Below are 222801 nucleotides of genomic sequence, written 5' to 3' on the forward strand. Positions count from 1 at the left end.
CTCCGCGCGGCCGATTCGCACCGGCCCGCCACCTCCCCGCGCCAGGTCGGCTCGAACGGGCCGGGCGGCACCATTGGTGCGCGGCGTGGCGGTCGATGCCCCGCGGCGTCCAGAACCGCCCGTACCGCGACGGGATCCCATCGCCCGGACGTGACCCTCGGCCCGCAGCAGCCGGACCCGCTCCGAGGCCGTCAGGGCCGCGCGATGGGGCCGGTCCTTCGCGAGCGCTGATAGACCTCCGCGACCGCGGCACCCACCGGTCCGCCACGATGCCTCCGCATCGGCGATCTGCGCGATTCGTATGACGGGTTCGATCCTGTCGACAGGGTCAGCCCGTCCGGTACGCCTCGATCGGCCCAGCAGGGTCACCCTGACGCCGCCGTGCCCGATTCCGCCGGGAGCCGCCCCGAACGCCGAAAGGCGCGCCCTGCAGGGCGCGCCTTTCGGATCGGATTCGGTTGCGGGTCAGTCCCGTTCGGGGCCGAGCGAGATGCCGCGCGAGGCCAGCCAGGGCAGCGGGTCGATCTTGTCGACGCCGTTCAGCCAGACCTCGAAGTGGCAGTGCGGGCCGGTCGAGAAGCCGCGGTTACCGACGGTCGCGATCTGGTCGCCCGCCAGCACGCGCTGGCCCTGCGAGACGGTCGCGGTGTCGATGTGCCCGTAGATGGTGACGGTGCCGTCGTCGTGGAGCAAACGGACCCACATGCCGAAACCGGAGGCGGGACCGGCCTCGAGCACGGTGGCGTCGGCCACCGCGTAGATCGGGGTGCCGATCGGTGCGGCGATGTCCACACCCTGGTGGGCGACACCCCAGCGGATACCGAAGCCGGAGGTGAAGGTGCCGTTGGCGAACTTCGTCCACAGCGGCCGGTTCTTCGACGCCTCCTGGTTGGCCATGTCGGCGGCGAACTGCTTGCCCTTGGCCAGAATGTCGTTGAACTGGTCCAGGCTCGCGGGCGCGTTCGGGCTCACCACCTGGGGCGATCCGGGAGCGCCGTCGCCGACCACCGAGGTCGCCGCGACCTCCTTGACCTGATTGGCGGCCTGGTAGTCGACATTGCTGTTGTCGTGGCCCGTGGACTCGATGGTGGCCTGGCCCGCGGCCACGACCGCACCGGCCGCGACCGCGACGACCGCGGCACGGCCCTTGAGCGCGGTGGGCGGGGCGGGTAGGCGGTGGGTGCCGCCGGAGCGGCGCTTGCCGCCGGAGCGGGTCGGGCGCGGCTCGTCGTCGTGCTCGACATCGGCTTCGCGCGCACTGCGATTCAGGCGGGCGCCGTCGCCGGAGAACTGGAGCTTCTCGCCGGACGCGGTCTTGAATGTGTAGACCGGTCGGTACTCGTCGGAGGGGGTCGGGTCCGCGGTCGGATCCCAGTTGGTCCGCGACTGCGGGGCCCAATCACTCGGATTCGGTGCGGCCCAGCCGTTCACGGTGGTCTGGGCGTTGTAGTCCCAGTTCGGTTCCGGCTGCCAGTCGGCGGATTCGTCCCACTGCGGGGACTCACCCCACTGCTGACCGCCGTTCCAGTCCGCATCGGAGTTCCACTCGGCACCGGAATCCCAGTGTGCGTCGCCGTTCCAGGCCTGGGTGGCGTCCCAGTCGCCGTGGGCGACCCCGCTGTGCGTAGTGGCGGGATCATCGAAGGTGATCGCGCCGCCGTGATTCTCTGCGTCCTCGCGATAGCGATGTCCGCGGCGGGCGCGGGGCTGCGAGGGGAAGGGGCCGTCGCTCATTTGCGCCGGTCCGGAGAGTGCTGCGGGGCCGACAAGTCGCCTGCGGAGCGGCTCATTTCCGAGGGAGCGCTGTGCTGCGTCAAGCCTGCCGTCCTCCTGTCCGTGACCGGGTTGTGACATCGACTGCAACGACGGTAACGAAACGATTGCGGCTCAGCAAGCGATGGACTTGGTTCGACACACTGGTGTGATATTGATCACGTTCCGAGCGGGAATGCGCTCACTGTGCTTCGGGTAACCGGGTGAGGTTTGCCAACGACGCGACGTAGTAGCCAGTATCGCTGTCCGGGATTCGCGTGTCCCACCTGGCGCGGGGTCAACAAGCTACCGATGAGTAGCATTGACGAGGGCTTTTGCGATCGCGGAGACAGTACCGTGACCTGCGCCACTTAGGCTGTATGCGGCTGATTTCCGCTCCATGTGACTGATTAGAGTCCGAGCCGACCCGCCTCCGACGACGGGCCGCCAACCAAGACGTTGTCACAACAACGCAGACGAGACGGTGAGTACATGGATCTCTTCGAATATCAGGCGAAGGAACTCTTCGTGAAGCACGGAGTGCCTTCGTCGGAGGGTCGCGTCACGGACTCGGCCGAGGACGCCCGTGCGATCGCGGAAGAAATCGGCAAGCCGGTGATGATCAAGTCGCAGGTCAAAGTCGGTGGCCGCGGTAAGGCCGGTGGCGTGAAGTACGCCGCCACCCCCGACGACGCCTTCACCCACGCGCAGAACATCCTGGGCCTGGACATCAAGGGCCACATCACCAAGAAGATCCTGGTTGCCGAGGCCAAGGACATCGCCTCGGAGTACTACATCTCCTTCCTGCTCGATCGCTCCAACCGCACCTACCTGGCCATGTGCTCGGTCGAGGGCGGCATGGAGATCGAGGAGGTGGCCGCCACCAAGCCGGATCGCCTGGCCAAGGTGCCGGTCGACGCTGTCAAGGGCGTGGACCTGGCCTTCGCCCGTTCCATCGCCGAGCAGGGCCACCTGCCCGCCGACATCCTCGACGCCGCCGCGGTGACCATCCAGAAGCTGTGGGAGGTGTTCATCAAGGAGGACGCGACCCTGGTCGAGGTCAACCCGCTGGTGCGTACCCCCAACGACGAGATCCTCGCCCTCGACGGCAAGGTGACCCTGGACGAGAACGCCGAGTTCCGTCACGCCGACCACGCCGAGTTCGCGGACATCGACGCCACCGACCCGCTCGAGCTCAAGGCCAAGCAGAACGACCTCAACTACGTGAAGCTGGACGGCGAGGTCGGCATCATCGGCAACGGCGCCGGCCTGGTCATGTCGACCCTGGACGTCGTCGCCTACGCCGGTGAGAACCACAACGGTGTCAAGCCCGCCAACTTCCTCGACATCGGCGGCGGCGCGTCCGCCGAGGTCATGGCCGCCGGCCTGGACGTCATCCTCAACGACGCGCAGGTCAAGTCCGTGTTCGTGAACGTCTTCGGCGGCATCACCGCCTGTGACGCGGTCGCGAACGGCATCGTGAAGGCTCTGGAGATCCTGGGCGACGAGGCCAACAAGCCGCTGGTCGTCCGCCTGGACGGCAACAAGGTCGAGGAGGGTCGCAAGATCCTCGTCGACGCCAACCACCCCCTGGTGACCCTCGCTCAGACCATGGACGAAGGCGCCGACAAGGCCGCCGAGCTGGCTGCGGCCAAGTAAGGACACGAACCAACATGTCTATCTTCCTGAACAAGGACAACAAGGTCATCGTCCAGGGCATCACCGGCGGCGAGGGCACCAAGCACACCGCCCTGATGCTGAAGGCGGGCACCAACGTGGTCGGCGGTGTCAACGCGCGCAAGGCGGGCACCACCGTCAAGCACGTCGACGCCCAGGGCAACGAGGTCGAGCTGCCGGTCTTCGCGACCGTCGCCGAGGCCATGGAGAAGACCGGCGCGGACACCTCCATCGCGTTCGTTCCCCCGGCCTTCTCGAAGGACGCCATCATCGAGGCCATCGACGCGGAGATCCCGCTGCTCGTGGTCATCACCGAGGGCATCCCGGTGCAGGACACCGCCTACGCGTGGGCCTACAACGTGGACAAGGGCAACAAGACCCGCATCATCGGCCCGAACTGCCCCGGCATCATCACCCCGGGTGAGTCGCTGGTCGGCATCACCCCGGCCAACATCACCGGCAAGGGCCCGATCGGCCTGGTCTCCAAGTCCGGCACCCTGACCTACCAGATGATGTACGAGCTGCGGGACTTCGGTTTCTCCACCGCCATCGGCATCGGCGGCGACCCGGTCATCGGCACCACCCACATCGACGCCATCGAGGCGTTCGAGAAGGACCCCGAGACCAAGCTCATCGTCATGATCGGCGAGATCGGCGGCGACGCCGAGGAGCGGGCCGCGGCCTACATCCAGGCCAACGTCACCAAGCCGGTCGTCGGCTACGTCGCGGGCTTCACCGCGCCGGAGGGCAAGACCATGGGCCACGCCGGCGCCATCGTCTCCGGCTCCGCCGGTACCGCCCAGGCCAAGAAGGACGCTCTCGAGGCTGCGGGCGTGAAGGTCGGCAAGACCCCGTCCGAGACCGCCGCCCTGGCGCGCGAGATCCTCGAGAAGGCTTCCATCAGCGCCTGATGAATTCTCGTGCCCCGCTTCCCGGCGGAAGCGGGGCGCAGGCCGGGAGGCGATGGGTTCGTCCCGCCTGGCTCAACAGCTGAATACGAAGGCCGCCTGTCGAATTCGACAGGTGGCCTTCGTGATTCGCGGGACTCTGACGAACCTGCCGGGGCGGGGTTTCCCGATGCGGCGGGTCGGGTAGGGCGATCGTGTGCTGCGCCGATTCGGGTATTGCGGTCAGGGCACGGCTGGTGGTAGATGGCCCGCGGCCGTCGAGTGCAGTAGCGTCGGTGGAGGTTCGTGAACGACTCGATAGGAGACGACGACATGTCATACCCGACCGGGGGCTCGGGATACAACGCGCCCCAGCCGACGCCCTCCTCCGCACCCGGCTACGGCTCGCAGCCCATGGGCGCTCCTGCTGCCGGGTCGGGCACGTCGCCCGTTGCGGGCAAGGGCCTGCCGTTCTTCCTCGCCGTGGGCGTGGCCGCCCTCGGCGTCATCAACTTCCTGCTCGGCTTCGCGCCCTATGTCGGCACCAAGGCCGTCGAGATCGGCAACACCCGGGTCGGCGGTGACACCAGCTTCAGCCTGTTCGAGAGCACCGGCTCCGCGGCGCTGGTGACGATCCTGCTGATCGCGGGTCTGCTGGCCGGCCTGTCACTGCTGCCCAAGCAGAACGGCAACACCGGCATCGTGGCGGCCGCCTCGTTCGGCGCGTTCCTGGGCATCCTGTTCGGCTCCTTCGACCTCGGCGACAGCGTGACGCTGAAGTGGGGTGGCTGGGTGATCCTGTTCCTGTCGTTCGTGCAGGCCGTGGTGGCCGTGCTGGCGCTGCTGTTCGAGCTCGGCATCGTGAAGGCGCCGGAGCCGAAACCGGCCGCGCCGCAGGGTGGTTACGGTCAGCAGCCGCAGCCGTTCAGCTCCACCGGGCCGCAGTACCAGCAGCAGGCGTTCGGCCAGCAGGTCGGCTACGGTCAGCAGCCGCAGCAGCCGCAGCAGCCGTCGTTCGGTCAGCCGGCCGGGTACGGTCAGCAGCCGCAGCAGCCGGCCTACGGTCAGCCGGCCGGTTACGGTCAGCAGCCCGCGGGCTACGGCACCGGATCCCAGCCGACCTACGGTCAGCAGCAGCCGTCCTACGGTCAGCAGCCCGCCCAGCCCGGTTACGGACAGCAGTCGCCGTACGGCGCGCCGCAGCAGCCGGCCGGGAGCGCGGACGCGACCCAGTATTTCGGCGCTCAGGCGCAGCGCCCGGCGCAGCCGTTCGGCGGCGAGCAGGCAGCGGATCCGGCGGCGGACGCCACCCGGGCCTTCCGGCCGGGCCAGGACGACAAGTAGTTTCGCCTCCAGTCAGGAGCGGCCTCCGGTATGCCACCGGGGGCCGTTCTCTTTTGCCAGCGCGCCGGTCGTCCCGGCGCGCCTGACCCTACGGTTTCCGAGATGCTGCCACGCTGGATGTCCATGAGTGCCCCGAGAACTGCCCTGGCTCGCCTGAGCGACCCCGCTCTCCGGGAGCCGCCGCGGCCGCCGGTCCGGCGGCGCGGCGGGGGTTTCGGATCGCTGACGCCGGAACGTGCCCGGGTGCTGATGCTGGTCGCCGCGCGCGCGTCGGCCATTACGCTGCTGGTGATCTTCGTGCTGGTGTACGGCACCCTGTTCGCGGCGGGCAGCGAGATGAGCGGTTCGTCGGGCGCCATTGCCGCGAGCTGGCTTGCGGTGCACCAGGTTCCGCTGGTGATCGGCAAGACCGGGATCGGGCTGTGGCCGCTGCTGCCCACCCTGCTGATGCTGTGGCTGGTGGCGCGGGACAGCGCGCAGGCCGCCGGGCCCGAGTGCGAGACCGCCGATCTGGGCTGGGTGGTGGGCGCCGCGGTGGGCGGTCCGCTGCTGATCACCGCGGTGTGCCTCGCGGTGGCCGAGGACGCGGCGGCGGTGGTGTCGCTGCAGCCGCCGGACACCCTGGCCGCCTTCGCCTGGGTACTCGGGCTGAATCTACTGGCGGCGCTCGTGGGCATCGGTTCGCAGCGCTGGCGTGACTTCGCCGATCTGCTGCCGATTCCCTTGCCGGACTGGGTGGTTCCCGGTTTCCGGGCGGGGCTGCGGGCGGTGGGCCGCCTGCTGCTGGCGGCGACCGCGGTGACGGTGGTGTCGTTCCTGCTGCACTGGTCCCGCCTCGGCGACACCTACCATGCGGCCGGAAACGTGGTCGGCGCACTGGGTTTGACGCTGCTGTCGTTGGCCTACCTGCCGAATGTCGCGGTCGACGCGGTGAGCGTGCTGGCCGGCGGCCAGGTGCAGATCGGCCCGGGATCGTTGAGCCTGTTCGCCATTCAGGGCGCGCCGGTGCCCGCGGTGCCGGTGGCGGCCGCGGTGCCGTCGGGTCCGGTGGCGGTGTGGTGGCTGGTGCTGCTACTGGCGCCCGCGGCGATCGGGGTGCTGTCGGGCCTGGATTGTGGTCGCACCTCGCATGATCGGGTGACCGGGCCCTGGGCGACGCTGACCGCCGCCGGGGTGGCGGCCGTCGTGGTGGCGCTGCTGGGCGTGGTGGCCGGGGGCGAGCTGGGCACCTTCGGCCGGATCGCGCCGAATGCGGTGGGCGCGGCGCTGGTGTTCGTCTGGCTGGCCATCACCGGATACGTGGGCATGCTGGGCGCCCGGTGGTTCGGTGGCCCGGCCGTGGTGGCCCCCGCGGCCGTCGACGACGCCTATGACGACGAGTACGAATACGAGGACGACTACTACGACGACGAGCCCGGCGGCTACGCGGACGACGAGTACGACGACTACGACGATGACGAGTACGACGACTACGACGAGGATTTCGACGACGAGGCGGCCGGCGACACCGAACCCCGCGCCGGCCACGACGACGAGAGCGGCTGGTACGACGACGAGGATCTCGAGGGCGCCCTCGACGCCGAACTGGTCGACGACAAGGACGAGTACGCCGCCGATACCGCTGTGAAATCCACCGACACCCCCGACATCGTCGACGCCGAAGTGGTAGAGGGAGACCTGCCGCACAAGTAGCAATTGGACGGTCGTTACGCTTGAGGCGGCGGGTTCGCTTCCGCCGACCCCATCCCGCTCCGATCGACAGGGAGTAGTGCGCTGACGTCCACGCCCGCCCCGCAGCTGCCGCCGACCGCGCCCGCGAGCGTCGTGGTGCTGGCTTCCGGCACCGGATCCCTGTTGCGATCGCTGCTGGAAGCGACGCAGCAGCCGGGTTATCCGGCCACGGTGGTCGCCGTCGGGGTGGATCGCGATTGCGCCGCCACCGAGCACGCGGAAGCCTTCAACGTTTCGTCGTTCAAGGTCGCGCTACGCGATTTCGCCGACCGCGCCGCATGGGATGTCGCGCTCACCGAGGTGGTCGCCGCCTTCGAACCCGATCTGGTGGTGTCCGCGGGCTTCATGAAGATTCTCGGCCCCGCTTTCATGGAGCGTTTCGGAGGTCGCATCATCAATACCCATCCCGCGCTGCTGCCCGCCTTCCCCGGTGCGCACGGGGTGCGGGACGCGCTCGCCTACGGCGTGCGGGTGACCGGTTCCACCGTGCATCTGGTCGACACGGGTGTCGACACCGGGCCGATCCTGGCGCAGGAGGCGGTCACGGTGCTGCCCGATGACGACGAGGACACCTTGCACGAACGCATCAAGGTTGTGGAGCGCCGGCTGCTGGCGGAGGTCGTCGCCGCTGTCGCTACCCGAGGCATTGTCTCCGATGGACGAAAGGCAGTTATCCCAGATGAGCGAGTTCTCCGGTGAGTGAACGCAAGCCGATCAAGCGGGCCCTCGTAAGCGTCTACGACAAGACCGGTCTGATCGAACTGGCCACCGGTCTGCACCAGGCCGGTGTGGAGCTGGTGTCGACCGGCTCGACTGCCGGCAAGATCGCCGACGCCGGTATTCCGGTCACCAAGGTCGAAGACCTGACCGGTTTCCCAGAGACCCTGGACGGCCGGGTCAAGACGCTGCACCCGCGGGTGCACGCCGGCATCCTGGCCGACACCCGCAAGGAGGAGCACGTCGACCAGCTCGTCGAGCTGGGTGTCGAGGCCTTCCAGCTCGTCGTGGTGAACCTCTACCCATTCACCCAGACGGTCGCCTCCGGCGCGAGCGTCGACGAGTGCGTCGAGCAGATCGACATCGGCGGGCCGTCCATGGTTCGCGCCGCCGCCAAGAACCACCCGTCGGTCGCGGTCGTGGTGAACACCGGTGATTACGCCGGCGTGATCGCCGCCGTGCAGCAGGGCGGTTTCACCCTCGCCGAGCGGACCGCGTTGGCCGCCAAGGCTTTCCAGCACACCGCCACCTACGATGTGGCCGTCGCCAGCTGGATGACCGGTGTCGCGGTCCCGGCCGTCGCGCCGGAATCCGAAGGCGAGCAGCAGTTCCCGGAGTGGATCGGCGGCACCTGGCAGCGCGCGGATGTGCTGCGCTACGGCGAGAACCCGCATCAGGCGGCCGCGCTGTACACCAACCAGGGTGGCCCGGTCGGGCTGGCGCAGGCGCAGCAGTTGCACGGCAAGGAGATGTCGTACAACAACTACACCGATGCGGACGCCGCCTGGCGCGCCGCCTACGACTTCGACGAGCCGGCCGTGGCGGTCATCAAGCACGCCAACCCGTGCGGCATCGCGGTCGGTGCGGACATCGCCGAGGCGCACCGCAAGGCGCACGCCACCGACCCGGTCTCCGCGTACGGCGGCGTGATCGCGGCCAACCGCGAGGTGTCCGTGGAGATGGCCGAGCAGGTCGCCGACATCTTCACCGAGGTCATCGTGGCCCCGTCCTACGCCAATGGCGCGGTCGAGGTGCTGCAGCGCAAGAAGAACGTGCGCGTGCTGGTGGCCGAGCCGGCCCGGCGCAAGGGCGCGGAGCTGCGTCCGGTCAGCGGCGGTGTGCTGCTGCAGGAGCGCGACATCCTCGACGCCGCGGGCGACAGCACCGCCAACTGGACGTTGGCCGCGGGTGAGGCCGCCGACGAGGCCACCCTGCGCGATCTCGAATTCGCCTGGCGCGCTTGCCGTGCCGTGAAGTCCAACGCCATCCTGCTGGCCGATGACGGCGCGGCCGTCGGCGTCGGCATGGGTCAGGTCAACCGGGTCGATTCCTGCAAGCTGGCGGTGGAGCGGGCCGGTGACCGCGCCAAGGGTTCGGTGGCGGCCTCGGACGCGTTCTTCCCGTTCTCGGACGGCCCGCAGATCCTGGTGGCCGCCGGCGTGCGCGCCATCGTGCACCCGGGCGGTTCGATCCGTGACAAGGACACCATCGAGCTGTGCCGTGAGGCCGGAGTGACCTTGTATCTGACCGGTTCCCGGCACTTCGCGCACTGAGTGTGAGCCGCTGCTGACGCGAGTCATGTAGCGGGACAACAACATCGGGACAGGGGCCCGGATCGTACATCGATCCGGGCCCCTGCTGCGTGCGTGGACCGGCTCCGCCGCAGTGCCGGTAACCTAGTTGGCGCTGAGGACTTTTCGATCACCCAGCGGAGACTTCAGCTGGATTTCGAGGGTGCCGAAGACGGCGATCATGGTGCACATCTTGCCGACCGCGTCGGGCAGGGTGCCGGACTTCAGGTCGACGGTGACGGTCGAGGAGGTTTCGGTGACGGTGGCGTTCACGCCGTAGCACTCGGGGGAGCCGGTCTGGAAGTTGACCGCGATCCGGTCGGGTGCGACGCGGGTCCAGCTGTCGAACGAAATGCCGTGTGGGCTGACGATACTCGGATCCGCCGTGAAAGCGCGTCCGATCTGTCCGCTGGGTGCCTCGGTGGGCGTGGTCTTGGTGCTGGTCGCGGCGGCGCTGGTCTTCGATTGGTCGCCAGTGCTTTCCGTGCTTCCGCACGCCGCGATGGTGAGTCCGATCAGAGTGACTGCGGCGGTAGCGATCAGGCGGCGTCCCCGTGTCCCGTACATGGCTGACACCCTAGTGTCCGCGACCGCACGGCCGGTTCCCCGCACCGGATTCGACCCCCTGGCGAATTTCTGGCGAAGACATGCCGAAATCTTCGCAGAACCGGCGTGTAACCGTGCGATGACCGGCGCGGGATCGGTAGTGTCATGACAGATGTGCGAATGCAGTTCCGCGCCATCGGCTTATCTCTTGATCACCCCTCCCGAAAGGACGCACCGTGGGCGACTCGTTGAAGGTCGGCGAAGAACTCGGTCGTGGACAGGCGCTGCAGGGCGGTGCCTACACCCTGACTCTGCAAGATGATGGCAACCTGGTGCTGTCCGAACCGAACGGCAATGTCGTGTGGGCCACCGGCACCAACGGCCAGGGCGTCGTCCGGGCCACCCTGCAAGACGACGGCAACTTCGTTCTCTACAAGGAGGCCGGTGCCGCCTGGTCCACCGAGACCAATGGCAAGAGCGTGGACCGCCTGGTCGTCCAGGCCGACCGCAATGTGGTGCTGTACGGCTCCGACGGCGCCGTATGGTCGTCGGGCACCAACACCGACAACCCGCTCCCCGCGCCGGAGCCGGTCCAGGTCCAGGCCGCCGCGGTCGTCGAGGACGTGCCGCCGCCGCCCGCCGCTCAGACCTACACCGTCGAGCCGGGTGACACCCTGTGGGCCATCGCCGAGCGCTTCTACGGCGACGGCAACCGCTACCAGGAGATCGCCGACGCCAGCGGCATCGACAACCCCGACCTCATCCAGCCCGGCCAGGTGCTGACCATCCCGTAATCGCGGCTCCGTCACGTATACGTGAAAATGAGGCCCCCGAGTGCAAATGCACTCGGGGGCCTTGTTTTTCGTAGTTGGGGTTTCAGGGGCGAGGCCCCTGAGAGTCCGAGAGTTGTTTCAACTCTTGGGTTTTCGTCCGGCGATGTCGCGAGCTATCGGCTCGTGAAGGGCAGCAGGGCCATCTCGCGGGCGTTCTTCACCGCGACTGCGACCTGGCGCTGCTGCTGCGGGGTCAGCCCCGTCACGCGACGGCTGCGGATCTTGCCGCGGTCGGAGATGAACGTGCGGAGCAGGTTCACATCCTTGTAGTCGACGGTCTCGACGCCGGCGGCGATCAGGGGATTCTTCTTCGGGCGACGGGCCTGCTCGGCACGGATCTTCTTCGACGGTGCTCGCTTCACTGCCATGTCAGCGGTTCCTCACTCACGAATCGTGGTTGCTTACCAGCTCGATTTGTGCACACCGGGCAGCTCTCCTCGATGGGCCATCGCGCGAACGCGCACACGCGAGAGACCGAACTTGCGGAGATGACCACGCGGGCGTCCGTCCGCGGCGTCCCGATTGCGCAATCGTACCGGACTGGCATCCCGCGGCAGTTTCTGCAGGGCGGCCTGCGCGGCCGCCCGTTCGGTGTCGCTGCTCGCCGGTTTGCGGATGATCTCCTTCAATTCCGCGCGCCGCTGCGCCCACCGCGCCACGACGAGTTTGCGCGCTTCGTTCTTGGCGATCTTGGATTTCTTGGCCATATCACCGGTCCTCGCGGAAGTCGACGTGCCTGCGGGCGACCGGGTCGTACTTCTTCAGGATCATCCGGTCGGGATCGTTGCGCCGGTTCTTGCGGGTGACGTAGGTGTAGCCGGTCCCGGCCGTGGACTTCAGCTTGACTACGGGCCGGATGTCGGTCGATTTCGATGCCATCGTTCTCCCTTTCAGATCTTTTCGCCGCGGGCGCGCAACCGGGCTACCACTGCCTCGATGCCGTCGCGGTCGATGGTCTTGATGCCCTTGGCGGAGACGGTCAGCGTGATGCGCCGGTCTTCGCTGGGCAGGTAGTAGGTCTTGCGCTGGATATTGGGGTCCCAGCGCCGGTTGGTCCGCTTGTGCGAGTGCGATACGGACTTGCCGAAGCCCGGCTTGCGGCCGGTGACCTGGCAGATGGCCGACATGGGCACTCCCTTCCGGTGGTAGACGTTCATGACAATCGTTTTCGACAACGAAGTTATTCCAAGGTACATTGACTCTCCGGTAATTGAAAATCATTGTCGAAAGGGGGACCGGTGCCGTCCCAACGCAAGCCTGTGCTCGTCCTCGCGGGACTCCCCGGACGCGCCGCCGAGGGTGTCGAGCAGGCCGCCCGCCTGCTGGGCGGGAAGCCCGGAACGGTCGTGGTCCGGCACGACCTGAGCGAGCTGCGCCAGGGTGTGGTGCGGCGCATCGTCCGCATCGACGGTCGGGAGACCACGACCGTGCTGGAACTCGCGCACGGCTGCGTCTCGTGCACCTTGCGCGCCGACCTGCTGCCCTACCTGTGTCTGCTGGCCGAGCGGGATTCGGTGCGGCGCATCGTGCTCGCGCTGGACCCGGCCTTCGAGGCGGAGGCGGTGTGCCAGGCCATCACCGACGTGGCGGTGACCGGCGTGGTCGGGCGCGTCGACGGCCCGGCCGGGCGCAGCGTTCGCATCGACACCGTCCTGACCTGTGTCGACGTCCGCGACTGGCTGGCCGACGCCACCGGCGACGAGTCGCTGTCCGAACGCGGCCACGCTACCGCCGAAGACGAGCGCACGGTGGCGCAACTGGCCGTCGGTCAGGTCGAATTCGCCGATGCCCTGATGGTTTTCGACGGCGAGGCCGATCTGGTGGACCGCGAGCGCACCGCAGCCGTGCTGGCCCGGCTGTCCCCGCGCGCTCCGGTCGCCCGGGTGGCCGGGCCGGCCGGGCTGGGGGTGGACGACCTGACCTGGCTGCTGCGTCGGGTGCCCGCCGGCGCGCGGCGCGGCGCGCCCTTCGACCCGCACGCGCCGCTGCTGGCCGGCGGTCCGCCGCTGGAGCCGGATTGCGGTGTGGCACTGGTGGAATTCGCCGCCGACCGCCCCTTTCAGCCCGATCGACTGCACTCGGCGATCGATGTCCTGCTCGAGGGTGTGGTGAGCGCTCGCGGCCGGGTGTGGCTGGCCACCCAGCCCGACGAGGTGGTCTGGCTGGAGTCCGCGGGTGGCGGGCTGCGGGTCGGCGGCGCGGGAAAATGGCTGGCCGCCATGACATCCCGGGAACTGGACGAGGTGGATCCGGAGCGACGCGCGCTCGCGTCTCTGCGCTGGCACGAGCACTTCGGTGACCGCCACACCTCGCTGGTGATCCTGGTCGCCGACGCCGATGCCGAGGAGATCCGCCACGCCCTGCACTGGGCGCTGGTGGACGAGGACGAACTGCGACAGGTGCGATTCGCGCCCGAACGCGTCGCGCTGTGGCCGGACCCGTTCGCCGACCAGCATGAAGAGCCTTGTGACACAGCTCGATCCGCGCCCGTCGCCGGGGACAGCGCCACTCGCAACAACGAAAGGTGAAGTGATGAAACAGGGAATTCACCCCGACTACCATCCTGTGGTCTTCCAGGACGTGAGCACCGGAAAATGCTTCCTGACCCGTTCCACGGCGGTGTCCACTCGCACAATCGAGTGGGAGGACGGCAATACCTACCCGCTGCTGGTGGTCGATGTGACCTCGGATTCACATCCGTTCTGGACCGGGAATCAGCGTGTGCTCGACACCGCGGGCCGCGTGGAGAAGTTCGAGCGCCGCTACGGCAAACGCGTTCGCGGCAATCGCAATTCGACTACGGATGAGGAGAACTGACCATGGCCGTTCCGAAGCGCAGAATGTCGCGGGCCAATACCCGTAGCCGGCGGTCGCAGTGGAAGGCGACCCCGCCGGATCTGATTCCGGTCAAGGTCGGGGGAACGGTGTACCAGGTGCCGCGCCGACTCGCGCGGGCGGTGGAGCGTGGCCTGATCGATCCGGCGAAGCTCTGATCGATCGGGCTGCCCGGCCTCGGCCTTCGAGAGCTTTGCCGAGTACCACGCTGCCGGCCACGGGAGTCTCCTTCGTCGGGAACCGCGACAAGAAGATCGGACAAGCCCGACAATAGCCCCGAAGTTGCTGTCCCACCGGAGGTCTGCTCGAGCGTTGCCCGGCCGGGGCTCGGTCGTCCGAATATTGCACAGGTGCGGAAAAGTTTCCCCGAAGTTGTGAACTCGTGGCCTGGTGACGGTATTCTCATGCCTTGAGGGCGGGTTCTTCTGATTACAGAAGAACCCGCTCATCGCCACTTCAGGGCCGGTTAGGGCTCGCTTCAACGGCAGTTCACGCACTGTTCCGCAGTAACGTGCGGTCCGGCCGGTCGCCGGCCGTGTGCTGAAATAAATCCGACAAATCAGCCAAATCAACTGTCGGATACCGCTTTCGGCTGCTGCTCCGCCGGAGCTTGTCCCGCGTCGGCGGGATGACCGTTCGGGCCGGTGCCCCAGCCGGGCAGCGGCACTCCGGGCAGCAACTGCTCGAGCTTTGCCAGCTGATCGGCGATCGCCGTGGCCGGACCCTCCACCAGCGAGAAGGGGAACGGCCAGCGATGCCGGCCCGACAACCGCGCCACCTCGTCCTTGAGTTCGGCCGTCGTCGTCTCCAGATCGCTGATCTCGGTACGCAGTTCGTCGATCTGGGCGAGTGCCGCCGCCAGCCCGTCCACCACCGTCCGGTCGCGGCCCTGGGCGTCGGTGCCCAGCTGCGGCCAGCCGTGCAGGCCCGGACCGCGCAGCTGAGTCTGGATGTCGCGCAACACCTCGTCCTGCTCGGGAGTCAAGTCGGGTTCCTCCGTTTCCACATCCCACTGGCCGAAGTCGGCTCTGTCGGTTTGGTTCACATCGCATTGCACGCCGTCGACCGTGACCTGCTCGCCGGTCTGATAGAGGGCGATCCGCGGATCGACATTCCCGCCGGACCAGGCCACCGTCTGCCACGCCCAGGTCGCGGTCCCGCTGTCCAGCGCCCGGCTCACCGGCCAATATCCGCCGTAGATCCCGACATTCGCGCGGCCGATGACGCTGGCCGCACCGTCCAGGTAGGCGTCGATGGGCACCTGCTGCTGCGGGGTGGCGTCGAAATCGGCGGAGAAGTAGATGGGCCGGTCCGCCCGGCCCCCGCAGCGCAGCACCTGGGCCAGCGCGGCGCGCCCATCGGTGACGCCCGCGCCGTAGCCGTCGAGCATGCGGGCGGCGGTGGTCTCCCAGTTGGAGACGATGGAAATGCCCTGTGCGCGCAGGCCGTCCGCCTCGGCGGGAGTGAGGAGCTTGCCCGGCAGGGTGGGCCCGCCATCGGACAGGTAGCGGATCACGAAGTCGTATCCGGTTGCCCTGATGGCACTCGGCGCGGGACGACCTGCGGCGTAGTCCAGCCCGAAACGCATGGTTCCCACTGTAATTCGGCGGACACGCCGACTGTGCTGGATTGCGGTGGTTGACTGGTCGGCTATGAGCGAACGCGACAACTGATTTCGCACGGTCGGGGTAACTCGCCGGGGACGTCCAGAATCGGGTTGGCTCTCAACTTCACTCCGCATGCATGCCTGTCAACGGCTCTCAGCCGGGCGCTGAAGTCGCGGAGAGGCGGAAAGGTGATGACCGATGCCGATACGCAATGAGGCCTGGCCCCCGGGAACACCGTGCTGGGTCGACTGTCAGGTCGACGATCCGGCCAAGGCCGGTGAGTTCTACGCCGCGCTCTTCGGCTGGGACATGCAAGGCGCCGGCGAGGACGCCGGGGGATACCTCATGGCCCTGCGCGACGGACAGGCGGTGGCGGGCATCGGGCCCAAGCCGGAGGCCGGGGTGCCGTCGGTGTGGACCACATATCTCGCGGTCGCCGATGCCGACAAGGCCGCCGAGCAGGTGACCGCGGCGGGCGGCAGCCTTTTGGTACCGGCCTTCGACGTGATGGAGTTCGGCCGCATGTTCGTGGCCGCCGACGCCTCCGGCGCGCCCTTCGCGGTCTGGGAGGCCCGCGCGCACGATGGCGCGGCGGTGTACAACGAACACGGCGCCTACGTCTGGAACGACCTGCACACCGGCGATTTCGCGGCCGCCAAGGCCTTCTACGGCGAGGTCTTCGGCTTCACCTTCACCGAATTCGACGACGAGGCCATGCGCTACGCCACCTTCACCCCGCCCGGCGGGACCGAGTCGGTCGGCGGCATCAACGACGACAGCGTCAACGGCGTGGCCGCCGCCCAGCCCTACTGGCTGACCTGGTTCCAGTTCGAGGGCATCGACTCCGGCCTCACCCGGGCCGTGGAGCTGGGCGCGACCGTGCTCATGTCCGCCACCGACGGACCGTTCGGCCGGATGGCCATCATGGCCGCGCCGCAGGGCGAACTGTTCGGCCTGCTCGATCCCGCCACCGCCGAGACGCCCGCAGCCGCAGGCTGATCCGGACACGAGTCGAGCCGGGTCGATCAACATCTACCCGGCCCGGGACTCACTCGCGTCACGGCGTTCCGAGAATGAACGATCGCGCTGCGGAAGAACGCTCAGCGCACCGATTCCGGCCGTCGCAGACCCTGTCGCGCCGCTGCCTGCTGCGGCGAAGCGCCGTGCGCCGCCTGCGGATCCGCGGTTGTCATCGGGGCCCGCGCCACGCGCCGGTCCGGAGCGACCAGAATGGCCGTGATCGGAATCGCCAGCGACAGCGTGCCGATGATGAAGGTCGGCACGAAGAAGTTGAACAGCACGTTTCCGTGCGGAGTGGCCGCGGCCGGATCCACGTGCACCTCGAGCCCGGTCAGCCCGGCGTAGTGCATGCCGATCACCAGGATCGCGTACAGCACTGCGCCGGCCAGCACCATCGGCACCGAGCCGACCCACAGGCTGAACCACAGCATCAGCGCCGAGAGCACGAAGGCGATCACGTACACCGCCACCGAGGACACCAGGCTGCGGTCCACACTGCCCTGAATCCGGATGGCGCCCAGCAGCAACTGGTGGACGTCACCGAAGCCGAAGGCCATTACCGCCGCCGCCACCAGCAGCCGCCACCAGGCCAGCCGCCTGCCGTTGATGAGCAGCGCCGCGAACACGGTGGCCGCCGACAGCACCGAGAACAGGGTGATGGACACGTTGTCGTAGCGCAGCTGGCTGCCCCGCACATCGAAGCCGAGCATCGACACGAAGACCGGCATGGCGACGCCGACACCGCCGATGGATATCGCCGCCACGAACAGCCACACGATCCGGAACCGCTGGGTCACCGACTTGGTGGACTGGCGAATGCAGGCCAGACCGCATGCCGCGCCCGCGAACGACACGATCAACGCCAGCGCCAGCACCCAGTAGCCCATGGAGAAGTAGATCATCCCGACACCTCTGTCTTCGTCTGCTGCGACCCTGGACGTGCGAACCGCTAACCGTGCTGCGCGGTTTCGCGCTGCGCGGCCGTCAGCCGTTCGATCGCGTACTCGGTGACGGCGGCCAGTGCCCGGCGTACCTCGGCCGGGTCGCGCGCGTCGATGTCCACGATCGGCACACCCTCGCGCACGCTGAGCGCCTCACGGAGTTCTGTGACCGGGAAGCGCGGTGCGTCCGGGAAACGGTTGACCGCGATCAGGAACGGCAGCGACTTGGCCTCGAAGAAGTCCACGGCCGCGAAACTGTCCTCGATGCGACGGGTGTCGACGAGCACCACCGCGCCGATGGCGCCGCGGATCAGGTCGTCCCACATGAACCAGAACCGCCGCTGCCCGGGCGTGCCGAACAGGTACAGCACCAGGTTGCCGGGCAGGATGATGCGGCCGAAATCCATGGCCACCGTGGTGGTTTCCTTGCCCGGCGTGGCGGCGAGGTCGTCGACCCCGTCGGAGTAGCCGGTCACCATGGCCTCGGTGCGCAGCGGCACGATTTCCGAGACCGCGCCCACGAAGGTCGTCTTGCCCGCACCGAAACCGCCGGCTACGACGATCTTGGTCGAGGCCGTGCGCGACTCCTCACCCGGTCGCGCCGGGTACTGCAGCGCCAGGTTCGGGAACTGCCCGGTTGTGTATGCGGGGGCCCCGTGCGGGCCACCGGGGTAGCCTCCGCCGTCATAGGGCGCGGAGTCCATGCAGTGTCCTCTCCATTAGTGACCGGCGCTCGTCGAAGGTCGCCTGATCGCTCAAAGTCGAATGCACACGCAGGGTTCCGGCGACGACGAGATCGCCGATGACGACTCGCACCATACCCAGCGGCCGGCCCAGATGGGCCGCGATCTCGGCGACCGAGAGGCGCGCGGTACCGAGTCGCAGGATCTCGGTGCGCACGTCCCCGGCGGGCCAGTCGAAATGGGCGGTATAGGACAGGGTTTCGACGACCGCCTCGAGCGGTAGCTCCACCGCCGGCTCGGTGCGGCCGGAGGTCAGCGCGTAGGGACGAACACGTGTGGTCGGTGGCCGGTTACCGCCGCCAAGGGGATTGGTCATGCGCAGCTCATCTAGGCAGTGCGGGCGGTGGCCGAGACCACGGACCCGACCCGGTCGACCAGTAGGGCCATTTCGTAGCCGATGCGGCCGATGTCGTGCTGCTTGTTGGCCAGCACCGCCAGGTGCGAGCCATTGCCGACACTCATGACCAGCAGGTAGCCACGCTGCATCTCGACGATGGACTGCATCACCTTGCCGCCCTCGAAAAGCTGTGCGGCCCCGGCGGACAGGCTGGCCAGACCGGCGGTCACCGCGGCCAGCTGCTCACCCCGGTCGGCCGGCAGATGCGGGCTGGTGGCCTGCAGCAGACCGTCCGCGGAGACCAGGACGGCGTGCGAGACGCCCGGTACCTCCCGGGTGAAGCGGGTGACCAGCCAGTTCAGATTCTCATCGGTGGTGGTGCGCTGGGTGTCGGTCATGCATGCCCTCCGTCGTTGTACTGGGAGTCGACCCGCCCGGAGCGGACGCCGCTGAGGTGCCTGGACAGGCTGTCGCGGATCTCGTCCGGATTGCGGCCGCTGCCGTCGTCCTCCTGGGCGACGGCACCGGGCACCAGCTGGGCGCCGGGTCGCCGAATCGGCAGGCCGCCCTCGGTGCGACTGGTTGTGGTCGGGTTGGCCGCCTCTTCGGCCGCGGCCCAGCCGCTGTCCGAACTCGACGACCAGGCAGCGCCGTCCTGGTTCCCGTCGGCCGGTTCCACCAGCCACTCGGAGACCATGCGCTGATAGATCGGGGTCGGGGCCGCGCCGACCGGACGCAGGCCGGGCGGGGGAGCGACCGGGCGCGCAGCGGCGGGTGCGGCCTCGTCGCCGCGAACAATGGTGTCGGCGTTGCCGTTCGTGCCGCCGTTGGCGTCAGCGGGGATCGTGGGCCGATCGTTGTCGCCGAAGGCGCTGTACCCGTTGCCGAAGTAGCTGCCGGTGTCGGGGCCGTTCGGGTTCCAGCCCCGCGCCGGCTCCGTGATCTGCGGCTCGGGGGCCGGCGCGACGGGCTCGGGCATCCAGACGGGCTCGGGCACCCGGACGGGCTCGGGAGCCTGCTCCGGCTCGGGCGTGCGCGCCTCGCCCCAGTAGTGCATCGGCGCGGGACTCTGCTGCGGCGCAGCCGGTTCCGGCCGCAGGGCGGACACGCTGTAGGCGCGCGCGTCCTCGGGTTCGGTGAAGGCGTCGGTGAAGCCGTCGGAGAACCGGTCCTGCACCTGCGCCACCTGCGGCGGCTCGGTGAAGGTGGGGACGATCGGCTGCTCACCGGTGTCGGGGCCCGGCTTGCGCTGCGGCAGGCCGGAACTGGTGAAACGTCCGGTGGTGGTGGCCGCGGTGGGCTCGGGCAGGTTCGGCACCGGGGTCAGCCGCGGCGGGGCGAGCGCGGGCTGTGGGCCCGTGATCGGGCCCGAGGGGGCCGGAATCGGGCCGGAAGGCGCTGGAATCGGCCCGGACGGCACCGGAATCGGCCCGGAGGCCAGGGCCGCCGGGGGCACCGGCAGCGGGGAGGCAACGGGGTATTGCCCGGTGGGGTCACCGACGCGCTCTGGCGCGGGCGAGACCAGGCTGCCCGGCAGGTGCACGCTGCCGGTGATGCCAGGCTGCTGCACCATGGCGGAGGTGCGGCGCAGGCTGACGGTGATGTTGTGCCGCTTGGCCAGGCGGCCGACGACGAAAAGACCCATGCGGCGGGCGGTCTCGACATTGACCTCGCCACCGGAGGCCAGGCGGTCGTTGATGCCCTGCAGGTCCTCGGCGTTCATGCCGAGGCCGCGGTCGGTGATCTCGATCAGGTAGCCGCCGTCCACGGCGCGCGCCACCGATACCGCGACCGGGGTGGTGGGCGGGGAGTAGCGGAGCGCGTTGTCGATCAGCTCGGCCAGCAGGTGCTCGATGTCGACGGCGGGTTCACCAGCGACGATGCCGTCGGGCACGGTGCCGATCTCGACGCGCTGGTAGTCCTCCACCTGCGAGACCGAGGACCACAGCATGTCCGACAGCGGCACCGGCGCGAGATGGCCACGGCGCAGGGCGGTTCCGGCCAGCACCAGCAGGTTGTCGCCGTTGCGGCGCATGCGGGTGGCGAGGTGGTCGAGGCGGAACAGCGACTGCAGGCGCTCGGAGTCGTCCTCGTCGCGCTCGAGCTCCTCGATCAGCGACAGCTGCTGCTCCACGAGGGATTGGCTGCGACGCGAGAGGGTCTCGAACATATTGCCGATCTGCAGGCGCAGGCGCGCCTGTTCGGCGGCCAGGTGGAGGGCCTGGGAGTGGATGTCGTCGACGGCTCGGGCCAGCTGCCCGATCTCCTCGGTGGTGTGCACGTCGACCGGCGAGATCTCCGGGGTCGCGCCGCCGGCGCGCACCACCTCGAGTTCCTGCGGCAGGTCGATGTGGGCCACCTGCAAGGCGTCTCGCCGCAGGCGGCGGACCGGGACCACCAGCGAGCGGGCCACCACCAGCGCCAGCGCGAGACCGGCCAGCAGCATGCCGATCACGATGGAGGTGTCGCGCAGGACGTTGTTACGCGCCTCGGTGGTGAGCTGGGCCAGCTTCGAGTCCATCGAGTTGGCGACCGTGGACACTTCCTTCTCGTAGGTGTCGGCACTGCCGCGCAACGAGTCCTGCATGGCCGGCAGGCTGCCCGGATCGGGCACGTTCTGCATCAGGATGCCGACACGCGCACCGGCATTGTCCTTCAGCGTGTTCGCGTTCTGCGCCGTGTCCGGCGCCATGCCGCGATACACCTCGATCATGGTGATCTCGGCGCCGATGGCGGTGAGCAGCTTGGTCCGCAGCGCCGGATTGGAACCCGCCCCGGGTGCGGCCAGCATGATCCGCTCCTGGGTGAGCAGGCGGGCGGCGGTCTGGGCCGCACCGAACTGCAGGTAGGACTGCTGCACCCGGAGGTCGGCGAAGGTGGGAGCGCCCGCGAGCGCGTTCTGCGCCCGGGTCTGCACCTCGTCGACCTGATCGCCGATGGTCTGCGGGGAGCTGGTGCGCAGGCTGTTGCGCATGGTCTTGGCGACCGCGACGGAGGCGCCGAGCTCCTTGGTGACACCCGGATCGGCGTTGGAGGACTTGAGGACTGTTTCGAGTTCGGCCTCGGCCTGATCGAACTTGGCCGTGGCCGCGTCGAGGTCGGGATCGGTGTCCTGATTGCCGCCGGTGATCGCGGCGACCGCGAGTTCGTTGCTGCTGACGAGGAATTTGATGGTGGGGTGGAGCACGTCCATCTGCTCGGACGCCGCGCTCAGTTTCGAAATGGTCTGCAATTCGCTGTTGATGCGCAGTACCGCGAAGGTCGCGGCGAGGAGCACCGGGAGCACCAGCACGATCCCGACCTTGCGGGTAACGGGCCAGTTGGACAGGCTGAATTGCCAGGACCGGGGTGCTGCTTCCATCCCGCTTCCGTCGCCTCCGCTTCACGATTGACCCTCGGGTACGTATGCGGTTGTACGGCTTTGGGGTCGAACCCGCGCGGAACCAACTAAGGGTCTTCTTTTACGGCCTGCAACATACCGCGTGAGCTGACTAACGGCAATTCGTAGGACTTTGAGGTTTAGCATCCGAATGAGGGCTTCCCGCAAGGGGTTTCGCGCGAATTTGGGTGACACCACAACCATTTGGCGTCGGCCCTACGCGAAATGCGCAGGTCATCTGCCCAACTCGTCCGGCGTGTCGAAGGGGACCCTCTCAGTCACCTCTCAGTCGCTGTGGGCAGACTGGTTACCATGCGCATTCTGGTAGTCGACGACGACCGCGCGGTCCGGGAATCGCTGCGTCGCTCGCTGACCTTCAACGGGTACACCGTCGACCTCGCGGTCGACGGTCTGGACGCCTTGGAGAAGACCGCCAGTCAGCGACCCGACGCCCTCGTCCTGGACGTCATGATGCCCCGGCTCGACGGGCTCGAGGTGTGCCGCCGGCTCCGCAGCACCGGCGACGATCTGCCGATTCTGGTACTCACGGCACGGGATTCGGTCTCCGAACGCGTCGCCGGACTGGACGCCGGCGCCGACGACTACCTACCCAAGCCCTTCGCCCTGGAGGAACTGCTGGCCCGGCTGCGCGCGCTGCTGCGCCGCACCGCCGGCGATCCGGTCGACGCCTTCTCGGAGGCCATGGCCTTCGCCGATCTGTCACTGGATCCGGTCACCCGCGAGGTCACCCGCGGTGAACGCCAGATCAGCCTGACCCGCACCGAGTTCTCGCTGCTGGAAATGCTGATGGCCAACCCCCGTCGTGTGCTCACCCGCAGCCGCATTCTGGAGGAGGTGTGGGGCTACGACTTCCCCACCTCCGGCAATGCGCTCGAGGTGTACATCGGCTATCTGCGCCGCAAGACCGAGGCCGACGGTGAACCGCGTCTCATCCATACCGTGCGCGGCGTCGGCTACGTGCTGCGCGAGACCCCGCCGTAGGAGCCGTGCTCGTGGGAAGAACCGTTCCCCGGCGGCCGGTGGTCGCCGGACTCGGGTCGCGTCCGGAGTCGGCCGAGCTGCGGCCGCCCATGCCGCTGACCCGGTCGGTTTCGCTGCGCTGGCGGGTCACGCTGCTGGCCGCCTCCGTGGTGGCCGTCGCGGTCGCCTTCACCTCGATCGCCGCCTACGCCATGGTGGCGCGCTCGCTGTATGCGGACGTGGATTCGCAACTGCGGGCGCGGGCTTCGGTGATGATCGACAACAACCTCGACAGCCTCGGCTTCCAGTCGCTGGTGTTCGCCGGGCTGTACTCCAGCGATGTCGGCGTCGCCCTGGTCTTCCCGGACCAGTCGCAATATGTGCCCCCGCAGACCACGCTTCCGCCCATCGGCAATCAGGAGCGCGCGGTGGCCCGCGGCGAGATCAGCTTCTCGCTGCGCACCGTCGAGGATCAGCGAGTGCTGGCGCGGCGCACGCACTCCGGATCCACCCTGGTCGTCTCGCAGCGGCTGCAGCCCACCAAGGAGGTCCTGGACCGGCTGGCCTGGCTGCTGTTCGTGGTCGGCGGCTGCGGGGTCGTCGTGGCCGCGGCGGCCGGAACCACCGTGGGCCGCACCGGCTTGCGGCCCATCGCCCGGCTCACCGCGGCCACCGAGCGCATCGCCCGCACCGACGACCTGACCCCCATCCCGGTCACCGGCGACGACGAACTCGCCCGGCTCACCGAGAGTTTCAACACCATGCTGCGGGCCCTGGGCGAATCCCGGGAGCGGCAGCGCCGGTTGGTCGCCGACGCCGGTCATGAGCTGAAGACGCCACTGACCTCTTTGCGCACCAATATGGAACTGCTCATCGCCTCCTCCCGGCCGGGCGCGCCCCGCATCCCGGATGAGGACATGGCCGAACTGCGCTCCGACGTGATGGCCCAGATCGAGGAGTTGTCCACACTGGTCGGCGATCTGGTCGACCTGGCTCGCGAGGACGCGCCCGAGACCGTCTACGAGCAGATCGACCTCGGTGACGTGGCCGAGCGGGCGCTGGAGCGAGTCCGGCGGCGGCGCACCGGGATCGAATTCGATGCCCAGTTGCGCCCCTGGTTCATCTACGGCGACGAACCGGGACTGGAACGCGCACTGCTCAATGTGCTCGACAATGCCGCCAAATGGAGCCCCCACGGCGCCAAGGTCTTCGTCGCCATGCGCGAGAGCGGACGCGGGCTGCTGGAGTTCGCCGTCGACGATGCCGGGCCCGGCATTCCGCCCGCCGAACGGGAGCTGGTGTTCGAACGCTTCTACCGGACCACCGCCTCGCGCTCCATGCCCGGCTCCGGACTCGGGCTGGCCATCGTCAAGCAGGTGGTGACCAAACACGGTGGCACCATCAACATCGATACTTCCGACCGTGGTGGCGCTTTGATCCGTATCGTGCTGCCTGGAGAAGGCGCACCGCCGCTGCCCGACTCGGCGCCGGACTGAGCGCTGGAAAGCTCGGCGAAAAGCAAGCACGGTCTCAGTCCACTCTCAGTCGTTCCCGCCAGGCTTGGCGACGAGACTCGAGGAGAAAACGAGAAATGACCGAGGATTCGAACACCCGGGGCACCGGGCCCGAAGGCGACACCCCGGATACCACCGCCTCCGGCCTGCCCAAGCGCGACCCCGCAGGCTCCGCCACCCCCGAGGCCGGATCCCCGCCTTTCGACGGCTTCGCCGCCTCCGCGGCCCCGCAGCCGCAGCCGGGCGCACCCGCCCCCGGCGGAATGACGCCGCCGGCGCAGCCGGGTCATCCCGCCCCCGCCGGACCGCCCGCGGCCCCCGAAGCGGCCACCCCCGAATCCACGACTCCCGCCGGATTCGGTGCGGTGCAGTCCTTTTCCACTGGCTCCGCGCAGGGGCAGGGCCCCGGCGGCCCGGCCGGACCCCGTCCCGGCGTTGCGGGACAACCGGTTCCGGGTCCCGTACCGGGCTATCCGGGTGCCGGTGGCCCCGCCTACGGCGCAGACCCGGTGACCCAGATCCTGCCCGGCGCGGGTTACGGTGCGCCGCAGGGTGCTCCGGCCTACGGCGCGGCTTTCGGTGGGGCACAGCCCTATTCGGAGCAGTACGGGGCGGGGAAGCATCCGACCGAGCAGATTCCGGTCGGCGTCTACGGGCAGGCGTACGCGGCGTCGGGGGCCGGGTACGCCACCGGACAGCATCCGACACAGGTGATTCCGGGTGCGCCGAGCGGCCCGGGCATGCCGGGTGCGCCGGGGATGCCCTACGCGGGCGCGACCGCGCCCAAGCGGTCCGGGCGCACCGGTCTGGTCGCGGGTGCGGTGGTGCTGGCGCTGCTCAGCGGCGGCATCGGCGGCGCGGTCGGCGCGCTGGCCACCCACCACAGCGACACCCGCTCCACCGTGACCAATGCACTCGACCAGCCGGTCGGCAATGGCAAGACGGCGCCCGCGCCGGACGGTTCGGTGCAGGCGGTGGCGCAGAAGGTGCTGCCCAGCGTGGTCATGATCCGGGTCGCCGGCGCGCGGGCCGAGGGCGAGGGGTCGGGCGTGATCCTGTCCTCGGACGGCCTGATCCTCACCAACAATCACGTGGTCAGCGGCGCGGGCCAGAACGCCAAGATGGATGTGGCCTTCAGTGACGGCTCGACCGCCCCGGCCACCGTGGTGGGCGCGGATTCGGTGTCGGACATCGCGGTCATCCGGGTCACCGGCAAGACCGGTCTCCAGCCGATCGACCTGGGCCAGTCGGCGAACCTGCAGGTCGGCCAGGGCATGGTGGCGATCGGTTCGCCGCTGGGCCTGGCCGGCACGGTGACCAGCGGCATCGTGTCCTCACTCAACCGTCCGGTCTCCACCAGCGGCGAGCCGGGCTCGCAGGGCACCGTCATCGATGCCATCCAGACCGACGCGGCCATCAACCCCGGCAACTCCGGCGGCGCGCTGGTCGATATGAGCGGCAAGCTGATCGGCATCAATACCGCCATCGCGACCATGGGCACCGCCGAGTCGGCGGGCGCGCAGAGCGGCTCCATCGGCCTGGGCTTCGCCATTCCGGTGGACACCGCGCGCCGGGTGGCCGACGAGCTGATCAAGAACGGCAAGGCCACCTACGCCCAGATCGGGGTGACCGTGCGGGCGCAGGACGACGTCAACGGCGCGCGCGTGATGGACGTGTCGCCCGATGGCCCCGCCGCCAAGGCCGGCATTCCGAAGAACGCGATCATCACGAAAATCGACGACCAGATTGTGGATTCGGGCAATTCGCTGATCGCCGGGGTGCGCTCGCACCGGCCCGGCGACAAGGTCAAGGTGACCTACACCGACGACCAGGGCAAGAACCCCAAGACCGTCGAGGTGACCCTCGGCGTGGCAGCTACGGAGGGCGGCCGATGATGATTCACGAGAGCGGTAGAGAACCGACCCCGGCGATTCGCGTCACCGCGGACGGGGGCTGGGAGCTGTTGTCGGACAAGGGCGCTACGGTGAGCACCATGGAAATCGATACCGCTGTGGCGGGCCGTGCTCTTGTCGTGGTCGTCGACGATCGAACCGCCCATGGCGGAGTGGACTCCCTGGGTCCGCTGGTCACCGAACTACTCACCGAGGCCGGGTTCCTGGTGGATGCCTCGGTGTCGGTGCAGGCCGATGAGGTGGAGATCCGCAATGCGCTCAATACCGCGGTGATCGGTGGCGTCGACCTGGTCATCTCGGTCGGCGGCACCGGCATGTCGCCGCGTGACGTCACCCCGGAGGCCACCGAGGAGGTGCTGGACCGGGTGTTGCCCGGCATCAGCGAGGCGCTGCGTTCGTCCGGGCTGGCCTCGGGTTCGCTGGATGCCGGCCTGTCCCGTGGTCTGGCCGGGGTCTCGGGCAGCACGCTGGTGGTGAACCTGCCGGGTTCGCGTGCCGCGATCCGGGACGGCATGGCCACCCTGGGCCCGCTGGCCAGCCGGGTCATCGATGAATTGTCCGGTCTGTCGGAATGACCGACGCCGAGCAGCCTCCAGAGTCATCGGAGACTTCAGGGTCATCCGAGACCTCGGACTCACCCCGTCCGGCCGAGCGCCGGGCGGGGTCTCGTCGTTTGACACCCGCCGAGCGTGCCCGGCTGGCGCGCATCTTCGGTGACGAGCTGCCGTCCACGACCACGGACGAGCGCACTCCCGAGCCCGAATCCGGCCGATCCTCCGATGATTGGCTGCGCTCCCAAGTTCCGCCGCATCACGGCTGAGTCTGCTCCCGTATCACGGTTGAGCCACTCGCGACGTATTCATGTCCGGCTGGATGCCGTCGATGCCGCACGCCTGTTCACGGGCTGACGGCGTCATTCGCCAAAAAATTGCCAAAGCGCTGTTATCTGATTTGATCTTCCCGTTATCAGATTGTTGCCATCTAGTAGCTACTGTGGCTAAGATCTCTCCGTAGTTGCCAAAGCTACGGCTCTAACAGGTTTGGGTAGCGTGCTTGAACGTTGCCTCCGTTGGAATTCTGCGTCGTAGTGGCCTCTTCAGCCTCGGTGGTCGGGGTTGTCCGCAAGAAAACTGATGAGGGAACTATGAGTGAGAACCGGACCGTCGGTCTGCGTCGCGCCGCACGTGTCGCGGGTGTTGCCGCGGCGGCTTCCGTGGCCTTCGGCCTCTTGTCGACCGGCGCCGCCAATGCCGACACCTTCGTGCCGTTGCCGGACGGTCAGAAGGTCGGACCCGGCGTCACCATCACCCGCACCGGCGAGCACGCCGTCATCTCGCCGTCGCTGTCGGCGAACGGCGCGGGCCGTACCGCCTGGCTCTCGGGCAAGGCCGTCGCCGACGTCACCGCCACCCCGGACGGCACCGTCGGCCCGAACAACGGACCCAAGAACGGCCCGGGCTCCGACAACTCATCCACCCACGGTGCGTCGCAGATCAACACCGGCTACCTCATCGGCTGCCAGGTGAACATCTCCGACAGCGCCGTCTCGGCCGGCGTCTCCGGTGGCGTGAGCCTGACCGGCGCGAACGCGGGCGGCTCCATCGGTCTGAACCTCGGCCCCGGTCAGGTCACCTTCGTTCAGGTCAATTCCAAGGACATCCTGAAGCCGGGTACCTACTCGATCGACTACCAGGATGTGCCGGTCGACGTGCAGGGCTGCGCGGGCTATGCCCAGGCGCGCGCCTACACCGTGGTCGAGATCATCGGCGACAACTACTCGAAGACCACCCTCTACGGGCAGCCGTTCAGCCTCGGCTGACGTGTGGTCGACCACCCGATTCATTTCTCGCGTAAGCGAATTCGACCCCAGAGGGATTTCATTATGAACGTTCGCAAGACCTTGGCGCGGGCCGCCGGCGTCGGCGTTGTCGCCACCGCCGCCCTGGGCCTGTTCTCGACCGGCGCTGCCAATGCCGACACCTTTGTGCCGCTGCCGGGCGGCTCGATCACCGAGACCATGGACGACGGCACCGTCGTGACCATCACCATGACCGGCGAGTCCGCCAACATCAACCCGTCCATGGGCGCCACCCCGCTGCACCGCAATGCCTGGGTCTCCGGCAGCGCGCAGGTGCAGCTGTCCGGCACCAATGGCAGTGTCGGCGGCAAGATCGTGCCCGGTTACGTGGTCGGCTGCCAGGTTAATATCGCCGGTGGCGGCGCCAACGGCGGCACCAGCGCGGGCGCCAACTACAACGGTTCCAGCCCGACCGCAGGCGCCAATGTCGGCGGCAACCTGACCCTGGGCCCCGGCCAGTCGAAGGCGTTCTACCTGCTCGATCAGGAAGCGCCGGACGACTACGGCCAGGAGGCGCACTACGTGCGCAACAAGTTCAAGGGCAACTCCGGCTCGGTGACGTGGTCCGACGAGACCATCAACCTGAGCGGCTGTGCCGGCTACGCCCAGGCGCGCTCGTTCGTCGCGGTCCAGGTCGAGACCGACAACGTCATCACCGCCTACACGCTGTGGGGTCAGCCCTTCAGTCTCGGCTGAGTCAGTTTCCCTCCAGCGGAATCCCAAGGGGCCCGGTGCATATCGCACCGGGCCCCTTTTGCTATCCGCTATTTTCTCGACATACCTGCGGGTTTGTGTTGGCGAGTGGTCGATCCTGTTCGCTCACGTCTCAGAGCTCACTCGTGTGATGTAAAGTGCCCTGCGTCGCTACGCCAAAAGAATTTGTGGCCAGTAACACGGCGGCAACAATGTGGCGACAAACTCAACCGGGGATTCGAAAGGGTCCCATTTCAACCTCGGTGGTCGAGGTTGAACTGCTTGAAACCTGATGAGGGGAAGTATGAGCGAGAACCGCACCCACGGTGTGCGTACCGCGGCCCGCTTCGCGGGCGTCGGCGCGGCTGCAGCCGTGGCCATCGGCCTTTTTTCCACTGGTGCCGCTAATGCCGACACCTTCGTGCCGTTGCCGGACGGCCAGAAGGTGAACCCGGCGGGCACCGTCACCATCACCCGGACGGGCGAGCACGCCATCGTGTCGCCGTCACTCGCAGCCAACGGTGCCGGCCGTGTGGTGTGGGTGAGCGGCGCCGCCACCGCGGTGATCGATACGCCGGACGGCACCGTCGGTCCGAACAACGGCCCGGTCGGCGGCCCCGGCTCGAACAATTCGTCCACGCACGGCACTTCGCAGATCAACACCGGCTACATCGTCGGCTGCCAGATCTCCATCGGCGAGGACGCCATCTCGGCGGGTATCTCCGGCAACGTGAGCCTCAACAGCGCGGGTGTCGGCGGATCGATCGGCGTCAACCTCGGCCCCGGCCAGGTGGCGTTCGTGCAGATCGACTCCAAGGACGTGCCGAAGTCCGGCACCTACTCCGTGGAGTACCGGGATGCCGAGATCCAGATCCAGGGTTGCGCGGGTTACGCCCAGGCGCGTGCGTACACGGTCGTCGAGGTCATTGGCGACAACTACTCCAAGACCACTCTCTACGGCCAGCCGTTCAGCATCGGCTAGTGGTCCCCGCCCGCCAACTCCTTTCTCGCGTAAGCGAATTCAATCTTTGAGGGACAACAAGATATGAACATCCGTAAGACCGCGGCGCGGGTGGCCGGTGCCGGTGCCGTCGCCACCGCTGCCCTTGGCCTCTTTTCCACCGGTGCGGCCAATGCCGACACCTTCGTGCCGCTGCCGGGCGGCGAAATCACCCAGACCCTGTCCGATGGCACCGTTGTCACGGTGAAGCTGGTCGGCGAGTCCGCCAACATCAGCCCGTCGATGGGTGCCACCGCCGTGCACCGCAACGCCTGGGTCTCGGCCTCGGCGCAGGTCCACATCGACGGTGACACGACCGCCACCGGCGGAAAGATCTACCCGGGTTACGTCGTGGGTTGCCAGGTCACCATCGATGGCGGCAATGTCAACGGTGGTGCGACCGGCGGTGCCAGCTGGGACAACTCCGGCAATGTCACCCCGCAGGCCGGCGTCAACTCCGGCGCCAACCTGACCCTGGGTCCGGGCCAGGCCAAGTCGTTCTACATCCTCGACGAGGAAATGCCGGACGACTACGGCAAGGAAGTCCACAAGACCCGCAACAAGTTCAATGGCAACGACGGTTCGGTGACCTGGTCGGACGAGACCATCGGCCTGAACGGCTGTGCCGGTTACGCCCAGGCGCGCTCCTTCGTGAGCGTCGAGGTCGAGACCGACAACGTCATCAGCTGGGTCACCCTGTGGGGCCAGCCCTTCAGCCTGGGGTAAAACCCGTCAGCTGGTAAAGGGCAACGGGCTCGGCGCTTTTCGCGCCGGGCCCGTTCGCCGTATCCCCGCTTGGATATTGCTTTGTCCCCCTTCAGATCTCGTGCTTGCCCCCGGTGCTGCGCGCGGCGAGCAGGTCCCGGATCTCGGTCAGCAGTTCGGTGTCGGTGATCGAGTTCTCCGCGGTGCCCCACAGCTTCTTGGCCCTGCTGTACGGGAGCACGATGACGAAGTAGAGCAGTGCCGCGATGATCACGAAGTTGATGGCCGCGGTGATGATCGGGCCGACGGCCACATAGGTCGCCGGCTTGTCCGCCACCAGCTGGAAGCCCAGGCCGAGCTGGCTGGTGCCGCCGAACACGGCGAGCAACGGCGTGATGATGCCGTCGCTGAACGAGGTGACGATGGCGACGAAGGCGGTACCCATGATCACGGCCACCGCCAGGTCGATGACATTGCCGCGCATCAGAAAATCCTTGAAGCCCTTGAGCATTGCGGAAGCTCCTCTACCTGAGGGATCGAACGCAGAGTAATGGGGGTATACGGGATGCTAGTTCACACGCGGGCCGGTTCAGTGGAACACGACGGTGAGTGCCGTGCGCAGTGAGGCCGCGGCCACCGCGGCGGCCCGCCGGGAATCCAATGCCACCAGCACGATCCGATCGGTGCGCCCGCGCGAGTTCTCCGTTCCCGACACCAGCACCACGGCCGCGTCGGCGGCGAGCAGCCGCGCGGGCCGCCCGCCCCCGCCCGAGTCCTCACCCGCCACCACGTCCACCCGGTCCCCGGCCCGCAGGATTTCGGCAACGGCATTGTCCGCCAGGCGAATCGGGACGATGCGCGCATCGGCGGATTGCGCCGCCACCGCCGCCAGCCGCGGCCCGACCACCCGGACCTCGGTGACGATCTCACCAGCCGCCAGCGCGCCCGCCAGGGTGGCCCCGCGCAGCCGTGCGGCCTCCCGCACGGCGCCGGCGGGCAGGGTCGCCGTCTCCCGCGCCGCGACCCGCACATCGCCGTCGCTCAGCACCTGTCCGGGGGGCAGATCCCGGGTGGCGACCAGGACCGGGGTGTGCCCGGCCGCGGGGTCGGCGCGTACGGCCAGAAACCCCGCCAGAACGAGCAGCGCGACCGCCCCGGCCCGCCGCGGTAGCACCGAGTCCGCCCAGATCAGGCGGCTACGGAACTCCTGCAGGATGGCTCGATACGGTCGCGTCATGCGGGGCAGCGTACGGTCGCCCCGGTACCGACAGGCCCGGGCGGAACCCGGGCTGTGGATAACGAAAAGCCTGTGGAGAAACTCGGATCAGGCGGCGGAGGTGCTGGTGCCGCTGGTCGACGAGGTCGAGGTCGAGGAGCTCGACGCCGTGGAGCTGGAGCTGCTGCTGTCCGAGGAGGTGGACGAGGACTTGGCCGGCTCGGAGGAGGTCGATCCGTTGCGGCTGTCGGTGCGGTAGAACCCGCTGCCCTTGAAGACGATGCCGACCGAGTTGAACAGCTTGCGGAGCTTGCCGTTGCACTGGTCGCAGGTGGTCAGTGCGTCATCGGAGAAGGACTGCACGATGTCGAACTTGTTGTCGCACTCGGTGCATGCATACGAGTAAGTAGGCATCGGGAAACCTCCACGCTCTTCGTCGAATTAGCACTCTACAGCTGGCAGTGCCAACGCTGCCAATCGGGTATCAATTCCCGATCCGATCTTCGAGCCGCCGCAGCCCCCCGAACGGGGTCAGTGCCCACCCCATTCGGTGGTCGTGCGACTCCTCCGGCAAACGGTCGACGAGTTCGTCGTCGCGGACCACCGCGATCAATCGCACGTCGGTGCGGCAGGCGCTCAGACTTCGATCGTAATAACCGGCCCCGCGGCCCAATCGAACCCCGCGCCGGTCCACCGCCAATGCCGGAACGAGAATCGCCGCGGCCTTCGCGATCCCATTCGCGACCGGCGCGCCTTCGGGTTCCCGGAGTCCGAAGCGCCCGCGTCGCAGCTCCTCCGGTCCGGTGTACTCGGCCCATTCCAGCGGCCCGGGTTCGCCGGTGACCGGCAGCAGCACCCGAGCTCCGGCGGACCGGAGTGCGTCGAGCATGGCGAGTGAGCCGGGCTCCCCGCCGACGGGCACGTAGGCGCACACCCACTCCGCATCGGCGAGCGCCCCGGCCGCCGTGGCCAGAGCCGCCGCCTCGCGCTCCCGGTCGGCGGCGGGCAGCGCCTTGCGCCGCGCGAGGATCTCCTCGCGCCAGGCGCGCTTGTCCCGCTCGTCGGTCACGCTTCCACCCTAGGACGGGTGGTTCAGCGGTCCGAGCGCGGCCGGGTGAGGGTGAAGGTGTCGACGGCCTTCAGGTCGCTGGTCGGCCCGGTGAGGGCGTAGTAGGTGCCGGTGATGGTGGTGTGGCCGCCCGGCTGACCCGGGTCCACGTCGAAAGCGCAGAAACCGTAAGGGTGTTCGGCGTCCTTGAAGGCCGACCAGGCCGCGTCCTCGAGGACGTACACCGGCGCCTTCTTGCCGGTGGCCGGATCGACCTCACCGACCGCGGTGATGACCCGGCACTTGTCGCCCGGGAAGAACAGCTGATTCGACGGCGAGGAGGTGCCACCGCCGCCGATCACCAGGTGCACGGTGCCCTTGCTGGTGTCGACGACGTCCTTGCGGGTGTCGGCGGGCCTGGGGGTCAGTGTCTCGGACCCGGTCACCCCGCGCACGGGATGCGAACGCTCGTAATGGTGTTCGTGCCCGCACAGCACCAGGTCGACCTGGTATTTGTCGAACAGCGGCAGCCAGTCCTGCCGGACGCCCAGGTCCGCGCCGTTGAACTTGTCGGCCGAGGAGATGGCGACCTGGTGCATGAACACCACCACCCAGTCGATGCCCTTGTCGGCGCGGGCTCGGGCCAGTTCGCCCTCCAACCAGCGCTTCTGGGCGCCGCCCGAGTAGCCCCTGACGTAGGAGTTGCCGCCGTCCTGCAGGCAGATGTCGTCATTGGCGACGGCGATCACCCGCACGCCGCCGGCGGTGAACGAGTACCAGAGGCCCTTGGCGTGGTCCTCGCTGCCGGAGTCCGGGACGGTGAAATAGGTCTGGAACGCCTGGTATCCGATGGGTCCGTTGCCCAGCTCGTTTTCGTGGTTGCCGGGCGCGGGCATCCAGGGCCGGTAGCGGGCGGAGCGAGAGTTGTTGGCCCACCAGTCGTTCCAGGTGCGGATGCGGTCGGTGGCGATATTGGCGTAGCAGAGGTCGCCGTTGACCAGGTTGAACAGCGGGGCCAGCGATTCCACCGCCGAGGTGACGTCGCCGGCGTACTGGGAGCCGAGGTTGTCGTTGAGGGCCTTGCCGTCGACGATCTTGCCGACGGTGGGGGTGCCCTGGTCGCCGAAGCTGGTGAACCGGAACTTGGCGCGGCCCGCGGGCGCGGTGCGAATGGTGCCGAGTTCGGGCGGCGCGCCGTCGTGCCCGGCGGCGTACACGTAGTCGGTGTCGGGGGAGAGGCCGGTGATCCGGGCGTGGTGGGCCTGAATCTCGATGCCGGACTTGGCATCCCGGTAGGTCCGGGTCTCGGCCCGCACGCTCGTGCCGAAGCCGGCGTCGGCGGTGCCGTAGCGCACGGTGGGCTTGGTGACCGATCCGGTGGTGTGCCAGCTGACCACCACCTCGCGGGTGGCGTCGGATCCGAATTGCAGGTGCAGTCCCGCGACCCGGGGCGCGGCCGCGCGGTCGGGGGTGGTCACCAGTTCGGCCGAGCGCGGCCACGCCTCGGCGTTCGATGCGCTGCCGCGCAGTGCGACCGTTCCGCCGGTGCCGACCGCGAGCCCGGCCAGGCCGGCCACCGCGGACGCCCCGAACAGGCGGCGGCGGCTCAGCCCGCGCGCGGTATCGGGCGAGTTCGCGGCGGATCCGGGCGGATTGTCCGAGGTGGAATCGGGGCTGTGGGAATCCTCACGGTCGGTCATAGGTGTCAGCTAACAACCATCGGGTACGTGAGAGGTCACAGTGCGGCGAATATGAAATGAAATGAACGGGTCGGTCTGCCAGTTCCGCTCCGGTCCGGCGTTCGGTGGGCTCTCGACGCTCTCGCCCCTTAGGCTCTCGGGGATATCGAGGCGGCCCTGGGCCGGTCTCGGGCGTGTGACGGATGGATAGGGTGAATTCATGACAGCTAATGGCGGCGGAGCCGAGTCGTCGAACGGCGGCGCAGCCGAGTCGTGCTTCCGTACCGCGGTGGTTCCCGCGGCGGGGCTCGGCACGAGGTTCCTGCCCGCGACCAAGACGGTGCCCAAGGAGCTGCTGCCGGTGGTCGACACCCCGGGCATCGAATTGGTCGCCGCCGAGGCCGCGGAGTCCGGCGCCAATCGGCTGGTGATCGTGACCTCGCCCGGAAAAGACGGTGTGGTCGCACATTTCGTCGAGGACCTGGTGTTGGAGAGCACCCTGGCCGAGCGCGGCAAGTTCCATCTGCTCGAGAAGGTGCGCAAGGCGCCGGCGCTGCTGGACGTGACCTCGGTGGTGCAGGAGGAGCCGCTGGGCCTGGGTCACGCGGTGGCACAGGCGGAATCGGTGCTCGACGCGGACGAGTCCGCCATCGCCGTGCTGCTGCCCGACGACCTGGTGCTGCCCGGCGGCGTGCTCGAGCTGATGGCCAAGGTGCGCGGCACCTACGGCGGATCGGTGCTGTGCGCCATCGACGTGCCGAAGGAAGAGGTCAGTGCCTACGGCGTTTTCGACGTCGAGGAGCTGCCGGGCGGCCCGCAGGACGTGCTCAAGGTCAACGGCATGGTGGAGAAGCCCGCCATCGCCGACGCCCCCTCCACCTTCACCGCGGCCGGGCGATACCTGTTGGACCGTGCCATCTTCGACGCGCTGCGCCGCATCACCCCCGGCGCGGGCGGTGAGCTGCAACTGACCGACGCCATCGCGCTGCTGATCGCCGAGGGTCACCCCGTACACGTCGTGGTGCATCGTGGGTCGCGACACGATCTGGGGAACCCGGGCGGTTATCTTCGAGCAGCGGTCGATTTCGCTCTGGAACGCGAGGAATACGGTCCCGCCCTGCGGGAGTGGCTCGAGCAGCGACTCGGGTCCGGCTGGAATCCCCAGCTGACCTCGTACGAATAGCCGCAACGGGCAGAAGTGAAGGACAGGCGCCGGGGTCGCGTGGGCGGCCCCGGCGGGCGACACGTCGACGGCGGCGGGCGAGACAACGGAAGGGCGGCATGCGCTCGGTTGAGGATCAGCAGATCAAGGTGACCGCTGCGGCTGTGGCCCCGCGGCCGGTCCGGGTCGCGATCAGCGAGGCCCAGGGACTGCTGTGTGCCGAGGACGTGGTGACCGAGCGTCCACTGCCGGGCTTCGATCAGGCCGCCATCGACGGATACGCCGTGCGCAGTGTGGATGTGGCCGGCGCGGGCGCGAATATCCGTGACGAGGACGGTAATTCGGTGCACCTGAGCCTGCCGGTGGTGGGTGAGGTGGCCGCCGGCTCGCGTCAGCCGATCCGGCTGCAGCCGCGCCAGACCGTGCGCGTGGACACCGGCGCGCCGCTGCCCACCCTCGCCGATGCCGTGCTGCCGCTGGAGAACACCGACGGCGGCCGGGCCCGGGTGAAGGTCTACGAGTCGGTGCGCTCCGGTGACTACGTGCGCCGCATCGGCGACGATGTGCAGCCCGGTGATCTGGCCGTGCGCGCCGGCACCATCATCGGCCCGGCCCAGGTGGGTCTGCTGGCCGCGGTGGGCAAGGACAAGGTGCTGGTGCATCCGCGGCCGCGGCTGTCGGTGCTGTCGGTCGGCGGCGAGCTGGTCGACATCGACCGCACCCCCGGTCCGGGTCAGGTCTACGACGTGAACTCCTACGCGCTGGCCGCCGCCGCGCGCGACGCGGGCGCGGACGTGAACCGGGTCGGCATCGTGAGCGCCGATCCCAAGCGGCTGCGAGATGTGGTGGAGGGCCAGCTGGTTCGCTCCGAGGTTGTCGTGATCGCGGGCGCGGTCGGCGGCTGGGCGTCGGAACAGGTGCGCGAGGCCCTCGAGGGCCTGGGCGAGCTGGAGATCACCCGGGTGGGCATGCACCCGGGCTCGGTACAGGGTTTCGGCCTGCTTGGCCGCGACGAGGTGCCGACCTTCCTGCTGCCGTCGAATCCGGTTGGCGCGCTGGTGGTTTTCGAGGTCATGGTGCGTCCGCTCATCCGGATCGCGCTGGGCCGCCGCCATCCCATGCGGCGCATGGTGCGGGCGCGCACCATCCTGCCGATCGCCTCGATTCCGGGCCGGCGCGGGTACCTGCGCGCGCAGCTCATGCGCGACGAGCAGACCGGCGACTACCTGGTGCAGCCGCTGGGCGGCCCGAACGGCGCATCCTCGCATCTGCTGGCGACCATGGCGGAGGCCAACAGCCTCATCGTGATCGATCCCGAGGTCACCGAGGTGCGCACCGGTGACGAGGTGCAGGTCGCGTTCCTTGCGCAGCGAGGGTGAGGCCCGACATGATCGGTCAGGGCCCGGAGCCGCCGCTCCACCACCCTGTGCTTGCGAGCGTAATCATGGAGGGCCCCCGGGCATGTCGAATGGGCACAGCGTGAATGTCTTCCGGACCGCCCAGCATCCGGGCTGGCCGGCGCATCTGGGGCCGGTGCGGGTCGCCGCGGGCCTCGTCACCCTGCGTCCGATCCGTTTGCGTGATGCCTCCGCCTGGAGCCGGATTCGCATCCGGGACAGGGACTATCTGGAGAAGTGGGAGCCGACCGGTCGTGGCCCGTGGGAGGCGCGCAACCACTCGAGCAACTGGCCCGCATTGTGGTCGGCGCTGAAGGCGGAGGCCCGGCGCGGCGCCATGATCCCGTTCGTCATCGAGGTCGACGGCGTGTTCAGCGGGCAGCTCACCGTGGGCAATATCGTGCGCGGCGCATTGCGTTCGGCGTGGATCGGCTACTGGGTGTCGAGCGAGCTGAGCGGGCAGGGCGTGGCCACCGGCGCGCTGGCGCTGGGGCTGGACCACTGCTTCGGTGAGGTGGGCCTGCATCGGGTGGAGGCCACGGTGCGGCCGGAAAACCTTGCCAGCCAGGCGGTTCTGCGCAATGTCGGCTTCCGCGAGGAGGGCCTGCTGGAGCGCTATCTGGATGTCGACGGGGCCTGGCGCGATCACCTGCTGGTCGGCATGACGGTCGAAGAGGTCTCAGGGACGGTGGTGGACAGGCTGATTCGCGCCGGACGCGCCGCCAGAGCCTGATAACTCGCTGTGTATTTCGGCGGCCCGATTGCCGCCTCTGCCTGCGCCTCACCAGAATTGCCCCTCGAAATCGGGTTTCCGGGGCCGGACCCGGAGAACGACCGAGGGGTTGGCTGTTACTAGTGTTACTTGTGTGGTCGGCGCGCCTGTGGGGAATTACCTCGGTGTGGAATTAACCTACGGACGTCGGTGGCGCGTCTGTTCTCCCACCGGTAGGCGTTGCGGTGCACGTCGAAGGGACTATGAGCTGGGCGGGACGGAGGTGTGACAGCAATGCCGAATTCGATCTTGTGGATCGGTTTGGTGGTGCTCTGGGTCTTCGTCCTGTTTCCGATGCTGGCCAACCGTCATCCCCGTATCCGGCAACACACCGACGCCGCGCTCTCCACGCGGGTCCTGCATCGCGGCGGTGCCGAACAGCGCACCAGGAAAGGTCCGGCGACCGGACATGACACCGACCCGGACTACGTGCCGGTTCGCAGGAAGCTTCACCCGAGCGAGGATCCGGAGGATCGGATGACCAGATCGGACGACGCCGCTGCATCGGACGAGAAGGAAGTCGACACCGAGGCTGCGCCCATCGCCGAAGCGCAGACGCCGCCCGCCGAAGCGCCCGAGCCCGAAGGGGATTCGGCCGACGTCGTCGAAGCGGCGGATATCGCGGCCGAATCCGAGTCCGAGCCCGCCGAGTCCGAGACGGTCGCCGAAACCGCCACGGCCGCAGGTGAATCCGAGAACGATGAGGCGGTGGCAGACGACGCCGACCGCAAGGCCGAGCGCGAAGAACGGCAGGAGGCGCCCCAGCGCGCCCGCACCCCCGCGCTGCGCGAGCCCGATCCGGCCCCGGAACCGGAGCCCGAATTCGAGGACGAGGACCCGGATTTCGTGCCGTCCCGCCGCGGCCGCGGCGGCTTCGATCCCGAGGCCGACGCCGCCGCCCGGGCGGCCCGCTACACCTTCCGCCAGCGCGCCGTGCTGGGCCTGGCGCTGGCCACCCTGATCCTGGCCGCCGCCGGTCTCGCCGTCTCGGCGGTGCTGTGGTGGCTGTGCGCCCTGTCCGGCACGGTCCTGGTGACGTACCTGGGTTACCTACGCAGACAGGTCCGCATCGAGGAGGACATCCGCCGCCGCCGCGCTGCCCGCCTGGCCCGCAAGGGCGCCGAGGACGGCGAGGGCGAGGAGGAGTCGCGCCGCCGCGAACACCCGCGCCCGGATCGCGAGCAGACCCGCACCCAGCTGCGCCGGGCGGTCCTGGTCGAATCCGATGACGAGGACCCGCTGTTCGAGCACCTGGAGCTGTTCGACGCCGCGGCCGCCCGCGCCACCCGCCAGCGCGCCGCCGGCGCCCGCGAACGCCGCGCGGTGGGCGAGTAGACCTACCGGACACAGTGCGAGGGCTCCCCGAGAGATCGGGGAGCCCTTTCGCTGTGCGGGCAAAGTCCACGTTAATAGGTTATTGCTATTTCAGAAAGATTCTATTCCTATCGAATCCACGGTTGCGATCGTGGACATCGAAAAGGCCCGGCACTCGGCCGGGCCTTTTCGGCGATACGGAGTAACGCTATTCGGAGTCGGGCATTCGCCCGGCAACCGGAATCTGGCGCTCGATGAGTTCGGCCAGCGTCCGCAGTTTGGCCGCGAATTCGCGGGCCGCGACCGGATGGTCGGTGGACCCCTTGACCACCTTCTGGGTGAGCGCGGCGATCCGTGACTCCACCGAGCTGAACGGGTCGGGCGTCTGCGTCTGCTCCTCGACGAGGTCGCCGCGCAGCCACGCCCGCAGCCGCTGCACCACCGTGCCCTCGTCGTAGTCGTCGGGCAGCACCGCGACCGCTTCGCGCAGTTTGCCCGCGGTGACCTTCACGTCGGCGGCCAGCGTGGTGTAGACCGTCACCGCCGCGTCCTCGCCATGGGCCGCGGCCACCGGCAGCAACTCGCGTATCTGTCCCTCGTTGATGGCGGGCGCGAGCGGGTGTAGCCGTGCGGCCAGCGGCCAGGCCCGGATCAGCTTGTGCGCGTAGGACCGCTGCATGTCCCACCGCTTCTCGACGTACTCGTCGAAGGTGGCGTGATCGGCGCGGTAGAGCCGCCCGTCGCGCACGATCTGCAGGGCGCGCCCGGCGGTCCAGAAGGCCACCCGCAGCGCGTCGATGGAGGACTCGCAGAGCTCGAGCTGATCGAATTCGGTCCGGCTGAGCGGTCCCTCACCACCCGCACTGGGCAGTGGGAGATCGAGCACGCTGGGCGCGGGCTCGATTTCCGCCGGGGTGACCGCCCGGGCCTGCGCCGGTTCGGACGGTGCCGAAGCGGCCGGCGCGGCAACCGGTTCGGGTGCGGCCGCTACGGGCTCGGGTGCCGTCGCCACAGGTCCGGGCTTTCCCGGCGCTGGTGCGTCCGTCGCCCGAGCCTGTCTCGACTGCGCTGGTTCCGGTGCGTATATCGCCGAGTCCGCCTCCGGTGGCGCGGGTTTGGCCGGTGCCATGAGCACCGTGGTCGCGGCCTGGGACAGCTTCGGGGTGCGCGGCCATTTGGCGTCGCGCAGCGGTGAGACCGGGGGAGTGTGCTCGGCCTCGTCGGCGAGCGGGTTGCGGCCCAGGCCCCCGCCGATGGAACTCTTGCGGCGCTGGGGCGGCATCAGGCCGACACCTCCACCGGAATGCGAGCGGACTGCGCGGCCTCCAGATAGGGCCGGATCAATTCGTCACCGACGGCGCGGTATTCGCCGAGGTCCTCGATCGGATTCTCGGCGCCGTCGCCGACCTCACCGTCGGCGGCTTCGCGGTACCATTTCCAGGCGCTCACATAGGATTCGAATACGTCGTATCCGGCGTCCTGCAGATTGCCGCGCTGTGTGCGGTATTCGGTGGAGACATTGACGCCGTTCTTCATGGTGACCGGCACCTTGGTCATGAGCACCCGTACCCGGATGGCCTTTTCGTATTCGGCGGCCGCCTCTTCCGCGGCGCGATAGGTACTGGGCACTCGTTTGACCTCCGACGGGCTGACGCTGGTGACGAGAACGAGCTCATCGCTCACCGGGACGGCGGCCTTGAAGATGTCGGCCGATTCGCCGCCGGCGTCGACGAGGATCACGTCGTAGTTCGCGGAATTGTCGGTGATGCAGTCGTTCACGTGACGGGACGGGAAGGCGAGCAATTCGAAGGGAATGCCGACCTCGGCCCGCTGTAGCCGCCGATACCAGGAATAACCGGTCTGGCTGAGCGGGTCGGCGTCGATCACGAGCACCCGAAGTTCGTGCACCGTAGCGAAATACGAGGCGAGGAAGAAGGCAGAGGTCGTTTTACCCACGCCGCCTTTGAGATTCCCCAGTGTGACAACCAGGGGTTCGGGAAGATTCGGTAGCGCACCGGATTTGGTCATCGATCATCCTCCTGATGATGGGGAGGGCTGTTTTTCCGTCGATCAGTCTCACACGGTCGCGCGTCCAGGCCTGTGAAGGCTCGCGCGATGTCGTCGAATTCGATGAAAATCGGCTGTGTCCAATTGGACTCAGCCGTCAATGTTTACTGTTTCGTTATCGATAACACGCATGTCACTTGTTGCACCCTCTGCACTTCCGGCGAAATATGCACTCTCGGATCGGCTGCAGGACCGAAGAGTTCGCGTGTGATGGACGGATACCGAATAGCTTTCACGGCTTGATCGGAGGACGACCGCTCATGGAAACCAACGGTGATAGACAGAAGGTTCGAGTTCTACCGCGCCTGAGCCAGCGGACCCTGGTGACAGGAGTCCTCGGCGCGGCAGCCGTCGGAGCAGCCCTGCTGTTCACAGCGGGCCAGGCGCAGGCGGCGCCGGTCTCGGTCCCCGGTATCGGGGAGATCGAGATTCCCACCGAGATCGCGACCCAGTTCGGCCTCGCTTCCGCGCCGAGTGTGGATATCGCGCCGCAGCCCGCGGTCGGCGAGACCTTCGCCGTCGACGGGCCGGATGCCTCGCGCATGGTCGGGATTCCGGGACATATCATTGGCCCCCCGGCCGACCCCGTGCCGGATCAGATTCCGGTCCAGTCGCTTTTGCCCGAGCTGCTGCACCCCGTGGGCCCGGCTCCGGAATCCCGCTTGGTGGTGGTGGCCGGTCTCGGCACCTTCGCGGTGCCCAGCATCCTGCCCCCGCTGGTCGGAATTCCCGGCGTGACCGATCCCGCGGCGGCCCCGACACCGGTGCCCGCTGCCATGCCGAAGAAGACCGTCGGCGAACGTGCCGTCGAGGCGGCCCGCACCAAGCTCGGCGCGAGCTACAGCACGGGCGGTGATGGCCCGGACTCCTTCGACTGCTCGGGTTTGGTGCAGTGGTCGTATCGGGAGGCCGGAGTCGAAGTGCCGCGCACCAGCTATTCGCAGCTGGCCGCCGGAACGCCGGTGTCGGTGGACGATCTGCAGCCGGGTGACCTGGTCTCCTATTACGGCGGCAGCCATTCGGCGCTGTACCTCGGTGACGGAAACGTCATCCACGCCAGCGATTACGGTTCCGGCGTGAAGATCTCACCACTGACCACCATGCCGATGGCCGGAGCCAGACGCTTCTGATCAGGACCAGCCGACCGCGGACGCGCGGCCGAGGAAGTCCGGATACCCGATCCCGCTGGTGCCCGCCCACAATTGCTGGGCAATGATCGGTAGCCGGGTGCGCGGCGGAGCGACGATCTGCTCGGGAGTCAGGGCGGCAGGATCATTGCACCGGAGGAAGAGCATGGAGCCACGCAACGGTGGGCGATCGGAATCGGGCAGCCGCTGCCCGTTCACGAAAAGCCCAGGGTCGCAGACCCATAGCAGTTCCGGCGGAGCGTTGAGGGCCGCGGCCCGTCCGCCGGTCGTGAAGTACGTGGGCGTGAAGTACGTGGGCGCGAAGGCCGCATTGAGGACGGGATGCCCGTCCCGGATGAAGTCGGCGGGTGTGCGACCGCCGGGCAGTCACGGCAGCCCACCGGCGCCGGCCGACCAGTACTGCACCACCAGTTCGGGTTTCGTTGTCAGGATGCCCGGAGGGTCGAAGCCGTCGTTCCGGACCCGCGGCCTCTTGCCGCGCGATTCGACGAGATCCGCGGCCCAGTTGGCGAAGTCGACGATGACGTCGCCGGGTGCCGCTCCCGGGCCGAAAGTTCGTGTGGCATAGTCATTCAGCTCGGGACAGCGCGTGTAGTCCGAGATGTACTCGGTCGGCATCACTTTCAGCGGGATGGTTTACGAGATCCCCGGCGGGTTCGACCCGGACGCCCGGACCGCCGCGCCCTGACCGACCGGTTCGGTCAGCAGCCCGACGATCATGGCGATGATGCTGTCCCGGGCATCGGCGCGCTCGGTCGCGGTGGGCAGGTCCTGGCGCTCGTAGTCGGCGAGCAGGGCGAACATGACGGTGGTCATGGCCTGCAGCCGGTACCGGCGTTGCGCCGGCGTGAGTTCGGGCATGGCGCGGTAGAGCCGCGCCACCAGGACTCGTGTTGCGGCCCAGCGTTTCTCGTGCAGGTTCGGTCCGGTCACGGCGGGATGTGCGCGCGCCTGCTCGAGGAATCGCGCGTAGTGCGTCGACCCCTCGGCGTAGGGCACGTCGAACATGGGCCGCACCAGAATGGCGACCAGCGCGGCCACGCTGTCCGGTGCGCCGGTGGCCTCGTGTTCGGCCAGCAGTGCGGTGCGCCGGGATTCCAGTGCCGGTTGATGCCGTTCGATGATGGCCGCGATGAGCCCGTCCCGGGAACCGAAGTGGTAGTGCACCGCGGAGTTGTTGCGCTGTCCCGCCGCCACCGCGATATCGCGCAGGGCCACGTCCGGTCCGCGTTCGGCGATGGTGCGCTCACCGGCGAGCAGGATCAGCTCGCGCGCGTCAGGACTGTTCACCGGGGTCACTATAGGGCCGGGCCCGGCTGGAGCGATTCCCCGGTTCGCCGCGAAACGGTACTATCGTGCCCCTTCGGCATGTACCGGCCCGTACCGGGCGGACGCAGGCAGAGATGACGGTGGTGATGATCGATGACGCGACGGGATTTCCGGTCGCGCCGGGCCACCGTGGACCTCGCGCTGGTGGTGCCGCTGAGCGGTCCCGCGGGTATCTTCGGGCCGTCCTGTGAGGCCTGTGCGACGCTCGCCGTGGAAGACATCAATGCCGTCGGCGGCATTCTGGGCCGGCCGGTCCGGCTGCACACGGTGGACGCCGGTGCGCCGCTGCCGGTGCTGGCCGCGCAGATCGACCGGATGGTGAGCCTGGGCATTATCGACGGGGTGGTCGGCTGGCACCTGTCCAATGCCCGCAAGGTGATCACGCCGCACACCGCGGGGCGGGTGCCCTACGTCTACACCACTTTCTACGAGGGCGGCGAGGATTCCGACGGCGTCTACATGGTGGGGGAGACGCCCGACCAGCAGCTGTTCCCCGCGCTGCGCTGGTTCCGCTCCGAACTGGGGGTGCGACGCTGGTGCGTCGTCGGCAACGACTACGTGTGGCCGCGTGAGACTGCTATGGCCACTTGGGAATTCGCGCGCGGTACCGATATCGAGGTGGTCGGCGAGGTGTTCCTCCCGCTGGGCGGCCGCGATTTCACCGCCGCCCTGAACCTGATCCGGCGCTCGCCCGCGCAGGGAGTGCTGGTGTTCATGGTGGGCGCGGACTGCGCGGCCTTCAACCGGGCGTTCGCGGCGGCGGGGCTGGACGACGGGCGGCTACGGCTGAGCATGATGATCGGTGAGGACGTGCTGTACGCGGGCGGTCCGGACTGCGCGCGCGGATTGTTCACGGCCTGTGGCTATTTCGAGAGTCTGGTGTCGCGCGAGGGCATGGCGTTCGGTGGCCGCTACATGGCCCGCTTCGGGCCGCTGGCCCCGGCGCTGAACAATATCGGCGAATCCTGCTACGAGGGCCTGCTGCTGTTCGCCTCGCTGGCGGAGGCGGCGCGCAGCCTGGATGTGCGGGTCATCGAGCGCGGGGCGGCGCGGGTGAGTTACGGGGGTCCGCGCGGCGAGGTGCGGGTGCGCGGGGCGCACACGACGCAGCCGGTGTACCTGGCGGGGGCGGATGTCATGGACTTCAGCGTGATCGCCGATCTGACCGGGCGCTGAATCGGCTGTCCTCGTCCGCCGTTCGCCCCCGGGGGGCTCGTTCGAATGCGGGCGAACGCTACGTTGCGTTCACAATTACGGCAATGAGGGAATGCCGTCGTGACCAGGAGAACGACTGTGTGACAAGGGAATTCGCGTCTCGGCGCGACCGTATCCCAGGCCGGTTCCGCAGGCCGTGTGTTGCAATAGGGTGAGTCGCGCCGCCTCGGCGGCATCTGATGAAGGAGCCGCTCCGATGCCCGGAGGAAGACTCAGCCAGGAGGATCGCCGTCTCATCGCCGCGGGGCTGACCCATGGGCTCGGCTATGCCGAGATCGCCCGCCGCCTCGAACGGCCGACGTCCACCGTGAGCCGCGAGGTGACCCGCAATGGCGGGCCCGGCCGCTATCGCGCCGATCTGGCGCAGGCCGCCACGGCGGTGCGCTCACGCCGTCGCGCACCCCGGCCCATCGAAAAGCCCGCTGCCGTCGACGAATACGGCCGCGATGCGGCGTTGCTGGACGATTTCAGTGCCCAGTTCGCTGCGCTGTTCGCCCGGTCCGGCATGCCGCGCATGGCGTCGGCGGTGCTGGCCCGCCTGTACGCCGTGGACTCGGGCAGCCTCACCGCCGCCGAGCTGGTGGCCCGGCTGCGGGTGAGTCCCGCCACGGTGTCCGCGGCCGTGGGTTACCTGCGGGAGCAGGCGCTGATCCGGCGGGACCGAGATCCGGGCAGTCGTCGCGACCGCTATGTGATCGACGAATCTGCCTGGTACCGAGCAACTCTCGCGGGCGCGCGCACCAACGAGCGACTGGCCGCCACGGCGCGTGGCGGCGCCGGCGCGCTGGGTTCGGCCACGCCCGCCGGGGTGCGGCTGCTGGGCATGAGCGAGTATCTCGAGCGGGTGGGCCTGGATATGGTCCGCTCCGCCGAACGCTGGCGCGCACACCTGGCCGGGTGATCCGCAATCGAGGTCTGCTCGTTGAGCCGCAATCGAACCCGGCTCGGCGGCGGGCCTAGAGCGCGGGCGCTCCGGGTGGTGAGCCGCGAAATGGATTCGCGACGGCAATTCCCGGGAATCTGCGGTGAATGCGATCCACATACCGGCGCACCGTGGAGAGTTCGGCACTGATCGACTGCCGAGCTTCGGGGGTGGGTGCGGTCTGCAATCGCCGGGTCAGTTTGACTACATGCCTTTCCAATTCGTCCAGGAAGATGCGGGCCTGAGCTAACTCGGGATCCTCGCCGGCGTCGGGATTGTCGAATCCCCTGTACTGCATATCGCGGAAGTATTCCACGCAGCCGGGCTCGCCGTCGCGCAAATGGATTGCGTCTAGGCAGAATTCGCCGCGCGCAGGAATGCGTGCGCCGCATCGAATACCCCGGCGGGGTCTTCGAGCTGCGGCCAGTGCCCAATCCGGTCCAGGCTCACCACATCCGGGTCGGCCACCAGTTCGCGGTAGCGGGCCACCATGTGCGCACCGGAGTTCGGGTCGAGCGGGCCGTTGATCAGCCGCATCGGAATCTCCTTGCGCAGCAGCGGTTCGACCCAGCGGTCGCGGTAGGTGGTGCGCTCGGCCACGAAGCGACCGACCAGATGATTGACGAAGCGGCCGTTGCCGTGGAACAGCACCTCCTGCAGCGTCCGCATCTCGTCGTCGGTGGGTTTGGTGTCCGGGCCGAACATCTCGCGCACCGCGGGCGCGATGACCCTGCCGGTCATGAGCGGGCCGGCCAGATGACCGAGCGGGGTGCCCAGCAGTTTCTGCACCAGGCGCGGGCGATACGCCTCCACGAACAGCCCGCCGTTGAGGAACACCACGGCCCGGATGTCGGCCGCCGCGGTGCCGTCGAGGCGGCGGGCCAGCAGCTCCTGCGCGACGCTCACGCCGAGATCGTGTGCCAGCAGCAGGGTTTCGCCGATGCCGAGATGCCGCAGCAGGGCCTCGTGCATATCGGCGTGCTCGAGCACGCTGTAGTGGTGGCGAATGGGCTTGTCGGAGAAGCCCATCCCGAGCATGTCGGGCGCGATGACGTCGTAGTGGGCGGTCAGGTCCGGCCAGACGCGATGCCAGTCGTAGGAGTTGAAGGGGTAGCCGTGGATCAACAGCAGTGTCGGTCCCTTCCCCTCCCGGATGTAGAAGATCCGATGCCTGCCGAAGTCGAAGTAGCTCCCCCGCGACATCCACTCCGTGAGTTCCGCTCGCATTTCCGTCTCCCGCCGGTAGTCGCTGGTATACCGATCGTTCTCATCCTGCCGCATCCTCCGCCGATCCACCACGTGTGCGCACGCGGTCAGCGCATCGAGTAGCCTCGCCAAGCGAGCTGCCCCGGCGCGATCACACAATGCCCGTGTATCGGCCCGGGGTGTTCGGATCCCCGCACCGCCCCCGACAGGAATTCGAATGGCCATCAGTTACCTGGAATCGATCATCGTCGGCGCGCTCCAGGGGGTGAGTGAGCTCTTCCCGGTGTCCAGCCTGGGCCACAGCATCCTGCTGCCCGCCTGGGTCGGCGGTAAATGGGCCGACGATCTGAGCATGTCCGCCAAGGACTCCCCGTATCTGGCGCTGCTGGTCGCCATGCACGTCGCCACCGCGCTCGCCCTGGTGATCTTCTTCTGGCGGGACTGGGTGCGTATCGTTCAGGGGCTGTGGGATGTGGTGCTGACACGCCAAATACGTACGCCCGAAGCGAGATTGGGCGTATTGCTGGTGATCGCCACGATTCCGGTCGGCCTGGCCGGACTGCTGCTGGAGAAGGCGGTCCGCAACTATCTCGGCACGCCCATCCCGACGTCGATCTTCCTGGCGATCAACGGCTTCGTGCTGCTGTCGGCCGAGCTCATGCGCAAGCGTGAGCACGAACCCGAGTTCCAGCTCGCCAGCCCCACCGGCCGCACCGGCGACCTCTCCATGGAGGACACGGTCGTGCTCCCCATGACCGACCCGGCCCGCGCCTCCGATGTCCGGCTGTCCCGCCTCGGCATTCGCGATGCCACCCTGATCGGCGCCGCGCAGATCGCCGCCCTCTTCCCCGGAATCAGCCGCTCCGGCAGCACCATTGTCGCGGGCCTGTTCAAGGGCATGCGCCACGAGGATGCCGCCCGCTTCGCCTTCCTGCTGGCCACGCCGGTGATCCTGGCGGCGGGCGTGCTGAAGATGCCGGAGCTCTTCAAGCACGAGAACCACGCCATCCTCGGCCCGGCCTTGGCGGGCAGTGTGGTCGCGGGTGTTCTGTCCTATATCTCGGTCAAGTTCCTCACGGCCTACTTCGAGACCAAGACCCTGACCCCGTTCGCCATCTACTGCCTGGTCGCGGGCCTCGGCAGCCTGGTCTGGTTCACCATCCGCTGAGCCGGAACCGCCGAGCTCCTTCGGAAACGAGCATGCGCTGGGTCACCCTTCCGGGTGCGCCCCAGCGCATGCTCGTTTCGTCGGTGGGTCAGTGGGTGGGAGTGGTGGTCGGCGGTGCCGTGGTGGTCACCGGGGGAGTGGTGGTGACCGGGACCGTCGTGGTGGTCACCGGCGGGGTGGTCGTCACCGGCGGCGTGGTCGTCGCCGGGGTGGCCGTGTCCGAGGTGACCGTGGTGGTCGGCGGCGTCGTCGTCGTGGTGACGGGCGTCGTCGTGGTGGCCGGGGTGGTGGTACCGGCGGCCGGTGTCGTGGAACCGGTTGCGGGAGTGGTGGTTCCGGATGTGAGGCTCTGCGGTGCCGCGGCCAGCACGTTGGGGGCCGTGGTGGCGGTCGAGGTCAGCGTCTTCGGGTTCAGCTGGCCCGCCTGGGCCTCCTTGGCGAGCTCGGTGAGCCACGCGGCGGCGTACTCCGCGGAGGTCAGGGGCTTGCCGTTGTCCGGGTTGGAATCTCGCCAGTAGTCGAAGTGGTGACCGGTGCCGTTGGGGCCGAGGGTCAGGTTGTACGGGTCGTTCAGGAGCACCGGGATGGTGTTCTGGTTGGTGGTGATCAGACCGACGACCTCGTTGAAGACCTTCTGCGGCAGGTACGCCAGCGGCGACATGGTCTCGGCCTGAATGGAATCCGCGGCCACCGGGGTCGGGTTGTCCTGATTCGGTTTGTAGCCCGGCTGCGAGACCTTGAGCAGGACGTCGAGGAAGGTCTCCTTGCTCGACCACCAGCCCGGGTCGTGCGCGATATCGGCGAAGGCGTTACCGGCGATCTTCCCCAGCACCACCGCCACATCCATGCCCGTGGTGGGGGTGAGGCCGTCGCTCTGCATCTGGTCGGCATTGATCTGACGTCCGACATTGATGGCCAGCTGGAGCAGCGAGATGTTCTTCGGTGCGGCGCAGGTGAGGTCGCCGTCGGAGCAGAAGGAGGCGATCCGGCCGTTCAAGGCGCCGAAATCACCGGAGTGGTCCGGCAGCGCGCCCTGGCCGCCGGCGACGTCCTTGCCGGTCTGATAGCTCTGGTCGAAGTTGTCGGGATGGCTGGGGTCTTTCGCGCCCGGGAACGGGCCCTCGCCCGCCGTCCGGCCCGAGTCCGCGAGAATGACGACACCGGCCACATTGCCCGGATCGACGATCCCGTACTTGCCGTCCGCCCCCGCACTCTGGTGCCCGATGTCCATGGCGACGCGGCGCGTGACATCCGCGCCCTCGCTGTAGCCCACGATGGCGTACTTGGTGTTGGGGCAGGCCGCGGAGATGTCGCGCATCACCTGCTCGGTATTGGCGACACCGGTGTTGACGGCGTCCTCGTAGCTGTTCAGGTTCGCCGGATAGGAGACGTATACGGCCCAGTACGAGTTGGAGTCGACCGATCCGCCGGGCGCGTTCACCACCGGATCCACCCAGTGGCTCTGGTAGTCGTCCGACAGGGCCGCGGGCAGCTCGTTGCCGTTGGCGTCGACCAGCATCTTCGTGGTGCCCTGCTGCGGCGAGTCGTTGCGCCCGGCCACCGAGATGGTCACCATGTCATGGCACTCCGTGACCGAGGCCTTCAGCGCCGGATCGGCCTGCTTCGAGTCCGGCGACGACGTGATCGCGAACGTGGCCGCGACCGCTACCGCTACTCCCAGCGTCGCCGGCGCTGCCACGGCCGACGCGATCCTATGTCGCTTCATGAAGCCACGAATATCCATGCCCGAATCCCCATCTCACCCCGACAAGTGAACTGTCAGGCCCCGTGCGCATCCGGGCCATCTACCACCGGAGACGTCGCCACAGGAGATCCGAACGTTACTTGATCGAATGAGTCGTTACCGCACCAGGACCTGGATCAGGCCCGGCGCGGGGGCTGGAGCAGCGCAAACGCGGTCACCCGCGCCCGGTTCCGGCGGACCGGTCGGGCGCGGGTGACCGTGTGATCCCGGCGTATCCGGGTGGGGCTAGGGCGTGTAGCGGAGGATGGCCGCCGCGTGCGCGCCGTCGGGAATGTCGTCGGCGCGCACCGCCAGCACACGGCCATTGGAAAGGAGCACGCGCCGGGAGATTTCGTCGAGGACGCCCGGGGTCTCGCCGTCAGCGGTGGCAGCGGTGAGTGCACCGTCGTCGGTCACGGCGCCGGGAACCGACGCGTCGATATCGACGAAGAGGGTGTGCACGATGCCGTAGGTGGCGGCGCGGGCGATGTCGGAGAGATCGATGACGCCGCGGCCGTCGCCGCGGCGCTTCTCGAATTCGCTTCGGACATTGGCCAATTCGGCAGCGTAGTGCCGATCGAGCAGCTGCCGGGCGCGGGCCGCCAGGTCGCCGTCGGTGAGGTGCTCGGGATTGCCGGGGATGCCCTCGGCCAGCAGCAGCGGGTAGCTGTCGACCGACCGGTACAGCGAATCCGTCGGTTCGGCGGCGGCGAGGATGAGCGGGATGTCGTGGCCGGCCAGCACCGGCCGCAGTGCCTGGTCCACCGCCCGACAGAACTGTCGAACCCGCACCTTGCGGCCCTCGCTGCCCTGCAGGCGGCCGTGCGGGCTGCGGCCCAGCGGCGGCAGATCCAGGTACTTGTTCAGATCGGTCGGGAGTCCGGCGACCGCCACCTCCACGGCCGGGCCCTCGGCCGCGACCTCCACCAGCCGCACCGCGTTCTCGGACAGGGCCAGCACGAAGGCGGTTTGCGGGAAGGTCACCGCCCGGAGCAGCGGCTTGATGTTGAAGCGGTCGCCGAGGGTGGCGCTGGGTTCGAGCCGGTTCGGCAGGCGGTAGGTGCGCATGCTCTCGGGTGTCGCGTGCACGGCGAGGGTGCGGGACTGGAAGCGCCAGTAGTCCTCGTCGTCGACGAGGTCGGCGAACGCGTCGGTCAGCGCGATCCGGGCCTGCTTGTCGGTGACCCGGTCGAGCACCTCTTTCACCTGGTTCTCGAAGGCCAGCCGGTTCTTGTCCGGGGTCGGGGTGTCCGCCTCGGTCGGGGTGTAGACGGATACGCACCACGGTCCGGTGGTCGACGCCAGCGCCAGAATCTCGCCGTGCGTGGGGATATCTGTATGCAGCATGCTCACCCTCCACGGAGTCGATTTCCTCTGCCCAATCTAAGGTAGCTGACACGTTGCTACATCCGGACTGGGTCTGCATTGCCCGAGTCGGTCAGGCTCCGATGGGCTTGCCGAAGAAGGAGGCGAGGGTCTCGCCCAGGGTGTCGCCGAGGGTCTGCAGCTCGCCGGGGGTGCCGAGCATGGACGGCATGTCGGTGGTGGAGCAACCCGGTTGCGCCGCAACGCCGTTCAGTCGGTCGAACAGCCACAGGAGAGCGGCGGGGCCGCCGGTCACCTCGGCCAGGATGTGCTCGGCGGCCCGGTCCCGGGTGTAGGTCACCTGGGCGTCGGGCTGCCGGCAGTAGGTGTCGACCAGCTGGTTGGTCGAGGACAGCGGGAGGATGCGCGCGTGGCGGAATCCACACATATATCCGGGGCGGACGGCCAGGACCCTTGCTTGGAGTGCACTCCAGCTGTTTAGGGTCGGAGAACATGAGCAAAGTGTGGTTCATTACCGGTGTATCAAGGGGTTTCGGGCGGGAATGGGCGCTCGCCGCACTGGAGCGCGGGGACCGGGTCGCGGGTACCGCGCGCGATCTCGGCACCCTCGACGAGCTGGTCGCCAAGTACCCGCAGACTTTCCTGGCGCTGCGGCTCGATGTAACCGACCGCGCGGCCGACTTCGCCGCCGTGCGGCAGGCGGCCGACCATTTCGGACGCCTCGACATTGTCGTGAACAACGCCGGCTACGGCCAGTTCGGCATGATCGAGGAGCTCACCGAGCAGGAGCTCCGGGATCAGCTGGAGACCAATGTGTTCGGCGCGGTATGGGTGACGCAGGCCGCGCTGCCCATCCTGCGCGCCCAGGGCAGCGGGCACATCCTGCAGGTCTCCAGCATCGGCGGCATCTCCGCCTTCCAGAACCTGGGCGCCTACCACGCCTCGAAGTGGGCACTCGAGGGCCTGTCCCAGTCCTTGGCTCAGGAGGTCGCGCCCTTCGGGATTCATGTGACCCTCATCGAGCCGGGCGGCTTCGACACCGACTGGGCCGGTCCGTCCTCGCGGCACGCCAGCCCCAATCCCGCTTACGACGGCGGCCGTGCGGCCCGCGCCGCCCAGCGTTCGTCGGTTCGCCGCGGTGACCCCGGCGCCACCGGGCAGGCCATCCTCGCCGTCGTCGACGCCGACGAGCCCCCGCTGCGCATCTTCCTCGGCGAGATTCCGCTGGCCATCGCCACCGCGGACTACGAATCGCGCTTGCAGACCTGGCGTAAGTGGCAGCCGATTTCGGTTGCCGCGCAGGGCAACTGAGTCGACGAACCCGACCCGGCCGGTCAGGCGTCGCGGAGGTCGCGATGCGCGCGCTGACCGGCATGGCGCGCGGCGTCGCCGCCCAGCATCTCATCGCGCCCGACGCCTTCGACCTCGCCGCGGCGGTCCGGGCCCGCCAGCGGTTCGTTGAGCGGAGTCTCGCCGCCGGATAACTACAGTGAGTCCGATGACAGGTAAAGAGATGACGAAAAAGATCGCGACTCTTGCCGTAGCCCTCGCGGCGGTCGGTCTGCTCGGCGCTTGCAGTAGCAACAGCAGCGAGCCGATCCCGACCACCATCTCCACCCCGGCATCCGCGGCGGTCACCCCGGGCTCGCCTGCCGCCATGCTGGCCGCCACGCCCTGGGAGACCACCTCCGCGACCGACGCCCACGGCACCGCGGTCCCCCTCACCGACGACAATGTCAAAAACTACGTGGGCTTCGCCTACTTCAAGTCCGACGGCACCTTCACGATGTTCAACCTCGACGACACTCCGAAAATGCACGGCGAATGGTCAGTCTCCCCGGACGGCAGAACTCGCACCATCATCGCGAAAAATGATGCGGGCCAAGAACAATTCACCCGAGTGGTCGACATCGTCACCTTGAACGACAAAGACTTCACCTATCGCGTCTATCCCACGGCCGACGACAAAACCGTCTACTTCGACATCATCCACACCCCGACGACCCACCCCGAACCCGCCAAATAATCCGCGCCGGCAACTGGGCCTCGGCGGTGTGGGCCTTCGCCCCCGGCGCGGAGGGCAAACTGGATCGGGTGACGCGTTCCGCCAAGAACCAGGTCGACCAGTTCGTCGAATTCGGGTACGAGCCCGCGTGGGCCGAGGTGACCATGCAGCAGGTCGTCGCCTGGCGCACCATGCACAGCCAGGGCCGCGGCCTGTTCTCGGTGCTGCTGAAGAACCTGCCCGACCTCGATGCCCTGGCCGTGCGCGACGCCGTGGCGGAGCAGCCCTGGCTGCCCAGCGGCCCGATCCCGCTCGCGGTCACCTGGACCCGGCCGCAGCCGGCACTGCCCGGCCTGGCGGAGATTCGCGCCGAGCAGGAGCACGGTCACGGAGCGCTGGCATGACCACCGCGACCGTCGTCGGCGGCGGGCCCAACGGACTCGCCGCCGCCGTGGCCCTGGCCCGAGCGGGTGTGCGGGTCACTGTCTTGGAGGCCGACCAGCAGATCGGCGGCGGCACCCGCACCGTGGAGGCCATCGTTCCCGGGCTGCTGCACGACCACTGCTCGGCGGTGCACCCGATGGCCGCGGGCTCGCCGTTCCTGCGCGAACTCGGACTCGATCGATACGGATTGTCCTGGCGCACACCGGAGATCGACTGCGTGCACCCCCTCGCCGACGGCCGGGCCGGCGTCCTGCACCGGTCGGTCGAGCGCACAGCCGCCGGACTCGGCCGTGACGGGCAGCGGTGGATTTCGTTGTTCGGCGCGCCCGCCGCCCGCTACGACGCCCTGGCCGAGGACATCCTGCGACCCCTGCTGCGGGTGCCCCGGCACCCGCTGACCCTGGCCCGCTTCGGCGCACCGACCCCGCTGCCCGCCTCGGCGCTGGCCCGGATCTTCCGGACCGAGGAGGCGCGGGCGCTGTTCGGAGGTGTTGCGGCGCATGCCTTCCGGCCGCTGCACCTGCCGATGACCTCGGCCATCGGCCTGGGCATCCTCACCGCCGGGCACCGCTACGGGTGGCCCGTGGCGGCCGGCGGCTCGCAGGCCATCGCCGACGCGCTGGCGGCCCTGCTCGCCGACCTCGGCGGCAATATCGAGACCGGCGTCCGGATCGAGACGGCCACCCAATTGCCGCAGGCCGACCTCACCATGTTCGATCTGGCCCCGGAATCGGTGGCCGAGATCCTCGGCGACCGGCTGCCATCGCGAATCTCCCACGCGTACCGGCGATTCCGGCGCGGACCGGGTGCGTTCAAGGTCGACTTCGCGGTCGCGGAGGGTGTGCCCTGGACCAACCCGGACGCCCGCCGCGCCGGGACCGTCCATCTGGGCGGTCCGTTCGCCGAGGTCGCCGCCGCGGAGCGCGAGATCCATGCCGGTCGGCTGCCCGAGCGACCGCTCGTCCTGGTCGGCCAGCAATATCTGGCCGACCCGCAACGCTCGGTGGGCGACGTCCACCCCGTGTGGGCCTACGCGCATGTCCCGCACGGCTATACCGGCGATGCCGCCGAGGCGATCATCGGGCGCATCGAGCAGTTCGCCCCCGGCTTCCGTGACCGCGTCATCGGCCACACCGTCCACCCGACCACCGAGTTCGCCACCCACAACCCGAACTTCACGGGCGGCGACATCATGACGGGATCCAAGGACATCCGCCAGCTCGTCTTCGGACCGCGAATCGCCCTGTCCCCGTACGCAATCGGAATCCCCGGCATGTACATCTGCTCCGCCGCAACCCCACCCGGCCCGGGAGCCCACGGCATGTGCGGCGCCAACGCCGCCGAGGCGGCTCTGGCCCATCTCGGATCCGTGTGAGGACTGCGACTTTCGCCGACTACCGGGGGTTCCGCATCGAACCGTCGATGCGGGCGATGACCGCGTCGAGCGCCAGATCGATCGTGTAGTCGAATTCCTCCCGCTTGTCGAATCGCGCCAGGTGGGGAGCGGCTTCCGCGACGGCGGGCAATCCCGACTGTTCGAGCGTCGCCTGGCGTGCTGCGATCCCGGCGATGTCGCTGGTTCCGTAGGTGGGGCCGGCATTGACTTCGCGCAGCAGGGTGCCGATGAGGGCGGCCACCATCGTCCGCATCAGATGGACCGCTTCCCGCGGGTCGCAGCCTGCGGCGAGAAGTGCTTCCAGAACGGCTTGGATCGGTGCCAGGCCCTCCACCGATGCCAATTGCCGCGTGAGCACCAGGGCGGCGGCCGCCGGATGCAGCAGAGCGCGATCGCGGAACGCCTCCGCGATGGCTCGCAGGTCGCCACGGAGATCACCGCGACGGGCGGGCAGCTCGATCGAGCCCAGGAGATGCTCGGCCACCGCATCGAGCAGCCCGTCCTTGCCGTCCACGTAGTTGTACAGGCTCTTCGGATCGACACCGAGCACGCGTGCGACCGCTCGCATCCCGACAGCGTCGACGCCGTCGCCGTCGATCACCGTGAGGGTCGCTGCGACGATTCCCGCCCGGGTGAGCTGGCCGGACCCTTTCGGGGGCCGTCCCCGGCGCGTCGAGGGGGCTGGGCTGGTCATGCGGCCATTCTGCCTCACACCCTTGATTAAATCCACACTGTGGGTATATCGTCACGACTGCATAAAACCCACGCTGTGGATATTGGAGTCCGGCAATGCGTTTCCCCTGGGGCACTTCCGATGTGGTCGATCTACCGACCGTTGGAACCCGTATCGACACTCTCACCGATCTCGCGCACGTCGAGGGCGGTCCGGGCGCGCGGCTGCGGGTCGCTCGTGAACAGGCTCGAGCGTTTCGTCGCGAATTCCCGGGCACCGGCACCCCCGACAGCATCACCACCTGCGATCTGGTGACCCTGCCCTACCCGACGCGGTTCGGCCTGTTCCGCGCCTCGCGGGCGATCGCTCCGTTCCTGTCGATCACCAACCGGATGCTCGTGATCCGCTGGCACGACTCCGACGGACGCCCCCGCACTCTGCTGTTCGAGCCCTCCGACGTCGAACTCGGCCGCTACACACCGTATTTCGACAATCTCTCCCAGCGGACCCCGGCGGTGATCGAGCGGCGCATGGTCACCGAACACGGCACGGTGCTGGGCCATCTGTCGCGCCTGGGGATCGCGTGCGACGAAGTCGACTATCTGATGTTCGACCACCTCCACACCCAGGACCTGCGGCGCTGGATCGGGACCACCGCCCATCAGACCGACCTCGACACCACACCCGCGGCGATCTTCCCCAACGCCAAGGTCATCGTTCAACGCGACGAGCTCGCGGGCATGGCCGAGCTGCATCCGCTGCAGCAGCCGTGGTACCAGCCCGCCGCCTACCGGGATGTTCCCGCCGAGGCGTTCCTGCCCATCGAGGGCTCGGTCGTCCTCGGGCCCGGGGTGGCCGTGGTCAAGACTCCCGGGCACGTGTTCGGCAATCAGAGCCTGGTGGTCAACACCTCGACCGGGATCTGGGTCAGCAGCGAGAACGTGATCGCGGCCGAGGCGCTCACCCCGGAGCACTCCCGATTGCCGGGGCTGGCGCGGTGGGCGCGGGAATGGCGACAGGAGATCGTGCTCAACGCCAACACCATGGAAACCACCGCCGACCAGTACAACTCGATCATCCTCGAGAAGACGCTGGCCGACCGCAGCCAAGCCGACCCACGCTTCCTGCAGTTCTTCCCGTCCAGCGAACTCACCGGCGTGTGGACGAACCCGGGTACCCACCCCACCTTCCACCACGGCCACCTCACTCATGGCCCTCAGTGCTGAGGAGAGACCAACCATGTCTTCACGATTCACCCTGCCGCCCGAGGCCGTGCTGCGCGCTCGGGAGCAGCTGGTCCTCGATCATTTCCACGACGAGGTGGCCCAGGACTGGGACGCCACGCTGTCGACGTTCCCGCACCCGCACTACGAGCTGATCGCACCGATGGTCGTCCACGACGGCGACACCGAGGTCCGCGACTACTACCGCGACACCCGCGTCGCGTTCCCCGACCAGGACCACGAGATCATCGCCCTGCGCCACAGTCACGACGCGGTGATCGTCGAATTCTGGCTGCTGGGAACCCATTTGGGGCCGCTGGGCAAAATCCCGCCCACCGGGTCGGCCCATCGGACCAGGATGACCGCCTACTTCGTGTTCGACGAGCACGAGCACCTGGTGATCGAGCGGATCTATTTCGACCAGCTCACCGTCCTCAAACAACTGCTGGGCGGGCTGGACCGACGCAAACCCCGCGACCTGCTCACCCTCGTGCGAGCCCTCGCCGGAGCTATCGCCACCGGCGGCGAACCCGACCCGCGCCTGCTGAACACCACACCTCCGGACCTCGGCGACTGACTCCCGCCATGGACTCGAACGAACGCAAGGAGAAGACCACAATGCGTGCACTCATCGGCGGCAAGGGCACCGAGTGGGTCCGCGAGGACCGCGAGCTGCCCGAGCAGCTGGGCGCCATCCGCATCCAGGTCATGGCCGCCGGTCTCAACCGCGCCGACCTCTACGCCCTCGACGGCAGCTACACCGCCAATTTGCAGGGCGATGGGCCCTTCGTCGCCGGCATGGAAGTCGCCGGAGTCGTCGAGACTTCCAGCCTGCTCGCGCCGCACCTGCCCATCGGAACCCGGGTCATGGGCATCACCACCGGGGCCTTCGCCGACTACGCCCTGTGCCATCCCCGTCTGGTGGTGCCGATCCCCGACCACCTCGATTTCGACGCCGCGGCGACCCTGCCCGTCGGCCTCATCACCGAACACGATGCGCTGGTCACCCAGGCGGGTTTCACCCCGGGCGACACCGTGCTCATCGTCGGCGGTGCCAGCTCGATCGGTCTGATCGGCATCCAGCTCGCCAAGGCCCTCGGTGCCGACCGGGTCATCGCCACCACGACCAGCGCGGGCAAACGGGCTGCCCTGCTGCGCGCGGGCGCCGACGTCGTGGTCGACACCACCGCCGAGGACCTGGCAGCGGTTGTGCTCGCGACCACCGACGGCAAGGGCGCGACCATCACCCTCGACCACGTCGGCGGGAACCTCTTCGCGCAGCTGCCCGCCGCCACCGCGGTCGGCGGCACGATCATCAGCATCGGCCGGCTCGCCGGTGCGGGCACCGAACTCGATCTCGACACCCTGGCCTTCCGTCGTCAGCGAGTGCTCGGCACCACCTTCAGCATCCGCACCCGCACCGAACTCGCCGATGTCGTCGCAGCGCTCGCCGACCGGGTCCTGCCCGCGCTCGCCGCCGGGGAGATCACCCCCACGCTCGACGGTGTCTACGCGGTCGACGACGCCCGGGCCGCCGCGCGGCGTCTGCGCGACAACGCGGCCACCGGCAAGATCGTCCTGTCGTTCGCCGACGCGCACCCCGGACCGGCGCCGACCCCCGACCCGGTGGCCAACCTGTTCGGCGGCATCGCCCAAATCGGTTACGTGGTGCGCGATATCGAGGAATCGATGCGCAACTTCGTCGCCTGCGGTATCGGTCCGTGGTTCTTCCTGCGCGGTGTGCGCCCGGAGGACTTCACCTACCGGGGTGAACCGTCGGCGATGGTGATGGATGTCGCGGTCGCCAACAGCGGTGACATCCAGATCGAGCTGATCAGCCCTGTCAACGACGCGCCCTCGATGTACCGAGACTTCCTCGACGCGGGACACGAAGGCGTGCAACACATCGCCTACTGGAGCGACGACTACCAGCAGCTCTACGATCGGGCGCTCACGGCCGGATTCACCGTCGGGCAGGAAGGCCGCATCGGTGGTGCCGACGGCCGATTCGCCTACCTCGAGACGGAGCATCACCCCGGCACGGTCATCGAGATCTCCGACGTCGGCGGTACCAAGATGCTCGTCTTCGACCTGGTACGGACGGCAGCCGCGAACTGGGACGGCAGCAACCCGATCCAGACCATCGACGCGGGCCTCATCGGGGGCGATCCCGCGGTGATGACGGCGATGCTGGAAGCGCTGGGATGAAAGTCCACCACCTCAACTGCGGCACAATGCATCCCCCACGAACCCCCGCGGGGTTGGTGTGCCACGTCCTGCTCCTGGAGACCGGCACCGGCCTCGTGCTGGTGGACAGCGGGCTGGGTCTGCGCGATGCCGCCGACCCCGCGGCCCGATTCGGTCCGGGACGTTTCTACGTGCGCCCCAGGTTCGACGCGAACGAGTCCGCCATTCGGCAACTCGAACGTCTCGGCTTCGACCCGCGTGATGTCCGCGATATCGTGCTGACCCACTTCGACGCCGACCACACCGGCGGGCTCGCCGACTTCCCTTGGGCCAGAGTTCATCTCACCGCCGATGAAGCGAACGCGGCCCGGCGACCGGCAGGTTTCCTCGAAAAGGCCCGCTACCTGCCCACCCACCGCGACCACCACCCGACGTTGGTCTGTCACACCCCTGGCGGCGGCGATCCCTGGTACGGGTTCGCCGCCGCCGAGGAACTCACCGAGATCACCCCCGGCCTTGTCATGATCAGCCTGCCCGGCCACACCCGCGGCCACGCCGCCATCGCCGTCGACATCGGCGAACGATGGATCTTCCACGCCGGCGACTCCTTCTACCACCACGGCCAGATCGACGGCCTCGGCCCGGTGCCACGGGCCCTGACCGCGATGGAACGCTTTGTTGCGCACGACATGAACGCAGTTCGCGCCAACCACGAACGCCTCGCTGAGCTGTGGACCGAGCAGGCCCCCGACCTGCTGCTGATCAATGCCCACGATCCTTTCCTGCTGCGCCGTGCCCAGCAGATCGACACCGACATGGAGTAAAAGGAATGCGCTGACCCACCGCCGTCACGCCGCTGCCGGCCTGACGGTGATGTCCGATTCTCGCCAGCCGCACGGGTGCCGGTGTACGTCGTCGGCGGTAGTGCGGGCACCGCGTTCGGCGCGGCCGCGGTGAGCTGGTTCGGCTGGGCGGCAACGGCTCTCATCGCCGCCGGCGCGATCGTGGTCGCGGCCGCGATCACCGTGCCGGTGCGCGTGGCCCGCGCCTGACGCTTCCCTCGGCACGGGTCAGCTGGCAGGCGTCGTCGGTGCAGGAGCGTTGCAGGCGCCCTCGTGAGATCGTCTGTATCAGGCCGATCGCCCAGCACATGGGACAGCCGCGCAGGGCCAGGACACCGATCGGCAGCAGTAGCAGGCTGAGTACGCCGAAAACCGGTGCCAGTGCGATCGATCCGGCGAGCAGCCCGAATCCGATTACTCCTCGCCCCAGATGGGCGGGGACGGACTTGCTGGCGAAAGACCGTTCGCCCGAGGTGAGTCGACTGGTCATTCCGCTGCCGCCTCGTTCCAGGAATCCAGCTCGGAGCGCACGGTGGTGCGGGCACGGTGCAGCCGGGATTTCATCGCCGCAGTGCTCAGCCCGACCGATTCGGCCACCACACTTCCCGGCAGACCCTGAACGTCACGCATGATCAGTACCCGGCGCTGATCGGCGGGCAAGGATGCGATGGCCGCGGCCACCCGCTCGATCTCCAGCCGGGCCAGCACGTCGTCCTCGGCCGAGGCGGTGCACGCCTCGGCACTCGCTTCTGAGCGGCGGGCCATGTCCGCGACTCGCCGCAAGCATTCGTTCCGCACGATCCGAAACATCCAGGAGGCCAGCGCACCCGTGGCCCGCAGAGTTCCGATCTTGCGATACAGCACGATCATCGCCTCCTGCGCCGCGTCCTCAGCATCCTGGCTGCTCGCACACAGCGAATACGCGAACCGCCGCACGTGCGGATGCGCACCGGAAACCAACGCCGCGATCGACGCCTCATCTCCGCCCTGGGCCGCGACCACGATGTCCGCCGCAGGCCACGAGGACGGCACGCCCCTACCCACGCGACCGCTTCCGATTACGCAGGAACAGCACGCAACTACACACCGACACAGCCGCAACAACCACGGCGACGACGACTACGGTCATGAGAACCCTTTCTCCGCGTGCCGACCTCGATGCCCGCACGCCCATAAGAGCAACCAACCGCGAAAAGGATTCACCACCCACCCGATTCGACCGGTCCGCGTCGAGACGCCGATTCGCCCGCCGGGCCGCGACAACAACTTTCGAGGCCCGCGGCGTCGAACACCACCCGAATCCCGCATAGGACGCTGCTCGCGGCGACCGCGGCCAAGACCCACAACAGCACCACATGGTCGCGGGCGGGCGTGAGTGGGCAGACCCGACCTGTCATGGCGGGCTATCGGCCTTCCGGCCCGGGGCGTGTCAAAGATCCGTCAAACCGGGCTCGGAGGTCTTGCCCGGGGTTGCTCGATGGGGTGATATCCCTGTTGTGACTGCAATCGTCGGCCCTCGTCGCGCCCTGCGCGTCGCTGTCGACGTTGCCCGGCACCGAGTCGAGCGCATGCCGTCCGCTTTGGAGCTCTTCGGCTTCCAGAGTGAGGACGAGCCGCCGAGTCCGGTCTAGCCTGTCGCTATATCCCTTGCCGCGCAGCGTATTCGCGCCGCGGTGTCGCCAATGTCAGTGCGACGTTCCACACCTTCCCGCGAATGTCATCGCGAACCTCTCGTGTGCTCCCGCGCCTCGACGCGGGCCACCCCCTCATTGATCGGAGAGCTATGTCCGCAACCCTGTCCAGCGCCCGTACCGTCCTCGTGACCGGGGCCGATACGCGCCTCGGTTTCGCGACGGCGCAGCGGGTGATCGCCGATGGCGATACCGTCATCGCGCACATTCTGGACAAGAACCATGCCGACGAGACGATGCAGCGCCTGCAGGGCACGGCCGAGCCCGGCCAGGTGCGCATGGTGCAGGCCGACTTCACCCGCTTGGCCGAGGTCGACGAACTCGGCCGCACCCTGGCCGCGGAGTGCGCTCGTCTGGACGCGCTGATCAATGTCGCGTCCATCGCGGCTCCCGATGCGCGCACTCACACCGAGGACGGGTACGAAATGACGTTCCAGGTCAACTATCTCGCGCCGCACCGCCTGACCATGGCGCTGATTCCCGCGCTCGAAGCAGCACGGGGACGGGTCGTCGCTGTCACGTCGAAGCTGCACGCCGCCGGGAACATCGACTACTCGGATCTGGACCGCAACCGCGGCATCTACACCCCATTCGCCATCTACACGCAGTCGAAGTTGGCGCTGACCATGTTCAGCCGCTCGCTGGCCGAAACCGGGCCGGACGGACTGACCTCGGTCAGCGTGCATCCGGCCGACTTCGAGATCGATGTGCCGCGCCTGCGCAGCCACCGCATCGCACCCCTCGACAGCGCCGCAGCCCTACTGGTGCAGCTGGCCACACCCAGCACGCCGGTCATGAACGGCGGCTACTACGAGGGCGCGGAGCCCGCGAAAGCTGCCGCGCTGGTGCGTAATTCGCGTGCCCGCACCCGGCTCGCCGCATGGAGCAACCAGCTCACGCACACCGCCTGACCCAGTCAGTGATCCTCCGGGAGGAATACGTGTCCAAACGAGCCAGTAAGAAGCGCGCCCGCCGCAAGAAGAAGGCGAATCACGGCCACAAGCCCGGCCAGCGCTGACCGACCTCCGGCGCAGCCGGCACCGGCATGTCATGGTTGCGCCGAGGACCGGAGCCGCCGCGAACCCGAAAGGGCCGCGGCGGCTTCGTCATCAGGTCGTATAGATCTTGCAAAGAAGCAGGTCGACAGCGCCAAGGGTGCGTCAAAGCAGCTGTTGCCGCAGCTCGGCCGCGCATATCTTCCATCTCCCGTCCGGAGTTTCTTCCGGGCGGCGAGGAGATGGTTCGAATGGCCGGCGATCACGATGACTCGGTGCTGCTGGACGAGCTGGCAACCCATTGCCACGTCGTCGAGATCCTCGATCTGTTGTCCGAGTCCGGTTGCAATACTGCGCTTCTGATGAGATTCGTACCGGCACAGGGTCCGGATCTGGAGTCTGCTCTCCGTCTGATCGCGGCGCATGGACTCCTCGCCACCGATGACCACGGCAGTTGGGACGAGCCCCTGACGATTCCCGGGCCGCTCCGACTGACCGACCGCGGCGAAGCGGTCGCGCAAGCGCTGTCCAACGTTGAGGCAGGAAGCACCCCTCATGGTGGTGACCGACATACAGCGCATCGCTCGGTCCTGGAAAGAGCCGCCGGCCGAGTGCTGAGCTTGCGCCGCACCAGGGCGAGCGGGCTTGCCGCGACGTCTCGAGCCTGACCCTGGCACCACGGGTAGCGCGGAGGCCGAGACCCGTTTCGGCCGTTGGAGTGGTCACGGGCGCGCTGGAATCAGGGCGCATCGGAGGTTTGTGCCTGCGAGCCGGTAACGTCCGGCACGATTCGCGGGCATCCGCACGGCCGCCCGCTCGGAGGAGGTACCACTGTGACCGAGCAGCGACCCACGGGGGCGACGGGTGACACTCCCGCGCCGCAGTCGGCACCGGGCACGTCCGTCGCGCACGACACGGCCCGGCTGGCGGTGGTGGTCGGTGCGCTCGGTGTGGTGTTCGGCGATATCGGCACCAGCCCCATCTACACCCTGCAAACCGTGTTCGATCCCGGTGACCCGCATCCGGTTCCGGTGAGCCGGGACAACGTATTCGGTGTCGCGTCGCTGGTGTTCTGGTCGGTCACGATCATCGTCACCGTCACCTACGTCCTGCTGGCGATGCGCGCCGACAACGAGGGTGAGGGCGGCATCATGGCGCTCATCACGCTGCTGCGGCGCTGGGTCGCGCCGGGCGGGCGGCGCACCGCGCTCGCGCTGTCGGCGCTCGGAATCTTCGGCGCGTCACTGTTCTTCGGCGACAGCATGATCACCCCGGCGATCTCGGTGCTGTCGGCCGTCGAGGGTCTGAAGGTGGTGCAGCCCTCGCTCGCGGAGCTGGTCGTGCCGATCACGGCGGTGATCATCATCGGGCTGTTCCTCGTGCAGCGGCGCGGCACCGCGGCGGTGGGCCGAATGTTCGGGCCCGTGATGATCGCGTGGTTCGTGACCATCGGCGTGCTGGGCATCACCGGCATCGCCGCGCATCCGGAAATCCTGAAGGCGCTCTCACCCACCTATGCGCTGGGATTCCTGTTCGGCCACTTCGGAATCGCGTTCTTCGCACTCGCGGCGATCGTGCTCGCCGTCACCGGCGCCGAGGCGCTCTACGCAGACATGGGGCATTTCGGCCGGCGCGCCATCACCCGCGGCTGGCTGTTCCTCGTCTTCCCGGCCTGCGCGCTCAGCTACCTCGGCCAGGGGGCGCTGATCCTCGACGACCCCGCCAATGCCAGCGCCCCGTTCTTCCTGCTCGTCCCCGGCTGGGGACGACTGCCGATGGTCGTGCTGGCCACCGCGGCCACCGTCATCGCCTCGCAGGCGGTGATCACCGGCGCGTATTCCGTTGCCGCCCAAGCCGCCCAGCTCGGCTACCTACCGCGGCTGCGGGTCGCGCACACCTCGGAATCGACCATCGGGCAGATCTACGTGCCGTGGATCAACTGGCTGCTGATGGTGTCGGTCCTGACGCTGGTGTTCGCCTTCCGCAGCTCGGCCGCATTGGCCTTCGCCTTCGGTATGGCGGTGACCGGCACCATCACCATCACCACCCTGCTGTTCTTCTATGTCGCACGGGCGAAATGGAATACGCCCATGTGGCTGATCGTGCTCGCCGCGACCCCGCTGCTGGCCGTCGACCTGCTGTTCGTCGCGGCGAACCTCACCAAGCTCGTGCACGGCGCGTGGCTGCCGCTGATGATCGGCCTGACCGCATTCACCATCATGACCACCTGGCAGCGCGGCCGGGAGATCGTCACCACCGAACGCGAACAGCGTGAAGGATCACTGCGCGTGTTCATCGACCAGTTGCAGGAGGGCGTGCCGGCAACGGTCACCGTCCTCGGCACCGCGGTATTCCTCAACCGCGGCAAGGAAACCGCTCCATTGGCCATGCGTGCCAACGTCGAGCACAACCACGTACGGCACCAGCAGGTCGTATTCCTGTCGATCAAAACCGAACCGGTCCCGCGGGTTCCGGTCGACCGGCGCATCGCCATCGACCACCTGGACTACCGCGAAGACGGCATCATCCATGTCACCGCCAGCTACGGCTACATGGAAACCCCCGACGTCCCAGCCGCTCTCGCATTGCTCGACCCCGCCGAAACCGAAGGCCCGCTGGACCTGGCCCAGGCTTCGTACTTCCTGTCCACCATCGAACTGCGCCCCGGCCCCCAACCCACCATGGCCCGTTGGCGCAAACGCCTGTTCATCGCCACCAGCCACATCACCGCCGACGCCGCGGAGTACTTCGGCCTCCCCCGGAACCGCACGGTCATCATGGGCTCGCAGATCGAGGTGTAGCTGGCCCGCATGTTTCACGCGGCCGGCCGCCCCGACCAATCATCGTGCCGCCCTTGACGTTCGATCAGATCCATCAGCGTGTCGACGGCGGCGAGGGAGGACCACTCATCGCGAGCGGCGAGACTGGGATGCCGATCGGACCGCGCGATGTACACCTCCTCCGTGGGCGACCACTGCACATGGAACGACGACAGCCTGACTTCCCTGCCGATGATGCCCATAACCTCGCCTCCAGCTTCGACATGGCCTGAGCTCCCATTGGATATCCAACCGGAAGGCGCCCCGTGATCCTTGACGCTTCCATCACCGGCGTGCACACGAAATTGTCGAGTTCTTAGCGGCCGCAGCGCACTCGACGCGAATCACGATGTCCCGAGCCGTTCGTGGCGCAGCAGGACGACTTGTTTGTCCAGCACCCGCGATTCGGTCAATCGCAGGGCCGCACCGACATTCACGTCGGTGAAAACGGGCTTGCCGCCGCCGAGTAGGACCGGGTGCACGAAAATGTGGTACTCGTCGATCAATCCGTCGCGAGTCAACGACGACGCGAGTTCGGATCCACCACACAGGAGGAAGTCCCTCTGCTCACGAGCCGCCGCATCGGCCAGGGATCCGAAATCGGAGAAGACGCGAGTCTTCCACGGCGCACTGTCGAGCGTGCGGGACACGACGGCCTTCGGCTTGGCCAGCCAGACTGGCGCGAAGTCGGCGTCGCCGGGATGGAATGCGCATTGCTCGGCCCGGGGCCAGTACTCGGACATGAAGTCCCAGGTGACCCGGCCGTAGAGGAAGGTTCCCGCCGTGTCGGCGAGTCTGCGCCAATACGCGTCGACGTCGGAATCCATGGTGGGCCAGTAGAATTCACCATTCGGCCCTTCTATGTAGCCATCCAGCGACTGGTGGACGACATGAACGATCTTCCCCATCGGGTCGCTCTCCCTTCAGGCTGCGATTGTCAGCTGCCGGTGTTGTCGCCCACGGCACGCTCGATGGCGTCGACCAGGCGCTTCCGTTCGCGGTTGACCCACGCGTCCTCCTGGTAGTTCCGCGCGAATGCCTCGATGAATTCCACCGGGTCGTCGCCGACGACCTCCCGAATCGGGGTGCGATCCACCGCGCTCGGCTCGAAAAGATCTGCGAGGTCCTCGAACATGGCGATGCTGCCGCCCGGCCCGTACACCATCAGGTACCGCTCGAACGCGTCGATCGCCGTGCGGTAGTTCGTCGGAAGCCGTCGTGCGCGCTCCTTGTACTGCCGCCACCGCCGCTTGTCGCCGAGGTCGCCGATCACCTTCGCGGTGAGTTTCGAGATGTCCATGACTATTTACCGCCTTCGTGGAGTTGTTCGAGCCGTTCGGAGAGGAAGTTCCAGCTCCTGCGGAACTCGTCGAGATAGTCCTGCCCCTGCGCGTTGAGGGTGAACACCTTGCGCGGCGGCCCCTTCTCCGAGGCGACCTTCTCGACGTCGACCAAACCCTTCTTCTCGATCCTGATCAGCAGGGCGTAAATGGTGCCCTCGGCGATATCGGAGAACCCCTGCTCCCGCAGCCACGCCGTGATCTCGTACCCGTACGCCGACCGCACGGACAGGATCGCCAGCACTATGCCTTCCAACGTGCCCTTGAGCAGCTCTGTCATCTGCTTGCCCATGGATCACCTCCTCGCGCTACTCTGCGTTGCTTACTACTAGTAGATAGTAACACTGAGTAGTGAAGGCGCAAGCAGTTCTCACCGAAGGGCCGTAAACCTATGGGCCTTCCGGTCATCGGAGCCGATGGCGTCTGCGGTTACCTGTTGACGCGATTGGTCCTTGGCTCGGCACCCGACCGTCGGAAGGATGGGCAGGAGTCGGAAAAGCCAAGAGAGAAAAGGGATTCGGCTGATGTCGAACGTTGCTCGTGACCTGGAAGGCAAGGTCGCACTGATCGTCGGCGGCACCCGCGATCAGGGTGCCGAATTCGCCAGAAACATCGCCGCCCGCGGAGCGGTCACCATCGTCACCTACCAGGGCGACGAGCAGACGATCCGCGCCAACGGCGCGATGTTCTGATGATGTCCACGCCGCCGGTCGTAGCGGTCGGCGGGGTGCGGTCGAATCGTGTCCGGCTGCCGTGGCTCACCGCAGGCTGCTGGTTGCTGACGCTGCTGTACTTTCCCGTCTCGATCGCGGTGGCCCGCGCCTGGCCGTCGGGATACAGCTGGTCGGGCAACTACATCAGCGATCTCGGCATCACTCGATGTGGCGAATACACCGATCGCGACGGCATGTCGCGTGCGGTGTGCTCGCCCGACCACGCGGTCCAGAACCTGATGTTCGTGCTCACCGGACTGCTGACCGTCGTCGGTGCGCTGGGCTGGGCCGGGATGTGGAATGGGCGCTGGTTCCGTGCCGGATGCATCCTGTTGGCCGGAGCCGGTCTCGGTATCGCCGGAATCGGATTGGCGCCCTGGAATATTCGAACCCAGGTGCACGACACCATCGCCCTGTTGCAATGGTTTCTGCAACTGGTGGGAATGATCCTGATCTTGCCGGAGGTGACACGCAGACTCCGGAGCTTGGCCGTCTGCACCGCACTGTCCGTGGTGATCTCGGTGATCGGCGGTGTATTCCTTTTCGCGAGTAGCCATTCCGGGCTCGGCGCGGGGGTGTCGGAGCGCATCGCGTTCGACACGCTCACCGTGTGGGGTGGTCTGGTCGGACTCGTGTTGATGCTCAGTCTCGGAAGCGGTGGGCGCGGCGGTAGGCGCCCGGAGACAGACCGGTCCAGCCGGTGAAGGCACGGCTGAGGGCGCGGGCATCGCTGTAGCCGGTGCGCAGTGCGATGGCGTGCATGGTGAGGGTGGTGCTGCGCAGCAGGAAGCTGACCCGCTCGCACCGGCTCGCGGCGAGCTCCGCGCTCCAGGAGGTTCCGGCGTCGGCGAGTCGTCGTTGCAGGGTGCGGTCGCTGATCTGCATCCGGGACGCGAGGGCGGCGAGCTTCGGGCCACGCCCGGGATGGCAGTCGGTGCGGCCGGTTTCCCTGCACAGCTCCGCGCGGAAGGAGTCGATCCATCCGGGCATCGATCGGGCGTTATCGATGGCCTGCTGGGCGGCGCTGTGCAGGATCCAGCGCAAGTGTGGATCATGCGCCGGCCTGCTGGTCTGGTGCTCCGTGATCCGATAGTTGATGCTGTCGGCCGGTTGGTCGAAGTGAATAGCCTTGGTGCTCAAGGCATCTTCGAGATATCGGTGGTGGCGTGGCGCCGGATGTGCGAAGTCCACCCGCATGGGCACGGCCGCGTCCCCGAAGGCATTCCGGGCACGCCGGACCGCCACGGTCACCGCGAATTCATTGACGATGCTGCGGGTTTCGCCGTAGGTGGTGCCGCGGTAGCCGACCGTGAGCGTGGACCCCTCCTCGACAACCTCCAGCCGCGCGGCCGGATCGCAGATCGCGGTGCTGAACCGGGACGCGTCGTGAAATCCCTCCGCCAGCGACGGTGCGCTGCTGAACAGATAGTCCCAGATATGCAGGCGCCCATGGTCGGCCATATCGGCCGCTCGCACACCCGCGTCGTCGCCGATAACGTGATGCATCAGCGTCCACAAGCGATATTGGCTCTCCGAAGGTACCCGAATCCTGTCATCGCCCAGCAGCTTCCGGTCGATGTTCCCGATTCGGGCGGCCTCGCCCGCATCGATACCGGATCGGACCGCCGCGTCCAACACGATCCGAACGACATGCCCCGACACCGTATTCACCAAGGCAGGATTCGCCGTATCCATCATCGCCTCGATTCTGCCCAGACGGGCCGCCCGCAACGCTACCGAAGGGTATGCCCGCGCGAGCCACGGCGAATGCCCCGACTTTCCACGGCTGTGCCTCTCAATGAGCGGGGAATTGGTGCGCGATGACATTGGTGCTCAACGAGAATCGCGAGACTGTTGATGTATCGGCATCGGTTCATCATCGATCAGTGGGTGTGGGAGCTGCCAGGTGGCCACGTCGACCACGCTGAGGATGTTGCCGTGGCGGCGGCGCGGGAGGTGGAGGAAGAGACCGGTTGGCGTCCGCGCACGATGGAGCGCCTGGTGACGTATCAGCCGTCGATCGGCACCTTGGATCAGCCGCAGGTGATCTACCTCGGTCGTGGTGCGGACCTGACTGATACAGCGCCCGATATCAACGAGGCCGAGGATGTGCGTTAGATCCCGCTCGAGGAAGCCGCGGCCATCATCGATTGGGGCGAGATCGTCGGTGCGGCAACGGTGGTCGCGATCTATCGGGCGCTCAGCCTCGCTGAGTGAGTTCGAGGACTTGCTGTCGGAAGTCGGCGACCTCGGTCAAGTTGTTGAAACGTCGGAGCCGGTAGCGCAGGTCTCGTAGGTAGGAGAGGCTACGGCGGGAGGCAAGGTCGGTGGCGATGTCCAGAGCGCACTGCGGCGTTGAGCGCTGTGGTACAGAAGGTTTGGTCTTGGCGGGCGGCGTGTCCGTGTGCTTCGACCATGTGGCATTCGGATTCGAGGGCGGGCAGGCCTGGCCTGCGGGCGGCGATTTGGGCGGCGCGGGCCAGGTCGATGGCGTCGCCGGGGCGGCCGACGTAGGTGGCTTGGTGGCTCATGGCGGCCATGATTTCGGCGCTGAGTGCGCGTCGCTGGCGGCGCGGGCGAGTCGGAGGGCCTGGATCAGGTAGCTCTGGGCGAGGCCGTGGTCTTCCTGGTCATAGGCGGCCCAGCCTGCAAGGCGTACGAGTTCGGCTGTGGAGCCCAACAATTGGCGGCCGATGTGCTCGTTGAAGCTGCCGCGCAGGAGCGGTGCGACCGAGCTGTGCAGGTATTGCACGATCGTCGAGCGGACTTTGCCGCCGTCGACCTTGTTGTCGAAGGTTGTGACGTTTGGGTCCACAAAACCCGAGAATGGTGCTGCTGCGGACGCACTGCGGACTGCGAAAGCCCCGGCATCCCAGGGCTTTCGACAGCGTAGTGCTACTACTTAGCGGACAGGCTGCTCAGGAGACCACCGATCACCGGAATCGAGTTCGCGCTGCCACTGTTCGGCGATGTGGTCGGAGGGGTTGTCGTCGGCGGAGTCGTCGTCGGCGACTGGGTGGTCACGGTGACGTTTACCGCACCAAGCGTGGTGTGGCTGGTGAACTGCACCCCCAGACGGTGAGGACCAGCAGTTTTCGGCGTCCATTGGAAGCTCGCGGTAGCGCACCTCGTGACCGTGCCCTGAGCGATTGCGACATAGTCCTCGAGCAAAATCGGTGTCATGTCATCACCGCAGTACCCGTCAGAAGCGTTGACCGTGTAGGTCTGTCCCACAACGAACGTGTCACCCACCAGAGTCACACCATTGTTCGTAATGTCGGCCTCGGCCGTCGATTCCGTTATCGCGGCGAGGCCGGCTGCCGCGGTCACCACTGCCGCGATCCCAATACCCACCCGACGAATCGTCCCACTCATACTTCACTCCCCTGTTGTCGAAAATCCCCATGCGTCAAGGGGACTGGCGCAGCCTATCGCAACTGACCGACATCCTTTTCAGAGTGTTTTCGCACGGATCGGGGGATTCGGAACGAGCCATGCGCACCAAGCGTGAGCCCCGATGCGCTGGTGTCGAAGATCGCTGGTACAAAGGCGGTCACGGTGGTGACCGAGGACAGGACGAAAACCCGGCAGCGCGTTCCGTCCGAGAACTACGGCTGTCGAAAGCGTTGGCGCGCACGGTATGTCGATAACAGCAGCCAGGAGCACGTGCAGTCCTTTGTCCGAAAGGCTGATGCGCAGTCCTGGCTGGACGGGGTCACCAGTTCGCTGGTGACCGGTACCCACATTGCACCGTCGGCCGGTCGCGAAACCATTGGCGAGATTGGCCGGCGGTGGCTCGCCGCGCAGGCACATCTGAAGGAGGCCACTGCCTTCAACCGCGGCCACACTTGGGGATTACACGTGAAACCCCGGTGAGGGAGCATCGAAGCGCGGGATGTGCGAACGACGGATGCGCGGTCGAGCAGCTGGTCCGCGAGGTTACCGAGATGTCCGCGTCTTCCGGCCCGCAGTCACCCGGCTGCGGGATCCGAAGAGAAAGGGGCGCGCGACGAAAACCGGGTCGGCAAGGTTTCCATACGTCTCGCCGCACGGTCTCCGGCATACCGCGGTGTCGCTCGCGATCAGCGCCGGCGCGAACGTGAAGGCCGTACAGGCCATGCTCGGGCACAAGTCCGCGGCCATGACGCTGGACACCTACGCCGACCTGTTCCCGGACGACCTCGAGTCCGTCGCCGAGGCTCTCGACGCTGCTGCCCGGTCAGCTATCGCCGCTGCTGCGGACGAACTGCGGACCGGCACTGATGATCAAGGTTCCGAATAGCTCCGAAAACGAAAACCGCCCGTATCCTCTACCGAGGTCACGGGCAGTTTCTCTTGTTGTGGAGCTAAGGGGAATCGAACCCCTGACCTTCTCGATGCGAACGAGACGCGCTACCAACTGCGCTATAGCCCCGCGGGGACGTTTCCGGCCCGCGCTGGAGAACTTTAGCAGGTGGGGTGGGGAGTCGACGAATCGGCTGGTTGGAGAGGGTTTCTTGGGATGTGGGGGCGGACAGGTGCCGGGCGACCGGCCTATCGCCGAACTCCGATCGGGTCTGAGGCGCCGAACTGAGCGCTCAGACGGACTCGCTGTAGGAGTCGAGCACTCTCAGGAACAGATCGAGCCGGTGCTCGCGCACTGCCGGGTTGTCCGGTTCCAGTAGGCACTGGCCCAGCGTGCCGTCGTGTACCGCCACCAATGCCCGGCCCAGTGCCGCCGGATCCGGTACCCGCCGGCCATTGCGGCGCATGATCGCGACCACCACCGGGGTGAGTGCTGCGGCTATCGCCTCCTCTCGGGCCACCATCACCTGACGCAACGTGGGATTGCGCAGGGCGTGCGCGGTGAATTCCGAGGTGATACGAAACCACTTGTCATCCACCGGGACTGCCGCCAGCACCTGCTCGACCGCCCGCCGCGGATCGCCGCCCACTCCGCCGGGCGCATCCAGCACCGCTGCCGCCTCGGCCAGCATCGACGCCGACCGCTGCTCCCACATGGCCAGGAACAATTCCTCCAGCGAGGTGAAATTCGAGTAGAACGCACCCCGGGTGAATCCGGCCCGCTCACAGACCTGTTCGACCGAACAACGGCCGAATCCCTCCTCGGCGAAGGCCTCGAACGCCGCGTCCAGCAGCCGCTGCCGCGTCCCGGCCCGGCTGCGGCGGACCTTCACACCCCCGGCCGCCCCATCGGCAGCCGCCCCTTCCCGCTCGGATTCGTCATCGGCCCTGCTCACGCCCGCATCGTATCCGGTCCGGCGACCCCACCACCGCGACCACCGCGCCCCTGGCCGATGCGCCCGCCCGTAGCGGCGCCGCCGACCTACTTGAATGCCAAGTCCGGACAGTCGAATCGTGCCGCCCGGCTCGGTGACGGCGATCTCGCCGGACGCCAAGTCCGGCCAGCCGGGCCGAGTCGCCCGCGCGGGACCGGCGACCTCATTGAATGCCAGATCTGGACAGCCGAATCGAGCTGTCCGCTGCGGTCGGCCGGGTCTAGGGCTGGTGGCCGGGGAGGCCGGCGGCGTGGGCGGCGTCGGTGAGGACCTGTTCGAGCATGGCGGGGGTGAGGCGGCCGGTGAAGGTGTTCTGCTGGGAGGGGTGGTAGGTGCCGAACAGGTGGAGGGGGGCGCGGCCGGGGGTGGCTGGGGCGAGCTCGATTCGGGCGCCGTGGGTGAAGCGGGGCTTGGGTTTGGGTATGGCCCAGCCGGATTCGGCCAGGGCGGGCAGGATGGCTTGCCAGCCCCAGGCGCCGAGTACGACGATTGCGCGGAGAGTGGGGGCCAGCAGGGTCAATTCGGTGGTCAGCCAGTGGCGGCAGGTATCGCGCTCGGTGGGGGTGGGTTTGTTGTCCGGTGGGGCGCAGTGCACGGGGGCGGTGACGCGGGTGCCCAGCAGCCGCAGGCCGTCGTCGGCGGAGACGCTGGTGGGCTGGTTGGCGAGACCGGCGGCGTGCATGCACGCGATGAGGACGTCGCCGCTGCGGTCGCCGGTGAACATGCGGCCGGTGCGATTACCGCCGTGCGCGGCCGGCGCCAGGCCCACGATCAGCAGCCGGGCGTCCGCGGGACCGAAGCCGGGAACCGGCTTGCCCCAGTAATCCTCGTCACTGAAGGCGGCCCGCTTCTCGTGTGCGACCTGCTCGCGCCATGCCACCAGCCGGAGGCAGGCGCGACACGCGGTAAGTTCCGTGTCTAGCTGGGCAATTGTGCGGCACACAGGGCGACTCAACCACAAAGGGACTGCGACCGTGCGGCGGAGTGCCGGTGTGGCGGGCCCGGCATACTGTGCGCCGGTAGCCGAGAGTTAGCGATAAGGGATGGAAGTGGACCACACGTGAGTGATCTCGTCGAACTCGGTACTCCTGTCGACGCGGCACAGAGTGTGGGAAACCTACTGGGCGTGTTCGCATTCGGAGTGTCGGGCGCGCTGCTCGCGGTGCGTCGCCGCTTCGATGTGGTGGGCATCGCGGTGCTCGCGGTCGCCACCGCCACCGGTGGCGGTGTGATCCGCGATCTGGTCATCGGCCGCACCCCGCCGCTGGCTTTCGTTCAGGTGTCCTATGCCGGAGTCGCCCTGCTGGCCGCGGCCGTCATCTTCTTCTGGCATCCGCCGGTGCGGCTGGTCCGCACCCCGCTGAATATCGCCGACGCCATCGGCCTCGGCATCTTCTGCGTGACCGGCACCGTGACCGCCTTCCAGCACGGCATGTCGGCGACCTCGTCGGCGGCGCTCGGTCTGGTGACCGCGGTGGGCGGCGGTGTGATCCGCGATGTCCTCGCCGGCGTCACACCCAGCGTGCTCAGTGACGGCGAGTTGTACGCCGTACCGGCTCTGCTCGGTTCCGCGGCGACGGCGCTGCTGCTGCACTACGGCCAATACACATACTGGACAGGCGGTTTGGCTGGGGCGGGCGCGGTCGGCCTGCGCCTGATCGCGCTGTTCCGGCACTGGCATGCCCCGATGGCCCGCCCACACCGCCGCCGCGACGGGTGAGCGACGCGCCCGCGCGGGGAGGCGAGCGCCTCAGTCGTGTCGCCCGGCACGGTCCGGGCTGATTGATAGCATGGCGAAGGCTTGGCCGACTGGCTGTGAAATCACACCTCGAGAGAGTTTCCATCCAATGCAGTTCGAGATCGTCGAGCGGGACGAGACGTGGATTGCCGGGCTGCCGGTGCGCAGTCCCAAACGTGCCCTCGGTGAACTGCGCGACCACGATCTGGAAGTGGCGTGGGCCGCGGTCCTGCATCAGGAACTCGGTGGTCCGCTGGCCTCGGCCTACACCGACTACGCGGCCGAGCTCGGCACCTACAACACCCAGATCGTCGGCTACCAGTGCGGCTCGCTCGACGAGGTGACCCGCGGCCACGTGGTGGCCCGCCTGCCGCGCGGCACCTACGCCCGCTTCTCCTCGGTCGGCAACTTCCCCCAGGTGATGACCGATCTGTGGACGCAGATCGCCTACGCGGAGGAACACAAGCAGATCAAGCGCATTCACACCGGCGACTTCGAGACCTATCCGCACGCGTACAAGATCGATCTGTACCTGGCGGTCGAGCCCTCATGACCTATTCGATCGTGGTCCGGCCCGGTGGGGTCTACGGCGGCCTGGTGGTTCCGCGGGTGCGTCCCAGCTTCAAGGTCTCCAACAGTGAGCTCATCGAGTTCCTGCGCGACCGCCTGCGTGACCGGGAAGGCGCCGAGCGCCCGCTGGCCACCGTCTACGTTCCCGACCCCGCCGGCAACTACAACGTGCTGGTCTCCTACGAGTACAAGGGCCCCGACGACGTCCCGGTCGGCGACGTGCTCATCCGCGTCCCCAAGGGCGTCTACGCCCGCTTCCGGCCCAATGGCGATTATCACGATCCGGCCGAGGATGTCTGGGCTCAGGTCGACGACGCGACCGCTTCCGCCGAGATCACCCGCGCCTACCGCGAGGAGATCGAGATCTGGCACGGCACCGCCGAACTGGAGCTTTTCATCTCCATCCTGGTCTAATTGCTGGCAGTTAACCAAATGGATACCAACCGGTCTTGTCGCTGGTTTTCATGACTGATAGCAATGGCCTGACCAGGCGCGATTTCTGTAGACGCACCAGGGTTTCGGAGCATTTGCCGGACGCCTGGACAATTTCAGTTGGCTGACGGATACTCCCCTAGGTGCTCGTGCCGGGCACGGCCGATGCACGGCCGTATCGGGCGGGGACACAGGAGGATCGCGCGACGACAGCGCATTAGTGGAGCGGAACTTTATGGCAGTCGAACCGGTCTCGCTCGTCCCGGCGGAAGGGCCTGGTGACGGCATGTTCCAATCAACGGATCCGCAATCGGGGTACACATTCGTGATCGGTCCGCCGCAGGCGGATCTCCGCTTGTGGCACAGGTGCATGGACGGTGCGCGCGAGGTTTACCGCCAGTTCGGCACCGAGGACGCACTCGAATACGACAAAGTCGTCGACGGCCGTTCCACCACGCTTTTCGGTGTCGCGCTGGACTCGGACGGCCGGGCCGTCGCGGGCATGCGCGTCTCGGGTCCGTACCGGCATGTCGACGAGGTGCACGCGGTGGCGAGCTGGGCGGGATTGCCCGGTGAGATCGCCTTCCGGCGGATGGTCGCCGATCAGATTCCCGAGGGTGTGATCGAGGGCAAGGCCGGCTGGACCGCGCGTGATGTCGAACACCGCGGCGCCCTGGTCGACTGGATCGCCCGGGCCTACGTCCACTCGATGGTGCTGCTCGGCGTGCGATACCAGGTCGGCGTGGCGCCCGAACATGCCCTCCGGTGCTACCGCAGCAGCGGCGCCCGCGTGGCGTGGTGGATCCCGGCGTCCTCGTACCCTGACGACCGCTATCGCACCGTACCGGTGTGGTACGACATGCAGACCTATCGGTCCGTGGCAACGGAATCCCAGATCCGGCTGATAGATGCCGAATTGTCGGAATTCATGGAATCGGGCCAGAAATTGCCGAGCGCCTGGGTCCAGGGTGAGGGACTCGCGTAACGATGGCCGCAGATCTACCCGCGGTCGGTGAATACCGTCCGCTATTGCTCGATGAATCGAATCCCCAGGATGCCGCTCGGCTCGCTGAATTACGTGTCGATTCGACGGTCAAATTTTCCGATTTGCGCGATTTGCTGCGTGCCGAATTCGAATCCCTGGTCGCCCCGCCGGAATTATCCGAAGGATCGGAATTCGATCGCTGGGTGTTCTATCCGTGGCGGAATATCGTCATCGGCCTGCCCGGCCCGCAACTGCTGCGGATCGTCCGTCTCGATCGCAACCGCAACAATCTCACCTACGCCGAACAGGAGCGGCTCGGCGCCCTGTCCGTCGGCGTGGTAGGGCAGAGCGTCGGCCACGCGGTGGCGTACACCCTTGCGCTGGAAGGTATCTGCGGCCGGCTGCGGCTCGCCGACTTCGACGCGGTCGAACTGATCAATCTGAATCGCCTCCCCGGCACCCTGTTCGATATCGGCGAGAACAAGGCGGTGGTCACCGCCCGGCGGATCGCCGAGCTCGATCCGTACCTGCCGGTGGAGGTGTGGCAGGAGGGCGTGACCGACGAAAACCTCGAGGCCTTCCTCGCGGATCTGTCGATCGTCGTCGACGAATGCGACTCCTTCGACATCAAACTCGCGCTGCGGGAGGGCGCCCGCAGTCGCCGGATGCCCCTGCTCATGCAGACCAGCGACCGTGGCCTGCTCGATGTGGAACGGTTCGACCTGGAGCCGGAGCGGCCACCGTTCCACGGGCTGATCGGCGATATCGGCACCGCCCAACTGCGCGGGCTGACCCCTCGGGAGAAGGCCCCGTACCTCATTCGAATCCTGGACGGCCGCAACCTGTCCAGCCGGGGCGCGGCCAGCATGGTCGAACTGGGCGAAAGCCTCAACAGCTGGCCGCAACTCGGCTCGGAGGTGCTGCACGGCGGTTCCAGCGTGGCGACCGCGGTGCGCCGTCTCGGCCTGGGCCTGAAACTGCCGTCCGGCCGGACCCGGCTGGACCTGGAGCGCAGCCTCGACGAGCTCGCCGAACCGGACCCGTTCGAAGATCTGGTTTGGACCGAGCCGCCGCCCGAGGAGCCCAGCCCGGAATCCGGGATCGCAGCCGTCCTGTTCTGCGCCCAGCGCGCGCCCTCGGTGGGCAATGCGCAGCCGTGGACCCTCGGCGTCAATGCCGGGTCCGTCACGATTTCGCTTGCGCCCGAACGCTCGTCGATCGTGGACATCGCCTACCGCGGCAGCGCGATGGCGGTGGGTGCGGCGCTGTACAACGCCAAGGCCGCGGCCGCCGCACTCGGCATTCTCGGCAACAGCGAGTTCCGAATCGACGGCCCGGGACAGCTCCGGGCGGTACTGCGACCGGGAACGAACACCGATCCGGTGCTGGCCCGCGACTACCCGGCCCTGCTCGCACGCCGAACCAATCGGCACTTCGGCAGCGGTGCGCCGATGCCCGCACCGGTGCTGGAAGCCCTGTCCGCTGTCGCCGCGGATGCCGGTGGCGTGCTGCGTGCTGTGACCGATCCCGCCGATATCGAGGGCCTCGCCCTGCTGCTCGGCGAGTCCGACCGGGTCCGATATCTGACTCCCCGCATGCATCGGGAGATGCTGTCCGAACTGCGGTGGCCGGGTGACGACGCGCGGACCGGCATGGACCTGCGCACGCTGGACCTCGCCGACGACGAATTGGCCAAGCTCGAGATCGCCCGTCGGGCCGACGTCATGGAGCTGGTGCGCGCCTGGGAGGGCGGTTTCGCGCTGGGTGAGTCTTCTCGCGGCCGGATCCGGACCAGCTCGGCCGTGGTGGCCGTGACCTTCCCCGCGCCGCTGCCGGACGACACGGCCGAATTGGTCGCCTACGCACGGGCAGGGGAGGCCGTTCAGCGGGTGTGGATCGAGGCCGAACGGCACGGTCTCGCGGTCCAGCCGATCTCGCCGGCCTTCCTCTACGTGCGACGCCCCGACGAGGTGGATAGGGTTTCCCCGGAGTTCGCCGATACACTAACGTCAGTTCAGGGCCGCTTCCTGGGCCTGTTGGGAGTGCCTGACAACGAGACAATGGCGGTGGTGCTTCGCCTCAGCTATGCGGTGGCGCCCACGGTTCGAAGCAGGCGACTTCCGATACCGGGCGCGGAAACCCGCGGTTAGCGTGATCGGAGAATGACGGTGCCTCGGCGAACACTCGACTCATTGGTGACCCAGGTCGCCTCCGAGTTGATGGCGGTCGACGCCACCACGATGGCGTCGGCGAGCGAGCGGGTGCTGTCCTGGCTGGTCGAGCATTTCGATGTCGATTTCAGTTTCCTGCGCTTCACCGACCAGAAGCAGCGGGCCTCGATCCTGATCGCGGAATGGCCGCCCCGGCCGGTGGCCGTCGACCCGGACCCGCTGCGGGTGGCCTACTTCGACCAGACCAATTCGGTGTTCGCGCAGTTCGAGCACGCCACCGAGCCCATGGTGCTGCGGGATAGCGGCGAGTTCCCCGACTATCAGCAGTTCATTCTGGAATCGACCGGGTACTCACAGGTGTCCGCCGCCGCGGTGCCGCTGGTGTCGCGTGACGTGTCTACGGGTCTGCTCGGTTTCATCAAGGTCGGCGATCGCGACTGGAGCACCCGGGAAGTCAATGTGCTCAAGGCGATCGCCGCGTTGTTCGCCCAGTTGCAGGCACGCGTGGAGGCCGAGGAGCGGCTCCGCTATATCGCCATGCACGATGATCTGACCGGGCTGGCGAACCGGCGGGCGCTGTTGGAACACATGGAGGATCGGCTCAGACCCGGCAGTCCGGGGCCGGTGGCGGCGTTCTTCCTGGATCTGGATCGGCTGAAGGCGCTCAATGACTTTCTCGGGCACACGGCCGGGGACAATTTCATCCGGACGCTCGCCACCCGCTTGCGCGAGAATTTGGATCCGGGTGACGTGATCGCCCGGCTGGGTGGCGACGAGTTCGTGATCGTGCCCGCCAAGCCGATGGACGCGGCTGCGGCCGAGCGTGAGGCGAGCCGGATTCAGCAGCTCGTCGCGCGGCGGGTGACCGTCGGCGAGGAGACGGTGAGCCGGGGCGCCAGCGTCGGGGTGGCGCTCGGTATTCCGGGCGAGACCACGGTCGCCGATGTGCTGCGGCGCGCGGATCACGCGCTGCTGTCGGCCAAGTCGAGCGGCGGCAACGGGGTCGCGGTGTTCACCGATGCCATGCGCGCGCAGTTCGAACTGCAGGACGACGTGGAGCTGAATCTGCGCGGCGCGGTGGCCGACGGTTCGCTGGTGCTGCACTATCAGCCCGAGGTGGATCTGCGGACCGGCCGGGTGGTCGCGCTGGAGGCCCTGGTGCGCTGGCAGCATCCGACGCGCGGGCTGCTGCCGCCCGGTGCGTTCGTGGGTGTCGCGGAGGCCACCAATCTGGCGGGGGAGCTGGGCCGCTGGGTGATTCGCACGGCCGCCGAGCAGTTCGCGCAGTGGCGGCGGCGGGGGCTGGCGTCGAATGTGGTGATCCGGATCAATGTGTCTCCGGTGCAGCTGGTTTCGCTGGATTTCGTGGAGACCATCGAGGGGATCCTGCGGCGGTACGGCATCGACGGGTCGTCGGTGTGCCTGGAGATCACCGAACATGTTGTGGTGCAGGATCTTGCGCGCACGCAGGTGACCCTGCGCGGGTTGAAGCGGATGGGCGTGCAGATCGCCATCGACGACTTCGGGACGGGGTATTCCTCGCTGTCGCACCTGAAGGCGCTGCCGGTGGACGCGGTGAAGATCGACCGGGGTTTCGTGCAGCGGCTGGGCGCCAGCGCGGATGATCTGGCGATAGTGAAATCGATTGTGGGACTGGCTGGTTCGTTCGGTCTCGGGGTGGTCGGCGAGGGTGTCGAGACCACCGTGGCGGCGCGCACGCTGGTGGCGCTGGGCTGCTACCGCGCGCAGGGGTTCCTGATCGCGCGGCCCATGCCGGGCGTTGAGGTCGAGGAGCATCTGGCGGCGGGGCGGATCGCGCTGGATCTGGACCTGCCGGGGACCAGTCGGTCGGTGCTGCCGGGGGCGTCCTGAGCCGGGGTCGGCGGTCCGGGGATCACGGTCCGGCGGTCCGGATGGGCACGACTCCCTAACGTCCCCGAACCGCGCGCGGAATCCAGGACCGGGGTGCGCGCGCCCAGGAAAATAGGGGCGTAACGGGCACTCGCCCAACTCGCGAACAGAATTGTTCGCGTAGTAGCGTGCGGTCTGACAGGGCTGTCGAAATGAGGGATGGATCGACGTGCGTGATCGTAGCCTGAGGGGCAAGAAGACTTTGATTACCGGCGCGGCGAGCGGCATCGGCCGGGCGACGGCACTGGCGGCGGCCCGCAAGGGCGCACGGCTGGTGCTCACCGACGTCAATGCCGAAGGGCTGGACGCGACCGTCGAAACCATCCGTTCCGCCGGCGGCATCGTCGAGGTCGCCAGCGCCCTCGACATCAGCGAATACGAGGCCGTCACCGCCTTCGCGGAGAAGGTCCACGAGGAGCTCGGCTCGCTGGACGTGCTGATGAACATCGCCGGCATCTCCACCTGGGGGACGGTGGAGAACCTGGAACATCGCCACTGGAAACGCCTGGTGGATGTGAACCTCATGGGTCCCATTCACGTCATCGAGAACTTCGTGCCGCCCATGATCGAGGCGAAACGCGGTGGCGCGCTGGTCAATGTGTCCTCGGCCGCCGGCCTCCTCGCTTTCCCCTGGCATGCCGCTTACAGCGCCAGCAAGTTCGGTCTGCGCGGTGTGTCGGAGGTGCTGCGCTTCGATCTGGCGCGCCACCACATCGACGTCCACCTGGTGGTGCCCGGCGCGGTCGACACGCCGCTGGTGCAGACCGTGGACATTGTCGGCGTGGATCGCGACGACCCGCGAATCCAGGCCTGGATCAAGCGCTTCCGTCACCACGCCAAGTCTCCCGACCAGGTGGCCGAGGCGATCCTGCGCGGTGTCGAGAAGGGCACCTACCTGATCCACACCCAGTTCGACATCCGGTTCGGCTACTGGTGGTCCCGCAAGTTCGCCTGGCCCTACGAGTTCGCCATGCGCCGCGCCAACGACCTGTTCACCTCGTTCCTGCCGCGCAAGTAGTCACGCCTGGTCGGGCGCGGGGGCGCAGACGGCCTTGGCGCAGTTCTCGGCGGCGTGGGTGTCCAGTACGCGCGCGCCGGGGCCCTCGTCGCCGAGGTGGTCGTGGGCATTGAAGATCTTGCAGACGCCCAGTGAGAGGCAGCCGCAGCCGATGCAGCCGGTGAGGTTGTCGCGCAGCCGGATCAGCTGTTCGATGCGGTCGTCGAGGTCGGCGCGCCAGGTGGTGGAGAGGGTTTCCCAGTCGCGGCGGGAGGGGTTGCGGCCGTCGGGGAGGTTGTCGAGGGCGCGGCGGATCTCGGCCAGCGGAATGCCGACCCGCTGTGAGATGCGGATGAATGCCACCCGGCGCAGGGTTTCCCGGGGGTAGCGGCGCTGATTCCCGCCGGTGCGGCGGGCCGTGATCAGGCCCTCTCGTTCGTAGAAATGCAAGGCGGACACCGAAACTCCGGCTCGCTGGGCGAGCTGACCGGGGGTCAGCTCCTTGGCCTGCCACGACGCGGTCTGCATACCTGAACATTACTCCAGGTTTTTCGACGGTGCGACTCCTGGGTTCTCCCAGGGTGCGACTCGAGGCGCGAATTGCATGCCAACCGTGCCACGGGGAACTACCGTCGTGTCATGGGAACAAAGGCCGCACCCACGGCGCGACCGTTTTCCGTGACCTCGGAGGTCGGTGCGCTGCGCACGGTGCTGTTACACCGGCCGGGCGACGAGCTGCGCCGGCTCACCCCGCGCAACAACGACCAGTTGCTGTTCGACGCCATTCCCTGGGTGGAGCGCGCCCAGCAGGAACACGACACCTTCGCCGAGGTGTTGCGCGGGCGTGGCGTGGAGGTGCTGCTGCTGGCCGATGTGCTGACCGAGACCATCCAGGTCAGCGGCGCCGCGCGGATACAGGGCATCTCGGGCGCGGTGGACGCGCGGCGACTCGGGCACGTACTCGCCGACGAGCTGGCCGCCCACCTGCGCGGGGTGCCCGCGCCGGAACTGGCGCAGATCCTCATGTCCGGCATGACATTCGACGAGCTGCCCCTTGGCGCGGACGCCACCTCACTGGTGCGCCGCATGCACCACGGGCACGACTTCGTCATCGACCCGCTGCCCAATCTGCTGTTCACCCGGGACTCCTCCTTCTGGATCGGGCCGCGGGTGGCCATCACCTCGCTGGCGCTGCCGGCCCGCGCCCGCGAAACCTCGCTCACCGACCTGATTTACGCCTTCCACCCCCGCTTCCTGGGCGTGCGACGGGCCTACGAATCGCACACCGCGCCGATCGAGGGTGGCGACGTGCTGCTGCTCGCGCCGGGCGTGGTGGCGGTCGGGGTGGGGGAGCGCACCACGGCGGCGGGAGCGGAAGCCTTGGCGCGCAGCCTGTTCGAGGACGATCTGGCGCGCACCGTGCTCGTGGTGCCGATCGCCCAGACCCGTGCGACCATGCATCTCGACACCGTCTGCACCATGGTGGACGTCGACGCGGTGGTCATGTACCCGGCCATTCAGGATGAGTTGTGCGCCTTCACCATTCGCAAGGAAGAGGGGCACGGGGTGAGCATCTCCGGCCCGGATCCCTTCCTGCGTGTGGCCGCCGAGGCCATGGGCATCGGCAAGCTGCGGGTGGTCGACACCGGTCTGGACGGCGTCACCGCCGAGCGGGAGCAGTGGGACGATGGCAACAACACTCTCGCTCTGGCCCCCGGCGTGGTGGTCGCCTACGAACGCAACGAGAACACCAATGCGCGGCTAGAAGACGCCGGAATCGAGGTGCTGCGCATCCCCGGCTCCGAATTGGGTTCCGGCCGTGGCGGTCCGCGCTGCCTGTCCTGCCCGTTGTCGCGTGACGAGGTGTGATGAAGCCATGCTGGACATCCCGGTCGACCACCACTCGACGGTCCCGCCGTACGAGCAGCTGCGCCAGGGCATCATCGCCCGGGTGCGCTCCGGCGAACTGGCCGCCGGGACCAAGATTCCCACGGTCCGGGCACTGGCGGCGACGCTGAAGCTGGCCCCGAACACGGTCGCCCGCGCCTACCGGGAGCTGGAGCAGGACGGCGTCCTCGAAACCCGCGGCCGCCTGGGCTCTTTCGTCGCCTCCTCCGGCGACCCCACCCGCGACCTGGCCGGCCGCGCCGCCACCGAATATGTCGCGGTGATCCGCCGACTCGGTCTCGACGACGCTGCCGCGGTGCGTTATCTGTACGCGGCGCTCGGAGAAACTCCCACGGTCAGTTGACCCTTCGGGTTCTCATCGCCAGCTCGGGAGCCACAGGTGGTCGTGCCAGTTGCCCGGGGTGATGGGCATGGCGGTCAGGATCGGCCAGAGCCAGATGAAATTGGCAATGACCAGGGCCAGGTAGAGACTGACCAGCAACAGGCCCAGGCCTTGCCGCTCACTGAGTGGTGTGAAGTGTTGCCAGCCAGGGGCTCCCGACAGCCGTCGCCCGCTGGGTGGGGCGTGGCCGAGGATGTCGCCGAGCGCCAGCGCCACACCCATGGCCAGGAACGGGGCCAGCGGCACCGCGTAGAAGTAGTACATCTGCCGGTCGAGGTCCAGGAACCAGGGCAGGATGCCCGCACCGTAGCCGACCAGGACAGCCGCGTAGCGCCAGTCGCGGCGCACCGCGCTGCGCCACAGCGCCCACGCCAGCATGGGGAAGGCCACCCACCACAGCGCGGGGGTGCCGATCGCCATCACGGCCTTCACACAGGCGGGCTGGCCGCAGCCGGTGACATTGGTGTCGGCGTAGTAGTAGAGCATCGGCCGCAGGCCCATGGGCCAGGTCCACGGCTTGGATTCCCAGGGATGGTGATTGCCGGCGGAATTGGTCAGCTGCGAGTGGAAGGTGAGCACCTCGCCGCCGTAGTACCAGAGCCCGCGCAGCGCGCTCGGCACCCAGGAGAAGTCGCCGCCGCGTCCGACCTTCACCCCGACCGCGTACCGGTCGTAGCTGGTCTCGTTGGCGAACCAGCCCCAGAAGGAGGCCAGGTACACGAACACCGGGATGACGGCGAGCGCGTAGACGGTGGGTCCGAGATCGCGTCTGGCCACACCCGCCCACGGCCGCTTCACCCGGTAGCCGCGGCGGGCCGAGAGATCGAAGGCCAGTGACAGCGCGGCGAAACCGACGATCCAGTACGCGCCGGACCATTTGGTGCCGCAGGCCAGCCCGAGCAGGACACCCGCGCCGAAGCGCCACCAGCGCACCCCGAATCGCGGCCCGTATGCGCTGTCGTCGATGCGGCCCTGCGCGGCCACCAGCGCGATGCGCGCCCGGATGTCGTCGCGGTCCACCACCAGGCAGCCGAAAGCCGCCGTCACGAACAGGGCTTGGAAGATGTCGAGCATGCCGATGCGGGAGGACACGAAGGTGAGCCCGTCGCAGATGATCAGAATGCCCGCGAACGCGCCGATCAGCGTGGACCGGGTCATGCGCCGGACGATGCGGATCACCAGCAGCACGATCAGCGTTCCGGAGATGGCCGCGGTGAACCGCCACCCCCACGGGGAGTAGCCGAAGATGGCCTCGCCCAGCGCGATCATCTGCTTGCCCACCGGCGGGTGCACCACCAGCCCGTAGGCGGGGTTGTCCTCCACGCCGCCGCCGGTGAGCACCTGCCAGCCCTGCGGCGCGTAGTGCTTCTCGTCGAAGACGGGCGTGTGCAGATCGGTCGGATAGTTGAGGAACAGGAACCGGGTGACGGCGGCGATGGCTGTGAGGAACAGCGTGACCACCCACCCTCGAGCCCAATCCGTGGGCCCGAAATCGGGTGAGGGCACCAGCGGAGCCGGACTCGACAGCGCCGCCGTCTCCGCCCCCACCGCTGCCGGTCGCACGTCGGTCACCTGGGTCACGCCGTCGATCGTAAGCGGTACCCGCCCCCGAGTCCCGCTGCGGTGAGGATGGAGGTTCGCGGCGCCGGTCGATCGCATCGATAGAGTCGGGGGCGAGTTGGCGGACCCTTCGAGGAGTAGGAGCACCATGAGCGCGGAGCCGAGTGCCGGCGGACGGCTGGTCTTGGCGGCCACTCCCATGGGCGATATCGGGGATGCCTCGCAGCGACTGCGGGACGCGCTGGTGTCCGCCGAGGTGGTGGCCGCTGAGGACACGCGGCGGACCCGTGCGCTGGCCAAGGCCTTGGATATCGAGATCACCGGCCGGGTGGTGAGCTTCTACGACCATGTGGAGACCGCGCGGATCCCGATGCTGCTCGACGAGATCGAGTCCGGCCGTACCGTACTGCTCGTCACCGATGCCGGGATGCCCTCGGTGAGCGATCCGGGCTATCGGATGGTGGCGGCCTGCGTGGAACGCGGCCTCCCGATCACGTGTCTGCCGGGCCCGTCCGCGGTGACCACCGCGCTCGCGCTGTCCGGCCTCCCGGTGGAGCGGTTCTGTTTCGACGGCTTCCCGCCCCGCAAGTCCGGCCAGCGCAGGGAGTGGCTGCGCACCCTCACCGCGGAGCCGCGGGCCGTCGTGTTCTTCGAGGCCCCGCACCGCCTGGCCGACTGCCTGGCCGATGCGGTCCAGGTGCTCGGCCCGCAGCGCCGCGCCGCAGTGTGCCGCGAGCTCACCAAGACCTACGAGGAGGTCGTGCGCGGCACGCTGGCCGAGCTGGCCGCATGGGCGGTCGAGGGCGCGCGCGGTGAGATCACCGTGGTTCTCGAAGGCGCGCAACCGGTTTCCGCCGAGCCCGCCGACCTGGTCGGCCAGGTGGAGGCGCTGATCGGCTCCGGGCTGCGGCTCAAGGACGCGTGTGCCGAGGTCTCCGCGGCCACGGGGGCCTCCCGCCGCGAACTCTACGACGCGGTGCTCGCCGCGCGGGCCGCCGAGTAGCCGGGCAGGGCTCGAGTAGCCGGGCAGGGCTCGGGACTGGCTCTCGAGTCTGATATCGCGGTGCGGGAATCACTCTCGGGGGTGAGGACCGTCCAGACCCGCGGTGCGACCATCGCGGGGTGATCTCGAATGAGGTGCGGCGGTCGGGAAGTATCGGTGCGATGGTCGGCGCCTACGTGGTGCTGGCGTTTCTGGCGTCCGGAGTTCTGCTTGCGGTGCAGGCGAATTCGGGGATCGACCCGGCGGCGCTGTCGCTGACGCAATTCGGGCCCGCGGTGGCGGTGGGGATCGTGGCCCTGGTGTGGCGGCAACGCCTGGCCGCCCTGCTGCCCGCGTCGGTGTCGTGGGACGTGGTGCGAGGACATGGCGTGGCGGTGGTGGTTTCGTGTGCGGCCATCGGCCTGTCGACCGCCGCGATGGCCTCCGACTCGATGAAGCCGCACGGTCCGGCGACGGTGGGCGGGGTGCCCTTCGCGGTGTTCGTGCTGCTCCAGCTGGCAGGGGCGGCGGGGGAGGAGGCGGGCTGGCGCGGATTCCTGCAGCCGGTGCTGGAGTCGCGGTATGCCCGGCCGGTGGCGATCGGGATCACCGGGGTGGTCTGGGCGGTGTGGCATGTGCAGGCGTTCGGGGCGGGACCCGCGGTGGCGGCGGCGTTTCTGGCAGCCGTCCTCGGATTCGCCTGCGTGCTGGGTTTTCTCGCGGTCGGCAGTTACTCGCAGCGGGTGCTGATCGGCACCGCCGGGCACTGGCTGATCAATGTGGCGCTGTACCTGGTGATGGGGGATGACACGCTGGGCGTGCCACAGCTGTACTACTACGCCGCAGCAGCGCTTGTCGTCGGTGCGGCCGTGTGGATTTCGCGCCGGGGAGCGGGCGTCCGCGTGACCGGGTGAGCGGCAGGCGCGGCCGAGATTTGTGCACTGTGAGTGTATGCAGCGGCCGGGGCGGCCGATGGCGGGACCGGTCAACCAGGCCACTGTTAGAGTGCCCGATCATGGTGCACGAAACCGATGTCCCGGCACGCGAATTGGCAATCGAGCCTTTCGTGCTGACCGATGACTTCTATCAGCACCCACACGCCGCATACGACCTGTTGCGTGCGCGCGGGCCCGCGCATTTCGTACGCTTCCCGGACGGCGGCGCCGGTTGGCTGATCACCGACTACGAGGCGGCCAAGGCGGCCTTCCTGAACCCTGCGATCAGCAAGGCCCTCAAATCCGAGGGCGCGCGGACGGCGCTGGCGGGTGATGGCGCGGGTGCTCAGGCGGCCGGCGCCATGTTCGGCGACATGATGCTCTTCTACGACCCGCCGGAGCACACCCGCCTGCGCACCCTTGTGAACCGGGCCTTCAGCAGCCGTGCGGTGCGTGAATTGGCCTCGCGCATCACCGAATTGGCCGATGCGCTGCTCGCCGATCTGGCCGCCGCTGCCGCCGCCGATCAGGATCTGCTGGACCGCTACGCCTTCCCGCTGCCCATGCTGGTCATCTGCGAACTGCTCGGTGTGCCCCAGGCGGATCGCGACGACTTCCGCGCCTGGTCCACCACCCTGGTCTCCAATGACGAGACCGTCGAGGCCCGCGGGGCCGCGGTGCAGCAGTTCCTCGCCTACATCGATCAGCTCATCCACACCAAGCGCGACGATCCCTCCGATGACCTGCTCTCCGAACTCATCTCGGTCAGCGAGGACGGCGACCGGCTCTCGCACCGTGAGCTGATCAGCATGGTGTTCCTGCTGCTGGTCGCGGGTTTCGAGACCACCGTGAACCTCATCTCGAACGCGGTCGCGATCCTGCTGACGGACAAGGACGTCCGGACCGCACTGGCCGAAACACCCGATCGGGTACCGGATTTCGTGGAGGAGGTGCTGCGCTACGAGTCGCCGGCGAGCGAGGCCACCTTCCGCTACACCACCGTCCCGGTCACCCTGGGTGGCGTCGAAATCCCCGCCGGTCAGCGCCTTCTGGTGTCCATGGCGGCCGCCGACCGCGACCCGGCCCGCTTCGCCGATCCGCACCGCGTGGATCTGGACCGCACCGACAAGAACCACCTCGCCTTCGGCCACGGCGTCCACCGCTGTGTCGGCGCGCCCTTGGCGCGCATGGAGGGCGGGATCGCGCTGAGCCGTCTGCTGGCGACCTACCCGGATCTGGAATTGGCCGCCGGGGCTGAGCTGGTCTGGCGCAAATCCCTGATCGTGCGGGGTCTCACCGCCCTGCCGGTGCGGCTTCGTCCCTGAACCGGGCGTCGGCCCGTCGAGATGTGCGCACCACGAAGGGGGTTGTGCGCCCATCTCCGCGGGCCGACGCGCGCGGGCCGACGCGCGCGGGCCGAATCGGTTCCCGCCGGCGGCGGGTCCGGCCCGGTTCGCGGGTGCGCCGAGTTCAATGGCGAACATCGGCGGCCCTCGGAAACGCAGCTGTGTGTCCGCGAGCGGGATTCGCGCCACGCAGCTGCGTCACCGGAGCGTCAGGACGTGGCGGGACTCGGTTTCTGCAGAAAGTCCCCGATCTGCTGGACGGCCTCCGCCGCCTCCGGGTGAAACGACCAGTAGATCTGGAAGCAGTGCCCATCGACGGCGAAGCTGTCGTGGCGGACCGCGACTTCGGCAGTGCGTAGCCGCGCGACGAGTCGATGGGTATTGCGTCCCAGCCCGTCGAACTCACTCGATTGCACCAGGGTGGGCGGCAGACCGGTGAGATCCGCGCACATCGGATTGGCCTCGGGATCGGTGGCCGGGCGTCCCGCCAGGTAGGCGTTCTGAAACCGCATGTGCTGTTCCACATCCGCCGGCGGGTCGTCTTCCGGGGCATAGAAGTCGACGGCGGGACAGATCAGGACGGTCGCGCTCGGCATGGGCAGCCCGGCGTCGCGTGCCCGAGCCAGCATCGCGAGGACCAGCATGCCCCCGGTCGAATCGCCCACCAGCGCAATCTGCTCCGGCTGCCGTCCGTGGGCCAGCAGCCACCGGTAGGCGGTGAGCACATCGTCGAGGGCCGCGGGGAACGGATGTTCCGGGGCGAGGCGGTATTCCGGGACCAGCACCCGGGTGTGCCCGGCTTGCGCGACCGCGCCCGCCATGCCGCGGTAACCGTAGGCCGAGCCCATCATGAAGCCGCCGCCGTGCACGTAGATCGCCGTCGACTCCGTGTCGTCGGTGGGCACGAGCTGGATCCCGGGCACGCCTCCCGTATTGACCGGCTCCAGCGTGACCCCCTCGGGCATGGGGAACTCCGCGTGCATGAGTTCGAAGGCCGATCGCATCGGCGCCAGATCGCCGTTGAAGGTCTCCTCCACCGGATTCCACAGCCGGTCCATGCGGGCCGAGAGCTCGCCGCCCGCCGCGCGGGCCGCCGTCAGGGCGCTGTCCAGGTCGGCGAGCACGTCACGGGTTCGATCCAGCAGCGCCGTGCCCGCGGGAGTGAGGCCCACGCTGCGGGTATTGCGATGGAAGAGATCGCAGCCAACCAGCTTTTCCAATGACCGGATGGTCCGGCTGAGCGCGGGCTGGGTGACGTAGAGCCGCTGCGCCGCCCGGCCGAAGTTCAATTCCTCGGCGACCGCGACGAAGGCCCGCAGATGCCGGAGTTCCACGCCCTCGGGGGTCTGCGGTAGCGGCTCGACCATGCGCCCGAGTATGCCCGCCCCGCATTCATTCCGCAGGGGCATCGCTGTCTTGCGAACCCGGCAATTCCATGGGCTTTCCGAAACTGCGACCGTAGACGCATGGGAAAAATTGTTGCAGGGCAGTACCTTTCACTGGACGGTGTGACCGAGAGCGGCTGGACCGGTCTCGCCCCGTCGATCTCACCGACCGATCCGCACACCGGGCCGTATTTCAACGATGCCGAGGTGCAGCAGGCCGTGGGCGCAATCATGGCGGGCAATGACGCCATGCTCCTGGGGCGCACCACCTACGAGGGCCTGAAACCCTTCTTCACCAGCCAGTCCGGCCCGTACTTCGACGCCGTCAACGCCATGTCCAAGTACGTGGTGTCCACGACGCTGGAGACCACCGACTGGGCCAACACCACCATCCTGCGAGACAACCTGGCCAAGGAGATCGGCGCGCTCAAGGAACGGCACCAGCACATCGGCATCGGCGGCAGCGGCACCCTGGTGCGCTACCTGATCGCCGAGAACCTGCTCGACGAGCTGCACCTGCTGGTGTTTCCGCTGATCCTGGGCGGTCCGGGCGCGCGATTCTTCACCCCGGACCAGATGCCGGCCACTTTCGCCCTGACCGACTGCCGTCCCCTGGACTGCGGTGTGGTGAACCTGGTCTACACCCGGCAGGAGGCCACGGCATGAGCCGCCGCGTCACCGCCAATGTCTACCTCTCCCTCGACGGCGTGGTGGAAGCTCCGGAGAACTGGCACTTTCCGTACCACGACGACGCGACCGAGGAAGCGGTGATGGCGGGCCTGCGCGCCGCCGACACCCTGCTGCTGGGCCGCAAGACCTACGACATCTTCGCCGCCGCCTGGCCGGACCGGGAAGGGGAGATGGCCGACTGGTTCAACTTGACGCCGAGATTGGTGGTGTCATCGACGCTGCGGGATCCGGAGTGGAAGTACACGACTGTGCTGGCCCCCGACCGGCTCGTCGAGGAGCTCACCGAGCTCAAGGAAAAGCCGGGCCTGGCAATCGCCGTGCACGGCAGCATCACCCTGGTGCGGACGCTGCTCGAGCACGGGCTGCTGGACGATCTCGTCCTCATGCTGCACCCCCTCGTCGTGGGCTCGGGTGAACGGATGTTCCCCGAGAATGGCCCCCGGCTCCCCTTACGGCTCACCGCCGCAACCACTTTCGGCAGCGGCATCCAATCCCTGACTTACACCAAGGACATCTGATGGAACCCACCAAAGGCTTCGTAGACTCCAAGGACGGCACCTCGATCGCCTACACCCGATACGGTTCGGGCCCGGCGGTCGTGCTCATCGACGGCGCGCTCGCCGCCCAGGAGTTCGGCCCCAACAAGTCACTCGCCGAGGCACTTTCGAGCCGCTACACCGTCTACACCTACGACCGGCGCGGCCGGGGCGAGAGCGGCGACAACCTGCCGGCCGACATCGAGCGCGAATTCGAGGATCTCGACGCGGTCATCGACCTGGCCGCGGGACCGGTGATGCTGTATGCCATCTCGTCGGGCGGCGGCCTGGTGCTGGACTACCTGCGCAGCGGCCGCACGGTGCGCAAGGTCGCGCTCTACGAGGTGCCGTTCGTGATCGACGACAACACCCGTCCGCCGGTCCCGGCCGACTATGTCGAGCATCTGAATTCGCTGTTGGCCCAGGGCAAGAACGGTGATGCGGTCAAGTACTTCATGCGGGCGGGCGTGCATCTGCCCGCCCTGATGGTGGCCGCGTTCCCGCTCTTCCCGGGCTGGAGTCACCTCAAGACGGTGGCGCCGACCATGGCGTATGACATCCAGTACGTCCAGGCGTTCCAACGGGGCCGCAAGCTTCCGGCCGATCGCTGGGCCGGGCTCGACCTGCCGGTCGCCGTGATCGCCGGCAGCAAGAGCCCCGCCTGGATGCGCAATGCCAATGCCGCACTGGCCCAGGCGATTCCGGGTGCCTCGCACCGGGTCTTGCCCGGCCAGACTCACCTGGTCAAGGCGCCCGTGCTGGCACCCGCGCTGATCGAATTCTTCGGCTGAAGCTTTCTCCGACTACCCGGGGCCCACCAGTTGGCGGGCCCCATCAGCTTGACCAGGGCCGGAACCAGCAGCATGCGCACCAGGGTGGCGTCGATGACCAGGGCGATCACCATGCCCAGGCCGAGGAAGCGCATGGGCGTGAGGGGGGAGAGCGTGAACGCCCCGGTGATGAGCACGAGCAGCGTTGCGGCGGCGGTGATCACGCGGGCCGTCTGGACGGTGCCGACGCGTACCGACTCCTCGGTGTCCGCGCCCGCATCGTGCGCCTCGACCATGCGGGACAGCAGGAACACCTCGTAGTCGGTGGAGAGTCCGAAGACCACGGCGATGATCAGGACCATCATGCCCGCCGACAGCGGCCCGACGCTGACGTGCAGCGCACCGGCCAGATGACCCTGATCGAAGATCCAGGTCAGCACGCCGAAGGTGGCCGTCAGGCTCAGGAAGGCCATCAGCACGGCCTTGAGCGGCAGGACGATCGACCGGAAGGCCATGGCCAGCATGAGCAGGGTGACCGCGACCATGACCACGACCATGAGCGGCAGCCGGTCCAGGACGGCCGCGATGCTGTCGACGGTGCTGGCGCTCTCGCCGCCGACCCGCAGGTCAAGTCCGTCCAGGCGCAGGTCACGCAGGTCGCGCACGACATCCTGGGCCTTCGGCGAGCGGTCCGGCGCGGCCAGTGCGGCGTGGATGACGGTGGTGTCGTCGCGGGTGTCCAGGGTCATGGCCTGCCGCACGCCCGGCACGCCGCTGATCTCGCGCAGCGCCCGGCTGATGGACGCCGGAGTCGGTGCGCTGCCGTCGGTTTCGCGCACCAGAATGGTCGCGCCGCTGTTCGCGGCCGGGAAGTGCGCGGTCAATTCCTCGACGGCGAGCCGGGTTTCATTGCCGGCGGGCAGCGCGGTGTGGTCGACATCGCCGAGCCGGACCCCGCTCAGCGGCGCGGCCAGCACCAGCAGGATCGCGCCCACCGCGATGGCGACCGCACCCGGCCGCCGCATGACGGCGGTGACCACGCGGCCCCAGAACCGTTGCGCCCGTTCCTCGGAGCGCTCGAAGGCGTCGGCCCGCCAGCTCCACTTGCCGATCCGCGGGCCCAGCAGGGCGAGAATCGCGGGCAGCGCCGTCACCGACAGCGCGGCGGCCAGCCCCACCGCCGCGATGGCTCCGAAGCCCAGTGACCGCAGCACCGCCAGCGGGAACACGAAGGTCCCCGCGAACGCGCACATGAGCAGGAGCGCTGAGAACAACACGGTGCGCCCGGCGGTCTGCAGGGTACGGGTGACGGCCTCCTCGGCCGAACGGCCCTGCCCGAGCTCCTCCCGGAACCGCCCGACGATGAAAAGCCCGTAGTCGATGGCCAATCCGAGCCCCAGCAGCGACACCACGTTCATGGCGAAGACGCTGACCTCGGTCATCCGGGCGATGATGCCGACCGCCCCCAGCGCGCCCACCACCGCGAGCGTGCCGATCAGGACGGGCAGCGAAGCCGCCACCACCCCGCCGAACACCAGCACCAGCACGATGGCGGTGAGCGGGATCGAAATGGATTCGGCCAGCACCAGATCGTGGCGTGACTGCGCGCTGATGGTGTCGGCGAGCGCGCTGTACCCGGTCAGTTCGGTGGTGAGCCCCGGAACACGCAGTGCCGCCGCGATTTTCGGATACTCCGCGACCCGCTGATCGTCATTGCCGGCCGAGAACGCGACGGCCACCGCCTGCCGCCCGTCCGAGGAGCGCAGATACTGTGATCGCGGGCTGTTCCAATAGGTTTCGACCGGGCGATCCAGCAGGGCCGGATCGATCGTTCCCACCGCCGCCGTCACTCTCTGCCCGATATCGGCGAGCGACTGCCCCTCGGGCGCGGTATAGATGGCGATCACGTCCGGATTCTGCGGCCCCAGCCGCTGTGTGACCCAGCTGTCCACCGCGGCCGATTCACCATCCGGCACCACGAATCCGGCCGAACTCACCCGCTGCTGCAGCCCCGCCGCGAACAGCCCACAGGCCAGCGCGAACAACACCGCCGCCACGAGGAAGGTCTTCGGCCGCCGCACCACCACCCGCGCCCACGCGGCAATGAATCGACCCGATTCGCCGCCACCGCTGAGCTTCTCGTCGCCGGTCAAGATGAACTCCGATCTCTGGGAGGGCGGGGGGCTCGGGAACGTCGGGTTGGATCAGCGGGGTCAGGGTGCCGTGGGCGAATTGGTCGGCGTCAGTTCGGATTCCAGCGTTCGGACGATGCGGTCCAGCAGGGCGTCCAGGCGTTCCGGGATGCCGCGTCCGCTGCGGGCGGAGACGGTGAGTTCGGTGCGTCCGCCGCACTCGGTCATGCCGATGAGCAGCGGCATGGCGACACTGTGCTGCGGCATGACCTTGATGGCGGTGGGGGCGAACCCGGGGACCGCCAGTGCGTCGAGGTCGTAGCGGCCCATGTGGGAGACGGTGGCGGAGGCCAGGTTCCGGCCGGTGCGCGAGCCGAGCAGATTCAGCGCGCGCAGCAGTCCGCGCCCCGCCGCCTGCGGCAGGTATTTCAGGCCGCCGTTGTCCATCTGGTTGAGCTCGCGGTTCTCCTTCAGGCCCGCGCGCTTGATCTCGTTGAGCTGGGTCCAGTCCATGCCCGGCCGCACGTCCAGGAACAGCGGCAGCGCGAGGTTCGCGGTGGACCGCAGTGCCGGGTCGTGACGGCGGATGTCGACCGGGATCATGATGCGCGAGATGGGCCCGCCCTCCTCGGCGAGCAGTGCGGCCACCCGCATGAGCGCGCCCGGCCCGGTCGCGTGAATGGTGCGGGTGCGCAACAGGTGCCGGTGTTCGCCCGGTTCCTGCCGCCCGTGCCCGATCGCCGAGCGGAAGCGCGGCAGCATGAGCGTGGGCCGCCCGGGCGCGCCGACCTTGCGTACCAGTTCGGCGTCGGCGATCGGATCGGGCGCACCGACGGGTTCCTCACCGCGCAGCACCCGCAGCACATCGGTGGCCCACATGACCATGCCCATCCCGTCCATGACGCCGTGGAAGACCCGGAACACCAGGGTGGTCGGCCCCTTCTTGCCCTCGGGTAGGTCGGCCGTGAGCAGCAGCACCTCCACGGTGGCGTCCGGGGTCGGCCCGATCGGGCTGGTGAGCACCGGATCCGCCTCCAGCGCCGGGTATTCCAGCGCGTGGTCCACCACCCGCACGCTCGGCGCGACCCCGCTGTCCACCCACTGCTTGCCGTCGCGGACCAGCCGCGCACCCGGATTGGCGTCCGCGGCGGTGGCGACCGCGCGCCGCAGCGCCTCCGGATCGATGCTGCCCTGGCCCTCCACCACCAGCTGCATCAGGAACGGCGGGGCCAGATCCCGCATCGGGAAGTAGATGAGCTCGGTGGGGGAGATGGGACGGCGGAACATGTGCGTACCCCTGCCTAGATCTTCTCGGTCAATGCCACGATGCCGCCCTGGGTTTCGAGCCAGGCCAGGAACTCGGTCAGCCCGGTCTCGCGGTCCACGACCGGCTGGTAGCCGAAATCCCGCGTGGCGGCCGAGGTGTCGTAGGTGGCGGTGCGGGTCATCAGCGCCACCACGTACCGCGTCAGCGGCGGTGACCACCGGGTGGCGACGAACGGCAGGCGCCAGACGGTTTCGATGGTGGCCACCGCGGCGGAGAGCACCCCCGGATTCGGCTGCCGGGTCGGCTTCGGATAACCGAGGCCGGTGGCCACCTCGCCGAGGAAGCCCCACACGTCGGTCTGCTCGGCGTCGGCGATGAAATACGCCTTGCCGCCGACCTGCTCGGAGCGGACCGCCAGGACGGCCGCCTCGGCGATGTTCCGCACATGACACAGCGAGGCCATCACCTGCTTGCCGTAGGACAGGTCCGGCAGCGTGCCCGCGGCCGCCCGCCCGAGCAGCCGCACGATAGGCCCGGACCGGTCGCCGGCGCCCCAGATGGCGCGGGGCCGCAGCGCGCAGGCCGTGAATTCGGCCGTGTTGGAAGCCAACACGGCACGTTCGGCCGCGGCCTTGGTCTCCGAGTACACGTTCAGGTAGCGGCTCGGGTACGGCACCGATTCGTCGATGTCCACCTGATCGCCGCCGTCGCGGTCCATGAGCGCGCTGGGGCTGGAGATGAACACGAACCGCGAGGCCCCATTGCGCTTGGCGGCGCGCAGCAGATTCTCGGTGGCCGTGACGTTCTCGGCCACGAACTGCGCCCGGGTGCCGCGGTCGTCGACCCGTGCCGCGCTGTGGAACACCACGTCCACGCCCTTGGTGGCGCGTTCGAGCGACACCTGATCAGTGAGATCGCCGGTGATGATCTCGACCTCGTCGATGACCTCGTACAGGTCACGCAGATTGCTGGTGGGCCGGGCCAGGATGGCCACCTCGAAGCCGCCGTCCCGGAGAAGGCGGCGCACGATCGCCCCGCCGAGAAACCCGGACGCCCCCGTTACCAGTGCCTTCACGCTCTATCCTCTCCGCATGATCGGGGGCGCCGCGTGGTTACGCAGGCAAGCGCCGGGTGGTGGAGCGACTCCTCCGCGCCTGACCCGTTCACGCGGCCTCCTGTGTCTTCCACCAGGTGATTCCGAAGATCTGGGTCATGGCCGCGGTCTTGACCGGTGAATGCTCGGTGCCCGCGGTCGCCTTCAGCGCGGCCGGGATCTGGGCCGCGTGCACCACGATGCTGAGGAAGGCGTCGATCCAGAACGCCGCCCGCAGCAGCCGGCTGGCGGGGGCGCGATCGCCCGCCGCCAGCAGCAGCCCCAGGGCCAGATAGAGCCATCCCAGTACCGGAATCGCCCGCAGCACAGTCACCTTCATCGTCCGTCGTCCTTTCCGAGCTGCTCCGCCGCCCAGACCGCGAGTTGTTCGCGGCCGATCTTGGCATTGTGTCGGATATCGACCGGGAACTTCGGATGGAACAGGAACGTGGAAACCGGTGCGGTGACATCGAATTCGCCGGCGCGCTGCCGCAACTGCGCCGTCAGCGCCGCGGTGTCCGTGCCGGGGGCGGCCTCCACGCAGAGCACCGGCAGTTGCGCGCCGCGCGCGCCCACGCCGACCAGCGCGGTGCGGACGACCCCGGGCAGCGTGTTGAAGACCTGCTCCACCTGCACGGAGAACATGGGGCCGGCGGCGGTGTGCACGCGCTGACTCTTGCGGCCGCAGAACCAGATCCGGTCCTCGCCGTCGATCCAGGCCAGGTCGCCGGTGCGATGCCACACCGTGTCGTCCTCGTGGATCTTGCCCGCCAGATTCGCCGACTCCGGCCAGTAGTACCGGGTGCTCACATTCGGTCCCGACACCACCAGCTCGCCGATGCCACGGGTGGCGACCAGCTCGGATTCGCGGGCCTCGGCCTGCGCCCAGGTCGGGATGGGATCGTCGGTGATGGCGACCAGCCGCGCCCGCACGCCCTCGGCGGGCCGCCCGACGCAGGTGCCGTCGCCCAGGTGCGCGCGCTCCGCCGGACCGCCCAGCAGTTCGCGGGATTCGATGGTGGACATGGGCAGTGCCTCGGTGGAGCCGTACCCGGCATACACCTCGGCGTCCTCGGCCAGCACCTGCCGCAGCCCGGCGATGCACCAGTCCGGGACGGGCGCGCCGCCGGAATAGATGCTGTGCAGGGTCGGCACCGGCGTCTTGTGCGTCTCCAGGTGCCGCAGCAGTGGAATCAGCACGGCCGGGGAGGCGAACATGGTCTTCACGCCGAACCGGTTGAGGGCGTCGACCACGTGCGCCGGATCGGTGGAGCCGACCTTGCTCGGCACCAAAGGCGGTAGTACGCACCGTGATCCGAGCAGCATGTCGAGAATGCCCACCAGCGGCAGGGTGATCAGCGAGGTGCCCGGTTCCACCCGGCCGCGTGCTGCGTGCACCTGCTCGACCATGGCGCTGAGATTGCCGTGCGTCATCTCCACGGCCTTGGCGGGCCCGGTGCTGCCGGTGGTGTAGGCGATGAGCAGCACCTCGTCCGCCGGCGCCGGCACCCGCTCGCGCAGGGTGAAGGCGTCGAACGGGGCCCGGTGCTCGCCGGCGGACCGCCGCTCGGCGACGGTGGCCAGCAGTTCCTCCAGTCGCGCCGCGACTTTCGCGCTGACCGGACCGGCCGCGCCGTCGGTGCGGAATCGGTTGCCGAGCCGGCCCGCCGTCACCGGGGCGCCCCAGCTGCGCAGGGTCGGGCCGCCCCAGAACCAGCGCGGGCCTACGGTCAGAGTCACCCGCACGTTCCGGAAGTACTTGCCGAACAGCACTCGCGCCGCGTGCGCCTGCGGAATGCCGATGAACGCCTCGGCGTCGGCGGCGCGCAGGCAGTTGAGCATCTTGCGCACGCCCATGCCCGGATCGATGACCACGGGCACCGCGCCGATCTTCAACAGCCCCAGCATGATCGCGTACAACTCCGGGCTGGGCAGCACCAGCACGATGGTGCGGGTGCCGCGGCCCACGCCCGCCGCCGCCAGGTGCAGGCCGATGGTGTCGGACCACTCGTCGAGCTCACGGTAGGTGAGGTTGCGGTAGTCCGGGAGGCCGGAGGCGGTCTTCCCCGCGGGGTAGATCACCGCCTCACGGTCCGGATCGGCGGCCACCACCGCTCGGAAGCGGTCGATGGCCTGCCAATAGGTCGCGGTGGTCACGCCGCGGCTCCGGCGAGGGCCGGGAGCCGGTAGACGACCGCGGCGGCCGAGGGGCCCGCACCGGCCGCCACGAACAGCACATCGCGGTAGCCGGCCAGCGAATCCGCCTGGGCAGCCGCGTGATACGCCAGGGTGAGCGCGGCCGTGTGCGGGTCACCGTCGGTCAGGTCCGGGGTGAACACCGCGTCCGCGGCGATGCCGAGTTCGGCGGCCAGGCGGGCCGGGAATTCGGCGCTCGGGGTGGCGGCGATGAGGGCCGTGGTGGTCTCGTCGACCGCACTGTCCGACAGCGCGGCGCGCGCGGCCTCGGCGGCGGTGGCCAGCAGCCGGTCCAGGTAGTCGGGTTCGCGCTCGACCGTCATGATGCCGCGGCCACGATCGCCCATGGTCTCGGTATCCACGTAGGACTCCAGGCCCGGAGCGCCCGCGGCGGCGCGGGTGTGCACCCGGCCGAAGCCCTCGGGCTCGCCGGTCTGCTCCAGCAGCAGCGCCGCACCCGCGGTGGCATAGGGGAATTCGTCGTCGGCGGCGGAGCGCGTCAGCGACGGGTGGGTGTCGCCCGACACCACCAGCACGTGCTCGGCGCTTCCGGTGGCCAGCACCGCCTGCGCCACCTGCACGGCATTGAGCACGCCGGTGCCGGCGTTCATGAGGTCGAAGGAGAACGACCGCGGGTCCTCCTTCACGTAGTCGAGTCCGATGCCCGCGGCCTTCTGGATGAGGGCCGACACGGCCGGCTCGACGGTATTGCTGTCGCGGAAGATGCCCGCGTTGATCATGACCCCGACCTGCCCGGGCTCGATGCCCGCGCTCTCCATGGCCCGCCGCGCGGCCCGGCCGCTGAGCTCGACGATGCTGAAAGTATCGGTGTCCCGGCTGATTCCGGTGGACTTGATGCGCACACCCATGGCAGTACCTCAGACCTTCAGCGACGAGATGGTGGTGGACAGGAAGCCGCCGACGACGCCGGAGGCCGCCGGAATCATCAGGATCTTCGACCCGGCCGCCAGGTTCTGCTGGCTGAGCTGATCGTGCAGCACGATGAAATGCGAAGTGCTGGAGGTGTTTCCGTACTTCTCGATGACATTCAGGTCCGGCGGCATCGGGTGGCCGAACTCGCGCTCGGCGATGGCGTTCATGAACGGAATCGCGGCCGCGCCGAACTGGTGGTGGATGATGTAGTCGAAACCCTCGTCGGCGAAGGTGATTCCGTTCGCCTCCATGAAGTTGCGCTGGGTGTCGGTCCACAGCAGGAACCGCGCCTCGTTGTGCATCTTCCGGTTGTCGGTGTAGAGCGCCACGCCATTGGACTTGTCGCTGGGCATGCCCAGGCACAGGTGTGAGAACTCCGAGGCGGTGGTGAGCTCGATGTAGTGGATCTTGTCGTTGTCGTCCACGGCTTCGTCGAGCACCACGGCCGCACCGGAATCGCCGACAGTCAGCGATGCGAATTGCAGATCGTATTTACTGGAAATCTCGTTCACGGCCGTTTCGGCAATGGGCGTAATGGCCTCACCGCTGACCACGATGCCGCGTTTCACCGCGCCACTGCGAATCATTCGGTCGAGAATGTAGACGCCACTCATCATGCCCGCGCAGGCATTCGAGAGATCGAAGGCGATGACATCCTCGCGAGCGCCGATGGCGCGGCCGATGGCACCCGCGAAGGACGGCTCCATGTACATCTTGGTGCCCTCCTTACTGCGCGTGATGGAGGTCGAGATGATGATGTCGAGATCGCCTGCGGCATAGGATGACCTGGACAGACAATCCTCGACGGCCTTCATCGCCAGGGCGAAGGAGTCCTCGAGCGTCTCCGGGCGGGTGTCGCGGAAACGGCGTTCCTTGACGCCCGTGATTCGTTCGAGATCGAACTCCGGGACCTCCTTCAATTGCGAAAGCAGTTCGGCTGTGGTGACACGCTTCTCGGGCAGATAGGCGCCGATGGACTCGAATCGAGATTGCGGCACAGGGGACTCCTGAAACTGGGAGGCTGAAACCTCATGGAAGAGAGTGAAATGTGTGATCGTCAAGCTCGGATGAACTGAGGCTACCTGAGAGTAACTATCTTGGGGAACTGAAGCGTTCCAGATGGCTGTCTCAGACGAAACGTGAACGTACGCTTAGTGTTACGTGCGGTGCTGCAAAACTTCCGCACTCAGCCTGCCCGCCCGCAGCCTGGCTGAAGTGGGGGTACGCCGAAGGCTGGGCGCTGTGGTCACCGCCTGGCAACCGCTCGTTATGTGTCATCGGTATGGCCCGAGGATGACCAACCGAGCTTCTCGCTGTGAGTGAGTTCACCCGGCCACGTCACACCCGCGCGCTCCGGCGGCCCCGATCGGAAAACTGTCTGGGCGACAGCGGATTTCGCTACGTGGCGTGGCGATTCAGGTCTGTGCGGGCAGGCCCAGCACCGCGACCACGAATTCTACGAACAGCGGGGCCAATTCGGGCACCTGGTGCGCCCCCTCGGCCACGATGACCCGGCGGGTCCGTTCGCCGATGGCGTCCGGAATCAGCGCGAACAGCTCGTCGGCGATGACCGGCAGGCTCGGATCGGTCTCGCGCGCCTGAGCGTAGAAGACCCGGTACAGATCCGCGAACCGGTCCACCGACAGATCCCGCAGCGCCACCGACTCCTGATCCACCTTGAACGCCTCGACCAGCATCAGCCGCGCGAAATCCGGTTCGGAGGCCACGGTTTCGCAGAAGGTGACCACGATGGACTCGATGCGCTCGTACGCGCCGGCATCGGTGGGCAGCTGCGCCAGCTCGTCGGCGATGCGGGTCGCGATGATGTCGGAGGCAGTGCGCACCGCCTCGACGAAGCAGTGCTCCTTGTTGCTGAAGTGTTCGTAGAAGGTGCTGCGCGAGACCCGGGCGCGCGCCACGATGTCGGTGAGTGTGGTGGCGTGGTAACCCCTGGCTTCGACGCATTCCACCATGGCCTCGAGCAGTCGGCCGCGCTGTGAGGTGAGGACGGCGTCCCGGGCGGCACGGTGCCGTTCGTCGAAATTGGTGCGCTGCAATGTCACGTTGTGCTGGAACCGCTCTGTCCCCTGTGGTGCGCGAGCCGTCATGTGGACCTGTCTGTCGCGCATCCATTCCCTCTCTCACTGAACCATGTCCGCTTCAGATGGTCATTATCGGTGGACATCCGGAACACGGGCGTACCGGTATTGCAGCCGGGTGCCCTCAGTTGTTCTGCATTGGGGTTGCCCCTTGATGCCATCCGCCCGGGTCCCGCGTCGCCGGGGTGGGTGCACCTCCGTAGGCTGACCGCAATCCCGTGGCCGGCGAGCTGATGACCCTCACCATGTTCTCCTACATCCCTTCCATCCGCAGAACTGCTCGTATCAGCTGTTCGTGCTCATGCCGCGCTACGCCTGGCCCCCCTCGACCATCGATCCCCATGGGACCGTGTAACCGAGTCCCTACGGAGGTAGACACTGTGGTGTTCGATGTGATCGAGCCCGTCCCCGAACAGCCCCTGCTCGGCATGTTCATGCGGTACCGGCGTGAGCAGCTGGGCCTGACCCAGGACGAGGTCGCGCGGCGGATGTTCGTGAGTCTGTCGCTCTACCGGAAGCTCGAGACGGGGGATCGCCCCATGTCCCCGGATCGGTTGGTGGACTGGTCGCGGGCCATGGAGGCGCCGGTGTGGCTGCTGCGCAAGATGGGGTCGTTGGCGCTGCCGATGCCGTCCGTCGTGGAGGCCGGGGTGTGGCCGCCGGTGCTGCGGGCGGAGGACATCGAGCATCTGGAGTCGCTACCGTTCCCGGCCTTCTATCACCGGACACCCGAGTACGAGATTCTCGCGGCGAATCAGGCTGCGCGCGAAGCTTTTCCGTGGCTGTTACCCACCCACCCGGACGCCGATCGCCCGGCGAACGTCATCGAGCAGATGATGACCCAGCCCATCGCGCGAGAGGTACTGATCAACTGGGAGCTGATCGTGCACCGGCTGCTGTTCATCCTCCGGGTGAACGCGCCCGGCATCGTCGCGCCGGAGCGGCTGGCCCAGATTCTCGACACCTGCCGGGTGAATCCCGACTTCGAGCGCTTCTGGACCACCGATCTCAGCGAGGCGGAGTTCAACGATTCGCTGGTGCTGGTCCGGGATCCGGAATCCGGCGGGCAGATCTCGCTGACCATGCGCTCCTACAATGCGTGGCATCCCGACAACTGCCCGTACCAGTTGTTCATGCTCACGCCGCGCGCCGACCCGACCCCGAGCCCGGGTGCCCCAATTCGTGCCGCCTCGCCGGGTTGACCCGGACAGTCGCCGGACCGATGCTTGATCGGCGAGATCAGCTACTGCCCGATCCGATTCGCTATTCGGACCGGGCAGTTCGTGTGTTCGCGCACCATTTCCCGTTCCGACGGTGGAGTTCGGAGGGGAATCTCCACCCGCGGTCGACGGGTGATTCGGTGCCCGCCCGCTGAAGGGCGGCGGGCGGCACCGGTTCTTACTTCGGTTCGACGTACTTCGGGAAGACCACGGCTGGTTCCGGCAGGGCGGTGCCCGGGCGGAGCGGGGTGGCGAGGTCCGCGAAGCTGCGGTCGGTGACGCCGAGCAGGTCCAGGATCTTCCCGGCCGAGCCGGGGATGACCGGCTGGACCAGGATCGAGACGATGCGCAACACCTCCATGGTCACGTAGAGGATGGTGCCCTCGCGGGCGGTGTCCTCCGGGGTGCCGGCCTTGGCCAGGGTCCAGGGCGCCTGGGCGGAGAAATAGCGGTTGGTCTCACCGAGGGTGAGCCACAGCTGCTCGAGGCCCAGATGGATCTGCTGCTGGTCGAATTCGGCGCGCACCTTCTCCAGCAGGCTGCCCGCGCGCTCCAGCAGGGCCTTGTCGTCCCCGGTGAACTCGCCCGGGGTCGGGACGACGCCGCCGAAGTCGCGGGCCACCATCTTCAGGCAGCGCTGGGCCAGGTTGCCGTACTCGTTGGCCAGATCGGCATTGATGCGGCCGACGATGGCCTCGTGGCCGTAGGAGCCGTCCTGGCCGTAGGAGATCTCACGCAGCAGGAAGAAGCGCAGGGCGTCCAGGCCGAAGGTGTCGACCAGGTCCATGGGATCGACCACATTGCCGACCGACTTGGACATCTTCTCGCCCTTGTAGTTGACGAAGCCGTGCACGAAAACCCGCTTGGGGAGCTCGATTCCGGCGCTCATCAGGAAGGCGGGCCAGTACACGGTGTGGAACCGCGAGATGTCCTTGCCGATGATGTGCAGGTCCGCGGGCCAGTACCGCTGGAACGACGCCGAATCGGTGTCGGGGAAGCCCGCACCGGTCAGGTAGTTGGTGAGCGCGTCCACCCACACGTACATGACGTGCTCGGGGTGACCCGGCACCGGCACACCCCAGTCGAAGGTGGTGCGGGAGATGGACAGATCCTTCAGGCCCGCCTTCACATACGAGACGATCTCGTTGCGCCGGGTCGAGGGCGCGATGAATTCCGGCTGGGTCTCGTACAGTTCGAGCAGCTTGTCCTGATACTTGGACAGGCGGAAGAAGTAGTTCGACTCCTCGGTCCACTCCACCGGGGTCTTGGTGTCGCTGGAGATGCGGGTGCCGTCCTCGAGGAGGGTGGTCTCCTCCTCGGTGTAGAACGCCTCGTCGCGCACCGAGTACCAGCCGGCGTAGGTGTCGAGGTAGATGTCCCCGGCCTCGACCATGCGCTCCCAGATCGCGACCGACGCGGCCAGGTGGTCCTCGTCGGTGGTGCGGATGAAGCGGTCGAAGGAGATGTCGAGCGCCTTGTCCATGTTCTCGAAGACGTCGGAGTTGCGCGAGGCGTACTCCTGCTCCGCGAGACCGGCGGCCCTGGCGGCCTGCTGCACCTTCTGGCCGTGCTCGTCGGTGCCGGTCATGTAGAACACATCGAAGCCGTCCAGCCGTTTGAAGCGGGCCAGGGCATCGGACGAGATGTACTCGTAGGCGTGCCCGATGTGCGGTGCGCCGTTCGGGTACGCGATGGCCGTGGTGATGTAAAAGGCGGGGCGATCGGATGCGCTCATGGTGTGTCTACTCTATCTGCGTGTCCTACGTCGCTCGCGTGAATATCCCCGTGGCAGGTGCCGCCCTTCTTTCCTCCGGGGGATGGGCATGACCAGTCGCCGACCTGCGCCCGAGCCGCCCGAGCCGCTGTCGCCGCTCATCGACGCGCACACCCATATCGACGCCTGCGGGGCCACCGATCCGGAATCGGTTGCGGCGCTGGTGGAACGGGCCCGCGCGGCGGGCGTGCGGGAGCTGGTGACGGTCGCCGACGACCTCGAGGCCGCGCGCTTCGCGGTCCGCGCCGCGCACTGGGACGACCGCGTCCATGCGGCGGTCGCGCTGCACCCGACCCGCGCAAACCACCTCGACGACGCCGCCAAGGCCGAGCTCGAGCAGCTGGCCGCGGATCCCCGGGTGGTCGCGGTGGGGGAGACCGGGCTGGACTACTACTGGCCGGGCAAGCTGGACGGCTGTGCCGAGATCGAGGATCAGGTCGAGGGCTTCCGCTGGCACATCGACCTGGCCAAGCGGCTGGGCAAGCCGCTCATGATCCACAACCGGGAGGCCGATCACGACCTGCTGGCGGTGCTGCTGGACGAGGGCGCGCCGGAAACCGTGATCTTCCACTGCTTCTCCTCCGACGCGAACATGGCGATGGCCTGTGTGGAGGAGGGCTATGTGCTCAGTTTCTCGGGCACGGTCAGTTTCAAGAACGCGCACGAATTGCGCGAGGCCGCGAAACTCGTTCCGGACGAACTGATTCTGGTCGAAACGGACGCGCCGTTCCTGACCCCGCATCCGTTCCGGGGTGCGCAGAACGAGTCGTACATGCTGCCGTACACGCTGCGCGCGCTGGCCGGACTGCGCGAACAGGATCCGGGGCAGCTGGCCAAGATCACCACCGCCAATGCCCGCCGGGTCTACGGAATCTGAGCTACTGTTCCGCCTCTCCGGGACGTCAGCGCCCGGCTCGGGTACCGCACGCGTGCCGGAGGTCGGGCAGCGAACCTATTTCGGGCGTACCCGGCGAGTTAGCCTCAGCGCTCCGAAATCAGTTGTCGCTGCCGGGAATCGGACCGCGCCTTGGCTCGCCATCTATGTCGCAGCTCACTATGATCTAGCGCGGTCGTGATTTACCTGCGATTCGATATCGGGTCGTAATCCTCGTCCCCGCAGCTCCGCCGGGAGTGGTTGTCAATCCCCGACCCCCTCGTTATCGTACTGTGACCATGCCGGGATTTCCGATGCACGCATTGACGAAGATCAACTCGTCGCGTTCCCCGATGCTGTACGGGGCCATCGCGGCGATGCTCGTCACGCTCATCTTCGGAGCCGGCGTTGCCATCATGAGCAAGAAGCAGATCACCTTCGTCATCGATGGCAAGCAGTTCGCCGAATCCACCATGCGCGGGGACGTCCGCGGGGCGCTCAAGGACGCCGGGTACGCGATCACCAGCCGCGATGACGTATCCCCTTCCGCCGGAGCGCATATCAGCGACGGATCCACCATCACGCTGAACCGGGCCCGTGAGGTCTCGCTCATCGTCGACGGCACGCCCTCCAAGGCGTGGACCACCGCGCTCACCGTGGCCGAGGCGGTCACCAAGCTCAATCTGCCCGGCGACGTCTTCACCTCGCCCGCGCGCCCGACCCCGCTGCCGCTCGAGGGCGCGCAACTGCTCATCACCAATCCGCGGACGGTCGAACTCAGTGACAACGGCGCGCCCGCGTCGCTGGTCCGCCTCGCCGCCCCGACCATCGGGGAGTTGCTCCAGGCGCAGGGCCGCCCCCTGGTCAATCAGGACTCCGTGGAGCCGGCCGCGAGCACCCCGCTCACCGACGGCATGAAGATCACCGTCACCCGCAAGATCGTGGAGAACCGCACCGAGCGGGTGCCGCTGGATCCGCCGGAGAACATCATCGAGGATCAGACGCTCAATATGAGCCGCACGATCGTCGAGAATCCGGGCGTACCCGGCACGCAGGACGTGACTTTCGCGGTCTCCATCGTGAACGGCCATGAGGCGGGCAAGGATCCGATCAAGTCCACCGTGATCGTGCCCGCGCAGCCCAAGACCGTGCGCAAGGGCGCCAAGCCGGGCACCGAGGTCCCGGACGTGCAGAACGGCACCACCTGGGATGCCCTGGCCACATGTGAATCCGGCGGCAACTGGGCCATCAATACGGGCAACGGCTTCTTCGGCGGCATCCAGTTCGACCAGAACACCTGGGAACGCCAGGGCGGCACCCGCTACGCCCCGCGCGCCGACCTCGCGACCCGCGAGGAGCAGATCGCCATCGCCGAAGTGACGCGCGCCCGCCAGGGTTGGGGCGCGTGGCCGGCCTGCACCTCACGGCTCGGCATCGGCTAGAAGGGCTGTCCCGACAGCGTGGACAGCAGCTGGAACGGCATGCTGAGGAACATCAACCCGACATAGAGCGGGTAGCGGATCGGATCACCGTTGAGATAGCCGTCGGCCAGCCAGCTCATCAGGTCTGCGGAACCCATGTCGCATCTCCCTTGCGTAGTGGTTACTGCCACCGGGCATTTCGATCCCGCGAGTTCCGCTGTTACCGAATGGAAGTATCGGCTGCCCCCATGGTCGGCGCTCGACGCGAACGCGCCGGGTCAGCGGAAAGTGGATTCGAGGTAGTCGACGAGGTCGGCGGTGGTGGCCGTGCGACGGGCGAAGCCCAGGTAGCCGTCGGGACGGATGACGAAGGCCGATCCGTGGTCCGCGCGGTAGGCCCCGGCGAATTCGCCTGCGGTGTCGCGGATCAGTGGGAGAGTGGTCGCGGTGGCGCCGGCCCGGGGCGCGGCGATCAGATAGGCGTCCAGGTGGCCGTGGGCCGCGGCGGTCGCGGTGACGGCCAGCTGTTCCAGGTCGCGCAGGTCGTGTTCGGTGGTGGTGTCGTCCGCGTAGAGCAGCAGAGTGTGGGCGGTGCCGTCGATGAGGGGCAGCAGCCGGAAGCCGAAGGCGACGGCGTCGCGGGTCAGGCCGCGGGCGTCGGGGGTGCGGGCGCCTGCCCGCGGGGCGGGATCGCCGGGTGGGGACGGCGCGACGATGGGGCTGCCGGCGTAGTCGATGAGAAGTTGTGCCTCCCGGCGCAGGACGTAGGCGGGGTCGGTGGAGTCCGCGCCGATGCCTTCGCGGGCGCTGCGGACCGTGCGGCCGACGACCTCCTCGCCCACCGGGCGGCGTTCGAGGTCGTAGGAGTCGAGCAGGGTGGGGGAGGCGTCCCCGGTGAGCGCCAGGGCCAGTTTCCAGGCCAGATTGTGGGCGTCCTGGATGCCGGTGTTCATGCCCTGGGCGCCGGTGGGCGGGTGGATGTGGGCGGCGTCGCCCGCTACGAAAACCCTTCCGCGGCTGTAGGAATCGACGATGCGGTGGCTGATCCGGAAGACCGAGGACCAGCGCAGGTTCGACACCTGCGCCGGTTCGGGCGCCAGGCGGTCGACGACCGCCTGGAGATCGGGCAGATCGGGCGTCCACCCGGTAGCGAAGCCGTGCTCGACGCCGTCGTCACCGGTCGCCGGATCGTGTGTCCGGCCGTCGGGGAGGAGCATGGAGATGCGGTACCGGTGCCGGCCGGGGAGCGGGATACAGATCAGCAGATCATCGGTGACGCCGTCGGTCCGGTGGCTCGCGCGGATGTTGTAGCCGCGTGGCATCGACCAGCTCAGTTCCACGTCCCCGAGCATGTAGTGCTCGGTGAAGGCCGCACCCTCGAAGGAGAGACCCAGCGCCTTGCGGATCGTGCTGTGCGCGCCGTCGCAGCCGACGAGATAGCTTGCCCGCGTGGTCTTCTCACCCATTTCGCTCGCGAGTGTCACGGTGACCCCGTCGGCGTCCTGCTCGAAAGCCGCGACCCGCGACCCGCGTTCGATGGTGCCGCCCAGCACGTTGAGCCGGTCCCGCAGAATCCGCTCGGTCTCGTACTGCGGCAGGCCGACGAATCCGAACGGCACGTCCGTCGGCAGCGTCAGCTCTATCCGCGCGCTCGGCTCACCATTGACGAAGGCCAGCTGCCCGCGCAGTTGGATCGCCGCATCCAGGATCCGACGCAGCACCCCCATCTGCTCGAACACTTCCAGCACACGCGGTTGGATGCCAACGGCTTTCGCGTACGGCGGTGGTTCCAGCAGCGGGTCGACGATCCGGCACGGCACGCCCCGGCGGCGTAGTTCGATCGCCGCGGTCAGGCCGACCGGTCCGGCGCCGGCGATGATTACCGCGGTGTCGTCCATGGGGGCGAACCTGTCGGTGATCCGGACGGCTCGAGGGTGCTGTCAGCCGAATTGTGTTGTGCCGGATCGTGTCCGGGCACCGCGCCGGCGCCGTAGAAGGTGGGCAGTATGCCCTTCACCAGTACCAGCGCCGATCCTTCGCCGGACGGAACGGCCGCCAGGTTGGTGGCGACCACGATGGTGAGGCCGGAGTCGGGATCCGACGCCATGTAGGTCATGTAGCCCGGGATCTGGCCGTCGTGCCCGAACTGATGCTCACCGAATCGCACCATGCCCAGGCCGTACCCGGCCATGGCCGGATCGGCCGGATCGATCGGCTGGATACTGTCCATCCGCATCTTCTGGAACTTGGCGTCGAGCAGCTTGCCGTCGATGAGCGCCTTCGCATACGTGGTCATATCGCCGACCGTCGAGATCGCCGCACCCGCGGTCCAGGTCCACGACGGGCTCGAGGTCGTTCGGTTACCCGGTTGCAGCGTGCCCGCCAGCGCCGCGGCCCGCTGATCCGGCGGCAGTGCGAAGGTGTCGATGGTGGAGACCATGGTGCCGAAGGCGTAGCCCTGCGGATGCGGATCCGGCATCGAGGAGTCCGCCGGCGCGGGGAACGACGTGTGCTTCAGCCCGAGCGGTTCGAAGATGCGCTGCCGGAAGTTGTCGGCCACAGGCATATTCGTGACCTTCTCGATGACCAGCCCCAGCAGGATGGTGTTGGTGTTGCAGTACTCGAATTTCTCGCCCGGCTGGAAATCGACCGGGTGCGCGAACGCGATGGCCAGCAATTCCTCCGGGGTCCACACCTTCTGGGGATCCTTGTCGATCGCGGCGCTGAAGTCGTAGTCGAAGGTGTAGTTGTAGAGGCCGCTGCGCATTTCGGCGAGCTGGGCGAGGGTGATGCGGTCCCCGTTCGGCACACCCGGCCAGTACTTTCCGATCGGATCGTCGAGGGAGAGCTTGCCCTCCTGGGCGAGCTGCATGAGGACCGTCACCGTCATGGTCTTGGTATTGCTGCCGATCCGGAAGTGGTCGTTCACCGTCATCGGATCGTCCTTGCCGATGGTCCCGGTCCCGAAGGTGGCGGTCCAGTCGCCGTCCTTGGGTGACTCGACCACCACCACCGCTCCCGGAATGACGTTGTCCTTCATCAGTTCGGTGATGATGGGCCGCAACGTCGCGGCGTATCCGGGCTCCTTGGACCCCGTATCGTTCGACGACCCACACCCTGCCGCGACCGTCAAACCCACGGCTGCGATGAGCACGCCGAAACTCCGCCGGTATCCCATAACTCTCCGTCCGGGTCCGCTGGAACGTGGTTATGAAGCTGCTCGAGCGCTTGTCAGCCTAACTCCGTACCAACCGGTCGCGAACGGAAATGGGCGGTGTCGCTACATCAGTGCGCCACCATCGACGCGGAGCTCGGTGCCGGTCATATAGCGGCCGTCATCGGAGGCGGCCATGGCGACGACGCCCGCGATGTCCTCGGGCTTGCCGAGCGCGCCGCCCTCGATCCACCCGGGCAGCCGCGCCATGAGCGTCCAGTCGGCGTCGGCGGGCAGTTCCAGACCGGAGGTGATGCCGGTGCTGATGCCGCCGGGCACGATATTGACCGCGCGCAGGCCCTTTTTCACGTATTCCAAGGCGATGGAGTGGGTGAGCGCGTTGACGCCCGCCTTCGACGCGGAGTACGCGGCCATATAGGGATTGGACCCGAAGGCCGAGGTGGAGGAGAAATTCACGATCACGCCGTGCCCGGATTCGATGAGCGCGGGCAGCGCGGCCTGGATCATGAGGAAGGTGCCGGTCAGGTTGACCGCGATGACCCTGTTCCAGTCCTCGAGGGGCATGTCGTGGGTGTGCGCGGCGCGCAGGATGCCCGCGGCGTTCACCAGAACGTCCAGGCCGCCGAGGAATTCGAGGGCCTCGGCGGTGACGGCGCGGACTGCCGCCGGGTCGGAGATGTCGAGGGTGAGGGTGCGCAAGCGCTCGCGCTGATCGCCGGGGACAGCGTCGACGGTGGCGGCCAGTCCGGCCTCGTTCACATCGGCGGCGACCAGGTGGGCTCCCTCTTCGAGCAGTCGCAGGGCCACGCCCTGTCCGATGCCCGATCCCGCTCCGGTGACAAGTACTCGGCGACCTTCGTATCTGCGCGACATGGCGAGAAATTAGAACAAGTTTCAAGGCGCGTCAATGGGAAGTTCCGACATCCTCTCGATCAGCTGATTGCCAGAACTTTCTCATACTGGTCCTACGTTCAAATCGATAAACTCGGGCCCCGAACAGGAATGGTCATCGGGTCGGGACTGATGGAGGATTCATGCGGTCGGTTGGTTGGCGTACACGGATTTTCACCGCGGCCATAGCGTCGGCGGGCACGCTGCTGGCGCTGCCGGGAACCGCGGCCCACGCCGAGACGGCCGGCACCACCTTCGCCACCACCGCGCTACCAGACGGCTTCCGCGGCCTGCCGAACGGCACCATCATCGACTACTGGACCACCCGCTCCAATGGCGAACCGGTGAAAGCCAGTGGCGCGCTGTTCGTTCCGTCCGGTCCCGCACCCGCGGGCGGCTGGCCGATCATGGCCTACGACCACGGCACCTCCGGCATGGGACCGGGCTGCGGCGGGCAGACCGACGACTCGAAGGTGAGCCGGCCCCGGGAAGACCAGGTGCTGCAGTATTTCGTGAACAAGGGCTTCGCCGTGGTCGCGCCGGACTATCTGGGCCTGGGCCGCTTCGAGACCGGCCCGCACCCGTACCTGGAGATCAGCACCGAGGCCGGTTCCACCATCGACCTGGTCAAGGCGGCCCGCGCCGCGAATCCGGCGCTCTCACGCACGTGGGCGGTGACCGGCTTCTCACAGGGCGGTCAGGCGGCGCTGGGCACCGCGCACCTGCAGGTGTCGCAGACCCCCGACCTCGACTTCCGCGGCGCCATCGCGGTCGACCCGGAATCGGACCTGGAGAAGATCGCCCCGTTCGTCGGTCCCTGGGTGCCGGAGATCCCCGGTCAGGCCGGGACCGCGGTCAACGCGTTCGTGGTCAGCATGCTGGCCGGGCTGCGCGCCACCCACCCCGAGGTCGATGTCGACAGCTACCTCACCCCGCGCGGCAAGCAGGCCGTGGACGCCTCGCAGAGCCTGTGCTTGCTGGACATCATGAAGGTGGTCGACGGCATGGGCATCGGCGACATGCTGTCGCGGCCGCTCGATACCCCGGAATTCCAGGCCGCCATGAACGAGTACATGACCGTCCCGGTCAACGGCTACAACGCGCCGATCCTGCTGCTGCTCAACACCAATGACACCACCGTGCCGTCCCCGCTGCACGCGGCGCTGGCCGCGCAGTTCGCCGCCAATGGCGTGGACTTCCAGACGGTGGTCGGTACGGGCACCCACACCCAGTTGAACCCGCAGATGTGGAATGCCATCGGCGCGTTCAGCGATCGGATCCTGGCCACGCCCACCGTGCGGTGACGATGGTCGCGTGACCTCTTCGGGGGCTCGGGGTGAAAGCCCCGGGCCCCCAACGACTTACTGGGGGAACCAGCTGAAATCGGGTTCGCAGGTGACGTCCTGCTCCGGGCGGACGCCGGTGGCGAAGTAGGTGTTCACGATATCGTTCAGGCACGGGCTCAGGTTCGGCCGGAACGCGCCGTGAATCCTGGTGTCCGCCAGCGTCACCAGGCGTGATTCGGTCAGATCCGTATGCAGCGCGAGCCCTTCCGAGTATGCGGTGCGGGTGTCGTGGACATTGGCCACGATCAGCACCGGCGCCGCATTGCGGATCTCGGTGGGCGGTTCCACCGGGTCCGGCCAGAAGGCGCAGGCGGTGATGTTGTTGGCGAACGCACCGAACACCGGTTGCGTCGGCCGCGCGGCCTCGACATTGCCGTAGTACCAGGCGGGATCGCGCGGCGCGGCCTTGTCGCCGCACATGATGGCGGCCATGGCGGCGGCGTCCAGCGGCACCACGGAGACGATCTTGGCCTTCAGCGCGTCCATGTCGATGGGTCCGCCCGCCACGCCCGACGCCACCATGGTGAGCACTTCGGCGAGGTTGGGGTTCAGCTGCGGGCTCGGCAGCAGCGCCAGCAGCATCATGGGAATGGTGTGCTCGTCGACCAGGTAGCCGCTGCCGTAGATCTCGTGACCCGCGGACCGCCGGATGAGGTCCTCGACCCAGGCGCGCACCGCCTCCGGGGTGCTGCCGAAGTGGTACTGATCGTCATGGCGGGCCGCCCATTTCGCCCAGTCGTCGAGGGCGTACTCGTTGATCGCGCCCATGTCCTGGTAGAGCCCGACGTAGTAGCGGTCCGGGTCGACGGCGCTGTCGAAGACCATGCGGTCGGCGTGGTCGCCGAACATCTGGGTGTAGACCGCGCCCAGGTAGGTGCCGTAGGACGCGCCGAAGTAGTTGAGCTTCGTCTCGCCGAAAAGGCTTCGGATGAGATCCATGTCGCGCGCGGTATTGCGAGTCGTGATGTTGCGGGCCTTGTCCGGGTCGGTGCCCACGCACGCGGTGGCCAGTGCCGCGGCCACGGCGGTGTCGCGGGCATAGCCGAATACGTCGAATCCGGCGGAGAAGAGCATGGTGGGCACCGGAATCGTGCAATTGACCGCGTCTGAGCGGCCGACGCCGCGCGGGTCCATGCCGATCAGGTCGTACTGTGCGCGTACGTCCGCGCTCATGGCCTTCTGGGTGTTGACCGTCATCGCCAGGCCGGCGCCGCCCGGACCGCCCGGATTGGTGACCAGGATGCCGCGGCGGCGCGCCGGATCGGTGGCGGCGATGCGGGAGATCGCGACGGTGAGCGTGCGACCGTCGGGATTGTTGTAGTCGAGCGGTACCAGGACGCCCGCGCACCGCGCGCCGGCGGCGTCGAGGGCCGCGTTGTCGCACGGCTTCCACTCCAGTGTCTGGTGGTAGAAACGGTCCAGTCCCGGGGCCGCGTCCGCATTCGCCGGTCCCGCGGGCAGCGTGACCACCGCGGTCAGCAGCGTCGCGCCCAGGACGAGCCGTCGAATCCGCCGAGCGGGCATGCACTCTCCTTCACGGTTGTGTTCCAAGGGCGACGCTACTCGGATACCTGGCGAAAGACCGTGCGACATGGCGGATTTGGTCCGGCACGCCCGGTCGCACGCCCGGTCGAGCGAGTTGGCAAGCATGCAGCAAACTTCAGTGCTGGATTCCGGGCCTCACAGCCCTCGCGGTGTGACCGGGTGCCGGGTGATTCACGCAGCTTGATAGGTTTTCCAGAATGTCCGAACCCGAAGTCGCCGGTCGTGGAAAAGCCGCCCTGCTGGGGCCCGCCGAAGTGCGTGAGCTGGCCAAGCGATTCGGCGTCCGCCCGACCAAGCAGCTCGGGCAGAACTTCGTCCACGACGCCAACACCATGCGCCGCATCGTCGCCACCGCGGGCGTCCACCGCGACGACACCGTGCTCGAGGTCGGTCCCGGCCTGGGCTCGCTGACCCTGGCGCTGCTGGACGTGGTCGACCGGGTCATCGCCGTCGAGATCGACCCGACCCTCGCGGCCCACCTGCCGGAAACCGCCGCCGCCCGCGCCCCCGAGCTCGCCGATCGGCTGACCGTCGTCCCGATGGACGCCATGAAGGTCACCCACGCCGACCTGCCCGCCGCGCCGACCGCGCTGGTGGCCAACCTGCCCTACAACGTGGCCGTGCCGGTGCTGCTGCACCTGCTGGCCGAATTCCCCAGCATCCGAACCACTCTCGTCATGGTGCAGCTGGAGGTGGCCGACCGCCTCGCCGCCACGCCCGGCGGCCGCATCTACGGCGTGCCGAGCGTCAAGGCGGGCTTCTTCGGGACGGTCCGCCGCGCCGGAACCGTTGGCCGCCAGATCTTCTGGCCCGTACCCCAGGTCGAATCGGGACTGGTCCGCATCGACCGCTTCCCCGAATCCTCCTGGCCCCAGGACGAACCCTTCCGCCGGCGCGTCTACGCCGTCATCGACGCCGCCTTCGCCCAGCGCCGCAAGACCCTCCGCGCCGCCCTGGCCGGCTGGGCCGGTTCCGCCGCCGAAGCCGAAAAGCGCCTCACCGCAGCCGGAATCGCACCCACCGCCCGCGGCGAAACCCTCGATACCGCCGCCTACGTCCGCCTTGCCCAGCAGGAATGAGCCGAAAGACCTGCCCGTCCACCCGGAGTGGGTGGGGTGGCACCGGGCTCGGTCTCCGAGCCGGTGCACCCCGGCGTGGTGCCGGTGACCTGGGCCGAATCGAAATTCAAGGGGTCCGCGGTTGCTGGACCGGCCGGTACCAAGAACGCCGGCATCGGCAGGATCGGTACTGCCGCGATCTTCAGTACGCCTCGCTCCATGACCCTCGTCCTTCCTCACGCATGCCGCGGGGATAAGGCAACTGGCTGGCAAACCGCCATGCGACGCTGCTCGTATGGCGGCCGGCTCACACCCGAAAGTCGGCCGATCGATCATGCACCGCCCATCGTCGGTGGTCGAGCGTGCGGGTCAGGCCGAGATGGACAGACCCTGGAGCAGGGTGGTGGGGCCGGAGCCGTCGCTGTCGTGGCGGGTGGTGATGGTGAGCTGGACCAGGTACTGGCCGTTGTCGGACTCGACGATGATGTAGCGGTTGTAGGCCCAGAGGGTGAGCTGCTCGACGTTGTAGGTGCCGGTGATGCCGGCGGACGGCCAGCCCTCGAAGTCGGTGGTGTCGGTTTCGAGGTCCTGCCAGCCGGGGAGCCGTCGGGCGTCGTCGAAGGCGTGGGTGAGCAGTTCGCGGGCGTCGACGGGCGGGGTGAAGGTGGCGACCAGGACGACCGCGTTGTCGGCCCAGCCGTTCGCGGGAGCCTGGGTCCAGACACCGTACGAGCCGGGGAACATGCTCGGCGGAACCTGTTGCCAGCCTTCGGGAATGCCGACCGCGACCTTGGGGGCGCCGGGAGCCGCGGGGTCGACCGGGGCGGCCTCGATCTGGGCGGCGGCCAGGTATTCGGCGATGGTGGTCAACGGGGCTCCTCGCGAGGGGACGGCGGTGGTCACCCGCCATTCAACACGATGCGACAGGGCCGCCCGGATCCGGTGATCGGGGCGGCCCTGTCGTATCGCGAGACGAGCGATCGGTGTCAACTCATCCGCGAAAGCGGCGCAGTCGCAGGCTGTTGCTGACCACGAACACGCTGGACAGTGCCATGGCGGCACCGGCGAGCATCGGGTTCAGCAGACCGGCGGCGGCCAGCGGGATGGCGGCCACGTTGTAACCGAAGGCCCAGAACAGATTTCCTTTGATGGTCCGCAGCGTGGCCCGCGACAGCTTGATCGAGGTCGGCACCGCGCGCAGGTCGTCACGCACCAGGGTGAGGTCGGCGGCCTGGATGGCGACGTCGGTCCCGGTGCCCATGGCCAGGCCCAGATCGGCCTGGGCCAGGGCGGCCGCGTCATTGACGCCGTCGCCGACCATGGCGACCACCTTGCCCTCGTACTGCAGCTTCTTGACCACGTCCAGCTTGTCGCTGGGCAGCACCTCGGCGATGACCTGCTCGATGCCCACCTGATCCGCGACCGTGCGGGCGGTGGCCGCATTGTCGCCGGTCAGCAGCACCGGGGTGAGGCCGAGCGCCTTCATCTCCGAGATCGCCTGGGCGCTGGTGGGTTTCACCGCGTCGGCGATGACCAGCACGCCGCGCGCCTGCCCGTCCCAGGCCACCACGATGGCCGTCTTCCCCGCCCGCTCGGCCCGGATCTTGGCGTCCGCCAAGGACTCCGGCAGCGCGATGGACCAGTCCTCGAGCAGCTCGATGCGCCCGATGACCACCGCGCGCTCGCCGACCAGACCCTGCACGCCCTTGCCGCCATGGCTGACGAACTGCTCCACCTTCTCGGTGTCGAGTCCACGCTCGGCCGCACCGGCGACCACGGCCCTGGCGACCGGGTGCTCGGAGCCGTGCTCGACGGCCGCGGCCACCGACAACAGCTCGTCGGCATCCACGCCGGCGCCCGGAATCGCCTCGGCGAGCGTCATCTTGCCGGTGGTGACGGTGCCGGTCTTGTCCAGCACCACGGTGTCGATGCGCCGCGTCGACTCCAGCACCTGCGGGCCCTTGATCAGGATGCCCAGCTGCGCGCCGCGTCCGGTGCCCACCAGCAGAGCTGTGGGCGTGGCCAAACCGAGGGCGCACGGGCAGGCGATGATCAGCACCGCCACCGCCGCGCCGAAGGCGGTCGCCACGGACGCACCGGTGCCGAGCCAGAAGCCCAGCGCCGCCACCGCGGTCGCGATGACGATCGGCACGAACACGCCCGCCACCCGATCGGCCAGCCGCTGCACGGGAGCCTTGCCGTTCTGCGCCTCCTCCACCAGCGCAGCCATCTGCGCCAGCTGGGTATCCGCGCCGACCCGGGTGGCGCGCACGGTCAGCAGACCGCCCGCGTTCACGGTCGCGCCGACCACCTGATCGCCCGGGCCCACCTCGATCGGCACCGATTCGCCGGTCAGCATGCTCATGTCGAGGGCCGAACTGCCGCTCACCACCACACCGTCGGTGGCGACCTTTTCGCCGGGACGGACCAGGAACTCTTCGCCGACCCGCAGGTCGCCGATGGGGATGCGGGTTTCGACGAGGTGCCCATCGCGCCGCTCCCGGGACCCTTCGTGGTTACGCAGGCTGCCGTCTTCGGGTCCAGCGCTCGCGGCGGCGCGCAGTACCGACACGTCCTTCGCGCCCAGCTCCAGCAGCGCCCGCAGCGCGGATCCCGCCTTCTCCTTGGACCGGGTCTCGAAGTAGCGGCCCGCCAGAATCGCGGTGATCAGCGTGGCCGCCACCTCGAAGTACAGCGCCGACGACGAGTCGCCGCGCTCGATGGCCAGGCTGAACGGATGTTTCATACCGGGCATGCCGGCCGTGCCCCAGAACAGCGCGTACACCGACCAGCCGAAGGCGGCCAGTGTGCCCAACGAGATCAGCGTGTCCATGGTGGCCGCGCCGTGCTTGGCGTTCACCCACGCGGCCCGGTGGAACTGCGACCCGCCCCACACCACGATGGGCGCGGTCAGGGTCAGTGACAGCCACTGCCAGTTGGTGAACTGCAGCAGCGGGAACATGCCCATGGCGACCACGGGCACGGCCAGTGCCAACGTCACCAACAGCTTGTGCCGCAACTGATCCGCCGCCGACGGGGCCGAATCGGATTCGGCTGCCTCGGTTTTCACCGGTTGGGTGTGGTGCACGGCTGCGGTGTAGCCGGTGTCGACGACCTTCGCGATCAGGTCATCGGTCGTCACCGACTCCGGGAAGCTGACCTTCGCCTTCTCGGTCGCGTAGTTCACGGCCGCGGTGACGCCGTCCATGCGGTTGAGCTTCTTCTCGATCCGGGCCGCGCAGGAGGCGCAGGTCATCCCACCGATATCGAGTTCGATCGAACGCTCGGGTGCCAGGGCGCTCATGAGTGACCTCCTCCGTGGTGGGCGGGCGCGTCCGAATCGGATGCGGCAGTGGATGCTTCGTCGGTGAATTCCGCGGTGTGCACCGCGCCGCCGTGCTGGAAGTCCAGGTACAGGCGGTACTTGCCGTCACTCGGCGCAGCCGGTTGGGAGGTGAAGGCCGCGTGGAAGACGATATCGGGGCCGGGCGCGGTCTTGCCGACCTCGCCCTCCGGGTGGACGTGCAGGTAGGCCAGGTCGGTGGCCCGCAGTGCGACCAGGTGAGCGTACGCGCCCAGGTAGGGCTGCAGATCGGTCACCGGCTTGCCGTCGCGGGTGACGGTGAAGGTGAGTTCGCTGCCCGCGGTGGTCAGGTCGCCGTCGAGGGTGACGCGATAGCCGTCCACCTCGGCGGTCTTGGCGGCCGCGGGCAGTGGCTTGTCGGTCACGTTCCCGGCGACCGCGATGGTGCGGCTGAGCACCAGTTCGCCGGGCCCGCCGGCGGGGGAGAAGTCGGCGAACACGCGGTAGCTGCCGGGTTCGGCCCATTTCCAGTCGATGGACCAGGTGCCGTCGGCGGCCCGGGTCGGATGCACGTGCCGGAACTGGCTCGCGTCCGAGCGGACCACGATCAGGTGCAGGTCCTTCTCGTGCAGGTCGTTGTAGCGAGTGACGGCGCCCTGCGGTCCGGTGATCCGGAATTGCAGTGCGCCTTGCTGATCGGGGGCGGCGGGAGCGCTGATATCGCCGAGGGTGTAGTCGGAGAGGCTACTCTGCAGGCCCGTCGCCGCGGCGGCTTCGTGCCGACTGTGGTCGGGGGCGGCCTCGGCCGGGGCCGCGCCGGATCGGTCGCCCACCAGGGCGCCGATGCCGAGCGCGGCTCCGAACAAGACGACCAGTCCGCCGCCGAAGGCGGCGAACTTCAGTCGATCGTTCACCTGGCCACCTCGTAACCCGCTTCGTCGACGGCGGCGACCACATCGGCGTCGCTGAGCGGGGCGCCGGACTCAACCTTGACCAGGCCGGTGGCGAGATCCACATCCACGCTGGTGACACCGTCGATCTTGCCGATCTCCTTCTGCACCGAACCGACGCAGTGGCCGCAGGTCATGCCGGTGACGGTGTAGGTGCTGGTGGCCATGGTGGTCTCCTTCGCTCGCTGTTCATACCGTGAGGGGGTATCCCCGACATCGAGAAACATACCCCCCATGGGTACCTAGCGCAAGTACTCGAACGGGAAATCTGTCGACTAGGCTGTGCGGGTGCTCTCAGTTGTGCCCAGCCCGCTCATCGTGCGCGCGCCCGCGAAGGTGAACCTGCACCTCGGGGTGGGCGAACTGCGCGCCGACGGCTACCACGACCTCACCACGGTGTTCCAGGCGTTATCGCTCAGCGACGACGTGCAGATCTCGCCGTCCTCGGCGCTACGCGTGAAGGTTGTCGGCGAGGGGGCCGACGAGGTTCCCACCGATCGCGGAAATCTGGTCTGGCAGGCCGCGGTCAAGCTGGCCGATATGGCCGGACGCGCGCCGTTGGTGGAATTCGCCATCACCAAGGGCATTCCGGTGGCGGGCGGCATGGCCGGCGGCAGCGCCGACGCCGCCGCGGCCCTGGTCGGCCTGAACGACCTGTGGGAACTCGGCATCGGGCGCACCGAATTGTCCGATATCGCAGCCGAACTCGGCAGCGACGTCCCCTTCTCGCTGCACGGTGGCACCGCCCTCGGCCGTGGCCGCGGCGAGGAACTGCTGCCGGTGTTGTCCCGCAACACCTTTCACTGGGTGCTGGCCCTGGCCAAGGACGGCCTGTCCACCCCGGCCGTCTTCCGCGAACTCGACCGCCTGCGCGAAGTCGGCGACCCGCCGCGGCTCGGCAGCCCGGAGGAGCTGTTGCAGGCGCTGGCCTCCGGCGAGGCCAAACAGCTCGCCCCGCTGCTCGGCAACGACCTGCAGGCCGCGGCGCTCTCGCTGAAACCCGAACTGCGCCGCACCCTGCGCGCGGGCGTCACCGCCGGAGCCCTCGCGGGCATCGTCTCCGGCTCTGGCCCGACCTGCGCCTTCCTCTGCGAAAGCGAGGAGGCCGCGGTCACCGTCGCCGCCGAACTCGCGGGCGCGGGGGTGTGCCGCAGCGTCCGAACGGCCCACGGCCCGGTGCCGGGCGCGCGCCGAATTGTAGGCGACAACTGATTTCGTGACGTTCGGGTAACTCCTGGGGCACGTCCGAAGTCGGTTCGGCTCCCAACCGCCGGCACGCGTGCCTAACGGTCAGCGGCTCTCAACCGGGCGCTGAAGGCCCGGGGAGGCGGTATTGCGTAGGCTCTTACGGTTCGGCAAATGGCACGGAGAGGCGGGACAGGCCAGTGGCCAACCTGATCAACCTGGAAGCGGTCTCCAAGAGCTTCGGCGTCAAGCCGCTGCTCGACAACATCTCCCTCGGGGTTCAGGAGGGGGAGCGAATCGGTGTCGTCGGTCTCAACGGTGGTGGCAAGACCACGCTGCTGGAAGTGCTGACCGGAATAGAAGAACCCGACTCGGGGCGCGTCAGCCGTCGTGGCGACCTGCGTATGGCCGTCGTCACCCAGCGCGGCATGCTCCCCGAGGGCGCGACCGTCGGCGAGGTCGTGCTCGCGGGCCTGGCCGAGGATCAGCGCACCGACGGTGTGGCCGAACACGAATGGGCCTCCAACCCGCGCATCCGGACCGTGGTCGAGGGCATCGGCATCGCCGACCTCGGCATGGACACCCCCGTGGCCAACCTCTCCGGTGGCGAGCGCCGCCGCACCGCCCTGGCCGCCGCCCTGGTCCGCGACCTCGACCTGCTGGTCCTCGACGAGCCCACCAACCACCTCGACGTCGAGGGCGTGCAGTGGCTGGCCGAGCACCTGCTGAACCGCCGCAGCGCGCTCGTGGTCGTCACCCACGACCGCTGGTTCCTCGACACCGTCGCCACCCGCACCTGGGAGGTGCAGGGCGGCCGGGTCGAGACCTACGAGGGCGGCTACAACGACTGGATCTTCGCCCGCGCCGAACGCGTCCGCCAGGCCGACGCCAGCGAGGCCCGCCGCCAGAATCTGGCCCGCAAGGAACTCGCGTGGCTGCGCCGCGGCGCGCCCGCCCGGACCTCCAAGCCGCGCTATCGCATCGAGGCCGCCGAGGCCCTGATCGCGAATGTGCCGCCGCCGCGCGACACCGTCGAGCTGGCCTCATTCGCGCGAAAGCGCCTGGGCCGCGTGGTGATCGAGCTCGAGGACGCCACCCTCGCCACCCCGGACGGCCGGGAACTGGTGACCGACCTGACCTGGCGGCTCGCCCCGGGCGAGCGCGTCGGCCTGGTCGGCGTGAACGGGTCGGGCAAGACCACGCTGCTACGCGCGCTCGCCGGCGACGCGGACCCGAAGTCCGGCAAGCGGATTCAGGGCCAGACGGTCAAGATCGGCTGGCTGCGCCAGGAACTCGACGACCTGCCGCTGAACATGCGGGTGCTGGAGGCGGTCCAGGACGTGGCACAGCGCATGATGCTGGGCGACAAGGAGATCAGCGCCGGCCAGCTCGCCGAGCGGCTCGGCTTCACCCCGGCCAAACAGCGCACCCCGGTCGGCGACCTGTCCGGTGGCGAACGCCGCCGCCTGCAGCTGACCCGCATCCTGATGGCCGAGCCCAATGTGCTGCTGCTCGACGAGCCCACCAACGACCTCGACATCGACACCCTCCAGCAGCTCGAGGACATGCTCGACGGCTGGGCGGGCACCCTGGTGGTGATCTCCCACGACCGCTACCTGATCGAGCGCATCTGCGACTCCACCTGGGCGCTGTTCGGCGACCGCAAGCTCACCAACCTGCCCGGCGGCATCGAGGAGTACCTGCGCAAGCGGGCCGGTCTCATCGCGGGCAAGACGGCCGCTCCGGTCAAGGCCGCGGCCCCGGCCGCCGCGAATTCCACCGCCCCGGCGACGGATTCGGCCGCCTACCGCGCGGCCCGCAAGGAGCTGGCCAAACTGGAACGGGCCCTGGAAAAACTCACCGACCGCGAGGACAAGCTGCACGCGGCCCTGGCCGAGGCGGCCACCGAGCCGGACAAGCTGGTCACGCTGGGAGCCGAGCTGAAGCAGGTGCAGACGGAAAAGGAAGCCACCGAAGAGCGCTGGCTCGAACTGGCCGACAACGCGTGAGGAAGATCGAACGGGTACGGCCAAACCGTTATTCCTGCCGTGCCGCTGAAGTCTCGGGGAGGCGGGGGAGCTACGGCTCCCCGGCCGCCCGCTGAAGTCCCGGGGAGGCAGGGGAGTCCAGCGACGGGACGGGCAGGCAGGTGCGGGTGAATCCCGCGCCGAACGAGGTCAATTCGATGGTCCGGTACATCACCTTGGTGCCGAAGCTCGCCCGCCTGAGCAGGCGGCGCACCTCCGGCATGGCCTCGAGCAACTGGTAGCGGTTCGGATTTCCCAGGGCCTCGCGGGTGATGTCGATCAGGCCCAGCCGGTCCAGATTCGTCAGATATTCGTTGATCCGGTTCGGATACCGCAGCGCCGCATCTTCGCCCAGCAGGTTGAAAACGCCACGGTAGGCGGTCCGCCCGGTCTTCACCTCGACCGCGGGCTGCGGCCCGTCCAGGTACAGGTGCCGCACCACGCGCGCCTCGTCGGGCGCGAGCTCGCCCAGGATGCGGGCGTAGGCGGTGTGATGGTGGTTGTCGTCCTCGGTGTGGAAATCGGCGGAGCGGCGCAGCAATTCGGCGCCGCGGGCGCGCAGCACGCTGGCGGGACTGGATTCGGGGGCGATCTCGGTGGCCTCGGGCGCGGTCACGCCCAGCGCCTGCCGGACCGAATGCCGCACCTGCGCACCGGCATCGGAGAGGATCTCGCGCGGCGGCTGCCCGGCCATGCTGCCGCGCAGCACCACCGAGGTCACGCCCAGCGCGGTGTGCAGGCTCCAGAAGCTCGCCTCGACCGCGGCCGACATCGCCACTCGCACCACTCCGGTCGCGGCGCGCACGGGCCCGGCCGCGCCCCGGCGCTCGGTGGTGTCGACCGGCACCGGCAGCGGCGCGGCCTCGCGAACAGCGATGTCGGTGCTGGTATCGGCGGGATCGTCCTCGCCCGAACCTGATTCGGCGCGCGCACCGGTGGACGAGTCGGTCATATCCATGAGGTGGCCACTCCTGTTCCGAAGATCAGGAGGTGAGCGTAACCGGCGAGCAGGCCCAGCGCGCCACCATGGACAAACAAAAGCCATTCGTCCTGTTTGATGGCCGAACGCAGCATGTCCACGAACTCCGGCGGGGGCAGCGCCGACATTTGTTTGGCGATGTACTCCTGCACCTGTTTGCCCTGCTGCACATTGAAGGCCGGGTCGGCGAAGGCGATCGGCGCGATGGTCATCGCCTCCGAGGTGAAGGTGTCCTGCAGCGAGTCGTACTCGCGGCTGCCCAGGGCGAACTTGACCACCGACCGGGCCGGTCCGAGCGCCCGGTCGGCCGCCGGCTTGAGGGTGTCCTGGAGCATCTGCATGGTGCGGTCGGCGCGCGGCCCGTTGAGCAACTCGTCGCCGATATTGGCGACCGTCATGATCTCGCTGGCCACCAGGGCCGCGTACCCCTCGGTGATCTCCGGCTGTCGCTTGATGAGCAGGCCCTGCCGCCACGGGCACCACCACTTCGGGTAGGCCGGTTCGAAGATCAGGTTGATGCCGATCCAGTTCACCACCCAGCCGATGATCACCCCGCCGACCGGCAGCACCACCAGCGACGACCAGCCGGTGAAGTGGAGGATGGCGACCAGCACCAGACCCATGGGCGCACCGAAGTAGAAGCCGAAATTCTGCATGAATCGCAGTTCCTTGGCGCCCAGCACCTGGAACACCGAGTTCAGCATCTGCGGCCGCGCCTGGAAGTAGCGAATGGTCATCGACTTGACGTCCAGCAGCTGATCGATGTTCTTTCCGAGTTCATCGGTGAGTTCCCGGAGAATATCGGGCAACTGTTCGCGTACCCGGCTGTGGACCATCTCGCGCAGACCGGTCGGCAGGTTGTACCAGAGCTGCGGATGTTCGCGCTTCAGGATGTCCTCGACAATGTCGCGAATCTGAAGGTCCGCAATTTCAACAAAGTGTTCAGCGAGCTTGTCGGGTTCCAGTTCCCGATAGAAATCCGCGACGCTGCCCAGTTTCGCCAGCCCTTTGTCCACCGCGATGCTGGCCATCTTGTCCGCTCGCGACGGCACGATCCCCTGCCAGCCGATCCGGCCGTCGTACTGCAGCAACGGCAGCACCTGAATGCGCTTGGGCAGCAATGGAAACAGCGCAGCCAGCCCCGGCAGCCGAAACCCGTGGAAGCGGATCGGCTTGAACAGCATGAGCACACCGGTCCAGTTGGTGATATAGCCGATCACACCCGTGAACAACGGGATGGTGATCAATTCCAAGAGGATGGTCGGACGCACCCCAAAGACACTTTCCAGCACGACACCCTCCTGCCGACCCGCAACGCACCGCCGTTGGCGTTGACAACCCCTCGGCGGTTCGGACCTTACTGGCTATTAAGTAAGCGAGTCCAGCGGCGGAGTGTCTGAGTCGGAGATCTCGGTCACACTGCCCGGGCTCGATGTCCCTGTCTCTCGACGGGCGCACGAGAATGACGGGGACCACATCCATATCGTGCCTTGTGCGAGTTGTGTTGGGGGTCATGTGCGTCGCTCTGCGGCGGACGTGGACTGGGGTAACCTTCGTCTGGCTCGCGGGTTCAACGTGCCCGAAGGTCCGTCGGGGGCAATAATCTGTGGACGATTGTGTTCACCTGGCGATATTCGGAGATGGACGTGGCGGAAGACAGGATCCCGGGGCAGGACGTGGCCCGTCCGGGACCCCGTGCCGTGGAACGCAGTTCGGATGTGGAGAAGCGGCAGATCAGCAATGAGGCCCGACTGATCCGCGGGGCCTTCCGCGCCGCCGGTCTGGCGGTCGGCACCGCGGTGCGGGGGACCGAGTGGGCGGTCGGCACCAGCTTCGAGATCACCAAACAGCTGACCCAGGCCGCACTGGACGGCGAGTCGTCGGCCGATATCGCCGAGCGCACGGGGGCGGCGCTGCGGTCCATCGCGCGCAGCGCGCTCGGCGTCACCGAGGGTTCGGTGCGCGAGATCGTCAGTTATGTACCGACTCCCATGGGCGCGCCGCCGCCGGCCATCACCAACGGCCTGGTGCGCTCGGTCACGAACGAGGATCTGCGCCGGCGCGGCGACGCGCTGCTGGCCCGGTCGGCCGACGTCTATTTCACCGAGGATGTGCACCCGGCCTACGACCGCATCCTCGATCAGCTGGCCCCCGATGAGGCCCGCATCCTGCGCTTCATGGCGCTGCAGGGTCCGCAGCCATCGGTGGATGTCCGTACCAACCGGCCGCTGGGCATCGGTTCCGAGCTGGTCGCAGGGGACTTGACCTCGGTTCCGGAGCAGTCCGGCGTCCGCTACCCCGACCGTGCCCGGCACTACCTGATCAATCTGAACCGCCTTGGCCTCACCATGACCTCGGAGGATCCGGTTGTTTTGTCGCGATACATGGTGCTCGAGGTGCAGCCGGTCGTGGAGCAGGCGCTGAAGAAGGCCGGTCGCGTGCCCAAGATCGTGCGAAAGAGTCTGCGACTGACCGAGTTCGGTGAGGACTTCTGCAACACCTGCTTCAGCATCAACGGCTGAGTCGGTATCCGGCTGATAGCGATCCGGTACAAATCTGTGCCGATCCCTGAAGGTTTCCTACGCCTGATGGGATGGTTGAAGGTATGGATTCCGATGCCGTCGCGGCGATCAGCCGGCTGAAGTTCCGTTACCTGCGCGCGCTCGACACGAAGGCGTGGGAGGAGTTCGCCGACACGATGATTCCGGAGGCCACCGCCACCTACAGCGAGTACCTCCAGTTCGAATCGCGCGACGCCTTCCTGGCCTTCATGCGCAACACCCTGGGCCCGCACGTCATCACCGAACACCGCTGCGACCACCCGGAAATCGACGTTCACGGCGACGAGGCGACCGGCACCTGGTACCTGGCCGACACCGTCCTCATCCCGGGGCACAACATGCTGCTCCGCGGCGCGGCGTTCTATTCGGACCGCTACGTCCGCTGCGACGATGGGCAGTGGCGCATCGCGCACACCGGATACGAGCGCACCTACGAGGTGGTGCTGTCTCTGTCGGATCTGCCCAGCCTGCGCCTGACCTCGAGCCGCTGGGGGCTGATCGCCCGCGAACCCGCCGACACGCCCCGCACCGAACCCGGCTCGGACGGGACGGGCGCAATCGGCTGACGGCACCGGGCCGTGGGCTCATCGCGCCGAACGTGTCGCTATCGCTGGGCGCCGAATGCGTTGCGCGTCAGTGCAACTGGTTCTGCGCGGTTTCCAAGCCCACGCGCAGTAGCAGCTCGACCGCGTCGGCGGTCTGCTCGACGATCACCGGAACCTCTTTGCGTTCCGACGCGGAGAAGGGCTTGAGGACGTAGTCGGCGGGATCCTGGCGGCCCGGCGGGCGCCCGATGCCGAAGCGGACGCGCAGATAATCCTTGGTGGTGAGGGCCTGCGAAATGGAGCGCAGCCCATTGTGCCCGCCCTCGCCGCCGCCGCGCTTGAGGCGGATGGCGCCGAAGGGGAGGTCGAGCTCGTCGTGGACGACGATCACCTCGGTGGCGGGCACGGAGAAGAATTTGGCCAGCGCCGCGACGGGCCGCCCGGACAGGTTCATGTAGGTGCGCGGCTTGGCCAGCAGCACCTTGCGCCCGTCCAGGCGGGCCTCGAGCAGATCCGCGCCGGACTTCTTGTGCACGGTGAAACGGCCGCCGACGCGCTCCGCGAGCACATCGGCGACCAGGAAACCGACATTGTGCCGGGTGCGCTCGTATTCGGATCCGGGATTACCCAGACCGACCACCAGCGCGGGCCCGGCCGTTGCCTCGGTCATCGAGAACCGTTGTGGGAGTAGGGAGTTACTCCGCGGCGGCCTCTCCGGAAGCGGCCGCGGCCGCTTCCTCGGCGGCGGCCGGGGCGGCGATGATGTTGACGATCAGGGCCTCGGCGTCACCGGCCAGCGTGACACCCTGCGGCAGCGCGATGGCGCCCGCGAGGATCTGGGTGCCGGCCTCGGCGCCCTCGATGGAGACCTCGATGGACTCGGGGATGTTCAGGGCCTCGGCCTCGATGGAGAGGGTGGTGGCGTCCTGGGTGACCAGGGTGCCGGGGGCGGCGTCGCCGACCAGGGTGACGTTCACGTCGGCGGTGACCTTCTCGCCGCGGCGCACGATCAGCAGGTCGGCGTGCTCGATGTAGCGGCGGATCGGGTGGACGACGACCGACTTGGTCAGCGCCAGCTGCTTCTTGCCGTTGATGTCGAGGTTCAGGACGGCGTTGGTGCCGTGCTCACGCAGGATGGCAGCGAACGCCTGGGCGTTCACCGACAGGTGCTGCGGCTCCTCGTTGTGGCCGTAGAGCACGGCCGGGACATTGCCGTCGCGGCGGGTTCGGCGGGCAGCGCCCTTGCCGAACTCGGTGCGTACGGTGGCTTCGAGAAGGTTGGCGTCGGACATGACTGTCTACTCCCTACGGCTCGTCCGGCTGTAATGTCAGCGTGTCGCCAGGCGACGGGGCCGCCCTGGCTGAGGTTGGTCTGCTTGTCGGCGAAGACCAACATGGACGGCCGTATAGGCCGAGCCGCGTCGATCACGGTGGGCAGTTGGGTGCCACACCCTCGCCGAGACAACCTGAAGACTCTAACACGCGGCCGGAACGGCTCTGCGGCACCCCCTCGACCGCCGGGTGCTGGGGGTGCGTTCCCGGGAATTGCACGGGGAAACATTTTCACTCTTGTTTCCGGCAATCTGACACACTATCATTTCGCATCACTCCGCCTCGCGGGGAGTGCTTTGCGTCATAGGGAAATGCGCCCCCATTTCCGGCGCCGGGCAATTCGAACGACACGCTGAGTAGCTTGTCTTCCGAGTAAGGATCAGTTTGATGAAGAACATCCGCCGGTTCGGTCTGAGTGCCGTGGGCATCGCCGCCGTCTCCGCCACCGTCGCTCTCACCGCTCCGGTCGCCGCGGCCGACACGAATGCCAACTGCCCCCCGTCCAACTCGGGAGGAACCAGCACCGGCAGCAGCTCGACCACCCTGGGCCCGCTCATCAACAGCATTCTGAGCAGCCTGGGTGCCCTGAGCGGTCACGGCACTTCGACGTCCAGCGGCAGCGCTTCCTCGGTCGGCTGACGAAAACCGGACTGAACCGGCGGTCGGTTATCTGTTCGCCTCGCTGTCGAGACCGGTTCGAGGGGTCGTCACCGCTTTCCGCGGTAATACCGCTTCCGGTAGCGGAGACGCCACTCGGGTGCTAGGCAATTTGATCGGCACGCTGAGTAGCTTGTCTTCGAAGTAAGGAAACAGATTCATGAAGAACATCCGCCGGTTCGGTCTGGGTGCCGTGGGCATCGCCGCCGTCTCCGCCACCGTCGCCCTCACTGCCCCGTTCGCCGCCGCGGACACCTCCAATAACGGTATGACCGTGGTCGGCAGCAACTTCCAGACCGGCACGGCGTACACCATCAATGTCATCACCGGCGTTCCCGGCGTCACCGCCAACGTGTACGACACCAACGCCTCCAACACCACGGTGTCGGTCGGCTCGGCGACCTCGTCCGGCTCCACCCAGGCATCCGTGCAGTGGACCCCGGCCACCTCGGGCTCGCATCACCTGTGGGTGGTGCTGAGCGGTGGCTCCCAGTCGGTGCCGACCTCCGGCCCGGTGGATGTCACCGTCTCCGACCCCTCGACGACCACCACCACGACGGGAACCGGCAGCGCGGGCTCGCTGATCCCGCTGATCGGCAACCTCCTGAGCAGCCTCGGCGCCTCGACCTCGAACGGCACCTCCTCCCAGGTGGGCTGACGTTCTGGCTGACGGCCGGTGGCCCGGAACCCGCGCGGGGGTCCGGGCCACCGGCCGTTCTGTTTACCGGGCCGTCTCGATATACGCGGTCCTATCGATCACGCGGCGTCGGCGACCTGCTACGCGGCCTTGAACGTGGCCGCGTAGCAATCGACGTACGGGCGGCCGGAGCGGCGCACGATATCCGCCATGAGCTCGTCGGTGGCCCGCCGCACGGCCGGCTGATCGGCGGGCGGGATATGGCGCGGGTGGCCGAAGGAGATGCCCACCTTGGCCGGGCGCAGGAAGCGCCGATTGCGCGGATTGACCCGATCGGTGCCGGACAACACGACCGGTATGACAGGAGCGCCGGTCTGCATGGCCACCCGGACCGCGCCGGTGCGTCCCCGGTAGACGCGGCCATCGGGTGAGCGGGTCCCCTCCGGGTGAATGCCCCAGATGCCGCCCGATTCCAGAATGCGGACCGCGGCGGCCAGTGAATCCGATCCCGCGGTGCCACCACTGCGATCCACCGGCACCTGGCCGGTGGCATTCATGACGAAGCGATTGATGCGGCCCCGGATCCCGCCCCCGGTGAAGTACTCCTGCTTGGCGATGAAGGTGACCCTGCGGCGCAGCACCAGGCACAGGTAGAACGAATCCACCACGGCCAGATGGTTTGCCGCGATGATCACCGGGCCGTCCTTCGGAACATGGTGCAGCCCTTCGATCTTCGGTCGCCCGAGGAGTCGCAGCACCGGCCCCACCAATACCTGCTTCAGTAGCCAGTACCACATGGAAAGCCTCTCGAATCGTGGCCGTAGACAATGTCTACCCACTGTTCCTACCGGACCCGAGTAGACACTGTCTACCCTTGTGGGGAGAATGTGACGCATGACTGCGCTCGAGTCGCTGCGGGAACGACTGGTGACCGCGGGCGTCGCCCTGCTCGAGGAGGTCGGCGCCGGCGAGCTCGGCCTCCGCGCCATCGCCCGTGAGGCAGGGGTCTCGCACGGTGCCCCCCGGCGGTATTTCCCCACCCACAGTGCCCTGCTGGCCGCGATCGCCGCGCGCGGCTACGCCGACCTGCGGACCGAAATCGATGCGGTGCAGGGTGATACGGCGCAGGCCCGGGTGCGGCGCACCTGCCTGGTCTACATCGGCTTCGCGAACGCGCGGCCGGAGATGTTCACCCTCATGTTCCGCCATGACCTGTTGGAGGGCGCCGGCGAGAACCTGCGGGCGAACACGACCCTGCCCATGTTCGCGCGCTGGCGGGCGCTGGTCGACGAGTGTGTGAACGACGGCGCGGACGAGCGGGCCCTGAGTCTGTGGACGCAGCTGCACGGCATCGCGGTGGTGGTCGCGAATCGCAGCATCGAGGCGATCGCGCCGGGCACCGATATCGAAGCGCTGGTCGCCCGAGCCGTCGCCCGGCACCTCGCAGGGCAAACCTGCGCATAGCGCGCCGGACCCGGAGTGCGCCGGACCGGCCGGTCGAGCAGAGGGGCCGGTCGCGTACCCTGGGGCGGTTGCCTCGTCCGCACAAAAGGAGTCCCCCGTGAGTTCCCCGACTGCCACCTCAGCTACCGCCGGTCGGCTGGCCGACGAGGCGGCGCGGCGGCGCACCTTCGCGGTGATCTCCCACCCGGACGCGGGTAAATCGACGCTCACCGAGGCGCTGGCGCTGCACGCCAAGATGATCTCCGAGGCGGGCGCGATCCACGGCAAGGCCGGCCGCCGGTCCACCGTCTCCGACTGGATGGAGATGGAGAAGGCGCGTGGTATCTCCGTCAGCTCCACCGCCCTGCAGTTCGAGTACGGCGACTGCGTCATCAACCTGGTGGACACCCCCGGCCACTCCGACTTCTCGGAGGACACCTACCGCGTGCTCACCGCCGTGGACGCGGCGGTCATGCTCATCGACGCCGCCAAGGGCCTGGAACCGCAGACGCTCAAGCTCTTTCAGGTCGCGCGCGATCGCGGCATCCCGGTCATCACGGTCATCAACAAGTGGGACCGCCCGGGCCAGGCGCCGCTGGAACTGCTGGACGAGATCGTCGAGCGCATCGGCCTGACCCCCACCCCGCTGTTCCTCCCCGTCGGCATCGCCGGCGACTTCCGCGGCCTGCTGCGCCGCGGCGAGGAGGGCGCGCCCACCGAGTACATCCACTTCACCCGCACCGCGGGCGGCGCGACCATCGCCCCCGAGGAGCGCTTCACGCCCGAGCAGGCCGCCGCGCGCGAGGGCGATGTGTGGGCCACCGCCGCCGAGGAGAGCGAACTGCTCTCGGCCGCGGGGCAGGACCACGATCAGGAACTCTTCCTGGCCGGGCACACCTCGCCCGTCATCTACGCCTCCGCCATGCTGAACTTCGGTGTGCGCCAGCTGCTCGACACCCTCGTCGAGCTCGCGCCGCCGCCGCGCGGCCGCAAGGACATCAAGGGCGATCCGCGCGAGACCAGCGCGCCGTTCAGCGCCGTCATCTTCAAGGTGCAGGCGGGCATGGACACCGCGCATCGCGACCGGCTGGCGTTCATGCGCATCGTCTCCGGTGAGTTCGAGCGCGGCATGGTGGTGACCCACGCGCAGACCGGGCGGCCCTTCGCCACCAAGTACGCGCTGACGGTGTTCGGCCGCGAGCGGACCACGGTCGACACCGCGTATCCGGGTGATGTGGTCGGTCTGGTCAACGCCACCGCGTTGGCCCCCGGGCACACCCTGTTCGTGGACAAGAAGGTCGAGTTCCCGCCGATCCCGTCCTTCGCGCCGGAGCACTTCGCGACGCTGCGGGCCCAGACCGCGGGCAAGTACAAGCAGTTCCGCAAGGCCATCGACCAGCTCGACTCCGAGGGCGTGGTGCAGGTGCTGCGCAATGACGCCCGCGGCGACCAGTCGCCGGTGCTGGCCGCGGTGGGCCCCATGCAGTTCGAAGTCGTCACGGCCCGAATGCAATCCGAGTTCAATGTCGAGACCCAGCTCGATCACCTGCCATACCAGCTGGCCCGGCGCACCGATGCGGAATCGGCGGAAGAACTGAACCGTCAGCGCGGCGTCGAGGTCTTCACCCGCACCGACGGTGTGCTGCTCGCGCTGTTCAGCGACAAGTGGCGGCTGCAGTACATCGCCAAGGAGATGCCGAAGCTCACCCTCGAACTCCTGGTCGCCGGAACGGAATAGCCGGTGCCGCAGCCCATCCCGGTGTAGTTCAGCCGAGGTGGGTGGCGGTGGCCGAGCGCCGGAGCTTGCCGGAGGAGGTCTTGGGCAGCGCGCCCGGGCCGAGAACGGTGACGCTGCGGGGACGGACCCCGACCTCGGAGAAGACCGCGTGCACGATGTCGTGCTCGATGCGGCGAACCTCCTCGGAATTCTGGTGATCGTTGGATTCGACCACGACGGCGAAGCTTTCGCGTTTCTGCCCGGCGTCGAGGCGCACGGCTACCGCATTGCCGGGGCGAACTCCCTTGACGCGCAGGGTCGCTCGCTCGATGTCGGTGGGGAAGATATTGCGGCCCGCCATGATGATGACGTCCTTGAGGCGGCCGCACACCACCACCAGGCCGTCCTCGGTGAAGTAGCCGAGGTCGCCGGTGTCGAGCCAGCCCTGCGGGTCCTGCGCGGCGCGGAAGCCGTCCACCGTGAGGTAGCCGGACGTGACTGCGGGGCCGCGTAATTCGATGACGCCGACGCTGCGCACCGGGAGCGGCCGGCGCTCGGAGTCCACGACCCGGCCCTCGAGGTTGTCGACCAGGTGGCCGAGGGTCGGCAGACGGCGCACGCCGCCGTGATGGTGTTCCGGATCGCGGATGGGGACGGCCTTGCCGAGGGCCTCCAGCAGGTCGGCGTCGACGACGTCGAGGACCTGGCCGAGGCCCGGATCGGGGATGGAGACCGCGAGGGTGGTCTCGGCCATGCCGTAAACGGGGGTGAGGGCCATGGCGTTGAGGCCGAAGCGTTTTCCGGCCTCGGCGAGTGCGTCCATGGTGTCGGCCTCGACGGGTTCCGCGCCGTTCCACATGTAGCGGACGCTGCTCAGATCGACCGAACCGTCGGCCGCGTTGCGCAATCGGCGGGCCAGTAGCGAATACGCGAAATTCGGTGCGGCGGTGACAGTTCCGCGATACTTCGAGATCAATTCGGCCCACAGGATGGGGCGGGTCAAGAAGTCCAGCGGGGTCACGCACACCACTTCCGCCCCGAATTGCATGGGCACGCTGAGGAATCCGACCATGCCCATGTCGTGGAACAGCGGCAGCCAGCTGATCATCACGTCGTCGTCGAGCTGGAATTTCACCCGATCGAACATGGCGTGCGCATTGACGACGAAGTTGCCGTGCGTGATCTGCACCGCCTTGGGCGACCCGGTGGATCCGGATGTCAACTGCTGCAGGGCGATATCGTCCTCGCCGGTCGGCACCGGCTCGATCGGCTCGCCCGCGCGCATGGCCGCCATGGTCACCACCGTGATACCGCGTTCGCGCAGCAGCGGTTCCGCGATCTCGAACGGCGCGCCCAGAATGACCGCCCGCGCCTGGATCATGCCCAGGACGGTCTCGGTGTCGTGCGCCCACACCTGTAGATCGGTGCGCGGGGTCGGCTGGTGCAGCATGGTGATCGAGGCACCGCGCATCCACACCGCCTGGCAGGCGGGCGCGATGTCCACCGGCATGCCGGCCAGCACCCCCACCGAGTCGCCCGGGCCGATGCCGGCGGCGGCCAGGCCGCCGGCCATGTGGCGGGCGATGTCATGGATCCGGCCCCAGCCGTGCCGCACCGGCGCATCCGGTTCACCGGTCACCAGCCCTCTCCGGGAGACGCGGGCGGTGGCATACATTTCGTCGGTGAATCGGCTCACGATCGACTCCTCAAATGCCGAACCAGCACCTCAAATAATCCTCGCGCCCGGTGCGGCTGTTAACCGTTTCGGAGTTTCGGGGGCCGGTCAGACGAAGGCTCTGACCGCCCCGACGAAGCGATCCAGGTCCTCGTAGCCGACGAAGCAGTGCGGGGAGGCGCGGACCACCGAGTTCAGTTCTCTGGCAGTCATATCCAGCAGCGTGGAGCCGCGATGGCTGACCGTCACCGTGATGGCCTCCGCGGCCAGCCGATCGCGCACCTGGACCGGTTCCAGGCCGTCGACGGTGAAGGACACGATGCCCGCGTGCTGGATGCCCCGGTCGCGCACCTCGACGCCGGGAATCTCCTGCAGGGCCTTGCGCAGGTACTCGGCGCGTTCGGCGATCGCCGCGTACACCTGCGCCGGGCCCAGGTCGAGCAGGTAGCGCACGGCCGCGCCCAGCCCGAGGCGGCTCGCGACCGAGCATTCCCAGAATTCGAAGCGGCCGGCGTGGGGTGAGAGCACGTAGTCGTCGGGGGCGATCCATTCGGCGCTGTGCAGGTCGAGCCGGCCGGGCTCGAGACTCAGCGCCAGGTCGGGCCGCACATACAGGAAGCCGGTGCCACGCGGGCCGCGCAGCCACTTGCGGCCGGTGGCGGACAGCGCGTCCACGTCGAGTTCGGCGACATCGAGTGGCAGCTGACCGGCCGACTGGCACGCGTCCAGCAGCGCCAGCGCACCCACCCGGTGCGCGATGCGGGCGGCCTCGGCGACCGGGTTCACCAGGCCGCCATTGGTCGGAACATGTACCAGCGACACCAGTTTCACGCGCTCGTCGATCATGGCGTCCAGGGCGTCGAGGTCGAGCTGCCCGCTGCCGTCGCTGGGAATGGCCTCGACGACCGCGCCGGTCTGCCGGGCGCGCTGCAGGGCCGCGATGGCATTGCTGCCGTAGTCCACGCCGGAGATCAGGATGCGGTCTCCGGGGCTCAGTGGGACCGAGTAGAAGAAGTCGCTCCAGGAGCGGCTGGCGCTGTCGCTGAGGGCCAGCGCGGCCGGGTCGGCATTGATCAGTTCGGCAATGGCCGTCTTGACGCCGTGCAGGTCGTCGATGCGCTCGTTGGCGGCGCGGTAGCCACCGACCTCGGCCTCCCGCCGCAGGTGGTCGACGACGGTGTCGACGACGATCCGCGGGGGGAGCGACGACCCGGCGCTGTCGAGAAAGACCTGAATCCGGCACCCCGGCGTGTCGGCGCGCAGACGGGCGATATCCAGTGTGGCGTTGTCTCTCACACGTTCGACCCTATCCACAGCGTCGAGCGCCCACCGGGTAGCCGCGCTACCCCGTTGCGCCGCCTGCGGTTTCGAGCACCGCGCCGATCAGCGACGCCGAGCGCTCCGCGAGCTCCGCGGGCGGGTACGGCCGGTCGTGGTCGAGCCACCACACGATCGATTGCATGAACATCGCCGACACGACGGCCGACGCCAGCGCGTCGCCGCCCTGCCCGGGCAGATGCTCACTGACCATGGCCGCGAGCGCCGCGCGCATGCGGTCGGCGAACCAGGGGCTGCCGCGACGGCCCAGCAGCGCGCCGTACAGCCGGTGATAGGCGTCGATGTGGGCGAGGAATTCCTGCCAGCGCTGCCCGGGCGGCCGATCGCTGCCGGCCGCGGTCAGCTCGGCGAACGCCTCGTCGAAGATCTGCTCGACCAGCTGGTATTTGTCGCGATAGTTCCGGTAGAACGCGGCCCGGCTGATCATCGCCCGGGCCGTGAGCTCACCGACGGTGACGCGGTCGAATCCCCGCTCCTCGATCAGGTCCACCAGGGCCTCGCGCAGCAATGCGCGGGTGCGGCGGACCCGCAGATTCGGCTGAGACACTTTCGACTCCTTGTCTCGGTCGGGACATACCGGCTCGGTTGATCCTTGTGCGGGGGCCGACCGGATTCGGAGACTGGACTAGTTGTTTCAAGCGAGACAGATTGTCTCACTTCGGATTCAGTGTGCGGGAAGGGGCGCGGCCATGCGAGCTGTGCGGGCGGATCGATTCGGTGCACCGGAGGTGCTCGGCCTCACGGAGGTCCCGGAGCCGGAACCGAGTGCGGGGCAGGTCGAGATCGCGGTCCGGTCGGCGAGCGTGATCTACGGGGACGTCATCGTCCGGTCGGGCCGATATCCCCGGCCCCTGCCCTGGGTTCCCGGCATCGAGGTCGCCGGGGAGGTCGTGCGAATCGGCCCGGAGGTGGACGAATCCCTGCTCGGGGCGACGGTGGTCGCCACCACGGCCGGGCAGTCGGGCGGCTACGCGGAGTACGCCGTGGCCCCGGCCGCTTACACCTTTGCGGTGCCCGGCGGCCTCGCGATGGACACGGCCCTGGCGGTCTTCCAGGCCGGTGCGGTGGCCCGCGGGCTGCTGTCCGCCATGGGGGTGCGCGCGGGTGAGACGGTGCTCGTCACCGCGGCGGCGGGCCGGATCGGGTCGATGCTGGTGCAGTCGGCACGGGCGGCCGGAAACACCGTCATCGGTGCTGTGAGCAGTGAGAAGGTGTCCGCGGTAGCGGATTTCGGTGCGCACGCGGTGGTCGATTACACGGTCGCCGACTGGCCGGAGCGCGTCCGGGAGGTGACCGGCGGGCGCGGTGTCGACGTGGTGCTGGACGCGGTCGGCGGCGTGGTCGGCGAGGCGGCGTTGACGGTGGCGGCAGATGGTGGCGGGCGAATCGGCCTGTATGGATTCGCCTCCGGCGCCTGGCCGCAGTTGGACGCGCTCACCCTGGGCACTCGTGGGCTGACCGTCAGCGGGCCGCTCGGGATCGTCTTCCGCAAATCCGACGCCGAGCAGCGCGGCGATGCCGAATGGGCATTGGCCGCGGCGGGCCGTGGTGAGCTGAGGCCCCGGATCCATGCCCGCCATCCACTGGAACGGGCCGCGGATGCGCACCGTGAGCTGGAGGAACGCCGCAATATCGGGGCCATCGTGCTCTCGGTGGGGCCCTGACAGCGGCGGTGGGGAATCGGCTGTTCCTCTGCAGGCGTTCTCCATTTCGTCAGATTTCTTGTCACAGTCGCTCGCTACTCTTGTTTGGGTCGCCGAGCGATCCGCAGCGGCGACCGCATCAGACGGAGGTTGGCAATGGCTGTCACGGCGTCACCGACCGATGTGCTGCACAGTGGCCTGGCCGAATCTGAGCCGGGCGGCGAATTCACGTCACGCGCCGCCGCCGAGGCTTATGTCGGAAAAGTCTGTTTCAAACAGGGCCCACCGCTGCTCATCGGCGCCGAACTGGAGTGGCTCACCGCGCAAGGTGAACTTTCGGCGACCAACTCGCGTCCGGACCCGAGGGTCCTCGCGGACGCTCTCGGACCGTATGCGCCACGGTCCATTTCCCCCGATTCCCCGGCCGTTCCGTTGCCGGGAGGCAGCCGGGTCACCCTCGAACCCGGCGGTCAGATCGAACTGTCCAGCGCCCCGTTCGGCACCGCCGCCGAACTGTGCGAGCGCTTGCGGGCAGACGCGATACGCCTGCGGGAGCTGCTCGAATCCCGCGAAATCCGAACTGTTTCCGCCGCCGCCGACCCGACTCGGCGGCCGCTTCGTGTGCTGCAGCTGCCGCGCTACCGGGCCATGGAACGGTCCTTCGCCGGCATCGGCCCGTTCGGCGCGCTCATGATGTGCAATACCGCCGCCACCCAGGTGAGCGTCGACGCGGGCGCGAATCCCGCCGAGATCGCCGCCCGCTGGCAGGTCCTGTACGCCGTGGGTCCCGCCCTGCTGGCCGCTTTCGCCTGCTCACCGGGGCTACACACCGCCCCGCCCGGCGACTGGGCCTCCCAGCGCATGCGGGCCTGGCAGCGGCTCGACCAGCTCCGCACCCGGCCGCCCGTGCACGACTGGGACGATCCGATCGCCGGGTACGCACGCTGGGCGCTGGACGTGCCGCTGCTGTGCGTGCGGTCGATGGACCCGCAGGCCGGTGACTGGTCGGCCCCGCCCGGGGCCACCTTCGCCGACTGGCTGTGCGGGGCGCTGGACGAGGAGATCGGCCGCCGCCCGGACCGGGCGGATCTGGACTATCACCTCACCACCCTGTTCCCGCCGGTCCGCGCGGCCGGGCACCTCGAGGTCCGATACCTCGACGCGCAGCCGGGCGACGGGTGGTCGGTGCCGGTGCATGCCATCGACGCGCTGCTGTCCGATCCCGGAATCATCACGGAGGCAACGGCTCTGGCCGCCTCCACCGCGAATCTCTGGTCCGAATCCGCGCGCCGCGGGCTGGCCGACGCGGAGCTGCGGGCCGCCGCGGTGGCCCTGCTCGACCTGGCCACCGCGCATTCCGCCACGCCCGAGGCGGCCAAGCAATTGGCCGCCGCCGCCGACCGATGTCGCAGCGGCCGCACCCCGACAGAATCGGAAGTTCTCTCATGACTGTTCAGCATCTGCCGGGATCGGATCGGGCGGAGACCGAGTCGTTGCGCGGACGGATCGCGGACGCGCTCGAGCGGGCGCGCCGACGGACCATCGGGTTGACCGAGTGCGTCGACGAGGCCGAACTGGTGGCTCAGCACTCGAAGCTGATGAGCCCGCTGGTCTGGGATCTCGCACACATCGGCAACCAGGAGGAACTCTGGCTGGTGCGCGATGTGGGCGGGCGGGAACCCGTGCGGCAGGACATCGATCACCTCTACGACGCCTTCCGGCACGCGCGGGCGGACCGGCCCGCGCTGCCGTTGCTGGATCCGGCGCAGGCCCGCGACTATGTCGGCACCGTACGGGACAAGGTGTGGGATGTGCTGGACCGCAGCCCCTTACGCGGCAATGACCTGGTCCACGACGGTTTCGCCTTCGGCATGATCGCCCAGCACGAGCAGCAGCACGACGAGACCATGCTCGCCACTCACCAGCTGAGAACCGGCGAAGCGGTGCTGTCCGCCCCGCCCACCCCCGTTGCGCGGGTGGCGGTCGCCGGTGAAGTCATCGTTCCCGCAGGCGAATTCACCATGGGCACCGACTCCGATCCCTGGGCGCTGGACAACGAGCGCCCCGCCCACGCGGTGCATGTCGACGCCTTCGCCATCGACGCCGCGCCCATCACCAACGAGCAGTATCTGGCCTTCATCGACGACGGCGGCTACGAGCGGCCCGAGCTGTGGTCCGAGCGCGGCTGGGCGCACCGCGTGCAGGCCGGGCTGACCGCGCCCCAGTTCTGGGAGCAGGACGCCGGGAGCCGTTGGTGGCGACGGGTTTTCGGCACCATGCAGCCGCTGCGCGCCCACCAGCCGGTGGTGCACGTCTGCTGGTTCGAGGCCGAGGCCTATGCGAACTGGGTGGGCAAGCGCCTGCCCACCGAGGCGGAATGGGAGAAGGCCGCCCGCTTCGATCCGGCCACCGGCCGCTCCCGCCGATACCCCTGGGGCGATATCGATCCCACCGAGGCCCTGGCGAATCTCGGCCAGCACCACCTGGAACCGGCCGATGTCGGGGCGTACCCCGCGGGCGCGTCCCCGGCCGGTGTCCACCAGCTGATCGGCGACGTCTGGGAGTGGACCGCTTCGGGTTTCGAGGCCTACCCGGGCTTCCGCGCCTTCCCGTACCGGGAATACTCCGAGGTCTTCTTCGGCGGCGACTACCGGGTGCTGCGCGGTGGTTCGTTCGGTGCCGACCAGGTCGCCTGCCGCGGTACCTTCCGCAACTGGGACCACCCGGTCCGCCGCCAGATCTTCGCTGGCTTCCGCCTCGCCCGGGACCTGAGATCGGACGAGCGCTGATGTGCCGTCACCTCGCCTACCTGGGCCCACCCACCCCGGTAGGGGTTCTCCTGACCCGTGGCCCGAATTCCCTGCGCACCCAATCCTGGGCCCCGCGCGATATGCGCGGCGGCGGCACCATCAACGCCGACGGTTTCGGCGTCGCCTGGTGGCACCACCCCGATGCCGCCGCTCCCGACCACGGACCCGGCGTCATCTGGCACGGCGGCACGGCGGCGGATATCCGGGCTGCGGCGGAATCCGCTGGCGTTCCGGCGGGTCAGGCCGGAGCCGGTGCCGCGGGAGCGGATCCGGTGGTCAGCCGGTATCGCAATGCGGCGCCGATCTGGACGGATCCGGCGGTCGACGAGGTGTTGCCGCAGATCCGGTCGGGAGCAGTACTGGCCGCAATTCGTTCCGCCACAGTGGGAATGCCGGTGGAGCGAGCAGCGTGCGCCCCGTTCACCCACGGCCGCTGGGCCTTCAGCCACAACGGCGCGATCCCCGACTGGCGGCGGGTGCTGAGTGCGGTTGCCGCCGAATTCGATTCGCCACCGCTCCTGGAGGCGGAGTCCCTGACCGACTCCGCCGCCCTATGGGTGATCCTGCGCGGACTGCTCGAAGTCGGCGGCGACACCACAGTGGGCGTCGACCATTCGGGCATCGGCGAATCGCGGAGTCTCGGCGCGACGGTGGCGTTCGGGTCGTCGATCAGCGTCACCTCGGCTTCCGGTGCAGCGCCGGCGATTCGGACCTGGGGGGCGGCCACGACCTCGGAAGGCTCGCACGACGAGGCTTTCGATGGTGCGGGGGCGAGAGACCCGGGGGAGGTATTGCGGTTGGTGATGGGGGCGGTGCTGGCGCGGTCGCCCCGTGCGCGGTTGAACTTGCTGCTGGGGGATGGGGCGGGGATCTGGGGGACGACGTGGCATCACTCCTTGTCGGTGTTGGAGGCCGACGGGTTCGTGGTGGTGGCCTCGGAGCCGTTCGATGACGATCCGCGGTGGCGGCTGGTTGCCGATCGGCAGCTGGTGAGCGTACGGGACGGGCGGGTGTCGGTGGAACCACTGGATATCGAGATGGGAAGGGCTGGTTCATGACTGCGGCTACGCTGGAAATTCATCTGACCGACGAGGATTTGACGATCGCGCTGCGCGCGGATGTGCGACAGGGGCTGTCTGCGGAACCGAAGTGGTTGCCGCCCAAGTGGTTCTACGACGCGCGCGGCAGCGAGCTGTTCGAGAAGATCACCGAATTGCCCGAGTACTACCCGACCCGCACCGAGCGGGCCCTGCTGGAACGGGTGGTCGGCGAGATCGCGCGGACCGCGCAGGCCGAGGTGCTGGTCGAGCTCGGCGCGGGATCGGCGGCCAAGACCCGGCTGCTGCTCAACGCGCTGAAGGCCGAGGGCCCGCTGAAGAGCTATGTGCCGCAGGATGTCTCGGTTTCCGCGCTGCGGATGGCGGCGGACGAGGTGGCCGCGGAGTTCCCGGGCCTGGGCGTGCACGGCGTGGTCAGTGATTTCACCGCCACGCTGGACAACCTGCCCGGCGGCGGCCGTCGCATGGTCGCCTTCCTGGGCGGCACCATCGGCAACCTGATCCCCGCCGAGCGCGCCGAATTCCTCGGCGGCATCCGGGATGTCCTGGAACCGGGCGAGCAGCTGCTGCTCGGCGCGGGCCTGGTCATCGACCCGGCGGTGCTGGTCCCCGCCTACGATGATGCCGCCGGTGTCACCGCGGAATTCAATCGCAATGTGCTGCATGTCCTGAACACCCGACTGGGCGCGAACTTCGAACCGGAGAAGTTCCGGCACGTCGCGATCTGGGATGCCGAGCGGGAGTGGATCGAAATGCGCCTGGAGGCCACCGAGACCATGACCGTCCGCATTCCGGACCTCGGCCTGACCGTCGATTTCGCGGCGGGCGAGCAGCTGCGCACCGAGATCTCCGCCAAGTTCCGCCGCGAGGTCCTCGAAAGCGAGCTGGACGCAGCCGGTTTCACCACCGAGCGGGTGTGGACCGATCCCGCCGAGCGGTTCGCCCTGGTGCTCGCTGAGCGGAGGTAGGTGCGCGGGCGGTGGCGGCTACTTCTGCGCCGTCACCGCCGCCAGCCACTCGATGAGCGGTCGCATCTCCTCCCACGCCGCCCGGACCTCCCGGGCGGCGCGCGGGGTGCTCAGCCATTTGGGCGCACCGAAATCTCTTCCGGCGGTGAGGGATTTGTGCCGCAGCAGCTCGATGCGAGGGTGATCGATGTCGTAGCCCTTGGGTTTGGTCGCCAGCTTGTCCCCGCCGATCTGGTATCCGGCCGAGACGAGCTGTGCGATCAGCCCTTCCAGCTCCGCCCCGCGCACCTCGTCGTCGATGGCGACCCGGAGCGCGGCGAGCTGGGCGGTCTCGGCGGCGTACATGCCGCCCGCCACCCGCAGCCCGGCCGCGCTGATCTGGACGTACCATCCGGAGTACTGCGCGCTGTACACCACCGCGCCCTGATGATTCTTGTAGGGCGACTTGTCCTTGGCGAAGCGCACATCCCGGTACGGCCGGAACATCTTGGCCTCGCCGAAGTCCGGTTCCAGCTCGGCGACAAGGGCTTTCATCGGATCCCGGACGGACTCCTCCCACACCTGCTTGTGGGCGGTCCAGAAGGTCTTGCTGTTGTCGGCTTCCAGATCCTCGTAGAAGTCGAGTCCGGCGAACGGGAATCCGGTAAATGCGGTCATGTCAATTAGTGTTCGGCATGACCCCGGAGCCGTAGATCGCGACCCCGATGATGATGCCAAGAACCAGCGCCACACCCGAGGCGACCGCGGCCCACTTGCCCAGCGGCTCGCCCTTGCCGTGCCCGATCACGCCGAGCACGATGCCCGCGATGCCGAACAGCGGCGGACAGAAGATGAGCGCGATGACCGCGCAGACGAATCCGATGATCGAGAAGGTCTGCGGCCCGCTGCGCGGCGGCGGCGCACCGAAATTCGCGCCACCGGGATAGGGCTGATACGGCTGCCCGTACGGCTGCTGACCGTACGGCTGTTGCTGACCGTAGGGCTGCTGACCGGGTCCGAACTGCTGCGGGTACGGAGGCTGGGCACCCTGGGGGTAGGAAGCGTTCGGGTAGGGCGGAAAGCCGCCGCCCGGGTAGGCGACCGGCGGCTGCTCGCCCTGTGGCGGGTATCCGTACGCCCCGCCCGCCGGATACTGCGGTGGGGCCGGTGTGGGTTCGGCCGGTGGGGCCTGCTCGAACTGTGCGGCCGGATTGAACTGTGTGGGGTCGGGCTGACCGGGAGGCGGGGGAGTGCCCGGGATGTACCGGATGGTGACATCGTCTTCGGGCGGTGCGTCGGTGGGCCGTGCGTCGGGGGCCTTTTCTGGCGTGTCCGGCGTGTCGGATTCCTTCTTGAACATGTCGGCCGGTCCGGTGCCGGATTCGTCCGACGGCCTGCCGGGCTCGTGCGGCGGCGTGCTCATGTCGCGCCCTCCTCGATCGTGGTGTGCCTCTTCACCGGATATCTCTCTGCGGGACGTGCTGCGCAACAGTCCTAATCGCCGAGTTCCTCCACGATTTCCATGGCGGCGACCTCCGCGGGCCGGTCGTCCTCGGCCACGAACTCCTCGCGCTGCCGCCGACGGCTCCACTCCTGGTCGAGCTCGGCTCCGATGCCGAGCCGTCCGGTGTCGTCGTTCTCGCGATTGCGGATGATGAGGTCCTGCGGCGGATCGGTGATGAATCGCGTGTACTCGCGGATCTCGTCCTCCTGATCGTCGTCGCCGAGGTCGTAGTCGAGGTTGTCGACATCGCTGTCGAAGACCTGATCGGTGTCGAAGATCTCGTCCATTACGCGGGCATCGTCCTCGTCGGGCCGGCCGGCCATTCGGCACCACCTCTCCGCGCAGTCAGCGCACCAGTAGCAACCCCAAGGTTCGATCCAACGCTACCGCTTACCTTCAGAAACGGACATCCATTGTCGCTCCCATTTCACGCAGCAGCGCCCCTCCCGGAAGCGGGAGGGGCGCTGCTGTGAACGATGCGTGGCAACCGAGGTCCGGGGCGAAGCCCCTGCGCGGTCGGTGTGCGGGGTGGAGCCCCGGTCGCCGTTGGGGTTCAGGGACGAGGTCCCTGAGAGCCTACGAGAGTTCCGGCTATGCGTTCCCGTTGAAAAGGCCGGTGACGGAACCGTTTTCGAAGACCTCGCGGATGGTCTGCGCCAGCAGCGGGGCGATCGACAGCACGGTCAGCGTCGGGAACTTCTTGGCCTCTTCGATCGGCAGGGTGTTGGTCACCACGACCTCCTTGGCCCCGCAGCTGGCGAGACGCTCGGCGGCCGGGTTGGACAGGATGCCGTGGGTGGCGGCGATGACCACGTCGCCCGCGCCGGCCTCCTTGAGCACCTTGACCGCGCCGGCGATGGTGCCACCGGTGTCGATCATGTCGTCGATCAGGATGCAGGTGCGGCCCTCGACCTCACCGACCACGCGGTTGGAGACGGTCTGGTTGGGGACCAGCGGGTCGCGGGTCTTGTGGATGAACGCCATCGGCGCGTCCGCCAGCGAGTTGGCCCACTTCTCGGCGACCTTCACGCGGCCGGCGTCGGGGGAGACGACCGTGATGTTGGACAGGTCGTAGTTGTTGCGGATGTGCTCGGCCAGCTGCACCTGCGCGTGCATGTGATCGACCGGGCCGTCGAAGAAGCCCTGGATCTGATCGGTGTGCAGGTCGATGGTGATGATCCGGTCCGCGCCCGCGGTCTTGAGCAGGTCCGCGATCAGGCGGGCCGAGATGGGCTCGCGGCCGCGGTGCTTCTTGTCCTGACGGGCGTAGGGGTAGAAGGGCAGCACCGAGGTGATGCGCTTGGCCGAACCGCGCTTGAGCGCGTCGATCATGATCAGGTGTTCCATGACCCACTGGTTCAGCGGGGCCGGGAAGCTCTGCAGCACGAAAGCATCGGAGCCGCGGACCGATTCCTCGAACCGGACGAAGGTCTCACCGTTTGCGAAGTCGCGCGCGGTCTGGGGAGTGACGTGAACGTTGAGTTCCTTGGCCACCGCCTCGGCGAGCTCAGGATGAGCGCGCCCCGAGAACAGCATCAGATTCTTCTGGTTATCGGTAGAGAACGCGGTCACTGACGTTCGCCATCCTTTTGCTCGTTGGATATCTCGGTGGTTCCCGGCGGATCCGGGAGAGCCGCGAGCGCCGCTTCGGCCGCGCGGGCTGCATCGGTGCCGGGGCGATTGCGCTGCACCCAGCCTTCAATGTTGCGTTGTGCTCCACCCGACACCGCGAGCGCTCCCGGGGGAACGCTTCTGCGCAGTACAGTACCCGCCGCTGAATACGCGCCGTCACCCACGGTGATCGGCGCGACGAACATGGTGTCACTGCCCGTGCGCACGTGCGAGCCGACCGTGGTGTGGTGCTTCTTGACCCCGTCATAATTGACGAAAACGCTGGACGCGCCGATATTGCTGTATTCGCCGATGGTGGCATCGCCGACATAGGTGAGGTGCGGGACCTTGGAGTGCGCGCCGATGGTGGCGTTCTTGGTCTCGACGAAGCCGCCGATCTTGCCCTCCGCGCCGAGCGAGGTGCCGGGCCGCAGATAGGCGAAGGGGCCGACGCTCGCGCCCGGGCCGATGCTCGACTTCTCGCCGTGCGTGCGCACCACCTTGGCGCCGTCGCCGACGGTCACGTCGGTGAGCGTGCAGTCCGGTCCGATCTCGGCGTCCTCGCCGATCACGGTGTCGCCCAACAGTTGTACGCCCGGCCGGATGACCGCGTCGCGGCCGATCACCACATTGCCGTCGATCCAGGTGCTGCCCGGATCGATGATGGTGACCCCGGCGCGCATGTGCCGTTCCAGGATGTAGCGGTTGAGGGTGCGGGCCGCGGCGGCCAGCTGGACCCGGTCGTTCACGCCGGTGACCTTGGCGGAATCGATCAGCCGTGCGCCGTGCACCGGGTGCCCGGCCTCGCGGGCCAGCTTGAGCACGTCGGTGAGGTACAGCTCGTGGCGGGCGTTGGCGGTATCGATGCGCGAGATCATGATTCGCAGCACGGCCGCATCGAAGACATAGACGCCGGAGTTGACCTCGGTGATGGCCGCCTGCTGCGGAGTGGCGTCGGCGTGCTCGACGATCTCCAGCACGTGCCCCTGCGCGTCGCGCACGATGCGGCCGTAGCCGTTCGGGTCCTCGGGCTCGAAAGTCAGTACGGTGACGGCGGATCCGTCGGAGTAGCTGCGGTGCTCGTCGAGCAGCGCGTGCAGGGTGTGCCCGTCCAGCAGTGGCACGTCGGCGTAGGTGACGAGGACGTCGCCGGCGAAGTTCTCCGGCAGCGAGGTGAGCGCGCACTGCACGGCGTGCCCGGTACCGCGCTGTTCCTCCTGCACAGCCAGGGTGATCTGGCGGCCCAGTTCGGCTCCCACCTTGCCGACCGCGTCGCCGACCTGTTCGCGATCGTGGCCGATCACGGTGATGAGCGCCGTCGGGTCGATCTCGTGCGCGGCATGCAGCGCGTGGGCGAGCATGCTCCGACCGGCGAGCGGGTGCAACACCTTGGGTGTCTTGGACCGCATTCGGGTTCCGGCTCCGGCGGCGAGAACGACGACGGCGGTCTGCTGTGGCATGGATCTCCCTCGGCTGCCGGTCATCGTGTGCTGAATCAGGTTGTGCTGGGCCACAGTGGGTCAGCACCCACAGCGTGGTCAGCGATTCTGTGCGGGGCCCACCATATCGACCCTGCTCGCGAGCTCCGCCGCCAGGACTCGAACCTGGACAAACTGAACCAAAATCAGTTGTGCTGCCATTACACCACGGCGGATTGGCGCATCATGCGGGTCTGATCCTCGCATGAAGTACGCCTCTACGTCGAACTGTGCTCGTCCGCCTCCCCGTGTCCTTTGCCGAAGGGTCGGGTGCGTGGCTGGTTCGCGTCGCGGACCGGCGGTTACGACAAGGGACAGTCAGCCCCGTACCCCGGGAGTTACCCCCATCGTGCTGGATCAGTTGTTACGTTGGCGATTACGGACGGCGAGTGCCCCCCGGCCAGAGTGTCCCGAGAAGTCTGGGACAGTTATGGGCGACCTGACGGTGGAGTAGGGAGGCGGGATCGATGACGGCGGGCGAGGGCTCCAAGCCGGCGCGGCCGCGCATGACCGGCACCCAGCGCCGCCAGCAGCTGATCGAGATCGGCCGGACGCTGTTCGCGGAGCGGGGGTACGACGCCACCTCGATCGAGGAGATCGCGGCGCGGGCCCAGGTGTCGAAACCAGTGGTGTACGAGCACTTCGGCGGCAAGGAGGGGCTCTACGCCGTGGTGGTCGACCGGGAGATGTCGACGCTGCTGGAGATGATCACCTCCTCGCTCACCCAGAACCGTTCGCGGGTGCGGCTGGAGCAGGTGGCGCTGGCGTTGCTCACCTATATGGAGGAGCGCACCGACGGCTTCCGGATCCTCATGCGGGATCAGCCGGTGTCGGCCGCGGAGGGCACCTACTCGAGTCTGCTGAACGAGGCCGTGAATCAGGTGGCGCACATTCTCGCCGGGGATTTCGAGCGCCGCGGGCTGGACCCGACGCTGGCGACGCTGTACGGGCAGGCGCTGGTGGGAATGGTTGCGACGGCGGCGACCTGGTGGCTGGACGAGCGCCAGCCATCCAAGGAAGTGGTGGCCGCGCACCTGGTGAACCTGTGCTGGAATGGCCTCACTCATTTGGAGGCCGAACCCCAGCTGGCGTCGGAATGGCCGAGCGGCAAGGGGTTATAGAACCCGGCGGTTTGAATTCAGGTCTGATATGTCTGTCCTAGCGGGGCAGAACTGGACAGTTAACTAGCGAATTGCGAAGGAGGATGGGTCGAATGCTCGAATCGATTGGTTGCGCGCAGCCGGGTGGTACGGTTCACCCATCCTTCGAGTGCTGTTCGAACTGTGATGTCGGTCAACTTCGGGATATCGGTCTACTTCAGGATGGCTGGTTTGATGACAGGCGGCTCTGATGGCTAGGCAGGCGCGTGCAGAGATCACTCGCGATTCCGTGCTCGCAGGCGCGGCCGATGTCTTTCTGCGACTGGGCTACGCGAACGCGTCCCTGTCCGAGATCATCGCGCAGTCGAATGTGACCAAGGGCGCGTTGTACTTTCACTTCGGATCCAAGGAAGAACTGGCGCGCGCGGTCGTCGATCAGGGCAACGAGCGACTTGTCAGCGCATGCCAGGGATTCTTCGATCCGCGTGTGCCGGCGCTGGAGGCGTGCATCGGGATCACCTATGTGGTCGCCGACCTCACCATGAACGACCCGATGGTGGGCGCGATGCTCAAACTCACCCACCAGATCGGCGACTATCGCGGCGCGACCGGCGACAATATCGCCAAGACCTGGGGTGAGACGCACCGTTTGCTCGCCGAACGCGCGATCACCCAGGGGGATCTCAAACCCGACCTGGATCCCGACACCATCGGCATGCTGCTGCAGGAGATGACCAGCGGCGTCCATATCGTCGCGGTCAGCACCGAGTCCATCGATCAGATGGCGACCCGCATGGAGCGGGCCTGGTACTTCCTGCTGCCGAGCATCGTGCCCGAGGAGAAGGTCGCCTACTTCCGCGAATTCGCGGCTCGGCGCCTGCGCCGCTACGTGCAGTGAGACTGTGCACGGCGCGGTGATGTGAGCACCGGGCAGTGAGCGTGAGCATGTAGCGGGCAGTGCTGCGGCGCAGCGGGTTTCGCGAATCCGCTACTCCGGCCCCCAGGCCGGTCGGTGAAATCGGCGCCGGGCTCGGGAAGGTCTACTCTCCCTTGAGTTTTCGCCGGCCGCCCGCGCGGTTGTTGGCGATGATCTGCCGGAACATGGCGAGAAGGGCTGGAGCGTTGAGGGTTTCGCCCGCCGCCACGGCGATCATGCGGGCGGTCTTGTTGTCGTGACCGCCGGTGATGATGCCCTCCGGGTCGGGCACGATGGCCCCGTCGTAGAGGAAGATGTCGACGGCCTGCTCGGTGGCGAGCAGCGCGCAGATATTGCCGTCGAGCACGAAGTAGGGCCGGGCCGTTCGTTTGATGGTCTCCTCGACCGCCGGGTCGGCCGCATGCACGAGGTCGCGGACCTGGCGGCAGATCGCCTGTTGCCTGCCTGGCAGGGCGTCGATGTAGGCGTCCACCCGCGGATCGGTCGCGTAGGACATTCCGTCATCGAAGCACGGCCGGGGCGTCCGGAGGCCAAGAAGCGTCTGCGTGCTGAAGCTGTCACAGTGGGTGACTAGACTCGGTTGGCCGTCTGAAACGCTGATCTGCGCCGAGGAGTCTGCCCCATGACCACCCAACGTCCACCTCTGGCGGGACTGGCTGCGGTGGCCGGTGCCGATGCCGCACTGGAGCAGGTCGCGAGCCTGATCGGTCGGGCGTCGGCGATGCTGGTCGCGCCGTCGGCGGTGCGGCCGTTCGTGGCGTCGACCATTGCCGGGCACCGCCCGCTGCTGGTGGTGACGGCCACCGGGCGGGAGGCCGACGATCTGGCGGTCGAGCTGACGGAGATGCTCGGCGACACGGTCGCACTGTTCCCGTCCTGGGAGACGTTGCCGCACGAGCGGCTCTCGCCGGGCGCGGACACGGTCGGCCGGCGGCTGCAGGTGCTGCGCCGGCTGGCGCATCCGGAGGATCCGGGCTGCGCGGGTCCGCTGCGGGTGGTGGTCACCACGGTGCGCTCGCTCATGCAGCCGATGGCGGCGGGGCTCGGGGAGATCGAGCCCATCGTGCTGCGCCGCGGCGCAGAGTTCGACTTCGACCAATTGCTCACGCGGCTCGTGGAGTTCGCCTACGAGCGGGTCGACATGGTCGGCAAGCGCGGCGAGTTCGCGGTGCGCGGCGGCATTCTGGACGTCTTCCCGCCCACCGCGGATCATCCGGTGCGCGTGGAGTTCTGGGGCGACGAGGTCTCCGAGGTCCGCGCCTTCTCGGTGCAGGACCAGCGCTCGATCCACGAGGTGCCGATCGACCTGGTGGTCGCGCCGCCGTGCCGGGAACTGCTGCTCACCGACGCCCTGCGGGAACGCGCCGCCCAGGTGGCCGCCGAGAATCCGGCCGATGCCGCGCTGGTCGAGATGCTGGAGAAGATCTCCCAGGGCGTCCCGGTGGAGGGCATGGAGGCGCTGCTACCGGTGCTGCAGCCCGGTGAGCTGCAGCTGCTGGTGGACGCGTTGCCCGCGGAAACCCATGTGCTGCTGTGCGATCCGGAGAAGGTCCGTACCCGCGCCGCCGACCTGGTGCGCACCGGGCAGGAATTCCTGGAGGCGTCGTGGACGGCGGCCTCCTTCGGCGGGGCCGCTCCGCTGGGCGCGCACGGGCTGGATCTGGCCGCCTCCGGCTACCGGGGTCTGGATGTGGTGCACGCCGATGCCGAGCGGCGCGGCCTGCCCTGGTGGACGCTGAGCCCGCTGGCCGCCGACGATCCGAACGAGATCGCGCTGCCGGTGCTGGCCGCCGCCTCCGCGCGCGGTTCGGAGGAGCTGGTCGCCACCATCTTCGCCTCGCTGCGCGCGCATGTCGCGACCGGTGGCCGCGCGGTCATCGTGGTGGCCGGACACGGTACGGCGCAACGCATTCTGGAACGGCTCGCCGATGCCGAGGTGCCCGCGGCGGCGCTGGAGGCCGGTGCCGAGCCGGTGCGGGGACTGGTCGGCGTGCTGTGCGGGTCACTGCACGACGGCGTCGTGTTCGATGACGCCAAGCTGGTGGTGATCGCGGAATCCGATCTCACCGGCAACCGGGTCACCGCACCCGGCGAGGGCAAGAAGCTGCCCGCACGCCGGCGCAACCAGGTCGATCCGCTGGCGCTGACCGCCGGCGACATGGTGGTGCACGACCAGCACGGCATCGGCCGCTTCGTGGAGATGATCGAGCGGACCGTCGGTGGCGCGCGCCGCGAGTACCTGGTCATCGAGTACGCGCCCAGCAAGCGCGGCCAGCCGGGGGACCGGTTGTTCGTGCCGATGGACTCGCTGGATCAGCTGTCGCGCTATGTCGGCGGCGAGATGCCGTCGCTGTCCAAGCTGGGCGGTTCCGACTGGGCCAATACGAAGCGCAAGGCGCGCAAGGCGGTTCGCGAGATCGCCACCGAGCTGGTGCAGCTCTACGCCGCCCGGCAGGCCGCTCCCGGCCACGCCTTCGGCGCGGACACCCCGTGGCAGCAGGAGATGGAGGACGCCTTCGCGTTCACCGAGACCGTCGATCAGCTCTCTGCCATCGCCGAGGTGAAATCGGATATGGAGAAGGCGGTCCCGATGGACCGCGTCATCTGCGGTGACGTCGGCTACGGCAAGACCGAGATCGCGGTGCGCGCGGCGTTCAAGGCTGTGCAGGACGGCAAGCAGGTAGCCGTGCTGGTGCCGACCACGTTGCTGGCGCAACAGCATCTGCAGACCTTCACCGAGCGGATGGCCGGTTTCCCGGTGGTGGTGAAGGGCCTGTCCCGCTTCACCGATGCGGCCGAATCGCGGGAAATCCTGGAGGGCATGACCACCAAGGATGTCGACATCGTGGTGGGCACCCATCGCCTGCTGCAGACCGGGGTGCGCTGGAAGGATCTGGGCCTGGTCGTCATCGACGAGGAGCAGCGGTTCGGCGTCGAGCACAAGGAGCACATCAAGGCACTGCGCACCCACGTGGACGTCTTGACCATGTCCGCCACGCCGATTCCGCGCACGCTGGAGATGTCTCTCGCCGGCATTCGCGAGATGTCGACCATCCTCACCCCGCCGGAGGAGCGGCATCCGGTGCTCACCTATGTGGGCGCCTACAACGACAAGCAGGTGGCCGCGGCCATCCGCCGTGAACTGCTGCGCGACGGCCAGGTGTTCTATGTACACAACCGGGTGTCATCGATCGACAAGGCTGCCAAGCGGATTCGCGACCTCGTGCCGGAGGCGCGGGTGGTGGTCGCGCACGGGCAGATGAACGAGGACATGCTCGAGAAGACCGTGCAGGGCTTCTGGGAGCGCGAATTCGATGTGCTGGTGTGCACCACCATCATCGAGACCGGTCTGGACATCTCCAATGCCAATACCCTGATCGTGGAACGCGCCGACGCCCTGGGCCTTTCGCAGCTGCACCAGCTGCGCGGGCGGGTCGGCCGCTCGCGGGAACGCGGCTACGCCTACTTCCTGTACCCGCCGGAGAAGCCGCTCACCGAGACCGCCTACGATCGGCTCGCGACCATCTCGCAGAACTCGGATCTGGGCGCGGGCATGGCGGTGGCCATGAAGGACCTCGAGATTCGCGGCGCGGGCAATGTGCTGGGCGCCGAGCAGTCCGGTCATGTCGCGGGCGTCGGCTTCGACCTGTACGTGCGCCTGGTCGGCGAGGCGGTGGAGGCCTACCGGGCCGCCGCCGACGGCCGCCCGATCTCGGTGGACGAGGAGGTCAGGGAGGTCCGCATCGATCTGCCGGTGGACGCCCACATCCCGCCCGACTACATCGCCTCCGACCGCCTACGCCTGGAGGCGTACCGCAAACTCGCCGCCGCCCAGGATGATTCGGCGCTCTCGGCCGTGGTCGAGGAACTGGTGGACCGCTACGGACCGCTCCCCGTGGAGGTCGGCCGCCTGGTCTCGGTCGCCAAGCTGCGCCTGCTGGCCCGCGAGTACTCCATTGCCGAGATCGGCGTCACCGGAACCACTCTGAAGGTGTCGCCGCTGCAGCTCCCCGATTCCAAGCAGCTGCGGCTGAAGCGGCTGTACCCCAACGCCACCTACCGCCCGGCGACCGGCATCGTCCAGCTGCCGCTGCCGCGCGTCGAGGACAGCGTCGGCGCGGCCCGCGTCCGTGACGTGCAGGTGCTCCAGTTCGTCGCGGATCTGCTGCTCGCCCTCGATGGAAAGGCGCCGGGCGCAGTGGATGTCAAGGTCGCCGCGGAGGTACTGGCTCCCCGATGAGTCGTCCGACGAACGCAAGCCCTCCACGGGCGTCCGTAAGGCGGGCCGTCTCGCCGATCGCGTCGTGCGTCCGGCCCGCGGCTCCGGTGGCGTGATGAGTACCGGGAACGGCGCGGGAGCGGAATCGGTCCGGCGGGGCCCGGAACAGCCCAGCGCGGGAGGCGGTTTCGTGCGTGGCGAGGCGGGGTTCGAGGCGATGGCGGCCGAATCCGCGGCGGATATCACGCGGATGACCGAAGCCTTGGGCGAGGCGGTCGAGGTGATGGACCGGCTGTGGAACTTCGGCGGGTGGGAGGTGACGCAGACGCATGATTCGCTGCGGCCGTACCTGCTGGAGGAGACCTACGAGCTGCTCGACGCGATTCAGGACGAGGATGCCGAGACCATCAGAGAGGAGCTCGGTGACCTGCTGCTGCAGGTGTTGTTCCACTCCCGGATCGCCGAGGCCGCAGGGGAATTCACCGTCGCCGACGTGGCGGCGGCGCTGGTGTCCAAACTGGTGCACCGCAGTCCGCATCTGATCGGCGAGCACGGTCCCGGCGAATACGGCATCGATCCGGCCGCGGCGGTCGCCGACAAGATCGCGGCGCAGGAAAAGGCTTGGGAGGAGCGCAAATCCGCCGAGAAGGCACGGCGCTCCTGCCTGGACGGCATTGCCATGGCGCAGCCCGCGCTGGCCCTGGCGGAGAAGGTTCGCTCGCGAGCTATCAAGGCGGGTTTACCCGAGGAGCTGATTCCCGGCGCTCTGCGTGTCGTGCAGCTCGGTGGGCCGGACAGTGCCGAAGAGCGGCTGCGCAAGGCCACTCTCGCGTTCGCCACCGCCATCCGCGCCGCCGAGGATGCCGCCGAAATCGACCGGGGCGAGCGGCGCGCGTTGGCCGCCGCGGACTGGCATCGGTACTGGCCCTGCGGCTGAACAGGATCCGGCGCCGCGGACGGATCGGGCGTCGCGGTCGCGATGCCGGGTGATAACGGCGGTGTTGCCTTCGGCTCGTTTCGGCTAGCGTCAGAGGGGTGCATGCTTCGGGGCGCGAATCGATTACCGAGTACTACCCGCCACGAACGGGTGCGATCATCGCACTGGTCTTCTTCCTATCGATGACCGCGCTACCCGGATTCGTGGTGTTCGACGGCAATCAGCAGCCGGTCATGCGTGTGCTCGGCGGATTGGCCATGGCGTTGTTCGGTTTCGGGGTGTACGCCATGCTCGAGGATCTGCTTCGCCCGCAGCCGACCCTGCTGGTCACCGACCAGGGCTTCACCTATCGCGGGTTTCCGCATGTGGCGTGGGCCGAGGTGGAGCGGGTGCGGCTGGGCATCGGGCGGCTGCGCAAGGGCGGTCGCGCGGAGATGTTCGCCGAGGTGGTGCTGTGCGATCCGGCCGAATTCCGTGACCGCGTACTGGCACTCGGCGATGTGACCATGCGCCGCAATCCGGACCGCCGGCTGTTCATCGTGGCCGAGCGGCTGCCGGTGCCAGTGCCGACGGTGGTGGACGTAATGCGGGAGCATCATCCCGGTCTGTCGGTGCGTGCCGTCGAGGACGCGCCCGCCGACGCGCCGCCGGCCGCGCCCCGCTCACCCGATCGCGACATGGTGGAGAGCGCGCTCGTGAGCGCCCTCACCGACGCGCTCCCCGTCGGCTGGAACCTCGCGGTCCTGTGGTTCTCCCTGGTCGGCGACGACGGCCACGCCGGCATCCAGCTGGAACTGACCGACCCCGACGCCGATCACACCGACGAGCTCCAGCCCTCCGAGGAGATCCTCACCCTCCTCAACCGGCTCAAGGAAGTCTGCTACGACCAGATGACCGGCACCTGGCTCAGCGGCCAGGTCGTCCTCCGCGCCGCCTCCACCAAAGCCGAATTCACCCTGTCCTTCAAGGAAATCCCCGACTGGCTCCCCATCCCCGAGCCCGACGAATGCCGCCGCGAACTCGCCACCTACCCGCGAGCCGGCGACGAAATCCCCATCTGGCTCCGCCAACGCATTTCCTGACCGCGCGGACCGCCTCGGGCGCAGGCGCATTCGGACTGTCAGTCCTCGGCGAGGTAGCGCTCGACGGTATCGACCTTGGCCTGCATCGCGCCGGTGACGCCCGGGCGGATGTCGGCTTTCAGGACGAGGCTGCAGCGTGGGGCAACTGCCATGACGGCGTCGGTGGCCTGTTTGACGACGGCCATGACCTCGTCCCATTCACCCTCGATGGTGGTGAACATGGCATTGGTCTCGTTGGGGAGGCCGCTGGCGCGGACGATCCGGACCGCTTCGGCGACGGCGCGGCCGACGTCCTCGCCGACGCCGAGCGGGGTCACGGAGAAGGCGATGATCAAACGTTCACGCCGTAGTCGCGGGCGATGCCGGCCAGGCCGGAGGCGTAGCCCTGGCCGATGGCGCGGAACTTCCATTCGGGGCCGTGGCGGTAGAGCTCGCCGAAGACCATGGCGGTTTCGGTGGAGGCATCCTCGGTGAGGTCGAAGCGGGCCAGTTCGGAACTGTTCACGGCGTCGATCACGCGGATGTAGGCGTTGCGGACCTGGCCGAAGGACTGGCGGCGGACGTCGGCCTCGTGGATGGAGACCGGGAAGAAGATATTGGTGATGGTCGGCGGCATGGCGGCCAGGTCGACATTGATCACTTCGTCGTCACCGTCGCCCGCGCCGGTGAGGTTGTCGCCGGTGTGCTCGATGGTGCCCTCGGGGGAGCGCAGGTTGTTGTAGAAGATGAAGTGCGCGTCCGAGAGCACGCGCTGATTGGATCCGCAGGCCAGTGCGCTGGCGTCCAGGTCGTAATCGGCGCCGGTGGTGGTGCGCACGTCCCAGCCCAGCGCCACCGCGACCTTGGCCAGGTTGGGGGCCTGTTTTGACAGTGAAACGTTTCCGCCCTTGGCCAAGCTGACAGACACCCGGTCTCCTTCGATACTCAGTTGCGGTCGGCCGCCATCGCTTTGAGCGTCGCGACTCGTTTCTCCAGATAGCGTAGTTCGCTGTCGTCGAGGACGGTGCGCTGAATTCCCGTGGCGACCGCGAATGCTGATTGCCGATGGTCGTCGATCAATTCGACGGTCAATTCCACCGCCACATAATCGTCCGCGTCCGGCATGGGATCGGCGATCACCTTGGCCGTGCCGCGGGCGCACAGCGCCACATTGCCGCCACCCAGGATCAGCAGCGCGATATCGGGGCGTTCCCGCAGCCGCGCCAGCGAGCCGCGATCGGACTTGAGGCTGAGCAGGATTCGGCGATCACCGGCGCGCACCGGCCAGGAGACCGGGATGGCGTGCGGTGCGGGGTCGGTGGTGACGAGGACCGCGATGGTGTCCTGAGGCCATTCGGGGAGGGCGTCCAATTCGGGGTGGTCGGTCGGATGTGATGTCGTCTCGGTGTCGTCCGGTTGCGTCACTGTCGAGGGCTCCTGACGTTCCCGCGCTTCGGCTACCATCCGCGTCACCTCACCATCGGCTCCGCACAGCGGGCTGGACTGTGCTGCCGCAAGTGTATGCCGTTGCCGCGCTGGACCGCTGGCGTCCGATCGGGGCCCGCGGCGTGCCGGTTCCGCGAGGTTCGTCCGTTACGTCTGTGAAAACACCGCTGGACCTGCGGGGAAACAGATTGACGAGAAGCGATAACGGTTGCATCATTCGTTACAGTCCCTCGACTGAACGAGGTCATGCGAGTAGCCGGCCGATGACCGCCCGGTGAAGATCGTCCGCCCATCCGGGTGTCGACGAACGCAGCAGCTTTTCCCAAACCGGCGCGGCAGGCGCCATGTGAACGAGTGAGGTGAGTGCGAATGGGATTCCGGCCGTATCAGCGACGACCGTGGAATACACCTCGCACCACCCTGTCCGCTCCGTTCTTCTGACTGCCCAACCGATTTCACGGCCTGCCGGTACCGGGTCCGCCCGGCGTCCGGTCGCGCCGATCCGGGGCTGCAGATGTGAGGTGAACAGCGCGAAGAGAGCGGAGATGGTGATGGTGGATCTGGGTCCGGGGCAGCAGCCGGAAATGGTGGAGATGGTGGGGCGCGCGACCGCGGCGAATCTGGTGGTATCGGATGCGGTCATCGACGATCTGCGTTATCTGCGCGCCGAACTGGCCGCCGCGGACGTGCCGTTCGTACTGGTGCGCGACGCCGACCATCGGCTGGTGCTGGCCGTGGACAGCTGTCACCGGTCGGCCCTGAGACGGGTGCTGGGGGCCGCGATGGTCGCCGGCTTCTCCTGCAATGAGAAGCCGCACAATGTCTTCCGCCTCGGACGCGACCTGGACCCGGCCCATCACGTGGAGCTCGAGCTGTGGGAGTACCACGGCGACACCGTCGAGTGCCCGCGCCCGAATGCCCTGACCCGAATGGTCTTCGACGTCGCCGACGTGGAACCCGCCACCGTGCTGCTCTACGACGCCAGCTGGCCCACCCTGGCGGGGATGTTCACCCCCAACCCGACCGATGTCGGGTTCGATATCGACCTGGTTTTCTCGTGGGTGGACGGCACCGACCCCGAGTTCCGCGCCCGCCGTGCGGGAATGATGGCGCAGGTGGTGGTCGGCGAGGGCGACGAGGCGGACGCCCGCATTCGCCAGATCGACGAACTCCGCTACGCCCTGCGCTCGGTGCACAAGAACGCGCCGTGGATCCGCCGCATCTTCATCGCCACCGATTCCCGGATTCCGGACTGGCTGGCCGACGACCCGAAGGTCACCATTGTCCGTGCGGTGGACCACTTCTCGGACATCAGCGGCCTGCCGGTGTTCAATTCCCATGCGATCGAATGCCAACTGCAGCACATCGAGGGCTTGTCCGAGCACTTCCTCTACTCGAATGACGACATGTTCTTCGCCCGCCCCATGCGCCCGTCCATGTTCTTCACTCCCGCTGGCATCAGCCGCTATATCGAGGCGGGCACCCGAATCGGCCCGGGCGCCAACAACGAACGCCGCAGCGGTTTCGAGAACGCGGCCCGCGTCAACCGCGACCTGCTGACCCAGCGTTTCGGCCACGTCATCACCCGCCACCTCGAGCACACGCCGGTTCCCTTGCGGCGCAGCGTGCTCCTGGAAATGGAGCAGGTTTTCGCCGAGGATTTCGCGCGCACCCGAGCCAGCCGCTTCCGAGCCGCCACCGATATCTCGGTGACGAATTCTCTGTACCACTACTACGCCCTGCTCACGGGCCGTGCGGTTCCGCAGGAGGCCGCCAAGATGCGCTATGTGGACACCACCATGTACACGGGCCTGGCCCTGCTCGATGGCCTGGCCAAACGCCGCAATGTAGATTTCTTCTGTCTCAATGACGGCAGTTTCCCGGAGGTCCCGGAGGCCGAACGGGTCCGCGCCGTCTCGGAATTCCTGGATTCGTACTTCCCGGATCCGGCCCCCTGGGAAAAGCCGGATGCCACCGTCGGCACCATGACGGCCTTCGAGTCCGGCGCGGCCTGACCCGTCCGGGGGACAACGACTTTCAACCGTCCGGTGGGCGGTGCCGGACCGGGCCCGGGTTCTGCGCGCGGCTCGCGCGAGGAACCCGGGCGGTCGTTCACAGCACGTACGGGTTGAAGGTGCAGACCAGGTTCGGATGGCCCGCCGGGTCCAGGGCGTGCAGGGCGATGGACGCGGCCCGGGGGGAGTACATCATCGACAGGTGGTCGGACAGGTCGATACCGCAGTTGTCCTGCAGGGTCACATTGTTCACCGCCGCTCCGGGGCCGGCGGTCAGGAAGGTGGCGTTGTACGGGGTCGAGATCTCGTCGTGGGTGGTGGCGACGCTGGTGTAGTGCACGCCGGGGACGGTGTCGCCGGTGGCGTCGAGACGGTGCCGCCCTGGGAGTGCCCGACGATGTCGACCTTGGGTGCGCCGGTCGACGTGAGCACCTTGTCGACGAAGGTGGAGATCTCCTTGGCCGATTCCTCCATGGGCGCAATGCCATTGACGCCCGGCAGCAGCGCGCCCAGACCGCCCTGCTGCAGCAGACCCTCCTGGCCGAAATCCAGTGCGTACACGCAGAATCCGGCCTCTTTGATCGTGGGCGACAGGTGGGCGAATCCGTCGAAGGCGTTCATCCAGGATCCGTGCAGCAGCACCACCGGATCGGGATGTGCCGCACTGGGTTTGCAGTTCCAGTCGTTGGCGCCGGCGGGGGCCGTGTTCTCGTTGGCGAGGGAGAAGGTGAACGCGGTCACGGCGTCGGTCGTTTCGGGACCGTTGCCGGTCGGGATGGTGGAGTGCGGCGCACTGGAGATGCCGGTGTCCGCGAGCGCCTTACCGGCGGTGGTCACACCGGTGTTGATGGCGTCGACGAGGTCCTGGATCGTGGGCTGGGTAGCGGCCTGGGCGTTCACGCTGTGCGTACCGGCCACCACGACCGCGCCCATGATCGCGGCGGCGATGCGCACGCGCATCCGGTTGCTCGTGGTCATCTGGATGTCCTTCCTGCGGGTGCCGAGTCTCACTGCCCGAACCTGGATGCCGAAGGTAGAGCGGCGGCCGCGGCTGTTCGTCCCGGTTGCAGGGGGTTCCACGTTCCAACAACGGCGCGAGTACCTCGGTGTGAGGACCTCCAACCCCGAGATGGGTGTGTCATCGCTCCGTACGAGTCCACTACCGCGAGAGCGCCGGCCGTCGAGCGGTGGCGCTGATATGCACCAATAGTGTTCGGTTGGAATCTGATTGGTGCCGCCGCCCACCCTCGGCAGCATGAAAAAGAAATTCCTCGCCGCCACCGTCCTCGCCGCCGCCTCGACGGCCACCATCCTCGGCACCGGCCCCGCCTCCGCGGACGATGTGCACCAGATCTACTTCGCCTACGACACCGACAACGGCTACGTCAGCGGCCGCCTGACCGGTTTCAGCCACGACACGTACCAGGTCGACGCCCGCGGCGGCCAGGTCATGGTGGTCGACGCCACCCCCTACTGGTCGGACGCGACGGTCACCATCACGGGCCCCACCGGGACCCTGTCCTACCAGCGTCAGTGGACCTCGGTCACCCTGCCGGTCAACGGTTCCTACCGGCTCGTGGTCTCCTCTCCCAGCCATAGCACCGTCGACTACGGTCTCAGCGTCAAGATCGACTGAATTCCGACACCATGAACGATGGGGGAGCGCGCCCTCGGCGTGCTCCCCATCGGCATGTGATGACCTCGGAACACAGGACGCCCCCCGGTAGCACTGGAGCCACGGCGGAGAACCTTCGCCATTGGCCGTCGGGTCCGGCGTAGCCCGACGCCACCGTATGTCAGGCTTTGCGGAAGGACTTCGTAACTCGCGACAGGCGGTTGAACTTCTCGAAATAGCGTGTGGCATCGAGACTTCCGGATGTCAGATGGGCTGGGGCGAAGCACTCGCCATTGCAGAGAGTGACTCGCCCGGTCGAACTGATCGCCGTGATAGTGCAGTCGGCATCGTCTCTGCCGGTCATCCGGAACCGCACGGGGGCACCGACTTTCACCCAGTTGGGAAGCCTGATCACCGCCGCCCCTCACGCTCATCGCGCAAGTTCACCAGGTGTCGGCGTAGTGCGCATCCGCCCTTGTCGCACGCATCGCTGTGGGCGCGAAGCAGGGCTTCGATCTCGCGATCGGAAAACACCGCCCGGGGTGAGGGCTGCGCATGCCAGGACGGATGGTCGCGCAGCGACGCCGCCCGGTCGGGCGTGGGCGGATCGGCGGGTGGGATATAGGGATTGGTCATCATCGACTCCGAGTCGTCTGACGGGAAGAGGGCACGTCGTCACCACGCGCGGTGTCTGCCGCGCACACGGTGGCGGTTATGTAGCGGCACTCGGGCAAATCTGCCCGCAACCAGTGCCGCGTGACCCGGCGCGGCGGCGCGGCCATCGCTGAACCCCCACCGCGCGACAGCCAGAAGTGCAGTTCCGGTAGCAGTAATCAGAAGTAAAAACCAAATGTCCCAAACCATTACGCCAGCTCCTCGCTGAATGCGCTTGCGGATCTTGGGGTTCGATATTTGGCGGCGCCTCGCCGCATCTGTCCACTGAACAATACGCTGGTTTAGTAAACCTGACAATGAAACAGTGGCTGAACTCGTGTTCGTGTCGGCTACGGTGGGGTCAGCTGCTGTGCCGGGAAGGATCGAGGTCAGATGCCACCGATATCTCCGACGATCGCTCGCTGGGAGCTGATGCTGCGCATCAGCTCTCGTGCCGAGGAACGTGGCGAGAAGGGGCACACGCTCGCGCGGGCGGTCGACGTGACCCCGCAGTACTGGTCGAAGCTCGTGAAGGGGCGCGGCGTCCTGACCGAGGAGAAGCTGACGCTGCTGGTCAAGCTGCTCGAGTTCGAGCCCGACGAGCAGAGCGAACTACTTGAGTTGCGCGAGGTCGCGAAGGGCAGTCATCCGTTCGCCGAGTATTCGGCCCTGTTCAACGAGCCGCTCATGCGCTTCTACGGCCTGGAAGCCGGCGCGCAGAACATCCGCAGCTTCGAAAACATCGTGATACCAGGCCTTCTCCAGACGGAGGAGTACATTCGCGTTCTCATGAAGTCCCGAGTGACCACCTACAGGCCGACCGAGGTCGAGCAACGGGTCGGTGCGCGGCTTCGGCGGCAGCGGCGACTCGAAGGTCCTGACCCTCTCGAACTATCGGTGGTAATGGGTCAGGCGGCGCTGATGTACAAGGTCGGCGACGATGACATTCGCAGCAGGCAACTCCAGCACCTCATCTCGATGGCAGAGCGGCATCCGGATACCCTCGACATCCGCGTCATTCCGTACGAAGCGGGCAGCGCCATTGCGAGCCTCAATTCAGCCACGTTCCATCTTCTGGACTTCAAGAGTGCCCGCCTCCCCATGCTGGGCTGGGCTGAATCCGCCTCATATTTCGAGGTTGTCGATGATCCCAAGCGAGTCACCGCGCTCGACTACCTCTTCACCCAGATCCAGTCGATCGCGCTGGACCGCGAGCGATCACTCGAGCTGATCAAGCGGGTTACCGGCCCGAGCTAGGGTGGCTTCCGTGAGCGCCAAGTTTTTCAGATCAACCTTCAGTGGTTCGGAGGGTACCTGCGTCGAGGTCGCCCACCGCCCTGACCGTGTACTCGTCCGGGACAGCAAGTACACGGGCTCATCTCACGGCCAGCCGCTGCTCGCGATCGCCCCTGGGCTCTGGCCCACCTTCCTGGATCTGGTGTTGAGCGGCAACTCCGGCCGAATCGGAGAACAGCTGTCTGTCAACGTCTTCGTCGACGGAAGCGCGACACTCGGCAACCCCCAGGGCGTCACCCTCGAGTACGACCCCGCCGAATGGGACGCCTTCACCAAAGGCGTGGCCAACGGCGAATTCAACCGCTGAGCAGAACCTTTCGCTGTTCCCCTGCCGGGTCTCAGAATTGCACGTACTCGTCAGATACCTGTGCCCGACCCACTGACATCGGTGATCTTCCAGCCCTGGCCGCGATCGACGGTGACGACGTAGTAGGCCGTGGTAACGGCCGGCTGCGGGCTCTGCGCACTCGTGGTCGTGCTCTCGACGAACACGTCAACCTTGTACACGCCATCGATCCCGGATATCACCTTGGCTGCGATAGGTTTTGCCGTCGAAACTCACTGCAAGGGAACGAGAATCTCCCGAAGTTCGGCCGCGGTGTTGTCGAAATTCCCCGCCAACTGCGGCATCGCGTTCGCCTTCAACCGCTGCTCCCACCCGTCGAAGTCATGGAAATCAACGGTCGCCGCACCCACCGCATGCTGCGTCGCGATGTCCTCGGCGCGCGGTCCCTCCGTCCGCGCCGCATCACGGTCCTTCGCCTGAGCCAAGCCGTCAGCTACGCGATCCCTTTCAGCGGCAACGCTATTCCGATCGGACGTGACCCGATCCAGGTCACCACCCTTCGCAACCAACATCCCCGCCACCACGCCCAGTGCGATAACCAGCGCGATCACCACACCGCCCAGTGCGATGCGCACCATGACTGGTTTCTGTTCATGCCCCGAATTCACAGGAGCCGACGAGCCCGCCGGTTCGCTACAGGGCTATCAGTGGTTGTTCGGTCGTGCCGAGCAGTGCGGCATGCCGGTAGTGCGACGAGCGTATTCTTCCGTCAGTCCGAAACCGGCAGTCCATCAGGAGAAGTCGTACGTTCTTTGTCGGCGGCCGCCGAAACGGCCGCACTGAGTGCCGCCGTGCCCTCGAACAGCGCCCGGGACCGGTTCTCGATGCTCTTGTCCCGCGCGGCCAGCCCGGCCATCACCGCGTCCCACCGCCGCGCACCCCGGAACTGCGGCATCAACTCCTGCAACTGTGGAATCCGGTAGCCTGCGGCCCGTAACTGATGCACGATCCGCGCATCTCGCACCTCGGCCGGCGCATATCTGCGCGTGCCCCGGCTGTCTCCGCGTCCGGGCACGACCAGCCCCATCGCATCCCAGTGCCGCAGCGTCGAGGTCCGCACCCCCAGTGCCTCCGCCAGCTCGGTCACGCCCATCTCGTCCGAGGGCCGTTCATTCCCGATGGGCTCTTCGGCGATCAACCTGGCTGCCGCCTTGGCGATTTCGAGTTCCCGCCGCTCGCCGTCGAGCCGCCCGTGCACCGCATCCAGTAACGCGAGCATCTCGGGGACGGCTCCCGCCTGCGCGGCCCGCATGATCTGCTTGGCCACCCCCGGCCCCGCGCCCGCCGCCAGACTCCGGTACGCCCGCGCGGACCACAGATGGGCTCCGCCGTACATCCGGTAACCGGCGTCCGTGCGGATCGCCGGCGGCAGCACACCCTCGTTCTCCAGGTTGCGGACCTGCTGCACCGAGCACCCCGCAAGCCGCGCCACATCCACCGTCCGTAACCGGTCCGAGTTGCGACTTCGCAACCCTTCACCTCCCTATATCCAGGGAAAGTCCACACAAGCACTTCAATGTAACGCTGTAACTCATGACCATCGAAGACCTGGCCACATACATCGAATCCCTCGGCGGCGTCCTCACCCTCCACCCGGCCCCCGGTGACGGCACCCCCGAAATCGCTTGGGGCGACTACTTCTTCTACTACGCCCCCGACGGTGTCACCCCCACCACGGTCCAGCCCTTCGCCACCCTCATCACGAAGGACTACCCCGACGACACCACCTCCCGGCTCGACCGGCCCGACGCGTTCCGCCTGAACATCAACACGTCGAGGGACGAGTTCATCGAGTGGACAGGCCACACTCCCCGTGAATCAGGCTCCCTCGACCCGAGTGCCACCGACACCCTGATCCCACATCCGATCTACGCCTCGGCCGCCTGGCTCGCCGTCGTGAACCCCGGCCCCCGAACCGAGGCCCCAATCCGAAACCTGCTCCGAAACGCCCACGATCGAGCCCGCGCCCGCTACGACCGCCGCCCCGAATCCGACTGACAGATGCGCAGCGGCCCCTCTCATTGCGGCGGACGAACAAGCTCGGGCGCCACCCTGAGGGCATCGGCGTGCGACAGCTGTCGGCGAGCCGCACACGCGCTGGCCGCATCGGTCAGCGCGGCATGCGGCATGTCAGGATGTTCGAGGTTCAGCTACATGCCGGTGAGGTTTGGTTGCCTAGCGACAGGATGTTGCAGATCCAGTCCTTCTGGACCTTCCATTTGCCGTCTTCGGCGACGAACGGCACGACTGCCTGCTGCGCCGTACCGCCGTTGATCGCTGCTTGCGCGTCGGCAGTGAGGGTGCCGTTTCCCAGGTCGGTGACGTTGGTGACGGTGATGGAAGCATTGTTCTGTTTGTAGGCTTCGATGATTCGCGAAGGCAGGCTCGGATCGGCCTGCATGCCCTGCATCAGGTCCAGCTTTTCGGAGTCTGGAACGCTCGGATCCAGCACCTTCTGCATTGCACTGTTCAGATCCGCTGCGGTCGGAGCAGGCGGGTAGGTTTGGGCGGCAGCAACTTTCGTAGTCGAAGGCTTGGCCGGCTTGGTGGTCTCGTTCTTTTCACCGTTGCCACATGCCGACAGACCGAGAGCGGTCACCGCGGCTAGTGCCGCAATGGCGATATGCCCACTTTGACGGAGCTTCAAGTGCTTGACCCTTCGGTTCGAATGCCTTTGTCGTGCCACGTCACAGCCGCTCGACCGGCGACGGTCGGACGATCATTGACGGTACCGAGGGGATCTCCAGCGAGCCTCCAGGAAGAGGCCTCTGGAGCACTTTTCAGTCCAAGTCCTCATAGTGTTCTTCACATTCGGCCACTCCCGACCTCGGCTGACGACCAAGATCGACGCATGCAACTCGGCAGTAGCGGACGTTCTGCGCCGCACCGGGTTCCGGCCGCTCCGCGCCGGCCGGTTCGGTCAGCGCGGTTGCGGCAGTTGCGGACGTTCCGCGGCGGTCAGCTGCGCTTAGGACGAAGAGCAGGAAGTTCGGACTGGTTGTGAGGGCTCGATATTTCTCGGGGAACAGCTTGCGCGCCGCTGGCACCGGCTGCGGTTCGCTGACGACCGAGATAGGTGGCCCGATCCCCGGTCCCGGTTGATGTCGGATCGACGGCACCCCGCGGTGCTCACGGAGCCGGAGCTCGGCAGGCTCGCGGGTCTGCCGAGGTCGAAGATCACCCGCGTCGAGCGCAGGTGATTGGATCGCGAGGCACTGGGCATCGATGCCGGTGAGGTGCGCCTGGCCCGAGAGCGTGAAGGCGCGGCCGGTGAGTGCGCCCGCGTCAGCGAGCGAAGCTGAGGTGTTGCTGATCTACCCCCTTCGTAGATCAGCAACATCGACATCGGTGCGGGTCAGCCCTGTTCGCGTTCGACTTCGTCGAGCAGCGTGGCGAGCGACTCTTTAGTCAAAGGTTAAGTGCGCGTATAGATTCGGGTCGACCGGATTTGCGACGAACCTCTTCCGGGATTGCGACAACGCTGAAGGGGGACCGCAGGTGTCTGAGCTGGAATTGGCAAGCGACACCACATCCGAGGTGCCGAAGGACGACAGACCGGCGTTCTGGCGCGAGCAGGTTTCCATCAATCAGGGTGGAGCGCGGGTCAACTTCAGCGATTGGCCGAACTTCGATGGCGAGCTGCGGGTTCAGCGCCTGGCGGGCTATAAGTTGGGCGACTTCCAGAATGTGCAGTTCGAATCCACCAAGATTTCCTACGAACGCACGCTGGCCGAGGTCGAGGCGGACGGCGACCGCAGCGCCCGATTGCTGATCCCGCGCAGCGGAACCCTCGGCATCGAGCAACACGGCACACGAGTGCTGCTGCGGCCTGGTCAGATGGGCGTCGTCGATTGGGGCCAGCGCATGGCGCTCTTCCACGGCGACCATGTGCGGGCCTGGATTCTGAACGTTCCTGCCGACACACTGTGCTTGTCTCCCGATGGGCCGCCGCATCTGGCCTTGGACGCCCGCGACCCGCTGCTCGGGTCCGTGCTTGCGCTCACCGAACAGCTCGACCGCCACGGCGACACGATGACGGCGACCCAATTCTTGAAGATCAGCACGCACTGGACCGGGCTGCTGGCCGGTGCTCTGGACGAACGCTGGGCCCCGGAGAACACGAAACTGGCCGCGATATCCCGGCATGCGCGCCTGCACATCCGCAGATGCTCCGATGACCCGCGGGTCACCGTGGAAACCGTCGCAGAAGATCTCGGTATCACGCGCCGCCAGCTCGAACGTGCCATGCGCCTGGCGGGCACTACTCCCCACAGCTACCTGCTCACCGCCCGTCTCGAACGGGCGGTGGCACGCCTCTCCGATCCACAGAATCAACGCCGAACCATCGCCGATATCGCCTACGACAGCGGTTTTTCGACTCTGTCGGTCTTCAACAAGGCCTGCCGGGACAGCTACCACGCTTCTCCTGGCCAGCTACGGCAACGAAGCAACTAGGTTGATCCCTTCTTTGTGGTAATCCTCGCGATACTCGAACGCCAAATCGACCACCGCACTGAGCGCGTTCTGACGCGCGAACACGCCGCCGGAGGCGGCGCACCCTCCCAACGTGCGCAACTCCGCGCAAGTCCGGCCAGCCCGCGGCGAAACACGTTTCCCGACAACGGGACTCGAGCTGCAACCCTGCTGTGACCCAGTCGTCGACGAACGCCCCGGGCCACGCCCATCATGCTGGCGAATTCGGCGGTCATATGAGACTGGTCGTAGTAACCGGCGGTCGCGGCGAGCTGCGCCAAATGTACGGATTCGGCACTGCCGTAGGCGAGCGCGCTACGCAGTCGGGCGATATGGGCGAAGGGTTTGGGAGACAGCCCGGCACCCTCGGCGAGCAAATGGCGGAGGGTGCGTTCGCTGATGGACATATGGTCCGCGAGATCGGGCAGCGGTATCGGATGCCGAGCCGACAACGCTCGCCGAAACCGGACTCACCCTCGACCCGATAACTTCATGAGTTCAACCTCGGTAGCGGTTATCCGCGCATGACGTGATCGTGATGTACCCGTATGTATGGTCCGGGCCATGCACAAGATTGCGGTGGGGATTGCCTTCCTGATCCTGATTTCGGGTTGCGACAGATCCGATGACGCGCAGAATCTGCCGGTGACGACATCCCATAAACCCATCAAGCCGGTCATCCCCACCGTTGTCGATCGTCTTCCGGACGGCCCCGAATCAGAGAATCTCTATACATCCACCCTGCAAAGGGACGGAATCCAGTTCCAGGACAGAACCAAAACGGTGTCCATGGGCCGAACGGTATGCGCCGCACTGCAAACGAATGCGGTGCTGGGCGTGGCCGCCGACCCGCGATCGCTGGATTACATTTTCGATCGAATCATGAAGGGCACGGATTACACGCTCGACCAGACCGCCCTCATCATCGGCGCATCCATCGGCGCATTCTGTCCGGAGTTCTCCTATCTGGGGAATTAGCGTCTTTCCAGGCGATTACAGTAAGCGCGATTTCTATCGCTACTGGCCCTCACAGGCCGTATCGGCCGCAATCGCCGTCCGCAGTGCACTCAATTCGGCATGAGCGCGCACTGCCGACGGCCGTACGGTGCTCTGCCCGTAGATCTTCCGAGGGTTCGCGCTGGCCGGTTCGGTCAGCGCTCAATGCGGCAATAGAGTGCGTTGAGAGCCCCCGGCCATCGCGATGACACGCTGACCACGTGCGCTGCAACTGGTTTGGCGGCGCACCTCGAACTGCCTCCCGACAAGCGCGCTCTGGTCGAGGGGATGATCCGGATGCTCGAGCAGCAGTCTTGACGTTCGGGTGCTGTCTGGCGGGCAGTGAGATGCCCACAAAACTAGAACACGTTACTGTTATCGTCGGGCAAAGCGCCGAAACCCGACCCGGCGCAACCCAATACCGACACTGGAGGGCCGCACAGCCATGCCGTTCGTGACCACCGACGACGGAGCCGACATCCACTACACCGACTCCGGTGGCGACGGCCCCGCCGTGCTGCTGATGCACGGATTCTTCAACGACATCGACCAGTGGGAACCCCAAATCGCCTCGCTGTCACCGGATTACCGCGTGATCTGCATCGACCAGCGTGGCCACGGCCTCACCGAAGACCCCGACACCCCGTTCGACAACTGGACTTTGGCCCGCGACGCCTGGACCGTCATCGACCACCTCGGCATCGACCAGCTCGTCGCCGGCGGCGTCCTGCAAGGCGGCTGGATCGCGATGCGCATGGCACTGCAAGCACCCTCACGCATACGCGGACTGATCCTCATCGGAACCCGCGCCGACGCCTACGACGGCGCGGAGAAAGGCGGATTCGAAGCCATCATCATGAATCAGTGGATCCTTGGTGACGGCCCACTCGAAGCTGTCGCCACCCCGATCGCCGTGCAGATGATCGGCGGCACCCGCGATCACCGCCGATTCTGGCTCGACAAATGGATGGCGTCGGACCGCCGCCGCCTGCGCCAGGCCGGCCGCGCCCTCATCGACCGCGAATCCATCGTCGACCTGGTCAAAGACATCACCGCGCCAGCGCTGCTGATGCACGGGGTCCAGGACCAGATCCACACCCGCCGCCAAACCGAACATCTGGCCTCCCAGCTCGGCGGCCCCACCCAGGTCGAAACGATCGAGGGTCTCGGTGCCGCGCACACGATCACCTTCACCCACCCCGAGGTCACCGACCCGATCATCCGCACCTGGCTCGACAAGCTACCCGTCTAGCCCTGCTTCGCGCTGTCGACGGGAACCCGACGACCAGCACACCCGCCAGCGACGTCGGATACAACGCCCCTGCCCGTTGATCTTCCGCGCACCGCGCCGGCCGGTTCGGTCTGCGCGGTATGCGGCTTCCAAGCGGAAACTTCACCAGACAATGGCCAGCTAGGGAAAGGGGCGGGGCGGCAGAGACTTTCGATAGCCGCAGGTGGCGTTCGCGATTGTCGGCGGCACCGCCAGTGTCGGCTCTGAACGGAAAACCATTGGCGTTGGTCAGCCTTGTGACTGCCGATTCTCGGTGGCCCGAGCGGGGGCGCCTTGGCAAGGTACGGGGGTGCAGATGAGTGGTGAGTTGGAGCGGATCACCGAGCAGGCGGATCGGTCTGCGACGTTCGAGTTGATCCGGAGACTGACCGATCCCGGTGTTCGAGAGCGGGACCAGATCGCGCCGAGGCGGTATCCCAACTCGGCGACCGCATCGAACCGCTGCTACCCCTTCTGTCCGAGCCACTTTTGGTGACGTGGGCGGTGCACCTCCGGTTACTGGATGCCTGCAGCAAATCAGGTCTGCACCCTCCTGCCGCCGACACACTGCGAGATGTCGACAATCTGCACGTAGCGCTCGCACTCGCCGATCTCGACGACCGAGGGCAAGACGCCTCGCCGTCGCTCGAGACTCGGTCCCGTCGTTCGGATGGGCACGTAGCGCAACACGCTCGCTCAACGGCTACTGAGCGCGCACTGCCGGCGGTTGGGAGTCGCTCAGGCCGTTGATCTTCCAGGCCGGACGCTTCGAACCGCGCGGGCAGCGGCATTCCGGCCGCCCGCCACTCCGCGTAGTCCTCCGCGGAATTGCCGTGACAATCGGGACCGAACCCCAGCCGAACCGCGTTCATCGAGCGGCGCATATCGCCGGGGTCACCGATTCGACCCGGGCTGTAGGCGTAGGTCTGCGTCGACTTGTTGAGGATGCTCGCCGATTCGACGCGTGTTCAGTACTGCGGGTTCCGGTCGATGCCGTACTGTGCGAACGATCTGGCCGGCCCATGGTTAGTAAGCCAGCACCAAAAGTATCCCAAGATGTCGCGGAACAGCGGACGGGCGCGATCGGTGCGCATCCGCGATGAGGGCAGCCGGTGATCTCCCGCCTCGCAGTCCAACTGGTTCCCGGCACCGCTCATGCCGCCGCGCATCGGGCCGGCCGCACCGCGGCGGTATCGACGAACCCGCTCGAGACGGAAAGGAAAGCCCGAGATGACCGAGCAACACGCCCATCACGAGCCGCATTCTCATGCGCACAGTCACGGCATGATGACCCATACCCACGCCCACACCACACACGAGCACGATCATGTCGAACATGAACACACGCATAGCCATGACGGCGTGGAACATTCGCATTGCCATGTGCATCAAAACGGTCTGCTGGACGATCACTCGCACACCCATGACTGAGCTGGACCTGGCAGGCTGTCAGTCGGGGGTGTCGGTTCGAAGCTGCGCTCGGGTGGTCCATTTCTCTTCGATGCGGCCGTAGCGCCAAGTGAGGATGGCGATGGCCCAGGTCAGGATGAACAGGCCGACGATGAGGTAGCCGACGAGGTTGAGATCGAGCGTGGCGATCCAGTCGAAGATGCCGCCGGTCCAGCCGAATTGGTCGGCGAGCAGGCCGAGCAGTTCGATGGTGCCGATGATGAGCGCGACCGCGACCGACAATGCGGTGATGGTGATGTTGTAGTAGACCTTGCGCACGGGTTCGGCGAAGGCCCAGCCGTAGGCGAAGTTCATGAAGCTGCCGTCGATGGTGTCGAGCAGGCTCATCCCGGCGGCGAACAGGATCGGCAGGCACAGGATCGCGTACCAGGGCAGGCCCGCCGCGGCGCTCGTGCCGGCGAGGACGAGCAGCGCGACCTCGGTGGCGGTGTCGAAGCCGAGGCCGAACAGCAGACCGATCGGGTACATCTGCCACGGTTTGGTGACCGACTTCATCACCGGGCCCAGCAGCCGGTTCACCAGACCTCGCTGTGCCAGTTGGTTTTCCAGCTCGGTCTCGTCGAACTCGCCGCCGCGCATGCGCCGGAACACACGCAGGATGCCCACCAGCACAGCGATATTGAGGAACGCGATGATGTAGAGGAAGGTCCCCGACACGGTCGTGCCGATCAAACCGGTGTAGTGGTGCAGCGCCGAGGAATCGTCCTCGACGGGACCAGCGATGGCCTTCACGCCGAGTGAGAGCAGCAACGCCAGCCCGAACACCACGGTCGAATGTCCCAGGGAGAAGAAGAATCCCACCGAGAGCGGGCGTTGCCCGTCGTGCATGAGTTTGCGGGTGGTGTTGTCGATGGCGGCGATGTGGTCGGCGTCGAAGGCGTGGCGCAGGCCCAGGGTGTAGGCGGTCAGGCCGATGCCGATGCCGAGGGTGCGGTCACCGAGGCTGACGTGGTGCGGGGCCACGAATACGACGAGGGTGAACCAGCCCAGCGCATGCAGACCGAGGATCACCCCGGTCATGGCGGCCAGGCGTAGCCATTCCTGTCGGGTCAGGGCCAGCCGGTCGGTCACGGTTCGAAAGAGCCTGCGTTGCTGCACTGGTGACGTCACGATCTGTTCTTTTCCGCGCGAACCCAATTCATTGAAGGTAAAACCACCACGGCGTTGTTGCAACTCATTGGCAAGACGCGAGGCTCGCGAGCGAGGGGCAGACTGGGGCCATGGCGGGCGTCACACACCACACCCACTCCCCGACAACAACCGGCGAGCCGTACGCGCGCCGATTGCTGCGCAGCCACGGACTGCGATGCACCGCACCACGTCTGGCGGTCCTGACCACACTGGACCGATCACGCGGACACGGCCATCTCACGGTTGCCCAGATCCAGCAACGCCTGACCGACGCCGGCCACGAGGTCGACCTCACCACCGTCTACCGCACAGTCTCGACCTTGGCCGACGCGCAGGTCCTCCACGCTCTGGTCATCGATGAACGCGTCACCAGCTACGGACTCACCGACACGCCACACCATCACGCGGTCTGTACCCGATGCGGTGCCATCGATGAAGTGCCGGCCGAACTTCTCAGCGTCGCCCTGGATCAAGCACGCCTCGGGAGCCGTTTCGCGCTACCCGAAATCGCTGGGCTCACCCTGCACGGCCTGTGCCCGGCCTGCCAGGCGACGACCGAACCCTGAACTTCCCCCTGGACGAACCGCCGGACGAAACACGCGAATACATCGTGTAATTGGCAGTTGCGGACATTCTGTCGGCCGGATCGAAACGGCCAGTTGATCTTCCGATGCCCCCCGCCGGTCGGTTCGGTCAGCGCACTATGCGGCATTTGCGGATGTTGTCGGCTAGAGGCGTATCGCCGTACGGACAAGGTCGGCGACGGCTTTGGATCTGCTGTGTGGTGGCCAGGCGATGACGGTCGTGACGGCCGGTGCGTCCGGCACGGGCACGATGGCGTGATCGTCGCGTAGCTGGGCTCGGAGCGACTCGGGCATGAGCGCGCAGGCCCGTCCGAGCGTGATCAGCTGGGTCAACTGGGTATGGTCGCGAACCTGCGGGCCGGGGCCGTCGGGATAGCTCCCATCCCGTCGAGGCCAGCGTGGCAGGGGCAGGTCCGTCAGGGCGTTGACCTCGGCCATCGACATGTGGGGTCGGTTGGCGAGGGGATGACCCGCGGGCAGGACCACGACCTGCTGTTCGGTGTGCAGATCCTCGGTGTCGAATCCGGCTGTCGTGTCGTAAGGCCGCTGGAGCAGAGCAACGTCGGCTCGCCCGTTGCGTAGCAGGCCTTCCGGTTCGCCGGGCCCGCAGAGCAGCACCTCGACGGCGGCAGCGCAGGGGTCGGCGGCGTAGGCGTCCAGCAGCTTCGACAACAGTTCTCTGGACGCTCCTGCCTTGGTGGCCAGCACCACACCGGGCCGGTCGGCCGCGGCGCGGCGGGTGCGGCGCTCGGCGGCTTCGACCGCTTCGAGGGCGAGCCGGGCCTCCCGCAGAAGCACCGACCCGGCCTCGGTCAAAGTGATTGCGCGAGCGGTGCGGTGCAGCAGAACGACTCCGAGCCGCCGTTCGAGCTGCTGGATCGCCCGCGACAGCGGTGGTTGCGCCATCGCGAGCCGTTGTGCCGCTCGGCCGAAGTGCAACTCCTCGGCGACGGCGACGAAATATCGCATCTCCCGCGTCTCCACCGGGTCATGGTATCGGGCGCTTACCACGACCAATACCCGTGCGGTATCGCCGCCCACCCGATCGGTCTTGGACGCCCCACCCGGAGCCGCAGCAGGATCGGCGGTGTGAGTGAACAGACGATTGCGCTGGTGACCGGCGCGAACAAGGGAATCGGATACGAGATCGCCGCCGGCCTGGGCGCGCTCGGCTGGCGAATCGGTGTAGGCGCGCGGGATCGGCAACGCCGCGACACCGCGGTGGAGAAGCTGCGCGCGGCCGGGGCCGATGCGTTCGGTGTGCCGCTCGACGTGACCGACGACGCGAGTGTGGCCGCGGCGGCCGAATTGATCGCCGACCATGCCGGAGGGCTCGATGTTCTGGTCAACAATGCCGCGATCAACGGCGTCACCGGCGATATGCCGCAGACACCGACCACGGTCGATCCCGCGACCGTGCGAGCTATCGTGGAAACCAACGTGATCGGGGTCATCCGGGTGACCAACGCGATGCTGCCGATGCTGCGCGCCTCGGCCTCACCGCGAATCGTCAACATGTCCAGCAGCGTCGGTTCGCTCGCCCTGCAAACCACGCCCGGCATCGACATGGGCCCGGTTCCCGCCGCCTACTTGGCCTCGAAGACCTTCCTCAACGCCCTCACTATCCAATACGTCAAGGAACTGGGTGATACCAACATCCTGATCAACTCCGGCTGTCCCGGTTTGACCGCCACCGACTTCACCGGTTTCAGCGGCGACCGTACACCGCAACAGGGTGCGGCCATCGCGATTCGCCTCGCGACCCTGCCCGACGACGGCCCGACCGGCGAATTCCTCAACGACGCCGGAACGGTGCCCTGGTGACAGGCACACCGGTGGCCACCATTCCCGTTCTCGAAGTCAGCCGCGCGTCGTGCATCGGAGGAGAAGCAAGACAATGACAAAGGCAGTCAGATACGACGAGTTCGGCGGAATCGAGGTCTTGCGGGTCGACGATGTCGACCGCCTCGTGCCTGACGACGGGCAGGTCCTGGTTCGGGTAAAGGCGGCAGGCATCAACCCCGGTGAGGCAGCCATCCGAACCGGCGCGATGGCTGACATCTTTCCCTCGACCTTTCCGTCCGGGCAGGGCAGCGATCTCGCCGGGGTCGTCGCGGAAGTCGGCGTCGGCGTCGACCGATTCTCGGTCGGCGACGAGGTGATCGGGTTCTCCGAGAAGCGGGCCGCCCAGGCCGAGTTGGTCCTGGTCGACGTCGACAACCTCACACCCAAACCGCGCGACGTCTCATGGGAGGTGGCGGGCGGCCTGTACGTCGCCGGCGTGACGGCATGGGGGGCAGTACATTCCGTGCAACTCGACAAGGGGGAGACCGTTGTCGTCTCCGCAGCAGCCGGAGGAGTCGGCTCGCTCGCCGTTCAGCTCGCGCGCCGTGCCGGAGCCACGGTCATCGGCCTGGCGAGCCAGCACAACCACGAGTGGCTGCAAAGCCACGGCGTGATCCCAGTCGTGTACGGTGACGGCGTCATCGACCGGATCAAGGCCGCCGCACCGGGCGGCATCGATGCCTTTATAGACACCCACGGCGGCGGGTACGTCGAACTGGCCCTTGCTCTTGGCGTCGCGGTCGAGCGGATCGACACCATCGCCGATTTCGCAGCAGCCGCGAAGTACGGAGTCATGACCGAACCCGGAACCAACGCCAGGCCGGGCGCCGAGGTACTCGCCGAACTGGCCGCCCTGATAGCCGAGGGACACCTCGAAGTCCCGATCGCCAACGTCTACCCGTTGACACACGTCCGCCAGGCCTACACCGAACTCGAACGCCGACACACCCACGGCAAAATCGTGCTCGAGCCCTAACCCGCACCAACACAATGCAGCCCGCTCCCAGCGGCACTGCTCAACCGCAGGATCAATCCCGACAACACGGCCCGGTCGGCCACCCTTGGGATTGCTACAACCCCGGACGGCACATCCGATATTCGGCAATAGCGGATGTTCTGCGCCGCACCGGGTTCCGGCCGCTCCGCGCCGGCCGGTTCTGCCAGCGCTGGGTGAGCCAGGATGGTGCACAGCTATGTGCCAGCCGATGTTGCGGTCGACCGGTCTAATCGCGCACAACCACTGAGGAATTGGCGAAATGCGGGCGATTTGCGATCAGTAGTGCGGGGCTATGCCGGTTGCGCGAAACTCGGCAGATGCGGATGTTCTGCACCGCAATAGGTTCCGGGCACCGGTGCCCCGCGCTGGCCGGTTCGATCAGCGCGGTATGCGGCAGTTCAGTGCGTTGATTTCCGTCAGGACGCATGGCTGACTCGGACCGCGCGGGACTTCTGCAACGATTCTCGGTTCGTTGTGGTCGATTGCGATTTATGGGGGCGCTTCGTCCTGGGTGGATACCCGGTGGTACGCGTTACTTCGGTGCCTGGAAGCCGCCGATCTTCTGCTCGAGTAGTTCGGCCAGCCGCAGCGGGGTGCGGTCCTCGAACATCGGACCGATGAGCTGCACTCCCACCGGCAGGCCCTCGGGGGACCGGCCCGCTGGGATGGCGGTGGCGGGCAGGCCGGGCATGGTGGCCATACCGGCCCAGACGAGCTGGTCGAAGTACGGGTACTGGACGCCGTCGATGTCGATGTGCCGGTCCTCCAGACCCCCGTTGTGGTCGTGCGGGAAGGCGGGAGTGGGCGTGATGGGGCACACCACGGCATCGAACTCGGCGAAGAGCTGCCGCCAGCCGTGGCGGTGGAGTTCGCGACGGTTGTTCGCCTCGACCCAGTCGCGGTGGCTGAGCACCATGCCGCGCAGCCGCGCCGCATCGAGACTCCGGTCGTCCGCGCTCAGGGCGCCGGCGCGGGTCCGCAGCTGTTCGTACACGTCGACGGAAAGACTTGCGGCGGCGTTCGACAGCATCAGCTGCATGTAGAGCATCGCCGCTTCGGTCGGATCGGGCAGCAGCGGACTGTGCCGTTCGACGCGGGCGCCCTCGTCGACGAGCGCCTCGGCGACCCGGTTCACGCCCGCCCGGACCGCCGATCCCGTCGGAATGAGCGGATGGTCCTCGATGATCAGGACACGGAAGTCGGCCAGCCGCTCGTGGCGCGCGGGCGGCAGTGCGACGTCGTAGGCGACGCCGTGGGTCAGCGGGTCGGGTCCGGCCATGACGTCGAGCAGGAGCGTGAGGTCGCGGGCGGTGCGCGCCATCGGGCCGACGACGGCGAGGTCGAGATCGATCGGCAAGGCCGGCGCGGGTGGTGCGACCATGCCGCGGGTCGGCGCCAGCCCGAGTGTCGGCTTATGCGCGTAGATCCCGCAGAAATGCGCGGGGGTGCGCAGCGAACCGGCGAGGTCGGAGCCGAGGGACAGCGCGCCGAATCCGGACGCCAGGGCCGCCGCCGAACCGCCGGACGACCCGCCCGACGTGCGGCCGTGATCCCACGGGTTGTTGGTGGTGCCGTAGATCTCGTTGAAGCTCTGGATATCTCGCAGCATCAACGGCACGTTGGTCTTACCGAGCAGCACCGCGCCGGCGGCCTTCAGCCGCGACACCTGTACCGCGTCCTCGTTCGGTACGTAGTTCGCGTGCTGCGGCATGCCCCAGGTCGTGGGCAGCCCGGCGATGTCGTAGGACTCCTTCACCGTCACCGGAATGCCGAGCAGCGGCCGGTCCTCGCCGCGGGCACGCGCCTGGTCGGCGCGGCGCGCGGCGGCCCGCGCATTATCGAAGTCAGGTACACAGATCGCGTTGATCGCCTTGTCGTCCCGCTCGATACGGGCGATCGCCTCGTCGGTCAGTTCCACCGAGGTCACTTCACCAGCACGCAACGCAGCCGCGAGCTCTTCCGCCGACTGAAAATTCCACTCCATGAGTCCGACGCTATTGGCCTGCCGCAGAGGACATAAAATGCCGCTTCGCGCAACGAGAAGGTCGAACAGGCCACCTTCACCGGCAATGTCACGCACTCGATCCGTTATCCGAGGTGGCCCGCCCCAGGTCAGAGTGTTGGCAGTGGGCTAGTGCCATTCGCGCAGGCCATGAAATGCCGTTTCGCACAACGGGATAGATATCTCAGTACTCGTCATGTCCCTCTCGGGCTGAAGGACTATTCGTCCGGCCGCCGGCCTGGCGACGCGTGGCGAGTTCGGTGTCGGCGCGGAGGTTCAGGAAATCCTCATCGGGACACCCTCGCGTACTTCGCGAGGCTGCGAACCGACGTGTATCCGGACAGCTTCATCAGCATCGGCATGTCCGGTCCTCGGCGATAGCGGACGTTCTGTACCGCACCAGGTTCCGGCCGCGGGCGCCCCGCATTGGCCGGTTCGGTCAGCCGTCGTCACCCCGCATTCGGTAGCCGTCCGAGCTCTGCCGCCATCAGATCGTGCTGCAACAGAATTCAAAGGTCTGAACATCGCACGATGGACCGCCCAGGTGCGTGATGCTGCCCAGGGACACGCCCGGCTTTCGACTCGGGCCGCCGCCGCACGGACCGGCCCCAGCAATGCGGCCGCCGGTCGATTCAGCTCATTGGGACACAGGACCTAATGCGGCGAAAGGCTGCTCAAGAGACCGCCGATTACCGGAACCGAACTCGCACTGCCGGTTCCGCCGCCGGACGGGGTGCAACTCGACCCATCGGGGGCGTTCTGGACGACGGTGATCGGCCCGGCCAAGTCGCTGTCGGTGTTGGCCTGCGGGGTCGACCAGACGGCGGACGCCACGAGGTTTCGTTGTCCAGCGGTGGTCGGTGTCCATTGCACTGTCACATCTTGGCCGGCTACATATGCCGCGGTGCCGATTCCGACAGCTGGGCTCCCGTCGTATGAGGACCTCTCGAGGAAGACGAAGTGGTCGAAGCCCGATGGATACTGGGTGGCCATGGTCGTGGCGTCAGCGGCGGGCACAGAGATCGTGTAGGTCGAGCCGACGCAGTACGCCGGTGACGCGGACACTGTCAACACCGCGGACGCCGTCGACGCAGTGACCACGCACGCAGCCCCGACTGCTGTCGCGGCAGCGATGCCGACACTCGTACGCACAAGGACCGACATGTTCATATGTTCTCTTCTCCGACTAGGTTTGCCCGATCCGAAAGGGCGCTGGCGTAGTTTGATTCGCGGAAATCGGCTGATGCCATAGAGCATGCGGGGCATCTCCGCTGGTACTCGGAATGGGAGGTCGGCGCTCACCGTAAGTGCTGCCCGGAGATTTCTGGTGTGGCCGTGACCGATGGTCGGCGCCGTTCTGCCTCAATCCGGCGTCACCGTGGGAGCGAGCTCTTCTTGGGTGTCACAGCACGAGCGGGCATGCTCGGGAATTCAACGGTGATCGGTGACGCTCCTGAAACTTTTGTCGCAACAGTGTGAATCGCCGACCCGGCGATTCACACTCACTCGGTCGGTCGTTCGCATCATCGTTTGTCTTACCATGTCCGATCCAATCGGTCCAACAAGGATCGAGCCATGGAGGCAACGAGGTGTTGTTTCGCTTGTTACGCGAGAAGAAAATCGGTCGAATGGGACTATCGCGATACATCTTCGAGTGGATATGCGCCCGCGGGCCCGCGGCCTCGATCCTGCGCGTATCCGTAACGGCGGATACTCAGAGCCCGAGTAAGGCGCGACATTCGGTAGTAGCGGATGTTCTGCACCGCACCAGGTTCCGTCCGCTGATGCCCGCGCTGGCCGGTTCGATCAGCGCGGCATGCGGCAATTGAGTGCGTTCGGGCCGTGACTGGAGGTCGACTCCTGGCGGCTGCGCGCCCCCGATCCGCGCGGGCACTTGCCGCCGGCCTGTGTCGGAATCAGCCCAAGACGGTTACCGCGGCGCCACACGAAACTTCCGAAACACGGTCACCAACTCGGCCAGCTGCCATAGCTAGTGACCGCGCACTCGATCAGCGCACCGACCCCATGCTCGAGCGTCTGTGGCTGCAGGCTCAAACGATCATTGGGGCTGCTGCAGCGCGCTTTGTGAAGTCGGCGTATCCGGTGGCTATCGCATTGTAGGCAGTTGCAGCCGTCGTGACGTGATCTTGGCCGCAGAACGACGCTACTCGAGCGGTCTGGTCCGTGGCAAAGCTAGCACCCAGCATGCACGGCATTCAGCAATAGCGGACGTTCTGCGCCGCACCGGGTTCCGGGCGCCAGCGCCCCCCGCGCTGGCGGGTTCCGGCGGCAGGAGTGCGTTGCCGAAAGATGTCCGTGAACCTGACCGTCCCGAGATGCAACGGCTGCGAACCGACACCGCTGGCCGAACTACTTGAACGGCGCGCAGTTGACGGCCCTCTTTGGGGCGCGGCACGCCGTCGAGATCGGGTGATGCCGGTTCACCGTTGGTCACCGGTAGGGATCAATCAGCCCACAGGCGAGTCTCGTGGGCCTGGATCAGTGCCTGGATCTGTGCGACGGCGTCACTGCAAGATCGGGTGGGAAGACGGCGTCCGTCTCGCAGCCGTACGGCCACGTTCCCGCTGGAGACTTCGGCCGGGCCGAGGATGAACTGGTATGGCACCAGGCGGGTTTCGCGTACGCGCGCCCCCAGGCTCCCTGCCTCGGCGTTCACTATCTGGGCGCGCAGTCCCGCGTTCAGGCAGTGGTCGCGGAGTTGGGCGGCGGCGGGTTCTTCGGCGTCGGATATCGGCAGCACCGCGACCTGAACCGGAGCCAGCCAGGCGGGGAAAGCCCCGCCGTGATGTTCGATGAGGTGGGCGACCGCTCGCTCGACGCTGCCGATGATGCTGCGGTGCACCATGACCGGCCTGTGTTTGGCGCCATCGGCGCCGGTGTAGTGCAGGTTGAACTGCTCGGGTTGGTAGAAATCGACCTGGACGGTGGACAGGGTCGATTCACGGCCGGCATGGTCGCTGACCTGGACATCGATCTTCGGGCCGTAGAACGCGGCTTCGCCCTCGACGGATTCGTAGGGCACGCCGGATCTGTCGAGAACCTCGCTCAGGATCTTGCTCGCCCGCCGCCACATCTCCGGTGCTGCCACGTATTTTCCGCTCGCACCGGGCAGCGACAGCCGGTAGCGAGCGTCGGTGATTCCCATGGCCTGGTATGCGGTGCCAATCAGCGCCAGCGCGGCGGCCGCCTCATCGGCGACCTGATCGAGGGTGCAGAAGATGTGTGCGTCGTTGAGCTGGATGCATCGCACTCGGGTCAAACCGCCGAGGACGCCGGACAACTCTGAGCGGTACATGGCGCCGAGTTCGGCCATGCGCAGGGGCAGCTCACGGTAGCTGTGTGAGCGGGACCGGTACATCACCGCGTGATGCGGGCACAGGCTGGGACGCAGGAGCACCTGTTCGCCGCCGATGTCCATCGGCGGGTACATGTCGTCGTTGTAATGTGCCCAGTGGCCGGAGATTTCGTAGAGTTCACGTTTACCGAGCACTGGCGAGTACACATGCTGGTAGCCAGCCGCGCATTCGGCGGTGCGGATGTATTCCTCGAGACTGTGGCGCACGATCGCGCCGTCGGGCAACCAGTACGGTAGTCCGGCCCCGATCAGGGGATCGGTGTCGAACAGGCCGAGTTCCCGGCCCAGTTTTCGGTGGTCGTACACGTGGGTCTCCTCTGTGTCGAGGGCGGATGACCACACGCGAAAGCCCCGGGCATCCGCCCGGGGCTCTGATCAGAACAGGGTTCAGTGCGCCGGGATGTCCTCCGGCGTCGTAGTGAACTGAACTCGCTGCACGTCCAGCAGGCTACACGCGAAACATTCCACAACACAACGGAAACCGTCCGATCGATCTGTCATGTCGCGGGAACCCGACGATGACAACAACGAACTCTCGAGGCCCTCCAGCGGATGAACGCTCATCGGCAGAAGCGGATGTTCTGCACCGCAACAGGTTCCGGCCGCGGACGCCTCGCGCTGGTCGGTTCGGTCAGCGCTATATGCGGCTACCGTGCACTGACGACGTTCGGTCAGCGGGCTCGGATGACCCCTGCCCGTTGATTTCCGAGGGTCCGTGCTCGCTGGTTCTGTCAGCGCGGTCAGGCATGAGCGGATGTAGTGTGCCGCCGCGGATCCTGCAGTGCCGATTGCGCATCCAGCGGTGTCCATGGAAAGGATCGACCGTGGTGCAGTCGATCTCGACTTTGCTGAACTGAGGGGTCGTGGGCTGGTGTGTAACCTGCCGTGGTGGGGATGGGACCGAATGCTGGTGGATGGCTGGAAGACACGCAGGCGTCGTACGACACCGTCGCTGCTAGTTATGCAGACCTGACGCGTCACCTTCTGGATGAAACACCCGAAGAGCGCGCTGTCCTGGCGTTGTTCGCCGATCTGGTGCGTGCCCAGGGCGGGGGACCAGTTGCGGATGTGGGATGCGGGACGGGGAGGATCACGGCTCACCTGTGTCGACTGGGCGTGGACGTGTTCGGAATCGACCTGTCGCCCGGAATGATCGAGGTGGCTCGGCGTGATCACCCCGGCCTCCGGTTCGATCTTGGCTCTATGACGAGCCTCGCTCTGGCGGACGCCTCGATGGCCGGCCTGGTCGGGTGGTACTCGCTGATCCACATCCCCGACAATGAGATCAGTCTGGTCTTCGCGCACTTCCAGCGAGTGCTTCGGCCCGGCGGGCCGCTGTTGCTCGGGTTCCACGTCGGAGACGAGTCGCAGTTGATGACCCAGGGCTATGGCGGGCACCCAATGAAGCTCTATGTCCATCGTCGCCAGCACAGCCAAATGTATGCGTGGCTCGAGGATGCCGGCTTCGTCGTCGAGGCATCCAGAACTCTCACCTCAGCCGAGAGCAAGCTCGGGGGGATCATTCTCGCGCGCCGCCCGGTTGCCGATCCCGAAGGGCGATCTCGCCGTTGTGGGCCACGGATGCCATGAGCGTCGAGGCCGCTCGCACATCCTGCCTCGACCAAGCCACTCGACAGGAGTGGTAGAGGGGTCCTGCGATCGAAGAAACGCGCACGGACGGGCAGCAAGATCAACCGGCCTGAACGCGCACTACCACTCGCGGTCGGGAACCAGGGCGGTGGCGAATTGGATGCAGTCCGAAGGGGTTTCGGCTCCCGCAGGGTTCTCGGTCAGAGGACTGTCTCGCCGTCGGATTCGGGGGCCTCGGTCCGGCGGCGGAGGACGTGTGGGATGCGGGCCGCAGGGGGGATGATGATGCCGGCGCCGGCGAGTTTGGCGGCGGCCTGGGTGGGGTCGGCCGGGTTGCCGACGGTGGGGCCGTGGCCGATGGGGACTACCGAGTGGACGATGGTGTCGGGGTAGATGTGGACGTAGTTGAAGGCCTGGGCGCCGTCGCGGCCGCGTTGGCCGCCCTCGGCGGCGGCCATGTCCTGGCTGTAGCAGGTGGCCGAGGCGACCGAGACCGGGATGCCGGCGAAGGTGGCGGTGCTCGAAAGATGCAGGTGCCCAGCCAGGATGGCGCGGACGTCGGTGCCGTCGAGGACATCGGCGAGGCGGCGCTGGTCGCGTAGCTCGACCAGGACGGCCAGGTCCTGGACACAGGGGATGGGCGGGTGGTGCATGGCCAGTACGGTGCCGAAGGGGGCGGGCTCGGCGAGAACCTCACGCAGCCAGGCCAACTGGTCATCGGTGATCTCGCCCCAGTGGTGGCCGGGGACGGTGGTGTCGAGGGCGATGACGCGCAACCCGTCGAACATGTGCACGGCGTCGAACGGTGCGCCGGAAGCCGCGTCGTTCAAAGGCACCGCGTCGAGGAGTTCCTCGCGCAGCGCCGCCCGGTCATCGTGGTTGCCGGCCACCCACACCACGGGTGCGCCGATCCGTTCGGCCCACGGCTCCACCAGATCCCGCAGCTTGCGGTATGCGCCCGGCTCGCCCTGGTCGGTGAGGTCGCCGGTGAAGACGATGGCGGTCGGGGCGATGCGGCTCGCCTCGGCCTGCCCGAGCAGCGTGGTCAGCCGCGCCTCGGCGTCGACCGCACCGTAGAGCTCGGCGTCGGCGGCGATCAGATGGGTGTCGCTGAAATGGAACAGGACATGATCTGCCCTCGGATACTCGGCGACTCGCGAGATGTGCACGGACATCCTCCCCGGCGTTGGTGGTGTGCGCCCTAGGCTTGCCGACCCTGTCGACTGCGCTTGCCGAATTCGTCGCCAGAATAGCGAAGCCCGTTTCTTTCAGGTTGCCCGCGCCCAGTGACGACATGCTTGCGGGAAGGTGAGATTTGGGTGTCGGGCTAATGCCCGAGGCTACCGGCCAGCACCCGCGGATTCGCCTGCTCCTGCGCATGTAGCAGGGCGAAGAAGCGGCGCAGCATCAGGGCAGCGGTGGTGGCCAGACCGGCGGCCAGACCCCACCAGACGCCCGCCGCGCCCAGGTGTGCTGGGAACGCGAGCAGCAGCGCCGTGGGCAATCCCACACCCCAGTACCCGACAAGCGAGAGCCGGAACCCGGCCCTGGTGTCCTTGAGTCCGCGGAGCAGCCCGACCCCGATGTTCTGAGCAGCGTCGGAGAACTGCAGGACGATGGCGATCAGCAACAGCGTGTGCGCCAGTGTCACCGTGGCCGAATCACTGTCGGCCAGGAACGGCCGCAGCACCCAGTCCGGCGCCAGCACATACGCGACCCCTGTGACCCCGGCGACCACGGCCACGCACCGCAGCGCCAGCCACGCCACCGACCGCGCGTGCGTGAACTCGTCCCGCGCCACCGCCTTGCTCACCAGGATCGACGCCCCGTGTGAGAGCCCGATCGCCACCTGGAACACCATGTACACGATCTGATAGACGATATTGTGCGCCGCCAGCGCCGCCGCCCCCAGACTCCCCATCACCAGCGCCAGCACCGAGAACATGCCCGCCTCCGACCCGTAGGTCAGTGCGATCGGCGTCCCCAGCCGCAACTCCTCCCACACCGTCGCCGCATGCACCGGCCACATCCGAACCGGCAGTGTCGCACCGAGTTTCGGATCCCGACGCACCATCGCCCAGAACACCCCGAAGGTGATCAGGAAAACCAGCGAGGTGGCCACGCCGACCCCGGTCAGCCCCAGTTCGGGCAGTCCGGCCCAGCCGTGTATGAACGCCAGTGCCAACCCCAGATTCAGCACCACCGACCCCAGTGTCACCAGCAGCAGTGCCTGCGGCCGCTGCATCCCGACGGTGTACTGCCGCAACACCTGAAACCACAGGCACGGCACCAGTCCCGGCGCCAGCGCGACCATCATCGGCCGCGCCTGCGCGAGCACCTGCGCATCCTGCCCCAGCCATCGCAGCGCCCATCCGAGCCCGATGAGCAGTGCGCCGCCGAGCAATCCGGCGACCGTCGCGATCAGGAAGCTCGACCGCACCACCTCCCGAACTTCCCCTTCGGCTCCTCGCCCGTGCTTCTCGGCCCGGCTCACCACCGTCGCCACCTGATTACCCGTCCCGGTAATCAACCCCACACACATGGTCCGAATCTGGTTGAACAACACCAGCGCCAACCCACCCGCGGCCACCTCCCGCACCCCGAGCGTCCCCATCAACGCAATATTCGTGGTGGACACCGCAACCTGAGCCAGCTGGGTCAAAGCGATGGGCGTGGCAAGCGAAGTCAGCGCCCTCCCATCGGATTGCCGAAGCGCCCCGATCATTTCGTGGCAGCTCCGTCCGCGTCGGCGCTCGCGTCCGCGAGCGCGGAGACGGGCAGCGGGATGGTGTGCGTGGTGGGCCGCTCCTGCCCTACTCCTCGCATACTCGCGAGCGCCTCCGAGATCATGGCGGCCTGATCGATCAGGCGATTCCTGTGCTTTTCGAGCGCCTGGACGAGGCCGCTCTCGCCGGTGGTGGCGAGCAGATCTCCGATCTCGTGCGCCGGCATGCCGGCCCGGTGCAGCACACGAGCCCACTTGGCCTGCGGCACTTTCATGTCGACGTAGTCGTCGAGGTGCGTCCCGGTCAGTCCCTTCTCGACGGCGAAGTTGTCCGGGAACGCCCGATGGATGTGACGCCGCAGGGTGAGTTCGCCGGGATCCGGGCGGCGCGGTGGTGCGTAGGCCCGCAGCAGTTCCACGATCTTGGTCTCGCGCTCCACATCGATCAGGTCGCGGTCGCTCATCCACCCGTCGTCGAACACGGTGTCGAGATACTTCTCCCCGTCGTCGTTGATGATGACGACGACGGTGGAGAAGTCCGGGTACTCCTCGAGCCGGGTCAGGGCCGCGTGCACCGAACTGCCGGAGGAACCGCCGATCAGCAGCCCGGCCTCCGCGGCCAGGGCCCGGGCGGTGGCGAACGCGTCGACGTCGGAGACCTTGACCCGATCTCGCTCATCGATCAGATGCAGATCCTGCTCCACGTGAATTCCGGGTGCGGCTCCCAGTGGCGTCCCGGTCCCGGACTGCCAATAGTCGTGCGCCGGACCGCCGAAGGCGATGGAGCCCTCGGGCTCGACTCCGACCAGCCTGGGCTCACAGCCACGGTCACGGAGACCACGGGCGGTACCGAATAGCGAGCCGCCGGTACCGACCGCGCCGACGACGACATCGATCTTCTCAAGGACCTCCAGCAGTTCTTCGGCCAGCGCGTAGTACCCGACGCCATTGGCAGGGTTCTCGTGCTGTGCGGGAAAGAAGGCGCCGGGTCCTTCCTCCTGCGCCATCTGCGCCGCGCGTTCCTCCCGAGCCGAGGTCGAGAGGCCCTCGTCGTCACCATCGGAGACGAACTCGAGTTCGGTTCCCATCGCGCGCATGGCATTCAACTTCGCTGAGCACGCGTGGTGGTCGACCACCGCGGTGAACCGATACCCGCGTTCCCGCGCCACTACGGCCAACCCCAAACCCGTATTCCCGGAAGTCGATTCGATGATATGGCCGCCCGGAAGCAGCTGTCCGCGCTGTTCCGCGTCCAGCACCATGGCCCGGGCCATCCGAATTTTGGCGGTGCCTGTCGGGTTCATGGTTTCGAGCTTCAGCAACAGACGCGTCCTGGTCGTGGGACTGACAGCGAGCTCGAATAGCGGTGTCTGCCCGATCAGCTCAGACACGTGCCTGGCGATAACCGGCATAGCGGGCCTCTCCTTAGGAAGGGTGCAGCGCAGGGTGAGTGCTGGAGCAGTGCTGACAGATTTCGGGCTCGTGCGGATCTTTCTCGCGCGCCCATGTGAATTGTCGCCCATCTTTTTTGTCGCGCAAGACGATCTTCGGTGGAATCGGCAATCCGTGGAATCGTGATTCGTTGCTGTCCATCTGGTATCCGGCGGTATTGGGGTATACGAGAAGATCATCAACCTCGGCAGCGCGGGGCAGGGGAATCCGACGCCAACTGAGCATGTCGGACTCCAGGCACGAGGCGCCGCCGACGCATGTCGGGGTCTCGGCTCCGGCACGTTCCGGCCAGAGGACCGGGTCGGGCAGGTATTCACTGTCGAACCATTGTTCGGAAAGACTGAAACTGGTGCCGTCGACGGTCAGAATGTCGTACGGGAGTCCGTGTGCAACCCGGGTCTTTCGGCCCTGGACGCGAAAGACGGTGCTGCCCGCTCGATCCAGCAGGGCGCGGCCCGGTTCGATCGCGAGGCGAATATGCTTTTCGCGCAGGATATTTCCCAGATTGCTGTGCGAGAGGATGTTCTTCAGCATCTCCGGCCCGGGTGCGGGGCAGTGGTAGGGATAGGACTCCCCGCGCGGGATTCGTCCGCCTTGAAACCAATGGGCATTCACGCTGCGCGAGAAGGCATTCCATGCTGCGGCGCCTACATAGTTCACACTGAAGCCTCCGCCGATGGAGATGGTGTCGGCAGGGTGCCCCGCCTCGCGGGCGTCGAGACAGCGCTCGACCAGCGCTCGTGCGAGTTCGGCCCGCGGCGCGGCCTCGTATCCACCGAGGTGGAAGCTGAAGCCCTCCAAGCGAACCAGCATGGCTTCCGCTCGGGGCAGCGCCGCATCGAGCTCCTCGGCGGTCATGCCGAAGCGGCTGCAGGAGTTCGGCGGGAGGACGCGCATGACGATTCGCGCGGGTGCATTGCTGTCGGCCCGGCGGGAAAGCTCGCTCAGCCGAGCGAGTTCGCCGAGGCTGTCGACGGCGATCAGGGCGCCGGCTTTCGCGGCCCTGGTGAGCAGTTCATCCGACTTGTGCGGACCGGTGACCATCAGATCCGGGCCTCGAATTCCGCCGGCCTCCGCGGTGGTCAGCTCATCGACGCTGGCCACGTCGATGCCCACCCCGGCCTCGGCGCACGCCGCCACGACGCAGGCGGACTTGTTGGCCTTCTTCCCGTAATAGATTCGTCCTTTGACCTCGCTGTTGGCGAATACCTTCTGAAATGCGCGAATGTTCTCGACGACCTGATCCGGGTATATGACGTGGAATGGACCCTTGATCTTGTCGGCGATGTGCCGCAGCAGTCCTTCGTCGGCCAGTAGCCGTTCTTCCCATTCGATGCGGTCGGTCCGCATCGGCATGGCGGTGATGGCGTCGGTTTCCCGCACTGGTGCGGCTTGAGCTGTGGGGGACAGCGTCTTCCCTTTCGGTTGCTGCGGGTGGCACCGGCCATACCTCGCAGCGGACCCCCAGCCCCGGTCTCCGGCCAGGGCGGCGATAGCCAACCCGTATGAATGTTGCGTGAGACGTTATCTCAAGTTCGTGCCACGCATATGAGCAAAGACAACGTCTGTAACGTGAAATTTCGCAGCGAATACGAACATTTCAGAAATCTGCCGCGACGGTCAGTCCCACAGCGCGACCTCCGTGCCGCGTCCCTCCGTAATGGCACGATTGGCCAGGGCATGTGCGACCGCGATATCGGTGAGTACCAGGCCGCTGTTGTACACGAAGATCTTCTCGTCGTCGGTGAGCCGACCCGCCGCGCGACGGTCGAGGATTTGGGGTAGCTCGGCGTCGACCCTGCGCAGTCGGCCGTCCGGGCCTGCCATATCCGTACCGGTCAAAGCCATTTGTTCTGCGCTGGTGGCGATTACGCGATCGGCCTCGACGAGGGTGGAGGGTGCCAGGCCGTAGCCGACCAGTACCGCGGTCGCCCCGGGCGCCAGGTCCTTGGCCTCTATCGCCACCTGGGTGCCGGGTCCGGCGGTCGCGAGAATGATGTCCGCTTCGCGCGCCGCCGCGTACGGGTCGCTCACGATGTCGAGTTCGGCGTGCGGATGATGGTGCAGCAGTTGCCGATACACCGCTTCCAATCCTTCGGGGTGGGTTCCGTAGAGCATGAGTCGGTTCAGCTGTGGATTCGCGGCTAGTAGGTGGGGTAGCGCATTGCGGCCCTGGGTGCCGGTGCCGATCAGCAGGACGCTGCGTGCTCCCGGCCGGGCGCATTCGCGCACCAGCAGTGCCGAGACCGCGGGCGTGCGCAGGGCGCCGACGCGGGCGCAGTCCATCAGCGCGATCGGGCTTCCGGTGGCGTCGTCGTAGAGCGAGATCGTCGTGAAATACCGCTTGTTCGACCTGTCGTGGTGCGGGTCGAATTTGTAGCTGGTCTTCATGGCCACCACCCGGCGCCGCCCGTCCCGCCCCAGCATGGCGTAGGCCACCGACCACCCGTCGGGATGGGCGACGCTGAGTTTGCGGGGGTTGTCCGAATCTCCGCCCGCCAGTGCGAGATACGCGTCTTCGACGGCCCGCACCACCTCGGCCGGGGAGATCGGGACGTCGGCCAGGTCGCTGCGGCTGAGTACGCGGAGCGGGGTGGGGCGGCAGTTCACGTGTTCTGTCCTCGGGTCGTGCGGAACGGTGCCACCACGCGCTGACCGTAGCCGTCCTCCCCGGCCTCGGCATCGCGGCGGCGTTGGGGCAGGCGAATATTGACCCGCTTGAGCCAGCGGTCGGTGCCGTCGTAGCGGGGGGTGAACGGCACCCGCCCGTGCACCACCACGTCATTGTCCACCAGGAGCAGTTCTCCGGGCGCCAAAGCCGCGGCGACGCACACTCTTTCGAGTTCGCTGGTCAAATGCCGGTAGGCGCTGCGGAATTCGTCGTCGGCACGGTCGAGGGGGGTGTACGCCGGGTCGAAACGCAGTGTGGTCCCGCCCGCATCGTCGCCGAGGGTGGCGATCGGCGGTGCCGGGGTGTCCCCGAAGGCGCTGCCGTAGGAGACGTCCGGCAGGATCGGCAGTCGCGCCGTGCTCAGGATCTTTCGCTGCGCCGCATCGAGTTCCGCGTTCCGGATCGAGGACACGGTGGTCGCGATCCGATCGGGATTGCGCAGGCAGCCGAGCATGAGCAGGTTGGCCCGGTCCGGGTGGAAGGCGTCCTCGGTGTGCGGGCTGAGCAGCGCGGTGCTGCTGGCGCCCGACTGTTCGTGTTCGTGGCCGGGCGTGGGCACGATGTTGTTCACCAGCCGTCCCGCCTGCTGGCCCTCCCAGCCGAAGGGTTCACCGGCGCACCGTGCCAGCAGCAGCATGACGACATCGAGCTGGAAGGAGCCGGACCGTGGTGACCGGGTTCCGGCCAGTTCGGTCGCCTTCTGCCAGTTGTACGGCGTCGGCCCGAGTTCCTCGTCGTCGACCGGAAGCCGGCCGATGACCGCCACGCCCGCCGCCGTGGCGGGCGGCCGCATGGCCTCGTGCACCGCGTCGGGCAGCCGTCCGTATTTGGCGTCGATGTGGCGCAGCAGAACCGGGTGCGAGAGGGTGGTCGCGATCTCCGGACAGCGCCCGACTGTGACGGCGATCTCAGCGGCGAGGTGGCGCACTGCCCGGGCTGCGGATTCGGGCAGGTCGCGTCGTTCGAGTTGAGCGGGATGGAGCTGACTACGTTCGGAGAGAACGCTTTTCACCAACGGGAGGGCCTTCCTGGCTGGGCGGTGGCATGGTGATCTTGGCTCGGCGAAAGACGGTATTACCCCCGCGAAATTTTGGCAAGCCTTACCTAAGGGCGTGTCGTGGAAATAGCGGATGGGTATGGGATTCCCGCGCGGAGCCCGGTCGAACACGATCGTTACCGCCCACCCGGGGCGAACCGTGTTCACGGTGTTCGCCTCCACGCCGATCCATCTGGATGATGAATGGGGTGCGTATCCGAATGGCCGGCCTCCGGGCCCCGCTGACCCGCGCCGGCCTGCTGGGCACGGCCACCGCGCTGCTATTGCTGACCGGTTGCGGGACAAGCAATCTCACGCCCGTCCCGGACGACATGCCGCCGGGCGCGGGCGCACCACTGCCGCCGATCGACCTGGATGCGCCGGGGCGCACCGCGATTCAGCTGCAGGACTGGGCGGAGGAACAGCACGGGTCGACCGGCATTCCGGTGCTGGCCCTGGAGGCTTACGGATACGCGGCGGCAGTGATGGCGCGGTCCAAGCCGGAGTGCGGGATCGGCTGGACCACGCTGGCGGGCATCGCGAGCGTGGAGAGCCAGCACGGCACGCACGGCGGATCGCACATCGCCGATGACGGGACGGTGTCGCCGCCGATTCGCGGGCTGCCACTGGATGGTTCGCCCGGGCGCGCGCGGATTCTGGACGCGAGCTCCACCGAGGCGAATCCGGTGTATGTCCGGGCGATGGGCCCGTTCCAGTTCATTCCGGAGACCTGGCAGCGCTGGGGTGTGGACGCCAACGGCGACGGGAAGATCGATCCGGACAATATCGACGATGCGGCATTGACCGCCGCGCGCTACCTCTGCGCCATGGGTGGCGACCTCACCGGCGCACCCGGCTGGCAGCAGGCGCTGCTCACCTACAACCAGTCCACCAGTTATATGAACACCGTCCGCTACCGCGCCGCCGCCTACAGCGTGGGCCGCCGTGTTTGATTTGCCCTCCGCTCCGCTCCGGGCGGGTTCGCGGCGCTGAAAGTCTCGATTCTTCGCTCCCTCCCTCCGCTCCTCCGCTTCGCTCCGTCGCTCCAAGGCGGAGGTCTATCGAGCCGCAGTCCAGAACGAGCGCTCCGCCTCTCCGCGCTTGCGCCGCGAACCTGTGAGTCGATGTCTCCGCGTACGGCATTGATTGGTCATTGTGTATATCTGGCGGGCGCGCCGACGGGGGGATGTGTCAGCGCGATCGTGGCAGGTTAGGCTCGTCAGCGCACGGGTTCGCCGTGCGACCTGCCGACTCAGCAGCCGAAGGAGTGTCGTTTCGTGGCCATCATCGAACAGGTCGGAGCTCGCGAGATCCTGGATTCGCGTGGCAACCCCACTGTCGAGGTCGAGATCGCTCTCGACGACGGCACCCTCACCCGCGCGGCCGTGCCCTCCGGCGCGTCCACCGGTGAGCACGAGGCCGTCGAGCTGCGTGACGGTGGCGACCGCTACCAGGGCAAGGGCGTGCAGAAGGCCGTCGAGGGCGTCCTCGACGAGATCGCCCCGGCCGTGATCGGTCTCGACGCCGTCGAGCAGCGCACCGTCGACCAGACCCTGCTGGATCTGGACGGCACCCCGGACAAGTCGCGTCTGGGCGCCAACGCCCTGCTGGGTGTCTCGCTCGCGGTGGCCCGTGCGGCCGCCGAGTCCTCGGGCCTGGAGCTGTTCCGCTACGTCGGCGGCCCGAACGCCCACGTCCTGCCGGTGCCGATGATGAACATCCTCAACGGTGGCGCGCACGCCGACTCCGGCGTCGACGTCCAGGAGTTCATGATCGCCCCGATCGGCGCGGCCACCTTCAAGGAGTCGCTGCGCTGGGGCGCGGAGGTCTACCACACGCTGAAGTCGGTGCTCAAGGCGCAGGGCCTGTCCACCGGTCTGGGCGACGAGGGCGGTTTCGCGCCGTCGGTCGCGAATACCCGTGCCGCCCTGGACCTGATCGCCTCGGCGATCGAGAAGGCCGGTTTCAAGCTGGGCAGCGAGATCGCGCTCGCGCTCGACGTGGCCGCCACCGAGTTCTACACCACCGGTGAAGGTTACAAGTTCGAAGGCAAGCTGCACACCGCCGCCGAGATGGCCCAGTTCTACGCCGGCCTGCTCGGCAACTATCCGATCGTCTCGATCGAGGACCCGCTGTCCGAGGACGACTGGGACGGCTGGGTCTCCCTGACCGACCAGATCGGCGACAAGGTGCAGCTCGTCGGCGACGACCTGTTCGTCACCAACCCGGACCGCCTGGAGGAGGGCATCGCCAAGGGCGCGGCCAACGCACTCCTGGTGAAGGTCAACCAGATCGGCACCCTGACCGAGACCCTGGACGCGGTCGAGCTGGCCCACCGCAACGGCTACAAGACCATGATGAGCCACCGGTCCGGCGAGACCGAGGACACCACCATCGCCGACCTGGCGGTGGCTGTCGGCTCCGGCCAGATCAAGACCGGCGCCCCGGCCCGCTCCGAGCGCGTCGCCAAGTACAACCAGCTGCTGCGTATCGAGGACGCCCTGGGCGACTCGGCGCGCTACGCCGGTGACGCCGCCTTCCCGCGATTCGCGTTCGAAGGCTGAATAATCGGTAGCTCGAGCCCCGACCCGGCCTCCGAGAGTTGGGACTACTACTGAATTTCGAGGTGTGAGATGACGGAGCGACGGGCGCGCGGAACTAGTCCGGCAGGACGAAGTGACCGGCGCCCGTCGCGCTCCGCTCGCGCCAAGAGCGCCTCGGGCGGGAAGCGGAACGAATCCGCCACCGTCCCGAAATCCGGTGCCGCCGCGAAATCTTCGAGCTCGAGCAGCAGCCGCACGGCTGCCGGGAAGCCGGCTCCCAAGCGTCGCACCGCCCCCAGGGCGGCCGCGAAATCCGAACGGCACGAACGCAAGATCCTCGGCCTGTCCACCGGTCGCGCGGTGCTGCTGGCCGCCGTGCTGGCGGGGCTCGCGCTCACCCTGGCGGTGCCGCTGCGCACCTACTTCACGCAGCGCTCGGACGCCTCCGAGCTGGCAGCTCAGCATCGCCAGCTGGAGGAGGATGTCGTGAACCTGCGCGATCGCCGTGCGCAGCAACAGGATCCGAACTACATCAAGGCCGAGGCCCGGGACCGCCTGCGTCTGGTGATGCCGGGGGACACGCCCTACATCGTGCAGATCCCCGAGATCGAGCAACCGGCCATCCCGACCCAGCCCGCCAAACCCCGGGAGCCCGACCCCTGGTACACGCAGCTGTGGCACAGCGTTTCCTCGCCGCAGCCCGTCGCCGCCCCCGCTCCCACCCCGCCACCCGCACCGGCGCCCCCGCCGCCCGCCCCCACCGAGGAAGGACAACCCAGGTGACCGCAGCCGAGAACGTCCCCGGCGAGCGCGATCTCGCGATCGTCGCCGAGCAACTGGGCCGGGCTCCGCGCGGCGTGCTCGCCATCGCCTACCGCACTCCGGACGGCCTGCCCGCGGTGGTCAAGACCGCGCCCAAGCTCCCGGACGGGACCCCCTTCCCGACCCTGTACTACCTGACGGATCCGCGCCTGACCGCCGAGGCGAGCCGTCTGGAGACCACCGGCCTGATGCGCGACATGTCCGAACGCCTCACCCGCGACCCGGAACTCGCCGCCGCATACCGCGCCGCGTACGACAGCTACCTGTCCGAGCGCAATGCCATCGAGGACCTCGGCACCGACTTCGCCGGCGGCGGCATGCCCGACCGGGTCAAGTGCCTGCACGTCCTCATCGCCCACTCTCTGGCCAAGGGCCCGGGCCTCAACCCCCTCGGCGACGAGGCCGTCGCCCTGGCCGCCGACCACGGCCTGCGCGGCACCGCCATTCCGGCGGACTGGCCGAAATACGAGGAGTACCGCACCGATTCGGAGCCTGCCGGCGAGTGAGCCGGCCGCGCCCGGATTGACGACCGCCCTCCATCGGTCGTGCAGCGCCGAGGTGGTCTGGTCGGCGAGATGTGTTCAGAACCAGTCGAATTCAGAGGTCAGGGATGAGCAAGGCAGAGTTCGCGCGGAGTGCGGCCCCCGGTGCGGAAGCGCACGAGCGGATCGCGGGCATCGACTGTGGAACCAACTCGATCCGACTCCTGATCGCCGATGTCACACGCGACGCCGACGGTAAGCCGCATCTGACCGATGTGCATCGGGAGATGCGGATCGTGCGACTGGGCCAGGGCGTGGATGCCACGGGTTCGCTGAACCCCGAAGCGATCGAACGCACCCGGGTGGCGCTGCGCGACTATGTCGACCTCATGCTGAAGCACGGTGTGACACGGGTGCGGATGGTGGCCACCTCTGCCATGCGCGATGCCGCCAACCGCGAGGACTTCTTCACCATGACCGGCGTCGAGCTGGGCCGGGTGGTGCCGGGGGCGCAGGCCGAGGTCATCAGCGGCGACGAGGAGGCGCGGCTGTCCTTCGCCGGGGCTGTCGGTGAACTGTCCAGTGCCGCAGGGCCTTTCGTAGTGGTGGATCTGGGCGGCGGGTCGACCGAGGTGGTGCTGGGCGATGCGGCCGGTGTGCACGCGGCGTACTCGGCCGATATCGGCTGCGTGCGCATCACCGAGCGCTGCCTGCATGGCAATCCACCCACCCGCGAGGAGGTCGCCTCGGCGCGCTTCTTCGCCTCGGAGCGGCTGGCACAGGCGTTCGGCGTGGTGCCGGTGGAGCGGGCGCACACCTGGGTGGGTGTGGCCGGGACCATGACCACGATCGCCGCGGTGTCGCTGGATCTGCCCGAATACGATTCGGACCGTGTGCATCTCACCCGCCTGCCGCTGGCCGACCTGCGCAAGGTGTGCGATCGGCTGATCGGCATGAACCACGACGAGCGGGCCGCGCTCGGGCCCATGCATCCGGGCCGGGTGGATGTGATCGGCGGCGGCGCGGTAATAGCCGAAGTGCTTGCCGATGAGCTGGCACGGCGTGCTGGGATTCGCGAGCTGATTGTCAGCGAACACGACATCCTGGACGGCATCGCACTGTCAATCGCCTGATCGGACCGCCTATCGAGCGTCTGTGGGACATTTGTCCCTCGGCCAGCGCATCCGGAATATTTCCTTGGCAATTTGTGACGTAGGTTAATTTCTGAGGTTGCTGCTGGATTGCCCTTTATGGGAGGGTCGCGGGTATGTCTGGAGTAGCTCACGACGTGAAACCGGTCACCGAACGGACCCTGTTCGGCCACCCCATCGGTATCGCGAATCTGTTCGGCGTCGAATTGTGGGAACGGTTCTCGTTCTACGGAATGCTCACGATTCTCGGCTACTACCTGTACTACATGGCCACCGACGGCGGCCTCGGCATGGCCAAGTCCACCGCCACCGGCATCGTCGGCGCCTACGGCGGTCTGGTCTATCTGTCGACCGTGCTCGGCGCGTGGGTCGCGGACCGTCTGCTCGGCTCGGAGCGCACCGTCTTCTACGGCGGTGTCGTCGTCATGGCCGGCCACATCGCGCTGGCCATCCTGCCCGGCCTGACCGGTGTCGGCGTCGGTCTGGTGCTGGTCGCGCTGGGATCAGGTGGCCTGAAGGCGAATGCCTCCTCGCTGCTGGGCACCCTCTACGACAAGGACGATCCGCGTGCGGACGGCGGCTTCACGCTGTTCTATCTGGGTATCAACCTGGGCGCCTTCGCCGGTCCGCTGATCACCGGCCTGCTGCAGGATCACGTCGGCTTCCACTACGGCTTCGGCGCGGCCGCCATCGGTATGGCGATCGGCCTCACCCAGTACGTCATCTTCCGCAAGAACCTGGGCGCGCACGGCCGCGATGTGCCGAACCCGTTGCCGCGCACCGCGATTCCCAAGGTTGTGGCGGCCTTCGCCGCGATCCTCGTGGTGGTCGGCATCGCCTGGGCCACCAGGCTGGTGACCCTGTCCAACCTGCCCGACGCCACCACCTTCGTGATCGTCGTGGCCTCGATCGCCTACTTCGCCATCATGCTCACCAGCGAAAAGGTGACTCCGATCGAGCGCACCCGGGTGCGCGCCTACATGCCGCTGTTCGTCGCGAACGCGGTGTTCTGGTCGCTGTTCCAGCAGATCTTCACGGTGCTGGCGGTGTACTCCGACGAGCGCATGAACTGGTCCATCTTCGGCTGGACCGCGCCGTCGAACTGGATCGGTTCCATGGAGCCGGTGTGGATCATCGCGCTGTCGCCGCTGTTCGCGATCATGTGGACCCGCCTGGGCATGCGCTCCCCGAGCACTCCGCGCAAGTTCTCGCTGGGCGTGATCGGGATGGGCGCGGCCTTCCTGCTGTTCACCCTGTTCTCGGGCAGCCACGGCAAGTCGGTGTCGTTCGTGATCGTCTTCTTCATCCTGGGCGCGTTCGCGGTCTCGGAGCTCATGCTCTCGCCGATCGGTCTCTCGGTCACGACGAAGCTGGCCCCCAACGCTTTTCGCGCTCAGATGATGGCCCTGTACTTCTTCTCGGTCGGCATCGGCACCTCGATGTCGGGCGTGCTGTCCAAGTTCTACGACCCGTCCCACGAACTGGTGTACTTCGGCGTCGCCGGTCTGGTGGCCATGGCCGTCGGCGCGATCGTCTGGACCGTCGCCCCCTGGATCAGCCGCCACATGGAGGGCGTGCACTAACTCCCGTCGTCACATGCCCGGCATGGCCAGGAATTCGTAGATGTCGATGGTGCCGCCCCATTCGGTGTGCGGATGGCCCTTCAGTACCTCCTGAAGTGCTTCGCTGGAGTCGGCCTGCAGGATGGAGAAGCCGCCGATCCGGCCGTCGGCGTTGAGGGATCCGGGTCCCAGCGGCGATCCGAGATCGACGATCGCCGACCCCGCCCGACCGGCCCAGTCCATCCAGGCCTTCATGCCCGCCGCCTGGGCTTCGGGGGTGGTCTGGGCCATCTGCTCGCGAGCGGACTGGTCCGACTTGTAGATCACCAGGAATTTTGTCATTGGTGACTCCTGACTGTCTCCCGGTCGAATCCGGCTGACCGGGCCTTTTCCGACTGGTTTGCCAATCGTATGCCGCCGCTCCGGCCGATGGTGGGGGAATGGGCGGCCGAAACGCATCCGTAGTTCGATGCTGCCGTTCCCGAAGCTCACCGACGACAACCCGAGCGCCGCTCGAGTGGCGGTGCTCGAGGACATGCCGCACCGCATCCGCACCGACCGGCCCGAGTGGATGGCCCGGCAGTCACAGCTGTATTTCGCCGAGCAGTTCGACAACGACCTGCTCGAGTTCATCAAGGCCTGATCCGGCAGTTGCGATGATCAATGAAGTTGTGTGGCAATATCCTTCAGCTCGCCCCGCGAGGTGACGCCGAGCTTCGGGTACGCCTTGTAGAGGTGGTAGCCGACTGTGCGGTGGCTCAGGAACAGCTGCGCGGCGATATCGCGGTTGGACAGTCCCTGCGCGGCGAGGCGGACGATCTGCAATTCCTGCGGGGTCAGGCCGGTCGCGGTACCGCGGGACGGGCCCGGATCGGAATCCGGTGCGCCGGCCGCGGTCAGCTCGTGGCGGGCGCGCCTGGCCCACGGATCCAGTTCCAGCCGCTCGAAGACCTCGAGGGCGTCGTGCAATCGGGTGCGCGCCTCGGCCTTGCGGCGGGCGCGGCGCAGCCATTCCCCGTAAAGCAGAGCGGTACGGGCGAATTCGATGGGACGAGCCTCGCGGTCGTGCAGCTCGAGCGCCTTGGCGTACAGATCTTGGGCGTTCTGGTCATCCAGCAGCGCGCGGCAGCGCAGCACCAGGGCATCGGCCCATTCCTGTCCCACCGACTCCGCCCAGCCGGTGAAGTTCGCGAAAGGCGCCGCGGCGCGCTCCGGGGCTCCGATCCGCACGGCGGCCTCGACCAGATCCGGCACCGCCCGGGTGGCGCAAATATGGTGATCGAACGGCGATTTCGTCAATCGCTCGAAGCGCGACAGCGCCGATTCCGCTCGCCCGGCCCCGAGGTCGAGCAGTCCCAGCGACCAGTGCGCCCATGGTGCGCCCGGCGCGATCGCTCCCGGTGTATCCCCGGTGAGCCCGAGCTCGGCCTGCGTCCGGCACCCGTCCTCATCCCCGCGCAGTGCGTCCAAATGCGCCAGCACACTGCTGAGTTGGCGCACCCACTGCTGCTGGCCGGTGTCGCGGGCGAGGTCGCGGGCCTCGACCGTCGCGGTGCGCGCGTCGCGCAGGCGGCCGGTGAAGATTTCGGCCTCGCTGGCGAAGAACAGGACGGTCGGCAGTCGCCCGGCGGCACCGGCGGCGCGATGCTTGCCCTCCAGGGACATGGCCAGATCGAAGGCGGGCCCGTCCTGCCCGCGCGCGAGCGCGGTGCCGCAGAGGATCGACAGGACCTGGTCGGAAGCATCTCCCCGGGAACGGATTTCGCCGAGGATATCGGTCAGCGCCAAGGGCCGGCCCGGGCCACGCCCGAACATCCGGCTGATGAACCGCACCACCGGGGTCACCGGCAGCGCATCCGGCAACCGCAGGTCCGCAAGGTGTTCGAGGACCTCCCGCAAGTCGGCCTCGCCCAGATACCACCCGGTGTGTATGGCCTGCACCAGCATGTCCGCCGCCTGCGCGGGTTCGGTGGCCGCTATGCTCGTCGCCGCGTCGATCAGCAGCCGGTGCGCATCCGGAAACTTGCCCTGCCAGAAGAGGGCCAGCGCCCGCACCTGGGAAAGACTGGCGCGCAACGATTCCGAGCTCACCTCGCGGGTCGCGCGCCGGGCCAGCTCGGCCGCCCGCCCCAGATCACCCGACTCCAGGGCCGCCTGGGCGGCCAGCGTCTGACGTCGCGTCCGATCCGCGGGCCGATCACTGAGCCGGGCCGCCCGATCGTAGGCGGCGGCCGCCGCCCTGTGTCCGCCGCGTTCGCGCGCTCGAACAGCGCTGCGCTCCAGGGCATCCGCCACCTCCGCATCGGGGCCGAGGGCCGCCGCCGCGCGATACCAGGCCCGCCGATCCGCCTGCTCTGGCGCGTCGAGCGCCTCGGCCAGGGCGCGGTGGACCGCCAATCGCTGTCCGAGTGGGGCACGTTGGTACACCGCCGCGCGAATCAGCGGGTGGCGGAACGTGATCGACAGGTCGACGCCGCTCCCGCGTTGCAACAGTCCGGCAGCCTCGGCCGGTGCGAGATCATCGATGCTCGCTCCGAGGCTCGCCGCTGCACGCAGCACGACGGCGAGCTCAGCGGATTCGTCGGTGGCCAGCACGGTCAGCAGGGTCTGGGTCGGCTCCGGCAGCTGACTGATCCGGCCGTGGAAGGCCAGCCGCAGCCGATCGGTCAGGGGCAGCGCGCCCGCGGCGAGATCCGGCGTCGATTCGGCGGCCATCGCCAGCGGCAGCTCGCGCAGGGCCAGTGGATTGCCGCGCGCCTCGGCCAGCAGCCGGTAGCGCACGGCCGGGGTGAGCGCGTGCTCATCCAGCAGGGCCGCCGCCGCCTCGTGGGACAGACCGGTCAATCGCTGCTCGGGCAGCCCGGCGGCCTCGAACGACCCCTCGCCCTCCCGGACGCCGAACAGCATGGCGACACCCTCGGCCTGCAGCCGCCGGGCCGCGAACAGCAGCGCGTCCTGAGAAGCCCGATCCAGCCACTGCGCGTCGTCCACCACGACCAGCAGCCCGGCGCCGTCGGCATAATCCGTGAGCAGCGACAATACCGTCAGACCGATGAGCATGGGCTCGCATCCGCCGGGACCGAGGCCGAGCGCGCCCGCCAGCGCCGCCCGCTGCGGTTCCGGCAGGCCGGGCAGCCGGTCCAGGGCGGGGCGCAGCAGCAATTGCAGTCCGGCGAACGGCAATTCGGCCTCGACCTCGACGCCGGTGCCACGCAGCACCCGCATGCCGTCCGCCTGCGCGGCGGCGTATCCGAGCAGTGCCGTCTTGCCGATCCCGGGCTCGCCGCGCAGCACCAGCACCGCGCTGTGCCCGTCGCGCGCACCCTCGATCAGGGTGTCGAGTGCCTGCTGTTCGTGCTCGCGTCCACGCAGCTGCGGAATGTGTTCGGCCACGGTCGTTCTCACACCCTCCCGCCCCGTGACCGCACCATCGCGGCGGGGCATCCCCCTCCATCATGGCGGGTTCCGGATCCGGGGCCGATCCGAGCTCACATCCGCTCAAACGTGACCTGCCTCACTCGACGATTTTGCCGAGTTCGATAAGTGCTGGTAACAGCACACTTTCAGCATGCTATTGGGCCGCGGTTCACCCGATAATCGGATGAATTCTGTCGGACCCCGCCGGAATACTGTCTGGCGACCGATGAGTTGAGCGACCTGTACCCGTCTGCACCGATATGGCCCCCCGGACGGCACCGTCGCCGATTCCGCGTCACCCCCTCGAATACGAACACCCCCGGAGGTTTTCCGATGCCCGATCTATCCGCTAGCTCGACCAAGCAGCGGACGCCAACGGTCATCCGGTTGCTGGTGCTCGCGACCTTCACGGTGATCTTGAACGAGACCATCATGATCAATGCGATTCCGCGGCTCATGACGGATCTTCATGTGACCGAGCGGTCCGCGCAGTGGGTGTCCACGGCGTTCATGCTCACCATGGCGGCGGTCATCCCGGTGACCGGCTGGTTCCTGCAGCGCGTCAGCACCCGGCGCGCGTACTCCCTCGCGATGGGCGTTTTCCTCCTCGGCACCGCGGTGGCCGCGATCGCGCCGTCGTTCGCGGTGCTGCTGATCGGTCGGGTCGTCCAGGCGGGCGGCACCGCGGTCATGATGCCGCTGCTCATGACCACCCTGATGACGGTCGTCCCCGAGCACGACCGCGGCCGTGTGATGGGCAATGTCACCCTGGCCATCTCGGTCGCCCCGGCCATGGGCCCGGTCATCTCCGGCCTGGTGCTCCAGATCGGTTCGTGGCGCTGGCTGTTCGCGTTCGTCCTGCCCATCGCCGCGGCGGTGACCTGGTTCGGACTGCGCAAGCTGGAGAACGTCGGTGAGCCGCAAGCAGGTTCGATCGACTGGTTCAGCGTGGCGTTCGCGGCCCTCGGCTTCGGCGGGCTGGTGTACGGCCTGAGCAAGTTCGGCGCGGGCAGCGCGCTCACTCCGGTGCTGATCGTCGCCGGCGGTGTGGCCCTGGTCGCCGTCTTCGTGTTCCGCCAGGTGTACCTGCAGCGCAACGGCAGCCCGCTGCTGGATCTGCGAATCCTGTTGTCCGGCACCTACGTCAAGGCGCTGGTCCTGATGGCCGTGGCCTTCCTGGCCATGATGGGCTCGATGATCCTGCTGCCGCTGTACCTGCAGAACCTGCGTGGCCTGAGCCCGCTGCAGACCGGTCTGCTGGTCATGCCCGGCGGTCTTGCCATGGGTCTGCTCGGCCCGACCGTGGGCCGGCTGTTCGATCGGTTCGGCGGCCGCGTCCTGGTGATTCCGGGCGCGACCGGCATCACCGCCGCCCTCGTAGGCTTCACTCAGCTCTCGCTGACCACGCCGTATCCGGTACTGGTGGCGTTGCACATCCTGCTGATGGTGTCGCTGGCCGCCGCCTTCACGCCGGTGTTCACCCTGGGCCTGGGCGCGCTGCCGATGCACCTGTACTCGCACGGCAGCTCCATGCTGGGCACGCTGCAGCAGGTGGCCGCGGCCTTCGGCACCGCCCTGGTGGTGACGGTCATGACGTCACGGGCCACCCATCTGACCGATGGCGGCGCCAACCCGCTCGACGCCCACCTGTCCGGCATGCGGCTGGCCTTCGCGGTCTCCGCTGCGCTGGCGCTGATCGTCATCGTCATGGCGGTGCTGCTACCCAACCGCTCCGAATCGCCGGAGCCGGTCGAGGATTCGCCCGAGGCCCTGGATGCCGCCGACGTCGCACTGGTCAAGGATTGACCCTCCGAGCGTGAAAGCGCCCGCGGCCGAACGCCGCGGGCGCTTTCCGTATCCGCGGTCCGGCATTCTGCATCGATAAGCGTTCTTTATCGCTGAGTGTGTGAGCCGGCCCTTGGTCGGGCTCGGGATTTCCAGTGAACTGAATGGCATGAGCACCACACACGAGACCCGGACGGTGATCGAGAACTACATTCGCGCCCTGCAGGGCGGCGAGGCGGTCGAGCGGCGCAGCGAGTTCTTCGCGCCCGATGCCACATGGACACTGGCCGGGGACCTGCCGACCTCGGGCACCTGGGTCGGACCGGACCAGATCTTCCACGGTTTCCTGCCCGCCATGCTGGCGCGCTTCGACACCACCAAACCCATGAGCCAGGAGGTGCGCGGCGTGATCGCCGACGGGGACCGCGCCGTGGCGGAGTGGACCACCCGGGCGACTACCGCGGCGGGCGCGGAGTATGTCAACGATGTCGTCGTCGCCTTCCGCGTCGCCGACGGCCGAATCGCGGAAGCCCGGGAGTATTTCGACACCGCATACGCGAATCGCGTGCTGTTCGCCGGTAATTGACGTGCTGTTCGCGGGTAGTCGAGAAGGCGCCCGCTGACAGCGGAATACCAGTGCGGCCGACGAGGCTGTCGTGAAGACGGCCGGCACGGCCGAGATGGAGGAGAAGATTCATGCGAGTACTGATCATCGGGGCCGGCGGCTACCTGGGTTCCGCGGTCGCCGAACGCTTTACCGGACTGGGGCACGAGGTAGTGGCACTGGTACGGCCGGGTAAGGAGGGCGAGTCCGGATTCGAGACGCGCACGGGTGATCTCGCCGATCCGGCATCCCTCACCGCCGCCGTCACCCCCGATATCGACGCCGTGGTCAACCTCGCCACCCCCAGTGGAGACGCGGACGCGGACGCCGCCGCCATTGCTGCCCTCACCGACCCGCTGCGCGGCACCGGCAAGCCCTTCGTCTACACCAGCGGCGTCTGGGTCCTCGGCGCGACCGATGGCGCCGACGAATCCGCGCCCACCAACCCCATTCCCATCGTCGGCTACCGCCCGGTCATCGAACGCCAGGTCCTCGCCCTTGCCGATGCGGGCGTCCGCGCAGCCGTCATCCGTCCCGGCATCGTGCACGGTCGCAATGGCGGAATCCCCGCTCTCCTGGTCGATCTCGCCCGCAAGCACAATGCGCCGGTCGTCGTCGCCGACTCCACTGTCGTATGGCCCACCGTTCACGTGGACGACCTGGCCGACCTCTTCGTGAAGGTCGTCGAAGCGGCTCCGGCGGGCACCATCTGGCACGCCATCACCGAGCCGGCCGTCTCGGTTCTCGACCTCGCCACCGCTGCGGCCCAGGCCGCCGGCGTCTCCGGCGACCCGGTGATCTGGCCCCTCACCGAAGCGGAAGCCGCCCTGGGCGCTCCCTTCGCCGAAGCCTTGGCCCTCAGCCAATCCATCACCGGCAAGGGCGCCCGCACCGACCTCGGCTGGAACCCGCAGGGCCCCAGCGCAACAGCCGACCTGAGCGCCGGTTCCTACCGCTGATCAACGTCTGCCGGGTGGCCGCCCGCATCGAGCGGACACCCGGCGTCGCCGGAGTTCCGGCAATCGCCTACCGCCGCGCCTTCGAACTGCTTGCGGCGCAACGATCAAGCCCCGGCCGGGACTTTGTCGAGGAAGCCGTAGACGCGTTCGATGCGCCCGTCCTCGGCGATGGCGGCGACATCGAAGCCGATCACCAGCGGTTCCGCGCCCGGGGTGCCGAGGTGCCACGTGAAGCGGGCGATGTGGTGGTTGGCGTCGACCGGGGCGCCCAGGCTGAACTCCAGTCCGGCGAACTGGGCCTGGACGGCGGCGATGGTGGCGTCCAACCCGGCGTGCCCATGGACCGAGCACAGCGGGTCGGTGTATTCGGCGTCGTCCGTGAACAACTCGGCGACCATGGTGGCGCGGGTCGAGGCGTCGGTGGTGTTCCAGGCGGTGAGGTAGCGCTGGACGAGTTCGTTGATGTCGCTCATGTCGGTTCTCCTTGCTGGTGTGAACTTGATGAGGACAACGTTATGAAGAACGCCGGACCTGGGAATCTGTCGTCATTAAGTACTCACGACCGGTCTGCCCGCACTGTGGTTCCCCGGTCGTTCGTAGACGGTCCACCACGAATCCGATGTCATTCGGGCGCGGCACCGCTGGACGTCGGGGCCGTCGGCGCTGCTCTGTATAGTCGGGCGAATATTTTGTGACGATGGTGGGAACCCGGTGGGAATCCGGGACGGTCGCGCCACTGTGTCCGGGCCGCTGCGGCGGTACGGGAGTCAGACCTCGCGTCGTCACAGCCCTACGTGCGGGGACGCGGGTTCCCCGAGAAGGTCTCTGTGCGCATGTCTGTCGATCCTGGTTCGAATTCCGCTGTCCCCGCGCGCCGTCGGTTGCGGCATGTCCTGCACGACTGGTCGCGGCGGGACTGGATCGAGGCGGGGGTGCTGCTCGGGGTGGTCGCGGCCATCCATGTGGTGGCGTTCGGGCTGCTGTTCGGGGCGGTGGCGCCGCACAGCTATCAGCTCGGGTCGCAGGTGTTCGGGGTCGGATTGGGTTTCACCGCATACGCGTTCGGCCTGCGGCATGCGTTCGACGCGGACCACATCGCGGCGATCGACAATACGACCCGGAAGCTCATGACCGATGGGCAGCGGCCCAAATCGGTCGGGTTCTGGTTCGCCATGGGGCACTCGACGATCGTGTTCGTGCTGGCCGCGCTGGTGGTGGCCGGTGCGCGGGTGGTCGGCGAGCTGGTCGATGAGGATTCGCCCACCCGGAAGACCCTGGGCATGGTGTCGACGGTGGCGTCCGGATCGTTCCTGTATCTGATCGGGCTGCTCAATGTGGTTGCGCTGATCGGGATCTGGCGCGTGTTCCAGCGCACCCGGCGCGGCGAGTTCGATGCCGAGGAGCTGGAGGCCGCCCTGCAGGCCCGCGGTGCGCTGGCCCGGCTGCTGGGCCCGGTCATGCGGGCGGTGCGCCGGCCGGCGCAGGTGTATCCGGTGGGCGTGCTGTTCGGGCTGGGCTTCGACACCGCCACCGAGGTCGCCCTGCTGGCCCTCGCCGGTTCCGGCGCCGCGGCCGGACTGCCCTGGTACGCGATCGTGGTGCTGCCGCTGCTGTTCGCCGCGGGCATGAGTCTGATGGACACCCTCGACGGACTGTTCATGAACGTGGCCTACGACTGGGCCTTCTCCGAGCCGATCCGCAAGATCTACTACAACCTCACCATCACCGCCCTGTCGATCGCGGTGGCGCTGATCGTCGGCTCCATCGAACTGATAACCGTCCTCCACGACGACGCCGACTTCGTCAACCCGATCACCGACTGGATCGCCGGAATCAACCTGAACAATGTCGGTTTCGGCATCGTCGGCCTGTTCGTGCTGGCCTGGATCATCGCCGTCGCCTACTGGCGCTGGGCCAAGGTCGAGCAGCGCTGGAACTCGGCCGCGTCGGAGTGAATCCGGCCTGTCGGCCGAGGTGATCGCACCGCGGTGCTGAACCCGGGCGGGGACTGAGCCGTCCTATCGACGTGTGCCCGATCCCGACACTGCATTCATGGGATGACGTGAGGTCGAGAAGCCCTCTGGCACAGGCGTTCGCGTGGTGATGCGACGATGGAGCGTGCCATGACCGACCCACTCGTGACTCCGGCGTCGCGTGCCGTGCGGGCGGCGATTTTCGCCGTGATCGCCGTCGCGGTGTCGGCCGCTGGGCACGGTCACGTGGTCGGGCACGGGCTGTCGTTCTCGGCGCTGGTAGTGGCGTGCGCCGCGACCGCCGCGGTGGCATGGGCTTTCGCGGATCGGCAGTGGGGTGTGCTGCCCATCGTCGGTGGTTTGGCCGGTATGCAGGTGGTCCTGCATCTGTGGTTCGGGCTCGCGCCGATGTCGGGCGGCCACGTGAACCACGGCGGTGGGATGGGCGACGGCGCGGGCGCCGGGTCGATCCCTCCGGCGATGATCGCGGCGCACTCACTGGCCGCGATGTGCTGCGGCATCTGGCTGTGGCGCGGCGAACGGGCCTTGTTCGCATTGCTGCGTGCGCTGTATGCGCGCTTTTTCGTGCCGATGCTGCTCGTCTATCTCCATCCGAGTGTGCCTGCCGGTCTGCCGGCCGGGCGGATGGGGGAACACCGGGTTCCGAAGCCATCGGAAACCCTGCTACGGCATGTGCTGGCTCGTCGCGGCCCGCCCGCGTGTGCATTCCAGGTCTGAACAGCTCACTGCCGGTGGCGAATTCGCCCACCGGTGACTGATCGACCGCCCCCTTCGCGGTGTGCCGCTGATCGTGCGGCGACCGATTCCGATCGACGTCTCATTGCTGTGGCGTCTGTAATCGAAGGCTTGGCAATGCATCTAATCCCTTCCGCGTCAGCGTCTGCGCGCGGTCTCATCCGGGCGAACCCGGCCCCGAACAGCCCCGCGGTCTCGGCGGATGATCAGCTGACCGCGCTCGCGCTGGCCGCCGGTCGTGGCGACCGCGGCGCCCTCGAAGAGTTCATTCGCGGGACCCAGCGCGACATCTGGCGTTTCATGGCGCATCTGACCGATGTGCAATCCGCCGACGACCTCACCCAGGAGACCTATCTCCGCGCGTTGCGCAGCCTGCCCGGTTTCGCCGGCAGATCCTCGGCGCGAACCTGGTTGCTGTCCATCGCCCGGCGCACCGTCGTGGACCGGATCCGAAGCGCCGCAGTGCGCCCGAAGAAGGCACCCGGCGACTGGCAGACCGCGATCGATGAGCGCTGCGAGCGTGACAGTTCCGATTTCCCCGAAATGCTCGCCATCGCAGACCTTTTGCGCGGTCTACCCGACGACCGCCGGGAGGCGTTCGTGCTCACCCAGATGCTCGGGCTGTCCTACGCGGAGGCGGCCGAGGCCGTCGGCTGTCCGGTCGGGACCGTCCGTTCCCGGGTGGCCCGTGCCCGGGAATCCCTGGTCCTCGCGTGGAAGGAGCCCGACCGGCCCATCGTCACGGGACCGAGCTGAGCGGCAAGTTCGGTGGCAGCTGTCGCAGGATGTCCGCCGTGAGGTCGGGAACCGGGGGTGCCGGGGTCGCTGTCATCGTCTGGTGCAGCGATTCCGCGTGCCGGTACCAGGAACGGCAATCGGCGCAGGCGTCCAGGTGCCGATCGGCCGATCCGGCCGCGATGGGCTCCTGTTCGCCGTCGATTCGCGCGGACAGCGCTTCGCGGATCGTTTCGCACCTCATGGCTCAATGGTCGCGCAGGCCCGGAGCGAAGTTCCGGGCGGGCCGGACGGCGAGCCGAGTCCCGACCGAATCCACGGGAACCGGGGCCGCTGCTCGTTCGACTTGTCGGATGTGAGTGTGCGCGCGGAAACCCCGGCGGTCACGGCCATCCGCAGCGCGGTGCTGACGGTGCTGCTGACCACGGCGATGGCCCTGTCGATGCTGCCGCTGTTCCTGCTGGGCGCGCTGGGTCCCCGGCTGGTCGGCGAATTCGGTATTGCCACAGGGCAACTGGGTTTGCTGGTGGCGGCCGGGTTCGGGGTAGCGGCGATACTGTCGCCGGTTGTCGGTCCCATGGTGGCGGCGCTGGGCGCCCGCCGCTGCCTGATCGGGATGTTCGCGCTGTCCACGCTGGCCCTCGCCCTGTTCGCGGCGGCACCGGGCTACGGGGGTCTGGTGGCGGCGATCGCGGTGTCGGGGCTGGGGCAGGCTTTGGCCAACCCCGCGACCAATCAATTGATCGCAACTCGTGTTCCGGCCTCCGCACGCGGTGCGGTGGCCGGATGGAAGCAGTCGGGCGTGCAGTTCGGCGCGTTTCTCGCGGGCTTGCCCTTGGCGGCGATCGCGGGCGCGGTGAGCTGGCGCGCGGCCGTGGCCACCGCGGCGTCGACAGCGGCGCTGGCGGCAGCCGCTGCGCTGACGATGGCGAAAGATCCGCAGCCGCCCCGCCTTTCGCCACTGGCGGTGGCACGCCCGCACGGCGACGCGGGCTGGATGTGTGGTTACTCGGTGCTGCTCGGGATCGGAATCTCGGCGATCAACACCTATATCGCGCTGTACGCCGCCAAGCAGCTGGGACTGTCCGCGAGCGCGGCGAGCGCCTTGGTCGCCGTGCTCGGTGTCGCCGGAGTCGCCGGGCGAGTGGTCTGGACCCGGTGGTCGTCCAGATTGCCCACTCCGGCGATCCTGCTGGGGCCCTTGGCCTTCGGTGCGGCGGTCGCGGCGCTGGGCATTCTCGTCGGGACCTGGTGGAGTGGCTGGGTGTGGCTGGGCGCGCTCGGCATCGGCTGCTGTGCGGTCTCGGCGAACGCGGTCTCGATGATGACCGTCATCGCGACGGCCGCGCCCGAGCAGGTGGGCCGTGATTCGGCGGTGGTGTCGGCGGGATTCTTCGCCGGATTCGTCATCGGGCCACCGGTTTTCGGTGCGCTCGTGGACACCTCGGACGGCCGCTACGGACCCGCGTGGACCCTGGTATCGGGGGCGTTCGCCGGGGCGGCAGTGGTGGCGTGGTGGTGGCGCGCCGGACACGGGGTGGGTGGACGACGACCCGCCACGAATTGATCTGGGGCGATTTCTTTCTCATGCCCGCGCTGGCGATCCTGTCCGGCGAGGTCGATCCAGCCGAACTGTGATCGCCCCCGTCGGACACGCCGCCCAGCCCGGCCCGGCCGCTCAGCCGTGCATCGCTGCGGTGAGCTTGGTGGCGGCGTCCCGGTAGACCGAGAGCAGGTCCTGGTCCTGCGTGGGGTAATTGGTGAGATCGATCTGCTTGGCGGACGAGCCGGGCAGCACCTGGCCGGTGCTCATCTGCTCATTGCCCAGCACATACTGCGGGTTCTTGGCGGAGAGATCCGCGACCTGCCCCGGGGTGATGGGTGCCGGACCGTAGGTGCCGAGCACCTGCGCGCCGGACAGCTGGGCGGCGAAGCCCATGAACGCCTGCTGCACCACCTTCGGCGGCTGCCCGCCCGGCCAGGCGGTCTTGACGTCGGTGGCGAGCTTGCCGTACTCGGTCTCGAAATCGATGATCCACTTGTCGGCGGTGGTGCGGGTGCCGAACAGGTCGCCCAGGCGGCGCACCTCGGATTCCATGGTGTCCTTGGCATTGTCGAGATTGACCTCGACCAGCTTGGCCTTCGATCCGGCCGCGTCCTTGATCTTGCCCGCGAAGCCTTCGAACTGCGCGTACAGCACGAAGTCGGCCTTGGCGACCGTGGCCAGATCCGAGGGCTTGGGATCGTAATCGGGGGCGTGCTTGATGGCGGCGGGCACGATGACCGTCACGTCCGAGGCCCCGGCGGCTTTGGCGAACGCCGCTTCCCACGAACTCGCGGCCACCACATGCGGGCCGTTGTGGCCAAGGTCGCTGCTCGAAGAACAGCCGGTGGCAACGGCCGCACCGGTGATCAGTGCAACGGCACCGATCGCGATGCGCGCGAGCCGGTTTCGTCGGATGATGGCCATCCTCGTTTTCTCCAATCGGGTATCACATGAACGACGAGGGCGACCGCCCCCGCCAGCAGCACCAGGACCGGACCGGGCGGCAGGTCCAGCGCCACCGCGAGCGTGAAGCCCGCGATATTCACCACCACGCCCACCGCGACTGCGGTGATCGCCATGGTGGTGAGCGAATTCGCCAGCCGCCGCGCGGCCAGGGCGGGCAGCAGGGTCAGCGCGTCCACCAGCAGCGCGCCGGTGAGCCGGATGCCGGCGGCGACCGCGATCGCGACCAGCACCAGCAGGATCAGGGTGAGCCGGTCCACTCGTACACCGGAGCAGGCGGCCAGTTCCCGATCGTGCAGCAGCAGTCCGATCTGGCGGCGGCGCAGCACGAACAGCAGCGGCACCACTGCGGCGAGCACACCGAGCAGCACCACATCGGGCGTGCGGGTGGCCAGGATGGATCCCCAAAGTAGTTCGAATGCGCCATTGGCGTTGACGCCCGAGATCGACAGCACCAGCAGCGCGCCCGCGATGGACAGGCTCATCAAAAGGCCCATGGCCCCGGACAATCCGGTGCGGCTGCGGGCCAGCGGCGTCAGCGCCGCGCCCGATCCGCCGCAGGCCACCAGGGCGCAGAGCATGGGGTCCAGCCCGGTCAGCATGCCGACCGCGATGCCGAGCAGCGCCACGTGCATCATGGCGAACCGCACCGGCATGATGTCCAGCCCAATGATGACCACGCCCACGATCGGCAGTCCGACCGCACCCAGCACCAGCGCGAACAACCCGCGCTGCACCGGAGCCAGCTGCCACACGTCCATGAAATTCGCGGCGCTGTTCACGCGATCTCCTCGTGCCGAGCGGGGATTTCGCGCAACCGGCCGTCGGCCATCTCGAGCACGCGATCACAGCGGTCGGCCAGCGCTCGATCATGGGTGACCACCAGCACGGTCACAGGTAGCGCCACCAGTAATTCGGCCGCTTCGGCCTGACCGGCGAAATCGAGTGCGGCCGTGGGCTCGTCGGCCAGCAGTAGTCGTGCGCCCGCGGCGACGCAGCCGACCGCGCGGGCCAGATACATGCGCTGCAACTGACCGCCCGACAGCGTGTCCAGCGGCCGATCCGCGAAATCCGCCACGCCGAGCCGCTCGCCGGCCTCCAGCGCCGCGCCGAGATCGCCACTGCTGACCAGCAATTCGCGCGCCAGCAGCGGAAACCGGCCGGAGGCCTGCCGCTGCGGAATCCAGGCCGCGACCTTGCGGCGGCGATCCCAATCCCGCGCCGACCGCGCCCGATCCCCGTCCACGGCAATGACACCCGACGACACCGGGTGCAGCCCCAGCAGCGCACGCAGCAGCGTCGTCTTCCCGGACCCGTTGGTACCCGTGAGCGCGACCCGCTCACCGGGCTCGACCACCAGATCGACGTCTCGCACGACCGGCCGCCGGTCGTGCGCACAGCACACCCCGGTCAGCTCCACCCTGGATCCCGCTCGCACCCTCAGCTCCACTCGTCGTCGATCCACAAGTCGTGCCGCGAATCTATTCGGTTCCCGGGATTTCGAGGTCGCCGTCCGTTGCCGGCCGCCTCTCGCGGACATACCCGGCCGGGCCGACATGGATCGATCCGCGATCCACCCCTCGGTGAAGGGCAACGCGTCGCTATGGACTCCGCCCGAATCGCTTGGGGCCGAAGCGACTTCGCCGCCACGCGAACGGCTCTCGCGCCGGCGGGCGATTCCCACGGTCCGACGATCGCCGCACCGGGTGGGGCCTCAGTTGGCGGGCGGTAGACCGTGGCCGGAGTAGTCCCGCAGGAGGCGGCGGGCGGTGGCGGTGATGTGGAATTCGTCCGCGCCGTCGAGGATGCGCGCGGCGCGGGCGGTGCGCAGCAGGCGGGGGAGACCCGTTGCGGCGGTGAGGCCCTCGGCGCCGTAGACCTGGATGGCGGCATCCACGGCGGTGCCGAGGGCTCGGGCGGCGGCGGTCTTGGCCAGGCCGACCTCGACATGGGCGGGGGCGTCGGCAACCACCGGGCGGGCGGCCTCGGCGGCGAGCAGGCGTGCCGAGCGGAGCTGTAGCTCGGACTCGAACACCAGCTGCTGGATCAGCTGGCGATCGGCGAGAACGCCGTCGCCGAGTCGGCGTTCGGTCGCGCGGCGGGCGAGTTGTTCCACGGCGCGCTGGGCCTGCCCGATCCAGCGCAGCGCGCGCAGGGTACGTCCGAGCGCGAGCCGTTCGGCCGCCAGCGCCATCCCGGCGCCGACCGCGCCCAGCAGGTGCGTGCCGGGCACGCGGACCCGATCGAATTCGATCTCGTGCTGGCCGCCCACTCCGAGCACGTCGACCTCTCGGATCACCCGGAATCCCGCGGCGGTGGTCGGTACGGCCAGGATCGAGAACGCTTGCCGGGTGGGCAGATCCATGCCGGTGCGGGCGACGACGAGCACCCAGTCGGCGCGGGCGGCGGCCGTGATGAACCATTTGCGACCGGTCACGATCCATCCACCGGATCCGTCGCGGACTGCCATGGTGCGCAGTCCGCTCGGATCGGATCCGGCCACTCCGGGCTCGGTCATGGCGTACGCCGCCTTGGCTGTACCGGTCACCAGCTCCGGTAGCAGGCGCGCACGCAGCTCCGAATGCGCGTGCGCGCCCAGCATGCGGACGGTGAGCAGCGCCGAGGAACCGAGCGCCTCAGGCCCGTGATCACTGCGGCCCTCCAGCTCCGCGAGCGCGAGGTAGTCCGTCAGCGGGACGCCTCCGCCGCCGTGTTCCCGTGGCAGGGGCAGCGCCCACAGTCCGGCGACTATGGCTTGCTCGCGCAGGGTGGCCCACGCCGCGCGGTCATCGGCGTCGAGCGCCTCCTCGAGCGGAATGACCTGGGAGTCAACGAATTCCCGAACCCGGGTCGACAGGGTCGTGGACGCAGTGGATGCAGGGGGTGATTCGGGTGGCATGTCCCGATCGAACCATTTATCGGAACTCTTCTGCCCTTCCGGCCGACTCGTTGACTGCACACCCGAATCCGGCGGAAGGCGCGCAATGTCGCACACACATGCAACCATCCCGGCGGTCGCCCCTCTGCTCGCGGGCGCGACCGCGACCGTCAGCGGGTCCGGCTCGGCGGCCGAGGTGCTGCGCATCCACCTCGACGCACTCGGCGCGGCCGTCACAGTCGGCGATCTGCCCCGCGGCGTAGCGGCGACGGCGCACCTGGCCCTCCCGGACGGCACGCGGCGCGAGCTGACGGTGGATTGGGCGGGCCCGCTCACCGAACCGGCGCTCACGAATGAGACTGCCGTGCAGGCGATCTGCGGGGTCATGCACGTCAACGGGCGCCGGGCCGGTCGGCCTCGGGGACTCTCGGTCGACTATTGCGAGACCGCCGCGGGGGTTCTCGCCGGAACCGCGCTGCTGGCAAGCCTGCTGACCGCGCCGGGTGGCTTCGCCCGGGTCGAGACCAGCGTCGCCGAGGCCGCCCTGCTGTCGATCTCCCAGTACCTGGCCGCGGCCGGCGCCGACGATCCCGAAGCCGTGGGCCTCGCCCCGGGTGGCCCGCCGTTCACGAGCGCCGACGGCATCCGCTTCGAAATCGAGTCGCTGCAACCGGAGCCATGGGGTGCGTTCTGGACGGAGTTGGGTGCGGGACCCGGGGCCTGGCGAAAAGGCTGGCGGCCCTTCCAATTCCGCTACGCCACCGCGACCGCACCGCTCGCCGAGAACCTGCACGACACCGCCCGCGCGTACACCTTCGACCAGATCCGGGCGGTCGCCGCGCACTCCGGGGTACAGGTGTGCCGCCTGTACAGCGCGGCGGAATCCGATACGCCCTCCCCGCAGTCGCTGCCTGCGCCGTGGACGGTGATGCCGGTCCCGAATTCGCTGCTCGCCCAGCCGGATCGATGTCACGGTACCCTCGAAACTCCGCTGAGCGGCCTCGTCGTCCTGGAAGCGGGCCGCCGGGTGCAAGCGCCGCTGGCCGCTCACCTGCTGCGCCTGCTCGGAGCCGACGTGACGCGTATCGAACCGCCGGGCGGCGACCCGCTGCGCGAGATGCCGCCGTGCAGCGGCGATCTGTCGTCGCGCTGGCTGGCCCTCAACCGGTGCAAGCGGGCGGCCGAGTTCGACATCAAATCCACCGCAGACCGGAAGCGCCTGCGGGCGCTCGCCGCCGAATCCGATGTATTCCTGCACAATTGGGCTCCCGGTAAGGCCGAGGGGCTGGAACTCTCGGCCACCGACATGCCGCCCGGCATCGTTCACGTCTACACCTCCGGCTGGTCCGGCCTCGAGCTCGCCGATCTGCCGCCCGGCACCGACTTCATGGTCCAGGCCCGCACCGGCCTCGCGGAACTGGTCGGCCCGCCGTGCGCACCGCCCGCACCCTCGCTGATGACCCTGCTCGACGTGCTCGGCGGCATCCTGGGAGCGGAGGCCGCCGTCGCCGGACTGCTGCTGCGGCAGCGCGACCGCACCGGTGCCGCAGTCGAGAGCAGCCTGTTGAGCGCCTCGAATACGCTGCGCCGCTGTGGCGTCCGCCCGCAGACGGCGGATCGGCAGCCGATTCCCGACGGGGACGGCTGGACGACCGGCACCGTGGCGGTCGCCACCGATCTCGGTGACCTTCTCACCGATGCGCGCTTCGCCGCGGTGATCGGCCGCGACGAATTCGGCTGCCCCGCTCTCAGCACCCCGTGGAGAATCTCGTGAGCGGCAGCGAAAGGACGGCCGCGCACTGGTATTCGGACCTGGTGCCCGGTGAGCTCCGGAACTCCTGGGCTCGATCCGGGTACTACCCCGGCCGCGATATCTACACGCTCTACACCGCGCGGTGCGCACAGCATCCGGACAAGCCCGCTGTGATCGACGCCGACGGCACCGTCACCTACGCCGAGCTCGATGAACAGGCCCGGCGGCTGGCGGCCGGACTGTCCGGGCTCGGCGTAACCGCCGACGATGTTGTCGCCGTGCAGCTTCCGAACGGACGCCTGGCCTGGGCCGCGGACCTGGCCATTGCCGCACTCGGGGCGGTCGCGCTGCCTTTCCCGGTGGGACGCGGCGGCCGGGAAGCGGCGAGCCTGCTGCGGCGCTCCGAAGCCGTCGTCGTCATCACCCTGGCCGAACACAATAGCTTCCCCTGCGCCGCACGCATCCGCGAAATGGCGGCCGAACTGCCCGCACTCCGCGCGGTCGTCGCCGTCGGGCGGCACGTCGCGCGCGGCTGCGTGCCCGTGCACGCCCTGCTCGCCACCGACGCGTGCGAATTCCGCGCCCGGACCGTGGATCCCGACGGCCCGGCCCGGATTCTGGTCACCTCCGGCTCGGAGGCCGAACCGAAAATGGTGCTCTACTCGCACAATGCGCTGGCGGGCGGGCGGGGGGCCATGCTGGCCGCGCTACACGAGGATCCGTCCACCATGCGCAATATGTTCCTGGTTCCGCTGGCCTCGGCGTTCGGTTCCAGCGGCACGTCGGTCACCCTGGCCACCCTGGGGGCGACGCTGGTGTTGCAGCCCAGGTTCGAGCCCGCCGCGACCCTCGCCATGATCGAAAGGGCCGCTCCCACACATCTGCTCGGCGTCCCGACCATGCTGCGCATGCTGCTCGATCATCCGGCCGTCGCCACCTCGGACCTGTCGAGCCTGCGGGCGGTGGTGGTCGGCGGCTCCGCCCTCGATACGCCGACCGCCGTACGCGGTCGCGAGGTGCTGGGCTGCCCGGTGATCAATCTCTACGGATCCGCTGACGGCGTCTCCTGCCATACCGCCCTCGACGATCCGCCCGAACGCGCCACCACCGCCGGTCGTCCCCATCCGGCCGTCGCCGAAATCCGGGTCGTGGACCGGGAATTCACCAGCCTGCCACCCGGATCGGTGGGGGAGATCGTGTCCCGCGGGCCGATGTCGCCGATGTGCTACGTCGACGACGCCGAACTGGATCGCACACTGCGCACCCCCGACGGCTGGACCCGGACCGGTGACCTCGGCGTCCTCGATCCGGACGGATACCTGACGATCGTGGGCCGCAGCAAGGACGTCGTCATTCGGGGTGGGCTCAATATCAGCCCGGCCGAGGTGGAATCGCTGCTTCTCACCCATCCGGCCATCACCGACGTGGCCTGCGTGGCGGTGCCGGATCCGCTGTACGGAGAACGGTTGTGCGCCTGCGTCGCCGCCACCGCGACACTGACCCTGCGCGACCTCACCGAGTATCTCGCCGGGCGCGGCCTGGAACCGCGGAAGTTCCCCGAGCGCCTGCTCGCATTGCCCGCACTGCCACTGGGCCCGGCGGGGAAGGTCGATCGCCGCGCCCTGCGGCGGATGGCGGAATCGCACGAAAGTCGGTCTGCCTGAACCGAATTCGGTGACACACCTCACGTTGCGGCCGGGAACCGGGGGCGGTCGCATCCGACTAACTCTCCGGAAAACGCAAGTCACAGTTGATGAAGGACCATTCGTGAGAGAAATCCAGAATTCCGCCGTGCGTCACGGCGCCCGTGTCGCGGGCGCCGGGGCAGCGGCGGCCGTGGCCATCGGCCTGCTCTCCACCGGCGCGGCCGATGCCGACACCTTCGTGCCGCTGCCGGACGGGCAGAAGTCCGCGCCGGGCGTCACGGTCACCCGCACCGGCGAACACGCCGTGGCCTCACCGTCTCTGGCGGCCAATGGTGCGGGCCGGGTGGTCTGGGTTTCCGGCATCGCGACCGCCGACGTCACCGAAACGCCCGACGGCACCGTCGGTCCCAACAACGGTCCGGTGAACCAGGCCGGCTCCAACAACTCCTCCACGCACGGCGCCTCCCAGATCAGCACCGGCTATATCGTCGGCTGCCAGGTGAGCATCGGCGAGAATGCCGTCTCGGCCGGGATCTCGGGCTCGCTCAGCCTCAACGGCGGTAGCCTCGGCGGGTCCATCGGCGTGAACCTCGGCCCCGGCCAGGTGCAATTCGTGCAGATCGACTACAAGGACATCCTGAAGGCGGGCACCTACTCGGTGGAATACCGGGACGCCGAAATCCAGATCCAGGGCTGCGCCGGCTACGCCCAGGCGCGCGCCTACACCGTGGTCGAGATCATCGGCGACCACTACTCCAAGACCACCCTCTACGGGCAGCCGTTCAGCATCGGCTGACGTCGGCCGACATCGCCAATTCACTTCTCGCATCAGCGAATTCGATACCCAGAGGGAAATCATCATGCAGTTCCGTAAGTCCGCGGCCCGGCTGGCCGGAATCGGCGCGGCCGCCACCGTCGCCCTGGGCCTGTCCGCCGCCGGGGCAGCCCACGCCGACACCTTCGTGCCGCTGCCCGGCGGCCACCTGACCCAGACCCTGTCCGACGGCACCGTCATCGACGTCACGCTGACCGGCGAATCCGCCACCATCAGCCCGTCGATGGGCGCGACACCCGTGCACCGCAACGCTTGGGCTTCCGGTGCCGTCTCGGTGCAGCTGTCCGGAACCACCGCCAAGGGCGGCCGCATCGACCCCGGATATGTCGTCGGCTGCCAGGTCGCCATCGACGGCGGCGGCGTGAACGGCGGTCCCAGCGTCGGGGCCAGCTGGGACAACCAGGGCAATGTGACCCCGCAGGCGGGTGTCAATGGCGGCGGCAACCTCACCCTCGGCCCGGGGCAGGCCCAGGCCTTCCACCTGCTGGATCTGGAGCAGCCCGACGACTTCGGCCGTGAGATCCACCGCTGGCGCAATGAATTCCACGGTCTGAACGGCAGCGTCAGCTGGTCCGACGAGACCATCGGCCTGTCGGGCTGCGGCGGCTACGCTCAGGCCCGCTCGTTCGTGAACGTCGAAGTGGAAACCGATAACGTCAAGACCTGGGTCACGCTCTGGGGACAGCCCTTCAGCCTCGGGTGACCGAGCGGACTCGAGTGACTGCCAGAGAGGGATCGGCGATGAGTACACGGTTCGGCGTCATACCCAGGATTGCCGGATTCGTGCTCGTGCTCGCGGTCGTGTTCGGTGCGGCCTGGGCGGTCGGCGCGTGGGCTGCTCCCGACCAGTCCGGGCCGCCCGCTCCGACGACGACGGCCCGTCACGGCCACAACCACAGCCACTGAGAAGACGCGCGGCCGACGGGTACGTGCCCGGGTGGGCGTACCGGTCGGCCGCGGTGCGGGGTCGGGTAACGCGTCAGGACTTGCGGCGGGCGAATCCGAGGCCGAGGCCGCCGAGCAGGCCCAGTGCACCCAGCACGATGCCGATGCTGCCGAGCCAGCGGGCCGTCGTGTCCTTCTCCGACCGGGACTGCGGCGTCGCGGTCCTGACATCACCGTGGTCGGCCGCCGCCCCGGACTGCTTCGGGGCCAATTGCAGGACCGGAGCGGGATTCTCGGGCTCGGAGCCACCCGACGACGTCTGGTCCCACTTCACGGTTTGCCCATCCGCATACGTCTGAGTGGCGGGCATGGTGATCGAATCGGTGTCGGGCAGGCCATCGGCCAGTACGGCGAAGGACCCGAACTGTCCGGGGCCGATGCCGCCGCCCGCGTCCGCAGTCCAGGTGACGCCGGTGACCTTGTGGTCGGCGTTCCGCGAGACCTCCGCGCGCCACCCGGGCATCGCCTGGGTGTTCACCTCCGTGAGCGCCGGGAACTGCACGGCCAGTGCGGTGGTCGGGCTGCCGGTGGCCGACTCGTTTGGCACCCGGAACGTCAATACGGCCGAACCGCCCCGGGTGGCATCGGGCCCGGAGACGCTGACATGGGCGCCCGCGGGTGCGGCCGTGATCACGACCGCCGCGGCCGCGGCGACGCCGGTGAACCCGGCTCGATAGATCCGTGAATTGTTCATCGAAACGGTCACTCCTTCGTCTGAACGGGATCGGAGACAACCTCGTGCTCGCTGTAGCCTATGCCACCGATTCAGAGTGGATATCTATAACCCGCCGCCCGATGTCGAACCGGTTGGGCCGGGCCGCCGAATCCCTTCCGTTCGGAATCGAATTGGTATTGCGGCCGAGTTGATTTCAGGTCGCGGAAGGGATTTCGGGAATTCTGGAGGACCGGTTATAGTCTTCGCGAATCCATTCTGGCTCTGGTCTTGTCTGTGAAGGTTGTCGACGATGGTTGTGCTCGCCTGTGCCGGCGCTCCTTCGCGTGACCGAATACGTGGCAGTCTGGCCGGAATTCTCTGTGGGCTATTGGCCATAGCGGCCCACGGCTGCGAGGGCGACCTGCCGCATTCGGCGGCGCTGACACTGCTTCTGCTGGTCAGCGGTACCGTCGGCGCGGCGGTCGGATCTCCCGCCGGGCGTGGACGGGTACGGCTCGTCGCGGCGCTCGGAGCGGGGCAGTTCCTCGCGCACAACGCGCTGATGATGGCGACCGTCGCAGGTCATTCCCACGCCACCGTCGAAGGATCGGGCGTCACCGGATGGGCGATGCTGGCCGCACACGCCGCGGCCACCGTGCTCGCCGCATTGCTGATCGCCGCCGTGGAGCGCATCTACGCCGCGGTATCGCGTGCCGTCTGGTCGCTGTTCGCGCACTTCGAATCGCTTGCGCCGCGCGATGATCGGCTGGTCCGCACGCCCGATACGCATGTCCGGCCGCCCGGTGCGCTGCTGCTCGGCGCCATCTCCCGGCGTGGCCCGCCGATCTCTTCCGCCCTCGCGACCGCGCTCTGATCCGGGTAGGCCCGGGTACGCGCGTGTCCGAGGCCGTCCTTGTGCCCGTCGCGGATACGTAGTTCGCGCCGGAAGGATATCGGTGCGTCCATTTTTCGGTCCGGCTCACCGCTGCGTAATTCGCGCGGTGAGAAATTATCCCGCGGCCGTATGTAATCGACCTCTGTGCACTGATATCGAAATCGCGCGGTGTCGATCGTTTATCGACCATTGGCAATTCGTGCTGCGCGAATGACGGATTCATGCTGCCGTCGATCGTTCCGGTCGGCGTGTGGAAGGGAAATGCTTTGTCGAGCAACAAATTCACGTGGCTGCCCCGGCTGCGGTCCGCGTTCACGGTGCTGGCCGCCGCACTGATCGGCGCGACGGTGCTGGGCACCGGAGTGGCCGACGCGCACTCGCATATCACGCACGCCGAGCCTGCCGACGGCGCGGTGCTGCAAGCGGGCCCGCCGCAGGTGAGCGTCACCTTCAACGAGAAGGTGGAAGATCCGGAATTGGCGGTGAGCGGTCCGGACGGCAACACCTATTCCGTCGGCGACGTGCACGTCGACGGTCGCACGCTCAGCGTCGATCTGGCCCCGCTGGGCCCGGCCGGGCTGTACACCACCCACTTCACCGTGACCTCCAAGGACGGACACCGCATCGAGGGGCAGCGCACGTTCACGCTGGCCCAGCCCGGTGACGGCACCGCACCGCAGCAGTAGTTCCCCTCCTCCCCACAGCTTTTCGTCTCGCGGACCGGAGTTCGCGAGGAAGGACATCCCCTGATGAAGACCCTGAACAAGTTCACCGCCACCGCCGCGCTCGCCGTCGCCGCGCTCGCCATCACCACCGGCACCGCCGCCGCCGACGCCCCCGCGACCCAGGAACGACCGGGCAGCACCGTCAGCACCGACATCGTTCCCGGCATCCACTACACCGCCAATGTGGTGGATCACTCCGTCGTGCTGCGTACCGACGCCGGCCGGATCAATGTGCGCGGCAGCCAGTTCGAGGTGCTCGACGCCGACGGCAAGCTGGCCTTCGGCATGCCGCTGACCTACCAGCTGGACAAGAAGGACTGGCCGATCGCTGCGCAGGTCGACGCGGACGGCCGGACCATCACCCTCACGCCGAGTGCCGACCCCGCGCAGGCCACCCCCGCCGCCGAGGTCGCCCTGAAGCCGATCTTCTCCCAGGACGACTTCAACGACGCCCTCGGCGTGGCGGGCACTCAGATCGGCCTGGCCACCGCGATCGGTGGCATGCTCGGCGCGGCCATCGGGCTTGTCGGCGGCTGCATCGCCGGTGCGGTCGTCGGCACCGAGCTGATGCCGCCGGCGTTCCTGGTCGGCGCGCCCGGCGGCTGCATCGCGGGCGCGGGTGTCGGCGCGGGCCTCGGCACCGCCATCGGCACCATCGCCATCGGCGCACCGGTGACCGTGGTCAGCCTGATTCAGATGTACAACACCCTCACCAACAGCCAGAATTGATCCGCGTCCCGGGTGTCCCGCGTCGCCGGGACACCCGGGCACGGCGAATTCGGCTACCTCCGAACGGACTTCCTGCCATGGCCCTCTCCTCCGCTTCCCGGACCGCCATCACGGCCGCGATCAGCGCCGCCGCCCTCCTCACCAGTGCGGGCGTCGCCTCCGCGCACGTCACCGTGTCCGCCCCCGACGCCACCCAGTCCGGCGACGCGGTCCTCACCTTCCGCGTCCCCAACGAGTCCGGCACCAATAGCCCGACCACCGCACTGACCGTTCAGTTCCCGTCCCTGCTGTCGGTCGACGCCCAGCCGATTCCGGGGTGGAAGTCGGTCATCACCAAGGACGCCGCCGGCAAGGTCACCGCCGTCACCTGGACCGCCGATCCCGGCGCGGGCATCGCACCCGGCCAGTTCCAGCAGTTCCAGGTGCTCGCAGACGATCTGCCCGACCAGGACCACCTCACGTTCCCGGCCACCCAGACCTATTCGGACGGCGAGGTCGTGAAGTGGGATCAGGCCGATAACCCGGACGGCACCGAACCCGAACGCCCGGTCCCCACACTGGATCTCGCGCCGAAGGGCTCCGATCACAAGTCGGCCGCGGCGGCCACCGCCGACCACGACACCACTGCTCGCTGGCTCGGCGGCATCGGAATCGCCCTGGCCATAGGAGCACTCGGCGGCGCCGCGTTCGCGGCCCGTCGCCGCGCTTGAGAATCCGCTCGCGAGGTACCAGATCGTGCCCGTGTCCGACACCGGACACGGGCACGACCTCAGACGACGGTGAAGTTCCCGGCCGAGGTCAACGCCTGTTGCACCTCATCCGCAGGCAGGGCGCGGTCGGCATCGATGGTGACCGCCGAGGCTATGAATCCGCCGGTCTGCTACTCGGGCAGCAATCGGCGGACGAACCCAGCGCCGACCAGGCGTGAATACGCTGCCCGAACCTCATCCGGTACGTCCTGCTCGATCGCCCAGTCCTTCGCGGGGTAGGCCCGGATGCGCCTGGCGGTGCGGGGCGGGCGTTGACCCGGCTTCGTCAGCCGAGGTGATCGAAGCGTCGCTTCGTGGTCGTGACGGGCGAATTCAGGGTCAGGTCGAGGACGGTGATTGTCACGTCGGTGATGGATCCGGATTGGAATTTGGCCGACTCGCCGAACAGCTGAACGGGATTCACCGTGACGGTCGCCTGCTGGGGCTGGCCGATGCAGTTGACCGGGGCGAGGGAGCTGCCGTTGACTCCCGAGCCGAGGTAGGGCGTGGCGCGGACCGTTACCGACAGTTCCGCGCCGAGGCCGGCGCTGCACTGGTAGGAAACACTGATCACGGCATTGCCATTGGTTTCTCGGGCGGTGTCGACGGTGAGCGTAGCGGTCGCGCCCGCGGTGCCGGTGGTGAGCACGGTGGTGACGGCGAGCGCGCCGAGTGCGGTGACGAGGGAACGTGCGTGCACGGTGTTTCCTTGCTGTCCGGACGGCTACCACACGAAGCACCGACGACGCGGCAACCAGCCGGTCCATCGACCCGCATGCCGATTTCAATACGGTTGGCCTGCACTAATTTTCGGACTCCAGCGGTGCCTCGGAAGTGAGGATAGCGGATAGCAAACCAACCGTGACGAACTTTTGAGACTTTCCCCCGAAATAACTGGTCGCCCGACCGGGACCTCGGCCCGGCCGATCGGCCACGCCGGCGCACCCGACTTCACGAATCGGCGATCACGTCGTCCGGGGCCCGGCGGAGTCACCCCGGCCCCGAAGGTATTTCGACTGCTGGTCGGCCCGGGCGGTATTTGGTGGTGGCCACGACAGAGTGGACTGATACCGCTGGTGTGAGTGCAGCGGTGATCAGCCCGGCGGTGGCATTTGTCGGCGCCGTCACGGTATGAGCGGGGCTGTTTCGTCCGTTGCCGGAGGGAGGGTCATCGATCGGATCGGTGATCCGCGGGTGTTACGGTGCGGCAGAACGTAGTTCGATCTGGATTCGTCGTTGATCCCAGCGATCGACGGGTGTCGTGCGAGTGGGCGTGATCGGAGGAGCGGGTGCTTGCCGGCAAGGTTTGTGTGGTCAACGGTGCCGCCAGCGTGATCGGTCAGGCTGTCGCCGAGAGGTTTGCCCGTGAAGGCGCGGTGGTTGTCGGCGTCGACAAGGTCGAGCATTCGGTCGGCGACAGGTCGATGCGGGCTGACCTTGCCGATGAGCCGCAGGTTCAGGCGATGTACGAGGAGGTCGTACGTGAGCGCGGCCGACTCGACGTCATCTACAACAACATGGGACTGATGGATGCCGGCGACCATTCGGCGCTGGACACCAGCCTGGAGACCTGGCGGCGAGTCCAGGATGCCAATCTGACCAGCATCTTTCTGTCCTGCAAACACGGCATCCCACACCTACGGGACACCGAGCCGGTCGGCGGTTCGGTCATCAACGCCGCATCGTTCCTGTCCGCGCTGGGGTCGGCGACCGCCCCGATGGCCTACACGGCCGCCAAGGCCGCCGTCGTCCAGCTGACCAGGGATCTCGGTGTTCATCTCGCGCGCAGCGGCATCCGCGTGAACGCCGTGCTGTTCGGCCC

225 protein-coding genes, 2 tRNA genes, 2 pseudogenes and 1 riboswitch (1 of these 230 running past the window's edge) are annotated in these 222801 nt (G+C 67.8%); of the genes and pseudogenes, 122 read left to right on the forward strand and 107 right to left on the reverse strand.

All coding sequences use genetic code 11. From position 1 onward, the window contains the following. Positions 1–465: 465 nt before the first annotated feature. Entirely contained in the window at positions 466–1734 is a 1269-nt protein-coding gene (locus tag ACIRRA_RS10980; RefSeq protein ID WP_402766087.1) for a M23 family metallopeptidase, read from the reverse strand. Positions 1735–2244: 510 nt separating this feature from the next. Between ACIRRA_RS10980 and sucC the strand changes: the two genes are divergently transcribed. The 6 genes from sucC to purH all read left to right on the forward strand — a co-directional run bounded on the left by sucC (position 2245) and on the right by purH (position 9661). Continuing rightward, complete coding sequence (sucC, locus tag ACIRRA_RS10985; protein WP_402766090.1) at positions 2245–3411, forward strand: ADP-forming succinate--CoA ligase subunit beta; 1167 nt, start codon at positions 2245–2247, stop codon at positions 3409–3411. A 14-nt stretch (positions 3412–3425) separates the two neighbouring features. Further along, positions 3426–4340 (forward strand): succinate--CoA ligase subunit alpha, encoded by a 915-nt coding sequence (sucD, locus tag ACIRRA_RS10990; RefSeq protein WP_356995380.1) that lies wholly within the window; start codon positions 3426–3428, stop codon positions 4338–4340. A gap of 309 nt (positions 4341–4649) precedes the next feature. Further along, positions 4650–5660 (forward strand): DUF5336 domain-containing protein, encoded by a 1011-nt coding sequence (locus tag ACIRRA_RS10995; protein ID WP_402766093.1) that lies wholly within the window; start codon positions 4650–4652, stop codon positions 5658–5660. Positions 5661–5783: 123 nt separating this feature from the next. Next, the gene (locus tag ACIRRA_RS11000) at positions 5784–7352 is read left to right on the forward strand and encodes a DUF6350 family protein (protein ID WP_402766096.1); all 1569 of its coding nucleotides are present in this window, start codon (positions 5784–5786) and stop codon (positions 7350–7352) included. Between the two features lie 105 nt (positions 7353–7457). Further along, positions 7458–8090: a phosphoribosylglycinamide formyltransferase gene (gene purN, locus ACIRRA_RS11005; RefSeq protein ID WP_356995885.1), complete on the forward strand. Its 633-nt coding sequence runs from the start codon at positions 7458–7460 to the stop codon at positions 8088–8090. Beyond that, positions 8087–9661, forward strand: a complete 1575-nt coding sequence (gene purH, locus ACIRRA_RS11010; protein ID WP_402766099.1) for a bifunctional phosphoribosylaminoimidazolecarboxamide formyltransferase/IMP cyclohydrolase — start codon at positions 8087–8089, stop codon at positions 9659–9661. Before purN ends, purH begins: the two co-directional genes overlap by 4 nt. 123 nt (positions 9662–9784) lie before the next feature. Here the strand turns inward: purH and ACIRRA_RS11015 are convergent, their stop codons facing one another. Continuing rightward, positions 9785–10246: a hypothetical protein gene (locus ACIRRA_RS11015; RefSeq protein WP_402766102.1), complete on the reverse strand. Its 462-nt coding sequence runs from the start codon at positions 10244–10246 to the stop codon at positions 9785–9787. A 215-nt stretch (positions 10247–10461) separates the two neighbouring features. Between ACIRRA_RS11015 and ACIRRA_RS11020 the strand changes: the two genes are divergently transcribed. Next, positions 10462–11019 carry a LysM peptidoglycan-binding domain-containing protein gene (locus ACIRRA_RS11020; protein WP_402766105.1) on the forward strand — a complete coding sequence of 186 codons (558 nt, stop codon included), beginning with the start codon at positions 10462–10464 and terminating at the stop codon, positions 11017–11019. Positions 11020–11171: 152 nt separating this feature from the next. On the opposite strand, the gene rpsR is transcribed toward ACIRRA_RS11020, so the two are convergent. Genes rpsR through rpmB form a run of 4 tightly spaced genes read right to left on the reverse strand, consistent with a single transcriptional unit; the run spans position 11172 to position 12185 of the window. Continuing rightward, a complete protein-coding gene (gene rpsR, locus ACIRRA_RS11025) occupies positions 11172–11426 on the reverse strand; it encodes a 30S ribosomal protein S18 (RefSeq protein ID WP_356995390.1) in 255 nt (84 codons plus the stop codon). Positions 11427–11459: 33 nt separating this feature from the next. Continuing rightward, complete coding sequence (gene rpsN, locus ACIRRA_RS11030) at positions 11460–11765, reverse strand: 30S ribosomal protein S14 (protein WP_354836292.1); 306 nt, start codon at positions 11763–11765, stop codon at positions 11460–11462. A 1-nt stretch (position 11766) separates the two neighbouring features. Next, complete coding sequence (rpmG, locus tag ACIRRA_RS11035) at positions 11767–11937, reverse strand: 50S ribosomal protein L33 (RefSeq protein WP_354836290.1); 171 nt, start codon at positions 11935–11937, stop codon at positions 11767–11769. Positions 11938–11948: 11 nt separating this feature from the next. Then, complete coding sequence (gene rpmB / locus ACIRRA_RS11040) at positions 11949–12185, reverse strand: 50S ribosomal protein L28 (protein WP_402766585.1); 237 nt, start codon at positions 12183–12185, stop codon at positions 11949–11951. Positions 12186–12296: 111 nt separating this feature from the next. Here rpmB and mrf point away from each other — a divergent pair, with 111 nt between their 5' ends. The 3 genes from mrf to rpmF are packed head-to-tail and all read left to right on the forward strand — an operon-like array spanning position 12297 to position 14051. Then, positions 12297–13586: a ribosome hibernation factor-recruiting GTPase MRF gene (gene mrf / locus ACIRRA_RS11045; protein ID WP_402766110.1), complete on the forward strand. Its 1290-nt coding sequence runs from the start codon at positions 12297–12299 to the stop codon at positions 13584–13586. A 4-nt stretch (positions 13587–13590) separates the two neighbouring features. Then, positions 13591–13875: a type B 50S ribosomal protein L31 gene (locus ACIRRA_RS11050; RefSeq protein ID WP_402766113.1), complete on the forward strand. Its 285-nt coding sequence runs from the start codon at positions 13591–13593 to the stop codon at positions 13873–13875. 2 nt (positions 13876–13877) lie between these two features. Further along, complete coding sequence (rpmF, locus tag ACIRRA_RS11055; protein WP_402766116.1) at positions 13878–14051, forward strand: 50S ribosomal protein L32; 174 nt, start codon at positions 13878–13880, stop codon at positions 14049–14051. Between the two features lie 410 nt (positions 14052–14461). On the opposite strand, the gene ACIRRA_RS11060 is transcribed toward rpmF, so the two are convergent. Then, positions 14462–15481, reverse strand: a complete 1020-nt coding sequence (locus tag ACIRRA_RS11060; RefSeq protein ID WP_402766119.1) for a DUF1906 domain-containing protein — start codon at positions 15479–15481, stop codon at positions 14462–14464. A 217-nt stretch (positions 15482–15698) separates the two neighbouring features. On the opposite strand from ACIRRA_RS11060, the gene ACIRRA_RS11065 reads away from it, so the two are divergent. After that, complete coding sequence (locus tag ACIRRA_RS11065) at positions 15699–16499, forward strand: VOC family protein (RefSeq protein WP_402766122.1); 801 nt, start codon at positions 15699–15701, stop codon at positions 16497–16499. A 101-nt stretch (positions 16500–16600) separates the two neighbouring features. Here the strand turns inward: ACIRRA_RS11065 and ACIRRA_RS11070 are convergent, their stop codons facing one another. From ACIRRA_RS11070 to ACIRRA_RS11090, 5 genes are read right to left on the reverse strand one after another with little or no spacing between them, the layout of a single operon-like run. Next, on the reverse strand, positions 16601–17422 hold the full coding sequence (locus tag ACIRRA_RS11070) for a hypothetical protein (RefSeq protein WP_402766124.1): 822 nt from the start codon (positions 17420–17422) through the stop codon (positions 16601–16603). A gap of 47 nt (positions 17423–17469) precedes the next feature. Continuing rightward, positions 17470–18165 (reverse strand): GTP-binding protein, encoded by a 696-nt coding sequence (locus ACIRRA_RS11075; RefSeq protein ID WP_402766126.1) that lies wholly within the window; start codon positions 18163–18165, stop codon positions 17470–17472. Then, positions 18146–18520, reverse strand: coding sequence for a DUF742 domain-containing protein (locus ACIRRA_RS11080; RefSeq protein ID WP_402766129.1), 375 nt, complete (start codon positions 18518–18520; stop codon positions 18146–18148). Before ACIRRA_RS11080 ends, ACIRRA_RS11075 begins: the two co-directional genes overlap by 20 nt. An 11-nt stretch (positions 18521–18531) precedes the next feature. Continuing rightward, positions 18532–18939 (reverse strand): roadblock/LC7 domain-containing protein, encoded by a 408-nt coding sequence (locus tag ACIRRA_RS11085; protein ID WP_154789962.1) that lies wholly within the window; start codon positions 18937–18939, stop codon positions 18532–18534. Continuing rightward, positions 18936–21902, reverse strand: a complete 2967-nt coding sequence (locus tag ACIRRA_RS11090; protein ID WP_402766132.1) for an ATP-binding protein — start codon at positions 21900–21902, stop codon at positions 18936–18938. The genes ACIRRA_RS11085 and ACIRRA_RS11090 overlap by 4 nt, the downstream gene beginning before the upstream one ends. Positions 21903–22232: 330 nt before the next feature. Here ACIRRA_RS11090 and ACIRRA_RS11095 point away from each other — a divergent pair, with 330 nt between their 5' ends. The 9 genes from ACIRRA_RS11095 (at position 22233) to ACIRRA_RS11135 (ending at position 30605) form a co-directional block, all read left to right on the forward strand. Then, positions 22233–22922, forward strand: a complete 690-nt coding sequence (locus ACIRRA_RS11095) for a response regulator transcription factor (protein ID WP_402766135.1) — start codon at positions 22233–22235, stop codon at positions 22920–22922. An 89-nt stretch (positions 22923–23011) separates the two neighbouring features. Next, positions 23012–24397 (forward strand): ATP-binding protein, encoded by a 1386-nt coding sequence (locus ACIRRA_RS11100; RefSeq protein ID WP_402766587.1) that lies wholly within the window; start codon positions 23012–23014, stop codon positions 24395–24397. Between the two features lie 383 nt (positions 24398–24780). Continuing rightward, entirely contained in the window at positions 24781–26310 is a 1530-nt protein-coding gene (locus ACIRRA_RS11105; RefSeq protein WP_402766589.1) for a S1C family serine protease, read from the forward strand. A 98-nt stretch (positions 26311–26408) separates the two neighbouring features. Beyond that, positions 26409–26903, forward strand: a complete 495-nt coding sequence (locus tag ACIRRA_RS11110; protein ID WP_354836561.1) for a MogA/MoaB family molybdenum cofactor biosynthesis protein — start codon at positions 26409–26411, stop codon at positions 26901–26903. Further along, complete coding sequence (locus ACIRRA_RS11115) at positions 26900–27148, forward strand: hypothetical protein (RefSeq protein WP_402766137.1); 249 nt, start codon at positions 26900–26902, stop codon at positions 27146–27148. The genes ACIRRA_RS11110 and ACIRRA_RS11115 overlap by 4 nt, the downstream gene beginning before the upstream one ends. Positions 27149–27472: 324 nt before the next feature. Beyond that, positions 27473–28147 carry an MspA family porin gene (locus ACIRRA_RS11120; RefSeq protein ID WP_402766140.1) on the forward strand — a complete coding sequence of 225 codons (675 nt, stop codon included), beginning with the start codon at positions 27473–27475 and terminating at the stop codon, positions 28145–28147. Positions 28148–28210: 63 nt separating this feature from the next. Then, positions 28211–28882 (forward strand): MspA family porin, encoded by a 672-nt coding sequence (locus tag ACIRRA_RS11125; RefSeq protein WP_402766143.1) that lies wholly within the window; start codon positions 28211–28213, stop codon positions 28880–28882. Positions 28883–29183: 301 nt separating this feature from the next. After that, positions 29184–29861, forward strand: a complete 678-nt coding sequence (locus tag ACIRRA_RS11130; protein ID WP_402766146.1) for an MspA family porin — start codon at positions 29184–29186, stop codon at positions 29859–29861. A gap of 63 nt (positions 29862–29924) precedes the next feature. Continuing rightward, the gene (locus ACIRRA_RS11135; protein ID WP_402766148.1) at positions 29925–30605 is read left to right on the forward strand and encodes an MspA family porin; all 681 of its coding nucleotides are present in this window, start codon (positions 29925–29927) and stop codon (positions 30603–30605) included. Between the two features lie 91 nt (positions 30606–30696). Here ACIRRA_RS11135 and mscL read toward each other — a convergent pair whose 3' ends face one another. The 5 genes from mscL to ACIRRA_RS11160 all read right to left on the reverse strand — a co-directional run bounded on the left by mscL (position 30697) and on the right by ACIRRA_RS11160 (position 34548). Next, positions 30697–31095: a large conductance mechanosensitive channel protein MscL gene (mscL, locus tag ACIRRA_RS11140; protein ID WP_402766151.1), complete on the reverse strand. Its 399-nt coding sequence runs from the start codon at positions 31093–31095 to the stop codon at positions 30697–30699. Between the two features lie 78 nt (positions 31096–31173). Continuing rightward, positions 31174–31821: an SAF domain-containing protein gene (locus ACIRRA_RS11145; RefSeq protein ID WP_402766154.1), complete on the reverse strand. Its 648-nt coding sequence runs from the start codon at positions 31819–31821 to the stop codon at positions 31174–31176. Between the two features lie 87 nt (positions 31822–31908). Continuing rightward, a complete protein-coding gene (locus ACIRRA_RS11150) occupies positions 31909–32214 on the reverse strand; it encodes an FmdB family zinc ribbon protein (protein ID WP_402766157.1) in 306 nt (101 codons plus the stop codon). A 70-nt stretch (positions 32215–32284) separates the two neighbouring features. Continuing rightward, positions 32285–32869, reverse strand: coding sequence for a 5-formyltetrahydrofolate cyclo-ligase (locus ACIRRA_RS11155; protein ID WP_402766160.1), 585 nt, complete (start codon positions 32867–32869; stop codon positions 32285–32287). Positions 32870–32892: 23 nt separating this feature from the next. Then, positions 32893–34548: a fibronectin type III domain-containing protein gene (locus tag ACIRRA_RS11160; RefSeq protein ID WP_402766162.1), complete on the reverse strand. Its 1656-nt coding sequence runs from the start codon at positions 34546–34548 to the stop codon at positions 32893–32895. Between the two features lie 199 nt (positions 34549–34747). On the opposite strand from ACIRRA_RS11160, the gene ACIRRA_RS11165 reads away from it, so the two are divergent. The 4 genes from ACIRRA_RS11165 (at position 34748) to glpR (ending at position 39193) form a co-directional block, all read left to right on the forward strand. Then, a complete protein-coding gene (locus ACIRRA_RS11165) occupies positions 34748–35710 on the forward strand; it encodes a UTP--glucose-1-phosphate uridylyltransferase (RefSeq protein WP_402766165.1) in 963 nt (320 codons plus the stop codon). A 98-nt stretch (positions 35711–35808) separates the two neighbouring features. Beyond that, on the forward strand, positions 35809–37068 hold the full coding sequence (glp, locus tag ACIRRA_RS11170) for a gephyrin-like molybdotransferase Glp (RefSeq protein ID WP_402766168.1): 1260 nt from the start codon (positions 35809–35811) through the stop codon (positions 37066–37068). 82 nt (positions 37069–37150) lie between these two features. Beyond that, on the forward strand, positions 37151–37819 hold the full coding sequence (locus ACIRRA_RS11175) for a GNAT family protein (RefSeq protein WP_356995434.1): 669 nt from the start codon (positions 37151–37153) through the stop codon (positions 37817–37819). Positions 37820–38092: 273 nt separating this feature from the next. Continuing rightward, positions 38093–39193 carry a gephyrin-like molybdotransferase receptor GlpR gene (gene glpR, locus ACIRRA_RS11180; protein ID WP_402766171.1) on the forward strand — a complete coding sequence of 367 codons (1101 nt, stop codon included), beginning with the start codon at positions 38093–38095 and terminating at the stop codon, positions 39191–39193. Positions 39194–39380: 187 nt separating this feature from the next. On the opposite strand, the gene ACIRRA_RS11185 is transcribed toward glpR, so the two are convergent. Then, positions 39381–40454 carry a hypothetical protein gene (locus tag ACIRRA_RS11185; protein ID WP_402766174.1) on the reverse strand — a complete coding sequence of 358 codons (1074 nt, stop codon included), beginning with the start codon at positions 40452–40454 and terminating at the stop codon, positions 39381–39383. Continuing rightward, entirely contained in the window at positions 40454–41200 is a 747-nt protein-coding gene (locus ACIRRA_RS11190; protein WP_356995439.1) for a ParA family protein, read from the reverse strand. The genes ACIRRA_RS11185 and ACIRRA_RS11190 overlap by 1 nt, the downstream gene beginning before the upstream one ends. A 299-nt stretch (positions 41201–41499) precedes the next feature. On the opposite strand from ACIRRA_RS11190, the gene ACIRRA_RS11195 reads away from it, so the two are divergent. Further along, positions 41500–42369 (forward strand): C40 family peptidase, encoded by an 870-nt coding sequence (locus ACIRRA_RS11195; protein ID WP_402766177.1) that lies wholly within the window; start codon positions 41500–41502, stop codon positions 42367–42369. Here the strand turns inward: ACIRRA_RS11195 and ACIRRA_RS11200 are convergent, their stop codons facing one another. The 3 genes from ACIRRA_RS11200 to ACIRRA_RS11210 form a co-directional block, all read right to left on the reverse strand. Further along, on the reverse strand, positions 42370–42534 hold the full coding sequence (locus ACIRRA_RS11200; RefSeq protein ID WP_402766179.1) for a hypothetical protein: 165 nt from the start codon (positions 42532–42534) through the stop codon (positions 42370–42372). 219 nt (positions 42535–42753) lie between these two features. Then, complete coding sequence (locus ACIRRA_RS11205) at positions 42754–43005, reverse strand: hypothetical protein (RefSeq protein ID WP_402766182.1); 252 nt, start codon at positions 43003–43005, stop codon at positions 42754–42756. A gap of 18 nt (positions 43006–43023) precedes the next feature. Next, positions 43024–43677: a TetR family transcriptional regulator gene (locus ACIRRA_RS11210; protein WP_402766185.1), complete on the reverse strand. Its 654-nt coding sequence runs from the start codon at positions 43675–43677 to the stop codon at positions 43024–43026. A 132-nt stretch (positions 43678–43809) separates the two neighbouring features. Here ACIRRA_RS11210 and ACIRRA_RS11215 point away from each other — a divergent pair, with 132 nt between their 5' ends. After that, the gene (locus ACIRRA_RS11215; RefSeq protein WP_402766188.1) at positions 43810–44892 is read left to right on the forward strand and encodes a substrate-binding domain-containing protein; all 1083 of its coding nucleotides are present in this window, start codon (positions 43810–43812) and stop codon (positions 44890–44892) included. A 235-nt stretch (positions 44893–45127) separates the two neighbouring features. Further along, complete coding sequence (locus ACIRRA_RS11220; protein WP_402766191.1) at positions 45128–45832, forward strand: MarR family transcriptional regulator; 705 nt, start codon at positions 45128–45130, stop codon at positions 45830–45832. A 55-nt stretch (positions 45833–45887) separates the two neighbouring features. On the opposite strand, the gene ACIRRA_RS11225 is transcribed toward ACIRRA_RS11220, so the two are convergent. Both ACIRRA_RS11225 and ACIRRA_RS11230 read right to left on the reverse strand, forming a co-directional pair. Then, on the reverse strand, positions 45888–46151 hold the full coding sequence (locus ACIRRA_RS11225; RefSeq protein WP_356995447.1) for a hypothetical protein: 264 nt from the start codon (positions 46149–46151) through the stop codon (positions 45888–45890). Positions 46152–46204: 53 nt separating this feature from the next. Then, the gene (locus ACIRRA_RS11230) at positions 46205–47080 is read right to left on the reverse strand and encodes an alpha/beta fold hydrolase (RefSeq protein ID WP_402766194.1); all 876 of its coding nucleotides are present in this window, start codon (positions 47078–47080) and stop codon (positions 46205–46207) included. A 190-nt stretch (positions 47081–47270) separates the two neighbouring features. On the opposite strand from ACIRRA_RS11230, the gene ACIRRA_RS11235 reads away from it, so the two are divergent. Then, on the forward strand, positions 47271–48227 hold the full coding sequence (locus tag ACIRRA_RS11235; RefSeq protein ID WP_402766591.1) for an undecaprenyl-diphosphate phosphatase: 957 nt from the start codon (positions 47271–47273) through the stop codon (positions 48225–48227). Positions 48228–48315: 88 nt separating this feature from the next. Here the strand turns inward: ACIRRA_RS11235 and ACIRRA_RS11240 are convergent, their stop codons facing one another. From ACIRRA_RS11240 to ACIRRA_RS11250, 3 genes are all read right to left on the reverse strand, one after another. Beyond that, positions 48316–49971, reverse strand: coding sequence for a cutinase family protein (locus ACIRRA_RS11240; protein WP_402766197.1), 1656 nt, complete (start codon positions 49969–49971; stop codon positions 48316–48318). Positions 49972–50217: 246 nt separating this feature from the next. Beyond that, the gene (locus tag ACIRRA_RS11245) at positions 50218–51318 is read right to left on the reverse strand and encodes a hypothetical protein (protein ID WP_402766200.1); all 1101 of its coding nucleotides are present in this window, start codon (positions 51316–51318) and stop codon (positions 50218–50220) included. A 91-nt stretch (positions 51319–51409) separates the two neighbouring features. Next, positions 51410–51724: a lipase family protein gene (locus ACIRRA_RS11250; RefSeq protein WP_402766203.1), complete on the reverse strand. Its 315-nt coding sequence runs from the start codon at positions 51722–51724 to the stop codon at positions 51410–51412. A gap of 65 nt (positions 51725–51789) precedes the next feature. Between ACIRRA_RS11250 and ACIRRA_RS11255 the strand changes: the two genes are divergently transcribed. The 5 genes and pseudogenes from ACIRRA_RS11255 (at position 51790) to ACIRRA_RS11275 (ending at position 55121) form a co-directional block, all read left to right on the forward strand. Then, positions 51790–52608 (forward strand): SDR family oxidoreductase, encoded by an 819-nt coding sequence (locus tag ACIRRA_RS11255; protein WP_402766206.1) that lies wholly within the window; start codon positions 51790–51792, stop codon positions 52606–52608. A gap of 44 nt (positions 52609–52652) precedes the next feature. Further along, the gene (locus ACIRRA_RS11260) at positions 52653–52781 is read left to right on the forward strand and encodes a hypothetical protein (RefSeq protein ID WP_402766209.1); all 129 of its coding nucleotides are present in this window, start codon (positions 52653–52655) and stop codon (positions 52779–52781) included. A gap of 14 nt (positions 52782–52795) precedes the next feature. Continuing rightward, positions 52796–53323 carry a DUF4822 domain-containing protein gene (locus ACIRRA_RS11265; RefSeq protein WP_402766212.1) on the forward strand — a complete coding sequence of 176 codons (528 nt, stop codon included), beginning with the start codon at positions 52796–52798 and terminating at the stop codon, positions 53321–53323. Further along, a pseudogene (locus ACIRRA_RS11270) lies at positions 53305–53706 on the forward strand (DUF3556 domain-containing protein); the annotation flags it as partial. The gene ACIRRA_RS11265 and the pseudogene ACIRRA_RS11270, both read left to right, overlap by 19 nt. After that, positions 53703–55121 carry a phytoene desaturase family protein gene (locus ACIRRA_RS11275; RefSeq protein WP_402766215.1) on the forward strand — a complete coding sequence of 473 codons (1419 nt, stop codon included), beginning with the start codon at positions 53703–53705 and terminating at the stop codon, positions 55119–55121. The pseudogene ACIRRA_RS11270 and the gene ACIRRA_RS11275, both read left to right, overlap by 4 nt. Positions 55122–55140: 19 nt before the next feature. Here ACIRRA_RS11275 and ACIRRA_RS11280 read toward each other — a convergent pair whose 3' ends face one another. Beyond that, positions 55141–55836, reverse strand: coding sequence for a TetR/AcrR family transcriptional regulator (locus ACIRRA_RS11280; protein ID WP_402766218.1), 696 nt, complete (start codon positions 55834–55836; stop codon positions 55141–55143). A gap of 95 nt (positions 55837–55931) precedes the next feature. Between ACIRRA_RS11280 and ACIRRA_RS11285 the strand changes: the two genes are divergently transcribed. The 5 genes from ACIRRA_RS11285 (at position 55932) to ACIRRA_RS11305 (ending at position 60277) form a co-directional block, all read left to right on the forward strand. After that, positions 55932–57041 carry a hypothetical protein gene (locus ACIRRA_RS11285; protein WP_402766220.1) on the forward strand — a complete coding sequence of 370 codons (1110 nt, stop codon included), beginning with the start codon at positions 55932–55934 and terminating at the stop codon, positions 57039–57041. 13 nt (positions 57042–57054) lie between these two features. Continuing rightward, complete coding sequence (locus ACIRRA_RS11290) at positions 57055–57615, forward strand: ester cyclase (RefSeq protein ID WP_402766223.1); 561 nt, start codon at positions 57055–57057, stop codon at positions 57613–57615. 41 nt (positions 57616–57656) lie between these two features. Then, positions 57657–59246 (forward strand): zinc-binding dehydrogenase, encoded by a 1590-nt coding sequence (locus tag ACIRRA_RS11295; RefSeq protein WP_402766226.1) that lies wholly within the window; start codon positions 57657–57659, stop codon positions 59244–59246. Beyond that, a complete protein-coding gene (locus ACIRRA_RS11300; protein WP_402766228.1) occupies positions 59243–60049 on the forward strand; it encodes an MBL fold metallo-hydrolase in 807 nt (268 codons plus the stop codon). Before ACIRRA_RS11295 ends, ACIRRA_RS11300 begins: the two co-directional genes overlap by 4 nt. 75 nt (positions 60050–60124) lie before the next feature. Next, a complete protein-coding gene (locus ACIRRA_RS11305) occupies positions 60125–60277 on the forward strand; it encodes a hypothetical protein (protein ID WP_402766231.1) in 153 nt (50 codons plus the stop codon). Positions 60278–60553: 276 nt separating this feature from the next. Here the strand turns inward: ACIRRA_RS11305 and ACIRRA_RS11310 are convergent, their stop codons facing one another. Then, complete coding sequence (locus ACIRRA_RS11310) at positions 60554–61111, reverse strand: RNA polymerase sigma factor (protein WP_402766233.1); 558 nt, start codon at positions 61109–61111, stop codon at positions 60554–60556. 739 nt (positions 61112–61850) lie between these two features. Between ACIRRA_RS11310 and ACIRRA_RS11315 the strand changes: the two genes are divergently transcribed. The 4 genes from ACIRRA_RS11315 to ACIRRA_RS11330 all read left to right on the forward strand — a co-directional run bounded on the left by ACIRRA_RS11315 (position 61851) and on the right by ACIRRA_RS11330 (position 65554). Next, positions 61851–62669: an SDR family NAD(P)-dependent oxidoreductase gene (locus tag ACIRRA_RS11315; RefSeq protein WP_402766235.1), complete on the forward strand. Its 819-nt coding sequence runs from the start codon at positions 61851–61853 to the stop codon at positions 62667–62669. Further along, positions 62639–62776 (forward strand): 50S ribosomal protein bL37, encoded by a 138-nt coding sequence (locus ACIRRA_RS11320; protein WP_402766238.1) that lies wholly within the window; start codon positions 62639–62641, stop codon positions 62774–62776. The genes ACIRRA_RS11315 and ACIRRA_RS11320 overlap by 31 nt, the downstream gene beginning before the upstream one ends. Positions 62777–63004: 228 nt before the next feature. Beyond that, entirely contained in the window at positions 63005–63421 is a 417-nt protein-coding gene (locus ACIRRA_RS11325) for a hypothetical protein (RefSeq protein WP_402766241.1), read from the forward strand. 165 nt (positions 63422–63586) lie between these two features. Further along, on the forward strand, positions 63587–65554 hold the full coding sequence (locus ACIRRA_RS11330) for a potassium transporter Kup (protein ID WP_402766243.1): 1968 nt from the start codon (positions 63587–63589) through the stop codon (positions 65552–65554). 14 nt (positions 65555–65568) lie between these two features. On the opposite strand, the gene ACIRRA_RS11335 is transcribed toward ACIRRA_RS11330, so the two are convergent. The 4 genes from ACIRRA_RS11335 to ACIRRA_RS11350 form a co-directional block, all read right to left on the reverse strand. Continuing rightward, a complete protein-coding gene (locus ACIRRA_RS11335) occupies positions 65569–65775 on the reverse strand; it encodes a hypothetical protein (RefSeq protein ID WP_402766246.1) in 207 nt (68 codons plus the stop codon). 141 nt (positions 65776–65916) lie between these two features. Continuing rightward, positions 65917–66480 carry a dihydrofolate reductase family protein gene (locus tag ACIRRA_RS11340; protein ID WP_402766249.1) on the reverse strand — a complete coding sequence of 188 codons (564 nt, stop codon included), beginning with the start codon at positions 66478–66480 and terminating at the stop codon, positions 65917–65919. Between the two features lie 29 nt (positions 66481–66509). After that, positions 66510–66872, reverse strand: a complete 363-nt coding sequence (locus tag ACIRRA_RS11345; protein ID WP_402766251.1) for a DUF1048 domain-containing protein — start codon at positions 66870–66872, stop codon at positions 66510–66512. A gap of 2 nt (positions 66873–66874) precedes the next feature. Next, a complete protein-coding gene (locus ACIRRA_RS11350; protein ID WP_402766252.1) occupies positions 66875–67204 on the reverse strand; it encodes a PadR family transcriptional regulator in 330 nt (109 codons plus the stop codon). A gap of 232 nt (positions 67205–67436) precedes the next feature. On the opposite strand from ACIRRA_RS11350, the gene ACIRRA_RS11355 reads away from it, so the two are divergent. Further along, positions 67437–67604, forward strand: coding sequence for a hypothetical protein (locus ACIRRA_RS11355; RefSeq protein ID WP_402766254.1), 168 nt, complete (start codon positions 67437–67439; stop codon positions 67602–67604). Beyond that, entirely contained in the window at positions 67604–68329 is a 726-nt protein-coding gene (locus ACIRRA_RS11360; protein WP_402766257.1) for a DUF998 domain-containing protein, read from the forward strand. Before ACIRRA_RS11355 ends, ACIRRA_RS11360 begins: the two co-directional genes overlap by 1 nt. On the opposite strand, the gene ACIRRA_RS11365 is transcribed toward ACIRRA_RS11360, so the two are convergent. Further along, complete coding sequence (locus ACIRRA_RS11365; RefSeq protein ID WP_402766259.1) at positions 68268–69323, reverse strand: AraC family transcriptional regulator ligand-binding domain-containing protein; 1056 nt, start codon at positions 69321–69323, stop codon at positions 68268–68270. The genes ACIRRA_RS11360 and ACIRRA_RS11365 overlap by 62 nt on opposite strands. Positions 69324–69482: 159 nt before the next feature. Between ACIRRA_RS11365 and ACIRRA_RS11370 the strand changes: the two genes are divergently transcribed. Next, positions 69483–69743, forward strand: coding sequence for an NUDIX hydrolase (locus ACIRRA_RS11370; protein ID WP_402766262.1), 261 nt, complete (start codon positions 69483–69485; stop codon positions 69741–69743). A 188-nt stretch (positions 69744–69931) separates the two neighbouring features. Here ACIRRA_RS11370 and ACIRRA_RS11375 read toward each other — a convergent pair whose 3' ends face one another. The 3 genes from ACIRRA_RS11375 to ACIRRA_RS11385 form a co-directional block, all read right to left on the reverse strand. Next, a complete protein-coding gene (locus ACIRRA_RS11375; RefSeq protein ID WP_402766265.1) occupies positions 69932–70156 on the reverse strand; it encodes a hypothetical protein in 225 nt (74 codons plus the stop codon). Continuing rightward, positions 70153–70440, reverse strand: a complete 288-nt coding sequence (locus ACIRRA_RS11380; RefSeq protein ID WP_402766268.1) for a hypothetical protein — start codon at positions 70438–70440, stop codon at positions 70153–70155. Before ACIRRA_RS11380 ends, ACIRRA_RS11375 begins: the two co-directional genes overlap by 4 nt. Before the next feature lie 83 nt (positions 70441–70523). Beyond that, entirely contained in the window at positions 70524–71000 is a 477-nt protein-coding gene (locus ACIRRA_RS11385) for a hypothetical protein (RefSeq protein WP_402766270.1), read from the reverse strand. A gap of 132 nt (positions 71001–71132) precedes the next feature. Here ACIRRA_RS11385 and ACIRRA_RS11390 point away from each other — a divergent pair, with 132 nt between their 5' ends. Both ACIRRA_RS11390 and ACIRRA_RS11395 read left to right on the forward strand, forming a co-directional pair. After that, a complete protein-coding gene (locus ACIRRA_RS11390) occupies positions 71133–71501 on the forward strand; it encodes a hypothetical protein (protein ID WP_402766272.1) in 369 nt (122 codons plus the stop codon). Between the two features lie 193 nt (positions 71502–71694). Continuing rightward, positions 71695–71907, forward strand: a complete 213-nt coding sequence (locus ACIRRA_RS11395; RefSeq protein WP_402766274.1) for a hypothetical protein — start codon at positions 71695–71697, stop codon at positions 71905–71907. A 59-nt stretch (positions 71908–71966) separates the two neighbouring features. Here the strand turns inward: ACIRRA_RS11395 and ACIRRA_RS11400 are convergent. The 3 genes from ACIRRA_RS11400 to ACIRRA_RS11410 form a co-directional block, all read right to left on the reverse strand. Further along, positions 71967–72039, reverse strand: a tRNA-Ala gene (locus ACIRRA_RS11400). Positions 72040–72202: 163 nt separating this feature from the next. Next, the gene (locus ACIRRA_RS11405) at positions 72203–72802 is read right to left on the reverse strand and encodes a TetR/AcrR family transcriptional regulator (RefSeq protein ID WP_402766593.1); all 600 of its coding nucleotides are present in this window, start codon (positions 72800–72802) and stop codon (positions 72203–72205) included. A 322-nt stretch (positions 72803–73124) separates the two neighbouring features. Continuing rightward, on the reverse strand, positions 73125–73847 hold the full coding sequence (locus ACIRRA_RS11410) for a uracil-DNA glycosylase (RefSeq protein ID WP_402766277.1): 723 nt from the start codon (positions 73845–73847) through the stop codon (positions 73125–73127). 117 nt (positions 73848–73964) lie between these two features. Between ACIRRA_RS11410 and ACIRRA_RS11415 the strand changes: the two genes are divergently transcribed. The 7 genes from ACIRRA_RS11415 (at position 73965) to ACIRRA_RS11445 (ending at position 81729) form a co-directional block, all read left to right on the forward strand. Beyond that, positions 73965–74624, forward strand: a complete 660-nt coding sequence (locus ACIRRA_RS11415; protein WP_356995520.1) for a trimeric intracellular cation channel family protein — start codon at positions 73965–73967, stop codon at positions 74622–74624. Between the two features lie 127 nt (positions 74625–74751). Beyond that, positions 74752–75195 carry a GyrI-like domain-containing protein gene (locus ACIRRA_RS11420; protein WP_356995521.1) on the forward strand — a complete coding sequence of 148 codons (444 nt, stop codon included), beginning with the start codon at positions 74752–74754 and terminating at the stop codon, positions 75193–75195. Beyond that, positions 75192–75626 carry an effector binding domain-containing protein gene (locus ACIRRA_RS11425; protein ID WP_379387402.1) on the forward strand — a complete coding sequence of 145 codons (435 nt, stop codon included), beginning with the start codon at positions 75192–75194 and terminating at the stop codon, positions 75624–75626. The genes ACIRRA_RS11420 and ACIRRA_RS11425 overlap by 4 nt, the downstream gene beginning before the upstream one ends. 388 nt (positions 75627–76014) lie before the next feature. Beyond that, positions 76015–76629 carry a hypothetical protein gene (locus tag ACIRRA_RS11430; protein WP_402766281.1) on the forward strand — a complete coding sequence of 205 codons (615 nt, stop codon included), beginning with the start codon at positions 76015–76017 and terminating at the stop codon, positions 76627–76629. A gap of 2 nt (positions 76630–76631) precedes the next feature. Then, complete coding sequence (locus ACIRRA_RS11435) at positions 76632–78779, forward strand: Rv1355c family protein (RefSeq protein ID WP_402766284.1); 2148 nt, start codon at positions 76632–76634, stop codon at positions 78777–78779. Between the two features lie 12 nt (positions 78780–78791). Further along, positions 78792–80672: a putative bifunctional diguanylate cyclase/phosphodiesterase gene (locus ACIRRA_RS11440; protein ID WP_402766287.1), complete on the forward strand. Its 1881-nt coding sequence runs from the start codon at positions 78792–78794 to the stop codon at positions 80670–80672. Between the two features lie 208 nt (positions 80673–80880). After that, positions 80881–81729 carry an SDR family oxidoreductase gene (locus ACIRRA_RS11445; RefSeq protein WP_402766289.1) on the forward strand — a complete coding sequence of 283 codons (849 nt, stop codon included), beginning with the start codon at positions 80881–80883 and terminating at the stop codon, positions 81727–81729. On the opposite strand, the gene soxR is transcribed toward ACIRRA_RS11445, so the two are convergent. Beyond that, positions 81730–82236, reverse strand: a complete 507-nt coding sequence (gene soxR / locus ACIRRA_RS11450) for a redox-sensitive transcriptional activator SoxR (protein WP_402766291.1) — start codon at positions 82234–82236, stop codon at positions 81730–81732. A gap of 111 nt (positions 82237–82347) precedes the next feature. Between soxR and arcA the strand changes: the two genes are divergently transcribed. Both arcA and ACIRRA_RS11460 read left to right on the forward strand, forming a co-directional pair. Beyond that, positions 82348–83577: an arginine deiminase gene (arcA, locus tag ACIRRA_RS11455; RefSeq protein WP_402766294.1), complete on the forward strand. Its 1230-nt coding sequence runs from the start codon at positions 82348–82350 to the stop codon at positions 83575–83577. A 7-nt stretch (positions 83578–83584) separates the two neighbouring features. Next, a complete protein-coding gene (locus ACIRRA_RS11460) occupies positions 83585–83959 on the forward strand; it encodes a GntR family transcriptional regulator (protein WP_356995528.1) in 375 nt (124 codons plus the stop codon). Between the two features lie 12 nt (positions 83960–83971). Here the strand turns inward: ACIRRA_RS11460 and ACIRRA_RS11465 are convergent, their stop codons facing one another. Next, positions 83972–85579 (reverse strand): dolichyl-phosphate-mannose--protein mannosyltransferase, encoded by a 1608-nt coding sequence (locus ACIRRA_RS11465; RefSeq protein WP_402766297.1) that lies wholly within the window; start codon positions 85577–85579, stop codon positions 83972–83974. 127 nt (positions 85580–85706) lie between these two features. Here ACIRRA_RS11465 and rsmI point away from each other — a divergent pair, with 127 nt between their 5' ends. From rsmI to ACIRRA_RS11480, 3 genes are all read left to right on the forward strand, one after another. Next, complete coding sequence (rsmI, locus tag ACIRRA_RS11470; protein ID WP_402766299.1) at positions 85707–86561, forward strand: 16S rRNA (cytidine(1402)-2'-O)-methyltransferase; 855 nt, start codon at positions 85707–85709, stop codon at positions 86559–86561. A gap of 119 nt (positions 86562–86680) precedes the next feature. Next, on the forward strand, positions 86681–87454 hold the full coding sequence (locus tag ACIRRA_RS11475; protein WP_402766302.1) for a lysostaphin resistance A-like protein: 774 nt from the start codon (positions 86681–86683) through the stop codon (positions 87452–87454). A gap of 101 nt (positions 87455–87555) precedes the next feature. After that, on the forward strand, positions 87556–88800 hold the full coding sequence (locus tag ACIRRA_RS11480; RefSeq protein WP_402766305.1) for a cytochrome P450: 1245 nt from the start codon (positions 87556–87558) through the stop codon (positions 88798–88800). Between the two features lie 230 nt (positions 88801–89030). On the opposite strand, the gene ACIRRA_RS11485 is transcribed toward ACIRRA_RS11480, so the two are convergent. Further along, complete coding sequence (locus ACIRRA_RS11485; protein ID WP_402766308.1) at positions 89031–90188, reverse strand: alpha/beta hydrolase fold domain-containing protein; 1158 nt, start codon at positions 90186–90188, stop codon at positions 89031–89033. A 99-nt stretch (positions 90189–90287) separates the two neighbouring features. On the opposite strand from ACIRRA_RS11485, the gene ACIRRA_RS11490 reads away from it, so the two are divergent. Genes ACIRRA_RS11490 through ACIRRA_RS11500 form a run of 3 tightly spaced genes read left to right on the forward strand, consistent with a single transcriptional unit; the run spans position 90288 to position 92223 of the window. After that, positions 90288–90872: a dihydrofolate reductase family protein gene (locus tag ACIRRA_RS11490; protein ID WP_402766311.1), complete on the forward strand. Its 585-nt coding sequence runs from the start codon at positions 90288–90290 to the stop codon at positions 90870–90872. Next, the gene (locus ACIRRA_RS11495) at positions 90869–91414 is read left to right on the forward strand and encodes a dihydrofolate reductase family protein (protein WP_402766313.1); all 546 of its coding nucleotides are present in this window, start codon (positions 90869–90871) and stop codon (positions 91412–91414) included. Before ACIRRA_RS11490 ends, ACIRRA_RS11495 begins: the two co-directional genes overlap by 4 nt. Further along, positions 91414–92223, forward strand: a complete 810-nt coding sequence (locus ACIRRA_RS11500) for an alpha/beta fold hydrolase (protein WP_402766316.1) — start codon at positions 91414–91416, stop codon at positions 92221–92223. Before ACIRRA_RS11495 ends, ACIRRA_RS11500 begins: the two co-directional genes overlap by 1 nt. Here the strand turns inward: ACIRRA_RS11500 and ACIRRA_RS11505 are convergent. The 8 genes from ACIRRA_RS11505 to ACIRRA_RS11540 all read right to left on the reverse strand — a co-directional run bounded on the left by ACIRRA_RS11505 (position 92169) and on the right by ACIRRA_RS11540 (position 101952). After that, positions 92169–94307, reverse strand: coding sequence for an MMPL family transporter (locus tag ACIRRA_RS11505; protein ID WP_402766595.1), 2139 nt, complete (start codon positions 94305–94307; stop codon positions 92169–92171). The two genes, ACIRRA_RS11500 and ACIRRA_RS11505, sit on opposite strands and share 55 nt — an antisense overlap. Positions 94308–94415: 108 nt before the next feature. Continuing rightward, positions 94416–95621 carry a peptide synthetase gene (locus ACIRRA_RS11510; protein WP_402766318.1) on the reverse strand — a complete coding sequence of 402 codons (1206 nt, stop codon included), beginning with the start codon at positions 95619–95621 and terminating at the stop codon, positions 94416–94418. A gap of 14 nt (positions 95622–95635) precedes the next feature. Beyond that, positions 95636–96676, reverse strand: a complete 1041-nt coding sequence (locus ACIRRA_RS11515; RefSeq protein WP_402766320.1) for an NAD-dependent epimerase/dehydratase family protein — start codon at positions 96674–96676, stop codon at positions 95636–95638. Positions 96677–96764: 88 nt separating this feature from the next. After that, positions 96765–97034: a hypothetical protein gene (locus tag ACIRRA_RS11520; protein WP_402766322.1), complete on the reverse strand. Its 270-nt coding sequence runs from the start codon at positions 97032–97034 to the stop codon at positions 96765–96767. Further along, a complete protein-coding gene (locus ACIRRA_RS11525; RefSeq protein ID WP_402766324.1) occupies positions 97031–98851 on the reverse strand; it encodes a fatty acid CoA ligase family protein in 1821 nt (606 codons plus the stop codon). The genes ACIRRA_RS11520 and ACIRRA_RS11525 overlap by 4 nt, the downstream gene beginning before the upstream one ends. Beyond that, complete coding sequence (locus ACIRRA_RS11530) at positions 98848–99759, reverse strand: hypothetical protein (RefSeq protein ID WP_402766326.1); 912 nt, start codon at positions 99757–99759, stop codon at positions 98848–98850. The genes ACIRRA_RS11525 and ACIRRA_RS11530 overlap by 4 nt, the downstream gene beginning before the upstream one ends. A 9-nt stretch (positions 99760–99768) precedes the next feature. After that, positions 99769–100821 (reverse strand): 3-oxoacyl-[acyl-carrier-protein] synthase III C-terminal domain-containing protein, encoded by a 1053-nt coding sequence (locus ACIRRA_RS11535; RefSeq protein ID WP_354836108.1) that lies wholly within the window; start codon positions 100819–100821, stop codon positions 99769–99771. Positions 100822–101238: 417 nt separating this feature from the next. Next, positions 101239–101952 carry a TetR/AcrR family transcriptional regulator gene (locus ACIRRA_RS11540; protein ID WP_402766328.1) on the reverse strand — a complete coding sequence of 238 codons (714 nt, stop codon included), beginning with the start codon at positions 101950–101952 and terminating at the stop codon, positions 101239–101241. 350 nt (positions 101953–102302) lie between these two features. Here ACIRRA_RS11540 and ACIRRA_RS11545 point away from each other — a divergent pair, with 350 nt between their 5' ends. Further along, entirely contained in the window at positions 102303–103124 is an 822-nt protein-coding gene (locus tag ACIRRA_RS11545) for a helix-turn-helix domain-containing protein (RefSeq protein ID WP_402766330.1), read from the forward strand. A 196-nt stretch (positions 103125–103320) separates the two neighbouring features. On the opposite strand, the gene metG is transcribed toward ACIRRA_RS11545, so the two are convergent. After that, positions 103321–104877, reverse strand: coding sequence for a methionine--tRNA ligase (metG, locus tag ACIRRA_RS11550; protein WP_402766332.1), 1557 nt, complete (start codon positions 104875–104877; stop codon positions 103321–103323). An 88-nt stretch (positions 104878–104965) separates the two neighbouring features. Between metG and ACIRRA_RS11555 the strand changes: the two genes are divergently transcribed. Continuing rightward, positions 104966–105793 carry a TatD family hydrolase gene (locus ACIRRA_RS11555; RefSeq protein ID WP_402766335.1) on the forward strand — a complete coding sequence of 276 codons (828 nt, stop codon included), beginning with the start codon at positions 104966–104968 and terminating at the stop codon, positions 105791–105793. 311 nt (positions 105794–106104) lie between these two features. Next, entirely contained in the window at positions 106105–107232 is a 1128-nt protein-coding gene (locus tag ACIRRA_RS11560) for a transglycosylase family protein (RefSeq protein WP_402766336.1), read from the forward strand. Here the strand turns inward: ACIRRA_RS11560 and ACIRRA_RS11565 are convergent. The 4 genes from ACIRRA_RS11565 to ACIRRA_RS11580 all read right to left on the reverse strand — a co-directional run bounded on the left by ACIRRA_RS11565 (position 107229) and on the right by ACIRRA_RS11580 (position 111259). Continuing rightward, positions 107229–107369: a hypothetical protein gene (locus tag ACIRRA_RS11565; RefSeq protein ID WP_402766338.1), complete on the reverse strand. Its 141-nt coding sequence runs from the start codon at positions 107367–107369 to the stop codon at positions 107229–107231. The two genes, ACIRRA_RS11560 and ACIRRA_RS11565, sit on opposite strands and share 4 nt — an antisense overlap. 120 nt (positions 107370–107489) lie before the next feature. Beyond that, entirely contained in the window at positions 107490–109109 is a 1620-nt protein-coding gene (locus ACIRRA_RS11570; RefSeq protein WP_402766341.1) for an FAD-dependent monooxygenase, read from the reverse strand. After that, positions 109091–110389 (reverse strand): serine hydrolase domain-containing protein, encoded by a 1299-nt coding sequence (locus ACIRRA_RS11575; protein WP_402766344.1) that lies wholly within the window; start codon positions 110387–110389, stop codon positions 109091–109093. Before ACIRRA_RS11575 ends, ACIRRA_RS11570 begins: the two co-directional genes overlap by 19 nt. 102 nt (positions 110390–110491) lie before the next feature. Beyond that, positions 110492–111259: an SDR family NAD(P)-dependent oxidoreductase gene (locus tag ACIRRA_RS11580; RefSeq protein ID WP_402766347.1), complete on the reverse strand. Its 768-nt coding sequence runs from the start codon at positions 111257–111259 to the stop codon at positions 110492–110494. 161 nt (positions 111260–111420) lie between these two features. Here ACIRRA_RS11580 and ACIRRA_RS11585 point away from each other — a divergent pair, with 161 nt between their 5' ends. Beyond that, a complete protein-coding gene (locus ACIRRA_RS11585; protein WP_402766349.1) occupies positions 111421–112581 on the forward strand; it encodes an alpha/beta hydrolase family protein in 1161 nt (386 codons plus the stop codon). Positions 112582–112638: 57 nt separating this feature from the next. Here ACIRRA_RS11585 and ACIRRA_RS11590 read toward each other — a convergent pair whose 3' ends face one another. Continuing rightward, positions 112639–114147 (reverse strand): alpha/beta fold hydrolase, encoded by a 1509-nt coding sequence (locus ACIRRA_RS11590; protein ID WP_402766351.1) that lies wholly within the window; start codon positions 114145–114147, stop codon positions 112639–112641. A gap of 218 nt (positions 114148–114365) precedes the next feature. Here ACIRRA_RS11590 and rsmA point away from each other — a divergent pair, with 218 nt between their 5' ends. Then, positions 114366–115247, forward strand: a complete 882-nt coding sequence (rsmA, locus tag ACIRRA_RS11595) for a 16S rRNA (adenine(1518)-N(6)/adenine(1519)-N(6))-dimethyltransferase RsmA (RefSeq protein ID WP_402766353.1) — start codon at positions 114366–114368, stop codon at positions 115245–115247. Positions 115248–115595: 348 nt separating this feature from the next. Here rsmA and ACIRRA_RS11600 read toward each other — a convergent pair whose 3' ends face one another. The 4 genes from ACIRRA_RS11600 to ACIRRA_RS11615 all read right to left on the reverse strand — a co-directional run bounded on the left by ACIRRA_RS11600 (position 115596) and on the right by ACIRRA_RS11615 (position 119647). Then, positions 115596–116096 (reverse strand): LpqN/LpqT family lipoprotein, encoded by a 501-nt coding sequence (locus ACIRRA_RS11600; protein WP_402766355.1) that lies wholly within the window; start codon positions 116094–116096, stop codon positions 115596–115598. A gap of 121 nt (positions 116097–116217) precedes the next feature. Then, on the reverse strand, positions 116218–118530 hold the full coding sequence (locus tag ACIRRA_RS11605) for a heavy metal translocating P-type ATPase (RefSeq protein WP_402766357.1): 2313 nt from the start codon (positions 118528–118530) through the stop codon (positions 116218–116220). Beyond that, the gene (locus ACIRRA_RS11610) at positions 118527–119444 is read right to left on the reverse strand and encodes a hypothetical protein (protein ID WP_402766359.1); all 918 of its coding nucleotides are present in this window, start codon (positions 119442–119444) and stop codon (positions 118527–118529) included. The genes ACIRRA_RS11605 and ACIRRA_RS11610 overlap by 4 nt, the downstream gene beginning before the upstream one ends. Further along, a complete protein-coding gene (locus tag ACIRRA_RS11615; protein ID WP_402766360.1) occupies positions 119441–119647 on the reverse strand; it encodes a heavy-metal-associated domain-containing protein in 207 nt (68 codons plus the stop codon). The genes ACIRRA_RS11610 and ACIRRA_RS11615 overlap by 4 nt, the downstream gene beginning before the upstream one ends. Positions 119648–119768: 121 nt before the next feature. Between ACIRRA_RS11615 and ACIRRA_RS11620 the strand changes: the two genes are divergently transcribed. Both ACIRRA_RS11620 and ACIRRA_RS11625 read left to right on the forward strand, forming a co-directional pair. Beyond that, on the forward strand, positions 119769–120692 hold the full coding sequence (locus ACIRRA_RS11620) for a 4-(cytidine 5'-diphospho)-2-C-methyl-D-erythritol kinase (protein WP_402766362.1): 924 nt from the start codon (positions 119769–119771) through the stop codon (positions 120690–120692). Positions 120693–120865: 173 nt separating this feature from the next. Then, positions 120866–122674 (forward strand): ABC-F family ATP-binding cassette domain-containing protein, encoded by a 1809-nt coding sequence (locus ACIRRA_RS11625; RefSeq protein WP_402766364.1) that lies wholly within the window; start codon positions 120866–120868, stop codon positions 122672–122674. Between the two features lie 70 nt (positions 122675–122744). Here ACIRRA_RS11625 and ACIRRA_RS11630 read toward each other — a convergent pair whose 3' ends face one another. Next, the gene (locus tag ACIRRA_RS11630) at positions 122745–123650 is read right to left on the reverse strand and encodes an Abi-alpha family protein (RefSeq protein WP_402766366.1); all 906 of its coding nucleotides are present in this window, start codon (positions 123648–123650) and stop codon (positions 122745–122747) included. Next, positions 123641–124963, reverse strand: coding sequence for a hypothetical protein (locus ACIRRA_RS11635; RefSeq protein ID WP_402766367.1), 1323 nt, complete (start codon positions 124961–124963; stop codon positions 123641–123643). Before ACIRRA_RS11635 ends, ACIRRA_RS11630 begins: the two co-directional genes overlap by 10 nt. Positions 124964–125311: 348 nt before the next feature. On the opposite strand from ACIRRA_RS11635, the gene ACIRRA_RS11640 reads away from it, so the two are divergent. Both ACIRRA_RS11640 and ACIRRA_RS11645 read left to right on the forward strand, forming a co-directional pair. Further along, positions 125312–126193 (forward strand): DUF4393 domain-containing protein, encoded by an 882-nt coding sequence (locus ACIRRA_RS11640; RefSeq protein ID WP_402766369.1) that lies wholly within the window; start codon positions 125312–125314, stop codon positions 126191–126193. A gap of 83 nt (positions 126194–126276) precedes the next feature. Then, a complete protein-coding gene (locus tag ACIRRA_RS11645) occupies positions 126277–126798 on the forward strand; it encodes a nuclear transport factor 2 family protein (RefSeq protein WP_402766370.1) in 522 nt (173 codons plus the stop codon). Positions 126799–126865: 67 nt separating this feature from the next. On the opposite strand, the gene pth is transcribed toward ACIRRA_RS11645, so the two are convergent. Both pth and ACIRRA_RS11655 read right to left on the reverse strand, forming a co-directional pair. After that, positions 126866–127447, reverse strand: a complete 582-nt coding sequence (pth, locus tag ACIRRA_RS11650; protein WP_356995564.1) for an aminoacyl-tRNA hydrolase — start codon at positions 127445–127447, stop codon at positions 126866–126868. A 25-nt stretch (positions 127448–127472) separates the two neighbouring features. After that, on the reverse strand, positions 127473–128069 hold the full coding sequence (locus tag ACIRRA_RS11655) for a 50S ribosomal protein L25/general stress protein Ctc (RefSeq protein ID WP_402766371.1): 597 nt from the start codon (positions 128067–128069) through the stop codon (positions 127473–127475). 427 nt (positions 128070–128496) lie between these two features. Between ACIRRA_RS11655 and ACIRRA_RS11660 the strand changes: the two genes are divergently transcribed. Both ACIRRA_RS11660 and ACIRRA_RS11665 read left to right on the forward strand, forming a co-directional pair. Then, entirely contained in the window at positions 128497–128748 is a 252-nt protein-coding gene (locus ACIRRA_RS11660; protein ID WP_402766372.1) for a hypothetical protein, read from the forward strand. A gap of 178 nt (positions 128749–128926) precedes the next feature. Beyond that, on the forward strand, positions 128927–129424 hold the full coding sequence (locus ACIRRA_RS11665; RefSeq protein ID WP_402766373.1) for a hypothetical protein: 498 nt from the start codon (positions 128927–128929) through the stop codon (positions 129422–129424). 119 nt (positions 129425–129543) lie between these two features. Here the strand turns inward: ACIRRA_RS11665 and ACIRRA_RS11670 are convergent, their stop codons facing one another. Beyond that, positions 129544–130200, reverse strand: a complete 657-nt coding sequence (locus ACIRRA_RS11670; protein ID WP_402766375.1) for a lysophospholipid acyltransferase family protein — start codon at positions 130198–130200, stop codon at positions 129544–129546. Between the two features lie 97 nt (positions 130201–130297). Here ACIRRA_RS11670 and ACIRRA_RS11675 point away from each other — a divergent pair, with 97 nt between their 5' ends. Both ACIRRA_RS11675 and ACIRRA_RS11680 read left to right on the forward strand, forming a co-directional pair. Then, positions 130298–130867 (forward strand): TetR/AcrR family transcriptional regulator, encoded by a 570-nt coding sequence (locus ACIRRA_RS11675; RefSeq protein WP_402766377.1) that lies wholly within the window; start codon positions 130298–130300, stop codon positions 130865–130867. A gap of 97 nt (positions 130868–130964) precedes the next feature. Then, positions 130965–132584 (forward strand): peptide chain release factor 3, encoded by a 1620-nt coding sequence (locus tag ACIRRA_RS11680; protein ID WP_402766379.1) that lies wholly within the window; start codon positions 130965–130967, stop codon positions 132582–132584. Between the two features lie 28 nt (positions 132585–132612). On the opposite strand, the gene ACIRRA_RS11685 is transcribed toward ACIRRA_RS11680, so the two are convergent. The 3 genes from ACIRRA_RS11685 to ACIRRA_RS11695 form a co-directional block, all read right to left on the reverse strand. Beyond that, complete coding sequence (locus ACIRRA_RS11685; RefSeq protein WP_402766381.1) at positions 132613–134259, reverse strand: fatty acyl-AMP ligase; 1647 nt, start codon at positions 134257–134259, stop codon at positions 132613–132615. A gap of 87 nt (positions 134260–134346) precedes the next feature. Then, positions 134347–135534, reverse strand: a complete 1188-nt coding sequence (locus tag ACIRRA_RS11690) for an aminotransferase class V-fold PLP-dependent enzyme (protein WP_402766383.1) — start codon at positions 135532–135534, stop codon at positions 134347–134349. A 46-nt stretch (positions 135535–135580) separates the two neighbouring features. Next, positions 135581–136123 carry a TetR/AcrR family transcriptional regulator gene (locus tag ACIRRA_RS11695; protein WP_402766385.1) on the reverse strand — a complete coding sequence of 181 codons (543 nt, stop codon included), beginning with the start codon at positions 136121–136123 and terminating at the stop codon, positions 135581–135583. A gap of 142 nt (positions 136124–136265) precedes the next feature. Between ACIRRA_RS11695 and ACIRRA_RS11700 the strand changes: the two genes are divergently transcribed. The 5 genes from ACIRRA_RS11700 to egtD all read left to right on the forward strand — a co-directional run bounded on the left by ACIRRA_RS11700 (position 136266) and on the right by egtD (position 142055). Then, a complete protein-coding gene (locus ACIRRA_RS11700) occupies positions 136266–137240 on the forward strand; it encodes a zinc-binding dehydrogenase (RefSeq protein WP_402766387.1) in 975 nt (324 codons plus the stop codon). Between the two features lie 135 nt (positions 137241–137375). After that, on the forward strand, positions 137376–138668 hold the full coding sequence (egtA, locus tag ACIRRA_RS11705; protein WP_402766389.1) for an ergothioneine biosynthesis glutamate--cysteine ligase EgtA: 1293 nt from the start codon (positions 137376–137378) through the stop codon (positions 138666–138668). Next, on the forward strand, positions 138665–140008 hold the full coding sequence (gene egtB / locus ACIRRA_RS11710; RefSeq protein WP_402766391.1) for an ergothioneine biosynthesis protein EgtB: 1344 nt from the start codon (positions 138665–138667) through the stop codon (positions 140006–140008). Before egtA ends, egtB begins: the two co-directional genes overlap by 4 nt. Continuing rightward, positions 140008–141087 (forward strand): ergothioneine biosynthesis protein EgtC, encoded by a 1080-nt coding sequence (locus ACIRRA_RS11715; RefSeq protein WP_402766393.1) that lies wholly within the window; start codon positions 140008–140010, stop codon positions 141085–141087. The genes egtB and ACIRRA_RS11715 overlap by 1 nt, the downstream gene beginning before the upstream one ends. Next, positions 141084–142055, forward strand: coding sequence for an L-histidine N(alpha)-methyltransferase (gene egtD / locus ACIRRA_RS11720; RefSeq protein ID WP_402766395.1), 972 nt, complete (start codon positions 141084–141086; stop codon positions 142053–142055). The genes ACIRRA_RS11715 and egtD overlap by 4 nt, the downstream gene beginning before the upstream one ends. An 18-nt stretch (positions 142056–142073) precedes the next feature. Here egtD and ACIRRA_RS11725 read toward each other — a convergent pair whose 3' ends face one another. The 6 genes from ACIRRA_RS11725 to ACIRRA_RS11750 all read right to left on the reverse strand — a co-directional run bounded on the left by ACIRRA_RS11725 (position 142074) and on the right by ACIRRA_RS11750 (position 146803). Next, positions 142074–142712: a DUF2461 domain-containing protein gene (locus ACIRRA_RS11725; RefSeq protein WP_402766397.1), complete on the reverse strand. Its 639-nt coding sequence runs from the start codon at positions 142710–142712 to the stop codon at positions 142074–142076. Between the two features lies 1 nt (position 142713). Then, positions 142714–143457 carry a hypothetical protein gene (locus ACIRRA_RS11730; RefSeq protein ID WP_402766399.1) on the reverse strand — a complete coding sequence of 248 codons (744 nt, stop codon included), beginning with the start codon at positions 143455–143457 and terminating at the stop codon, positions 142714–142716. A gap of 71 nt (positions 143458–143528) precedes the next feature. Then, positions 143529–143861 (reverse strand): hypothetical protein, encoded by a 333-nt coding sequence (locus tag ACIRRA_RS11735; protein WP_402766401.1) that lies wholly within the window; start codon positions 143859–143861, stop codon positions 143529–143531. A 268-nt stretch (positions 143862–144129) separates the two neighbouring features. Then, positions 144130–145110, reverse strand: coding sequence for a ribose-phosphate diphosphokinase (locus ACIRRA_RS11740; RefSeq protein WP_402766403.1), 981 nt, complete (start codon positions 145108–145110; stop codon positions 144130–144132). Next, on the reverse strand, positions 145107–146609 hold the full coding sequence (gene glmU / locus ACIRRA_RS11745) for a bifunctional UDP-N-acetylglucosamine diphosphorylase/glucosamine-1-phosphate N-acetyltransferase GlmU (protein ID WP_402766405.1): 1503 nt from the start codon (positions 146607–146609) through the stop codon (positions 145107–145109). Before glmU ends, ACIRRA_RS11740 begins: the two co-directional genes overlap by 4 nt. A 123-nt stretch (positions 146610–146732) precedes the next feature. Further along, positions 146733–146803, reverse strand: a tRNA-Gln gene (locus ACIRRA_RS11750). Between the two features lie 330 nt (positions 146804–147133). On the opposite strand from ACIRRA_RS11750, the gene ACIRRA_RS11755 reads away from it, so the two are divergent. Then, complete coding sequence (locus tag ACIRRA_RS11755; RefSeq protein ID WP_402766597.1) at positions 147134–147748, forward strand: TetR/AcrR family transcriptional regulator; 615 nt, start codon at positions 147134–147136, stop codon at positions 147746–147748. A 229-nt stretch (positions 147749–147977) separates the two neighbouring features. Next, a complete protein-coding gene (locus ACIRRA_RS11760) occupies positions 147978–148625 on the forward strand; it encodes a TetR family transcriptional regulator (protein WP_402766407.1) in 648 nt (215 codons plus the stop codon). Between the two features lie 142 nt (positions 148626–148767). On the opposite strand, the gene ACIRRA_RS11765 is transcribed toward ACIRRA_RS11760, so the two are convergent. Beyond that, entirely contained in the window at positions 148768–149160 is a 393-nt protein-coding gene (locus ACIRRA_RS11765) for a DUF1801 domain-containing protein (RefSeq protein WP_402766409.1), read from the reverse strand. A 126-nt stretch (positions 149161–149286) separates the two neighbouring features. On the opposite strand from ACIRRA_RS11765, the gene mfd reads away from it, so the two are divergent. From mfd to ACIRRA_RS11780, 3 genes are all read left to right on the forward strand, one after another. Continuing rightward, complete coding sequence (gene mfd, locus ACIRRA_RS11770) at positions 149287–152904, forward strand: transcription-repair coupling factor (protein ID WP_402766411.1); 3618 nt, start codon at positions 149287–149289, stop codon at positions 152902–152904. Positions 152905–153100: 196 nt separating this feature from the next. Beyond that, entirely contained in the window at positions 153101–153820 is a 720-nt protein-coding gene (locus ACIRRA_RS11775) for a MazG family protein (protein ID WP_402766599.1), read from the forward strand. 98 nt (positions 153821–153918) lie between these two features. Continuing rightward, positions 153919–154902, forward strand: a complete 984-nt coding sequence (locus ACIRRA_RS11780) for a hypothetical protein (RefSeq protein WP_402766413.1) — start codon at positions 153919–153921, stop codon at positions 154900–154902. 38 nt (positions 154903–154940) lie between these two features. On the opposite strand, the gene ACIRRA_RS11785 is transcribed toward ACIRRA_RS11780, so the two are convergent. Genes ACIRRA_RS11785 through ACIRRA_RS11795 form a run of 3 tightly spaced genes read right to left on the reverse strand, consistent with a single transcriptional unit; the run spans position 154941 to position 156306 of the window. After that, a complete protein-coding gene (locus ACIRRA_RS11785; protein ID WP_402766415.1) occupies positions 154941–155237 on the reverse strand; it encodes an MTH1187 family thiamine-binding protein in 297 nt (98 codons plus the stop codon). Next, positions 155234–155809 carry a TerD family protein gene (locus ACIRRA_RS11790; protein WP_402766416.1) on the reverse strand — a complete coding sequence of 192 codons (576 nt, stop codon included), beginning with the start codon at positions 155807–155809 and terminating at the stop codon, positions 155234–155236. Before ACIRRA_RS11790 ends, ACIRRA_RS11785 begins: the two co-directional genes overlap by 4 nt. Positions 155810–155826: 17 nt before the next feature. Then, entirely contained in the window at positions 155827–156306 is a 480-nt protein-coding gene (locus tag ACIRRA_RS11795) for a hypothetical protein (RefSeq protein ID WP_402766418.1), read from the reverse strand. A 605-nt stretch (positions 156307–156911) separates the two neighbouring features. On the opposite strand from ACIRRA_RS11795, the gene ACIRRA_RS11800 reads away from it, so the two are divergent. Then, the gene (locus ACIRRA_RS11800; RefSeq protein WP_402766601.1) at positions 156912–158342 is read left to right on the forward strand and encodes a stealth family protein; all 1431 of its coding nucleotides are present in this window, start codon (positions 156912–156914) and stop codon (positions 158340–158342) included. A gap of 97 nt (positions 158343–158439) precedes the next feature. On the opposite strand, the gene ACIRRA_RS11805 is transcribed toward ACIRRA_RS11800, so the two are convergent. Continuing rightward, on the reverse strand, positions 158440–158682 hold the full coding sequence (locus ACIRRA_RS11805) for a hypothetical protein (protein ID WP_402766420.1): 243 nt from the start codon (positions 158680–158682) through the stop codon (positions 158440–158442). Beyond that, positions 158616–159320, reverse strand: coding sequence for an esterase/lipase family protein (locus tag ACIRRA_RS11810; RefSeq protein ID WP_402766422.1), 705 nt, complete (start codon positions 159318–159320; stop codon positions 158616–158618). Before ACIRRA_RS11810 ends, ACIRRA_RS11805 begins: the two co-directional genes overlap by 67 nt. Before the next feature lie 277 nt (positions 159321–159597). On the opposite strand from ACIRRA_RS11810, the gene ACIRRA_RS11815 reads away from it, so the two are divergent. Beyond that, positions 159598–159978 carry a hypothetical protein gene (locus ACIRRA_RS11815; RefSeq protein ID WP_402766424.1) on the forward strand — a complete coding sequence of 127 codons (381 nt, stop codon included), beginning with the start codon at positions 159598–159600 and terminating at the stop codon, positions 159976–159978. Positions 159979–160368: 390 nt separating this feature from the next. Here the strand turns inward: ACIRRA_RS11815 and ACIRRA_RS11820 are convergent, their stop codons facing one another. Next, entirely contained in the window at positions 160369–160593 is a 225-nt protein-coding gene (locus tag ACIRRA_RS11820; RefSeq protein WP_402766426.1) for a hypothetical protein, read from the reverse strand. A gap of 450 nt (positions 160594–161043) precedes the next feature. Here ACIRRA_RS11820 and ACIRRA_RS11825 point away from each other — a divergent pair, with 450 nt between their 5' ends. Next, positions 161044–161868, forward strand: a complete 825-nt coding sequence (locus ACIRRA_RS11825; protein WP_402766428.1) for a helix-turn-helix transcriptional regulator — start codon at positions 161044–161046, stop codon at positions 161866–161868. Between the two features lie 10 nt (positions 161869–161878). Further along, complete coding sequence (locus tag ACIRRA_RS11830) at positions 161879–162214, forward strand: DUF397 domain-containing protein (protein ID WP_402766429.1); 336 nt, start codon at positions 161879–161881, stop codon at positions 162212–162214. A 50-nt stretch (positions 162215–162264) separates the two neighbouring features. Here the strand turns inward: ACIRRA_RS11830 and ACIRRA_RS11835 are convergent, their stop codons facing one another. The 3 genes from ACIRRA_RS11835 to ACIRRA_RS11845 all read right to left on the reverse strand — a co-directional run bounded on the left by ACIRRA_RS11835 (position 162265) and on the right by ACIRRA_RS11845 (position 163724). Beyond that, positions 162265–162414, reverse strand: coding sequence for a hypothetical protein (locus tag ACIRRA_RS11835; RefSeq protein ID WP_402766431.1), 150 nt, complete (start codon positions 162412–162414; stop codon positions 162265–162267). A 51-nt stretch (positions 162415–162465) separates the two neighbouring features. Continuing rightward, a complete protein-coding gene (locus ACIRRA_RS11840) occupies positions 162466–162831 on the reverse strand; it encodes a hypothetical protein (RefSeq protein ID WP_402766433.1) in 366 nt (121 codons plus the stop codon). 131 nt (positions 162832–162962) lie between these two features. Then, a complete protein-coding gene (locus ACIRRA_RS11845) occupies positions 162963–163724 on the reverse strand; it encodes a MerR family transcriptional regulator (protein WP_402766435.1) in 762 nt (253 codons plus the stop codon). A gap of 62 nt (positions 163725–163786) precedes the next feature. On the opposite strand from ACIRRA_RS11845, the gene ACIRRA_RS11850 reads away from it, so the two are divergent. Further along, a complete protein-coding gene (locus ACIRRA_RS11850; RefSeq protein WP_402766437.1) occupies positions 163787–164251 on the forward strand; it encodes a DUF6194 family protein in 465 nt (154 codons plus the stop codon). A gap of 148 nt (positions 164252–164399) precedes the next feature. Here the strand turns inward: ACIRRA_RS11850 and ACIRRA_RS11855 are convergent, their stop codons facing one another. Then, the gene (locus tag ACIRRA_RS11855) at positions 164400–164852 is read right to left on the reverse strand and encodes a hypothetical protein (RefSeq protein ID WP_402766439.1); all 453 of its coding nucleotides are present in this window, start codon (positions 164850–164852) and stop codon (positions 164400–164402) included. A gap of 899 nt (positions 164853–165751) precedes the next feature. Here ACIRRA_RS11855 and ACIRRA_RS11860 point away from each other — a divergent pair. Further along, positions 165752–166708, forward strand: coding sequence for a helix-turn-helix domain-containing protein (locus tag ACIRRA_RS11860; RefSeq protein WP_402766441.1), 957 nt, complete (start codon positions 165752–165754; stop codon positions 166706–166708). On the opposite strand, the gene ACIRRA_RS11865 is transcribed toward ACIRRA_RS11860, so the two are convergent. Further along, a complete protein-coding gene (locus ACIRRA_RS11865) occupies positions 166705–167133 on the reverse strand; it encodes a helix-turn-helix domain-containing protein (RefSeq protein ID WP_402766443.1) in 429 nt (142 codons plus the stop codon). The genes ACIRRA_RS11860 and ACIRRA_RS11865 overlap by 4 nt on opposite strands. Before the next feature lie 157 nt (positions 167134–167290). Here ACIRRA_RS11865 and ACIRRA_RS11870 point away from each other — a divergent pair, with 157 nt between their 5' ends. From ACIRRA_RS11870 to ACIRRA_RS11880, 3 genes are all read left to right on the forward strand, one after another. After that, complete coding sequence (locus ACIRRA_RS11870) at positions 167291–167704, forward strand: DUF732 domain-containing protein (RefSeq protein ID WP_402766445.1); 414 nt, start codon at positions 167291–167293, stop codon at positions 167702–167704. A 472-nt stretch (positions 167705–168176) separates the two neighbouring features. Further along, entirely contained in the window at positions 168177–168974 is a 798-nt protein-coding gene (locus ACIRRA_RS11875) for an alpha/beta fold hydrolase (RefSeq protein ID WP_402766447.1), read from the forward strand. Positions 168975–170222: 1248 nt separating this feature from the next. Next, complete coding sequence (locus ACIRRA_RS11880) at positions 170223–170423, forward strand: zinc transporter Slc39a7 (RefSeq protein WP_402766448.1); 201 nt, start codon at positions 170223–170225, stop codon at positions 170421–170423. An 18-nt stretch (positions 170424–170441) separates the two neighbouring features. Here the strand turns inward: ACIRRA_RS11880 and ACIRRA_RS11885 are convergent, their stop codons facing one another. Beyond that, positions 170442–171572 (reverse strand): HoxN/HupN/NixA family nickel/cobalt transporter, encoded by a 1131-nt coding sequence (locus tag ACIRRA_RS11885; RefSeq protein WP_402766450.1) that lies wholly within the window; start codon positions 171570–171572, stop codon positions 170442–170444. Positions 171573–171682: 110 nt separating this feature from the next. Between ACIRRA_RS11885 and ACIRRA_RS11890 the strand changes: the two genes are divergently transcribed. Then, on the forward strand, positions 171683–172159 hold the full coding sequence (locus ACIRRA_RS11890) for a Fur family transcriptional regulator (RefSeq protein WP_402766452.1): 477 nt from the start codon (positions 171683–171685) through the stop codon (positions 172157–172159). 162 nt (positions 172160–172321) lie between these two features. Here the strand turns inward: ACIRRA_RS11890 and ACIRRA_RS11895 are convergent, their stop codons facing one another. After that, entirely contained in the window at positions 172322–173161 is an 840-nt protein-coding gene (locus ACIRRA_RS11895; RefSeq protein ID WP_402766454.1) for a LysR family transcriptional regulator, read from the reverse strand. A gap of 105 nt (positions 173162–173266) precedes the next feature. Here ACIRRA_RS11895 and ACIRRA_RS11900 point away from each other — a divergent pair, with 105 nt between their 5' ends. Together ACIRRA_RS11900 and ACIRRA_RS11905 are read left to right on the forward strand one after the other, a co-directional pair. Further along, positions 173267–174001, forward strand: coding sequence for an SDR family oxidoreductase (locus ACIRRA_RS11900; RefSeq protein ID WP_402766455.1), 735 nt, complete (start codon positions 173267–173269; stop codon positions 173999–174001). Positions 174002–174074: 73 nt separating this feature from the next. Then, positions 174075–174998, forward strand: a complete 924-nt coding sequence (locus tag ACIRRA_RS11905) for an NADP-dependent oxidoreductase (RefSeq protein WP_402766457.1) — start codon at positions 174075–174077, stop codon at positions 174996–174998. 553 nt (positions 174999–175551) lie between these two features. Here the strand turns inward: ACIRRA_RS11905 and ACIRRA_RS11910 are convergent. Together ACIRRA_RS11910 and thrS are read right to left on the reverse strand one after the other, a co-directional pair. Continuing rightward, the gene (locus ACIRRA_RS11910; RefSeq protein ID WP_402766459.1) at positions 175552–177099 is read right to left on the reverse strand and encodes an amidase; all 1548 of its coding nucleotides are present in this window, start codon (positions 177097–177099) and stop codon (positions 175552–175554) included. Between the two features lie 2386 nt (positions 177100–179485). Further along, positions 179486–180739 (reverse strand): threonine--tRNA ligase, encoded by a 1254-nt coding sequence (gene thrS / locus ACIRRA_RS11915; RefSeq protein ID WP_402766461.1) that lies wholly within the window; start codon positions 180737–180739, stop codon positions 179486–179488. 552 nt (positions 180740–181291) lie between these two features. Between thrS and ACIRRA_RS11920 the strand changes: the two genes are divergently transcribed. Then, on the forward strand, positions 181292–181987 hold the full coding sequence (locus tag ACIRRA_RS11920; protein ID WP_402766463.1) for a class I SAM-dependent DNA methyltransferase: 696 nt from the start codon (positions 181292–181294) through the stop codon (positions 181985–181987). Positions 181988–182187: 200 nt separating this feature from the next. On the opposite strand, the gene ACIRRA_RS11925 is transcribed toward ACIRRA_RS11920, so the two are convergent. From ACIRRA_RS11925 to ACIRRA_RS11950, 6 genes and pseudogenes are all read right to left on the reverse strand, one after another. Continuing rightward, the gene (locus tag ACIRRA_RS11925; RefSeq protein WP_402766464.1) at positions 182188–183156 is read right to left on the reverse strand and encodes a phosphodiesterase; all 969 of its coding nucleotides are present in this window, start codon (positions 183154–183156) and stop codon (positions 182188–182190) included. Between the two features lie 158 nt (positions 183157–183314). Beyond that, positions 183315–184712 carry an MATE family efflux transporter gene (locus ACIRRA_RS11930; RefSeq protein WP_402766466.1) on the reverse strand — a complete coding sequence of 466 codons (1398 nt, stop codon included), beginning with the start codon at positions 184710–184712 and terminating at the stop codon, positions 183315–183317. Between the two features lie 377 nt (positions 184713–185089). After that, a pseudogene (locus ACIRRA_RS11935) lies at positions 185090–186124 on the reverse strand (cysteine synthase family protein); the annotation flags it as partial. Positions 186125–186137: 13 nt separating this feature from the next. Beyond that, positions 186138–187547: an alanine racemase gene (locus ACIRRA_RS11940; protein ID WP_402766468.1), complete on the reverse strand. Its 1410-nt coding sequence runs from the start codon at positions 187545–187547 to the stop codon at positions 186138–186140. 237 nt (positions 187548–187784) lie between these two features. Beyond that, positions 187785–188774 carry an ornithine cyclodeaminase family protein gene (locus ACIRRA_RS11945; RefSeq protein ID WP_402766470.1) on the reverse strand — a complete coding sequence of 330 codons (990 nt, stop codon included), beginning with the start codon at positions 188772–188774 and terminating at the stop codon, positions 187785–187787. Beyond that, positions 188771–189847 (reverse strand): TauD/TfdA family dioxygenase, encoded by a 1077-nt coding sequence (locus tag ACIRRA_RS11950; RefSeq protein ID WP_402766472.1) that lies wholly within the window; start codon positions 189845–189847, stop codon positions 188771–188773. Before ACIRRA_RS11950 ends, ACIRRA_RS11945 begins: the two co-directional genes overlap by 4 nt. 245 nt (positions 189848–190092) lie before the next feature. On the opposite strand from ACIRRA_RS11950, the gene ACIRRA_RS11955 reads away from it, so the two are divergent. The 6 genes from ACIRRA_RS11955 to ACIRRA_RS11980 all read left to right on the forward strand — a co-directional run bounded on the left by ACIRRA_RS11955 (position 190093) and on the right by ACIRRA_RS11980 (position 196452). Beyond that, positions 190093–190824: a lytic transglycosylase domain-containing protein gene (locus ACIRRA_RS11955; protein WP_402766474.1), complete on the forward strand. Its 732-nt coding sequence runs from the start codon at positions 190093–190095 to the stop codon at positions 190822–190824. A gap of 324 nt (positions 190825–191148) precedes the next feature. Next, complete coding sequence (gene eno / locus ACIRRA_RS11960) at positions 191149–192435, forward strand: phosphopyruvate hydratase (protein ID WP_402766476.1); 1287 nt, start codon at positions 191149–191151, stop codon at positions 192433–192435. A gap of 69 nt (positions 192436–192504) precedes the next feature. Continuing rightward, entirely contained in the window at positions 192505–193197 is a 693-nt protein-coding gene (locus ACIRRA_RS11965) for a septum formation initiator family protein (protein ID WP_402766478.1), read from the forward strand. Then, positions 193194–193742, forward strand: a complete 549-nt coding sequence (locus ACIRRA_RS11970) for a DUF501 domain-containing protein (protein WP_356995623.1) — start codon at positions 193194–193196, stop codon at positions 193740–193742. The genes ACIRRA_RS11965 and ACIRRA_RS11970 overlap by 4 nt, the downstream gene beginning before the upstream one ends. A 104-nt stretch (positions 193743–193846) precedes the next feature. Continuing rightward, complete coding sequence (locus ACIRRA_RS11975) at positions 193847–194851, forward strand: exopolyphosphatase (RefSeq protein ID WP_402766480.1); 1005 nt, start codon at positions 193847–193849, stop codon at positions 194849–194851. 134 nt (positions 194852–194985) lie between these two features. Beyond that, the gene (locus tag ACIRRA_RS11980; RefSeq protein ID WP_402766482.1) at positions 194986–196452 is read left to right on the forward strand and encodes a peptide MFS transporter; all 1467 of its coding nucleotides are present in this window, start codon (positions 194986–194988) and stop codon (positions 196450–196452) included. 9 nt (positions 196453–196461) lie between these two features. Here the strand turns inward: ACIRRA_RS11980 and ACIRRA_RS11985 are convergent, their stop codons facing one another. Continuing rightward, on the reverse strand, positions 196462–196773 hold the full coding sequence (locus ACIRRA_RS11985) for a hypothetical protein (RefSeq protein WP_402766484.1): 312 nt from the start codon (positions 196771–196773) through the stop codon (positions 196462–196464). 127 nt (positions 196774–196900) lie between these two features. On the opposite strand from ACIRRA_RS11985, the gene ACIRRA_RS11990 reads away from it, so the two are divergent. Continuing rightward, positions 196901–197074 (forward strand): hypothetical protein, encoded by a 174-nt coding sequence (locus tag ACIRRA_RS11990; protein ID WP_402766486.1) that lies wholly within the window; start codon positions 196901–196903, stop codon positions 197072–197074. Positions 197075–197091: 17 nt separating this feature from the next. Here ACIRRA_RS11990 and ACIRRA_RS11995 read toward each other — a convergent pair whose 3' ends face one another. Continuing rightward, on the reverse strand, positions 197092–199836 hold the full coding sequence (locus tag ACIRRA_RS11995) for a helix-turn-helix transcriptional regulator (RefSeq protein ID WP_402766487.1): 2745 nt from the start codon (positions 199834–199836) through the stop codon (positions 197092–197094). A 345-nt stretch (positions 199837–200181) separates the two neighbouring features. Between ACIRRA_RS11995 and ACIRRA_RS12000 the strand changes: the two genes are divergently transcribed. From ACIRRA_RS12000 to ACIRRA_RS12010, 3 genes are all read left to right on the forward strand, one after another. After that, positions 200182–201654, forward strand: a complete 1473-nt coding sequence (locus ACIRRA_RS12000) for an MDR family MFS transporter (protein WP_402766489.1) — start codon at positions 200182–200184, stop codon at positions 201652–201654. A gap of 148 nt (positions 201655–201802) precedes the next feature. Next, complete coding sequence (locus ACIRRA_RS12005) at positions 201803–202219, forward strand: nuclear transport factor 2 family protein (protein ID WP_402766491.1); 417 nt, start codon at positions 201803–201805, stop codon at positions 202217–202219. A gap of 110 nt (positions 202220–202329) precedes the next feature. Next, a complete protein-coding gene (locus tag ACIRRA_RS12010; protein WP_402766493.1) occupies positions 202330–203196 on the forward strand; it encodes an NAD-dependent epimerase/dehydratase family protein in 867 nt (288 codons plus the stop codon). A gap of 104 nt (positions 203197–203300) precedes the next feature. On the opposite strand, the gene ACIRRA_RS12015 is transcribed toward ACIRRA_RS12010, so the two are convergent. Continuing rightward, positions 203301–203669: a nuclear transport factor 2 family protein gene (locus ACIRRA_RS12015; RefSeq protein WP_402766495.1), complete on the reverse strand. Its 369-nt coding sequence runs from the start codon at positions 203667–203669 to the stop codon at positions 203301–203303. 229 nt (positions 203670–203898) lie between these two features. Further along, positions 203899–203970, forward strand: a riboswitch (cobalamin riboswitch). 59 nt (positions 203971–204029) lie between these two features. Here ACIRRA_RS12015 and ACIRRA_RS12020 point away from each other — a divergent pair. From ACIRRA_RS12020 to ACIRRA_RS12030, 3 genes are all read left to right on the forward strand, one after another. After that, positions 204030–205151, forward strand: a complete 1122-nt coding sequence (locus tag ACIRRA_RS12020; RefSeq protein ID WP_402766497.1) for a HoxN/HupN/NixA family nickel/cobalt transporter — start codon at positions 204030–204032, stop codon at positions 205149–205151. Between the two features lie 168 nt (positions 205152–205319). Continuing rightward, positions 205320–205907: a hypothetical protein gene (locus tag ACIRRA_RS12025; RefSeq protein ID WP_402766499.1), complete on the forward strand. Its 588-nt coding sequence runs from the start codon at positions 205320–205322 to the stop codon at positions 205905–205907. Between the two features lie 135 nt (positions 205908–206042). Then, entirely contained in the window at positions 206043–206681 is a 639-nt protein-coding gene (locus tag ACIRRA_RS12030) for a sigma-70 family RNA polymerase sigma factor (RefSeq protein ID WP_402766603.1), read from the forward strand. On the opposite strand, the gene ACIRRA_RS12035 is transcribed toward ACIRRA_RS12030, so the two are convergent. Then, complete coding sequence (locus ACIRRA_RS12035; RefSeq protein WP_402766501.1) at positions 206665–206904, reverse strand: zf-HC2 domain-containing protein; 240 nt, start codon at positions 206902–206904, stop codon at positions 206665–206667. The two genes, ACIRRA_RS12030 and ACIRRA_RS12035, sit on opposite strands and share 17 nt — an antisense overlap. A 111-nt stretch (positions 206905–207015) precedes the next feature. On the opposite strand from ACIRRA_RS12035, the gene ACIRRA_RS12040 reads away from it, so the two are divergent. Beyond that, positions 207016–208227: an MFS transporter gene (locus tag ACIRRA_RS12040; protein ID WP_402766503.1), complete on the forward strand. Its 1212-nt coding sequence runs from the start codon at positions 207016–207018 to the stop codon at positions 208225–208227. Between the two features lie 111 nt (positions 208228–208338). On the opposite strand, the gene ACIRRA_RS12045 is transcribed toward ACIRRA_RS12040, so the two are convergent. The 4 genes from ACIRRA_RS12045 to ACIRRA_RS12060 form a co-directional block, all read right to left on the reverse strand. Beyond that, positions 208339–209130 (reverse strand): ABC transporter substrate-binding protein, encoded by a 792-nt coding sequence (locus ACIRRA_RS12045; RefSeq protein ID WP_402766505.1) that lies wholly within the window; start codon positions 209128–209130, stop codon positions 208339–208341. Continuing rightward, positions 209073–209951: a metal ABC transporter permease gene (locus ACIRRA_RS12050; protein ID WP_402766507.1), complete on the reverse strand. Its 879-nt coding sequence runs from the start codon at positions 209949–209951 to the stop codon at positions 209073–209075. Before ACIRRA_RS12050 ends, ACIRRA_RS12045 begins: the two co-directional genes overlap by 58 nt. Next, on the reverse strand, positions 209948–210607 hold the full coding sequence (locus ACIRRA_RS12055) for a metal ABC transporter ATP-binding protein (protein ID WP_402766509.1): 660 nt from the start codon (positions 210605–210607) through the stop codon (positions 209948–209950). The genes ACIRRA_RS12050 and ACIRRA_RS12055 overlap by 4 nt, the downstream gene beginning before the upstream one ends. Before the next feature lie 276 nt (positions 210608–210883). Beyond that, on the reverse strand, positions 210884–212068 hold the full coding sequence (locus ACIRRA_RS12060) for an acyl-CoA dehydrogenase family protein (protein ID WP_402766511.1): 1185 nt from the start codon (positions 212066–212068) through the stop codon (positions 210884–210886). A gap of 85 nt (positions 212069–212153) precedes the next feature. Between ACIRRA_RS12060 and ACIRRA_RS12065 the strand changes: the two genes are divergently transcribed. From ACIRRA_RS12065 to ACIRRA_RS12085, 5 genes are all read left to right on the forward strand, one after another. After that, positions 212154–213821 carry a CoA transferase gene (locus tag ACIRRA_RS12065; RefSeq protein WP_402766513.1) on the forward strand — a complete coding sequence of 556 codons (1668 nt, stop codon included), beginning with the start codon at positions 212154–212156 and terminating at the stop codon, positions 213819–213821. Continuing rightward, complete coding sequence (locus tag ACIRRA_RS12070; protein ID WP_402766515.1) at positions 213818–215464, forward strand: AMP-binding protein; 1647 nt, start codon at positions 213818–213820, stop codon at positions 215462–215464. The genes ACIRRA_RS12065 and ACIRRA_RS12070 overlap by 4 nt, the downstream gene beginning before the upstream one ends. Positions 215465–215567: 103 nt before the next feature. Beyond that, positions 215568–216242 carry an MspA family porin gene (locus ACIRRA_RS12075; protein WP_402766517.1) on the forward strand — a complete coding sequence of 225 codons (675 nt, stop codon included), beginning with the start codon at positions 215568–215570 and terminating at the stop codon, positions 216240–216242. A 64-nt stretch (positions 216243–216306) separates the two neighbouring features. Beyond that, positions 216307–216984, forward strand: a complete 678-nt coding sequence (locus ACIRRA_RS12080; RefSeq protein ID WP_402766519.1) for an MspA family porin — start codon at positions 216307–216309, stop codon at positions 216982–216984. A gap of 38 nt (positions 216985–217022) precedes the next feature. After that, positions 217023–217187, forward strand: a complete 165-nt coding sequence (locus tag ACIRRA_RS12085) for a hypothetical protein (RefSeq protein WP_402766521.1) — start codon at positions 217023–217025, stop codon at positions 217185–217187. A gap of 73 nt (positions 217188–217260) precedes the next feature. Here the strand turns inward: ACIRRA_RS12085 and ACIRRA_RS12090 are convergent, their stop codons facing one another. Beyond that, entirely contained in the window at positions 217261–217920 is a 660-nt protein-coding gene (locus tag ACIRRA_RS12090; RefSeq protein WP_402766523.1) for a YcnI family protein, read from the reverse strand. A gap of 349 nt (positions 217921–218269) precedes the next feature. Between ACIRRA_RS12090 and ACIRRA_RS12095 the strand changes: the two genes are divergently transcribed. From ACIRRA_RS12095 to ACIRRA_RS12110, 4 genes are all read left to right on the forward strand, one after another. Then, the gene (locus ACIRRA_RS12095; RefSeq protein ID WP_402766525.1) at positions 218270–218755 is read left to right on the forward strand and encodes a hypothetical protein; all 486 of its coding nucleotides are present in this window, start codon (positions 218270–218272) and stop codon (positions 218753–218755) included. A gap of 287 nt (positions 218756–219042) precedes the next feature. Continuing rightward, a complete protein-coding gene (locus ACIRRA_RS12100; protein WP_402766526.1) occupies positions 219043–219462 on the forward strand; it encodes a copper resistance protein CopC in 420 nt (139 codons plus the stop codon). A 63-nt stretch (positions 219463–219525) separates the two neighbouring features. After that, positions 219526–220230 (forward strand): hypothetical protein, encoded by a 705-nt coding sequence (locus ACIRRA_RS12105; RefSeq protein ID WP_402766528.1) that lies wholly within the window; start codon positions 219526–219528, stop codon positions 220228–220230. 77 nt (positions 220231–220307) lie between these two features. Then, the gene (locus ACIRRA_RS12110) at positions 220308–220940 is read left to right on the forward strand and encodes a YcnI family protein (RefSeq protein WP_402766530.1); all 633 of its coding nucleotides are present in this window, start codon (positions 220308–220310) and stop codon (positions 220938–220940) included. Positions 220941–221265: 325 nt separating this feature from the next. Here ACIRRA_RS12110 and ACIRRA_RS12115 read toward each other — a convergent pair whose 3' ends face one another. Further along, the gene (locus ACIRRA_RS12115; RefSeq protein WP_402766532.1) at positions 221266–221679 is read right to left on the reverse strand and encodes a hypothetical protein; all 414 of its coding nucleotides are present in this window, start codon (positions 221677–221679) and stop codon (positions 221266–221268) included. A gap of 610 nt (positions 221680–222289) precedes the next feature. Here ACIRRA_RS12115 and ACIRRA_RS12120 point away from each other — a divergent pair. Further along, positions 222290–222801 carry the 5' portion of an SDR family oxidoreductase gene (locus ACIRRA_RS12120; RefSeq protein ID WP_402766534.1) on the forward strand. It continues 211 nt past the right edge of the window, so the window shows 512 of its 723 coding nt (coding positions 1–512); the start codon lies at positions 222290–222292; its stop codon lies off the right edge, out of view.

Origin of the sequence: Nocardia sp. NPDC101769 (assembly GCF_044766925.1) — a bacterium.
In the GTDB taxonomy this organism is placed as follows: Bacteria; Actinomycetota; Actinomycetes; order Mycobacteriales; family Mycobacteriaceae; genus Nocardia.

Excerpts from the sequence above, each read along its gene's own strand:
- ACIRRA_RS10980 (WP_402766087.1), bottom strand. The coding sequence starts at position 1,734 with ATGAGCGACGGCCCCTTCCCCTCGCAGCCCCGCGCCCGCCGCGGACAT.
- sucC (WP_402766090.1), top strand. The coding sequence starts at position 2,245 with ATGGATCTCTTCGAATATCAGGCGAAGGAACTCTTCGTGAAGCACGGA.
- sucD (WP_356995380.1), top strand. The coding sequence starts at position 3,426 with ATGTCTATCTTCCTGAACAAGGACAACAAGGTCATCGTCCAGGGCATC.
- ACIRRA_RS10995 (WP_402766093.1), top strand. The coding sequence starts at position 4,650 with ATGTCATACCCGACCGGGGGCTCGGGATACAACGCGCCCCAGCCGACG.
- ACIRRA_RS11000 (WP_402766096.1), top strand. The coding sequence starts at position 5,784 with ATGAGTGCCCCGAGAACTGCCCTGGCTCGCCTGAGCGACCCCGCTCTC.
- ACIRRA_RS11015 (WP_402766102.1), bottom strand. The coding sequence starts at position 10,246 with ATGTACGGGACACGGGGACGCCGCCTGATCGCTACCGCCGCAGTCACT.
- rpsR (WP_356995390.1), bottom strand. The coding sequence starts at position 11,426 with ATGGCAGTGAAGCGAGCACCGTCGAAGAAGATCCGTGCCGAGCAGGCC.
- rpsN (WP_354836292.1), bottom strand. The coding sequence starts at position 11,765 with ATGGCCAAGAAATCCAAGATCGCCAAGAACGAAGCGCGCAAACTCGTC.
- rpmG (WP_354836290.1), bottom strand. The coding sequence starts at position 11,937 with ATGGCATCGAAATCGACCGACATCCGGCCCGTAGTCAAGCTGAAGTCC.
- rpmB (WP_402766585.1), bottom strand. The coding sequence starts at position 12,185 with ATGTCGGCCATCTGCCAGGTCACCGGCCGCAAGCCGGGCTTCGGCAAG.
- ACIRRA_RS11050 (WP_402766113.1), top strand. The coding sequence starts at position 13,591 with ATGAAACAGGGAATTCACCCCGACTACCATCCTGTGGTCTTCCAGGAC.
- rpmF (WP_402766116.1), top strand. The coding sequence starts at position 13,878 with ATGGCCGTTCCGAAGCGCAGAATGTCGCGGGCCAATACCCGTAGCCGG.
- ACIRRA_RS11060 (WP_402766119.1), bottom strand. The coding sequence starts at position 15,481 with ATGCGTTTCGGGCTGGACTACGCCGCAGGTCGTCCCGCGCCGAGTGCC.
- ACIRRA_RS11065 (WP_402766122.1), top strand. The coding sequence starts at position 15,699 with ATGCCGATACGCAATGAGGCCTGGCCCCCGGGAACACCGTGCTGGGTC.
- ACIRRA_RS11070 (WP_402766124.1), bottom strand. The coding sequence starts at position 17,422 with ATGATCTACTTCTCCATGGGCTACTGGGTGCTGGCGCTGGCGTTGATC.
- ACIRRA_RS11075 (WP_402766126.1), bottom strand. The coding sequence starts at position 18,165 with ATGGACTCCGCGCCCTATGACGGCGGAGGCTACCCCGGTGGCCCGCAC.
- ACIRRA_RS11080 (WP_402766129.1), bottom strand. The coding sequence starts at position 18,520 with ATGACCAATCCCCTTGGCGGCGGTAACCGGCCACCGACCACACGTGTT.
- ACIRRA_RS11085 (WP_154789962.1), bottom strand. The coding sequence starts at position 18,939 with ATGACCGACACCCAGCGCACCACCACCGATGAGAATCTGAACTGGCTG.
- ACIRRA_RS11090 (WP_402766132.1), bottom strand. The coding sequence starts at position 21,902 with ATGGAAGCAGCACCCCGGTCCTGGCAATTCAGCCTGTCCAACTGGCCC.
- ACIRRA_RS11095 (WP_402766135.1), top strand. The coding sequence starts at position 22,233 with ATGCGCATTCTGGTAGTCGACGACGACCGCGCGGTCCGGGAATCGCTG.
- ACIRRA_RS11100 (WP_402766587.1), top strand. The coding sequence starts at position 23,012 with ATGCCGCTGACCCGGTCGGTTTCGCTGCGCTGGCGGGTCACGCTGCTG.
- ACIRRA_RS11110 (WP_354836561.1), top strand. The coding sequence starts at position 26,409 with ATGGAAATCGATACCGCTGTGGCGGGCCGTGCTCTTGTCGTGGTCGTC.
- ACIRRA_RS11115 (WP_402766137.1), top strand. The coding sequence starts at position 26,900 with ATGACCGACGCCGAGCAGCCTCCAGAGTCATCGGAGACTTCAGGGTCA.
- ACIRRA_RS11120 (WP_402766140.1), top strand. The coding sequence starts at position 27,473 with ATGAGTGAGAACCGGACCGTCGGTCTGCGTCGCGCCGCACGTGTCGCG.
- ACIRRA_RS11125 (WP_402766143.1), top strand. The coding sequence starts at position 28,211 with ATGAACGTTCGCAAGACCTTGGCGCGGGCCGCCGGCGTCGGCGTTGTC.
- ACIRRA_RS11130 (WP_402766146.1), top strand. The coding sequence starts at position 29,184 with ATGAGCGAGAACCGCACCCACGGTGTGCGTACCGCGGCCCGCTTCGCG.
- ACIRRA_RS11135 (WP_402766148.1), top strand. The coding sequence starts at position 29,925 with ATGAACATCCGTAAGACCGCGGCGCGGGTGGCCGGTGCCGGTGCCGTC.
- mscL (WP_402766151.1), bottom strand. The coding sequence starts at position 31,095 with ATGCTCAAGGGCTTCAAGGATTTTCTGATGCGCGGCAATGTCATCGAC.
- ACIRRA_RS11145 (WP_402766154.1), bottom strand. The coding sequence starts at position 31,821 with ATGACGCGACCGTATCGAGCCATCCTGCAGGAGTTCCGTAGCCGCCTG.
- ACIRRA_RS11150 (WP_402766157.1), bottom strand. The coding sequence starts at position 32,214 with ATGCCTACTTACTCGTATGCATGCACCGAGTGCGACAACAAGTTCGAC.
- ACIRRA_RS11160 (WP_402766162.1), bottom strand. The coding sequence starts at position 34,548 with ATGACCGACCGTGAGGATTCCCACAGCCCCGATTCCACCTCGGACAAT.
- ACIRRA_RS11165 (WP_402766165.1), top strand. The coding sequence starts at position 34,748 with ATGACAGCTAATGGCGGCGGAGCCGAGTCGTCGAACGGCGGCGCAGCC.
- glp (WP_402766168.1), top strand. The coding sequence starts at position 35,809 with ATGCGCTCGGTTGAGGATCAGCAGATCAAGGTGACCGCTGCGGCTGTG.
- ACIRRA_RS11175 (WP_356995434.1), top strand. The coding sequence starts at position 37,151 with ATGTCGAATGGGCACAGCGTGAATGTCTTCCGGACCGCCCAGCATCCG.
- glpR (WP_402766171.1), top strand. The coding sequence starts at position 38,093 with ATGCCGAATTCGATCTTGTGGATCGGTTTGGTGGTGCTCTGGGTCTTC.
- ACIRRA_RS11185 (WP_402766174.1), bottom strand. The coding sequence starts at position 40,454 with ATGCCGCCCCAGCGCCGCAAGAGTTCCATCGGCGGGGGCCTGGGCCGC.
- ACIRRA_RS11190 (WP_356995439.1), bottom strand. The coding sequence starts at position 41,200 with ATGACCAAATCCGGTGCGCTACCGAATCTTCCCGAACCCCTGGTTGTC.
- ACIRRA_RS11195 (WP_402766177.1), top strand. The coding sequence starts at position 41,500 with ATGGAAACCAACGGTGATAGACAGAAGGTTCGAGTTCTACCGCGCCTG.
- ACIRRA_RS11200 (WP_402766179.1), bottom strand. The coding sequence starts at position 42,534 with ATGCTCTTCCTCCGGTGCAATGATCCTGCCGCCCTGACTCCCGAGCAG.
- ACIRRA_RS11205 (WP_402766182.1), bottom strand. The coding sequence starts at position 43,005 with ATGCCGACCGAGTACATCTCGGACTACACGCGCTGTCCCGAGCTGAAT.
- ACIRRA_RS11215 (WP_402766188.1), top strand. The coding sequence starts at position 43,810 with ATGACGCGACGGGATTTCCGGTCGCGCCGGGCCACCGTGGACCTCGCG.
- ACIRRA_RS11220 (WP_402766191.1), top strand. The coding sequence starts at position 45,128 with ATGCCCGGAGGAAGACTCAGCCAGGAGGATCGCCGTCTCATCGCCGCG.
- ACIRRA_RS11225 (WP_356995447.1), bottom strand. The coding sequence starts at position 46,151 with ATGCAGTACAGGGGATTCGACAATCCCGACGCCGGCGAGGATCCCGAG.
- ACIRRA_RS11230 (WP_402766194.1), bottom strand. The coding sequence starts at position 47,080 with ATGCGAGCGGAACTCACGGAGTGGATGTCGCGGGGGAGCTACTTCGAC.
- ACIRRA_RS11240 (WP_402766197.1), bottom strand. The coding sequence starts at position 49,971 with ATGGATATTCGTGGCTTCATGAAGCGACATAGGATCGCGTCGGCCGTG.
- ACIRRA_RS11245 (WP_402766200.1), bottom strand. The coding sequence starts at position 51,318 with ATGCTGCATACAGATATCCCCACGCACGGCGAGATTCTGGCGCTGGCG.
- ACIRRA_RS11250 (WP_402766203.1), bottom strand. The coding sequence starts at position 51,724 with ATGTGTGGATTCCGCCACGCGCGCATCCTCCCGCTGTCCTCGACCAAC.
- ACIRRA_RS11255 (WP_402766206.1), top strand. The coding sequence starts at position 51,790 with ATGAGCAAAGTGTGGTTCATTACCGGTGTATCAAGGGGTTTCGGGCGG.
- ACIRRA_RS11260 (WP_402766209.1), top strand. The coding sequence starts at position 52,653 with ATGCGCGCGCTGACCGGCATGGCGCGCGGCGTCGCCGCCCAGCATCTC.
- ACIRRA_RS11265 (WP_402766212.1), top strand. The coding sequence starts at position 52,796 with ATGACAGGTAAAGAGATGACGAAAAAGATCGCGACTCTTGCCGTAGCC.
- ACIRRA_RS11275 (WP_402766215.1), top strand. The coding sequence starts at position 53,703 with ATGACCACCGCGACCGTCGTCGGCGGCGGGCCCAACGGACTCGCCGCC.
- ACIRRA_RS11280 (WP_402766218.1), bottom strand. The coding sequence starts at position 55,836 with ATGACCAGCCCAGCCCCCTCGACGCGCCGGGGACGGCCCCCGAAAGGG.
- ACIRRA_RS11285 (WP_402766220.1), top strand. The coding sequence starts at position 55,932 with ATGCGTTTCCCCTGGGGCACTTCCGATGTGGTCGATCTACCGACCGTT.
- ACIRRA_RS11290 (WP_402766223.1), top strand. The coding sequence starts at position 57,055 with ATGTCTTCACGATTCACCCTGCCGCCCGAGGCCGTGCTGCGCGCTCGG.
- ACIRRA_RS11295 (WP_402766226.1), top strand. The coding sequence starts at position 57,657 with ATGCGTGCACTCATCGGCGGCAAGGGCACCGAGTGGGTCCGCGAGGAC.
- ACIRRA_RS11300 (WP_402766228.1), top strand. The coding sequence starts at position 59,243 with ATGAAAGTCCACCACCTCAACTGCGGCACAATGCATCCCCCACGAACC.
- ACIRRA_RS11315 (WP_402766235.1), top strand. The coding sequence starts at position 61,851 with ATGTCCGCAACCCTGTCCAGCGCCCGTACCGTCCTCGTGACCGGGGCC.
- ACIRRA_RS11320 (WP_402766238.1), top strand. The coding sequence starts at position 62,639 with ATGGAGCAACCAGCTCACGCACACCGCCTGACCCAGTCAGTGATCCTC.
- ACIRRA_RS11325 (WP_402766241.1), top strand. The coding sequence starts at position 63,005 with ATGGCCGGCGATCACGATGACTCGGTGCTGCTGGACGAGCTGGCAACC.
- ACIRRA_RS11335 (WP_402766246.1), bottom strand. The coding sequence starts at position 65,775 with ATGGGCATCATCGGCAGGGAAGTCAGGCTGTCGTCGTTCCATGTGCAG.
- ACIRRA_RS11340 (WP_402766249.1), bottom strand. The coding sequence starts at position 66,480 with ATGGGGAAGATCGTTCATGTCGTCCACCAGTCGCTGGATGGCTACATA.
- ACIRRA_RS11345 (WP_402766251.1), bottom strand. The coding sequence starts at position 66,872 with ATGGACATCTCGAAACTCACCGCGAAGGTGATCGGCGACCTCGGCGAC.
- ACIRRA_RS11350 (WP_402766252.1), bottom strand. The coding sequence starts at position 67,204 with ATGGGCAAGCAGATGACAGAGCTGCTCAAGGGCACGTTGGAAGGCATA.
- ACIRRA_RS11355 (WP_402766254.1), top strand. The coding sequence starts at position 67,437 with ATGTCGAACGTTGCTCGTGACCTGGAAGGCAAGGTCGCACTGATCGTC.
- ACIRRA_RS11360 (WP_402766257.1), top strand. The coding sequence starts at position 67,604 with ATGATGTCCACGCCGCCGGTCGTAGCGGTCGGCGGGGTGCGGTCGAAT.
- ACIRRA_RS11365 (WP_402766259.1), bottom strand. The coding sequence starts at position 69,323 with ATGATGGATACGGCGAATCCTGCCTTGGTGAATACGGTGTCGGGGCAT.
- ACIRRA_RS11370 (WP_402766262.1), top strand. The coding sequence starts at position 69,483 with ATGTATCGGCATCGGTTCATCATCGATCAGTGGGTGTGGGAGCTGCCA.
- ACIRRA_RS11375 (WP_402766265.1), bottom strand. The coding sequence starts at position 70,156 with ATGAGCCACCAAGCCACCTACGTCGGCCGCCCCGGCGACGCCATCGAC.
- ACIRRA_RS11385 (WP_402766270.1), bottom strand. The coding sequence starts at position 71,000 with ATGAGTGGGACGATTCGTCGGGTGGGTATTGGGATCGCGGCAGTGGTG.
- ACIRRA_RS11420 (WP_356995521.1), top strand. The coding sequence starts at position 74,752 with ATGCAGTTCGAGATCGTCGAGCGGGACGAGACGTGGATTGCCGGGCTG.
- ACIRRA_RS11425 (WP_379387402.1), top strand. The coding sequence starts at position 75,192 with ATGACCTATTCGATCGTGGTCCGGCCCGGTGGGGTCTACGGCGGCCTG.
- ACIRRA_RS11430 (WP_402766281.1), top strand. The coding sequence starts at position 76,015 with ATGGACGGTGCGCGCGAGGTTTACCGCCAGTTCGGCACCGAGGACGCA.
- ACIRRA_RS11435 (WP_402766284.1), top strand. The coding sequence starts at position 76,632 with ATGGCCGCAGATCTACCCGCGGTCGGTGAATACCGTCCGCTATTGCTC.
- ACIRRA_RS11440 (WP_402766287.1), top strand. The coding sequence starts at position 78,792 with ATGACGGTGCCTCGGCGAACACTCGACTCATTGGTGACCCAGGTCGCC.
- soxR (WP_402766291.1), bottom strand. The coding sequence starts at position 82,236 with ATGCAGACCGCGTCGTGGCAGGCCAAGGAGCTGACCCCCGGTCAGCTC.
- arcA (WP_402766294.1), top strand. The coding sequence starts at position 82,348 with ATGGGAACAAAGGCCGCACCCACGGCGCGACCGTTTTCCGTGACCTCG.
- ACIRRA_RS11460 (WP_356995528.1), top strand. The coding sequence starts at position 83,585 with ATGCTGGACATCCCGGTCGACCACCACTCGACGGTCCCGCCGTACGAG.
- rsmI (WP_402766299.1), top strand. The coding sequence starts at position 85,707 with ATGAGCGCGGAGCCGAGTGCCGGCGGACGGCTGGTCTTGGCGGCCACT.
- ACIRRA_RS11480 (WP_402766305.1), top strand. The coding sequence starts at position 87,556 with ATGGTGCACGAAACCGATGTCCCGGCACGCGAATTGGCAATCGAGCCT.
- ACIRRA_RS11485 (WP_402766308.1), bottom strand. The coding sequence starts at position 90,188 with ATGGTCGAGCCGCTACCGCAGACCCCCGAGGGCGTGGAACTCCGGCAT.
- ACIRRA_RS11490 (WP_402766311.1), top strand. The coding sequence starts at position 90,288 with ATGGGAAAAATTGTTGCAGGGCAGTACCTTTCACTGGACGGTGTGACC.
- ACIRRA_RS11495 (WP_402766313.1), top strand. The coding sequence starts at position 90,869 with ATGAGCCGCCGCGTCACCGCCAATGTCTACCTCTCCCTCGACGGCGTG.
- ACIRRA_RS11500 (WP_402766316.1), top strand. The coding sequence starts at position 91,414 with ATGGAACCCACCAAAGGCTTCGTAGACTCCAAGGACGGCACCTCGATC.
- ACIRRA_RS11510 (WP_402766318.1), bottom strand. The coding sequence starts at position 95,621 with ATGTTCCGCCGTCCCATCTCCCCCACCGAGCTCATCTACTTCCCGATG.
- ACIRRA_RS11520 (WP_402766322.1), bottom strand. The coding sequence starts at position 97,034 with ATGAAGGTGACTGTGCTGCGGGCGATTCCGGTACTGGGATGGCTCTAT.
- ACIRRA_RS11530 (WP_402766326.1), bottom strand. The coding sequence starts at position 99,759 with ATGGGTGTGCGCATCAAGTCCACCGGAATCAGCCGGGACACCGATACT.
- ACIRRA_RS11540 (WP_402766328.1), bottom strand. The coding sequence starts at position 101,952 with ATGCGCGACAGACAGGTCCACATGACGGCTCGCGCACCACAGGGGACA.
- metG (WP_402766332.1), bottom strand. The coding sequence starts at position 104,877 with ATGAGCGCATCCGATCGCCCCGCCTTTTACATCACCACGGCCATCGCG.
- ACIRRA_RS11555 (WP_402766335.1), top strand. The coding sequence starts at position 104,966 with ATGACCAGTCGCCGACCTGCGCCCGAGCCGCCCGAGCCGCTGTCGCCG.
- ACIRRA_RS11560 (WP_402766336.1), top strand. The coding sequence starts at position 106,105 with ATGCACGCATTGACGAAGATCAACTCGTCGCGTTCCCCGATGCTGTAC.
- ACIRRA_RS11565 (WP_402766338.1), bottom strand. The coding sequence starts at position 107,369 with ATGGGTTCCGCAGACCTGATGAGCTGGCTGGCCGACGGCTATCTCAAC.
- ACIRRA_RS11570 (WP_402766341.1), bottom strand. The coding sequence starts at position 109,109 with ATGGACGACACCGCGGTAATCATCGCCGGCGCCGGACCGGTCGGCCTG.
- ACIRRA_RS11575 (WP_402766344.1), bottom strand. The coding sequence starts at position 110,389 with ATGGGATACCGGCGGAGTTTCGGCGTGCTCATCGCAGCCGTGGGTTTG.
- ACIRRA_RS11580 (WP_402766347.1), bottom strand. The coding sequence starts at position 111,259 with ATGTCGCGCAGATACGAAGGTCGCCGAGTACTTGTCACCGGAGCGGGA.
- ACIRRA_RS11585 (WP_402766349.1), top strand. The coding sequence starts at position 111,421 with ATGCGGTCGGTTGGTTGGCGTACACGGATTTTCACCGCGGCCATAGCG.
- ACIRRA_RS11590 (WP_402766351.1), bottom strand. The coding sequence starts at position 114,147 with ATGCCCGCTCGGCGGATTCGACGGCTCGTCCTGGGCGCGACGCTGCTG.
- rsmA (WP_402766353.1), top strand. The coding sequence starts at position 114,366 with ATGTCCGAACCCGAAGTCGCCGGTCGTGGAAAAGCCGCCCTGCTGGGG.
- ACIRRA_RS11605 (WP_402766357.1), bottom strand. The coding sequence starts at position 118,530 with ATGAGCGCCCTGGCACCCGAGCGTTCGATCGAACTCGATATCGGTGGG.
- ACIRRA_RS11615 (WP_402766360.1), bottom strand. The coding sequence starts at position 119,647 with ATGGCCACCAGCACCTACACCGTCACCGGCATGACCTGCGGCCACTGC.
- ACIRRA_RS11630 (WP_402766366.1), bottom strand. The coding sequence starts at position 123,650 with ATGGATATGACCGACTCGTCCACCGGTGCGCGCGCCGAATCAGGTTCG.
- ACIRRA_RS11640 (WP_402766369.1), top strand. The coding sequence starts at position 125,312 with ATGGACGTGGCGGAAGACAGGATCCCGGGGCAGGACGTGGCCCGTCCG.
- ACIRRA_RS11645 (WP_402766370.1), top strand. The coding sequence starts at position 126,277 with ATGGATTCCGATGCCGTCGCGGCGATCAGCCGGCTGAAGTTCCGTTAC.
- pth (WP_356995564.1), bottom strand. The coding sequence starts at position 127,447 with ATGACCGAGGCAACGGCCGGGCCCGCGCTGGTGGTCGGTCTGGGTAAT.
- ACIRRA_RS11655 (WP_402766371.1), bottom strand. The coding sequence starts at position 128,069 with ATGTCCGACGCCAACCTTCTCGAAGCCACCGTACGCACCGAGTTCGGC.
- ACIRRA_RS11660 (WP_402766372.1), top strand. The coding sequence starts at position 128,497 with ATGAAGAACATCCGCCGGTTCGGTCTGAGTGCCGTGGGCATCGCCGCC.
- ACIRRA_RS11665 (WP_402766373.1), top strand. The coding sequence starts at position 128,927 with ATGAAGAACATCCGCCGGTTCGGTCTGGGTGCCGTGGGCATCGCCGCC.
- ACIRRA_RS11670 (WP_402766375.1), bottom strand. The coding sequence starts at position 130,200 with ATGTGGTACTGGCTACTGAAGCAGGTATTGGTGGGGCCGGTGCTGCGA.
- ACIRRA_RS11675 (WP_402766377.1), top strand. The coding sequence starts at position 130,298 with ATGACTGCGCTCGAGTCGCTGCGGGAACGACTGGTGACCGCGGGCGTC.
- ACIRRA_RS11700 (WP_402766387.1), top strand. The coding sequence starts at position 136,266 with ATGCGAGCTGTGCGGGCGGATCGATTCGGTGCACCGGAGGTGCTCGGC.
- egtA (WP_402766389.1), top strand. The coding sequence starts at position 137,376 with ATGGCTGTCACGGCGTCACCGACCGATGTGCTGCACAGTGGCCTGGCC.
- egtB (WP_402766391.1), top strand. The coding sequence starts at position 138,665 with ATGACTGTTCAGCATCTGCCGGGATCGGATCGGGCGGAGACCGAGTCG.
- ACIRRA_RS11715 (WP_402766393.1), top strand. The coding sequence starts at position 140,008 with ATGTGCCGTCACCTCGCCTACCTGGGCCCACCCACCCCGGTAGGGGTT.
- egtD (WP_402766395.1), top strand. The coding sequence starts at position 141,084 with ATGACTGCGGCTACGCTGGAAATTCATCTGACCGACGAGGATTTGACG.
- ACIRRA_RS11725 (WP_402766397.1), bottom strand. The coding sequence starts at position 142,712 with ATGACCGCATTTACCGGATTCCCGTTCGCCGGACTCGACTTCTACGAG.
- ACIRRA_RS11730 (WP_402766399.1), bottom strand. The coding sequence starts at position 143,457 with ATGAGCACGCCGCCGCACGAGCCCGGCAGGCCGTCGGACGAATCCGGC.
- ACIRRA_RS11735 (WP_402766401.1), bottom strand. The coding sequence starts at position 143,861 with ATGGCCGGCCGGCCCGACGAGGACGATGCCCGCGTAATGGACGAGATC.
- glmU (WP_402766405.1), bottom strand. The coding sequence starts at position 146,609 with ATGCCACAGCAGACCGCCGTCGTCGTTCTCGCCGCCGGAGCCGGAACC.
- ACIRRA_RS11755 (WP_402766597.1), top strand. The coding sequence starts at position 147,134 with ATGACCGGCACCCAGCGCCGCCAGCAGCTGATCGAGATCGGCCGGACG.
- ACIRRA_RS11760 (WP_402766407.1), top strand. The coding sequence starts at position 147,978 with ATGGCTAGGCAGGCGCGTGCAGAGATCACTCGCGATTCCGTGCTCGCA.
- ACIRRA_RS11765 (WP_402766409.1), bottom strand. The coding sequence starts at position 149,160 with ATGTCCTACGCGACCGATCCGCGGGTGGACGCCTACATCGACGCCCTG.
- mfd (WP_402766411.1), top strand. The coding sequence starts at position 149,287 with ATGACCACCCAACGTCCACCTCTGGCGGGACTGGCTGCGGTGGCCGGT.
- ACIRRA_RS11775 (WP_402766599.1), top strand. The coding sequence starts at position 153,101 with ATGGCGGCCGAATCCGCGGCGGATATCACGCGGATGACCGAAGCCTTG.
- ACIRRA_RS11800 (WP_402766601.1), top strand. The coding sequence starts at position 156,912 with ATGGTGGAGATGGTGGGGCGCGCGACCGCGGCGAATCTGGTGGTATCG.
- ACIRRA_RS11810 (WP_402766422.1), bottom strand. The coding sequence starts at position 159,320 with ATGACCACGAGCAACCGGATGCGCGTGCGCATCGCCGCCGCGATCATG.
- ACIRRA_RS11815 (WP_402766424.1), top strand. The coding sequence starts at position 159,598 with ATGAAAAAGAAATTCCTCGCCGCCACCGTCCTCGCCGCCGCCTCGACG.
- ACIRRA_RS11820 (WP_402766426.1), bottom strand. The coding sequence starts at position 160,593 with ATGACCAATCCCTATATCCCACCCGCCGATCCGCCCACGCCCGACCGG.
- ACIRRA_RS11825 (WP_402766428.1), top strand. The coding sequence starts at position 161,044 with ATGCTGCGCATCAGCTCTCGTGCCGAGGAACGTGGCGAGAAGGGGCAC.
- ACIRRA_RS11840 (WP_402766433.1), bottom strand. The coding sequence starts at position 162,831 with ATGGTGCGCATCGCACTGGGCGGTGTGGTGATCGCGCTGGTTATCGCA.
- ACIRRA_RS11850 (WP_402766437.1), top strand. The coding sequence starts at position 163,787 with ATGACCATCGAAGACCTGGCCACATACATCGAATCCCTCGGCGGCGTC.
- ACIRRA_RS11865 (WP_402766443.1), bottom strand. The coding sequence starts at position 167,133 with ATGTCCATCAGCGAACGCACCCTCCGCCATTTGCTCGCCGAGGGTGCC.
- ACIRRA_RS11870 (WP_402766445.1), top strand. The coding sequence starts at position 167,291 with ATGCACAAGATTGCGGTGGGGATTGCCTTCCTGATCCTGATTTCGGGT.
- ACIRRA_RS11880 (WP_402766448.1), top strand. The coding sequence starts at position 170,223 with ATGACCGAGCAACACGCCCATCACGAGCCGCATTCTCATGCGCACAGT.
- ACIRRA_RS11890 (WP_402766452.1), top strand. The coding sequence starts at position 171,683 with ATGGCGGGCGTCACACACCACACCCACTCCCCGACAACAACCGGCGAG.
- ACIRRA_RS11905 (WP_402766457.1), top strand. The coding sequence starts at position 174,075 with ATGACAAAGGCAGTCAGATACGACGAGTTCGGCGGAATCGAGGTCTTG.
- ACIRRA_RS11920 (WP_402766463.1), top strand. The coding sequence starts at position 181,292 with ATGGGACCGAATGCTGGTGGATGGCTGGAAGACACGCAGGCGTCGTAC.
- ACIRRA_RS11930 (WP_402766466.1), bottom strand. The coding sequence starts at position 184,712 with ATGATCGGGGCGCTTCGGCAATCCGATGGGAGGGCGCTGACTTCGCTT.
- ACIRRA_RS11955 (WP_402766474.1), top strand. The coding sequence starts at position 190,093 with ATGGCCGGCCTCCGGGCCCCGCTGACCCGCGCCGGCCTGCTGGGCACG.
- ACIRRA_RS11965 (WP_402766478.1), top strand. The coding sequence starts at position 192,505 with ATGACGGAGCGACGGGCGCGCGGAACTAGTCCGGCAGGACGAAGTGAC.
- ACIRRA_RS11975 (WP_402766480.1), top strand. The coding sequence starts at position 193,847 with ATGAGCAAGGCAGAGTTCGCGCGGAGTGCGGCCCCCGGTGCGGAAGCG.
- ACIRRA_RS11980 (WP_402766482.1), top strand. The coding sequence starts at position 194,986 with ATGTCTGGAGTAGCTCACGACGTGAAACCGGTCACCGAACGGACCCTG.
- ACIRRA_RS11985 (WP_402766484.1), bottom strand. The coding sequence starts at position 196,773 with ATGACAAAATTCCTGGTGATCTACAAGTCGGACCAGTCCGCTCGCGAG.
- ACIRRA_RS11990 (WP_402766486.1), top strand. The coding sequence starts at position 196,901 with ATGCTGCCGTTCCCGAAGCTCACCGACGACAACCCGAGCGCCGCTCGA.
- ACIRRA_RS12000 (WP_402766489.1), top strand. The coding sequence starts at position 200,182 with ATGCCCGATCTATCCGCTAGCTCGACCAAGCAGCGGACGCCAACGGTC.
- ACIRRA_RS12005 (WP_402766491.1), top strand. The coding sequence starts at position 201,803 with ATGAGCACCACACACGAGACCCGGACGGTGATCGAGAACTACATTCGC.
- ACIRRA_RS12010 (WP_402766493.1), top strand. The coding sequence starts at position 202,330 with ATGCGAGTACTGATCATCGGGGCCGGCGGCTACCTGGGTTCCGCGGTC.
- ACIRRA_RS12015 (WP_402766495.1), bottom strand. The coding sequence starts at position 203,669 with ATGAGCGACATCAACGAACTCGTCCAGCGCTACCTCACCGCCTGGAAC.
- ACIRRA_RS12020 (WP_402766497.1), top strand. The coding sequence starts at position 204,030 with ATGTCTGTCGATCCTGGTTCGAATTCCGCTGTCCCCGCGCGCCGTCGG.
- ACIRRA_RS12025 (WP_402766499.1), top strand. The coding sequence starts at position 205,320 with ATGACCGACCCACTCGTGACTCCGGCGTCGCGTGCCGTGCGGGCGGCG.
- ACIRRA_RS12030 (WP_402766603.1), top strand. The coding sequence starts at position 206,043 with ATGCATCTAATCCCTTCCGCGTCAGCGTCTGCGCGCGGTCTCATCCGG.
- ACIRRA_RS12035 (WP_402766501.1), bottom strand. The coding sequence starts at position 206,904 with ATGAGGTGCGAAACGATCCGCGAAGCGCTGTCCGCGCGAATCGACGGC.
- ACIRRA_RS12045 (WP_402766505.1), bottom strand. The coding sequence starts at position 209,130 with ATGGCCATCATCCGACGAAACCGGCTCGCGCGCATCGCGATCGGTGCC.
- ACIRRA_RS12060 (WP_402766511.1), bottom strand. The coding sequence starts at position 212,068 with ATGCCACCCGAATCACCCCCTGCATCCACTGCGTCCACGACCCTGTCG.
- ACIRRA_RS12065 (WP_402766513.1), top strand. The coding sequence starts at position 212,154 with ATGTCGCACACACATGCAACCATCCCGGCGGTCGCCCCTCTGCTCGCG.
- ACIRRA_RS12080 (WP_402766519.1), top strand. The coding sequence starts at position 216,307 with ATGCAGTTCCGTAAGTCCGCGGCCCGGCTGGCCGGAATCGGCGCGGCC.
- ACIRRA_RS12085 (WP_402766521.1), top strand. The coding sequence starts at position 217,023 with ATGAGTACACGGTTCGGCGTCATACCCAGGATTGCCGGATTCGTGCTC.
- ACIRRA_RS12090 (WP_402766523.1), bottom strand. The coding sequence starts at position 217,920 with ATGAACAATTCACGGATCTATCGAGCCGGGTTCACCGGCGTCGCCGCG.
- ACIRRA_RS12105 (WP_402766528.1), top strand. The coding sequence starts at position 219,526 with ATGAAGACCCTGAACAAGTTCACCGCCACCGCCGCGCTCGCCGTCGCC.
- ACIRRA_RS12110 (WP_402766530.1), top strand. The coding sequence starts at position 220,308 with ATGGCCCTCTCCTCCGCTTCCCGGACCGCCATCACGGCCGCGATCAGC.